This is a genomic window from Paraglaciecola arctica (genome assembly GCF_018861065.1).
Classification (GTDB): domain Bacteria; phylum Pseudomonadota; class Gammaproteobacteria; order Enterobacterales; family Alteromonadaceae; genus Paraglaciecola; species Paraglaciecola arctica_B.
In genome coordinates this window covers 1-197,543 of record NZ_JAHKQO010000049.1, presented here as the reverse complement: position 1 = coordinate 197,543, position 197,543 = coordinate 1, and the positions used below count along the sequence as shown (strand labels likewise).

Below are 197,543 nucleotides of genomic sequence, written 5' to 3'. Positions count from 1 at the left end.
CTTTTTAGTCAGGGCTTTCGCCAAAACCGAGGACTATTGGGATTTGTATTTTGATATTCGTCCAGCCCTTAAGGCAGCTGTGGAAGAAGCAGGTTTAACTATTCCATTCCCACAACGGGATATACATATGATCCAAGACAGTGCTCAAGATTAAGGAAGTACCTTAAAAATTTGCTACTAGTATTGGCGACATAATAAAAGGCGCATTCATTATATTAATAGTGAACTGCGCCTATTTTATTGCTAATTCAACATCTATAGCCCAGTTAAATTTCAGTTTCAAAATCTTGTTTTTTTGATCCCAATAACCTACTTGAGAAGAATCTGAAAAGCTCTGTATATCGTCCACCAATTCAACCGCTTTGTGATTAACTAAAATGACTTTGGGTTTCTGCTGCCAGTTATGAACCATCATAGTCAACCCCCTAGTAGTCGGCATTGTAGGATATTGTCCCTGACGCTTGAGGCTAAAACTAATTTGAGTTTTGTCTTGCTGGCTATCAAAAGTTAACTTTTCATAGTGTTTATTTTTTATCGCATTAGGATCTACGCCATCATCGTCATACATCACACCAGTTGAAAACTTCACTGATGAATCAGCGTAATAATGCAACATCAAATTTTGTGTTGTGTAAAGATCTGTGGATTGCACCGGCTCAACCATAGGAATAAATGCACCGCCACGGACCATTACCGGCAGTTTTTCTAGATGATTATTCAATTCAATCGTTTGATTACCTTGGTATTTTTTATCTGTCCAATAGTCAAACCAGACCCCTTGAGGTAAGTCCATTGAGACAACTGCAAGGTTAGGCTCGGTAATAGGTTTGACTAAAAACGCGTCGCCCCAAAAGTAGCTGTCTGCAATATCAATCAATTTCGGGTTTGATAAGTCTTCAAAAAATACCGGACGCATTAACGGCATGCCTGTTAGGCTGTTTTCGTAAGCTAAGGAATAATTGTAAGGCAACATCGAGTAACGCAGTTTGACGTATTCTCGCAAAATATCTTTGGTTTGCTTGTCGTGGAATATCGGCTCTGGGGCAATATTGTCTTGAGCGTGAGGTCTAAATACCGGTTGAAAAACCCCATATTGTAGCCAACGTATATAGAGTTCTTGGTCAAAGGTTTCACCACCGGCAAAACCACCCAAATCTGAATGGGTATAACCAAACCCCAGAAGACTCATTTGCAATGACAACTCGACCTGCGGTTTTAAACCATCCCAAGAACGACTCACATCACCTGTCCATGGGATCATCCCATAGCGCTGTGACCCTACAAAACCAGACCGCATCATAATAAATGGCCGTTGTTCTGGTGCAATAATCAATTGGTTATCGTAGACCCTTTTCGCCCACATGTGGCCATAGGCATTGTGGATTTCGTCACCCGTAACTTGTAGTCCATTGAAATTATGTATGCTGTCGCCTGGATGCACTTCTGGCTCTCCTAAATCGCCCCACCAACCTGCGACGCCTTGCTCAAACAAGTCGCTATAGATGCGAGCAAACCAGTTACTGGCTTGCCTATCGAACACGTCAATTAACCCAGTATTTCCAAAGTAGAAGTCAAAACGGCGCGGCGCACCTGCATGGTTTTTTGCTAAAACCTGGTTATCTACAGCTTGTTGCCATTTATCAGAACTAGATAAGATAAAGGGTTCAGTGATGAGTATTGTTTTCACTCCATTGCTTTTAAAGTCAGCCATCATTTTTTGTGGTTGTGGAAAAGCGTTTTTGTCCCAGTCTAAATTTCCCATAAAACCTTTAATATCGTTGCCAAACCAATACAAATCCAATACCACTGCGTCAAGGGGGAAGTCTTGATCAATAAAACCTTGAACAGTCTCCCGTGTTTGTTGCTCGGTTTTATAGCCAAAACGAGACGCAAAATTACCTAGCGCCCAACGTGGTGGCAGCGGTTGCTTGCCTGTTATGGCAGCAAAATTTTTGACTACATCCGGAGAATTCTCGCCTGCAATGACAACATAAGCAGTACGACCAGCAACGGCTTCAAATTGCATAATATCGGATTCGGTATGCCCTAAGTCCATATAACCACTGGCTGAATTATCAAAGATCAGCGCATAGTTACGATTGGATAAAACCGCAGACAACCCGAAATACATTTGGTTTGATTCAGTGGTGTAACCGTAATGGGCTTTGTTATATAAAGGAAAACGTTGCCCTCGTCTGTCCATTCCTAAGACTCGTTGGCCACCACCAATTAATTTTTCATCAGGTTGTAACTTAAAACGAAAGCCTCGTTGTGTGTCCTGCAAAAATAGACCAACTTCTTCTTCAAGTAGTAATTTTTCAGCTTGGTAATAACGTATTTTAACTGGAGATTTATCGATAACAGCGGTTAAGTTCCCGGTACTGGCTTGCACCGTAGTAAGGTTACTTTTTACTGCTAATTCTATTATTTCTGAGTCATCATCAAGGGCAAATGAAGGCAACTGTTTAGTGTTATTAGGTTGATAAAACACCTCAAAAGCATGAGCCGAACGGGCGCTAAGTGACACCTGACCTTGGTCAGTTGAAATGATCAACACATTACCTTCAAACCTATGATTTTGGTACTCTGCAGCCTGCAGCAAAGAGCCAAAAAACAGTAAACAAAGCAGTATCAATGATTTAATTGGTAGCGTGCTAGCTTGGCAGTTAACAATCGAATTTTTATTTAAAAACATAGTGATGATCTTCTAGGGAAGTGTTAAAAAGCGGGTTGTTGTTGAAATAACCACTGAATGGCTTCAGAAAACTCTGTGCGCCACAATTGCTCATTATGTTCGCCATTAGCAACACGCTTAAATAGCGCATTTTGCCTTGGATGACCTTGCTGCCTTAGCTGTCGTAACATTTTATCGGTATCAGCTATCATGCCATCGCCTTCTTTGTCACCATACATCACGTACAAACGCGCATCCAACGGGGCTTTTTTAAATCTACTGTAAGAAAAAACGTCTTGTGAATACCAATACGAAGGTGAAAAAATCCCAGCTTTACTGAACACCTGTGGATAGGCATGAATGGCATAGTGAGAGATCAAAGCTCCCATTGAGCTTCCCATAATAGCGGTATGCAAACGGTCTGCTTGGGTTCGAAAATTTGTATCGATATAAGGTTTAACAACCTCAACAATAAACTCCATATATTGCTGACCTTGCGCTGCACCAAAACGTTTATTTTCCCAGGGTGATAATTCGTTCATACGAAAATCAGCATCGTTGTCAATGCCAACCACAATCACCTCAAAGCCTTGCTTTTCGGCGAGCTGATTGAGGGATTCGTCTACCCGCCATTCTCCAGAAGACGCAGTTTTGTCATCAAATAAGTTTTGTGCATCATGCATATAGATGACTGGGTAGCTTTTATCTGATTGATGGTAACTAGGCGGTAAATACAGGCGCACGGTGCGTTGTCTGTCGAGCCCAGGCATCAAGAATTGATAGGGCAAGACTTGCACGTTGTCTGTGGCAGTAGTTTTTTTCTCTGGCTCACTACAAGCAGAGAATATTAAAACACAGATTAATAGAACTTTTGGAAACGCTAATTTTAATTTCATAATTGGATTACAACAGATTGCATGGGTGCTAAATGCAATTCTAACAGGCCTAAGCTATCTTCTATACTCAGCAAATGTTGATCTCCAGTTAATAAATCTACACCTTGGTAACTATTTTGACTGAGTGCTAACTTATTCAGTTGTTGGGCGTTTAAGGTCACAGCGAGGTCAACGCTTTGATGTTGTCCGAAATGGCTAATCACTATCAATCGCTGTTGCTCGGTGTAACGAATAAAAGCAATCACTTTATCGGTAGCTACAACAGAGTGTGTTTGTTGAGCATCGCCTTTGGTAACGTAGTCAGCGTTAACCAGAGCAGGCATATAATCACCTAACATGGCAGGGTGAAAGGCTGATATTTTCATTAGGTCTGCGTAGAAATTCCGCAGCGCCTTTTCTGAAACACTTAACATTCCGCCATCGAATTTACCGTTATTCATCCAACGCTGATGAGCTGGCACACCACCATAATCAAAAATGCTGGTACGTGACGGGTCGCCAAACCCTAAATCTTCGCTACCGTCTTCACCCACCTCTTGTCCGAAATACAACAAAGTAGGTGAACGACTGATTAATGCTGAGACCACCAAAGCAGGCATTCCCATTTGTGCGCCCCCTACTAGACCGGCAAATTCGTCGCTGGCGATACGCTGTTCGTCATGATTTTCTAGAAAGTGCAGCATATGCTGTTCAATATCCTGATGCCCTGCTTGGATTTGATGCAATACATCTGCCTTTTCCTTGCCTTGCATGATGGCCTTGAGGCTATCGTAAAACTCGACTTTGTCATACAAATAGTCCATTTTCCCAAACTGTATATATTGTCGATATAAATCTGGGTTGTATACTTCGGCTAATAGAAACGTATGAGGATTTTTCATTTTTAGCGATGAATTTAAATAACTCCAAAATTCAACCGGCACCATCTCTGCCATATCATAACGAAACCCATCGACCCCTTTATCTAGCCAGTAATGGGTAATATCGCGAAACTTACGCCATGAATCGGGAACCGTTTTGTCTTGCCAAAATTGTGCATGTTGCTCAAATCCAAGTTGCATATAATGTTTTGGTAACCGCGGGAAGTCATAACTACCATCAGGTTTTACGCCATAGTTAACTTTGACGGTTTCATACCAATCATGGAAATGAGGTTGCGATTTACGAGAACCGTTCCCCGTCCATTTAGCTGGTGACTCATTAAATTTGCCATCTTTTAGCGGGTGGGACTGCCCCCCTAGCGGACTATATGAATCAAGAAAAACCGGCACTTGAAAATCTTCGCCCACTACATAATAAAAGTTATTGTCTTTGGCATATTCGACACTTGTATCGTCTAACTCGCCAAAATCACTTACCCCATCTGGTTTAGCTAAAGATTGATAATTTCGGGCCACATGATTGGGCACTATATCAATAATAACTTGCATACCGTTTTTATGGGTTCTGGCAATTAATGCTTCAAACTCTTGTAGGCGATTCGCGGGATCGTCAGCCAAATCAGGATTAACGCTATAATAATCTTTCACCGCATAAGGTGAGCCTGCACGCCCTTTAACCACATCCGGATCATCATTGGAAATACCATAAGCGGTATAATCAGTGATCACGTCATGATGAGGCACACCTGTATACCAAACGTGTGTCACTCCAAGTTGTTTTATGCCTTGCAAAGCAGTGTCTGTAAAGTCGCTAAACTTGCCAACACCGTTTTCTTCCTTAGTGCCCCAGGGTTGATTATTACTATTGGTATTTCCAAAAAGCCTTGTAAACACTTGGTATACAACAGGTTTACCTTGTGGCTCGGTGGGTAATAATTGCTCTATGTTATTGCTCGTTTGTAGCTTAGATGTGGGAAGTGTGTCTTTAGGTGTAGGTGAACACCCTGTGGCAGCGGCAAAAATAACAATAGACAAAATAGTGTGATTCCATTTAGCTAATTTTGTTTCAATCATATACAAGGTTCCGTCAACAAGGCAGCCTAAATCATACCTTTCGCTGTGACTTTCTAACAGTCTGCTACATACGTATTCAGAGTCGACAGCAGAGCTTCTATTTCTAAAATCAGATCCTTTTACAAAGCTTATGCTGTTATCATAGAGTATTAATCACCAGAATCAACTTGCGACCAAAAATCAAATGAAAATATTAATCAGAAACTTAGACAGAGAAACCACTGAAGAACAGCTAAAAGCCGCATTTGAGGCCCATGGAAAAGTGCAATCTTGTGATGTAGTAAAAGAAAAAACCAATGGCTTATCAAAAGGTTTTGGTTTTGTTGAAATGCCTAAACCTGGCGACGCTAAAATAGCAGTAAAATCCCTTAACGACACTATGCTTGGTGCCAACAAAATAAGAGTAAAATACGCGCAAGATAAAGTCACTGCGCCAAATAAACCATCAAATGACTAACTGATAGTCAAAAGATAAAAGTGAGCGACGTTGTGGTAGAAAAATGCGCAACTTGCGCACTATTAAATTATACATACAAGGAGTGTACATAATGAAAAAGCTACTTATTCTAGTTCCATTTATTTTTCAAATTCAAGGTTGTAAAGATGTAAGTGCCACATCAACAATCGTTTCCGATGTGTAATATGAAATATTACATGAAGATAATTACAATGAATATGCAGACTTTACAAGTAAAAATGCGACAGTCATAAGGTTCCAAACTGAATATAAAAATGAACTAATTAAGAGAACTAGTGACAAGGTAAAGGCAGTAAATTTTGAGGAAGAAGTTATATTCCTAATTGATATGGGTTATAGAGGTAGTGGTGGTCATTTTTAAAGATGTTCAATCTTTTAGTGAAGAAAATGGTTATATTAGAGCTATAGTAATTCATACTGCTCCCGGTGAAGGCTGTATGGTAGATGCATCTATTACTAACCCTTTCAAGTTTATTAAATTAAAAACAACAAAACTAATATTGGTAACCGAAGAAATACATACTTCTGATTGTTAGTATGTATAACAAGGCAATTAAGAACGGACCCGTAACAGTTGGCTCGGTTTCGCTTCACATTTTAGCCAACCATTACTTGGCCGCTTATTGCGGCGTTATATGCCAGTTGTAGCTTGTTGACAAAGTCCGGCATTGCCGTATGATTCTGTTATGATATTTATTGAAACAAGTATATTCACGAAAGTTTTACCAAATTACTTATCGGACGATGACTATCGAGGTTTGCAATCTTACTTGCTTCAAAAACCTGATGCAGGGGATATTGTTCGAGGGTCTGGAGGAATACGGAAAGTTAGATGGTCTCCTTCCGGAAAAGGAAAAAGTGGTGGTGTACGTGCAATATATTACTGGAAAAAGTCTGAATATGAGATTTGGATGCTTACTATGTATAGTAAATCTGAGCGTTCAACAATTGCATCTCATATTCTTAAACAAATAGCGGAGGCAATAGATCATGAGTAATCGAGATATAGGTCTAGAAATTTTAGAGGGCTTAAATGAAATTAAGAGTTTTAAACGCGGTAAGTTTTCATTAAAAACTACTGAGTTATCGGAACCATCGGAGCCTCAGGTAATCCGTTCAAAACTAAATTTATCCCAATCAGCTTTTGCTGGTTTACTGGGAGTCAGTATGCGTACTCTTCAAGATTGGGAGCAAGGTAGAAGACATCCTCAAGGTCCTGCTATTGCATTATTACGTATTGCTGAACAACATCCAGAAGTGTTTGCAGACCTTCATTAAATCGGCATATAACAAAAACATAAACTGGAAAACTACTCGCTGAAAAGCGCTCGTATTTTCCAGTTATATTAAGCGTTATACGGCCGTGGTTATCATTAAGTAGGGATGTATGAAACAACAAAAAGAGTCACTTCGTTTGCTCGAAGAAGCATTAAAGGAACTGGAATCTACAAAAGGCTCAGTCCTTTCTGCCATACAAAAAATATCAAGGGCTTCTGTGATTATGGATAACACAGAAATACACCTTTGGTGCCAAATTCAACTTGGAGAACAAAGGTATACGACTGCACTTAGAAAGTTTGTCGATACACTTTTAGTAAGGCAAGAAGATGACTCTAAAGAGGTAAAAGATGAGCTTGCTGAATATCAGAAAGAACTTGACGACCTTGGCCTGAAAGCTGGAATTCACTACTCAGATGAAGAGCTAACGGTAAAATACCCAGAAAGCGGTGGTGGTTACGTTAATATTGGTTTTGTCGAAGAAAGGTATGCTGATTTAGTCAGAACAAAAAGTGGAAACGATGGCACCCATTATAAAAATGCCCTTAATAGACATTTAAACTATGTGCGTAAAAAAGCACATGAGATAGCCTCAATATTATTTAATCAATTGAAGTTTTCGGGCACCGTTAGTAATTGCTTCGATTTGCTTAAGAATGAAGTTGACGATAAGTTACTAGATCTAGACCCAGTGCTCGCTGAACAGCTAATGCTGGCATTTAAATCTGTTTCGTCTGCAAAGGAAGAAGAATGGTCACAGGCTCTAACGACCTGTAGAAGACTTCTCGAAGGCCTTGCTGATCAATTACATCCAGCCTCAGATAAAAAAATAAATGGAAGGGTTTTGGGGCAAAACCAATATGTGAATAGAATATGGGCTTTTATGGATTCAGTAATTGAGTCTGATAGTAATAAAGCCTTAGCAAAAACACATGTTGATTTTTTAGGAGGATGGCTAGAAAAAATCAATAAACTTGCTAATAAAGGTGTGCACGCTGAACTTGGGCAGCTGGAAGCTACAAAAGCGGTATTTCATACGTATTTGGTAATAGCTGATATTCTCGAACATTTAGGTGATGAGACTGGCAAAAAAAGTAAGCCCGATATTAATTCCGCAACAATAGACGAGCTTGAAGCGTTGTTATCAGTCAACCGAAATATAGCCAAAGAAATCTTTAAACATCGAATTAAAGAAGGTTATTTGGATTTAGACTCTCTTTCTAAGATTAACGGAGTCGGCCCAAAAACAATTAAAAAAGCTGAAGAAGAGTTTGTAATTGTTTAGTAAGCGTATAACAAACCCGTCAATTAGGACACTCGCAAGCTCTTGCCTATTACGCGGGCGTTAGGGCTACTTGTAAGTCCGCAATCAATCATCGAGATGTAGAATGGATTATCCAGCATTACTTGAAGCAGGGATGCACAACATGACACTATCAGATCTCAAAAGTGTTTTTGTTGACCCCTTTGAAAATATCGAACGTAGAGAAAACTTATTAAATCGTTTTGAAGCGTTTATAAGTCGCCTGAAAGATGTACCTATTAATATGGAAGTATGGATAGATGGATCATTTGCTACTAAAAAAGAGCACCCAGGCGATATCGATCTTGTAGTAGTTTGTGAGCAAGATGAAGTTAATAAACTCCCTATAGAAAAACAGTTAATTCTTAAAGAGCTGTTTGAAGATCAAAAAACGACTAAACTAAGATATGAATGTGATGCGTATTTCGTTATTGATAATATGCATGACAAAAGTTATTGGCGTGGCTTATTTGGGTTTGATCGTAATGAGAAACCTAAAGGTATAGCTAGAATAAAGGTGGAGGCTTAGTTATGAATATTTTAAATTTAGAAACTAAGCTTGCTGCTGCCGAAAAACTTATTACCGAAAAAACTGACCTTTTGTCACAAGGCTCAAATTTCGCTCTTGAATTAAGTATCAACTCTCTAAAATCTCATATAGAAGATTTGTCTTTTCAATTAAAAACGGCAAAGGAACAACGAGAAAAAGAAGTCGTTGAGTTACGTTTAATTGGAAATGAAGTAGATAATGGAACAGTTCCTTTAGATCTCTTAGCCAACCTATCAAAGTACTTTTCAGGTTTAGTTACAGCTGCATCTGCTAAGTTAAAATTGGGTCAAGACATCTCGGGTGTAATTCCTTCTGAAATTACCTATCCACTTAACCTAAGGTTTGCCGATATTGGGCAAGGTTCATCTCGCTTGTTTATTACAGGTGATACATCACCTGACCTTTTCGGAGAAAGTCTCCTTGAGAATAGCCTTAATGGCTTGTTTGAATTACTAAACTCAGATTTTAATGAAAGCCTAAGTGACCAAGTTCACTTTCTTGGTCTTAGAAGTACTCATAATTTAGCTGAATTTTTAAAAGTTCTACGTAAAAGAAGTATCGAACTGGAATTAAGCTGGGCTGCACCAAATGAAACAAAGCATTTTTGGAAAGGTCGCAGAGATAAAATTCAAATTTTAGAAAAGTTACTTGATGGGTTTAGTGCTAGTGATCCTATTAATACAACTGTATGTGGCGTTGTTGAACTAATTAGCCGTTCCGGTAAGTTAGATATTAGGCAAGAAGATGGCGACCTTATTAAAGTTACTTATTCTAAGAAACTCTTTGCAGATGTTAGAAAACTTCGACTTGGAGATAACGTGAGGTTAGATTGCAAAGAAGTAACTGTTTTTAACAGTTCAACAGAAGAAGAAAAGAAAAAATATAGTTTAAGCAAAATATTATGGGAAGAGTAGCCCTAACAAGCGCATTAAGACGGGACTGCTAACAGTTTGCTCGGTTCCGCTTCGCTTCACATTTTAGCAAACTATTACCAGCCCCTTATGCGGGCGTTAGCTGCAAGTTAACCTTCATCACATTTTTTGAGGATAAAATATGGATTTAAATAACATCATTACATTTATCACAGTGGCAACATTATTGGTAATATCGCCAGGCCCAAATGGTTTTCTCATTGCTAAGACGGTCCCTCTGTCAGGACATAAGGCTGGGTTTGCTAATGTTGGTGGGTTTGTCGCTGCCTTTTACGTACACGGAACTCTCTCTATTTTTGGTATTTCTATTCTTTTAGTTCAATCCGCAGTTGCTTTCACGGTGTTTAAAATGCTTGGTGCAGCATACTTAATTTGGATAGGTATTAAAGCAATCAGAAATGCATTAAACCAAACTACAACAACGTCAATCGAGTCACCAAATGAAACACAGAAGAAGGTTTCAATTCGTAATGCTTTCTTAGAAGGCTTTGTAACTAATGCTCTTAACCCAAAAGTTTCAATATTCTACCTTGCAGCCTTTCCGCAATTCATTTCATTAGAGGGTAATGCTTTTAGCGCATACGCACTTGTAACTGCGCATTCGTTAGTTAATCTCATTTGGTTTTCGATTATGGTATTGGCATTGTCTCGAGTAAAAAATGCTGCTAACAGTGCAAAGTTTAAAACATGGCTCAATTCCATTACTGGTCTAGTATTTATTGGTTTTGGGGCTAAATTGGCGCTAATGAAAACCAGCTAACAAATACGTAAACCGGATTTGTGGAAAAGCACCACAAACCGGTTATGTAAGGTGTTAGCAGCCTTGGGATAGTTATGCTCAATACGGATAGAGTTAAGGAAAATGATGAAACGAGTGCTTTTAGTGGCACTGTAAAGTGGAAGCCGACTAAATCCATTTGGTTTTTAACACATTTAGTGGCGGCTATTTTCATCGCACCTTTTGTATTATCTTTTTCTGCGTTTTTAGTTTTTCTAATCCTTACAGCAATCACATTATGTTTTGGACATTCCCTAGGAATGCATAGATTACTCATCCACCGTTCATATGAATGCCCTAAATGGATGGAGTATTTATTTGTATATTTAGGGGTACTAGTTGGTATGGCTGGCCCAATCAGTATGATGATTCAACACGACCTCCGAGATTGGGCGCAAAGACAAACTCGATGCCATGATTATTTACTACATGGCTCAAAAATCCTAAAGGATGGTTGGTGGCAACTAAATTGTGATCTAGCATTAAACAATCCTCCTAAATTTGAAATAGAAAAATCTGTATCCTTAAATAAATTTTATCAATTCATCGAAAGAACTTGGATGCTTCAACAGTTAGTTTTGGCCGTTCCTTTATTTCTTATTGGAGGCATTTCTTGGTTAGTTTGGGGTGTTTCAGTCCGAGTTGTAATATCAGTAGGCGGTCATTGGCTAATAGGTTACTTCGCTCATAATAAAGGTGATAAAACTTGGGAGGTTGAAGGAGCAGCAGTGCAAGGTCATAATATTAGAATTGCAGGGTTCCTTTCTATGGGCGAAGCATGGCATAACAACCATCACGCTTATCCTGGCTCTGCTATGTTGGGCTTGTATAATGACGAACCAGATCCTGGTTGGTGGGTTTTAAACGCTTTACATAATCTCAGAATAGTTAAAAACATTAAGTTGCCAAAGCAACTTCCTGTCCGGTCAGAGTTGGTAGCTGTTTCTGATAATATTGATAACCGTGTTGAGCGGGTGCCAGAAGACTGCGAAGTTGCAAAGTTTATACGAAAAGGCAGCTAAAAATTAATATGCGGTTCTTTGGGTCCGCATCATTTAACTGTTAAAAGGCCACGGCTGATATGGACTCATATGCCAATTGAAGAATCAAAATTAGGTAGTGTAAGAACACTACTTTCTATAATTTCTGAGCTAGATGAAAGTGATGATCTATATTTCTTTAGAGGTCATGCTGATAAATCATTCCAGTTACTGCCGTCTATTTATAGAAAACCAGAATGGTTAAGTAATGAAGATAAGATGATAAGGGAAATGCTAATGCGTTGCCCCAATGATTTTTCTCTTATGCAGACTAGCTTTGAAAAACTGGTAAAAATGCAACATTATGATCTTCCTACAAGGTTACTAGATTTATCAGAAAACCCTTTAGTCGCTTTATATTTTGCATGTACTTGTGAAAAAAATAAAAATAAAGATGGTGAATTTTTATTTTTTAAAATACCTAGGGAAGAAGTTAAATATTTTGATAGTGATACTGTTAGCGTTATTTCTAATATAGCTTGGTCAAAATCAGATTTTGAGATAGCTCAAAGTTATTCTTCAGAACGAAGTTTTCATAATGAAAGAAATCATCATGCGACCAAATTAATGCATGACATTCAACAAGAGAAGCCGTATTTCTCACCTAGAATTCAACCAACACACATCAAAAGTGTTGTTTGTGTAAAGCCTAAAATGGATAACCAACGGGTTATTAGGCAAGATGGTGCATTTCTTTTATTTGGAACTGCACAAAATAAACATACACCTGCATCTATACCAGAAAATTGGATATACAGGCTTAATGGGAAAAAATATATTATAAAAGCTGCAGATAAAGAGCAAATACTGAAGCAGCTTGTTGGTATAGGTATTTCTAAAGCTAAACTTTTCCCTGAAATAGATATGGTTTCACAATTTATTAAAAATGATTACGGCTTAAAAACCATAGAATTCACTTCTACTCATAAAAAAACTATCGCTGGGCCAAAGTGGGGATAAAGGCCTTTTAAAAATTAATATGCGGTTCTTTGGGTCCGCATCATTTAACTGCTATGTTTCTCTATCGTTCCGCTTCATTGCAACCTTGTAAACCTTTCCCTTGTCTCGTTTACCTACAGAGATCACTGTAACGGTTATAATATCGTCGTCGACTTCGTAAACTAACCGATAGCCTGCTTGTCTGAACTTTATTTTATAAAGCTCATTGGCGCCTGATAATTTAGCACCCGGAATGTGTGGATTTTCTAATATTTCTGCTAACTTCTTCTTAAACTGGTTTTGGACTGTGGCGCCAAGCTTTTTCCATTCTTTCAGAGCTGACTTTTTAAATGCAAGTTCATAGCTCATCTAAACTAATCTTAATGCTTTCTTCACTTTTTCTATTTTCGGCAATACTCAGCAGCTCTAAATCTTCTAAGTGATCCATTAAAAACTCATATGTTTCTGCTGGTATGCAATAAAATGCTGGCTCATTTCTATTTAAAACGGCAATAGGGTCACCGTTTGCGCTTAAAGCAACTTTCATTGGGTTGGCCTTTAACTCACTAATACTCGCTGCTGTTTCAGTTAAAATCCTAGTAGTCATACAATCCTCGGCGCGTTTAAAAGGTCTTTAATTAGGTCTTTAATTAGGTCTTTAATTAGGTCTTTAATTAGGTCTTTAATTAGGTCTTTAATTAGGTCTTTAATTAGGTCTTTAATTAGGTCTTTAATTAGGTCTTATTGTAGTCTTCAAAACATGACAAGGCAATTAATCGGACAAAAATCTATTGGCTGTCCTCACTTCGTTCGTTATTCTTGCCAAAAGTTTATTACCGTATATTGCGGCGTTATGTTTGAGTGGATACCGGTTGAAGTTTTAAGTGTTTTGTAAAAGGAATGAAGTCTCTATCAGCAAATAGCAAGGGAATTCGATTACTTATACAGAATGTAGCAACTATCACGTCAGCGGTTTTCCTTATCGTTATCCCTTTTTTCCTTAAAATACGATAATTTTCTGCAGCTTTTAATGCTATATCTGGCGAAAGCATGCTGAATTGGTGCAATGCCAGAAGGTGCGCTTTAGCCGTTTCATAGTCCTTGTCAGATCGAAACCCTTGAAGTATTTCTAACAATATTAGATCACCAATCGCAACCTCATCATTAATTAAAGCGATATCTAGTAAATTAGATTCTTGGGTCTCAACTCCTTTGAAGTAATCAATCCAAACGCTTGTATCAACCAATATCACTCAGTGACTCTCATATCGTTAAGGTCACCTTCCCAATTAAGCTTTCCTCTGAGGCTACGAATACTAGCTTGTTTCCTTAGTCTTATTAAGGCTTTGAGGCCTTCTTCAACAGCTTCTTTTTTAGTTTTTAGTCCAGATGCACTTAGTGCGTCAGCCATTAATTTATCGTCAATTACAATATTAGTTCTCATGTTGCACCTATGTGTAAGGAGTAGCATATTTATACACATAATAACTCAGTCGAAAAAACATCACAAGCCAAGTCAGCGAGAATTTTACTCACAATACAACGCTCATAAAATCCCCTGTTTGGGGCGTTAGGGCTACTTTGGCATTCCCCCCCCCACGTACATACAATGTACATATGATTAAATTCGAATGGAATGCGGCTAAAGCTACAACAAACATTAAAAAGCATGGAGTTTCTTTTGAAGAGGCTAAATCCATATTTTTTGATGAATTTGCTGTGCAGTTCTTTGATCAAGATAACTCCAAAACCGAAGACCGCTTTTTGATGCTGGGAAAGAGCAATGAAACCAACTTGTAGCTCGTTTGTCACTGTGAGCGTGATGATGGCAATTCAATCAGAATTATTTCCGCTAGAAAAGCCACAAAAAATGAAAGTAAAAATTATTTTCGAGGGCATTAATTATGAAAAATGAATATGATTTATCAACAATGAAATCGCGTAAAAACCCATACGCAAGTAAATTGAAAAAGTCTGTAACCATGCGTCTTGGAGAAGATGTTATTTCTTACTTTAAAAATATGGCAGAAGAATCTGGTGTTCCTTATCAAAGTCTAATCAATTTATATTTACGTGACTGTGTGGCAACACAAAAAAAAATCGATATTAACTGGCATGCGCAATAGCAGCCCTAACTAACAAAGTCAGCGGACGCGCAAACAGTGCGCGCCGTTGCTTTGAAGCGTTATAGGTATTAAATATGGATGTTGGATTTATTGATATTTTTGGAGTACTTATGATTTACTTTGGATTAAAGGTAATCGTTGGTGGCAAAGTTGATGTTGAGGCTGGCTTTACTGATGGGGCTAAATACAATGCTAAGTTTACTAAAAGCTCAAAAACCAGTTTAAGTGGCAACAATGCAAAGCTTGTGGGTGTTGGCTTTTGCCTTCTTGGTATTTTAATCATAGTGCTTGTGCCAGATGAAAATGTACTATTTTCAATATCATACCTATAACAAAAAAATCATGGTGGGAATTTTACTCGCTGAAAAAGCTCTCCTAAAATCCCCATTTTTAATGCGTTATGACTCAAAATAGCTTTTTGACGTCTCTGTAGAAGTTTTCGTGAGAGCCAAGAGTGATCAACTCAAGTACTAATGCTCCATCTTCATAGCTGTAGCCCAGTAAAGTTGGTTGTTTTACCATTTTGAATTTATAGACTCGCATGAAAGAAAGATCGCCTTTCTTTTGCTCTCCTAGTCTTGGATTTCTCATTAATTCACGGATCGCATCATCAAGGTCGACCTTCTGATTCTTGTAAAGTTTTTTGGTAGCCTTTTTAAAACTAGAGGTCTGTAAAACTTGAATGTTATTAGCCAAATTCGTAGGCCTCTAATTTACCCGCTTCTTTTTCTGCTTTGGCGATAATGGCTTGTTTTACAAATTCATATGGGAGATCTGGATTGTCTTCCATCATTTCACCAATTTTGGCCCAATGTTCAATTTGTTTTGGTGTTGTACGGTTGAGAGCTTTAGCCATAATTGTCGCTTTCTCAACTAAGTCTTGGTCCAATCTAATACTTGCAGTTGCCATATTTTTCTCCTCATTTGTTGCTTACCATTGTAGTAAGTTGCTACAGTTGTGGCAATGAGTTATAACAAAAACTATCATGGTGGGAATTTTACTCGTAAGTAAAGTGCTCCTAAAATCCCCATATGCAAAGCGTTGAGGCTGTAGAAAAAGCTCAAAGCTAAAAAATGGATAAACGCTAGGTTGATTATTTCTTGGATTCAATGGTAAAACCTATCCAGATTCCACCTAGCAACGCGTTTTTTGATGTGTTTTTAGCTTGTTTTCATATTTATTTTAAGGCTGGGACTTTTTCTACAGCCTCGTTAGCTGCTTAAACATTTGCCTAGCTTGAATAGTTTCAATAGAATCAATTTATGCTAACAGTGTTAAGAATTGGTCCCTTTCGTTTCTTCTTTTATAGCAACGAAAATGGTGAACCTCCACACATCCACATACAACGAGAGAATATGCTCGCTAAATTTTGGGTAAAGCCAGTAACTTTAGCTAGTTCAACGCGATTTTCTCGAATAGGATTACGTAAACTTCAGCAATTAGTTACTGAAAATAAAGAAGTATTTTTGGAGGCTTGGAATGAACACTTTAGCGGTTGAGCTGCACCCACAAGCTCATACTATCAAATGCACTGATTCTGATTTAATTGTTGAATTACTTGATGGTCGTACAATTTCAGCGCCATTAGTATGGTTTCCTCTATTATCGCAAGCAACCCCTGAGCAACGAGCCAACTGGGAATTACTCGGTGATGGTGACGGTATTCACTGGCCAGAAATCGATGAAGATTTGAGTGTTGCTGGTTTGTTGTCAGGTACGCATTAAACTCGCAGCTAACAAAACAATAACCCACATTCGCTGCGCTCATTGGGAAAAATCCTCGCCGTCGCTCAGCTTTCCCGTTATTGTAGGCGTTATGTTTTCTTAGGGTGTCAACTGAACTTAAAAACAGTGGAGAAAAAATAATGAGACAAAATGATGAAACGACTTCGAAAGAAACACGCTTAAATATGTATATCTGTTGGGGCGTAATCATTGGGTCCATTGTTGGTTTGTTCTCAGGAATATTCTGGTTTGAGATGGGCTTGTCATTATTATTTGGTACGGTGTTAGGGTTAATCATCGGGTCAGCTATTGGTTCGTGGTTAGACAGCAAATCCAAATCAATTGGTTCAAAGTTAAATTCATAGTGAAACGGAAACATGACAATCCATTCAACCGGACCTAAAATCGCCGCAAAAAACGCGGCTGGGACAACTACTCACTAAGCTTCGCCCAACAACGCTCGCATTTGCCCCTTGGCAAAGTTATGCACAACATTCTGTACACGTACTTGATTTTACACTAAACTTGTTCCATATACTGTACAAGTGAGGTGCAAAATGAGAATAGTCTCTTTTACCGAAGCCCGAAATGGCTTAAAAGCCGTTTTGGATAATGTAATTGACGATGCGGATACTACTATAATTACTCGTCGCGACACTGTAGATGCTGTTGTAATGTCATTGGATTATTACAACAGCCTTATGGAAACTGTTCATTTACTTCGCTCTCCAGCGAATGCTGAACACTTAAATCGTTCAATTGCACAGTTTAAAGCGGGTAAAACGACTCAGCGAGAACTTATTGATGAGTAACAGGCTATTTTCATGGACTGATGAAGCTTGGAATAGTTACGTCTATTGGCAGACTCAAGACAAGAAAATCTTGAAACGCATCAATAAGCTAATTTCCGATGTTAAGCGCTCTGAGTTTGATGGAATTGGAAAACCGGAACCCCTTAAAGAAAACCTTTCTGGCTTCTGGTCTCGCAGAATAGATGATACTAATCGTTTGGTATATGCCGCAGATGATACAGCAATTACGATTATCTCGTGTCGTTATCATTATTAGTAGGTGGCAGCTAGCAAACCAAGTAAGTGAGACAATTACACGCAGGCTCCCGTCACTTCATTCCATATTATAGCCTGCGTGCAATTGCCCCTTCTTGGGGTGTTAGGCATTTGGAGAGTACATGGAACGTTTAAATAATCATGTAAGTACACTTTTGGTTTCTTCTGCTCTGGCAGTCGGAATTGTCAGCGGCGGTGCTTACTTTATCTTGGGATCATTTGAAGAAATTTTTCAAGAGTTTAATACCCAGTTACCACTTATACTTTCTTGGGTTTTCCCTTCTTACCGTTTTTGGTGGCTTACCGCTTTCATTTTGTTAGTTATGTTTGTTTTTTCACTCAAACCTAATCTAAATAAATCACCAGCATTCAATAAGTTATTCTACCGCTCATCAATTTTTGGCTTTTGTACTTCGGTCCTATTTATTGTATTTTCTGTAGCTTCAATTTATTGGCCTGTAATGCAAAATGCCTAAATATTAATATGCGGTTCTTTGGGTCCGCATCATTTAACTGTTATAGCTTTCAAGGAATACATTGATGGAGCATTGGGAAATTTATTCGATTACTGCATTGGGGGCACTCGCGATAGTCGTTTATTTATATCTGTTGCTAATCAAAAAATCCGAATTTGTAAAAAAGCCCTCGAAAGTTGTTGTTATTGGTTTGTTCTTTACTGCGCTAATTGGTTGGCTAATTAGGTACTCCCAAATATTCGATCAAGAGCTTACTTACGTGCATTACCTCGATATGTCTTTTCATGCTCTAATGCTCCCAAGTGTCGCTGTGGGCATTGGCTTAATTAAAGCCTTAGTTTCATATATAGGGGGCATAGTCGGTGCAAACATTAACTAAAGGCTATAACAAGTTATCAAAATAGGTCACCGTTCGGATGTTTATAAGCGCACCTAACAAAACAATAAACAACGTTCGCTTCGCTCATTGGGAAAAAGCCTCGCTATCGCTCTGCTGGGCCAAGCAGCCGTTCGGCTAAGTTAGGTCCTACTGCTGCAATTCGCCCATAACAGTCTATTAGGGTAGGTCGAAACCTATCGAATCAAAGTGTCAGATCAGATGTATGCGACTACAAATGAAACTGTTAACACCAAGCGACTTTGTCGTATCTTAATTACCAAGCAATTCTGTCGTAATTGCTTACTGTACCTCAACACTTTGATTTAACAATAAATTGTGGCTCATTCACGGGGTCACTTTGACGCCTTGCACTAAACAAACACTCAGTTTTCATATTTTTATTCCTATCTTTTATTTATAAATTTGATCCCTATCAATAAACACAGCTGCAGCTTACCCAATTAGGTTAAATATCAATTATGTTTATGCTTGATCTAATCACAAAGGTAAGGCATCAACATGAAAGCATTTATTTGGATTTTTTCAGTATTAGTATTGATTACTTTAGCTGCTTGTAGTTATGGACCAGAATCCCCCAAGGGTTTTAGTTTGCCTGAAGGCGACATAGCTAAAGGCGAAAAAGTTTTTATGAAGTATCAGTGTTTAGCTTGTCATGCGCTCAAGGGTTATGAAGACGCCTCTTTAATTAAAGAATTTGATACTCCCGTACCACTAGGGGGTACCTCTGCAGTTGTCACTACCTACGCGCAATTAGTCACTTCTGTAATCAATCCCTCTCATAAATTAGCGCCTAGAAGTCACGCAATTGAAGAAAAAGTCAGCAAACAGGACGGAAGTTCAAAGATGCGAGTATTTAACGACGTCATGACGGTTCAAGAGCTGATTGATTTAGTTGCTTTTTTACAACCTAAATATGATGTGAAACCAATCACTTATACACATTATGGTCAATATAGAGTGATGTAGGTGTTTAACAGTATCAACACTGTGAATTTTCAGTGTTTGCAATTTTATATCCCGGTCAATCACCTTTTATGTAGATGGGGTATGAGAAGTACATAGGACGTTAATAATGAATACACCTAAACAAATATTGGTCGTGATAAGTGGCAGGCATTCAGAGCACCCAGCCTTAGAAAGGGCATTAAAGTTTGCTGAGTTCAGCAAAGTGCATATCCATTTATTTAACTCAATTTATGAGCCTGTGATGGAGTTAACCGATGTATTGTCTAGCGATCATCGCAAAGAATTGAAAGACCAATACATGGCAGATAGGTATTTATACATGAATACCTTAGCGGACGCTTTGGAAAAAAAAGGGATCAGTTGCAGTGTAAATGTTGCATGGCATAGAGAATTGCACGAAGCCATAGAAGAAGTAGTGGATGCACTGAGACCCGATTTAGTCATCAAACGAATTACCGCTGACTCTTCACATATCAACCCTTTTGCGATGCCGATCGACCGACACCTTTTGCGATTTTGTAAAGCACCTCTTTTGTTAGTTAGGGGATCACATTGGTCTGAAAACCCTATATTGGCAGCCATTGACCCTGCCACCGAAGACAATAAACATATCGAGCTCAATCACAACATTCTCGAATATTCTAAAATGATTGCCCGTATAACAGATACAAAACTGCACAGTATCAATACCTTCGAGACGCCAAGCATGGTACCAACTATGGATGTCGGTTGGGCCAACATTGATTTTGAGAACATAAGCGTCGAAGTGAGTAACCTGCATAAGAACAAAATGGAATCGTTACTCAAAAAACACGACCTATTTATTAATCCCTATTACGTAATTGAAGGCAGCGCCGACATTGTCATCCCCGAAAAAGCCAAAGAAATCAACGCACAATTACTCATTTTAGGAACGGTAGGTCGAACTGGGTTGTTAGGCGCTTTTATAGGTAATACGGCTGAACATATCCTCGCAAATATGAGCTGCGACATCCTAACTATAAAACCCACCTCATAAGAGATAAGGATTTAAAAGATGCAAACCATTAAAAAGATACTAGTTGTTATTGACCCAGATAAACCCGAGCAGCCAGCCCTGACTAAAGCACTGTTATTTGCCAAACAACAACCTATTACCATAAAATTATTAAGTTGCCTTTATTATCCGTCTGTAATGGCGAGTAATTTTTTAAGCACTAAACAGCTAGAAAAAACCCAGTCCGAAATCATAAACACCAACCAAGTTAAGCTAAATAACTTGATTGACCAAAATACTCAAAAACATGTCACCTTTGAAACTGAAGTGATGTGGCATTGGCCGGTTTATCAGGGCATATTAAAAGTAGTAACAAGTTTTCAACCCGATTTAGTCATCAAGGCCACGCATCCGCATAAAACCATAGCTAAAAGGTTCTTTACTCCCACAGATTGGTATTTATTAAAAGCCTGTCCAGTTCCAGTATTACTAGTTAAAAATCGAGAGTGGACTGAAAATACCACTATTGTTGCAGCCATAGATCCTGAACATAACTTAAGCGCCAAGAGTGAATTAGACAGAAACATTCTTAAAACGGGTTATGTGGCATCGTCTGCTTTAACTATGCAGTTGCAAGCCATACATTGTTTTGACCCTAGTTACTGGGATATTCTACTCGAGGCAGTGGATAAGAGCGGTATGTGGGCTGATGTTTTCTCGTTTGATCAAGAGCAAAATGAATCCATGGTACTAGAAAAGTTGCGCTATCAACATAACCTCAAATTTGCTAAAGAATGCAGTGAATTTGTGCCCAACAGTGAAAATCAACATATTATTTCAGGGGATATTGAAGAAGTCATGCCAAAAACCTTGGGGCAACTTAGAGCAGGTATTCTAGTATTGGGTACCACTTATCGCACTGGTTTGCTTGGTAGCACGGCCCAAAAACTCATTGAAACGGTTGATTGTGATTTATTAGCCGTCAAACCCACTGGATTCGAAGCGCCGTTTCACTAACACTGTGTAACGTGTTTAGCGATCTTGGGCTAGCCGGAAACCAAGATCGTTATTTCGAACCGTTGTTTTATTTCGGAACCGGTAGGCCGAACGCAATGCGTTAGGCCTCGATAGCCAAGACCCCCCACGCAATACTCTTTGGGAACAATCGCCCTTGTTCCAAGCTTCTCCGTTACTAGGTGCAGACACATAATTGTCATTCCAACAATCCTGAGTCCATTCCCAAACATTGCCGTGCAAATCATACACTCCAAAACTATTGCCTAAAAAGGACTTAACGCGATCGGTATTTTGACGTTTTTTACACTCCCCCGAAAGATAACCGTATCGAGCTTGTGAACAGTTAATAGTGTAACCCCAACTATATCTAGAGTTTCTACCTGCTCTTGCAACATATTCCCACTCAGCTTCAGTGGGCAAACGATAGACTTGCCCTGTTGTTTTATTCAACCAAGGAATGAAATCTTCAGTAATGTCTTTATAGCTCACATTGATTACCGGACGATTGCCCCTACCCCAACCTTCATCATGGGGTTTATATCGGCAACCTGCCGCTTCCACACATGCATCCCATTGTGTAAATGTGACTTCACTTTGTCCTATACCGAAATTTTCGATAGTAACGGTGTGAACAGGCTGTTCGTTACTTTCGCCATTATTTGATCCCATTTCAAAGCTACCACCTGCAATGGCAACCATTTTGGGTAGGGGAATAGTCAATACAACTTCTGGGGGTTTCGCTGCGACTTCTGGCGTTAACGCTAAAGTGAAATTGTTATCACCATTGTTGATGTCAATATTCTGAACATTATCCTCATAACCGTCTGCCATCAATTTGATACGGTAAGAGCCAGGTTGCAGCTGCATTCCGGGGGTATAACGGGGTTCAATATCTAACAAAACTATCTGAGCATGACTAGGACTAGGAGTTATCCAAAGTTTGCCTAAAGCTGCGGTCTGGGTTGTTTTACCTTTCAGAGGATCTAAGGTTATCGCGACATTATTGTTAGCACTTAGGATATTAACAAACTCGATTTTGTCTTGATAACCCGCGGCATTAACCTTAATACCGTAACGTCCCAATTTAAGTGACATACCCGCACTATACTTTGCATCAACATCCAATATTTCCACTTGAGCGTTAGCTGGGTCCGTGGTTATCCATATTTGGCCGGTAGCTTCGACATTGTTAGGAATAGGATAATCGCTGGGCGATTCTTCGACTATCACTTCTGGTATGGTATCTATCTCGTTATTTTCTTGTTGTAAATTATGATAACCATAGAACCCCATTCCTATCAAAACTAAGGTTATTCCGAAAATCACAATATACTTGAATGCCCCACCTGCAGTGGCAGGTGAAGATGAAGGCTGTCTATTAGTTTGCGGGGAGCCAGAGCTAGTTTGGGCAGAGCTAGAGCGGCTATCAACTGGCGCCTCCAGCACGGTTTTGTCCGCTGAAGATAACAAAACAGTATTATCGTCCGCCGCCATGGAATTTGCATCAAAAGGGTTATCCCAGCTAGCAAGCCAAGACTTTAGGTTCTGAGGGCGCTGGCTGGCTGCCAATTGTAGTCCCCAGTCTATGGCTTGCAAAAAGCCAGAAGCTTGTGGGGCTTGGCCAAGTGGTTGATAATCATCCTCAACCATACGTTGCACGGAATCACTTGGTTTGTGACCCTTTAAACAAGTAAATGCAACGGCCGCTAGGGCATAAATATCCGTCCACGGGCCAAATTTAGTATTTTGACTGTATTGCTCTGGAGGCGCAAAACCTGGAGTGACCATAGAAGTCACTGTTCGAGTTTGTCCTTCTACTGATTGTCTAGCGGCGCCAAAATCGATAAGAACTGGCGTGCCGTTGCTACGAAACATAATATTATCGGGCTTGATATCACGGTGAAAAACATGATTACCATGCACTACTTGTAACCCTTTAGCCAAATCTTCGAGCAACGAGCGAGTGGCCAACTCACTAAAAGGTTTGCCCATTATTCGCTCTTTTAAGCTACCGCCATCACAATACTCCATAACAATATATGCAGTGCCGTTTGCTTTAAAAAAACGATGAATTTTAACAATATTAAGTGCATCAAATTGAGCAATGGTTTTAGCTTCATCGATAAAGGCATTTAATCCCCAATCAAAGCTTTCTTTTAAGGCTAAACTTTTTGGCGCGATTGTGACATCACTTTGGCGCATTGCAAAATCGCTGGGTAAATATTCTTTTATCGCTACCCGCATGTCGAGGTGTGTATCAAGGGCCAGATAAGTTATACCGAATCCACCTTCCCCCAGTTTTTTTTCAATCCGGTATTCATATAACATGTACCCAGGTTGAAGGGCGTGCAGTTCCATTAAAAAATTCCCATTAAAACCAAAATACTTTAGATTCGTATTGAGCCCTATGCCCATTGCGTCTGTTGTAAAAAACTATATCAGCTCTTCAAAATATGCAATTTAGACATTAAAAAATAGTAAGCACCCTTGATAAAAGGCTAGGTTTCAAAACTAATTTAAACATCCTTACTCACTAAAATACTCGTCATCAATGCTGCTATATTAAGCAGATACCGCGAACTAATGTAAAGAAATATATATCAAACAAGGCTTAACAACCGGGGAAATGGCGATTCCACTCTACATACATTTTTTTGAATGTTGTAACTAACTTGGTTAAAGAGTGACTGCTACTACAGTTACTAGTATCAAACATACAAAAGTCAAAAAAATAGCTAACGGCTTAGGCGTTAATAAATTTGAAATCGCGAATTTTTTTGAAGCACAAGCATGGCGATATACAATCACGGTCGCATTGTCTTGGTGAGTTTTGTTGATTGTTTCTACGGACTCAAGTAACTGTGAAACACATTTTTTAGGTTCGATATTATCGTTGACTTGCTGAATAATTTGTTGAGAAGATAGGGTTTCCATTCCGTCACTTGCCAAGAGTAAACAATCCCCGTTGCGCATCTCAAAAGGTGACTCACGTAAATCAATATGTTTGATTTCTTCTCCACTAACTGAAGATAGTAAAACATGACGTTTGGGATCATTGGCGGCTTGTTGCGCGGTAATTTGCCCAAGCTTCACAAACTTTTTAAGGACCTCAGCCAAAGAATGGTCCGCGTTTAATCGTTGTAGTTGATTATTACGGACAAGCCATAACGGAGAATCTCCTACACTCACCCAATGAATAGCATTACTGCCTAAATGCACTGCGACAAGGGTTGTGCCCATTCCATTAAGCTCGTTAGACTGCAAAACTTTGAGTTTTATAGCCTCATTTGCAAAAGTTAAGCCCGCCTCTAGACGCTTGGGTATCGGCAGATCAACTTGGTGACAAAACCCTTTTGTAAATTCCTCAACAGCTAAAAGGCTTGCCTGTTTACCCGCAACATGGCCTCCCATGCCATCACAGAGCAAGAATAAGATTTCATCCCCAAAGGCTTTTATTTCAAAAGTGTCCTCCTGATAATTTCTTTTACCTTGGATTTGGTCGCCATAACATGCGGCATCTTGATACATATGAAGTCCTTACAAATGGGCGGGAAATACACAACTTGAATATAAAATTTACGGTGACGGTTTGCCTTTGTAACAACTGATAAAAAGTTTTACAACTGGGCGACACGCTCAACAACATGTATTTTAACTCGTTATATGCTTTGAGATTAATACTTCAATTTTATTGAACGTAAATAATTAGCGTCATTAAAAACCCAGAATAGAAATACCGACTGGGTTTAATTAAATTATGTACATTGCAACATGAGGTTATTTTAGCAATACTACATTTGAAATTTATAGTGCATTTTAAAGGGAAGTATTAAAAATGATGTTACGCTTATTAAGTGTTTTACTGGTCAGCATTTATTTTTCTTTGGCCTGGGCAAAATCTGTAGAAGTCACAGGATATGGTTCTATTGAAAATAACAATATTGCAGATGCAAGGAATGCGGCAATCGAGGATGCAAAACGAGTAGCGATAGAACAATTATTCGGTACCTATATCAGCGCCAGAACTGAAACCAATAATTTTAAAATTGCTTCAGAAAAAATCTATTCTAGCGCAAAAGGCAAGTTAGATTCGTATATTATTATTGATGAAAGCAAATATGATGATAATACATTTAAGGTTAATATTGCCGCGACTATTGATCAAAAAGCCGTTCGCTCTCACGTTGATACTCAGTTAAAACGATACAACTGGCTGAAAAAACCCCGCATCATTTTCAGCGCCTCACACGTCACTGGCCGAGATCGTTCTAACCTTCAAAATGCGTTTGATACCGCACTAAAAAAAGAATTACTGCGTTCTGGCTTTACATTGCTTAGTAGCGATGTTGAAACTCCTATTTACGCAAGTTTTATACTCACATCAAACCTTGAAAGCAGCGTAATTAGTGATGAATACCAAGGTATACAAATAAAAAACAACCAATTGTTAGCTAATGTTGAGTTGGTGCGTAATCAAACCGCTATAGTAGTTTCAACTTCTGTAGAATCGGCCCAAAAAGCCGGTGCATACAGCATCAATGCCATGAAAGGATTAGCCACAAAACTTGCACAACGAATTGCTAAACGCATTAGCATTGACACTAATGATGCGTGGTCCGGTAACCATCAACAACCCGTAATTGTAGGCATATCAGGTAATAAAACTCAAAGCGATAACATCATTGCTTACATGGCTAATTGGTTAGTTGGCATTGAAGATTCATCAGTTGAGTTACAGGATCAACAGCAAACTAAATTAGTGATTGAATATCAGGGCTGGCCAGAACAGCTTTTTGAACAATTAACCATTATGTCAAAGCAGAACACTGTGCCTTTTTCAATTGAAAAAATTCACGGCGACAGCATAATTTTGTCGGCAAAATAAACCATATTATAAGAGGATTTATCATGAGAAAAGCATTACTCGCATCGGCGGTGGTGATTGGTCTGTCAGGCTGTGGCTCGACAACTTCAAATGGTACACAGGAGTTCAACACTGCGAATCAACTAGCCAGCACACAACAATATGGCGAAGCGATTTCATATCTTAAACAAGCCATCGCTAAGAATCCTAAAAATAAAACCTTTACAGCTAAACTTGCTGAGTTGCGAGCTGAATATCTGCAAAGTGCTGAAACTAAAATTAGTCGATTGTTACAAGGGGACTCTTCAGAAAGCAATATTGAGCAAGCTAAGAAAATTTTAGCCAGTTTGGAAAAAAGCAACATTGCGTCCACTCAACTCAACGCGGTAAAACAACAGGTTAGTGCTAAAAGTGACGCCTTAAATATGCGTATAGCATCTTTATACGCTGAAGCTAAAGACCAAATGCAACAAAAAAACTGGGGGAAATCCCACGAGTTGTTATCTGAGCTCAGTCAATTATCTAGTGACTATGAAGACGTAGCGACTCGATTAAAGACAGTTGAAACCCAAGCAAGCGACAGCTATTTAAAGCAAGCTAATCAAGCGATGTCACAAGAAAACTTTGGTGCTGCTAAAGCTCATTTACTAGATTTACTGAAAATATCTCCTAACCACGTAGTCGCAAATAACCTACTTAAAACCGTAATACAGAATGATAACGCCCAATATTTTATCAATAAGGCGCAAACGGCTTATAAAAGCCAACAATGGGATACCGTTATTTCAAAATGTGAACGTCTTAGTGAATACCATCAAGCATCCCAAAACTGCCAAGAGATGTTAGTTGAGGCAAAAACCAAAGAGTCTGAGTTACTTTCTACGCAACTCATCGACACTATGAGTGAAGGACGTTTTATCGAGGCTGTGAATATCTACAAAAAATTACAGTCCCATAACGTCACAAAAGATAACAGACTGGATCAACTTCGGGACAGTTTATCTCAACAAGCCTTTTTCAGTGCAGGTACCTACAAACAACAAGGTAACTTCGCCGTTGCATGGCATTTACTTAAAGCAATAGGTTCAATAAATTCTAACTACCCTGAATTATTTAATGAAATCAGACAGGTAGAAGACTCAATTTTTACTCGAGCTAAACGAAAAATTGCAATATTCGACTTTACTAGTCCAATGGAAAGCAGTGATTCTGGAGTGATTATTACTCAAAACCTCATTTCTCATATGTTCAATAATGCCAGCAAAGATATCAGTATTATGGAACGAGCCAATCTGAAAACGATTGTTGAAGAGATGAAACTAGGACAAATGGGAGTCATTTCAGAAAGCTCGGCAAAAGAAATGGGACGCGTTCATGGGATTGATTTCGCTATTATGGGTTCGGTTCTACTGTACAAAGTAGATGGAAAAACCGAATCAAGCACCAAAACAGTACGTTACCAAGTAGGCGAAAAAATTGAAGACAACATCAATTACTTGAATTGGAAAGCCGTCAATCCAAACCCTACGCCAGCCGAGTTAAAAGCCGCGCCAAAAGCAAAAATCATGGTGCCAGAATACGGTGTTCGAGAATACAATGTCACGGATACTAAAAAGGTGGGTTTCTTACAGTTAACTTTCAGGGTGGTTGATGCACAAACGGGCGAAAACACTCTTGTTGATACTATAGAGCGTAAGCTTGAAGAAAGTGACAGTGCGAACGCTGGAGTAAGTGATGCGGGTATTAAATTTGATCCGATGGAAATATCCACAGATACAGAAATTTTACAGTCATTGACTGAAAAAATTGTGGCTCATATGGGCGCTGCTGTATTGCAACCTCTAGAAAACTTAGAAGTCTCAATGTTTGAACAAGGCAAAGAAAACGAACGTCGCATGCAATATGAAGCGGCAGTTGAGTCCTATACTTATTCGATGTTCAATGAAAAAGTGAAAGGAATCGCTTCGTCTGCAACCTCAATTGAAGCTAAAAATCGTATTGAAAACATATTAGCGCGTTTTAGATTTACTACGAATTAGACCGAGTAACCGTATCTAGCTAAAGTGTAAACATCGCACGCCTGTTGATTAAAAGATGTTTAGAATGGGCGTACGTTTTAGTTAAATGCAAATCGCCACTTAAACGATAATGTTTATATGGCTTATGTAAAGGGCCCTAAGAAACAATTTTCAGCCCATGGCTACTGCAAAATAAAGCAATCAGCTATGGGCGACTTTAATCACGCATCTTTGATTGATACAACAACGCTAGGAATGCCAAATGAAACTGATAGTTACCATTATGATAGGGCTAGTAGCTTTCAAAAGCGCTGCCAATCAAAATTCAAACGCCTCTAATTCACTGAACACACCAGAGTTAACTAAAATCAAAAAACACTATGAAACTTGTGTTTTTGAAAAAGGGAAGTTAATTTTGAAAAACGCCAATTTTCGTGATGCCATGGAGTTTGCCCCTTTAGCTTGTAGGAAAGAATTACTGCAAGCTAAAAAATACTTTTTAGATCGCTCCATCAAAATTGAAGTGTTGGACCAGTTGGTTGATTCAATTGAAGAGGGTATCAAAATCGACCTCGCAAACGAACTGATTGCAACTTTGTAAGAGGTAAAAAGCTCAAGAACCTTTAGCGTGCAAACACGTTAATGTAGAACGTAAGGTTAAGTTCGGTGCCTGATTATTCAATTAGCTGTAGTGCAATCCATGGCGCCAAATTAAATACCAAAATAAGTAACTTAAAAAGTCCCATGCCACAATAATTGATTAAATCGAACTGTTGCTCATTTAAGTCGAACCATTTTCCATGCAGCAAGTGCAACCAATCGTGACCTAACTTGAATATAAAAAACCATATAATTAACACCGAATAATTGAGCAGCGTGCACCAAGCGAAAAAACTCAATAGTTGTTCAATAAACATAGGTTTCTCCTGTTAAACCAATATATTGATATTAACTGTCAGCAGCACTCAGTTTTTGATCCACATCAGGTTCGACATGAACAACTACATCTTGAATATCAAACTTGTCTGCTAGTACACCTTCTATTTGATCCGCTATATGGTGCGATTCGACGGTACTAAGGTTGGCGCTAACGGTAACAGTTACGTCAGCTACTTGGCCTTTCCCTGTGTCTCGCGAGCGAACATTTCCCACTGTTATCACTGCAGGTATGCTATTCACAGCTTCTTTTAGCTGCTCGGGAGGGTATCGACTCTGGTCAACTAAAACCGGCACCGCTCTTTGAAAAAGCTTAAACGCGAGATAGAAGATAATACTCGAAACAACTAAGGCAAAAATAGTATCTATCCAATAATACCCTCTAGCGGCTAATTGCCAGCCAATAATGACCACTACGCTAGTCAACACATCACTAATGGTATGAGTGGCATCAGCGTTTAATATTTCTGAATCTAATCGTTTAGCCCAATAACCTTCCCAGAGCGCTAAACCTATATTAAAAAGCAATGAAATAATTAATATAGCTAAACCTAAAATACTTTGTTCAACCGGCTCTCCAAAGCGTTCTACCGCACTGACTATCACTTCAAACGCCACTATGGTTAATACAGAGGCCAACGCAAATACAGCCAATTGTTCGAATTTTTGATGGCCATATGGATGAGAACCATCAGCAGGTGACTCGGCGATTTTTATTGCGAGCCAGGCAAAAAGGTTATTGACCAAATCAGTCAGTGAATGCACTGCGTCTGCCACTACAGCTGCTGAACCTGTCATTAAACCCACAGTCATTTTACACAGGGTAATAATCGCGTTTAACCCACCTTCAATTAGCAGAATTTTTCTAACATGCATATTTTAGTCTCACTAACGGCCTGTTTGTTATCGAAGTTATAATCTGTAAACGGTATCATCTAGGGTATCACCGCGCCTTAGGTATTAGTTGATCAAGGTCAAATAGCTAATTTCAGTAAGCGCTATGATCCCTATTCTACAATCTATTTAGAGGCCTAAGTGTGAAAATAGCGTTCTATAACAGCAAACAATATGATCAAGAATTTTTCGAACGGGCTAACCAAAATGGAGCTCACCAGATTCGGTATTTTTCGTCACACTTAAACTTAGAGTCGACTTCGCAAATAAGTGATGAACAAGTAGTTTGCGCTTTTATCAACGATAATTTAGATGCAGCAGTGTTACATAGCTTAAAGGCAAAAGGGATTAAACTCATAGCACTGCGTAGCGCAGGATTTAACCACGTAGACATAGCCTGCTCTAAACAACTTGCGCTCCCAGTGGTACGGGTTCCTGCGTACTCCCCTTACGCAGTAGCAGAGCATGCAGCAGGATTATTATTGTGTTTAAATCGTGGTATTCACCGCGCCCACAATCGTATAAGAGAAGGAGATTTTTCACTACGCAATTTAATGGGTTTTGACCTGCATGGCAAAACAGTAGGGGTAGTGGGAACCGGAAAAATTGGACAAGCATTTGCCAATATCATGCTAGGTTTTGGTTGCAAGGTTATGGCTTATGATGTGGTTCCAAATGAGCAATGTATTGCATCCGGTGTTAACTATGTCACTTTGGAGCATTTATTTAGTCAAGCCGATGTGATTTCTTTACATTGTCCACTCACTCCCGAAACTCATCATTTAATAAACCACAAAGCATTAGAAAAAATGCGAGATGGAGTGACTATTATCAATACCAGCAGAGGTAAACTAGTCGATACTAAAGCCATTATAAATGCACTTAAAACGGGGAAAGTGGGACTATTGGGACTTGATGTCTATGAAGAGGAAGAAGCCTTATTTTTCGAAGACTTCTCTGAAAAAGGCATACAAGATGACGTGTTGGCTAGATTGACCACTTTCCCCAACGTGATTATTACCAGCCATCAAGGTTTTTTTACGCAAGAAGCGATGCTCAATATTGCACAAACTACACTTTCTAATATCAGCCAATTTGAACTAGATGGCAGCATTCAAAATGGCGTGGGTTAAAAGAATACCTACGCAACCTTGACGTGGATACTATTAGATTGACGAACCTTTTCAGCAAATAGCATGTGCGGTTCACGCTCAAGTAACAGACATTGTTGCAATTTATTGCGATCTAAAATAGTGACTCTACGTTTTTCCACCTCAATGACCTTTTCGTTATGCAACTGGGTGAGTAGTCGACTTACGGTTTCAATCGCCATACCTAAATAATTGGCGATATCTACGCGGGTCATACTCAAATCAAACACATTGCCAGACAGTCCCCTATCTTCGAATCGTGAAGACAAGTCCAGTAAAAAAGAACCTAATCTTTGCGCTGAATTCATATGATTTAAACTGAGTAAAAATCTATCTTCGTCATTCAAGGCATGACTCATGCTCTGCAACATCTTATGCCTGATGCTGGTCGAATTCGCCATAGCCTTGTCCAACTCACCTAAGCCAATACGACACACACTGCTGGTTTCCAAGAACCGTATCGATTGCGCATGCTCACCATTATCAAAGCCATCCAAACCTATTAAATCACCTGGGAAATAAAAGCTGCTAATTTGCTCATTGCCACTATTGGCGGTAATAGATGACTTTGCAGATCCACTTCGCAAAATGTAAATCGCTTCAAAAGTTTGACCCGCCGAAAATAATAAATTCGACTTCTGGAAGACTTTATGTGACCTCAAGCGTGGCTCTACTTGTTTTTTGTCCGCTTGACCAAAACACATACCTGACATCACACAATGGTGACAAAGAACTGACGGTTGAGTTGTATTTAATGACACTTTACGCTCCTCGAATGTGTATCAATGCCTGTTAGACATTGATATAGATCAAGGTTAAATAGTAGATTTTAGATAGGTTACGGGATATTCGTTATTTTGCGTAATTTACTTCGGAAAATACCTAGTTTAGCGTTCAAACAAAATTCCGTAGTTGCTCGTCATCATGTAATAAGTCTGCTTGATTATCTTGTGTATTAAGCATGTCTTTAGTTACTAGTACAATACCATCCTTACTTATACGAAAACCTCTCGCGATGTCTTGCTGTTTGTCTACGCCAATACACATCCCCTGAGGAATTTGACACCCGGCATCAATAATTGCTCGTTTAATGGTGACATGTTGTGCAATATCCACTTGAGGCAAGATAACTGATTGTTCAATATGACTAAACGAGTGAACATGAACATCTGAAAACAATAAAGATTGGTCAATTTTAGCGCCAGATATGATACAACCACCTGACACGGTTGAGTCTACGGCGTAACCTCTGCGACCGCCTTCGTCGTTAAAAATAAATTTTGCAGGCGGCGATTGTTTTTGGTGGGTCCAGATTGGCCAATCTTGGTCGTAGATATTTAACTCTGGAGTAATATCGACAAGATCCATATTCGCCTGCCAAAATGAATCCAAGGTGCCCACATCTCGCCAATAGGGTGCGGTTTTTCCATCAGCAGAACAAAACCTAAAGGCCATCACTTGATTATTTTCAATCGCCGCTGGGATAATGTCACGACCAAAATCATGCTGTGAAGCAAGGTTCTTGGCGTCAGCTATTAATTGCTGAATCAGAAACTCGGTATTAAATACATAGTTACCCATAGAAGCCAATGTATGGTCAGGTTTGTCTTTTAGTGGGCAGGGATTTTTAGGCTTTTCGTGGAAATTAGTGATCCTGTTATGTTTATCCACACACATCACCCCGAAAGTACCAGCAGCGTCTTGGACCGGCATTTCAATACACGATACTGTCATATCCGCCCCACTTTCCACATGTTGAACTAACATATCACCGTAGTCCATTTTGTAAACATGATCGCCGGCCAGTACCACTACGTATTTCGGTGCATGCTCTCGAATAAACTCAATGTTTTGATACAGTGCATCAGCTGTACCTTCATACCAATTGGACGAATACTGCTGGGACGCGGGCAATAGCTCTACGTATTCGCCTAAATCTCTATTTAAATGTCCCCAACCTCTGGATAGATGTCGAATCAGCGAATAAGCTTTGTATTGTGTCATTACTCCGATTTGGCGGATCCCTGAGTTAATACAATTAGACAAAGGAAAATCGATTACTCTGAATTTTCCCCCAAAATGAATCGCAGGTTTTGCTTGGTATTGAGTGAGCTCACAAAGACGACTGCCCTTACCTCCTGCAAGAATCAACGCTAAGGTGTCTCGTGTTATTTGACTGACATAACGACAATTGGAATGGATCATAATAACCACCAGCTCCTTGAGTAATTAACGTTTAAATTTTGATTGCCAAAACATCACACTTAACACCATGCAATACACCGTTGGCAGTAGATCCCAACAACAGCCTTAAGCCACTTTGGCCATGGGTTCCCATTACGATTAAATCAGCGTTTATTTGTTTAGATAATTCATGAATTTCCTCGACTGGGGAACCAATAGGCGCGTAAATTTGGTTTTCAGGTATATGGTGTTGTTTAGCGAGTTCTAGTAAGGTTTCTCTGGCGTTTTGTCGATTTTCGTTAACATAATCAGCACCGACCCCCACTCCATAAGATTCAAAATAGACATTAGGAAAAGTGACATAAATCAAACTGAGCTGAGCCGGATCCTGAACCAAACTCAAAGCTCGTTGTAACACTACTTTATGTTCAGAATAAATATCTAATGGGACTAAAATACTTTGGTAGTTTTGCATATTCAGTTTATCCTTGGTTCAAATATTAACCGTTGCATTAGTTAATTAAACCGTAAATATGGCCACTCACCTTGATCTGCATCAAATAGACCAGAAAATCATGATGAATATATGAGAAAATCACCTCTTATATAAGATAATAAATGTGCCATTATTTTTAGCTAAAACGTTTGCATATTTAAACCTTTGCAGATTTATAATGTTCTGTACATTTAAGCTATAAATCAGTAAGTTATATATAGTTGTTCGTTCTTAACAAATATTTTAATTTTGTCACTAAATCATTTAAAGGGTCCCAATGAGTTCTAAATTGGAACAAAAACTAGCGGAATTTCGTGTCAGTTTTGCTGCTGAGTTTGAAGACAAAATTGCGGTACTTATCAAATTATGGTCACAAGCAAGAACCTCTCATTCCGTTGAAGCAATTAAGCAATTTAGGTTTGAAGTTCATAGTCTCAAAGGATCTAGTGGCACCCTTAGTTTTACGACTCTGAGTGATAGACTGGGAATGATTGAAGAAGAAGTCGCTCCTTGTGAAGAACAAATCGGTCAATTTAAAAATATCATTCCCTTTATCGATCGACATATTAAATCGATGATTGAAGCCGCGGGCAAAAACCCTAACCCTTTATTAGAAATAGGAAAAACGTCCAATTCACTGGGTGAGTTGCGGGAGCCACAAAAAAAGAGTGACGAACACGATGCCCAATCATACCGAGACATAAGAATAGCGTTAGTTGATGACAATGAAACCACGTCAGCCGTGCATTCTAAACTACTAGCTGGGTTTGGTTTTTCAATTGAACATTTCAATTCAATCGAAGAACTTGAAGCGGTATTCTCTGAACAAAAATTCAATCTAGTGTTACTTGATATCGATGACACCAATTATCACTCTGACGAAATATTTGCTTATGCAAGTAAACTCAGAGCATATGACACCGACGTATTTTTATTGTCCTCGTCGAGTTCGTTTGAAAATAGGCTGGCTGCCGTCCGAGCGAGAGTAAATGAATACATTTTAAAGCCGCTTAGTATCACTACCTTAGTGTCTAAAATTCGTAAAAACTTCAAGTTAGATTTAACTAGGCCCTATAGAATACTACTGTTAGATGACCAAGCCTCTGTAGGTATTTTTTATAAATCTTTATTAGAAGACGAACATGTCGAGGTACTTGCAATTCATAGTGCTGAGTCAATTATGACGGAGTTAGATGCATTTCATCCTGACGTGTTTTTGTTAGACATGCACATGCCTAACATCAATGGACTAGAAATTGCGCGCATACTCCGTCAACAATCTAAATATGATTATGTGCCGATTATTTTCCTGACAGCAGATGAAGATATAAATACTAAACTCGACGTTTTAGAGTGTGGTGCCGATGATGTCATTCCTAAAAACACCCCGCCCAACCTAATTGTACGACAAGTTGATAGTCGTATTCAGCGAGGTCAGGAAATTCGCTATCTTGCTTCAAGAGATAGCTTAACAGGTGTCCTCAATCACGGGCAAATCATGGATGCTGCGGCTCACTCATTGAGGCTTGCAGCAAGGCAACACAACCCAACTGTCGTTGTAATGATTGATTTAGACCATTTTAAGGAAGTAAATGATAAATATGGCCATGTGGCTGGCGATAAAGTACTGATAGCCCTTGGGCAATTATTATTGCAATCTGTTCGCGATACCGATTATGTGGGTCGCTATGGTGGAGAGGAATTCATGGTGGTTTTTAGTGACTCAAACGCCGCTATCATTGAAGCTAAAATGAACAGCATTTTAAGTGCCTTTTCACAAATCAATTTCACTGCAACTGAAAATACATTTAATTGTAGTTTTAGTGCAGGTATATCCACTTCAACTCGACACGAGAAACTCAGCGAGTTTATATCCTCAGCTGATGGGGCTTTATATAGAGCGAAAAACGCCGGTAGAAGCCAAATTTTGATGGCTCTGTAAAGTTCCCAAAAACTGCTCGTGTCACTAAGCGTCTAGTTTTTATCCATCAATCTATTTTCTAAACAAACTCTATAGGTTGTATAGTTTCGATAATTTTTTGATTTTCGTACATATCTTTAAAGGCTTGTCCAAGTTTGTCACTTTGTGAAATCACCCTTTGCCAATATTCAATTCGCTGCTCAGCCGGCATGGTTTCAAAGTCTTTTCGATCGGGAATCTTACCGTAAGGTAAACTCGCAATAAACTCATCAGAAGGCACTAACATAACGACATCATCGTAACTAGTGGCATGAGGAAGACGCTTTTTGAGAGATTTATCGAACCACCCTGGTACTGGTTTTGAGTAAAAGTGAGGATAAAGCACCAGACCTTTTTGTGGCCCAAAGGTGAGGTCAAAATGGTAATCAATAATTCCACCATCTCTATACATGCCTTTAGGGGCACCCTCTATATCCTTAACACCTTCTATTACTATAGGAATCGAGCCAGACGCCATCAGTGCCTGAGGCAAGTTTGTTGTGGTCAGTGGAATAGAATATGACGGCATTTTGTTGGGATCGTGGAGTGCTAAATCGGAGTTGGGTGACGAAAATAAGTAACGTTGGTAAAACATCTCTAACCACTTACGCTTCAATACATTCGCGCTAGCACTGGCAATTAGCCCGGTCATTTGAATAGGTTTGGCTTCAAATTGTGTCAGTCCCTTGCACTTTGCCACTATAAAATGAGCTTTAATGATAGGGTTATTAATAATTTCCTCAGATCCGTGTTCACCTAAAACGTAATCCAGCAGTGCCCTGCCCTTTTCTGTGATTTCTTTGGCTGTGGGTTTATCCGAATAAACGGTCTGAGAATAACGCTCTGCTAAGCGATTGATAGCAGATAAGGGATCGTCTTGGGCAAAACAGGCAAACCGAAAAGCGCCTGCAGATGATCCAATAATGTTAAGAGGCCTACAACGCCCTGCAAAAAACTCCGGGAAAATATAACGATCTAAACCGGCTAAAACAAACCACTTCGGGCCACCAGATGCACCCAACATATAATCAAATAAATCAGCACTAAACCCCTCTTGCTTAATACGAGCAAGGGCATTTTTCCCAGCATAAACATCTAAAACCTGCATAAACTTCCTTAATAAATGCCACAAAAATTAAAACGCAGCGCCCTAGTTTAACAACTTGGATAATAGATTCATCTAAATTGGCGTGAGCTGAACTAACATTTAGTGTAAATCTTCAGCATAACTATTGACTTCACTACATTTAGTCGCATAAATTCTCCGCAAATGATGTTATTTCAATCACACAATTCGCTATCGAGTGATTTACAACCAGCTGCTTTTTATCTTTATATATCAGTAAATTAAGTAACATATAAATAAAACTGAACAGAGTTATCCACAGGAACAGTGGATAACCTAAGCTTGACATAATTATCTGTGACTGTTTTGCTATCACTTTCAAAAAATAGTACTTAAGCGCGCTAAAATAGACGAAACAATTATGCAAACTCATCACATTTTATCTTATCAATTTACGTCTCTCTGTTAATGGGGATATTTAGTTGCTTAGTAGAGCCTAACTCTCTGCCCGTTCACAATAAGACCATTGAAGTATCCAGCCCTCTGACTGGTAAAGTCATAGCGTTGGATGAAGTACCACATGCTCTTTTTAAGGAGCGAATGTTTGGCGAAGGTATTGCCATTGCCCCTTCGGGATATCAAGTGATCGCCCCTTTTTCTGGTACAATGCTGCAATGCTCAGAACTCGCCAATCAATTGAGATTAAAAGCTAAAAATGGCTTACAACTACAGATTCAGCTTGGGATTGACTCGCACCTTATGATGGGAGAAGGATTTAAGAGGTTTGTCAAACAAGGGGAGTATTTCCAACAAGGGCAAATTCTTGCTGAGTTCAATTTGCTAAAAATGAAACAAGCCCTAACGAGTATTCTGTGCCCCATTACTGTACTAAATAGTGAAAAAGTTAAGGGGCTGCAAGCTCATTATTTCCACGTTATTGCCGGTGAAGATCGAGTAATGACGGTTTACATATAATTTCGGAATAATACTGAACTAAAAGCATCGCTTGTTTGCTTTACCTGCCTATATCTTTATCGCTATAGTTAGCCGATTGAATTATAGATTGATGAATAGGACTCCATGACCACTACTCTGTACGGCATTAAAAATTGCGACACCATCAAAAAAGCACGCCTTTGGTTATCAACAAACGATATTGATTATAGCTTCCACGATTACCGAAAAGACGGGGTAGATGCAACTTGGCTAGCTCAAGCAGAACAAGCTTTGGGCTGGGAGTTAATGCTCAATAAGCGCGGCACTACTTTTCGGCAATTAAGTGAAGAGCAGAAACAAAACGTAGACAAAACCGCCGCTTTAGCTTTGATGCTTGAATACCCAGCAATGATTAAACGCCCAATTCTTATCCACGACGGCAAGTACTCCATCGGTTTTAAAGACCAGCAATACACAGAGGTTTTTCTATGAGCCGCACACTGGACCTCACTAAAGATTTGATTAATCGAAAATCCGTCACCCCTGAAGACGCGGGATGTCAGGATATGATGGCGAATATCCTCGAACCACTTGGTTTTGTAGTAGAAGATCTCACCTTTGCTGATACCAAAAATATCTGGGCGCGCAAAGGTAGTGAAGGGCCAGTATTTTGTTTTGCCGGACACACAGATGTAGTACCTTCAGGCCCAGAACAGAACTGGCAAACCCCCCCTTTCGAAGCCACCGAAAAAGACGGCTATATCCATGGCCGTGGTGCCGCCGATATGAAAGGTAGTTTAGCGGCTATGTTGGTAGCAACTGAAAATTTTGTTAACGCCAATCCGCACCATAAAGGCTCAATCGCCTTTTTGATCACGAGTGATGAAGAAGGGCCATTTATTAACGGTACCACTAAAGTGATTGATACCTTAGAAGCCCGCAACGAAAAAATAACCTGGTGTTTAGTGGGTGAGCCTTCAAGCACAGAGCAACTCGGTGATATTGTCAAAAATGGCCGCAGAGGCTCACTGACAGGTGATTTGTTGGTTAAAGGTATCCAAGGCCACGTCGCCTACCCTCACCTAGCACGAAACCCTATTCATGAATCCACCTTGGCATTAGCAGAATTAGCCAATACCCAGTGGGACAAAGGCAATGCATTTTTCCCAGCGACTAGTTTTCAAATATCCAACATCAATGGCGGCACAGGGGCTGGCAATGTCATTCCAGGTGAATTAAAGGTTTGTTTTAACTTTAGGTTTTCCACTGAAGTGACAGATCAACAATTAATTGCCAGAACCCTTCAAGTATTGGATGCACATAAACTGGATTACGATATTGACTGGACCTTTAATGGCCAGCCTTTCTTAACCGATTCAGGAAAATTAGTAGAAGCCACGCAACAAGCTATTAAACACTGCACCGGTAGAGATACCACTTTGTCTACTGCAGGAGGTACGTCTGATGGGCGCTTTATTGCACCAACCGGTGCTCAAGTGATTGAACTGGGTCCGGTTAATGCCACTATCCATAAAATTGATGAATGTGTAAAAGTGGAAGATCTCGATTTACTCACTGATGTTTATCAAGATATCTTACAACGGCTACTTGCGTGATCACCCAAGCTCACGCGCTAGGAAAAGATGAAAGCCTATTAGTCGAATGCCAAAATGGTTTTCGACTATTACCTGAAGTCTGTGTTGCATTTAAGCGTATGCAAACCGCTGCCACTCAAGACAAAGTTGACCTGCAAATTGTTAGTAGTTACCGTGGTTTTCAGCGGCAATTACAGATTTGGAATAATAAATGGTCTGGCAATACAACCTTGTTAGACGCCAATGAAAACACCTTAAATGCCGCAACACTGACTGACCTTGAAAAACTACAGGCGATCCTTACTTGGTCGGCATTACCGGGCGCTAGCCGCCATCATTGGGGTACTGACATAGACGTGTACGATAAAAAATCAGTAGAAATCAGTCAGCACAAATTTCAGTTGGTTTGCAGTGAATACGATAACGGCCCCTGTACTGAGCTCAATAACTGGTTAAATCAACATGCCAATGATTTTGGTTTTAGTAGACCTTTCGCAAAATTCAAAGGGGGCATTGCTCGAGAGCCTTGGCATCTAAGTTTTACGTCAAGCGCTGAAAAAATGAGTACACTGGTAGACGAAACAACGCTACTAAACAATCTTTATGAATCGGATATTATGGGATTGCAAAGCATTGTGGATAACATGCCAACCATTTTTCAACGCTTTGTCTTAAATAAGGGATTAGTATGAGTATTTGGTTTTTAGTGGCAATAATTGTTTTAGTGTTAGGTCTAATTATCGGCAATATACTGTTGCTTAAACAAAGTGCAAATCAAGAATTACCCAAACCTAAAAAAGATAACAACGCATCCTATGACCGTTTTGAAGACAATGATGATTAACCCTTCTATTAACAACCGCCTTTAGAAGATGCCGAATGAAAATATTGCTTTTAGCCAACAAAGACATTGCCAGCAATTTAGCCTTAAACACCCTTTTTAGAACCATTAAAGGGCAACATAAATTTCAAATATTACTGTCTTCATCTGTCGGAAAGAGTAATAAAAACAAGCCTGAGGATCTAAAAGACTTGGCTTTTTTTGAACAAGATTTATTTACCAAAATACTCTTTCCAGGATTGCAAAGTAACGCCTCTGCAGTAGCCGGAAAACTTCAGAGTTTCACTGGATTTAAATCAAGGGGAATTGTGGTTTCTGAAATTCAATCGATAAACTGTGACACTGGTCTACAAACAATCAAGGCTTTTGCACCCGACCTAATCATTTCAATTCGCTTTGGGTTAATCCTGCAACCTGCTGTTATTAGTATTCCCACATTTGGTGTTATCAATTTACATTCTGGTGAACTACCTAAATATCGAGGTGTCATGGCAACCTTCAGAGCCATGCAACACAAAGAGAAGGAATGTGGCACTACTCTACATTATATAAACGACAGCGGCATAGACAGCGGAGAAATCATAAAAATTAGTAAACAAGCGGTAGATTATCAACGCTCCTATCTACACAATACCTTGTCGCTTTACGAACAAGGCGTTCAAGACCTAGTTGACGCCATTAACACAATCGAGACCACTGGAAAGTGTGCGAGTTACCCAGTTAATTCTAACGGAAATTATTTCAGCTTTCCTCGAGAGCAAGAACTCCAAGACTTCAGACAACAAGGACATAAACTCTACGAATATCGAGATGTGATTGATATTGCCAAGGGCTATTTCTAAGCACTGCTACTTTTATACCTGCAGTGGTTTATTAGGCCCCTGTTAATTCGTTTTTGGTAATTTCTTGCGTATAGTTGTCATAAAATGCTGGTATTGGTCATTAGGAATTAAAAGCAAAAAAAAAAGCCTGATAACAAATCAGGCATAAAATGAGAACACACATAAAAACTATAGAGTCAGACGGGGAATATCAGCATAAGTTCAACATTTTTAAAATGTTTTAAACCCGTTTGTCTAATACTGTATTGAACAATACTCTCGAGCCGAACCAAGGGTACTCAGGTCAAATCATTTCAAGCGAGCTTTACACCAATTAACATGTGACAATCAGAACCCTGTATTCACAGACAAGTCAATATACTAAAAAAGCATAGAGTGACGTTAAGCGTGATTACCATTAGTATAGATTTATCCATCAGACTAAAATGCTAACGAGCAACATTTTGAGAGAGTAATCATATCCTTTCACCTAAGACACAAAACACATCTTGTCACTAATCATTTTTATAGAGCTAATTAATGGAAATAATCGTTCGCTTTAAGTCTTTCTTCTCACTATCAAATTTTGTTGCGTTTGCAGTGATGATTGCAAGTTATGTGTCCATGATTCATTTAAGCCTTACATTTTTTATGGTGGGAGATATCGCCATTTTATGGCTGGGAAATGGTATCGCTAGTGCATTATTTTTAGTGTGTTCACGTAAGCGATGGCTCCATTTAGCATTAGGTCTCGCTTTTGGCTATGGTATAGGTGTATACACATACTTTGGTGGGATTGTATTTGTACAAACAGGTTTTTTATTAGCTAATGTACTCAGTGTCACCCTGTCAGTAATCGTTTTTACTCGGTTATGCAAAGAACCCTTTACCTTCAATGATTTGCGCCAAAACATTACATTTTTAATTGTTCTTTGTATGCTGAATGCTTTGCTTAATGTAACCATTGGCACAACTGCACTGTGGTTAATTGCAGATACTCCCTTTGTGCTAAGTAACTTACTTATATGGTTTGTAGGGAATACCGTAAGTATCTTCGCATCTACTTTAACTGCATTTCATATATTTAATTCTATTAGGCGTAAAACACTGTCTTTACGCATCAATAAACACAAACTATTAGAACTCACGGTAATGTGTGCAGCAACAGTGCTCATTTTGGTCGAAGTATTTGGGAGAGAGCACTACAATAAATTTACTGTCAGCTTAATATTTTTGTTGTTCCCCGTCGCAATGTGGGTTGCATTGCGGTTTAACCATTACATTACCTCTATTTGGATAACCGTTGTGTTTTTAACTTGTGGCTTCTATAGCACTGCAAAGCTCGGTCCCTTCATCTTTATGTTTGATGATTTAGGTTATGCCATTTTCTATATGCAAATATATATTTTTACAGCCTGCAGTACCGCACTTCTCATCGGCACCATAAATACAGAAAAAGAAAGCAAAAACCAAATGATTGCGCAATTGAATAAACAACTAGAGAACCTCACTAAAATTGATCCGCTTACTCAAATCGCCAATCGTCGAAAATATGATGAGGCAATAAAATCAGCACTTGCAACGGCTAAAGCAGAAGGTACTCCTTTAACCTTAATTGCCATTGATATTGATTATTTTAAACTTTATAACGATGAGTATGGCCATTTAGCTGGAGACGACTGTTTAATCTCGGTGGCCAACGCCATTAATAAAAACTTATTACGTACCAACGACATAGTGGCGAGAATGGGTGGTGAAGAGTTCTTTTGCATACTGCCCGATACAGATGCAGAAGCGGCTATAGATATTATGAAAAGAATACAAGCCTCTATAACGGCCCTCAATATTCCCCATCAAGTATCACCTATTAAGCCATACCTCACCGTAAGTATGGGAGCTTGCACTGCGACAAAAAGCGAAAATATCGATGCGATGCGTTTATATCAATTGGCAGATAAGACCTTGTATAAAGCAAAAGAACAAGGGCGTAATACATTTGTCACCGCGAAATATGAATTTGCAACAACACTGGCGTAAACATCCACCTGCATTGCTTTTGGTGAATATTTATAACTGTCTTTTGCAATTTGTTTTAGAATGACTCTGTTCTTTGATTGTGTTGCAATTCTTCTGCATTTCTAGGTAAAAAGACGAAGCGGTCCAAGTAATAAGGACTAAGCCAGTCAGAGACTCCACTACTGTGAGATACCTGATATACCTACAGGCTCGATGTCACCAATCCCTACCGTTGAAATTACCTTCAAGACTACCCCAGCTATTTCCATGCACCATCAGGTAATAGGCTAAAGCAAAAATCCATATTTTAATAACATTAGCAATAAAGGCACTAAAAACGCCCAATAGAATCGTTAAGCTATGGGTAATATCTAACTGTGGTAGAGATTTGAATATTTTGAAAAGGAACCAATAATGAACGATCACTACTACCGCGACGAGTAAGCCATTTATAATAAAAACTAAAATTCAATCCAAATGTTGTTACTCTCGCCCTATTAGGATACATGCGGTAGAGTTTGTTGAAATGGCTCAATAAACCTATAAATCAACATACCTAATAGCCGTGCCACTAATACTGACCATCAACATACTACCGCCCTTACCTACTACTTCATAATCAATATCAATGCCAATAACCGCGTTGGCACCAATTGAACGGGCTTCGTGTTCTAACTCCTGAAATCCGATTTTTCTGGCTTTAGTTAATTCGTCTTCGTAAGCGCCTGATCGCCCACCTACTATGTCGCGTATTGACGCAAAAATATCTTTGAACAAGTTAGCGCCCATCACGGCTTCGCCAACCACAATACCTAAATACTGTTCAATTTTTTTGCCTTCTAGTTGATTGGTTGTGGTAACTATCATCTGCCTCTCCTGGTTTCTATTTTTGTATTGGTTTACATAACCTGAACTCGGGATAACCAACGCCTGTAATCGACGCTATTTTTGCCCTTATCTTCGTTGTTCAATATGAGTTTAGAATGACTAAACAACATGATGAACGCCTCGATAAGAAAAAAAATAGCATCACTTACCCCAAATTGACCGTTTATAAGTATCGATGAAGTTCGTATCTCATTGAAATTTAATTAAATTTTCTTTGTTGTCGACATTTCTTATCCCGAGCTCAGGTTACATAGTAACTTCAGCGCTAGATTCAGTAGCAATTATATCTTTAATTAGCTTAACTCGATCAGACAACTGTTTATCAGAATACGCCTTGAACGGCACTTGCCCCCATATGGGTTTAGGCCAACTTGGATCATCTTGATAACGAACTATATGATGTAAATGCAATTGAGGCACCATATTACCCAGTGCAGCAAGATTCAACTTATCAGGTGTAAACAAATGTTTAAGAGAGCGAGTAACTAGCGCCGATTCCTGCCATAAGGTTTGCTGATGACTCTCACTTAAATCAATCACTTCTTGGATATCAGCCATTCTTGGAACCAATATTACCCAAGGGTAATTGGCATCCTTTATTAACCTTAAAGTGCACAACGGTAAATCTAAAATAAACTCACTGTCTTTTTGTAGTTGTGGGTGTAATACGAACGTATTCATGGCGGCCCTATATCTGGGTTGGAATAACGGTTAATAAGGCACGTTGCCCAATTTCAACGCTGGCGTTAGGAAACACAATCGCTTCGCCGTCATATTGCGCTCGGTACTCCATGCCACTTTCAAATGCTAACAAGTGATTTTTAGGAAAGTCACTAAAATTGGGGGTTTCTAATGCAAAATTCAGTTCAAAGTCAGCGTGTCGTTTATTGATGACTTGGTTCACCTTATAAATCAAAAAGTCGTCAGAACAATAATTTTTAAGCTGTAAATCTTCGTCACAAATTAGCGCTGTAAGAGTGACCACTACTTCGCTAAAATTTTGCATATTATTTTGTCCAAACGGCATGACCTTGCCCAATTCAACTGTAAAGGCATGGGCGTTAAACTCATTGCTAGAATAATAACTAAAAGTAGTGGTTGCGCTGCCAGACAATAAAATGGTATTCACACCACAGGCTAACAAAATTTGCAGCTGGTATTTGTCCCAGGCTTTACCATTTAAGAATGGATACACAGCAAACTTGTCGTTTTTAGAGGCGCGAATAGCGGTGTGTAAATCATAATGGAAGCGCTCACGCTGTGGTTCAGTTTCAACATCCAAATAAAAGTGTTTTACCGCCTCTTCTAACTGCTTCGCGCGGCACCTTTCGTGATTCATTTTCTGCCCTGTGGGTAGATTATTATGCTCGCCACTAAACAGGCGATTCATATTTTCTTCAACAAAACGTTCCGCTATGTCCATTGCCGGCAAATTACCAAATAAAAATAAGGTTCGTTGCTTAACAATTGTTTTACCCGTCAATATATCCCTAACTAAATCATCACATATCTCGATAGGAGCGGTTTCATTACCGTGCACCCCGCAAGAAAGCACAATATCTTTGGTACTTTCAGCGATAGGCTCAAAGCTAATAATCCCCTTTGCTACCACCGTAACTTGGGTATGGGTTTCGATAAGAAATTGAAAAGCACTTGAAAAACGTGAATCAGCAGTCCGCGATAACGCCAGAAAATTACCCTGTTGTTTTAGTTCTCGGATAGTATCTTGAATAGACGTGTTGGTTTGTGTTTGCATAAAGAGTTTGTGGTGACCTCAGAATTTATTTCTAAAGACTTAATGTTACGCTAAACCGCGTGTTAACTCTCCACTTTTACACACTAGTTGGAATTCACCACAGCCAATTAAGCGAGGTGATATTGGCGAACAAATGATGTACCCACTGCAAGATCCTTGCTAGCCAACTCAACAAACTCATGCATAGGTATCGCCTTAGAAAATAGATAGCCTTGACCTGACAAAACCCCAATTTCACGGAGAATATGCAAGTGCTGAATACTCTCAATACCTTCTGCTATTAACTGACATTTTGCGGCTTCAGCAATCAACTTGCTGGCCTCTACTATCGCTCGATTCACTGGGCTTTCGTCAATTTGCATAATAAACGATTTATCAATTTTAATAGTATCAATCTCAATATCACGCAAATAAGCGAGGTTGGAGTATCCTTTACCAAAATCGTCGATGGCAATGGTTGCTCCAAGTGCACGAATTTGTGATAGTTGTTTTTTAACTAAAATCGAATTTGATAAAGCCACGTCTTCTGTCAGTTCTAATTCAAATTGTGATAATTCTACTTGGTGTTTTTGTGACATTGTTCTGAGATTACTTGCAAATTTCAAATCATATAATTGCGAAGGCGACATATTCACCGCAATTTTCAATGGTAACCCCAAACTATTAAGATGTGCGGCACTAACGAAGGCTTGTTCTAATACCCAATACCCCAACTCATTCATCATATTGTATGATTCGGCTGCTTCTATCAGGGCGCCTGGAAAAATCAGCCCATCTAATGGATGATTCCAACGCAACAAACACTCAGCACCAATGATACGTAGAGTACTTAATTCAATTTTAGGTTGAAAGTAGATCTCTAATTCATTCTGATCCAAAGCACGAGTGATATCCGCTTTTAACGCTAAAGCTCTACCCGACGAATTATGAATGGAGTTTTGTGCATATTGAAAATTATCAAACTTATTGTCTTTGGCCTGCTTTAAAGCGGTTTCAGCCAAAGAAAAGAAATTATTTATATCAGTATTATTTTTCGGATTAGTTGCTGTACCCACATTAAAATCAGCTATAAAGGCGTGATCATCACATTGAATAGGAATTTTGAAATGTTGTACTAAGTGTGTATAAAAATCATAAAGCTGGTTTTGCTGATGAGCCCCCGTCAAAACCAAACCAAAAACATCACCACTAATTCGACCAAAAATTGCGTTGTCGTTAAATAAAAAAGCAATTCGATTAGCAATTTCTAATAATACTCTGTCACCATATTCGTAACCGAAGCTGCTACTGACATCAGAAAAACGCACAATATCAATCAATAATATAGATTGCTCGGTATCTACTTTAAGAAGCTGTTCTATTTCCCCCAAAAAGACATACCGATTGGGAATGGTTATTAATGACTCATGCTGCATTAAAAAAGATTGCCTTACTAGTGATTCAGGTCAGATATTTATGCCCTAGCTAAATCCCTTTAACTTTAATAATAATTTATCGGCTTAGAACCGATAATCTTGAGTAAATTATTACACACTTTTACTAATAAAAAAGCTCAAACTTTTGTTTGAGCTTTTGTTTTACAAAATATTAACCTATCGGGTCAAACCTATAGATTAGACCCTAGTATAAATATTCATTTGTAAACACTGAAATTAATCTACTGAGCAAGGTTGTAGTTGCCAAATTTTTTCAACGTAATCTTTAATGGAGCGGTCTGAAGTAAACTTCCCCATACGCGCCGTATTTAAGATTGCCATTTTAGCCCAGCCTGCTTTATCAGCGTATGCCTTGTCGGCGCTTTGCTGTGCCTGCGAGTAAGACTCAAAGTCCGCCAACACTTTATACGGGTCCCCGCCTTCTAATAAACTATGTTTTATTGGCGCTAAAGCCCCCGGTTTACCAGGGGTAAAATAATCTGTTTCAAGCCAATCTAAGACCGCTTTAATTTCTTTGTTGTTGTAATAAAAATTGTAGGGTGTGTAACCAATCTGATCGAGTTCATGGACTTGGTCTACTGTTAACCCAAATATGAATATATTTTCATCACCCACTTCTTCGGCAATCTCGATGTTCGCACCGTCTAAAGTCCCGACTGTTAATGCACCATTGAGTGATAACTTCATATTTCCGGTGCCTGACGCCTCTAGACCAGCAGTAGAAATTTGTTCAGAAATATCAGCAGCTGGGATCATTTTTTCAGCTAGGCTGACTCGATAGTTGGGCAAAAATACCACCTTGATTTTGCCATTGACGCGTTTATCGTTATTTATCTTTTCAGCCACTTGGTTGATTGCGTAAATAATGTCTTTGGCTAACTTGTATCCTGGAGCCGCTTTAGCCCCAAACAAAAATACTCGTGGTTGCATATCGTAACTGGGATCTTCTAATAAACGACGATATAACGCCATGATATGTAATAGGTTAAGGTGTTGACGTTTATATTCATGCAATCGTTTAATTTGTACATCAAAAATTGCTTTGGGATCAATTTCAATTCCTGTAAGCGCTAAGACTTCTTTTGCCAATGCGACTTTGTTTTCATGTTTAATTTTCATGAATTGTTTTTGAAACTTGGGATTGTCAGCAAATTGACTCAATTGCTCTAACTTTTCCAAATTCAACGGCCAATCGTCACCAATTTTTTCATCAATCAAAGCTGATAACTTTGGATTACATGCCTTTAACCAACGACGCGGTGTAATGCCATTAGTAACATTCGTCAGTTTATCCGGCCACATATTATGAAATTCTGGGAATAGGTTTTTCTTCACTAGTGCAGAATGGATTTCGGCCACACCATTGACCTTAAATGAACCAATGACCGATAAATTCCCCATGCGTATCATCTTCTCATTGCCTTCTTCGATGATAGATAACTTCTGCTTAATAACGTTGTTGCCAGGCCATTGTTTTTCGACTTCGTTCATAAAACGGTGATTAATTTCGTATATGATTTCCAAATGCCTTGGCAGAATTTTTTCGAACATACGCGCGGGCCACTTTTCTAGCGCCTCTGGTAACAAAGTATGATTGGTATAAGCAAAACTTTTACTACAAATTTCCCATGCGTTATCCCAATCAAGCTCAGCCCTGTCTAATAAAATCCGCATCAATTCAGGTATGGCAATGGCAGGGTGAGTGTCATTAAGTTGAATCACTACTTGGCTTGAAAAGCGACTCCAATCTTTGCCGTGTGCTCGTTTGTAGCGACGAATAATATCTTTGAGTGAGCAGGCGCTAAAGAAATATTGTTGAATTAACCTTAACTCTTTACCTGCCTCAGTTTCGTCATTTGGGTACAACACTTTGGAAATAGTCTCTGCTTGCACATTTTCCTTTTGTGCATCCACGTAACCACCCGCGTTAAATACGTCCCAGTTAAAGTAATCAGATGCTTGGCTTTGCCATAAACGCAATACATTAACGGTTTTTCCGCCATAACCAACTACTGGAATGTCCCATGGTAAACCTTTAACGATTAGACCTGGATGCCATTCTTTTCTTATTCCACCATTCTCTCCGTATTTAGTTTCGACGTAACCGTACAAAGGTATTTCTTGTATCGACTCCGGACGACAAATTTCCCAAGGGTTTCCGTAGTCTCGCCAGCTATCGGGACGTTCTATCTGTTTGCCATTTTTGATTTCTTGACGGAACAAGCCATGTTCATAATGTAACCCATAACCTACTGCAGGTAGATCAAGGGTCGCTAATGAATCAATAAAACATGCGGCTAAACGTCCCAATCCACCATTACCCAATGCCATATCAGGCTCTTCTTCCATAATGTCGGTAAGGTTAACGCCTAGCTCGTTTAAGGCTTGGTCTGTTTGTTCAAACAAACCTAAATTATGTAGGTTATTAGACATCAAACGGCCCATTAAGAATTCGGCAGAAAAATAATGTACCGCTCTCGTGTCGTTTAGATAGTGTGATTTTTGAGTCTTACGTAATTGCTCTAAAACATGTTCCTGTACTGATGCACAGGTTGCTTTCCACCACGCGTGGTTATTGGCTTTGTTTTCATCGGTTCCTAAAGAACAATGTAAATGTCGAACAATCGCTTCTTTAATCGCTTTTTTGGGTAAAGAAGAAGTTTCAGAAACTGACTTTTTTGCGCTCATATCACACCTCAAATTTGGGTTATTACCACGCCACTTGCCCCGAGAAATATTCGAAATTAGGTTTTAAATGACGTAATAAAATTACAGATAAATTTAATATGACAGTTTTAGCAGGATTTTTTGCGAAGAGTTGTTAAAAAAACGTTAACAAAACACAAAAACATACGTATTCACATCAAAACACGTATGCTTTTTACAATAGGACAACAATTTAACTCTTAAATTTAAACATTTGCTGTTTTAAATACTTGTTCCACCAAGGCTTGGGCTTCTTTAACCAATAAATCAAGATGTTCAGATCCATTGAAACTTTCAGCGTATATTTTGTATATTTCTTCGGTTCCTGATGGACGCGCCGCAAACCATCCATTTTCAGTGCTGACTTTTACTCCACCGATAGCGGCATTGTTTCCTGGCGCGTGAGTCTGAATGTTTGTAATGGTTTCTCCAGCAAGTTCCGTGGATTGAATGACACTTTTGTCCATCTTACTTAGTACTTGTTTTTGAGCGTGATTCGCTGCCACATCAATACGAGTATAAACTGGGGCTGAAAATTGTTCGGTAAGTGCTTGATAATGTTCGCTAGGATCCTTTCCAGTCACCGCAATAATTTCGGCAGCTAACAAACACAAGATAATCCCATCTTTGTCTGTTGCCCAAGGTTTACCATTACGCCTCAAAAATATACCACCCGCACTTTCTTCACCAGCAAAGCCAATTTCGCTGTTTAATAACCCGCCAACAAACCATTTAAAACCAACTGGCATCTCAGCCAATTCGCGTCCTAGACTCGTCACCACGCGGTCTATCATGCTGCTTGATACCAAAGTTTTTCCTACTTTGATATCCTGCGGCCAATCTGTTCGATGTTGATACAGGTATTGAATAGCCACTGCCAAATAATGATTGGGGTTCATCAACCCCCCTTTCGGGGTCACAATACCATGTCGATCGAAATCAGGATCATTACCAAAAGCAACATCAAATTTATCTTTTAAGTCAATCAAGCCGGCCATTGCATAAGGAGATGAACAATCCATACGAATTTTTCCATCTTTATCGCGACGCATAAACCCAAATTGTTGATCAACGTTACGATTAACCACCTCAATGTTTAATCCATAACGCTGCGCTATTCTGTCCCAATAACCTAACCCTGCACCGCCTAACGGATCAGTACCCAAAACTAACCCAGCTTTGGCAATCGCTTGCATATCAATAACTTGATCTAATTGAGCAATGTAATCTTCTGCGAAATCAATTTCTTTAACATAAACAGAGTCATACGCATCGTTTAAGCTCATGCGTTTAACGTCTGCCATGTCATTGCTGATAATTTCGTTGGCTCGCTGCTGAATAAGGTTAGTCACATCGCTGTCTGCGGGTCCGCCATGGGGAGGGTTATATTTAAAACCACCATCTTCGGGGGGGTTATGTGAAGGCGTGATCACAACTCCATCAGCTTGTTTCTGAGGTGAATTCGCGTTGTGCTGCAAAATAGCATGGGATATGACAGGGGTTGGAGTATAACCACGGGCTTCTTGTACCACTAAAGACACACCATTAGCGGCTAACACTTCAACGGCAGTTGAAAACGCAGCCTCTGACAATGCATGAGTATCCATTCCCATATATAAAGGACCAGTGATACCTTGCTCTTGCCTATACTCTACCAGCGCCTGACTGATTGCCGCGATATGGTTATCATTAAAGGTATTTAACAATGCACTACCGCGATGTCCAGATGTTCCAAAAGAGACCGCTTGAGTACTGTCTCCCTTCTTCGGTTGATTGGTATAATAGGCGCTAGTCAATTTAGCCACATTGACCAACTGCTCTTTACTTGCGGGTTTTCCTGCTTCTGGATGTAGAGCCATAGTGATCCTTTTATTTATTCAATATGTTCGGGGGCAAAAATCTCGATTAGTTGTTGTATTTCCGCCGATTTAAAACCGACTTGCTCAGCCACTTCTTTGAGCATATTAATTTTCTTCGCAGTGTTGTTGTTGGTTATCACCCAATAATCAGAGCCTGGCACATTTTTAGGATTAGTACTGCTGCCGGTTCCTAATAGGGTGTCCTTATCAGTCGCAAAATAGGTTCTATTGCGCCCACTCATTCCCAACACTTTAGCAAACTGCTGGGTGTTGTGTTTGTGGATAATCGATAACACTAACAACCACCTTTCTACAATTTTAGGAATAGCTTGTAACTGCTGGCCTTCAAGCTCACTAAAAACAGCCGCCGACTGACAAATCGAATCAGCACTTTGTGTATTGCTTATTGGATTAGTGACAGTGCTATCTGGCGTAACTTTTTCTGAAACGCTTTTGTTGTCTGTATTGAGTAGCGACTCTGGCATAACAAGTCGGCGTAAAATATCTGATGCGCTTTCACCGATATCTTGGGTTTGTGAGGCTATAAAGTGGTAAAGATCGTCTTCTATTTGAATACTTTTCATGAAATTTATTATTTTAAACTGTGCACATGTGGCTAGATTATACTTATTGCCACAATCAAATCATCGATTAATTTAATTTCATACACAAGTATTAGCTAAACCACCAAAAATTAGACTAATTTGCGCTAAAATATTGATTCGCCCAACATTATTAATTCTTCGGATACTCAAATTTTATGCTGCATAACAAATTGGCTATGGCCATAGAACAATCTTGTCAGGTGTTAATTGGAAAACAACCGCAGATTAAATTGGCGTTAACCTGCTTGTTGGCAAATGGTCACTTGTTAATTGAAGATTTACCAGGAATGGGCAAAACCACTTTGTCGCATACTTTGGCAAAAGTATTGGGGTTAGAGTATTCACGGATTCAATTCACCTCAGATTTGCTGCCAGCAGATATGTTAGGCATCAACATTTTTGACAATAACGAACAGAGTTTTCGTTTCCATCCAGGACCCATTTTTAATCAGTTAGTATTGGCAGACGAGATTAACCGCGCCAGTCCTAAGACTCAAAGTGCACTGCTTGAAGCAATGGAAGAACGACAGGTCAGTTTGGATGGCGAAACTCGCCCTCTACCTTCTCCATTTTTTGTAATTGGTACTCAGAACCCTTCACATCAATCGGGCACGTATCCTCTACCTGAGTCTCAATTGGATCGGTTTTTAATGCGAATTCAACTGGGATACCCCGACAAAGAGGCTGAAAAAAGCATGCTAAAAGCCCAATTGGGCGATGGCCAACATACTGTAAAAACGGTAATGGACATTGCTGAATTCATTGAGTTGCAAGTGAAAGCCAGTCAGGTACATGCGTCTGATGAATTACTCAATTACATTTTGCGTTTAGTCACCTTTAGTCGCGAAAGTAATCAATTTGCCAACCCCTTGTCGCCAAGAGCAACAAAAGCCTTATTAAGTTCGGCGAAAGCTTGGGCCTTTATCAATAACCGAGATTTTTTGATCCCTGAAGATGTACAGGCGGTGCTTTCGTCTGTGGCTGAACACAGGTTACGTAGTGCTTCAAGTGACTTTAGTACTCAAGGAAGCCTGAGTAAAATATTGCTCGAATCTATTGATCCCATTGCAGCTTAGACAAGACTATGACAGTGATAAACAATTACTGGAATAAATGGTTAAATAAACGCATTCCAGCCGCAGCACAACATCAACTAAACCATCATAGCATTTTCATTTTACCCTCTAAATTCGGGGTTTTATTCTTGTCGTTATGCGTATTATTGTTTTTGCTTGGTACCAATTATCAAAATAATTTGATGCTGTTACTGTGCTATTTTTTGTTAGCGATATTTTTAGTGAATTTGCTGGCTAGCTATATCAATTTTGCGCGTATCAATTTAAAAATAGGAAAGTGTCCCGAAGTCTTCGTTGATGACAACTTACATATTCCGCTGTGGTTAAATACCAACAACAGCGACAATACAGCACACGGCTTATTGCATTTTACCTTTCAAAAAACCAAACAAAAATCTAAACAGTCTATTAAAATTCACGTATTACCGGCAACGACTGTGGTTGATGCTGATTTGTTTTCGAATCCAATTAGCTTAAGTCAAAAGTGTCAACAGCGTGGAAAATTGACACTGTCTAGGGTCACGGTAGAAAGCTTCTATCCTTTGGGATTATATCGTTGTTGGACACATTTGGCTTTTACTCACCAAATTACGGTTTTTCCTAAACCCATACCTTGTGAGATACAGTTACACCTAAGTGAACACAATAGAACTAACGACAATGCCACAAGTGCTAATTCACTATCTGGGCACGATGATTTTTCCCATCTTAAAACCTATCAATTAGGCGAACCGTTAAATCATGTCGCATGGAAACAGCTAGCCAAAGGCCGCGGAATGGTGAGTAAACAGTTTGATTCTGCAGGTCACCAGTTGGGTTGGCTTAAACTATCCAGTGACTATGCAAAACGTCCCTTGTTAAATTCTAACAATGCCCCTGTAGTAGCCTTAGAAAAAGAGCTAAGCAAATTGTGTTATCAAGTCATCGAATTGAGTCGTTTGCAGCAAACCTTTGGGTTAGATTTAGGCGACCATTGTATCGCGCCCAATAATGGCAACGATCATAGACTGGCCTGCTTACAAGCCTTAGCGAATTTCCCCAACGGGAATGTTACCAATGTCTAATAAGCAAAATTTAGAATCCAAGAAACAGCACTCGCTGCAATCTTCTAAAAATATAGCGCTGCTACTTATAGCGGCAACATTGGTGCTCATTAGTTTTAGTCTTTTTTCGACGGTACTCACTTGGATATTATTACTGGTAACTTGTGGCACTGTTATACGCGGAGCTATTTATTTTAAATATTACAAACACTTACCCTCTATTCGAACCTTAAATTTACTGGCGCTACTGAGTATACTGGGTTTAATTTACTCAGCCCTAAATGCGGGTTTGTTATTTGGCATGGTTAATTTATTGGTACTTGCGTGTGCTTTAAAACTGATGCAAATGCGTAGTCAAAAAGACGTCTACCAATTAATTATTAGTTTGTTTTTTTTAATTGGCTGTGGATTTATTTTTAACCAATCTATTGGTTTTAGCCTATTTTATGGCTTAATGAGTTTAGTTATTTTATTCAGCTTGGCTTGTTACCACGCCCCATCCATTGCAGTTCAAAAACATATAAAGACTATATCAGTGCTTAGTTTGCAGGCTTTTCCTATTGGTCTACTAATGTTTCTAGTGCTACCGCAATTGTCACCTCTATGGCACACTCCAAAAGCCAATGGAGCAAGTACTGGGTTATCCGAACAAATTACTCCTGGGGATATTGCCGCTCTTTCACAATCCAGTGAATTAGCATTTCGAGCTACTTTTGAAAACATCCCGCCTATTGCTCAACAACGATATTGGCGCGCCATAGTAATGGAAGACTTTGATGGCAAAACATGGAAAGTGCATCAATATCGTCAGAAAATGCGCGAGCTTCAATTGAAAACCAAACAGCAATTTAAGCCTAAGTTAACGGGCCCTTATTTTGATTACACAGTCATCGCTGAGCCCACCTTCCAATCTTGGTTATTTGCGTTAGACCTTGCTCAACCCACCGGGCCTCGAGGCAGCAGAAATATTTTACAAAGCAGTGATTTTCAATTGTTTAGTCAGCAACCCCTAGCAAATAAATTTCAGTATGAGGTGCGTTCTTATCCCAATGCATTAAGCAGCCAAACTCTGACTCTGGCGGACAAACGCGTTAATCTACAAGTACCAGAACAAGGTAATAAAAAAACTCGAGATTGGGTCAGCCACCTTCGTTCGCAATTTCCAGATAACCCTAGTTTTATACAGGCAATATTGCGGCACTTTGTCGATAACCCATTTGTGTATACCTTGCGCCCAGAAGTAATGTTGGTTGATCCTATTGACAGGTTTTTATTTGATAATCAGGCAGGATTTTGTAGCCACTATGCTAGCGCACTAGCCTATGCACTTAGATTAGGGGGAATTCCATCTCGCATAGTGACGGGCTATCAAGGAGGAGAGCTAATCACTAATCCTGGAGACTCCGCCTATTTGAGTGTCTACCAATATGATGCTCACGCCTGGGTGGAGTCGTGGAGCGATACTACTGGCTGGCAACGTATCGATCCTACCGCGCTAGTGTCGCCCGACAGAATAGAATATGGGTTACGACAAGCCATGTTAGAGGAAGGTAGCTTTTTAGCAGACTCCCCTTTTGCCCTAGCACGGCTCACCAACATAGCGTGGCTCAACAATATTAGATTGTTTTTGGCAGATTTAGATTATAACTGGAGCCGCTGGGTTTTAGGCTTTAATAGTCAAACTCAAAGGGATTTGTTTAAGTCTATTCTAGGTAAGCTCACCCCAGAACGCCTGTCCATGTTAGGACTCGGAATAGTTTTGATAATTGCTTTGTTACTCAGTTTGTTTTTTGTCCCGCATTGGTTGCAAAACCGCGGTAGCACAACACAACGATTGTACTTAAAGGCCCTAAATGCCATCGAAAAAACAGGCACCCAACGAGCCACTTGGCAAGGGCCTAATGCGTTTAACCAACAAATCAATGAGCATTATCCGACGATAGTCAGTGAACCTTTTACGCATATCACACAGTTGTATTTGCGGCTGTCCTATCAAAATATTCAAGATACAAGTACGTCTGTATTAAATGTCAAACAGTGCCATCGAATGATGCGACGGTATTTAACCCAATTAAAAACGGGATTGCTCAAAGCTGATACAAATAGGATAAAAAGAACCTAAGCCCCCTTAGCGATAACGCTATTTCTGTGGCATAATGCGCGCCGAATTTTTAGCCATTTAATTAGTCAACCTAATCAGCACAATAATGAGTGCGTTGGCAAACCAAAGCCAAATATTATTACTGGGGAATCTACCTTGCTTACGACCGCAAATATTACCATCCAATTTGGCGAAAAGCCTTTATTTGAAAATGTCTCTGCCAAATTTGGCAATGGCAATAAATATGGCCTAATTGGCGCCAATGGTTGTGGGAAATCCACCTTCATGAAAATTATTGGTGGCGACTTAGAGCCTTCAGCTGGCAATGTGTCTGTGGACCCCGGTGAACGTATCGGTAAACTTAAGCAAGACCAGTTTGCTTACGAAGATTACAGCGTAATCGATACTGTCGTGATGGGCCATGGCGAACTTTGGAAGGTCAAAGAAGAGCGGGATGCGATTTATGCCAACCCCAATATGACCGAAGAAGACGGCATTAGAGTGGCCGATTTAGAATCTGAATTTGCGGAGATGGACGGATACACAGCCGAATCAAGAGCGGGCGAACTGTTAATTGGTGTAGGCATTCCAGTAGAGCAACATTTTGGGCCTATGAGTGAAATCGCTCCAGGCTGGAAGTTGCGAGTATTATTGGCCCAGGTATTATTTTCTGATCCTGACATCATGTTACTAGACGAGCCGACCAATAACTTGGATATTAATACTATCCGCTGGTTGGAAAGCGTACTCAACGAACGTAACTGCACCATGATCATTATTTCCCATGATAGGCATTTCTTAAACTCGGTTTGCACTCATATGGCAGATATCGACTACGGGGAAATTCGCTTGTTCCCGGGAAATTACGATGAATATATGACAGCAGCGACACAGTCTCGTGAACGCCTGTTGTCAGACAATGCCAAGAAAAAAGCGCAAATATCTGAATTGAAAGCCTTCGTGAGCCGGTTCTCAGCCAACGCCTCGAAATCGAAACAAGCAACTTCACGTGCTCGTCAAATCGATAAAATTCAATTGGACGAAGTGAAACCCTCTAGCCGACAAAGCCCTTTTATCCGTTTTGAAGAAAGCAAAAAATTACACCGCTTGGCTTTAGAAGTAGAAGGTTTAGCTAAGAGTTACGATGAAGAGTTGTATAAAAACGTAAATTTAATGGTAGAAGTAGGTGAAAGAGTTGCCATTATTGGGCCTAACGGTGTGGGTAAAACCACCCTACTAAAATGTTTAGTAGGAGACACCGATTTAACGGCTGGTAGCGTTAAATGGTCTGAAAATAGCAACATTGGTTACTACGCTCAGGATCATGCAGCTGATTTTGAAGAAGATAAAACCTTAATGGATTGGATGAACCAGTGGGCCCAAGAAGGTGACGACGAACAGGTTATGCGCGGTACTTTAGGCAGACTGTTGTTTTCCCAAAGCGACATCACTAAATCAGTCAAAGTGATATCTGGTGGTGAACAAGGCCGCATGTTGTTTGGTAAGTTAATGCTCCAAAAACCGAATATTTTGGTCATGGATGAACCCACAAACCATTTAGATATGGAATCCATTGAGTCTTTGAACTTAGCACTAGAAAACTACAAAGGTACCCTACTCTTCGTCAGTCACGATAGAGAGTTTGTCTCCTCGGTTGCCACTCGGATTATCGATATAAAGCCTGACGGCATAGTCGACTTTAAAGGTGACTATGAGAGTTATTTAGCAAGTCAGGGCGTGTAATCGACTTTATAAAGTCTAGAAATGAAAAAACCGGATCAAAATCCGGTTTTTTTATGTGTATTGCAACCAAATTACTTAATATTAAGTAACCAAGAAACAAATTGTTTTGCTTCAGAGGTATTTGCAAAAGTGCCCATTTTTTGGCCCGCTTTATCGGCAAATGCCACTTTGTATTTATTCACAGATATGTTGTGCACTGGGCACATTACCGAAATCTGTGTTCCGTTGTATGTATAAGACATAATTAAACTCATTAAATATGACTACTTTTGTTTCATAAAATGAATACATTAATAGTCAAAAACTAAAAATAAGCTCATTACAGTTTTGACGATACTACTAAAACTTTAAGTTTCTTCTCGATGAGACATCTGCAAATATTCTTTGCTAGGATGTTTACTACTCACTAATTCGTCGTACGATAATTCAGCTTGTTATTGTAATTCAGTAGGACATTACCCATATTTTGGCACCTAAAGATTACGTTTTTAATGTTGGCTGACTGGATCAAGGAAAGACAAAACATTCGAGGTTTATGTTGAGAGAGATTCAACAGACCATGGGGTAATATACTTGGCTTTTTTTAACGAATCAACCATTAATTTGACTAAATGGTCAACACTCTTAACATCGTTCGAAACAACCCAAAGGTGTTACTATTAAGAAGTTTATAAATAATGAGTACCTATTTTGGAAAAAATCGCCATCTTTGTTGATGTACAAAACATCTACTACACCACTCGCCAAGCTTATTCTCGACAATTTAACTACCGCAGATTTTGGCAGCACGTCAATCATCAAGGTGACATTATCTTAGCCAATGCTTATGCGATTGATAAAGGTGATGAACAACAACAAAAGTTTCAAAGTGCGCTTAAACACATAGGCTTTAATATTAAACTCAAACCCTATATTCAGCGTAGCGATGGTTCAGCAAAGGGTGACTGGGATGTAGGTATTGCGATTGATGTGTTAGAAGCTGCAGAAATTGCAGATACCATCATATTATTATCGGGTGACGGAGATTTTGACTTGTTACTTAAAAAAGTAACCCAAAAATATCATTGTAAGACTCAAGTATATGGCGTTCCACAACTCACCGCCACATCCCTAGTGAATGCAGCAGGCGAGTTTTTCAAAATTGAAACAGAGTTGTTGTTATAGGTTAAATGAGGCTTGCCGCTATCCAAGCGATAAAATACGCCAATAGCCCATACCCGGCAAATAGCCCCCATGCAATTTTGCCACTGCCTGTTTCACCTTTAAGTGTGGCGACCGTGGCCACACATTGCAAAGCAACAACGTAAAACAACATTAACCCGATTCCCGCTCCAAGGGTTAATCCATCTTGCTGAATATTAGCGGCCAAACCCGCTATATTTTCATCGGCGCCTTCAATTCCAAACAGGGTTCCCAATGCGCCAACAAACACCTCGCGGGCCAAAAACGAAACTAATATCGCGACGCCATAACGCCAATCTAGTCCTAATGGAGCAAATACGGGTTCTATCCATTGACCTATGGCAGCCAAATATGAAGACTGCAAATTCCCATTTTCCGGAAAATATCCCAAGAACCATATGACAACTGAAACCATAAAAATAACTGGACCAGCACGCCTAATAAACTGTTTGGCACTGGTTAAAACACGATGAATCAAGGGCTTCCAATGAGGTAATCGATAAGTCGGCAGCTCTAAGATAAAAGGCATTTCCGTTTCATCTTTGTTTAGATCAGTAAGTTTAGTAAGCAATGTACTCACCAGCAATGCGGTAAAAATTCCGATAAAATACAATATGAAGAAAGTAATACCCTGTAAATTCAACAACCCTCCAAGATATTTTGTATCTGGGATAAGTACCGCAATTAACAGCGCATAAACCGGTAATCTTGCCGAACACGACATTAACGGGATCGTCATCATAGTAATCATTCGTTTGCGAGGTGATTCAATGGTTCGCGCTGCCATTATGGCGGGTATAGCGCAGGCGTGGCCCGATAAATATGGAATAAAACTTCTGCCAGATAACCCAAAAAAGCTCAACGGCTTGTGGCAAATTAACGCAGCTCTAGCCAAGTAACCACTGTCTTCAAGTATGCCGATAATCAAAGTAAGTACCATTATCTGCGGCACAAAAACTAAAAACGAGCCTACTCCACCAAACATAGCATCACTAACAAAATCGTTTACCATACCCGAAGGCAGAAACTGGCTAGTCAACATAGCCAATTCAGTCATTATGGTTTCGACACCATCCATTAACGGACTAGCCCAAGTAAAGATACTCTGAAATAGCAAAAACATTATACTCAGGAAGATTAAGCCGCCAAACATACTGTTTAACAAAAAGTCATCAATTCGATTTTGTTGTTTTAAAACAACGTCGGCCTTAATGCCATACTGGGCAGACAATTTGCGGCTAATTTCTAATACTGGCGTGTCACTATCATTACCTTTGTTAGGTACAAAGTCTTGTGGATGTTTACAGGCATCAAGTAGGCCTAGTTTAAATTCATGTAGTCCAATTAAGGTTTTTGCAGACATAGCAAATACTGCACAACCCAGATCGGCAGCTAATTTATCAGTGTCAATTTGATGTCCAAATCTTTGCACTTCATCAATCATATTCAGTGCGAAAATTACACCTTTGTTGTGTTCGAATGCCAAATCCCTCACTTGCAACCCAAACACCAAACTCCTTTCTAATCGAGTTGCATCTAAGTTACACACTATTAACGAGGTATCTTCACTGTGCATCGCTTCATGTAACTTCTCGATGGCTAGTTCTTCGTCTTTTGACAAACTTTTTAATGAGTAAGTGCCGGGATAGTCGACCAATCGATATTCATCGAATTGACCACTTTTTAGTTCAACAGTCACCCCAGGGAAATTGGCCACTTTTTGGCGCATACCTGTTAGTTGATTAAACAATAAGCTCTTACCAGAATTGGGTTTACCAACCAAGATAATGTTTTTCATGGAGTGCCTTTCAAATTTATTGGGTGGGAAGGTGAGTGGTTGAAAACCGACAAACAAAACCAACTAATTAAAACCTGACGCGGTATTACGTCAAACAAAATTTAGTTCAGACTAATATTGATACTACTGGCAATGCTTTGCTCCAAAGAGTACACACAATCACCCACTTGCAGTACCACAGGACCTTTTAAAGGGCTACGACGCAAACACTGAACGGCCTGCCCTGATGAAAAGCCCATTTCATTCAAACGTTCGAATACTGCAGGCATTAGATTAGGATCGAGACTATCTATTGAAGCAGATTGTTTATTCTTAATTTCCCACAGAGTCATACAGCTACCAGACTATTTTTCGCAAATACAAACAATTATCATTTATATCATTTTAGATAACCGCTATGCAACCCGTCAGATTGCAAAGCGGTCTACTTTTAGTCGTTTTATGGAAGGCGTAAGTGATCAGCAACCAAAAATGCCATTTCTAACACCTGATCAGCATTTAATCTTGGATCACATTGAGTTTGATAAGCTTGCGCCAAATCGTCGTCACTGATTTGATAGGCGCCACCTGTGCATTCAGTCACGTGTTGACCGGTCATCTCCAAGTGAATCCCACCAGCGTGTGTCCCTTCAGCTTTGTGTGCTGCAAAGAACTGTTGAATTTCACGTAAAATCGCATCGAAATTTCGAGTTTTATAACCACTTGACGCTTTAAACGTATTGCCATGCATAGGGTCAGAACTCCATACCACTTTACGACCTTCTTGCTTAACGCGACGCAACAGTTTTGGTAGGTTTTGCTCCAAGTTGTCTGCGCCCATACGAGTAATCAAGGTTAATCGACCTGGATCATTTGTTGGATTAAGAGCATCAATCAGCTGAATTAATTCATCTTCTTGCATACTTGGTCCGACTTTTACACCAATAGGATTGTGGATCCCACGGAAAAACTCGAGATGCGCGTGATCAAGTTGACGAGTACGCTCACCAATCCACAACATATGCGCTGAGCAGTTGTACCAATTGCCTGTTAAAGTATCGACTCGAGTCAGTGCTTGTTCGTAATTCAACAGCAACGCTTCATGAGAAGTAAACAAACTAGTTTCATGCAATGTAGGTGTGTTGATTGAATTAATCCCCATGACATTCATGAACTCTAGTGAGTCTTGAATTCGCATAGCTAAATCATGGTAACGTTCTTTTAGAGGATTATTTTCAACAAACGCCATGTTCCAACGGTTCACTTCGTGTAAATCAGCCAAACCACCCTGGGCAAATGCACGCAGTAAATTTAGAGTAGACGCACCACGGTGATACGCTTCAATCATACGTTGCGGATCTGGCTTACGTGACGCTTCAGTAAATTCAAAACTGTTAATAATATCGCCACGATAACTAGGTAAAGAGACTCCATCAATAGTTTCAAAATCTCCTGAACGAGGTTTTGCATACTGACCAGCCATACGTGCAACTTTAGTCACAGGGCATCGACCCGCATAGGTCAGCACTATAGCCATTTGCAATATGACTTTAAATGTATCGCGAATTTTTGGCGCATTGAATTCATCAAAAGATTCAGCGCAATCACCACCTTGCAGCAAAAACCCTTTACCTTCTGCAACATCGCCCAACTGCTTATAAAGGTCACGAGTCTCTGCAGCAAACACTAAAGGAGGATAACTACCAAGGGTATCCTCCACCTGCTTAAGGTGTTGTTTATCTTCATAAGTAGGTTGTTGCAAAATAGGCTTTGAACGCCAACTATCTGGTTGCCAATGACTCACGATGTTTCCTTTTAGTATCTATGGGGTAGTTGATCAAAAAACAAACCAACAAACTGGGACGAGAATTTAGAGGGAATAACTTAAAATTTCAATCATAAACGCATATATTCTTAAACTATATATGGATAACTTATGGTGAGGAGGATTTAAGGTGTTCTACAAAACCATCAGCACCTTGTTCAATTAAATCCAACACATATTCAAATCCCCTTTTTCCACCATAATAAGGGTCGGGCACTTGTTGTTCTTCAGATTGACTAAAACTTAAAAACAACCCCACTTTATGTTGAAATTCCTCGGGACAGATCTCGAGCAAGTTAGCTACATTTTCGCTATCCATGCCCAAAATATAATCATACTTTTCAAAATCTTGTTCTACTACTTTACGACATTTTAGACCTTTAAAACTGTAACCCCTGTCCTCTCCCACAGCCTGAGCTCGTTTATCTGGTGCTGCCCCTTTGTGATAGCCCGCGGTACCAGCTGAGTCTATTTCAATGGAAAGCCCCTGTTCAGCGGCTTTTTTCTTAAAAACCGCTTCAGCACTGGGTGAACGACAAATATTGCCTAAACAAACAAAAAGTACCGAAGGAGTATTAGCAGACATGAATTAGCCTAAATTATGATTGACGGGTTTATCGCTAGGCAAACTATTCTATCTGTCTATAATTGTGCGTCTAGTACAAATAGGGAATAAATTAAAAATGAATCTAAGTGTGCTTATGTTGAGCAGTTCTCGTGCAGGTAGTGAAGACTATCTACAGCATGCAATCCCATTGATAGATCAACATTTGTTGGAAATCAAAGAGGTGGTGTTTATTCCATTTGCTGGGGTTTCAATTAGTTGGGACGACTACACCACTAAAGTACAGAATGCGCTTCCGAACTACCATATAAAAGGCATTCATCAATTTCCCGACGCCCAAGAGGCAATAAACAATGCTCAAGCCATTATGGTTGGTGGAGGTAATACTTTTAATTTATTGAATCAACTCTACCAACAAAACTTAGTTAAGGCTCTAAAACTTCAGGTATCTCAAGGTTCACCATTTATAGGCTGGAGCGCTGGCTCAAATATCTGCGGCAATAGCATTCGCACCACCAATGACATGCCTATAATTCAACCACCTAGCTTCGAATCGTTAAATTTTGTTCCTTTTCAACTTAACCCTCACTACAGCGACTTCCAACCACCAGGTCACAATGGTGAAAGTCGAGCGCAACGTATCCAAGAGTTTTGTATTTTGAACCCTAAGATACCCGTTATTGGTATTCATGAAGGCAGTGCATTGTTACTGCAAGGCAATTCACTACGGTTGAAAGGTGATTTAGATGCAGTAGTGTTTAAAGGTGAGACGCAAAAAATCATCAAACCAGAGCAACATCTAAATGGTTATTTAACACCTTAGTTCAGGCACTATTTATCGGGTAATTCGATTACGAGTTTGTAGCGAACATCCTAGTTTTTTCGTTGTGTCATAAAAAACTGCATGATCTCGATTGACTCAATGTAGTCCAGAAACCGCCTTTCACACCAATACACGAGCTAAATCCATCTAGTGGTGGCGTTACAGTTTTTACGTTTTGTTGTTTAGCAATAACGAAACAACGTGAATCAACCTCAGCAACTCAATGCATATGTTAATTTATTGTACAACTGCAAACAAATTTGCAACTTACACACGCCAAGTTAACTAAAAATGAGGTCGCTTGAGGAATGAAATCCGTTTGTTTCGTATTTTTATTATTGAGTATTTTAACCGTGTCACATCCCGCTTTTGCCACACTAGGTTTTGAAGGCGAGGATGGATATCGCCTATGGTTGAAATATGGCCCCATAACAAACACCTCTGCAAACAAAGTGTACAAGAGCTATTTACAACATATAAAGCTTAGGAGCCAATCGAAAACCGCTGCGATTGTTCAACAAGAATTGCGTTTAGCGGCAACGGGATTATTAAACATACAACCCAACTTTGGGTCCATCAATTCAAAATTAGTGATAGCCCCTAAAGCTCAACTAATAGCTAACGAACTCTGGTTGCTACCCTATCTCAACGATATTGGTGATGAAGGCTTTGTCATCAAAGATAAAGAGGGTGTCATTTTTATTAGCGCCAATTCAGATATTGGTTTGTTGTACGGCACATTTCACTTTATCCGTTTGCTACAGAACATGCAGCCAATCGAAAATTTATCAATAGTACAAAAACCTAAGGTTAAATTGCGCATGTTAAATCACTGGGATGACTTAAACCGCCATGCTGAACGAGGATATGCGGGACAATCGATATTTGATTGGCATAAATTACCCGATTATAAAGAGCAACGCTACTACGACTATGCTCGGGCTAATGCCTCCATTGGGATTAATGGTGTTGTCCCAATAAATGTCAATTCTGACTCACTTATACTGACACCTAAATATTTAAAAAAAGTTAAAGCCTTGGCCGATATTTTTAGACCTTATGGGATCAAAATATACTTAAGCTTGAAGTTTAGTTCGCCTCAACAACTAGGAGGTTTAGCGACTTCAGATCCCTTGAACAAAGAAGTACAACAATGGTGGCAGCAAAAAACTAATCAAATATATAGCCTTATCCCTGATTTTGGAGGCTATTTGGTTAAAGCTAATTCCGAAGGGCAACCCGGTCCAGGTGACTATGGCCGTACTCATGCACAAGGCGCTAATATGTTAGCAAAAACCTTACAGGGTTTTGGAGGAGTTGTGTTATGGAGAGCCTTCGTTTATAACCAAAATTCAAACACTGAGCGCAGTTTACAAGCGTACAACGAATTTGTGCCACTAGACGGAAAGTTCGCTCAAAATGTCAGTATTCAAGTCAAAAATGGCCCTATCGACTTTCAACCGCGCGAGCCTTTTAGTCCATTGTTTGGGGCTACTCCCGAAACTTCATTGGCAATGGAATTTCAAATTACCCAAGAGTATCTGGGCTTTAGTACTCATTTAGCCTATTTGGGGACTATGTACAAAGAAACTCTTATGGCCGATACCCATGTCCTAGGCAAAGGCTCGACTGTATCAAAGGTGATCGACGGTAGTTTGCATAACAACTCGCTGACTGCCATGGCGGGCGTCGCCAATATTGGCAGTGACCGCAATTGGACTGGTCATATATTTGGGCAAGCAAACTGGTATGTATTTGGGCGCCTTGCTTGGGACCACGAGTTAACAGCAGAAGATATTGCCAAAGAATGGATAGCCATGACCTTAACCACGAAAGGCAGCGCAAGTGCTAAAATTCTATCCATGATGATGCACTCTAGAGAGTACGTCGTAGATTATATGACCCCTCTAGGTTTGCACCATTTAATGGATACAGGCCATCATTTTGGACCAGGACCTTGGGTAAATAACCTAGGCCGAGATGATTGGAACCCAACGTATTACCACCGAGCTGACGCAAAAGGAATTGGTCTAAACCGCACTTCCTCTGGTACCAACGGGGTCTCACAATATGCTCGCTACTGGCAAAAACGCTTTTCCGACCCTAGCACTACCCCTCAGGAACTACTGCTTTGGTTTCATCACTTGGACTGGGACTACTTAATGCCTAATGGCATAACGTTATGGCAAGCTTTAGCTCATCACTATGACAAAGGTGTAGCCGGTGTCGCTCAAATGCAAGCTACTTGGTCTTCTTTACAAGGTGAAATAGAACCCAATCAATTTAAGCAAGTGGCAATGTCTTTAAGCATTCAACTCAAGGAAGCGAAATGGTGGCGAGACGCGTGTATGTTGTATTTTCAATCTATTTCTAAAAGACCTTTTCCAGAGTCGTTTGAGCCTCCAAAACAAAACTTGGAATACTTTCGCAGTCTGCAACATCCTTATGCACCTGGTCAGGGGTAGTTTATGTCTAGAAAACTCGTTAAATGTATTTCAATCCTAACCTTAGCTTTTAGCACGTATTGTAACGCTGACGTTAAACTACCTCGTTTAATATCAGACAATATGGTGTTGCAGCGAGACACAGAAATTTCCCTTTGGGGCTGGGCAGAACCTAATGAAAAAGTCACTGTGCACTTTGATGGGCAGTTAGTGGGGTCGGTACAAAGTGACGCTAAACGTTGGTCTATAAAACTTAAACCACAACCTGCTGGAACTAAGCACTTAATTCAAATAACCGCTAACAATACCATTACCATTAATAATGTGGCCTTCGGTGAGGTCTGGTTAGCGTCGGGACAATCCAACATGGTGTTGCCTATGGAGCGTGTTAAAGAGCGTTACCCAAGGGATATCGCAGAGGCACACTATCCGGATATTCGTCATTTTACAGTACCTACAGTCTACAATTTTAAGTCAGCCCAAGCAGATTACCCTATCGTACAGTGGCAAGAATTAAGCCCAGAATCGGTAATGAAGTTTTCGGCTACTGCTTTCTTTTTTGCCCGTGATTTATATGAAACCTATCAGGTACCAATAGGTGTTATTAATGCCAGTGTGGGAGGTTCACCTGTAGAAGCGTGGATGAGTGAAGAGGCGTTAATAGGTTTCCCAAAACCCCATGCTGAAGCCAAATTATTCCAAAACGACTCACATATTAAGGCCATTCAAGATGCCGATAAAGCGCGCAGTGATAACTGGTATACAGATATCAACAACCGTGATGCGGGTTTAGCTGAAAAATGGTACAAACCAGAATTTGATGACAAAAACTGGCAGCCCTTTACCCTGCCCGGCTTTTGGGAAGATCAAAAGGTAGCACCAATGAACGGAGTGGTATGGTTTCGTAAAACCATAGACGTGCCAAAATCCATGGCAGGCAAACGCGCCAAATTAATGATGGGCGCTATTGTGGATGCCGATACCATTTATATAAATGGCATCGAAGTAGGAAACACTACTTATCAATATCCCCCACGACGTTATACCGTACCTAAAGGAGTCTTAGTTGCAGGTAAAAATGTTATTGCAATTAGAGTTATAAACAACCGAGGTAAAGGTGGTTTTGTTGCAGATAAACCTTATTGGTTAGGCAAGCCCAACGCACATATCAACCTAACTGGCATATGGCAATTTAAAGTCAGTGTGTTAGCCGATGAATTACCTAATCAAAACTTTATCCAGTACAAACCAACAGGATTATTTAACGCCATGATCGCCCCCGCTTTGGATTATAAAATTAAAGGGGTTATTTGGTATCAAGGCGAGTCAAACACCGGTAATCCATTCAATTACCAGGCTTTATTTAGCAACATGATAAAAGACTGGCGTAACCACTTTAATCAACAGAGTCTACCCTTTTTGTATGTGCAACTCGCCAATTTTATGGAGACCAGCAATCATCCTAAACCGAGTAATTGGGCTGAACTAAGAGAACAGCAACGTTTAACCTTGAATCTACCCAACACGGCAATGGCAGCAATTATTGACTCTGGTGAATGGAATGATATCCATCCTCTGAATAAATATGCTCCAGGACATCGTTTAGCCTTAGCGGCTCAGAATATTGCTTACCACAATAAAAAGACAGTGTATTCAGGACCTCAAATAACCACTATTGAAGAAAAGCACGGGGCTTTATTCCTTGACTTTACACATACTGGCGGCGGTTTAGTAGCTAAAGATGGTGACCTGCAAGGGTTTGCCATCGCCGCTAAAGATGGCAAGTTTGTCTGGGCCAAGGCAAAAATAATAGGCCAACAAATCAAGGTGTGGCATAACAGTGTATCTGCTCCTGTAAAAGTTAGGTATGCATGGGCTGACAATCCGGCCAATGCAAACCTGTATAACAAGGAAGGATTACCGGCCTCGCCTTTTCAGGCCAATTTAACCCCAACACAATAGGCTATAGGTTTGTTAATCCTTATAGGGCACCAGTGTTTTTATCAAGCCGTCACTGTCATATTGTATTTCAGCCATTTTAACTGAACGCAGATGTGTGACTCCAGCTGACAGTGATGAGTCATGGTAAAATAAGAACCATTTATCCTGATATTGAGTAATTGAATGGTGTGTGGTCCAACCTAAAACGGGCTCTAATATTCTGCCTGCATAAGTAAACGGGCCATAAGGGTTATCACCTATGGCATAACACAAATAATGTGTATCTCCAGTCGAGTATGAAAAGTAATATTTACCCTTATACTTGTGCATCCACGCGGCTTCGAAAAACCTTCTATCGTGATCACCGGCTAACAGCGGTTGCCCGTTTTCATCAAGAATAACGATTTCCTTTGGCGATTCATCAAATTCCAACATATCGTCGCTCATACGAGCGATTATTGGTCCTAAAGCGGCTTCCTCTGCTTCTGGCTCATCAACGTATGGATCGTATTGATTATTTCGATAATGTTGTAACTGGCCTCCCCAAATCCCCCCGAAGTACATATAGTATTGGCCATCATCATCTTCAAATACCGCAGGATCGATAGAGTAACTCGCCGCTATAGGTTGGGCTTGAGCCACAAAAGGACCAACAGGCGAATCCCCCACCGCAACCCCAATTTGAAAAATATCATCTGCTTTTTTTGCCGGAAAATAAAAATAGTATTTATCACCCTTTTTGGCTGCATCTGGTGCCCACATTTGGCGACTTGCCCAAGGTACGTCTTTAACATGTAGGGCAACACCGTTATCAACAGCTTTACTTGTTGGCGAATCCATTGAAATAACGTGGTAGTCTTCCATTCCAAAATGGTCACCGTTATCGTTAAACGGGATACCTGCATCGATATCATGAGACGGGTAAATATAAATTTTTCCATCAAATACATGTGCCGAGGGGTCAGCGGTATAAATGTTTTCAACCAAAGGCGCTGAAATAGCCTTTTCTCGTATTACTGTTATTTCTTCTTGGGATAATAATTCATCCGACATCATCTACTCTCTTCATCATTCAGCACAACTTCTAATTCAGTTGCGCTCTCATTAAACACTGTCATTAATTAAATTCAATCAACTCGACCCGTTCTTCTTGCGGTTAAATCCAGTTCGATTTTTTGTTCTACTTGCTTATTAATTTTGTAAACAAATAAACATGCTACCGCTACTAAAAATGGGATTGAAGCATAGACACTAACCGATAATTTAATCCCGTTAATAGTGTCAGGCAGCTGTGTTGCTAAGTCGGGGTCATAATCATAAAAGCCTAAAATACTCGATAAAAGTGAGGACCCCAGTGTAAGGCCCACTTTGAGGCCGACTATCATGGCAGAAAATATAATTGCAGTGGCTCTTCTATGATTTTTCCACTCGGAATAATCGGCCACATCAGCAATCATTGCCCATAACAAAGGTGTCGATATACCATAAAAGAATCCATGGAGAATTTGTGAACTAAAGACTAAACCAATTGCATCTGGCGGATAGAAGTAAAACGCAGCCATAAAAACTGTCGACATAAATAACGAAGCACCAAACACTTCGCGCTTTCCAAACCTGTCTGCTAGGCCTTTTGAAAAACCAATGCCCACTATCATAAAAATAATTCCACCGGCATTAAAAACTGCAAATCCAGAGGTTGCGGCGTCTTCAGGCCAATGAAACTGCGTTAAACCTAAACTAGTTAAACTTGCGTTTAAGCCATCAATAAATCCATTAAAGCCAACAGTGGCTAGTAATTCCGTTATTTGATTAGGATTTAAGTAATTCTCAAAGTAATAAATGTACATTCCACCTTTAAGAGCAAGAGTAATGAACACTAATATCGTCACCACTAGCATGATCACCCAAGGTAGATTACTTATTAAGTCTCGCAAGTCTTCTGCTACAGTGGATTTTTGCTCAGGGTCGGGGATCACTCGCTCTTTGGTTGTGAAAAACGTAATCATAAACATAATCACACCGGCTATTGATAGAAACGTCATGACCTTTTCAAAACCCACGGCCTTATCACCATCGCCTGCTATTAAGACCAGAGGCAACAATAAAACTTGTATGATAAATTGCGCAATCATCACCGCAATAAAACGATACGAAGACATACTATTGCGCTGTTTCATATTGCCGGTTATCACGCCGCTCAAAGCCGAATAAGGCAGGTTGTTCGCTGAGTAAATCAACAATAATAATAAGTAGGTGATAAAGGCATAAACCACTTTACCATCGGGGCTAAAGTCCGGAGTACTAAAGGTCAGTAGTGCAATCACCCCAAATGGTATAGAGGTCCATAGAATCCACGGCCTGAATTTACCCCAGCGAGTTTGGGTTCTATCAGCGATCATTCCCATAAAAGGATTAAAAAACGCAGCGATTAATCCACAAGTGAAAATGACCATAGTGGCCGACTCCACAGGAATTTTGTAAACATCGGTGTAAAAAAACGCGATAAATGTCACTAGGGTTTGAAATACAAGGTTGGCGGCTAAATCGCCTAAACTGTATCCAACTTTCTCCAACACACTCAACTTTTCGGTATTTTCTGTCATGAATTGAATAAATACTTTGACCTAAACATACCGTGAGTCTACTTCCAGTCATAAAGTCTGTATAGCGTTGACAAAACTGAGATTACATCTCTGATTTCAAAACAATACTTCAACGACAAGAAAAAATTAATAATAAATACAAGTAGTTACAAGAATTAACGAGAAGAAATACCACCCACTCAGAGTGATTTTATTGTTACAAAAACATAAAGCAATTGTTACATATAGTAATAGTGGTTAAGGTGTTTTGTCGTTTTTATAAGCACTCAATCATCGAAGATCTCCAGTCTCAAAAAATTAATTGAGCCGCAGCCTGCAAACTAATTCACTTAATAATATTTAGTCGTTTTGGATGGAGAGTTACTAAACCGAAAAATTTCACTAACGCTTTATGACTTTTAGTTTTAGGGCTTTTGTTTTAGGTTTACAGGTTATAATCGCCCTTTAAAATCGCTTGGGGGATAAATGTCGAAAATAGTATCAATCGCTCAAAGAATGAATATTAAAACTTTGGTATGGCCGATATTCGTTGAACAACTAATGCGCATGAGTTTGATGTCTATCGACGTATTTATGCTCACCCAATACTCTCAGGCAGCGGTAGCAGCCGTTGGGCTCACCGGACATTTTATTTTTTTCTTAATCCTTAGCTATAACATTGTCTCTTCTGGAGGTGCGGTTTTAATTGGTCAACACTTAGGTGCAAACAAACCAGAGCACGCCCAACAATACTCACAAAATAGTCTACTGATGTCATTAGCAAGTTCAATAATAATTGGGTTATTGTTTTTCCTAGGCAGTCCCACTTTTATTCATTCCTTTAATCTTGCGGCAGATGTCGAGAAATTCGCCATTCAATACAGCATCATATTAGGTGGATTATCAATTGGTATGTCTCTAAGCATTATGTTTTCAAGCATTCTTAGGGCGTATGGCTATACAAAATCCCCTATGGTCATTCAGTTGATAGCGGGATTAATTAACCTTATAGGCAACTACTTTGCCTTGTACCCTCCTTTTGGTTTGCCACAAACAGCGGTAGTTGGCGTTGCTTTTGCTACTATCGCTAGCCAGATAATTAGTGCGATTATGTGTTGGTTTGTTATTAAACATCATAAAATCCCCCTTAGTTTTAGGGCGATATTTAAACCCGACCTAATCAAATTGAAGAAAATATTAAAGATAGGCTTACCCAATGCCGGCGAAAGCATTTCCTATAATATGGCGCAAATAACAATTATGTTTTTTGTTGCGCAGTTAGGCACAGTCGCATTAGCCGCTGCCGCTATAGTGCAAACCATCGCAAGGTTTATGTTTGTATTCTCACTTTCCTTAGGCAATGGTGCACAAATTTTGAGTAGCTTCTATGTGGGTCAAAGGCGATATGCAGAACTCAAATTAAAGGTTCACAAATACTGGATGTTGGGCGTTATCGTTTCGTTTACCGTGACCTTAGGCATGATCATCGCTCGAGATCCTATTGCCGCCATATTTAGTAATCATGAGCAAACTAAACAACTCATATCCTTATTGTTGATTGTTTCGTTGTTTTTAGAATCAGGAAGAGCCATTAACCTTATTGTTATCGCTGCTTTAAAAGGTGCTGGTGATGTATTTTTTCCCGTCAAAATAGGCATTTTAGCAATGTGGGGGATTGGTGTGTTTTGGGCCTATACTTTAGGGATTTATTGGGCTTGGGGGCTGGTTGGCATCTGGATAGCAATAGGTTTAGACGAATGGTCCCGAGGCATCATTATGATTATGCGATGGCGAGGTGAGAAATGGACTAAGATGGGGCAAATAGAAGCGCCTCAATAGCTAAACTATGGGTTTGGTGTGCTTTGATCTTCGTCCAAAACCCAACTTAACAACAGGATTACTCAGCCAGTTATATGACTTTCCAAGCATACGATGGGGACTTATTTTAAACTAAAGCGCTATACACTAAGAGCTAATCAACTTAGGTTTACCGATTCAATCAAAAATAGATTGCAAAATTTTTGATAATTTTTTCCCCCATGATTGAACTTATTCTCCGCCAGCTCGTCTGAGTATATAGTTTTTATGTGTGTTCTCCTTCAAGCCTGAGTTATCTCAGGCTTTTTTTTAGCCAATTTTGCAAGCTGCGTAACCGTAACGGCTGTTTCCGGCAATATTCGCTGGGTAGTGAATATTGACGCCGAAAATGTACTTTTAGATATAGACAATAATCTACTAGATTTAGTACGCCAGCGGGCACCTATCGCTCTGAACCTATTACAGACGGTACCACTATCTATTTTAGCAATGACAACCTTCTCTATCAGTTAGCTGTAAACGGTTTAACCAATGCCACTGTGTTACACACAGCGTCAAATCATATTACTAAGATTGACATAGGCAACAATTCCCTTGGTTATCAATTGGAATATTTTGAGATTAAGTCTATTGCCAAAACTGGTGGTACACCAACTAACTTGGCTTCAGTAGAAGCTGATGAAAACATCAACCTGGCGTATGTGAAAGGCATTAAGGTTTATTATAATAAATCGGTGGTTACAGCAGTGATCAAACCTTTGTTCGCCGGAATAATCAATGAAGGAGGTTCTGGTATGAGCGAAATTACCGATGCCTCTTGGTTCGGCGATTTGTTTAAAACAAGTTACGCTATCGATTCCCCTAGCCATTAAACGGCTATGATTGATAGGATCTTTGTACGTCAGTCAAAGAATAATTCTGGTAACACCGCTGGTTGGGAGGGGGCAACAATAAAAGTTGTTGATTTAACCACCGCAACTATCGGAATCACCTTAGGAATTTTACCGGAGTCACAGGAGATTTATGATTTTCGTAGTTCCGATTTTGACGACAATACTTTTTGCAAACTTGATGTACTGTTAAGTGGCTTTTTTCAGTATCAACCAGATATTTTCTTTCTAAACGCGACCAATGAAAATTCCCTAGTACGAGTAACGGATACTCCAGAGAAAAATGAGTCGGTATCTTTTTAAACTCTCTCAATACACCTTTATTTGCTGTTATTGAAAATGATGGCTGCTAGATGCGGCGAAGAGTTTTTTTTAAATAAAGAAAACAAATATTGAACTTAATCTAAAAACGCCCCTCTGAGTATATAGTTTTTATGTGTGTTCTCTTTCAAGCCTGATTAATTTCAGGCTTTTTTTTTGTTTTTTATGATCTAGCCTTTCAGCAACTTTACCCTGCCTATCCTGCTTATTCTGCCTATTCTGCTTATTCTGCCTATTCTGCTTATTCTGCTTATTCTGCTTATCACAGCAAAACTGGCATCTAAATAGATCTCAACAAGCTGTTTGGGTAACGAGAGTTATAAATCAATCACTGATAAGTCAAGGTGGCCATCCGCCTCTTCAGGTGTTGCTAACCTTGGTAATGTGCCAATAAAAGGTGCATCTAGCAGGCTTTTTAAGCTCTCAAGATTTTCATTCAAAAATGGCATCTCAGGATCCACCAGATTTGCTACCCATCCGGCTATTTTTAAACCATCATTACGGATACATTCTGCGGTCAACACGGCATGATTTAAACACCCTAAACGCATCCCTACAACCAAAATTACCGATAGATTTTGCGCTACAACAAACTCTGATAAATACCTAGGTTGATTTTCATAATCGCTACCTAGTGGTAAACGCCACCCACCAGCGCCTTCAACAATTAATACGTCGGGAGCCTTCTGAAAGATACGATTAAAACCTTCTCGCACTTCATCAATAGAGATCGATGAAGTAGCGTTTTCTTGACTTAAAGATTGCGCGGCTAAATGGGGTGCAATGGCCGCTTCGAATGCAATGGGATTGACTTCATCATAACTCAAATCAATGCTGGAACGTCGTTGCAAAGCCAATGCATCTTCGTTACGCAGACCTTGTGAGGTTAATTTACAACCGGAAGCAATTGGTTTGTATCCAGCGGTTAACAAGCCCTTCTTATTGAGCAAAATAAGTAGCGCTTCACTGACAAAAGTTTTTCCTACTTCGGTATCTGTGCCTGTTACAAAAAAAGCACGGCGTTTTACTGATAAATGTCCCATGGGAGTCCTATTTAACAACTAATCGGATTTATTTACTGCAGTGTAAGAAGCAGACCTGATAAGTTAACGGAAGTTGCATATTTTCAGCGTATTTTTGCTGATAATACGTTTCAAGATGTTGCAGCGTCTTACGATTTAACGCGCTTTTATTTTGACTAAGAGTAGAGTTAATTGCTGGCGAACTTTGGCTTGATAACAGCACATTTGCACCAATTGATTTTATCGATGATAACAGTTTTTTGATGTCATGATGCCAAGTGATATATTGTTTTTCACGCATATTCACCTGTAAACCTTGTTGTTTTGCGGCATCACTCCAAGACTCGGCAGTGGCAAAATCATTGACATGACGATGGCTATCAATGCTTGACCAACTATCGTTTAGTTGTGTAAATGAACCATCACACATAATCGCCAATATTGCCTTTGCTCCAGGTGCCATAACGCGGCTTATTTCAGACATCACTAGGTGTTGATTTTCCGCCCATTGCAAAACCATGGACGAGAACAACATATCAACCGACCCACTTGCCAATGGCAAAGAATCGGCGTCACCTTGCAACCAACAAATTGACGGGTCAGGTATTTCATTATTTTGTTGCGCGTATGCCAACATACCAAAGGCTAAGTCCATAGCCACTAGCCTGTCGCACCTATCGCTAAGACGCTGACTAATTCGTCCTGTTCCACAGCCAATATCTAAGCCCGTTTTGTAATGAGAAGGCAAATAAGCTAATGCGTCGAAGGCGATATCTAATTGCACATCAGCAACAGAATTATAGGTATTAGCAGCACGGCTAAATTGCTGAGCAATACGCTTTTTATTGCGACTGGAAATAGTCGTACTAGTCATCAAACTATTACCTTTTTGTTTTCCTGTAAAACAATCTGTAGCGCATCTACCAAGGCTTGGATATCACGAGGTTCGTGAGCGGCAGTTAGGGTAATACGTAATCTATCGGTGTTTTTAGGTACGGTTGGATAACGTATTGCCGTTACCCATAATCCCAAGGACTTAAGTTTTTCACTTGCTAACGAGGCTTGCTTTGCATCACCTATCAACAACGGTTGAATTGCAGAATTTGATGGTATAAGTGACAAGCCCGCTTGAATAGCTAAAGATTTAAACTGTTCGATTCGTTGCGCAAGAATGGTGCGGCGTTCGGAATTTTGCTTAGCTTGTAAACTCATCAAGGTCGCATACGCTTGCGCTGCCGGCATAGCGGTACTGTAGATATAATGCTTGGCGAAGTTAATTAAGTAATCAATCAAGTCAGCGCTACCGGCAACGAAGGCACCAGCCGTGCCTATTGCTTTCCCAAAAGTCGCCATCAATATTGGAACTTGTTGTTGGGTCATATTGTGGGCTTCTATTACTCCCCTACCGTTTTCGCCTAACGTACCAAAACCATGGGCATCGTCGACCATCAACCAGGCGTTAGACTCTTTAGTTTTTATAGCCAGCTCTGGCAAAGGGGCTTGGTCGCCATCCATACTAAAGACCCCTTCAGTGGCGACTAAAACGCTTTGTTGAGGGGATTGAATATTCGTGTTCAATAAACGCTGCAAATGCTGGAGATCGTTGTGTTTAAAACGCGATAACTTAGCCAATGAACCTTGTGCTCCTTCTATAAAAGAAGCATGCATTAGTTTGTCGGCAATAATCAGATCTTGAAATTCACTATGCTTTTGAGCAAATAACGCTTGGCACACGGCTTGATTAGCGGCAAAGCCAGAATTAAACAGTAATACCTTGTCGCGATTGAGTTCAGTTGCTATGTACTCTTCTAACGCCTGATGAGCATTGGTGTACCCAGTCACGAGTGGCGAAGCTCCACTACCGCCACCATATTCACTTACGCCATCAACCCATGCTTGCATTACCACACTTGAGCGCCGCATCGCTAAATAGTCGTTGCTAGAGAAATTAATATAGTGCTGACCTGCAATTTCTATTAGCGGTCCTTGAGCAGAATTAATTGTTTTGCGCGAGCGTATTAACCCTTCGCTGCGACGTTTATCAAGTGCCGCAGCAATAAAATCAAACGCCATTAGCCGGAAACAGTTTCTGGTTGTTTAGCAGAGGCGTCATAAAATAAGTTTTCATTGGTTTTGTCTTCGATTTCTTCTAACAAAGCCGCTTCATGGGCTTCATCTGAATATTCACGCGTCTGCGCGGAATTTATCCCCAATTTTTTAAATAACATCACATCTTCATGTGTTTCAGGGTTTGAGGTAGTTAATAACTTGCAGCCATAAAAGATTGAATTTGCCCCTGCCATAAAACACATGGCTTGCATTTGTTCATTCATCGCCTCTCTACCAGCGGATAAACGCACATATGACTTAGGCATCATTATTCTAGCAATAGCGATGGTACGGATAAATTCGAAATAATCTAAGTCTTCTACGTTCTCCATAGGTGTGCCTTTCACTTTAACCAACATATTAATAGGCACACTTTCTGGGTGATGTTCAAGGTTGGCTAGTTGCAATAACAAACTTGAACGGTCAGTTGCAGTTTCGCCCATTCCTACTATCCCTCCAGAGCAAACATTCATCCCTGCTCCTCTGACATTATCTAATGTATCCAACCTATCTTGATATGTACGAGTGGTAATGATGTCTCCATAAAATTCCGGAGAGGTATCTAGGTTATGGTTGTAATAATCAAGTCCAGCTTGTTTCAGAGACAGTGCTTGGTCTCGAGTTAACATACCCAAAGTCATACAGGTTTCTAAACCCAGCTTTTTTACTTCTTTAACCATCTGCGTGACATAGGGCATATCTCTATCTCTAGGATTACGCCATGCCGCTCCCATACAAAAACGAGTAGAGCCGGTTTGTTTCGCTTCTTTAGCACGCTGAATGACTTTTTCCACTTCCATCAAACGTTCTTTTTCTAACCCGGTATCATAACGCGCGCTTTGAGGACAATATTTACAGTCTTCTGGGCAAGCACCTGTTTTAATCGACAACAAAGTACTCACTTGCACTTGGTTTGGATCGAAATGTTGTCTGTGAATTGTTTGCGCCTGAAACATCAAGTCGTTAAACGGTAGATTAAAAAGAGTATTCACCTCTTCAATCGTCCAGTCATGACGGATATTAGCTTGATTGATTGATGAAGAAGGGTTTAAAGACACATTGTTTGAAGACATTGGGGCAACCTTTGGTTTTCAGACTTTACTAAATGATTCAAGGCGCTTAGTCTATGGGGCGCGACAGCATTGTCAACTTAATTAAAACTCAAACCTTTACAAGTGAACACATTTTGACCAATCAGAATTTACGCTTTGACCAGCAACACATTTGGCATCCCTATACCTCTGCAATTAATCCACTTCCATGTTATGAAGTTAAACACGCTGAAGGAGTATATATTCATCTTGCAACGGGTGAAAAACTAGTGGATGGGGTATCTTCTTGGTGGACCGCAATTCACGGTTATAATCACCCTGATTTGAACCATGCAATTAAACATCAAGTTGATGATTTTGCCCATGTCATGTTTGGTGGTCTTACCCATCAGCCTGCAATTGATCTATGTCGCACCTTGATCAATATTACGCCCCAAGGCCTAGACCGAGTATTTCTTGCCGACTCAGGCTCGGTGTCAGTTGAAGTGGCCATGAAAATGGCGTTGCAATATTGGGCATGCCAAGGTAATTCCAAAAAACACAAATTTATTACTCCTCGCAACGGTTACCATGGCGATACATTTGCGGCAATGTCTGTTTGTGATCCTGTCAATGGGATGCATAGTTTATTTACTGATGCGCTTGCTTCGCAAATTTTTGCTCCAGCTCCGCAAACTCGTTTCGATCGTCAGTGGAATGAAGACGATATTCAACCGTTAGAACAACTTATTCAAACTCATCACAATGAACTTGCAGCCTTGATAATCGAACCCATAGTGCAAAATGCCGGTGGTATGCGGATATATCATCCTGAATATTTAAAGCGCTGTAGGCAACTTTGCGATGATTACAACCTACTGTTAATTTGTGACGAGATTGCTACTGGATTTGGCCGCACCGGCAAATTATTTGCCTGTGAACATGCTGATATCAGCCCTGATATTATGTGTCTAGGAAAGGCATTAACAGGTGGTTACATGACACTCGCTGCGACTATTTGTTCTGAAGATGTTGCGCAAGGGGTATGCCAAGGAGAGCCTGGCGTATTTATGCATGGCCCTACTTTTATGGGTAATGCCCTTGCCTGTGCAGTGGCCAATGCCAGTCTGAAAATCATTCAACAAAATCACTGGCAAGCACAAGTCTCGCAAATTGAAGAGCAGCTTAGAATTGAGTTAGCACCTTGCATGAATTTAGATGCGGTCGCTGACGTACGCGTGCTGGGCGCAATTGGTGTAGTAGAGTGCAAAGCTGCGGTTAATGTAGCTCAGTTGCAACAAGCCCTAGTGCAACAAGGGGTGTGGATCAGGCCATTCGGTAAATTGGTTTATATCATGCCACCTTATATTATTAGTCAGGCACAATTGACACAATTAACCCAAGCTATTTACCAGGTTCTTAAATAAATCCTGGTAAATAGAACCACTAATGAAAAACGGCGGGAGTTTGTTCACTTAGCTGCTGTAATTGTGCCTGTAAAAGCTGCGTGGCGGGATCCTTAGGGCACTTTCGAATAAAATACTGGTAATCTGCAATCGCCACTTGAGTACAATCTAATTGGTGTAATAAAAATCCTCTATCCCTTCTTTCATAGGGATCGTTAGGGCACAAGTTGACTAACAACTCTACTGCGGTCAAAGCATTTGAATAACTCTTTTCGTTAATATACGAGGCTTTCAAATTATGCAGTAATCTAACAATTGTTTCGTCACAACTTGCTTCATCTAAAGCTTCTTCTGGCATTTTTTCATCTTCCATTTCATGCAAAATAGAAAAATAAAGAGACTCCAAATCTTGGCGACTGAGCTGTTTACCGTTTAAGGGATCTAAATAAATATTGGCTTGATGAGGAAATCGACATTTAATTAAAAAGTGTCCCGGGAAATTGACGCCGCAAACATCAAATCCAAGAGTTTTGCCCATAGCTTGGAAAACAATAGCAAGGCTAACAGGAATGCCAGTGCGATAATCAAGAACGTGATCTAACAAGCTGTATTGACATGAGAAATAGTTTTTTTCGTCACCGCTAAACGCAAGCTCAACATAAAAGAACTGAACAAACCGCTCAAAACTATTTGCGTCGATATCCGTTGAGTTAATAAATGACTTGGCTTGCTCAATCCATAGGCCTACCTGCTTTAGATACGTATCTGGTACACAGTCGCTAGGCTGAAACACACTAGCCAACTGCAAACTAGCCATCAAATAGTCCCCTTGAACGATAGCCTGTTTTAACTGTTTCACTTACCTTACCCCACTAAATTTGCTCACTCCTTTTTATCGGTTTAAGTGGTGTAACCTTTACTGAAAATAACAGCTCATTTCAAAAATAAAATCTAAGCCGCTGTAAAACCATAGTATTAAAGTAGCTGAAACGAATTTAAAACAAAATCGGCTGTTTACTGACAGCCACCATGCCCGCATACGCTATCGAGCACAACGCGCCAACCAAACCTACGCCACGCATCAAACCATTGCGCCCCAGCTTTAGCGCTAAAGTCACCATAAAGATGTACATCACCAACGCCAATAGTTTTTCAGTGACCCATGCATCTACAAAAGGATATTGTTTAAGTAAAATACATAAGGTAACAACCGTTATCAGTAGAACCGTATCGACTATGTGGGGAACGATTTTTAACCACTTCTTTTGTGCCATGGGTGACTGCAGCGCATTAAGTACAAAACGTACTAAAAACAACAGAACACTCAGCGCAATCGCCGTTAAATGAGTATGTTTAACAATTTCGTACATTCTTAATCAACCTTAAATTTATAAAAATACAATCAGCTATCGCTACACAAATTTTGCATAATACTTTCAATTTCATCGATATTTTCTTGCAAAAGTTCAACCATTTTTGGATCGAACTGCTGTCCTTTCTCGGCGACAATGACCTCCATGACTTTTTCTACCGGCCATGCTTCTTTGTAACTACGCTTGGTGCGCATCGCATCGAAGGCATCAGCAATACTCGCTATCCTACAAAATATGTGTATTCCCTCACCAGACTTACCTCTGGGGTAACCTTTACCATTCCAGTATTCATGGTGATCTCTAGCGATGAGTGCGGCGGCTTTGATAAGAGGCCGGCTAGAATCTCTCAACAAGTTGTAACCTATCTCTGCATGGTTTCGCACTTTGAGCATTTCCTCATTATCGAGGTTTCCCGGTTTCAACATGATTCTGTCAGAAATTCTAATTTTACCTATGTCGTGAAGAGGCACTGCTAGACATAGTGTTTTTAAATCTTGTTTAGATAAGTTGGCAGCTTTACCTAACACTTCACAAATTCTAACCATACGTTTTGTGTGGTTCTCACTACCGAAATTTTCTTCTAACGAATCAGCTAAACGTTCAATCACTTCTTTTTGTGTATCTTCAATATCTTTATTTAACAACACGTTATCGAATGCAATTTGAACATTTTGGGAAAATATTTCGATTAAATGTTTGTCAGTATCGGTTAATTTTCTCGGTAACCCTGACATGTAAAGTAATGAGCCCTTTTTAATTTTACTGTCACAATATACGACTAGGTACTCATCTTCATAAACCATGGATTTATTGGCATAAGCTTGCTGGCATGAAATTAACTCTCGCCCACTTATCACCTCTTCCAAACGGTTTCCCTCTTTATTTTCGTATTCCCCTCTACCTGTAAAAACGTATAGTTCCGAGCTGTTGTATTGTTCTATCGGTTTAGGACCTACTACTGCAGAGGTTAAATAAGCAGTATCTCGTGTTCCTCCCAGCAATGAGGCTAATTGTTGAACTATACCTTCGATGAAACTTTCTAGGGAATGAATACTGAACAGGTCAGCGGACGCAGAGATAATTTTCTCCAATCCCTGCCTATTTTCTTCAATAACAATAATATCGCGGTAAGAGCGAAGTGCAGAAATCACCACAGTGAAAAGTTTTTGCGCAGTCAATTCAGTTTTAGATTTGTAATCATTAATATCATAATTAATGATTACATCACGCTCTGGTGCTTGGCCTGGTTGCCCGGTACGCAAAATAATGCGAGTAAAATGGTTGTCAGCTTCGTTTCTAATAAATTCAGCTACTTTTAAGCCCGCATCATCAGTTTCCATCACCACGTCTAATAGCACAACGGCTATATCATCATGTTCCAGAAACATCTTCTTTGCTTCTTCGCCGTCAAACGCGCTGATGAACTCTAGATCTTTTTCTTGAAAAACAAAGTCCCCAAGAGCAAGTTTTGTGACGGCATGTACTTCAGGTTCGTCATCAACTATCAAAACTTTCCATTTGCCATGCCATTCAACTTCTTCTTCAGTATCTTCGGCGAACAATATCTCGTCAGACATAACACTTTCCCTTAAAACAATGACTTGGTAATAAGTTGTAGCTAATACTACCCTGCAAAAATTTTACGTTAAGTTATAACTAAATGCTTGAAACAACAACTTAAAAGGACATAAAAATATTGCTTTAAATCCTAACAGTTATTGAAAACTCCCGAAGGTAATACGAGGTAAGCCATTGAGATCGTCGTGAGTGCAGATATTGTTGTATGCGTTTTCTTTAAATATTTCAGTCACTGCCGCTCCTTGTTGGTATCCATGTTCAATGACTAACCAGCCGTTACCACTCAAATAACGCCTACTTTGAGCAACTATATGGCGAATATCTTCAAGACCATCATGTCCCGCTGTTAAAGCACTGCTGGGTTCAAAGCGAACGTCCCCGAGTTTTAAATAACGGTTTTCTTCTTCAATATACGGAGGGTTGCTAACAATTAGATCAAATTGTTGTGCTGCTACAGCGGAAAACCAATCACTGTGCATAAACGCGACTCGTTCTAAGTTATTTGAAGTAGCGTTGTGTTTAGACAAAGTTACCGCATCGGACTGCTTGTCGACGCCAGTAATCACCCAATTGTGCTTTTCACTTGCCAGAGCCAACGCGATAGCCCCAGTACCAGTTCCTAAATCCAATACTTTTGCACTCTCAGGTAAATCCAGAGTAAGCGCTATTTCCACTAAGAGTTCAGTTTCAGGACGAGGGATCAACGTATCTGGAGTAACCTTTAAGCGCAAGGTCCAAAAGTCCCTGTAACCAATAATATGTGCCACTGGATGACCGGCAGATCTTTGCTCAACAAATTCTTTAAAGGTTTGCATCTGCAATTCATCTAGTAACTTTTCGGGCCAGGTATGCAGATACACCAGTTCTTTGTTTAAACTGGCTGCTAACAATACTTTGCTATCAATAGCAGCTGATTCATGTAAACCATCATCACTCACACCTCTATCCCTGAGTTGAGTTTTAGCCCAAACCAATGCTTGCGCTATGGTAAGCAATGAATCCCCCAAAACAATCTATTCGTCAGAAAGAGAAGACAACAGATCGGCTTGGTGCTCTTGCCTTATAGGCTCTAACACCGCATTTAAGTCACCTGCAATTACATCATCTAAACAATATAAGGTCAGGTTAATACGATGGTCGGTGACTCGTCCTTGTGGAAAGTTATAAGTGCGAATACGTTCTGAACGGTCTCCACTTGCCACTAGATTGCGGCGGGTAGATGTCTCGTCTTCTAGGCGTTTGTCTTCTTCTAATTGAGTCAAACGAGATTGCAAAATAGCCATCGCCTTGGCTCGATTTTTATGTTGCGAGCGTTCATCTTGACATTCAACCACTATGCCAGATGGATTATGGGTAATACGAATAGCCGAGTCAGTTTTATTTACATGCTGTCCACCAGCGCCAGAAGCTCGAAAGGTATCAATTTTTAAATCTGCTTTATTTATTTCAATGGCTTCAGATTCAGGTATTTCTGGCATCACTACCACAGTACATGCAGAAGTATGAATACGCCCTTGTGATTCTGTATCTGGTACTCGTTGAACACGATGTCCACCAGACTCAAACTTCATAATACCGTAAGAACCGTCACCAATTATATTGGCAATCACAACTTTATATCCGCCATGCTCACCTTCGTTGGCGGTCACAAGCTCAACTTTCCAGCCTTGTTTTTCAGCATAACGACTGTACATTCGAAACAAATCGCCCGCAAAGATTGCAGCTTCGTCTCCCCCTGCTCCCGCGCGGATCTCCACAAAACAGTTACTTTCGTCATTGGGATCTTTGGGCAATAACAAAACTTGTAGTTCTTGAGTAAATTGCTCGATGCTCTGTTTGGAGGTTTTATATTCCTCTTGAGCCATTTCACGCATTTCCGCGTCGTCTTCTTGCATCATCTCCTGAGCTGACTCAAAGTCTTGTTGGGCTTGTTGATAATCCCTAAAACACTTCACTACATCTTCTAATTGTGAATATTCTTTGGTTAATCCTCTGTACCTGTCTTGGTCAGCAATCACTTCTACTTCGCCTAATAAGGCTTGGACCTCTTCGAAGCGTTCAATCAAGGTTTCTAGTTTACGTTGAACCGATTCTTTCATTATTTTCCTGTACGCGGACTAACTTTGCCGCTAATTATCTGATTTTTTTAAGTCTAATGCATCAATTAGTAATGCTAGCTGCTGTGAATCTTGTTCACTAGCCGCATTTTTTAATGCTTTGGTTGGCGCATGAATGAGACTATTGGTTAATTTATTGGCAAGTTCAATAACTACTTGTTCGGCGTCTTTACCATCTGCTAATTGGTTTAACGCTTTACTTACTAGGCTATCGCGCTGCATAGCACTTTGGTCGCGAAACCCCTTTAATACATCAATAGAAGTTTGACTTTGTTGCCAACGCATAAACTGTTGAACTTGTTGTTCTACCATATCATCAGCAAGTGCAGCCGCATCCTGTCGATTGGCTAAGTTTTTTTCTACTATTTGCTGCAAATCATCCACAGTATATAAATAGGCGTCGTCTAACTCCCCTACTTCGGCCTCAACATCACGAGGTACAGCCAAATCCACAAAAAACATTGGTTTATGTTTACGCTCTTTTAAAGCACTTTGAACTAAACCTTTACCTAAAATAGGCAGTTGGCTCGCAGTCGAACTAATAACAATATCAGCGTCTTTTAAATGTTGCGGAATCTGCGCCAAAGTTAATACAGAGGCATGTAGCGGCTCTGCTATTTTTTGGGCCCTCGCCAAGGTACGGTTTGCTACTGTGAGTGACTTAACATTCTGCTCGTAGAGGTGTTTGGCAACAAGTTCTATGGTTTCGCCCGCACCAATCAACAGCACCCGGCTTTTTTCTAAGGATGAAAAAATATGTTTAGCTAGTTGAACTGACGCGTAGGCAACTGAAACAGCATTCGCTCCAATATCTGTTTCATTACGTACTCTTTTTGCTACAGCAAAAGTGTGTTGAAACAATCTTTCAAAATAGCCTTTAATCACCCCAGAATTTCTAGCATCAGTAAACGCTTGTTTTACTTGGCCTAAAATTTGTGGCTCACCTAACATCATGGAATCTAATCCACAGGCCACTCTCATAATATGATTTGCCGCCTGTTGCTCGGTATACAAATAACTGTTTTCTTCCAAATCATTTAGTTGCACACCATGAAAATTAGCTAACCAATGAACAATGTTCATTGTCTGTTGTGAGTCAAGTTGCGCATAAACCTCGGTTCTATTACAGGTTGATAAAATCACAGATTCGGTTGCACCAGTGACTTGCCGCAAAGATGCTAGCGCTTGCACTATCGCATCAGGCGAAAACGCTATTTTTTCACGTAACTCAACTGGGGCGGTTTTGTGATTAATACCAAAAGCAATTAGGATCATGGAGTGATTAGACAAACTACAACAAAGGGCTAATTTATTGGCGGCATTGTACGCAAAAGGTAAAACTATTGAAAGCGATGTGCGTTGTATGTTCCTATTGACTCAATCGATTTTTTCTTTTGATGAGTGTGATTCAAACTGTGTTAATCAGCCAACTGAACATAAAACCAACTTTTTTTGTCCTTTTCTTAGTTTTCATTCTATTCGGTTGTGCTAATCCCCCACCACCTCCAGTGAATTTAAATTCTTCTGTGCATCAAGCATCCTTAAAAGGACTAGAACGCTGGTCTATTAAAGGTAAATTAGGTTTTAAAAGCCCTGAAAAGAAACAAAGTGCCAACTTTAGGTGGCAACAAACACCACAACAATTCCAACTTAATATGACATCAGTCATTGGTACATCCCTTGTAAATATGAAAGGTGATGAAAACCTTGTCTCTCTGGTTGCAGATGATGAAACCTACCAAGATACAGATGCCAGTCGCTTGATTTGGCGAGTGACTGGATGGCAGATACCGGTAGAAAAATTACGTTTTTGGATAAAAGGGCAACATCAGCGTGCAGACTTAGTGGAAATTAGCGAACAAGGTTGGGTTAACCAATTGCAACCGAACTGCGACAATTGTGAAAATTGGTTAATCAATTACGACAACTACAAAATAGTAGAGCAAACTTGGTTACCTCATAAAGTAGTTTTACATAACAAGATCAACAACAGTCAGTTAATAATTCGTGTCAACACATGGAATTTACATGAATAACCTCTCCCAGATATGGTGGCCAAGTCCTGCCAAGCTTAATCTTTTTTTACACATTAATGGCCGTTACGAGAACGGCTATCACCAATTACAAAGTTTGTTTCAAATTCTTGATTATGGTGATGAACTCGCTTTTGATGTCAATTCGTCAGGTAAAATCACTCTAGCGGATCCTATTGTAGGGGTTGCAGATGAAGATAATTTAATCGTAAAAGCAGCGCATTTATTAAAACAACATATTCCTGCGGCTCTATCTACTAATCTAGGTTGCACAATACACCTTAAAAAAAGGCTTCCTATGGGAGGAGGAATAGGAGGCGGCTCTTCAAATGCTGCCACCACATTGTTAGTTCTAAACCGTTTGTGGGGTTGCCAGCTAACGGAAGCTGAGTTATCAAAGCTTGGTCTAAGTTTAGGTGCCGACCTGCCTATTTTTATTCAGGGAAACACCGCCTTTGCCGAAGGGGTTGGTGAAAAACTACAACCAGTCAGCTTGCCAAAAAGATCTTATCTAGTGGTATTTCCCAACAGCCATGTATCTACAGCAGAAGTTTTTTCATTAGCAGATCTACCCAGAAATACGCCAAAGATTAACTTTAGCGATTATAGTTTTGCAAACACCCACAATGATTGCCAACAATTAGTTTGTGATCGCTATCCGAATGTTGCAAAAGCATTACACTGGTTGTTAGAATACGCGCCGTCGAGGATGACCGGCACAGGAGCATGTGTTTTTGCAATGTTTGAGCATCATCAGGAAGCGTTAGATGTTCAAAAGTTGTTGCCAACAGGCACAACAAGTTTCGTTGCAAATGGGGTGAATACATCCCTTTTACATAGCCAGATCCAAGCACAAATATAGAAGTTTAATTGGGGTATAGCCAAGTGGTAAGGCAACGGGTTTTGATCCCGTCATTCGTTGGTTCGAGTCCAGCTACCCCAGCCAATTTTGATAATAACTTGGCATTGGAAATAGAAGGTTTTGATCCGCGACTATGTCGTTGGTTCGAGTCCAGCTACCCCAGCCAATTTTGATAATAACTTGGCATTGGAATTAGAAGGTTTTGATCCGTGACTATGTCGTTGATTCGAGTCCAGCTACCCCAGCCAATTTTGATAATAACTTGGCATTGGAAATAGAAGGTTTTGATCCGTGACTATGTCGTTGGTTCGAGTCCAGCTACCCCAACCAATTTTGATAATAATTTGGCATTGGAAATAGAAGGTTTTGATCCGCGACATATGTCGTTGGCTCGAGTCCAACTACCCCAGCCAAAATTTAGTAATACTTGTTGAGGCAACAGGTTTTGATCCGCGACTATGTCGTTGGATCGAGTCCAGCTACCCCAGCCAATTTAAAAATTTGGTTACTATGATTATAAGTTTCCTCTACGATTTAATCGCGGAAGTTAACTTTAAAACAGCAATCAATTAATAAGCACTGAGGATATTACCGTGCCGGATATGAAGATTTTCTCTGGAAATGCAGTACCTGAATTGGCCCAGAAAGTAGCAGATAGGCTTTATACCAAGCTAGGACATGCAAGCGTTGGGCGTTTTAGTGATGGAGAAATCAGTGTAGAAATACACGAAAATGTGCGTGGTTCAGACGTTTTTATTGTTCAATCAACTTGTGCGCCAACAAACGACAATTTGATGGAATTGATTGTAATGATTGATGCATTTCGACGTGCCTCTGCGGGTCGAATTACCGCTGTAATTCCTTACTTCGGTTATGCGCGACAAGATAGACGAGTACGCTCTGCAAGGGTACCTATCACAGCTAAAGTCGTAGCTGACTTTTTATCCAATGTGGGAGTAGATCGTGTTTTAACAATCGACTTGCATGCAGAACAAATTCAGGGTTTCTTCGATGTGCCAGTGGATAACGCTTTTGGAACGCCTATTTTGCTGGACGATATGCGTCAACGAGATTTTCACAATCCCGTTGTAGTATCGCCGGATATTGGTGGTGTTGTACGAGCACGTGCTTTAGCAAAATTGATGAATGACACAGATTTGGCGATTATCGATAAACGTCGACCTAAGGCAAATGTAGCCCAAGTTATGCACATTATTGGTGATGTTCAAGACAGAGACTGCATCATAGTTGATGATATGATTGATACGGGCGGCACCTTGGCAAAAGCAGCTGAAGCATTAAAGGCCCATGGCGCTAAAAATGTTTATGCTTATGCTACCCACGCTATTTTTTCGGGTAATGCTGCGCAAAATTTACGTGATTCTGTAATTGATGAAATTATTATCACCGACAGCATCCCTCTTTGCGAAGAAATAAAAGCCCTACCTAAAGTTAAACAATTGACCCTATCTAACATGCTGGCAGAAGCGATTCGAAGAGTTAGTAATGAAGAATCTATCTCTGCAATGTTTGAATATTAAAGTTGGTAATGAATAAGTACAAAATAAGCGGCTTCGATTGGCCGCTTTTTTATTGCTAATTTAGCGCGCTAATACATTGTTTCCAACTCAGACTGGTGTTAATATTCGCCGCCCTTTTTTGGGGACGTTGTAGTTTTCATAGCAATTGTTAGAAAACTTACAGCACTTACGTAAATTTTGGTCGCAAAAATTTACACAAACATACTATTTTATTTTGGAGTTACCACATGTCTGATGGAATTTTCACACTAGACGCAGAAGTCCGTACTGATTTAGGGAAAGGTGCGAGCCGCCGCCTACGTCACGCCGGTAAAGTACCTGCAGTCTTATACGGAGCGGGTAAAGAAGCCGTTTCTTTGACCCTTGATCATAACAAACTTTTTCAAGCCCAAGGCTTTGAAGCTTTTTACTCTCATGTTCTAACTTTGAATATTGGTAAAAAGAAAACAGAAGTATTGGTTAAGGACATGCAACGTCATGCTTTTAAACCTATTGTTATGCATGTTGACTTTTTACGCATTGACGCAAAAGTAGCACTTCACACTAACGTTCCTTTACACTTCATTAATGAAGAAAAAGCGGATTCAATTAAGTTAAATGGTGGCCACGCTGAACATCACATGGTTGATGTTGAAGTAAGTTGTTTACCAGGCGATTTACCTGAGTATATTGAAGTTGACTTATTAAACGTTGAACTAGATCAAACTATTCACTTGAGCGATTTAGTTTTACCTAAAGGTGTCTCTTTAGTTGAGCTAAACAAAGGCGAAGACGACCATGATTTAGCTGTAGTTACAGTTAAACTTGCGAAAGGTCCTAAAGTTGAAGATGAAAGCGACGACGATGCAGATGCAGAAGAAGCACCTGCGGAATAAGTAGCTTGACTGATAAACAATTAGCGCACATTAGCCTAATTGTGGGCCTGGGTAATCCAGGCCCTGAATATCAGCACACACGTCACAATGCGGGTTCGTGGTTTGTAGAATCACTCGCAAAAATGTACAACTGCACCTTAAAACTTGAAAGCAAGTTCTATGGTTACACTGGTCGCATCTCGATTGGTGGTCAAGATATTAGACTTCTCATCCCTACTACCTATATGAACAAAAGTGGCCAAGCTGTTGCGGCCATGGCGAATTTTTATCGAATTCCACTCACAGGTTTGTTAGTAGCATTTGACGAGTTAGATTTGCCTCCAGGTACCGCAAAATTCAAAACTGGTGGTAGCTCTAGTCAAAATGGTATTCGAGATATTGTTAGTAGTATGGCCAATCAAAGAGATTTTTTGCGCTTACGAATAGGCATTGGCCATCCAGGCAATAAAAATCGCGTCACGGGTCATGTATTAGGCAAAGCCCCACAAAAAGAACAACAACAAATTGAAGATGCAATTGACGAAGCAACCCGTTGCCTAGAAATATTAGTCAAAGACGATCTCAAAAAAGCCATGAATCGATTGCATTCGTTCAAGGCAGAATAAAAATTCAATAAACATATTAACTATGGCGCACATCGTCAGTTTATTTATACGAAATTAAGAGGAAAACAAAATGGGTTTTAAATGTGGCATAGTAGGTTTACCAAACGTCGGCAAATCAACACTTTTCAACGCCTTAACCAAAGCCGGAATTGAAGCGGCTAACTTCCCATTTTGTACTATCGAGCCGAATACCGGTGTGGTTCCGGTACCAGACCTGCGCCTAGACAAACTAGCAGCAATAGTTAACCCTAAACGTACCATTCCTACCACTATGGAATTTGTAGATATTGCAGGTTTAGTTGCCGGCGCCTCTAAAGGTGAAGGTTTAGGCAATAAGTTTTTAGCTAATATTCGTGAAACCGACGCCATTGGTCACGTTGTTCGTTGTTTCGACAATGAGAATATTGTCCATGTGGCGGGTAAAGTAAGTCCTCAAGATGATATTGAAATTATTAATACTGAGTTGGCATTATCAGATTTAGAAACAACGGAAAAGGCATTACACAGAGTCGCTAAACGCGCTAAAGGTGGAGATGCCGACGCAAAAGCCGAACTTAAAGTATTGGAAAAAATTAAACCTCATTTGGATGAGGGGGCGCTATTACGTTCATTAGAATTAGATAAGGATGAACTTAAACTTATCAGTTACATGAACTTTTTAACCCTTAAACCAACCATGTATATTGCCAACGTTAATGACGATGGTTTCGAAAACAATCCGTATTTAGACAAAGTACGGGAAATCGCAGCAGCTGAAGGCGCAGTCGTCGTAGCGGTGTGTGCCGAAATCGAAGCGGAAATTGGTGAGCTAGACGACGAAGAAAGAGCTGAATTTATGGCGGATATGGGCTTAGAAGAACCGGGGCTAAACCGTGTTATCCGTTGTGGTTACGAATTACTTGCACTTAACACCTATTTTACCGCTGGTGTTCAAGAAGTACGCGCTTGGACTTACCGAGAAGGTTCTACTGCGCCGCAAACCGCAGGGGTGATTCACACTGACTTCGAAAAAGGATTTATTCGCGCAGAAATTATCAGTTATGAGCACTTCATCGAATTCAACGGTGAACAAGGTGCCAAAGATGCGGGTAAATGGCGATTAGAAGGCAAAGAATATATCGTTAAAGACGGTGATGTTATTCACTTTAGGTTTAACGTTTAGACATTAGTTTAATGTATATCTCCAACACCACATCAGTGTTGGAGAATTCTCGAAACCCGCCCTTAAAGGCTAGTTTGACTAAGAGCCTTAGTTAAAATTTTACTAAACCCCATAAAATCCTCAATATGTGGCAAGTGACCTAAACCCTGCATTTCGTACAATCTACCATTGGGGATAATACTCAACACTTTTTTACCTAATTGGTCATATCTCCCCAGTTCGTAGTGATTGCCTTGTTTTTGCCAATTTCTGCCAGGACCGGTTCTATCCCTAGTTCCGATAATCAAGCTCACCGGCATCGATAAGAGTTCAAATTCGGTGACTACTGGTTGGGTAAATATCATGTCGTACGTTTTGGCATTAACCCACGCAATCAATGCTTTGTCTGGTCCATTTAATTGCCCAACCATAAAGTCAGTTAAGGCCGCATATCGTTGATTCCATTGGCCGTCATAATAAAAATTACGTTGATAATTTTTAACCGTTTCAGCGGTTTTCTTCAGCTCGTTTTTATAGAAAAAGTCAGTGTCTTTGTATTCAACGTATTCTAAATAGTTCTCTAAACCAATCGGGTTAAGTAAAATTAATTGCTTGGTTGAGTTTGGGTACATTAAAGCAAAACGACTTGCCAACATGCCTCCCATCGAATGCCCAAGTACTATGGTGCTTTCAATATCTAAACTATCCAGCAACCTTTTTGTATGACTGGCTAACACAGCAAAAGAGTATTGATAATCTGTTGGTTTAGAAGACTTACCAAAACCAATTTGATCCACCATTAACACACCGTAACCCAACTTTTGTAAAAAACTGGCTGTGGTGGCCCAATAATCGGCAATAAAATTTTTACCATGTAACAATGTCACTACGGGTTTGTTTTCTTGTCTCGGCAAAAAACTATAGGCGAGTTGCAGTGTTTTACCTTGGGATTGCAACTCAAAAAACTTAACTTCATGGCTATAGTCATATTGACTAAGCACAGCATCATAGGAAGCAGTTGTATTTTTTTGTAGTTGCTGTGGTACTTGCGCAGTTGCAATGTTAAATAAAAACAACAAGCTCAAAACTGTTGCTACTTTTTGAAATCCAAACATAGCCTAGGCCTTTTTCATAGAAATAATTTGCGTATCGATTAAAGGTTACCCCGAACCCACCCTCAGCTTGTATACGTCAATGTTTATGGTAGTAACAGTAATATAAGTACTTTGTTCTAATGTACCCAATACAGGGGATAACAATAACTGAAGGAATCGAACCCTCTAGGCATGCCCCTGCGCCTAACCATATCTCAACATAACCCAGTTGACGGGAAACATTCGCCCGCGTACAAACTTACCGTACTTCTTTAATCCAATAAATCTTCAGTCCAGTTTAAAGCCTGAATTTTGACATCCAATTCGCGAAACTGTTTAGAAAACCCATCCGCCATTTTCTGAATGCTCCTTACGTCAACAGCTGGCACAAATTTTATCTCCAGTTTTTTGTAACGGTCTTGTGTCACCGTTGCTTGTTTAGCAAGTTCTCGGTGAAGGTCACGAAGAGAAGCTAATTGATCTCGTTCGCTTAAAATATCCGCCAGCGTATTTTCACTATCAAACTTTATAGTAGTATTAGTTCGATTTATTTTGTTAACTAATATAACCAGTTCTTTTGACACCTTTCCCAAGTCCAAAAGTAACTCATTGGGATCTTCTGCCGGCTTTTCTCCAACTTGGATTTTTGCATTTCTTAATATTCTCTCTTTTAATTGAATTGCCTTTCTTTGTAAGTCAGCACGTATACTTAGAGCTTCAGCGAGTTTCAAATGAATATCCTTAATAGCCTACCAGCGCCATATGTTAAATTAGAGAGTACACAATATGTTTTGTTAAAATGGGCACCATTTAAAATTGCGTATAATTTACTTATCTTGAAGTGATTTCAAACTCAACTTAAAACTCTTTAAGTCGAGTTCAAACAAATATCTATTCTTGCGAAATAAAATACGTACCACTTTCAATGTAAGTAACTAGGTAAGATTTACCAGCTGTGCCAATGGTACAAAGGTCAATATCCGTGCCGGCAATGCTCAACTCATCACAATTGGTGATACTATACCCTCCACTGACCTCACCTTGAGTAGAAGAGGCAATATCTGCACCAGCGATGGCGATAGTGTATGCACCATCAGCAAATACTCTTACTTTGTATTTGTCTGCTTCGGGCGCTTGTTCCTTTTCAAAAATATCCACAGCTCGAGATTGCCCGTCTTGCCATGCAATCACCCAATAGTCCTCTTTATCGTCTAAGGTGACTTCTTTACTGGCTCTATTTTCGCCATTATTCGCATCTTGAATAGCAAAGTCTGTTTTATCGTTATCCGATACCCACTCATAACGGTGGTTGTCGCTCACATCTTCAGCAAGAACTTCCAGTTCTTTAAAGTCACTGTTGAATACATCTCGATTGAACAGTTCACTTTTAACGTGAATCGAAACCGCCCTATCTAAGGTATTGACAACCGCAATATCGGCGTAAGAATCCGTTTCGATTTCTTCGAGGATTTCATCTGCTATTTTATCGGACTCACCACATGCAGTAACGAGGAACAGAGGAATACACAGCGACACTAAAGACAAACGATAATTGATTGGTAACATAATAACTTCCTTGAAAGTAATAAATAGGCCGCTAGTTTATCGGAAAGCACGGCCTCAATATCGTAAAGATTTGTAACGGTTTGAATAAGAATAATTCAAAGTGTGTCATTAGTTGTAATGTACGCTAGGCAGGGCAACCTAGCATGATTTAATTAACAACCAAGAACTAGGCCGTTTCACCCGATTTAGGATTAGGGCCATACTCATTGTCTTCGTGGCTATCTTGCACCAAAAATACGATTAAAATAATAATACCGATAAGTGGGATAAAAGAAATGAGTTGCCACCAGCCGGTACGTCCTGTGTCATGAAGACGTCTAGCAGCAATACTAATACTAGGGACTAACATAGCGAGTGAAAAAATCAGCGAAAGGAAACCAAGACCCAAAATCGCATCAAGAACAGAAACTAGAATGATCAAGACAGTGTAAATCAGAAAAAACATCCAATATTCTTTTCTTCTCGCTCGACCTGTGAATTCTGCATATTTTTGTAACGCTCCAATAAAATAATCCATATTGGATCCTCCTTGTTGTTGTGTTTAGAAAGAGTAAAACTTTAGGGTTGATACATCTGAAAAATACAGCCTATCTTCCATAATTTTCCATTTGTTATTTTGTCTACATTCACTGATAAAACAATATTACCTTTGAGCCAAAGGCTTTTTATTCCAATAGCTAATAAATGAAGAATACAAACCCGACTAAGATACCCTGTTCTGATTAAATTTCTAGCTCGACTTCGCTAAAAATATTCACCAATTGAAACTCCCTTTGCTCGTGATTAATAATAACTAAATCACCAACAAGCATTTAACGTTAAGTCTTTTGTTTAGTTTTTAACGTAAACCAAATTATTGATAACACGATAGAAAGTGGAAAAACTAACAACAATAAGGGCCAGAACCAGCTAAAAAAAGTGTCAACAACAAATTGCCAGTTAGTGCCAGATGATGAATGAAAGATAGAATTTGGGTTTTCTAGCCATTCTAATGCCGTTACAAAAACTGAAGCCCCCAAGCAGACTAAGACGGTAACAATCATGGATAATTTAACTATTAGTTTCCAATTTTTTATCATGTGTTATTTACTATTGTTTTGTGTTTATTTTAACTGAAGGGTCTACATTTTCCATACCCTTTCCGTACCCTATATTGTCAGCCTTACCTTTTATCTCGTTATTAAAGAGTAATAATCTTACGAGATACATTGCTGCATTTTTGCAACTCAATCGGCCAATATTGCTTAGTCTTAGCGTTTTTTACTTAATTAGACAAAAAATTTGCGGTCACTTGCTTAGTATCTAACCAAACAGACACTTTATTGTCATAAAACGGTTGACGACAAAAACCTAGATCAGCATAATACGCGCCACTTCGGAGACGGAGTGATTTAGTGGCTACATAGCTCAGTTGGTTAGAGCACATCACTCATAATGATGGGGTCGCAGGTTCGAATCCCGCTGTAGCCACCACTTTTACCTTTAAATAAGATAAAAGTTTGCGGGAGTGGTGGAATTGGTAGACACGCTGGATTTAGGTTCCAGTGCTTCACGGCGTGAGAGTTCGAGTCTCTCCTTCCGCACCATTATAGTAGGTTCTATAGTAGTTTTTGTTGGGGTATAGCCAAGTGGTAAGGCAACGGGTTTTGATCCCGTCATTCGTTGGTTCGAGTCCAGCTACCCCAGCCAATTTTTAGACAATTTGGCTATTGTGAAATTAGATTTTCATTTTCGATTAACTCGTTAGTTAAATCTAGTACGGTCAGAATTTTAAAGATTGATATTGTAAATTCGGGGATTTCCCTGACAATTTTCTGAGAATAGATGACGACCAGTCATTCTGTTACTCTCTTGGGGTATAGCCAAGTGGTAAGGCAACGGGTTTTGATCCCGTCATTCGTTGGTTCGAGTCCAGCTACCCCAGCCATATTTAAGAAAACGCTAAGCATTTGTTTGGCGTTTTTTTTGCGACTGGCTTATCTCTAACGCAGGTTTTTATCCGCAGTTCTGTCGTTGGTTCGATTCCAATTACCCAGCCCAATTTTAAAAAGCGCTAAGTTATTACTTGGGGTTTTGTTTGTGCTCATTTGCCCTAGGCTCTAGACAAAAATGCCATTAAACGGCAAACTTCCAGCATAAATTCAAATACTTGTGAGTCAAAACTTGATTAACGAAACTGTCGCCTTTATCAATAATATTCTCTGGGGAAACGGCCAAGTATTGATCTATATGCTGTTGGCCGCCGGTGTGTGGTTTACGGTGAAACTAGGCTTTATTCAAATACGTCACTTTGGGCATATGTTTTCGGTGATGAAAGGCAGTAACAAAAGCGATAAAGCTGGGATCAGTTCTTTTCAAGCTTTGTGTACAAGCTTATCTGCTCGCGTTGGTACAGGTAACCTAGCAGGTGTTGCTGTAGCGATTTCATTAGGCGGTTCTGGAGCAATATTTTGGATGTGGGTTATTGCGATCCTTGGAATGGCTACAGGCTTTGCTGAAAGTGTTTTAGGGCAACTTTATAAAGTAAAAGATACCAACGGCGAGTTTCGTGGTGGCCCCGCTTATTATATCCAGCAAGGGCTAAACAAACGCTGGTTAGCGGTGATATTCTCATTGTTCTTATTTTTGGGTTATGGTTTTATTTTTAGTGCGGTACAAGCCAATACTATCACTGATGCTCTTAACCACGCTTATGACATCCCTACCCTTTACTCTGGTTTGGTCATTATATTTTTAGCCGGATTAATTGTTATTGGTGGTTTACGAGCCATCGCAAAATTTGCCGAGTGGGTCGTTCCTTTCATGGCGGTGAGTTACGTTTTAGTCACCCTAGCCATCACCTTTTTAAATATCCAACTTGTGCCAGCTATGCTGTGGGACATCATCACCTCAGCATTTGGGCTGCAAGAAGCAGGAGCCGGTGCAATAGGTGCCGCGTTTAAACACGGCGTACAGCGAGGTCTATACTCAAACGAGGCGGGCTCAGGCAGCGTGCCCCATGCGGCAGCAAGTGCCACACCTAACCCAAATCATCCAGTATCACAAGGTTACGTACAAATGTTAGGGGTGTTTATAGACACTATGATTTTGTGTACCTGCTCGGCAGTGGTCATTTTGTTAGCTGGCGGCGCATCAGGAGAAGGCATGGAAGGCATTCGTTTAACGCAAGATGCTATGAGTTCACATTTAGGTGAAGGTGGGGGTGACTTTGTTGCAGCAGCTATCAGCTTATTCGCATTTACCTCTGTGGTCGCTAATTACGCTTACGGTGAAAGTAACCTACATATGTTTAAGCTCGACAATAAAATAGGACGTACAGCGTACACTACAGGCTATCTCTTAATGATTTTGTGGGGCTCGATGGCCGCACTACCTGAAGTCTGGGCCGCAGCCGACATGGCATTAGGATTAATGACAGTTATCAACATAACTGCAATAGTGCTTATGACGCCGACTATTGTATCTATCAGTAAAGATTATTTTGCGAAACGAGAAAGTGGTAAAAAAATCACTTACAAAGCCGGAGATTGTGAAATACAGGGTAAATCAGAAGACGGAATTTGGTAAACATTGATAACTTAGAAGAATCCCCACTTAGTCTGCCCCATTAAAATATTGGGGCTTATTCAAAGTTGAAAGAATGCTTTGTAGCAAAGATAGATGTTTAGAAGAATTGAGGTGATAGAAAACTTCGCACCTAAAAACGGACAGTCGAGGTTTAAACACTAGGGAAATCTCGATGCCACTTTCAGCAGTCTGTCATTGTATTTATATCAATAAACTTTAGTAAGGCGAACTTTGAATCAGATGTATATAAAATCAAATATAATGAGATTTAGAAAATAGTGCTTATTTCGTTTCCTGTTATTTCATTTCCTTTGGTCTCGCTTTGTTTTTCAAAAGTACGTTAAGTTATTAATTTAACAAAGAAAAGTATTTTTCACATAGTTTTTAATAGGAAGCAGAAAAGTCGCGTTAAAGTCAGGTCTCCTGTTGCTTTTGCAACTCTGTGTGGTTTTGCTAGCAAAAAAGTTAAAATTACTTGATGAAATCAAGAGGTAAGTACTGTTGGTGACGAAATTAAAAATGAAATCGAAAAGTTACATATACGACATGCTTGATAATAAGCGTTATATGTCAGGTATCAACTTTGACTGAATTGGAAAGATTTGCCCGTTGGTTTCATCAAGACTTTGGTGTTATTTATGCCAGCTCAAAAGAGGGCGCACAAGTTTATTTGAGTACTTTAGATTCAAAAAATAGAGATAAACTCGCAAGTGAAATTAGTCAGTTATTTATTCAAAACCCAGGAAAAGATTTCAAAGGTTTAAAAAATGCCTGGCTAAGGATGGGTGCGCAGTGGTGGGATTCCTCAACTGTTCCAGAGTTACTAGTAAGTATTTGCAATGGAAATTTCAGCAATGACATATAACAAGCCAATTATTCCGACCTCCATTCGCTGCGCTCGTTTCGTCGGCATATTGGGGCGTTATATTTTTAGGAGCACGCATTGAATCTATGCTTAACAATAAGTGAAATTGATTGGTCATTGACCAAAGATGCATTTTCAATCTTAGGAACAATTGGTGCTTTAATTATAGGGACGCTTGGCCTGACAGCTTGGAGGAGACAGCTTCGAGGTACTAGTGAATACGAATTGGCAAAAAAAGCTATTTTTATAGCTTATGAAATTCAGCAAGCGCTTCAAACTGTTAGAAATCCAATGCTTCACTTGAGCAAGGAAGAGGTCGAGGCAGGTCGAAGGCTCGATGAAGAGCAACGAATTTATAATGAACGAATGAATCAGCTATACGAAAAATGGGCTGAGTTACAGACTATACGTTTAGAAACAAAAGTTGTTTGGTCTGATGATGCCCATAACAGTTTCAACGAAATCCAACAAAGAATTGGAGATCTAAGAGGTGCAATTTGGTTGCACTTCTGGATGAAAGGTGCATACGCGGGACCTGGTGCAGTAGTAGACAACAACCCTGAAAGAGTTATCGAAAACGACAAGGTAGTTTACTTCGTCTCTGACAATGACGAGTTCAGTACGAAAATCACAGAAGCCATAAGTAAAGTTGAAAACTTCTTTGGGTCAAAAGTTCGTGGAAAATAAACATAACAAACAAAGGCAGCGGATAAACCGCTGCTTTAGGCGTTAGCCATGCTTGGCACTGTCCTGTCATACTGCTGGCATATATATGTCGTATTAATAAAGGCAATACTTCTTCATATTGGTTAAACATTTATGAAGAGGGTTTGAAAAATGGAAATGGAATTAAACAAAGAAACGTTAAAAAACCAGAGAGATAGTAGGGCTTGGAGTCAGACGCAATTGGCTGAAGTCTCAGGGCTAAGTCTAAGAACAATTCAACGAATTGAAAAAACAGGAGTTGCATCACAAGAGTCAGCAAAATCTTTAGCTGCTGTTTACGAATGTTCTATCACTGAATTAGTAACGAAAGGTTTTTCTTCACAAATGGAAGATAGCTTTTCATTTAGAAATATGAGTGTAAAAGCTAAGGTTATCCACCTTTCGGTGTTATTACCCGTACTTTCAATTGCCTTGTATCTTTTATGGACAGGTCACAACTCCACTGCTTGGGTGAGCTTGCTTAGGGATTCCATCTTTAGTAGTTCTATTTCAGAAGATAGGTTAGATAAAATTAGTTTTTTAATCTTGGTTTTAGTTGTTGGTTTACCATCATTAATTCCTGGATTTATTTATGAATATTATCAAGGTGTATATAAACGACAGCATGGCTAACAAATACATCATGGTGGGAATTTTACTCGCTGAAAAAGCGCCCCTAAAATCCCCGTATGTTAAGCGTTAGGCACCAAAACCGTAGAGCTTAAAGGTAGTTTTATGAAAGAATCAGATTGGAAAAAATTTAAGCAAATAAAAGAACTCGCATTAGAAAAATACTGCTCGTCAGTTTTGAGTGAGTGTAAGGAAGTAGTTTTGAATGAGCAGCAACATTCTCATGAGCGATATTTATATCTTTACAATATGCTTCAAAATAGAAATGAGCACATGGCTTTGATGTTTGATGGACACAGCAGATCAAAGGCTTGGCTTCAGTTAATTGCACTACGAAGAGAAGGTCTAACGGACGAAGCTTTAGTAGAGGAGCTGTCAGAAGAATTTCGAGAAAAAACGGATCCGACAAAACTATGGTAGTTTCAGTGCCTAACAAATGAATAAAGCGGCCAAAACCGCTTATGCAAAGTGTTGTCGTCTTGAATTGCAGGTAACGGAGGAAGTTCGATGAATAATCATTTAGGTTCTTGTCTTTGTGGAACCGTGAGCTTTGCGATACAAGGAGAGTTTGACAGTTTTTATGTGTGCCACTGTCATCACTGCCAAAAGGATACCGGTTCGGCTCATGGGGCAAATCTATTCTCACAGTCCGCCAAATTGGTCTGGCTTTCGGGGCCAGATAAAGTGACTTCCTTTACGCTTCCTGATACTCGTCACAGTAAAAGCTTTTGTAAGCTTTGTGGTTCTGCACTGCCCAATACTCAAATATCAGGATTGCTCGTCGTCCCTGCAGGATGTTTGGACACTGAAATATCTATGTTGCCAACTGCGCAAATTTTTTCGTCCAGCAAGGCGTCTTGGACTGTTGAGTTAGAAAGTGTGGCACAGTTCGACGGCTTGCCGAAGTAAGCTATCATCCTATAAAAAGTAGCTTATTGACCTACGCATCTAGCCTGTGCCCTCTAAAAGCCAAGCGTTTGGAAGGTAATCAGTTGTGGAGGTTTTATAGGAGTTTAGCTAAAGATTTTACTTAGGTTGTCCCTCATTGTTGTATCTTATTTACTAATGGCAAATTATCATTAATCAAAGAGCTATGGTAAAAGTACCTGGCAAGCACCTTATGGCTTTCACAAAAACAACAGGTGCTATTGATTAAAATCGAGATGAAGATGAAATATTTAGGACTACTTATTATATGGACTTTCTCTGCCAATATTTACGCTGCGGATAAAGAGATAGCAAGCCTTTATAGGGATAACAATATTCATGGGGCAATTCTCATTGAATCTGCTGATGGCAAGATAAAGTATCAGCATAACGTTGACGACCCAGCAAGCTTTGTTCCTGCTTCAACATTTAAAATCCCCAATACTTTAATCATATTAGAGGAGGGATTGATTAAAGATGCTTCTGAAATCATTGCTTGGGATGGTGTAGAGCGCGAATATGCTCGATGGAACAAAGATCAAACTCTTAAAAGTGCTTTTCAAAACTCATGTGTATGGTGTTATCAACGTTATGCGAAAAAGATAGGTCATGTAAAATATCACAAATACCTTAGAGATTTTGATTACGGAAACCAATTAACGGGTAGTGAGATCACCCGATTTTGGCTTGATGGTGATCTTAGAGTTTCTGTAAAAGACCAAATTAGCTTTTTGCGTAAGTTGTATGAAGAGAATCTACCAATTCAGAAACAACATATTAAAACACTGAAGAATATTATGTTGTCACAAAGCAACAGCCAAATGAAAATCTGGTCAAAAACAGGTTGGTCTGGTAAGGACGGATGGTATGTGGGTTATCTTATTGTTAACGAACAAACATGGTTTTTTGCAAACCATATCGAGATAAATCAAAGCTCAGATTTGCCTTTGAGAAAGAAGCTTACAATGGATACATTTAAGGCTCTCAGAATTGTTCAACAATAATTGGCATAACAAGCGCGTATTGTAAGACTGGTATTCCGCTGCGCTCCTAACTAGCCGCAATTGCGTAAAGCAACGTCAAGTATAGAGTTGTAGCTCAACCTTATACTGAATATCCCAATTGTCTGTTGCCCTTTTAAAATACAAAAACAAACTCTCACTACTCTTTTCCTTATTGACCTGAGCTCGGGTTAAAACGTGCCGCTTCCTCTAAAGTAAATATAATAAAAACAATAGGTTATAATCTTATTAGTTATTTAGCCGCCAATTTAATGCATTCAGTGCTGATATTATTGTGTTTATCAAAGCAAGATTGCTCGCAATAATAGCGGTGCTGGACGGTATGGCTTATCCCGAGTTCAGGTTTATGACAAAGCTGCTGGATAATTTGGCCGGCGATTGCCGTTGGCGATCGCACTGCTGTTAATCATAACTAGGACGACTCTCTTTAAGCAGTGTATCTAAGTCTTTTTGTGCCTGTTGAGGGTTGGCTAAATCCCCTTCTTGCAACATTTCACATTCATCGTTAATCATCTGTTTGACTGTGACTGGGTAAAATCGGCAGTCTTCTGGACGGTCGTAGTAAATATCGCAGGTATAAAAAGTTTTATTCGGTTCTCCAGCATGTTTACTTTCTCGTAAAAACGGGCACAAAGATAAAAGTTTGCCACTTTGCGGTGAAAACCAAATCAAACCATTTTTAACATAAGCGGCAATATCAGGCTTAAATAGCTGCCACATATCGATATCCTGATCTGAAGCTGACAAATCGCCATTACTGTATTTGATGCAGCACTTGCCACAGGAATTACAATTTTGCATCAGACACTATCAGATTGAACATTATTATTTGCGACGACCCGATTGTTTCTTCATACGTGCAGATTGCTCTGCTCTGTCGTTTTGACGTTTCTCTTTACGGTCTTTTTTATCTGGGGTTAAGGAGCCTGTTTTAAAACGTGCTTTGCGATCAACTTTGTCCGCTGCCTTTTTCGCTGCCACTTCCGCCATTTCAATGACTTCTTGTTCTATCATAGAGGGAGTTTCAAGACTAATCCGACCTATTTTTCCTGAACGTAATTCGTTAATTAACACTTCACAAATTTTGTGTAGATTAACTCGCCCGCCGGTCATTAAGGCGCCGCGCCGGGCCGCAGCAAGCTCTAGAAACTCAATTTCTGTATTGGGTATATTGTCTAAATCAAAACGCGCTTTTAATAATTCAGGATAAGCTTTAATTAAGTAATCGGCAGCAAAAAAACCTACATCGTCATACTCCATTGCCGTGTCTTTTATTGCGCCGGTTGCGGCTAACCGATAGCCGCTATTGGGATTTTCTAATTTTGGCCACAATATGCCCGGCGTATCAAACAGTGTGATGCCATTACCTAAATTGATTCGTTGTTGAGTTTTAGTCACTGCAGCCTCATTGCCTGTTTTTGCAATCACCCTGTCCGCCAAAATATTGATTAAGGTCGACTTACCCACGTTAGGTATGCCTACTATCATGGTATGAATAGTTTTTACGCTGGCATCTTTCTCGGGCAACATTTTTCTACATAAATCCAAGATCTGTTTCATCTTGGCGGGCTCTTGCGTTGTAGCGGCAAACGTTTTGACTGATCTTTCTCGCTCCAAAAACTCTTGCCAAGCAGCAGTAACCTCGGGATCCGCTAAGTCCGTTTTACTCAGCACCTTGATACAGGGCTTATTTCCCCGTAACTGAGCAATCATTGGATTTTCGCTAGAATACGGAATACGCGCATCTAAGACTTCAATTAACACGTCTACTTGGGGTAAAACGTCTTTAATCTCTTTTTGAGCCTTATGCATATGCCCTGGGTACCAATGAACTGCCATTTATCCTGCCTATTAATCTATTTAAAAACTGAGAAAACCCTATCTACAGGATTTTAATTAACGTAGTACATAATCAATTGAATAATTGCCATTATAACCAACAAAGGCAAAATCCAGCGACCTAACTTGCCCATTTGTTCACTGGACATTCTAAAGTTAGAACGTTCAATTAATGGAACAATTACAACCAAAGCAATAAATAACACTGCCAAAATAGTTAATACAGTCATATTGAGGTTACTCTTTTTCTACTGGCGTTTGGGGTCATAAACCCATCGCATATTTCATTGCCGTGTTTTTTATTGGGCCGGCATGGTTTGCTAATTTTAAACCTAGATTACGCAACAATTTGAGTGGCATATGATTATTACTAAAGGTGGAATATAACAAATCCATAGCACTCATCATGATTAAATTATCTTTTCTACGAGCGGCTTCATATTGAGTAAACCACTGGCCGTAACGGCTTGCTTCTAATACTGCTGAGCGCTCATAAATAGCTAACTCTTCTCGAATGACACTTAGTAAAGCAGCAACATCTTTAAACCCCAAATTAACTCCCTGTCCAGCCAACGGATTGATAGTATGGGCTGCATCACCTATTAATACGGTATTGCCTTTAAAATATTGATTAGCGTGCATACGTGTCAAAGGAAAACTGGCCACATCAACCACCTCAAAATCAACCAATTCAGCCGGAAAATGTTGCAACACATGTTGCTTCAGTTTTGCTTTAGAAAGGCTTTTTAAATACTGTATATCTGTAGCCTTGTGATACCAAACTAAGGAGCCGAAACCATCATATAACGGTAAAAACGCCATTGGTCCATCTGGTGTGAACTGTTGCCAGGTAATATCCTGTTGCCCATCCTTAGTTTTAATTTGAATACCAAGAGCCTGTTGCGAGTATTCCCATCCTTGCGTGCCAATGTTAGCCGCTTTTCTCACCGCAGAATGACCTCCATCTGCTCCAATCAAGACTTTCGCTTGAATGATCTGTCCATCTTCTAGGGTGACACTTGCACATTCGTTTGTGGTTATACTTGTTACTTTTAGATTTTTGTAGCAATCCACTTCAGTCGCAGCGATAACTGTATGCAAGCCTAATTGTACAAGACGGTTTTCTATTATATTGCCAAGGTGTGGCTGACCAATATCGACACAATTAAAATCAGTACGACACGAGGGTTTATCCCATACTGACAGGCGTTTATACGGGCATAAACGCATGCTCTTAATGTCGTCCCAAGCACCTATCTCTCGCAGCAATTTTTCAGAGGTTAAACTGATAGCAGAAACGCGCATATCAGGTGGCTGTTCAGGTTCGAATGGAGCAGGAATATTAGGCTCTATCATGGCGATTTTAAAACCCATATTCGCTAATCCAAGAGCCATTGCTGACCCAACCATTCCTCCCCCAACCACACAAAAATCAAACACTTTGACTATCCTTTTTTTACACCCGGCAATGATATCAAAAACCCCGACTAGTTTATGCTAATACTCACATAATCACCTTAACCATTGCACCTTCGATACTTTACTAATCGTTATTAATGCAACTTTTGTTTAAGCGAAAGGGGCGCATATCATCTCACCACCGCCTAAATAGCGAGCAATGAAATAGTGTAAACGCCACGGCCCCCCCAAAAAACTAAATTGATCTTGGTGTTATTTATAAAAGTCGAAGCTCTGCCTTACGACCTCTATCTAATATACGCTAAAGATAAGTGAGCACGTATAATAGTCATTACGCTACTTTTAGAGTAACTGATTAATTTATCTACTAAAAATCTTGTTTACCGTGACTTTGCATTCTACCCTAGGATACAACTGTTGATACACACTCCATTGAGAAGAACGCCATGAAAAAAATCGCTGTTTTGACATCAGGTGGTGACGCGCCAGGTATGAATGCTTGTATAAGGTCAATAGTGCTCACAGCCGAGCATTATGAGCTTGAAGTAATAGGTTATAAACATGGTTATAACGGCCTAATTGACCAAGAATACAAGCTACTGGCAGCAACCAATGTCACCAATATTATACAGCGTGGGGGAACGATTCTAAAAAGTGGCCGTTGTGATGATTTTCACACTGAAGCAGCTGGTAGAGCGGCAGCTAAAAACCTCAATGAATTAAATGTCGATGCATTACTAGTAATTGGCGGTAACGGTTCTTTTCGCGGCGCTCACCATTTATGTAAATATTATAACGGCCAAGTAATTGGATTACCTGGAACAATTGATAATGACATTAGCTGCACAGATGCCACTATTGGTTATTATACCGCGATAGAAACCGCCCTTGATTCTATTGATAAAGTACGCGATACAGCTGATGCATTTGAGCGAATATTTCTAGTTGAAGTAATGGGAAGGCATGCTGGTTTTATTGCGCTAAATGCGGCTGTAGCTTCCGCAGCGGATAGAGTGTTAGTGCCTGAAGATTGTCATGACATTGACCTTGAAGTCGACAACATTATTGAACATTTACACGCAGTATATAATCAACGAGGAATTTCGAGTTTTATCGTGGTTACCAGTGAAAACTTGTTACCAGGAGGTGTAATAACCTTGGCAAAAATGATCACAGATAAAACGCAAATAGAATGTCGCCCTGTCATTTTAGGACATGTACAAAGAGGAGGTTCACCGGTTAGCCAAGATCGAATTCTAGCAACAAAGTTAGGGGCCTTTGCGGTTGAACAAGCCTTAGCTGGACAAAACAACATTATGGTAGGTGAACTCGACAGCAAATTAGTCGCTCACCCCATTGAAAAAAGTTGGCTACAAAAGAAACCACTAAATGAATATTTATTAAAACTTCAACAACAGTTGTTTTGTACCAAGTCTTGAGCCATTTTAAGCTAGGCTATAATTTGATCATTTCCTTTACGCGGTCTCGGTGACTGCGACTGACTTTAAGTTCAGTACCATTATTTAATATCAGGTGATATTCACCACTAATATGACTCACCATTTTTTGTACAAACTTAATGTTCACTATTGCAGAGCGGTGCGCTCTCACAAATTTCTTAGGATCCAGATCGTTTTCTAGTTCTTTCATGGTACGGCGCATAATATGCGTTTTTTCAGTGGCGTGAACACACATATAATCACCTGCCGCATCTATCCACTGAATGTCATTTATCGCGACTCGGGTGACCTCTGAACCGTCTTTTATCGCCAAAACATCAGGATAAATATTAGTGCTAATACTTTCTCCACTGGCGAGTTTGCGGAGAATATCTTCGCAATCGTCACCTGTAAAATCAGCAAGTAAGGTGGCAAGCTTTTGATTATTGCCGTCCTGCTGTTCTCGCTCTAAGGTCATTAACACTTTATCCACCGCATCTTTAAGACGGCTTTCGTCTACTGGTTTCAAAACGTAATCTAAGGCGTGAACATCAAAGGCTTTAATGGCATAGGAGTCAAAGGCGGTAACAAACACAATCAAAGGCATAGGTTGCTTGAGTTCTTGCAGTTTGTTGATGACTTGAAATCCATTTAATCCTGGCATCTGAATGTCTAAAAACACAAGGTCAGGGCGTAGTTGTGGAATAAGTGTGACGGCTTCTAATCCATTTTTGCACTCGCCAACTATTTCGATATTCTCAAATTCAGCCAAACGCAAAGACAACCCCTTACGGGCTAAGGGTTCATCGTCAACTATAACGGTGCTAATTCTCAATTTTTGACTCATTTGAGCTCTCACTTATTTCGTATGGAATGCGGATATTGACTTTGACGCCCGTAGGATAATTATGGGAAATAACGAACGAATAATTATTAACGTACAGGGCTTGTAATCGATCCTGGATATTGTGTAAGCCCACTCCGCCACTTTTACTAGTAGGCAAATGACCGTTTTTGATTTCTGCACCGGGCCCATTGTCACTGACGTTTAGCATCAGGTCACGACCAAAGGTTTTGGCTGAAATACTGATGCGCCCACCTTCTTCTAATTTAGAGATAGCAAACTTAATAGAGTTTTCGATAATAGGTTGCAATATTAAACTTGGCACTAAGGCGCTTTTAGTCTTTTCTTCTATGTCCCACACCACTGTCAGTCGATCTTCAAAGCGTACCTTTTCAATTTCTAAATACAACTCAAGTGCTTTAATTTCTTGGATAAGAGGTACTCGCCTAATGGGATCTTTATCCAAAGAGTAACGTAAAAAGTCACTCAAACGACTTACCATCGCTTCGGCTGTTTTGTTCTCTTTCATCAAAATAAGTGTTGAGATCGCATTGAGGGTATTGAACAAGAAATGCGGATTGAGTTGGTACCTGAGCATTTTAATGTGAGCTTGATGCGCCATTGACGAGGCTTTAAGCACATTTTGCTTTTCTCTTAGTAACATCTGATAGTTTTTGACACCAAAATATCCACCGGTCCAACATCCGATCATAATTAGAGAATTGATAGTGTCTTTGAAGTACCAATACCATTCATCTGGCCGATAGCCCTTTTTGTAAATTTCCCAATTATTGACATTTTTGACTAATGTCCAGATTAACGCTGTAAAATATAAACTTGCGCCAATTAGAATAATCATTTTAAGTGGAGATAAAGTGAGCGCTTTGCGATACACATACCTAAGAGGGATTGTCAGTAACCAACCTGCATATGCGTTAAGTATGATGACAAACAGCCAAATACTCCGCATATCTTGCAGAAACGAACCAATGTAATACACAATAGCGAACCCGCACCAACCCGCAGTATGTAGCGTCCAAAACAACCGTTCTCGGCTATCGACTAAATTTTCCCACTTAGGCACATGATTTCCTGAATAATGGCTAGATTCCTAGTATACAAAAAAAAGACCAAGGAAACTCTTCCCTTGGTCTTAGATTAGTGGTGTTTTATCGCAACTATTTCTAGATAAGAAAAATAAGTTTAATAGTTGATATTTAAACGTTTTAACCAATGTACCCACCACCATGCGGGCCCCACCAGCAGAAATTGTAAATCTTTTAGAAAACTGGGCTTTTTGCCTTCTATGTTGTGACCAACAAATTGCAAAATCCACATCACGACAAACAATGCAAGACTAAACTTCCAAACCGATATGTCCATCGAAACCAATAACTGAATACCGAAATAAGACAAGATTGATAAAAGTGTCATGGCCGCACCTATAGGCCCTGACAAACGGAAGTAATAATACAAAGTCGGGATCACCAAAACATGCACCCAAGTGACACCAAAATAATCTAAAAATTCAGGCGTAGGGATAGACCAAACCAGCGCTAAAGTAACAAAGTATATTGCAGGAACAGCTATCGCGTGGATCATAATGTTGGTTTTATTTTTATGACTCTCGCCATATTCATTTAACAAAAACTCAATTTGACGCATGTAAACCTCGGTAACGTTATATTAACCCTAATTTAACAACTTCATTTGCTGGCATCAATTAAAACCTAGTTGCTCTAGCCACAAATATTGTCTACCTACTCGCAGCCAACATGATAAAACCACAACGGATTAATCTGTTTATGACTTACAAAGATCCTTGAGGTACTGTTCGTGAGACGGCATCACCTCAACACACCTTTGTGTAGCACGATGTAATTCGGCCATGCGCCTTTCCATCAAATCATCTTCTAGGATATCTGCAAGGGGATGGTATCTGCTAGGCTCAATATTTTGCCCGTTAAATACCGCAAACCAACTGACAGAACTAAATAATTCCAAATCTTCGCGATACAGTCGAGCATTTTCTTTATATATTGCAATTCGTTCTTCAAGGCTTTGGGGCAGCGCCATAGTGCGGCAGTAGTTCCAAAACGGGCTATCGTTTCGCTCGGTGGCGCAGTAATGCAAGATCAAAAAGTCGCGCACTTGTTCATACTCGGTATGAGTTTTGCGATTAAAATAATCGATATCGTGTTGATTAAACATTTTGTCAGGCCAATTCGTCATTAACCTTGCAATCGCACTTTGAATAAGATGAATTGAAGTAGACTCTAAAGGCTCTAAAAATCCCGCTGCTAGGCCTATTGATACCACGTTTTTGTTCCATGTTTTGTTGCGAACGCCAGTTTTAAAACGTAAAAATCGTGGCTCTGCAATGGCTGGAGTCTCAAGGTCTTTGTTTAGACTAGCTAGGGCTTCATCATCACTGATATATTGGCTGCAATAAACATAACCATTGCCGGTTCGCGATTGCAACGGAATGCGCCATTGCCAACCTGCTTCTTTTGCCGTAGCCCGTGTATACGGAGGTAAATCGTCTAACCGTTCAGTTAATCTCGCAACAGCTCTGTCACAAGGCAAATAGTGGCTCCAATCCTGGTAACCTGTTTTCAGGGTTTCTTCTATTAATAATCCCTTAAAACCAGAGCAATCAATAAAAAGATCGCCTGCAACCACATTGCCATTTTCAAGTTCAAGGCTTTCAATATGGCCATTTTCGTCATTTTGTTTGACTCTAACAATTTTACCTTCGGTACGTTTTACACCGCGTTTCTCTGCTACCTCACGCATATACTTAGCGTATAAAGCCGCATCAAAATGGTAGGCGTAATCCATGCTACTAAAGGGCGAAGCTTTTAAATCTGGTCTCGGATGTTGGAATTTACCGGCTTTGGCGGCAAGCCCTGGCAAACTAAACTCTGCGATTGGTTTTGCTGTACCTTTATGTTTCTGTCGCAGCCAGGTATGGTGGAAATGTACCCCTTGCATATCAATACCATAGGGGCCAAATGGGTGAACATAGCTATCACCTAATTTTCCCCAATTGACAAACTCAATGCCCAATTTGAAGGTTGCATTAGTTTGACGTAAAAACTCATTTTCATCTAAGCCAGCTAATCGATTAAAATATTTAATATGAGGAATGGTTGCTTCCCCCACCCCTACGGTGCCTATTTCTTGTGATTCAATCAGTTGAATATTTATATTTTTAGTACCGATCGATTTTGACAAGGCGGCAGCAGCCATCCATCCAGCGGTACCACCGCCAACAATAACGACATTTTTAATATTATTGTGGTTCAAGAATTTACTCCATTTGCGTATTTGTGAATGAATTCTGCGTGGGAAGGCAGGCGGCTGACCGCATGTACCATTGCATTGTTCATCGAATCTAAACTGCGTTGAATATCACTTACAGGAATGCCAGTTAAAATAGGCTCTTTAACTTCTGGCTCAATATTTTGCCCTAATAAAACAGCTATCCAACTAGGTTTAGAAAATAGCTCTTGATCATCGCGAAATACTCTGCCCGCGGCCCGAAACAACTCAATTTTATGTTGCAAGCAATCAGGGATAGGCATAGTTCGGCAATAGTTCCAAAAAGGTGTATCTTCTCTTGTTGTGGCGTGATAATGCAAAATGATAAAATCTCTAATTTGCATAAACTCTCTAGTCATCAAACGATTGTATTCTCGCTGCACCACTTCTGACAAATTACCATCGGGATAAAGTGAAATAAACCTAGCGATCCCTTGCTGAATAAGAAAAATAGAGGTTGACTCTAAGGGTTCTAAAAATCCCCCTGATAACCCAATTGCCACGCAATTTTTCACCCAAAACTTTTCTCTACAACCAGTTTGAAAGTGGATAGTTCGCGCATCACCAAGGGGTTTAGCATCTAAGCCATCAAGTAAAACCTGATTCGCTTGTTCGTCTGAAATAAAATCACTACAGTAAATATGCCCATTACCCGTGCGATGTTGAGTGGGAATTCGCCACTGCCAACCAGCTGTTTTTGCAGTTGATAGAGTATAAGGTGGAAGCGGTTCAATGCGCTCACTTGCCACTGCTTGAGCACGATTGCAAGGAAGCCAATGGCTCCAATCGTTAAACTTTACGCCTAGAGTCTTTTCTAGTAATAACGCCTTAAAACCACTGCAATCAATAAAAAAATCAGCGGCAACTTTGCGTCCATCCTGCAAAATAACACTTTGGATATTGCCAGATTCTTTATGTGTTTCTACATTTTCAATCTTACCTTCGATTCGCACTATGCCTCGCTGCTCGGCGTAATTTCGCAAAAAAACGGCATATGCTGACGCATCAAAATGATAGGCGTAACGAAGATGAGAAAGCACCGATTTAGGATTATTGTCAGGTAAAATAAACTTTGCCTGTTTCGCTGCAACTGAACAAATACTGTAATCTTCAAGCTTGGCAGTATTGCCCTGTTGTTTACTGTGCAACCAGTACTGATGGAAGTCGATGCCATTCATATCAACACCGTGCCCTCCAAATGGATGGAAATATTTATCGCCTAACTTGCCCCAATCACGAAACTCTATGCCTAACTTAAAGGTACCTTTAGTCGCAACAAGAAACTCTTGCTCGTTGATTCCCAGCATTCGATTAAAGTTGGCAATATCAGGAATAGTAGCTTCTCCTACTCCGATTGTTCCAATCTGTTCAGATTCGACTAGTTTAACTGACACGTTTTCAGGAAGCAGCATTTTGGAAAGCGCGGCAGCTGTCATCCAACCTGCCGTACCCCCTCCAATAATTGCAATGGTTTTTATATTGGAGTTAGCCATGCTTGTCGCTATTCCTTAAATAGGTAGTAAGTTTCTCTAAGTACACGTGATGTGCTGGCATACTTGCCGCCAAGTGTGCGATCCCCGCACGCATTCTGTCTAAATTTTTTTGAGTTTGCTGGAAATCGACTTGTTCAGCCATTCTGTCATAACGCTTGGGTACTCTTCCAAGGCCTGCATGCAATATGGCCCAATCTTGTTGGTTAAAAGGCTCAAAGTCATAAGCTGCCACAATGCCACGGTGTAAGTATTGAGAGAGCTTTCTATCAAGCTTTTCGCAATCCACATCACCAAGTTCACCTTGTCCTGCATACATTGCTCGATGAAACAGTTCTGCATGAATGATGTCATCTTGCGCTCTGCGATTGTATTCCTGACTTTCTATGTGTGTTTCAGGTTTTACAGGAATTAACTCCAAAAACCGCTCAATATCTTTCTTCAGCAAAATATACGCGGCTGGAGTAATAGGCTCTAAGGCATAGACTGAATGTCCTATGCCTAAACAATTTCCTTTCCAGGCTTGTCTACGACGTCCAAGTTCAAAAGTCTGACAGTTCTCGTTCTCACGATCTGTTGATGATTCGAACAATGATAGAATTTGATTGTTATCTCGCAGTGGAGTCACCGACTGCCACCCAGACTCACCGCCAGAGATTAGGCGATATGCTGGCCCAGTTTGTCCCACAGCATGAGTATCGGTAGATATATTCACAGCGCGTTGTTTCACAAAGTCCTCTGCTAGAGAGGCGAGCAGTTTACTGTCTGTGCCACTACAGTCAATATATAAGTCAGCCTGCTGTTTAGTGCCATCGTCGAGTTCGACGTAATCGATTTGGTTTTGATTTTCGCCTTGGTTCTGGCTTTGTTTCACCCTTGTAATATCGCCATGAATAATCTCGATTCTGGTTTTATCTGTTTGTTTATAGAAAACAGCCGACCACTGCACAGGGTCAAAGTGATATCCATATTCGGCCCGAGAAAGTGGTGATTGCAAATTGTCTGTGGGTGGGTGCGCAAAGGTCCCTTTCATAGCTGCTTGGGCACTAATTAAAAAATCACCAAGAGAGGTGCCATGCCTAGTCATAAAGTGATGTAACTCAACTCCAGCTGTTGCAGCAAAAGGCAAGTGAAAGCATTGCATCCAAGTGCGATTATGATTTCCCCACTCATTAAAATGGGTCCCGAACGAAAAAGTGCTATCTGTTTCTAGAATTAGTTGCGGCTCGGTCACGCCATATTTGAGATTAAACTGATAAGCCTCTGGTGAACTAATGCCACCATAGAGCATGTCACTTGTACTACTAGCCGCGGGCTTTACCCATTTAACTGAGATATTCTTTGGAAGGGTTTTGCTTAATGCTAATACTGTCATACTAGCGGCCAGTGAATTACCAAAAACTAAGAATTGAGTGTTATCTGGTTGCGACATTATTTAGCTCGTCGGAATTCGGTGTTAGATGCGGCGCCAAAACTACTTAAGAAGTCAGCATGAGTTTTAGCATACTGTACCGCGCCAGCAATATCCTCGCGCATAGCTTGTGAGCCTTGTTTGACTTGTTCAAAATTACTATTATCAACTCTAGGATCATAGTTTTTAGGTAACAGATTTTGCCCCATCATCACCGCGACCCAACTTGGTGGTAAAAACGCACCAAATTCATAGCGCTGGATATAACCTCTATGTAACCACATTTCAATTTTTTGCTGCAAACTTTCAGGCAAGGTCATATTTCTAAAATAACGCCACATTTCACTGTCATCACGCTTAGTTGCGACATAGTGCAACAATAAAAAGTCTCTTACACGTTCAAATTGCAGTGACATACGTACGTTGTATTCAGAAACATCGAGTGAACTAACAGTTTCATGTGGAAAAAGCTCAAGCAAGTTTGTAATGCCCTCTTGAATTAAGTGAATAGATGTTGATTCTAGGGGCTCGAGGAAACCAGCAGAAAGCCCTATAGCCACCACGTTATTTTTCCAGAAATGATTGCGCCGCCCTGTTTTAAAGAAAAGCTGTTTGGGATCACTTAACGCAGGACCATCAAGATTGTTGAGAAGTACAGCAACTGCTTCATCGTCTGAAATAAATTCGTTCCAATATACATGGCCATTACCGGTTCTATGTTGCAAAGGTATTCGCCATTGCCATCCTGCTTGCCTCGCAGTCGCTCGCGTATAAGGAGACAATTTCTGTTGGCGTTCACAGGGCACAGCTACCGCTCGATTGCAGGGCAACCAGTTTGACCAGTCTTGGTAACCAGATTTTAAGACTTGTTCAATCAACACACCGCGAAACCCAGAACAATCAACGAACAGATCGGCATCAATTTGTTGACCGTCATCTAATGTTATTGAAGTCACATCCCCTGTTTTGCTGTTGATTTGTGTATCTACTACCTTGCCTTCAATTCTACTCACACCATGAGATTCTGAAAAATGTCGCAAATATTTTGCATAAAGTCCGGCATCAAATTGATAGGCATAACCAAAAGCTTGTTGCAGTGGAGTTTTACCTGATTTAGGAAGCTGAAACTTGGCATTTTTAGCAGCAGTTATGCCAAAAGAATAATCATCTAAAACACCATAATCGCCATGTTGATTTAATTTGAGTAGATGCTGATAAAAATCAACATCGTTTATGCTCTGCCCAAAATCACCAAAAGGATGAATGTATTTGTCGCCTAGCCGACCCCAATCACAAAATTCAATGCCTAATTTAAAGGTCGCTTCGGTTTGCTTCATAAAGGCACTTTCATCAATTCCTAAAGCTTCATTAAACAACCTGATATGTGGTAACGTGGCTTCGCCGACCCCTACTGTACCTATAGCTTCAGATTCAACCAAAACAATTGATTTAATTACATTTTTTAGTTTTTTTGAAAGTGCTGATGCCGTCATCCAACCCGCAGTTCCACCACCAAGAATGCATACCCGCATACAATTAATGTTCCTTACTCATTTACAGAGCTTTTATTAAGTCACTTTTATTTTGTAACATACTTTTTAGTAAAGAACGTTAGATTGTTAACGTTTACATAAAAATATGTAAATCCTACCATAAGCCTTAAAATCTACCACGTCTCCTTACATTTTTGTAAATTTATGTAGTTTTTTATGAAAACGTTTTCTTTTTTGTTACAAGGTTGTTAAGCTTTGTTTGTTAGAAAAATAAAAAGGCTATATTTGAGAGGGTTGACAGCTCAGTCCGTCTCGTCGCTGCTTAGGACCATTTTGTCGTAAAAGTCGAGCTTTTTAAAACCAATAGCTTAATTTTCCTAACCTGGTATCACCTTGTAATTAACACATACAACAAATTAATAACAAAGAACACACTGGAGAGAACATGAACACACAAAAGAAATCGATTCTCGCTTCATCGGTGAAAGTAGCGCTTTATGGCGCTACCGCGCTCATGACGTCGCTTTCTGCACACAATGCAACGGCGCAGGAAGCCGTAGATGAAAATGCCGAAGAAGTAATTGAAGTTAGAGGTATTCGTGGTGCTTTGGCGAATGCTGCAGAATTAAAACGTGAATCCAGTACCTTTATGGATTCTATTACCGCATCAGATGCAAACGCACTGCCAGATTTATCTGTTGCAGAAGCGCTTTCTCGTGTGCCAGGTGTGACAGTTACAAAATTTGATATAGGTGCTGATGGTGGTGATTTCCCTTCTGCAGAAGGTTCAGGAAACCTAATTCGTGGTCTAGGACTGATTCGCTCTGAATTAAATGGTCGTGATGCGTTCACGTCAGATGGTAGTCGCGCACTAGATTGGTCAAGTATTCCTCCGCAAATGATCGAAGGTGTTGACGTATACAAAAACCAAAGTGCTGACCTTATTGAAGGTGGTATAGGTGGTAGCATTAACCTTAGGACAATTGAACCTTTTGATAGAGAGGGTTTTTTTGGTGTGGTTTCGGTCGATGGTACATATAGCGATTTGAGGGAAGAAACCACTCCTACAATGAGTGCTATCTTTAGTAACCGTTGGGAAACCGATGCGGGTGAATTTGGTCTTTTAGGCTCGTTTTCTCGTTCTGAATTAAAATCACTTTTCAACGGTTATCAATCGGGCGCCATAGTGCCAGTTCCTGTAGGTTCGGTTGCTGGTGATAGATTTCCAGATTTGGATGTAGAAGATTTCACCGGTGATATGATACCAACAGAGGGACAAACTGTGGGTATTATCAACGGATTTCAGCTTCGCGCTACTGAAGTTGATAGAGAGCGCAGTAACGTTTACCTAGCTGGTCAGTGGAGAAGTTCCGACGAATCATTTAAGGCGACAGTTAAATATGTTCGTGTAGACAACGAAGTATTTGACTTAGAGCGAACAACAGAATGGCAAGACGGTGGTGTGGCTTTTGCCCTTACTACTGCAGATTCTAATATTATTGCGAACAATGTTTCATTAACTCCATATACATCGTCAGGTGTACCTCGTTGTGGTAACGGCGCTGTAGCAGGTGACGATGACGATGGAAATGCGTTATCACAGGGTTTTTGTAGTGAACTTGTTGCCGTAGACGGAGGCTTGTTTGAAGAGGGCCTAATATCTTCTAACGAGAGTAGTTGGTATGGTGCTCCTGGTGCACAAATAGGTAACCTTGGAATAGGTAGAAGTACAGAAACTACCACTGACGACATCAGTGTTAATATTGAATGGGCGGTTGATGACCAATGGTTTGTTGAATTTGACGCTCATCGCACTACCTCCGAGCTAACCAAGAGAGATCAATGGATTGGGGCAACAACTCATTTGGATTTCAGAAGTCGTCCTAACCTCAATGATCCAGAAATTGAATTCTTTTATAACGATGGCTTTGCTTTTAACCAAGATTTCGTTTTGGATGCGGGCAATAATGTTGTACCTACCGCTGCGCCAACCTCTACCGCTGATCCAGCAGGTTACTTTATGGGGTATGCAGCTGATAGATACCAAGACGGTGAAGGTGATTCGAACGCAGTTAAGGTAGACGCAACATACAACTTTAATCCAGATGGCGACGACTGGTTCCAATCAGTTAAGTTTGGCGTACGCCGTGCAGAACGCGAACAAATTTACCAAGACGCAGGCCTAAACTGGCAAGGTGTAAGCCAAGCATGGGCGGGGGGTATTGCAAGATACAATGCCTTCGATACGGTAGCCCATCAAACTTACGATTTTGCTGATTTCCAACGCGGCGGCGTGGTAGTTGGCGATAATACTGAATTCGTTTATGCCCATCCCGATTTTTTAAGAAATCCAGATTCGTTTTATGACTTTTTGGCTAATGAGCCAGATTTAAATACAGGCACTGATCCAGACAACACGCGAACGGGAGACTATAGTCCATTTGCTAATGGTCGTAGAGATGCCAATTACGTCGAACAATACACTGACGGGCAAACCGCAAACGTCAGCGAAGTGGTAACCAATTTATATATACGCTTTGACATTGCGCAAGATTTTGATAATGGCATGTTCTTAGAAGGAAACTTTGGTGTTCGCTATGTCAAAATGGACATCGATTCAAAAGGTTCATTCCAATACAGTGAGTTTGCCGTGGACGAACAACAAGCAGATCGTCCAGCAGAACTTGAAGCTATTGATAGTATAAGAGACTTCCTACCGGAATCAGCAGCTTACCTTGACCAAGGAGACACCGACAGAACGCTTGGATTAGATGAAGATTACTATCTGCCCTCCTTAAACCTTAAATTAAATTTAGATGATGAGTGGTTAGTTAGATTGGGATTAAGCCAAGGTTTAACACTGCCTAATATTTCTGATTACAGTGCTTCTCAATCAGTACGAGCAATAACTTCTATTAGTTTCCCAGAAATTGAACCTGGAGAGCCTGAGCCTATCGGAGCCTTAGGAGCTGCTGTTTCAAGACTGTTAGTTACAGGTGGTAACCCTGATCTAGAACCAACTTTAGCAGTGAACTTTGACTTAGCTGTTGAATGGTATGGTGAGGGTGGTAATTACTTCAGTTTGGCATTTTTTAACAAAGATATTAAAGATATAGTCCAAACTGACACCATTGTGCAGGTTGACTCAGTTGCATTAGACGGCGCTGAGGTACCTATTTTCTATCAAGGTGCAGTCAACCAGTCAGATGCAACGGTTGCTGGATTTGAAATTTCGGGACAATACTTTTTTGACCAACTAGACGGTATTTGGTCAAACTTCGGGATTCAGGCTAACTATACCAAACTTGACGTCGATGCCGATTCGCCCGAACGTTCATTAGATGCAGATGGTGATGGCAATCCTGATAGCTTTGATGGCATAGTCCGAATTGAGACACTGAACGGTATTATTGGTCAATCTGAAAACTTTGCCAATGTAGTGGGTATGTATCAAGATGACAAGCTAGAAGTACGTATTGCTTATCAGTATCGTGACGAGTTCTTAAACTCCTACGAAACCTTTATAACGGGTAATCCCAATATACAGGATTCAAATTTCTCCTTGGACGCGTCAGTTAAATATCAAATAACTGACAACTTACAGGTAAGCTTACAAGGAACAAACTTGACGGATGAACTGCAAACATCGAAAGATATCTTGAATGAAGGTGGTGAAACATTCCAACGTTCAAGTTTCATGTTTGATCGTAGATTCCAATTTGGCGTGCAATACACATTCTAGAATGGGTATTCAAGCCTAAGAAAAAGCCGCGAAATAGTAATCTTTAGCGGCTTTTTTGTTTCCAAACAATTCAGTAAAACGCTGACCAAATCAATTAAATGAGTTTACCAAGGTATAGAATAATTGGGTGCTGCACTTGAGATTAGCCGCACTCATTATTGCGGACAATTAGCCTAATTAAATGACAAAAATTTAGATTAGCCTGTTACTAACATAATATCTCGCAGCAACTTATTAACTTCCTCTGCAGGCGTTTCAAACTTCACTCCGTAATACAAACAAACTTCATCAGATTTGCTATTCATAATAGTACCTTCCAAAAAAGAGTACTTATCTTTAGACGCCGCGAAATACATTTTCACTGCTTGCCTAAGTTTTGGTTTGATGACACTGCCTTTTTTTATACTCATTCGACATCCATTTACGGATATATCTAGTACCACCGAATCACAAATAACTGCATCACTTTGTGCATCCAATAGTCTGGTTGCAATTCGCGTATTGGCTCTGGGTTCTGCTCGTAGATCGTGACTCTGGATAAAAAGAGGAAAACTCGTAAATATTAGATGGCTTGGCTTAGTGGTAACTAAGATTATGGATACCTTAAACGCGATAATTTCCCCAGTATCATCTTCGAGAATATATCTGGCAATAATTTCCTTGTCTTTAAAGATACCGTCACCTAAAGGTCCCCACTTCCCCTCGTCTGGATATCTAAAAATCATACACCGGGTGCCATCCATACCCACAAATTCGGTGCGTACCCTTTTCGTAGTGGTAGCGGTTGTCAATTGTAAATCAATGGGACGACTAGGACGCATGGAGCGAATCTTTTTAAGATCTTCGTTGGTGAGACCAACTTTTTCCTGCAAAATTGCCATTTAATTAAAAATCCTCGGACGGCTTTGATATCATCTTGGGTGTTACATCAATTAAGTTGATGTTAAATAAAGTATTTATAAACAACAAGTAACTAAACGATGTTTATGTGACTAATCATCATTAATCACTACCAAAGTGATAATGTCAAAGAATAGAGAAACACCATGCAGACTTCCCCTCATTCCATTCAATATCAAGTAGGTGTTTCATCTATTGCCGGTCATACCTTTGATGTTCGCCTGCGAATTGAAACCCCTGATAAAAATGGACAAATACTCACATTGCCAGCCTGGATCCCGGGTAGTTACATGATCCGAGATTTTGCCAAAAACATCATCACCATTAACGCACAAGATGATAGTGGCAATAATATAGACATCATTAAAATCGATAAACAGACTTGGAAAGTACAGGCCGTTAGCGCAGCAATCATTGTTAAATATCAAGTTTACGCTTTTGACCTTTCTGTAAGAGGCGCCTATATCAACGATGAATTCGCGTTTTTCAATGGCACCAATATGTTTTTGGCAGTACAAGGACAAACCGAAAAACCTTGCGCTCTAGTGATTACAAAACCTAGCCACACTGACCTAGAGCATTGGCAAGTTGCCACAACTATGCCAACTAAGATGCAAGCCCCCCATGAATTTGGCGATTATTGGGCGAGTAATTACGAAGAATTAATTGACCACCCCGTTTTAATGGGTGAATTCGATATTTTACCATTTAGTACATCAGGTGTTGAATTTGAACTGATTCTAGCAGGTGGGCACCAAGCTGATGTATCTCGAATAACACAAGATTTAACTACAATTTGTCAACATCACGTTGAGTTTTTCGCTGATGCTCCCCCTGTGGCTAGATATCAATTTATCACGCTTCTTACCGACAACGCCTTTGGTGGACTTGAGCACATTAGTTCCACCGCGTTGATGTATAGTAGAAATGCATTGCCTAGGCTCTCTGACGCGGAAAAAATGACTGAGGGATATCAGGTTTTCCTTAGTTTGTGTAGTCATGAGTTTTTTCACACTTGGCATGTAAAGCGAATCAAACCCCAAGAATTATTTGCAGCAAGTTTAGATAAAGAAAGACATACCGAACAATTATGGATTTACGAAGGTTTCACTAGTTATTATGACGACCTTAGTCTTTTACGCTGCAACATCATTTCACAAGCTGAATATTTAAAAATTGTTGCTCAAAACCTCACTCGATTAATTCGCAATAAAGGACGCTTTAAACAAAGTATTAGCGACTCCAGTTTTGATGCTTGGACGAAGTTTTACAAACAAGATGAAGGCGCTGTAAATAATATCGTCAGCTACTATAACAAAGGCGCAATTCTCGCCATGTGTTTGGATTTATTGATAAAAAAACATAGTGATGGAAAATACAATCTAGATACTGTGATGAGTTACTTGTGGCAGTTGCATGGTAAACACAACATCCCTACCCCTGTCGATGTTATCCAAAAGATTCTTGCCACTCAAATGAATCTAGACCTTAGCGACTTTTTCAAATCAGCTTTGTATTCCACTCAAGAGCTACCATTTAATGAGTTATTGGCGACATTTGGAGTAAAGTGCAACTTTTCACCCAAACAGAATCTTGAAGATAAGGGTGGTGACCTAGCGTCAACTCCTATAAAAATTGAATTTGGCGCACAAGTCAAAGCACTAGAAACAGGTTTACAAATCACACAAGTAACAGAACAAACGGCCGCCTATCAATCGGGATTACAATTCGGTGACCTGCTAATAGCGATGGATGAATGGGTAGTGAGTAAAGAAAATCTCGTTGCTCAACTCAACAACTATAGGATTGGTGATTCGATTCAACTCAGCGTCATTCGCGACAAAAAGCTCAAAAATATGACTTTTATTGCTGTCGAAGCCCCTTGCGACACAATTGCATTAGAAGTGATTAATCAGGAATTATGCGATAGCTGGTTAGAGTAAATAGCTAAATAGCTAAATAGCTAAATAGCTAAATAGCATATTCAGCCTATTAGACAGCGATTAAATAGGTAATTTACGTTTGATTTGTTGCCTTAAAGCATGGTGGGTTTCTCAACAATCTACGGCAACAAATTCAGACTAAACAACACACTATGCGCACCGACCGACACGCACCAACAGAAAACGTTTTCAAAAACCCAAAAACCACAGCATTCACAACTATAACTGCCACCAAATGAGCAATAAACAACCAAGCACGTGATATTTTTTACCCACCACAAGAACAAAAACAAAACCAATTAACAATTAAGCAACAATAAAGTTGACAAAAACTAACCACATAGTTAAATTATGAAAACGTTTTCAGGAGGTATTTATTGCTACAAGTATAGTACTTGTTTGAAAACAACGGGATCTTGGCGCTGTTAGCGAGTTACAGGGATAAATCGCAATAGCGCCATGAAACACCCACGAATTAGCGGATGTGAAAAAACGTAAGAGTCAAATTAATATACGGAGTACCCACTTTTAATCACCACGCTTATTGTTAAAAGTGCGTTAAAAAAACGCTAAAAATTAACGCACAGTTAACGTTTTCATAACGCAAATATGAAAGCGTACTGATAAGAAAAATTGCTGCGGCGGACAATTATAAAACTAAATTTATTGCTAGATGTAAGCCGTTTAAGTTCAAGTTACTAACAAAACTACAGGACACACTATGAGTACCCATAATAAATTTAGAAAGTCATTGCTGACCCAAAGCATTTCATTATTGATTGGTTCAGCGTTCGTTATTCCAACATTTGCTCAAGAAGCTGCAGAAGAGACTGAGGTCATCGAAGTTAGAGGTCTCCGCGGCAGTTTACAAGCCGCTACAGCGATTAAGCGCACATCAATGGGGGTGGTAGATGCCATATCTGCCGAAGATATCGGTAAGTTCCCAGATACTAACTTAGCAGAGTCGCTGCAACGTATTACCGGTGTTTCTATTAGCCGGGTCAACGGTGAAGGTTCAGAAGTTACCGTTCGTGGCTTTGCTGGTGGTAACAATATGATTACCCTAAATGGTCGTACCATGCCAGCTGCCACCACCTATGGTGCAGGCAGTGGCGCTGACGGTACCACTCGAGGTGGTAGTACTCGCGCCTTTGATTTTGGTAACTTAGCGTCTGAAAGTGTAAAAGCAGTTGAAGTATATAAGACCGGCAAAGCGAGTATCGCAACCGGTGGGATTGGCGCGACCATCAATATCGTTACTGCTAAACCTTTAGATAGAGAAGGTTTTGTCGCGAGTGCCGGAGTGAAAGCCACACACGATACCACTAATCGAACAGGTAGTGATATTACACCAGAGCTATCAGGATTGATGAGCTTTACCAATGACGATTCCACCTTTGGTGTGGGTTTGAGCTTTAGCCATCAAGAGCGGGATTCTGGTTATACAGGAGCAACAGTCAACGACTGGAATATTGGCTATTGGGGAGACCTCACTGATCCCGATGGTTTATACAACAACAATACCACAGCAGAGTATATCAATCCGCCAGCTGACGGTCAGTTGTATGCTCGTCCCAACGATATTCGCTACGCCTTTTCTAATACGCAACGGGTAAGAGACAACGCTCAACTCACATTGCAATTTGCTCCTTCTGATAAATTGACAGGAACAGTCGATTATACCTACGCTCAAAACGAAATTAGCGAGCATCGCGGTGAGATAACTAACTGGGTGCAGAATGGCTCTAACGTGGTACGTGTAGAATTTGACGACTCTGTAGTTAAAACCCCTTTGTATATCGCTGAAAGTTACGGTGGGGCTGTGGATGAAGGTTACGAACAACAATGGCGTGAACAAACCAACACCTTAGATTCGCTTGGTTTGAACCTTCAATACCAAGTAAGTGATAACTTAAGCTTAACTTTAGATGCCCATAGTTCAGAAATGGAAAGTGTGGGAACCGGGCCTCGCAACACTGGTGAACTAGCAGTAGGCTTAGGCGCACCTATTGTTACTTCGCGGGAATGGTGGTTTGGTTCAGATCTACCTACTTATCTGAATGTTTACGATGATACTATTGAAGGCAAAGGCGCGAATCCTAACGGGCAAGTTGATCCGTTAGACGTGGGTTCTTCAATCGCTCGCTTACGTAACGCTGGGCAAAAAACAGACATCACTCAAGTCCAAGTCGGCGGGACTTACGAATTTGACGACGGCAAGTTTGACTTCGGAATAGAAAGCCGCGAAATGGAATCTCGCACCTTTCAAACCTCTGGAAACAATATTGCAATGGGTAACTGGAACGTTGGTAACCCAGGTGAATTCGGCGATTTAATTCAACCATTTGATTTACCTGGTGAGTTTGAAGACTATGATACGAATTCTGGTGGATACGGTTTTATCGCAGATCCGAGAGAATTATATGACGCTGGAGTAGCGCTGTATCCCGGCATTCCCACAGCCTCTGAAACCACATTTTCAACCGACAATACAGTGGTAGAAGACATGTTAGCCGCTTATTTTCAGTTTTCAGTTAGCGGCGAAGTGGGTGGTATGCCATTCGATTTACTTGCAGGGCTACGTTACGAAACCACAGATGTAGAATCCACGTCTTTAGTTAGTTCAGTATACTTCAATTGGGAAGACAACAACGATATAAACGCAGTGGTCGATGGCAGTGTTGCTCCCTCCCCCGTATCGGCTTCAACTAGTTACGACAATATGTTGCCAAGCATGGACTTTACTCTGCATTTAGACGACGATTTGATTAGCCGTTTCTCATTCAGTAAAACCATAGCGCGAGCAGGTTTAGGTAATTTAGGCGTATCGGCATCCAACTTTGGCGGCGGCGGCGGTTCTACATTATTTGGTGCTATTCCTACCGCTAATGCCTCTAATCCCGGCTTGTTACCTCTCGAATCCACCAACTTTGATTTATCTTTAGAATGGTATTATGACGACTACAGCTATGCATCAGCTGGGATGTTCCAAAAGAATGTTATTAACTTTATTGGTTCACGCCAAGTGGATCAAACGTTATTAGGCATACAGGACGTAACTGGAGGACCACGGGCACAAGCAGCGGCACAAGCGGTTCAGGATGGCGGGTTCCCGTTAGACGATACTTATTTATACGCAATGATGGTATTTATGGAGTATAACAACGACCCAATAATTACCGATGAATATGGTACAAACCCAACTTTTACAGGTGATCAAGCACAAATAGATTTCCTCGCAAATACAGCTGGATTAGATTTAACTGCCAACGCTGACGATCCCCTCGTTACCTTTCGAACAAACACGCCAGACAATAGCCGTGAAGCCAAACTCTATGGCATGGAGTTTGCGGTACAGCACTTCTTTGGAGAGACAGGATTCGGATTATCGGCCAACTATACACTAGTGCGAGGCGATGTAGGTTTTGACGTGACTGCTGATCCCAACGTGTCACAATTTGCACTTGTGGGCTTAAGTGATACTGCTAACTTAGTGGCATTGTATGAAAAGGATGGCATTCAAGCGAGGATTGCATACAACTGGCGTGGCGAATACCTTAAAACAATAAACAAAGGCAGTTCTAATAACCCAGAGTTTGAAGAAGCCTATGCTCAAATAGATATGAATGTCAGTTACGACATTAATGAGAATTTATCTGTTTTTGTCGAAGCGTTAAATGTTACCGGTGAAGACAGCCGTTCCCATGCTCGAAATGAGACCCAACTGTGGTATTTGACTGACTTAGGCGCCCGTTACCAATTGGGCGCGCGATACGTGTTCTAACTGGCTACACTCCAATAATCTCGAGGAGTGACAGTTAGCAAATGAAATAAGCCGTTGGAGACAACGGCTTATGTATTTTGTATTCAAGCAGAAAATACGTTTATATACATATTTATGGTTAAACAAGAAGGGTTGCAATTTTTATTAAAAATAATATTTGATTGCGTCCTCCTAAAGGAAAATTAGTTATGCCAAAGCATGTTTTACTCAACAATGTTGATCATCAGGAAGTTAAAGTACTCAGTAAATTTGCAGCTGATTTAGGTGACAATATTGCCAGTGTTCTGGCGTATCCAACTGAGTTTGTAGAATTACAAAAGGAATACACCATTGTTTTTCGCAAGGACGAACAATCACACAAATTCAGTGCTGCAGTATTACTGGGTTTGCAAAAGGGAGAAAATTTGTATCTCGATCCCAAGAGTCACTTAGGATGGGCAGCAAATTATATACCTAGTTCCGTTATGCGCGGCCCCTTTCTTATAGGGTTTCAACAGCAACAGGAAAACGGTCAGACTATTTCCACACCTGTGGTTCACATGGATATGGACCATCCGAAAGTAAATTCTGCTGATGGAGAAGCTTTATTTCTTCAAAATGGTGGAAACTCGGATTATTTGCAGCAAATTTCAACCCGATTGATGTCTATCCATCAAGGCATGTTAATGCAAGATACATTGTTTGAGTTATTGTCTGAAATGCAATTGATTGAAGCGGTGAATATAGACTTTGATTTAAGCAATGGAGAAAAACATCGTTTGCTGGGTAATTACACTATTAACGAAGAAAAATTAGCTGCACTCGATATTCGCGAATTAGACAAATTACACAAGTCAGGCTTGCTACCGTTAGTGTACGCGGTGATCGCTTCTATCACTAACGTTAAGAACTTAATTGATACAAAGAACCAGAGACTAGCATAATGAATCGTTGCTTAACCAAAACAAACCGCAAAATAGCATAATGTTAAATATTGCGAAAAGGACTCGAACACTAGAAAACTGTGAAGTGGGTCATATTCCAGAAGATATTAGTTCTTATACTGAGCCTGTGATACTCAAAGGCATCGTTAAAAACTGGGAAATGGTAGAACTGGGGCAACGTTCTGTGCCAAAAACAGTAGAATATCTAAAGTCCTTTTACAATGGCAAACCAACGTTTGCGTATTTTGGTGCGCCCGAACTACAAGGTCGCTACGGCTACAACGCTGACGTCACTCAGTTAAATTACGAATCCCGAGCAACACAAATAGATGAAGTTCTGGATTTAATTCTTCAACATTTAGACGACGATCACCCCCCAAGTTATTACATCGCTTCCAATGTTATTGACCAAAGTTTTCCGAAATTTAGAGAACACAATGACTTGCATATCCCTATCAAACCTAATGAAGTCACAACCGAACCGCCAGTGCCCAGCATATGGATAGGTAATAAATCTGTCGCGAGGGGCCACTATGACGCGTCAGATAATATTGCCTGTTGTGTGGTAGGAAAAAGAAGGTTTATCACTTTTCCACCAGACCAAATAGAGAATTTATATCCTGGGCCGTTATCCCCAACGCCAGGAGGGCAAGCCTTAACCATGGTAGATATCCATAACCCAGATTTTAGTCAATATCCCAACTATAAAAAAGCTCAGGCTGCTGGGCAAGTTGCCGAGTTAGAGCCAGGAGATGGAATATTTATTCCAAGTATGTGGTGGCATCAAGTAGAAGGCCTAAGTCAATTTAATGTATTGGTTAACTACTGGTGGAGTGATGCCCCCAAATTTATGGGGTCAGCGATGAATGTGTTGTACCACGCCATGCTGAGTTTACGAGACAAACCACAACATGAAAAAGACGCCTGGAAACACGTATTCAATTATTATATTTTTGGTGACGGTTCACAATCTGCCGCGCACCTTCCAGAGCATGCCCGAGGGTTCCTCGAGGAAATGGATGAACGCAAATCAAAACAACTCAGATCTATGTTGCTTAACAAGCTAAACAGATGAATATGAACTAAGTCCCTAAATGGAAGCTATCGTGCAAAACTCAAGTATTAAAAAAGTGGTGATTGCTGGAGGTGGTACTGCAGGCTGGATAGCCGCAGCAGCATTGTCTAAACAACTAGCAGGGCTGATAGAAGTGACTTTGATTGAATCACAAGCCATTGGTACTGTGGGTGTAGGAGAGGCAACCATTCCACCTATTCAGCTCTTCCACAATTTACTAGGAATAGATGAACAGGCTTTTATGCGAGCCACTGAAGCCACATTTAAGCTGGGGATTTCCTTTGAGAATTGGGGACAAATCGGTGATAGCTATATTCACCCATTTGGAACTACTGGTAAAGGCAGCTTTCTAGCAGAGTTTCAGCACTTCTGGTTACATGGTCTTAGTCGGGATATCACCGAAGAGTATGGTGAGTATTCATATGAAGTTCAGGCTGCTAAAGCCCATAAATTTGGCAAATCTGCCAATTCAGGTATTAATTATGCGTATCATCTCGACGCTACTTTATACGCTGGTTTTTTACGTAACTTTTGTGAAGGTCTAGGTGTAAAAAGAATTGAAGGTAAAATTACTCACGTCAAACAACATCAACACAACGGTTACATAGATTCAGTGACTATTGAATCAGGAGAGGAAGTGGCCGGAGACCTATTTATCGATTGTACTGGTTTTCATGGTTTATTAATCGAACAAACTCTTAAGACCGGTTATGAATCTTGGCAGCATTGGTTACCCTGTGATTCAGCCGTAGCAGTGCAAACCGAATCAACTGATAATTTACCCCCCTATACCCGCTCTATTGCCCATGAAAGTGGCTGGCAATGGCAAATTCCCTTGCAACATAGAGTCGGTAATGGTTTGGTTTACTGTAGTCAATATCTCAGTGATGACCAAGCCAGAGAACGACTATTAAATAATCTCGATTCAAAACGAATAAATGAACCGAGAGTATTGAGATATAACACCGGTCGACGCAACAAGTTTTGGAATAAAAACTGTGTTGCCCTTGGTTTATCCAGTGGATTTGTAGAACCTTTAGAATCGACCAGTATTTATATGTTTATGAACGGCATCATTAGACTTTTACGATTATTCCCTTTTGATGGCGTATCTCAGGCAAAAATTGACGAATATAATCAACAATCTATTTCAGAAGCAGAGAAAATTCGAGATTTTATTATTCTTCATTATCACGTGACTGAGCGTGAAGACAGCCCATTTTGGCACTACTGTAAACACATGCAAATACCTGATTCATTAGCGCACCGTATTGAGTTATTTAAAGAAAATGCGCACGCTTTCCAAACTGGCGAAGAGTTGTTTAGACTCGAATCCTGGACCCATGTCATGCTTGGTCAAGGTTTAATACCGCAAAGTTACCACAAAATCATCAGTACTATCCCCGACACACAACTTAAAGCCCACCTACAGAATATTCGAGCAACTATCACTCAAGCGGTAGATAAATTGCCGGATCATGCCGCGTTTATTCAACGTTATTGTAGATAGGCCAGTTGAGAACTGATGCAACTTTCTTTAGATCCAAACTTCAAAATTACCAAGAGTCGCTTTGGCAAAGAGCAAGCACCATTGATAATAATTGATAATTTTATCAATCAGGCAGAACAACTAGTTGAACACGCGTCGCAACAACATTTTATTGCCAACTCACCCTACTACCCTGGTGTCAGAGCAAAGGCCCCGTTGAACTATCAGCAGTTACTTTTACAACAATTACAAACTACCCTAATCGAATATTTTGAATTAGAGACCCACGCGTTGTCATTGTCGGTTTGTCATTATTCAATTGTAAGCACAGCACCCCAGCGACTAAAGTTATTACAACGTATTCCTCACTTTGATTCATTGGACAAAAACGGTTTGGCGGCGGTGCACTATTTGTTTCAAAAAGATCTAGGCGGAACGTCATTTTATCGACATAGGAAAACGGGATTCGAGTTCATCAATCAGCAACGTGAATTAGACTATTATCGCTCACTGGAAAGTGAAAATGATGGAGAAAACATGCCAAGAGCGGGCTATATTAATGGCGATACCGCTTTATTTGAGCGTATTGCTGAACCTAAAGGATTGTTCAACCGCCTCATCATCTATAGACGAAACTCGCTGCATTCTGGCTCGATTAGTGAAAGTTTACCTTTAGACCCCACTCCAATGAACGGACGTTTATCAATTAGCACTTTTTTAGATCCTAAATGATAAAACAGTTTAGGCATAAGCTATGCGCCTACGGCTAACCACTAATCACATCCCTAATTGAATTAAAGTATCGACGCTATTTTTAATTAAGATTGAGATGATTTGTGGCCCCCAAATATTGGTTTTTGAGAATTAAATTGAATCTATCATTGAAAACGTTTTCATAATGATTTATTTTGTTAACAACTTATTAATAAACTCGTTATTCAATTCAAATCGGTTGTAATGCATAACAGTCAAATAATTGTGAATTTTGGGATAATAAAAAAATGTATAAAAAACACCAATACCTGCTACTCCAAGGGAATTACGGCTTATGACAAAATTGCCTTTATATGAAAAAGTTGGTTATGCAATGGGCGATGCCGCAGCCAACTTAGTTTGGCGAGGCGCCCTCGCCTATTTAGCGGTTTTCTATACAGACACATTTGGCTTGGCGGCCTCAGCGGCTGCCGTTCTATTTTTGGTGGTTCGACTATCGGATGGTGTCACAGACATCATTATGGGTATGATCGCCGATCGAACTAATACTTCTTGGGGCAAATTTCGTCCTTGGATATTGTGGTCTACACCATTTTTATGTCTATTTATGGTGTTATGTTTTAGCACTCCCGATTTCTCAGAAAGCGGAAAATTAGTCTATGCCTACGTAACTTATATCGGCCTTACATTGGCGTATACGGTCAACAATGTGCCCTACTCAGCTTTGATGGGTGTAATGACAGACGACGACAATGAGCGAACCTCTTTGTCTGGGTTCAGATTTGCGGGCGCCTTTCTCGGTGGCCTTTTTGTTATGGGATTTTTACCCACTTTGGTCGAGACCTTAGGTAAAGGCGATGATGTCGTAGGTTACCAATATACCATGTATGTGTTTGCAGGCTTATTAATGGCGCTTATGGTGATATCAGTCGCCACCACTAAAGAGCGTGTCATTCCGATTCAAAAAGTGGAGAAGAGTCTCGGCTCTGAACTTCAAGATCTCGGTAAACAGTTGCCGTTTATTTTGATGCCTCTGATTGTTATGACGTTGTTTTTCTATTACCGCAACTGGCAAACAGGTATTTTATTTATTGCAGTTATGTCTGTTATGACTTGGTTTGTAAGAAGGTTACTTAAGGCCAACAAACAAAATACCGCAAAAGAAGGGTCAGGTGTTCAACAAGACATGTTGGATCTTATCACCAATAAACCTTGGTTAATTTTGTTAGGTATCGGTTTTCTCACTATGATGTTCAACGGCATAAAATATGGCGTGATTGCCTACTACTTCAAATATTACGTAGGTGATGAATTACTGGTTGGCCAATACTTTATCGCTCTTTTGGTAGTGTCTATTCTAGGTGCCTTATCTACGAGTTATTTAGCCAATAGGCTAGGCAGAAAAACCCTGTTTATCGTTGCCTTGTTATTGAGCAGCATTCTCACCAGCGGCTTCTATTGGTTGCCAGGCACAGACGTTACGCAAATATTTATTCTTGGTTGTAGCGCCGAATTTTTTGCGGCCATGATGCCCACATTGTTCTTCTCTATGCTTGGCGACTCTGCTGATTACAACGAATGGCGCAATGGTAGACGCGCTACAGGACTCATTTATTCAGCAGGTACCTTCGTTCAAAAAACCGGTAGTGGCTTTGCAGGAGCGCTCATGTTGGTGGTGTTAGCAAGTTATGGCTATAACGGCATGGACCCCAGTACAGTAGAAGCTTCATTACCCGGAATGACCTTATTGATGAGCTTTATTCCAGCAGCTTTTGGTCTTGCTGCTGCCGCTTTGATGTCTTTTTACCCTATCACTGAACAAAAACAAAAACTGATGAATGAAGAATTAATCGCTCGTCGAACTGCAGTCAACACTGCCATTTAATCTTTCGAGGACGAAACTATGTATTTAAAATTTTTTTCCAACTATTACCTAAAGAGATAAGTAACCATGTCTAAAAAAACTACGAGCAACAACGAAAAATTTGGTTATTTTGATGATCTGAATCATGAGTATGTAATTACGACTCCCTACACGCCTACTCCATGGATAAATTATTTAGGTAACGATGGGTTTTATGGATTAATTTCCAATACCGCAGGCGGATATTGCTTTGACCGGGACCCGAAGTTTCGGCGTTTAACTCGTTATAGATATAATAGTGTGCCGCTGGACAATGGAGGTCGATATTTTTACATTGGCTGCAACGGCGAATATTGGTCTGCCACTGGACGTCCTGTTAATACGGAGCTTGACGAATACACATGTCGCCACGGTATGGGATACAGCCGCTTTAATGCCAGTAAAAATAACATAGCGACTGAAGTGACCAGTTTTATTCCACTTGGTACCAAGGCGGAAGTACATCGTTTAGTGGTAACCAATAATTCAGATTCTGAACAGTCAGTCGACGTATTTTCATTTATTGAATGGTGCCTATGGAATGCCGAAGATGATGGTGCAAATTTTCAACGCAATTTATCCACTGGTGAAGTTGAGGTTGAAGACAGCATCATTTACCACAAAACCGAATATCGAGAACGCCGTAATCACTATGCGTTTTATTCCGTCAATCGCAAATTAGATGGGTTCGAAACCGATAGAGAGAGTTTTCTTGGTCCTTATAGAGGTTTTGATAGGCCTTTAAGCGTAGAAAAAGGCCAAGCCAACAATTCAATCGCTCGAGGTTGGTCGCCCATTGCTTCACACCACCTTAAGTTACAGCTAGCTGCCGGTGAAAGCCAGTCACTCATGTTTGTTCTTGGATATTGTGAGCTTGAAGCAGACCAAAAATGGGCGGCACCAAATGTGATTAACAAAGCCCCCGCAAAAGCCATGAGCGAGCGCTTTGACAGCGACCAAAAAGTAACGGCTGAATTAAGAAAGCTACATGACTACTGGCATAACCTGCTTGGAAAATTCCAAGTTGAAACTCCCGATAAAAAATTCAATAGAGCGGTGAATATTTGGAACCAATACCAAAATATGGTGACATTCAATTTATCTCGAAGTGCTTCATTTTATGAATCGGGTATTGGTCGCGGCATGGGTTTCAGAGATTCCAATCAAGACACTATCGGTTTTGCGCATATGGTGCCAGAAAAAGTCAAAGAGCGGATCTTAGATTTATCAGCGACACAAAAAACCGATGGCTCTGCCTACCATCAATATCAGCCATTGACCAAAAAAGGGAATGCCGATATTGGTGGAAATTTTAATGATGATCCAATGTGGATGGTGTTATCTACCGCTAACTATATTAAAGAAACGGGTGACTTCAGCATCTTAGATGAAGTTGTTCCTTTCGATAGTGATATGAGTAACACCGCAAGCCACTTTGAGCATTTAGAGCGGGCATTTAATCATGTAGTAAATAATCTTGGTCCTCATGGATTACCATTAATTGGTCGTGCAGATTGGAATGACTGTCTTAATTTAAACTGCTTCTCTGAAAACCCCAATGAGTCTTATCAAACCACGCAGCGAGGTGCGTCTGACGTGGCCGAGTCAGTGATGATTGCGGGGCAATTTGTATTATATGGTCAGGAGTTTGTCGATTTATGTGTGCAAATTGGAAAACAGCAATTAGCAGAAAGTTGCTTGACTGAAGTCGATAAAATGCGCAAAACCATTGAGCAACATGCCTGGGACGGTGAGTGGTTCTTGCGAGCCTTTGACGCTAATGGTGATAAAGTTGGCAGTAACGACAACGCTGAAGGCAAAATTTTTATTGAATCCCAAGGTTTTTGTGCCATGGCTGGCATAGGATTCGATGATGGAAAAGCGCTGCAGGCCATGAATTCAGTTGAAAACCATTTATCAACGGATTTCGGCATTATGCTTAATCAACCAGCGTTTACTCAATACAACAAATATTTAGGTGAGATCACTTCCTATCCACCTGGATACAAAGAAAACGCTGGGATTTTTTGTCACAACAACCCGTGGATCACTATATCAGAAGCGATGTTAGGTCGTGGAGAGAAAGCCTATGAGTATTACAGCAAAATAACCCCTGCATTTTTGCAAGACGTTCAGCAATTACATAAAACCGAACCTTATGTTTATAGTCAAATGATTGCGGGGGCTGATTCAGCTCATCCAGGAGAAGCGAAAAACTCATGGTTAACAGGAACAGCAGCGTGGAATTACTACGCTGCTACCCAGTACATTCTAGGCATTCGTCCAGTTTATGCTGGTTTGCGCATTGATCCTTGTATCTTGCCAAGCTGGGATAAAGTGACCATGAGTAGAGCCTTTAGAGGCGCGACTTACACAATTGAGTTGCGCAATCCCTCTGGTTTAAGTAAGGGATTAATAGAACTTGAAGTAGACGGCCAGAAAATTGCTGGAGACACGTTAGACCCTAACGTTTACTCTAATCAACACCATGTCATCGCCACAATTTGCAAAGAGAATTAATCATGAAAACACTATTATTTAGCGCATTTGTCATGACCCTATTTGTAAACTTTCAAAGTTTCGCCGCGACTTCAGAATCGAAAAAACAGAACAATTGGTGGGGCGAGCCCTACCCGAGCCAATTTGACAGTAAACAATTGAAAAACAAATTGGATTTAATTTCAGTGCAAGGAAATAAACTCGTTGATGAATCGGGTAAGCAGTTTATTTTCAGGGGTGTAAATATTGCTGATCCCGATAAACTCTTGCGAGAAGGCCAATGGTCAGAGAAATTATTTAAAGAACTCAAAGCATGGGGCGCCAACGTGGTTCGTTTGCCCATTCATCCTGTGTCTTGGCAAGGACATGGCAAAAATGCTTACTTCAAGCTAATCGACCAAGCAGTTATTTGGGCCAACGCGCAACAGATGTATGTCATCATTGATTGGCACTCAATTGGTTATTTGCCTGCCGAACTATTTCAACACCCGATGTACGATACCACCATGAAAGAAACTCGTACATTTTGGAAAGACATTGCTTTTCGTTACGCCGGCGTTCCCACCGTGGCCGTGTACGAACTGTTTAATGAGCCAACAGATCAAGGAGGTCGCTCTGGCAAAGCCAATTGGCTTGAGTGGAAAGCCTTCAACGAAGAGTTAATTGACATAATTTATGCCCACGATGAAAAAGTTATTCCACTAGTGGCTGGATTTAACTGGGCTTACGATTTGCGACCTATTCAGAAAAACCCTGTGGATCGCAAAGGTATCGCCTACACCGCACATCCCTATCCACAAAAAGCTAAACCAAAAGACAAAACTAAAGAAAATTTCTTCGTTTTATGGGATGAAGTGTGGGGCTTTGCTTCAAAAGACTATCCGCTAATAGCCACAGAAATAGGTTGGGTCAACGCTGATGGCAAAGGGGCACATATACCTGTCATTAACGATGGTTCTTATGGACCACATATTATCGAATTTATGCAACACAGAAATATATCTTGGGTGGCATGGGTATTCGACCCTGATTGGTCACCTACTATGATCAGCGACTGGGATTTTACCCCAACTCAACAAGGAACGTTTTTTAAGAAAGAGATGCAGAAGCACCAATAAATCACCTCAAATGAGCCTAATTTAGTTAGCTAAATTAGGCTTTGCTCATTCGAATATGCCGAATACGATAATCCAATGTAGTGATATTGAATTATTTTGGAGCTTTCCCGGTACTACCTCTGAGTTTTAATTCAAAAGGTAAATAACGTCTACCAGGCTCTACTACTTGCCCTTTTAATTGTTTTAATAACAATTCAATACAGGTACTACCAATCTCATTCAGCGGTTGATGGACTGTAGTCAAAGAAGGCGTCACATACTTAGCGTAATTAATATCATCAAAACCCATCACTGAGATATCATCAGGAACCACAAACCCCTGCTTTTGCAAAAACTTCATGACACCAATTGCCATGTCATCGTTAAAACAGAAAATGGCTGTAGGCCTTTGTGGTAATAGCAATAACTGACTAGCGCAATCCATACCCGACTCTACAACGTAGTCACCTTCCAATTGTAACGCGCTATCAAGTTCAATTCCGGCCTCTTTTAGAGCCAATTGATAGCCCTCTAACCGTTCATTTGAACTTGCAATGTCGTCTGGACCAGTAATCGCAGCAATCCGTTTATGTCCAAGGGAAATCAAATAATCAATGGCTGATTTTGCCGCGGCGACATTATCCACTGCAACTTGCACGACTTCGTCAGAATCAATTCTTTCATTGCCATTAACCATAGGCGGCAATTGTTCTAATAACGATTTATTAGGATCAGTTTTAAAAGGTATGCGGGAACAAAACAATAAAATACCGTCAGCCTGGCCGTGACTCACTAAATCGGCGTAATGCTGCTCCCTTTCTTCTAATCCTTGGGTGTCACCCAACAAAACTGAATAACCTGCGCTTTGAGCACCCTGCTCAATCGCTCTAATTATTCCCGCATTAACTGGGTTTGTGATATCTGGAATAATCGCTACTATGTTGCCGCTTTTGCGAGTTCGTAAACTGGCCCCCATGCGGTTTGGCCGATAACCCACTTCATCGATGACTTTTTTGACTTTATTTAAGGTTTTTTTAGACACCATATCAGGCGCGCTAAATACTCTAGAGACTGTCGCGGGAGAGACGTTTGCCAAAGCAGCAATGTCTTTTATTCCTAAATTTGCCACAAAAAAACCTCCTAAATAAAATCAACATCATAGGGTAACATGTAAATCGATTTCAGTTTACTAAATGGCTTATTTATAAAGTATTTTTTAGAAGACATAGTCGTATTTAGAAAAACTTTGGTCAGTGTCATTAAAATTCAAATTTAACGCTATCCTTCTGTTCATTCTTTCAACTTTAGTGACGACTTAACGCTTTGTATTTTATAGAAAAACAATTAAAATTTTGCGATATGGATTAAGCGTACGGCGCCAATAGCTCAAAAAATTAAGTAATCGATTACAAAATTTTAATAAGCTGTGAATCAAGAAACATTTGTTTATGTTAAAAGAACAGGGAGTATTTAGGAGGATAAATCAAAACGAATTAAGGGGTAGCGTTAACCCATTAGTGTTGTGAGTATTATGGAATTTAATCAAAACGGTTTTATCTATATACACTTATCACTTTTCATTCGATAGGCTGTACGATTTGAATCTGTTGAAATAATCATTTCGCCGTTAGCCAGCTTGATAATTTGGTCGACTAACATTAGACCTGAAGGTATTTCAAAATCACCAGTACTACCCAACACAATATTGGTTAGTTGCCCGTTTTGAATATTCCAGATACCGTTTATAACAACAGAAGTGTTTTGGCAGGTCGCATCCTTAAACTGCCGATGAATCGCTGTGCCGTCTTTTTTATATTCAGTTATAAACCACTGCTCACCAAAATATTCGTCTTGTTGTCCTGTAATCCAACTTCCAATAATCTCCTTTTGAAGGTCTGAGTCATTACACATACCAAACGAAGAAAACAGAATTAAAAACAACATGATAAATTTCAAATTGGCTCCGAGCTGTAAATTAAAATTGCATTGCCTTAAAAGCGGCAAAAAAACTGCTGCATAAAATAAGTGAGGAATGAACAAAAGCCAACCTCTTTTTAACTTTTTAGATAACTTTTTATAACTAAGATCAAAGAAATCACAAATATCTATAGGTTTCCATGACGAGATTACATCTATAGCTGACATTGTGAGCCGGTAGGATTAATTTTACGGGTTAGTTTTTGTGATTAGGATATTAATTCTACATTACACCAGACTTTTTAATTGTACTTACCTAATAGCTATGCATTAATTGTCTATTCAGGTCTTTAATACATTATGCATTACTCCCTACAGAGCTTATCAATCGAGACTGAAACGTTTTGACTCAAACCTCATATGTGGGAACTCGTTCGAATATTACCCCTACCATGTATGTTCACCATCAATCCATGTACTGATAACATTTTGCTGATGATCTAGCGACACAAGACTCGCTTGATACCCTGGCTTAATATAGCCAAATTGATTATCAAGCCCCATTGCTTTAGCAGGATATAATGACGCCATACGCACGGCCTCCATCCAGTCAACACGAGCAAATTTCATGGCGTTTTTAATCGCAGCATTCATATCTAAGTCAGACCCTGCTAACGAGCCAGCCGCGTTGGTACAACGCCCATCAATGGCGTAAATAGTTTCACCATCGAGTACAAAAGATTTCTCGGTTGCACCCACTGTAGACATAGCGTCGGTCACTAAAATTGCACCGCCTGTTTGTTTTGCTGCCACAGCGACGCGAAAAGCCGCCGGGTGCATATGAAATCCATCGGCAATAATGCCGAACCAACTATGCTCGTCATTTAGCGCCGCGCCAACCATGCCAGGCGCACGACTTTGTAACGGTGTCATGGCATTGTATAAGTGGGTAAAGCCCGTTAAGCCGGCATCTAACGCCTCGCAGGTTTGGTCGTAATCAGCGCCAGTATGCCCAGCAGAAATCACCACACCTTTGTCACCAATACGTTTGATCATTGTGGTAGTAGTTAATTCTGGCGCAATAGTGATTAATGTCTTACCTACTTTTAATGAGGTAATAATCTCAAAACCTTGCTCGTCAATAAGGCAAAACTTTTCTTCATCGTGGGCACCTTTGCGCTCGGGGTTTAGAAAAGGACCTTCTAGGTGCACCCCTAAAATTCCCGGAACCCCCTCTTCTATCGCCTGGGTTACGGCAGTAATGGCTTGTCGCATCATGTCATAACTATCAGTTATCAAAGTGGGAAAAAAACCAGTGGTACCATACTGACGATGTGCATTGGCTATGGTCCGTAACCCCTCAACAGTAGGCATATTATTAAACATTACGCCACCGCCGCCATTAACCTGTAGATCAATAAAACCAGGCACCAAATAATGACCAGCTAGGTCAAAGTCAACTTCGATATTTTCGGGTAATTGCTCTTGTGGCAATACCTGCAACACTTTATTGCCATCAATAATCACAGCATGATCTTTGAGTAGCGTTTCACCATTAAAGACATGGCCATTGATAATTGATTTAATCATTTATGTGAATAATCCAGATTGTTAGTTAATTTTGCTCGACTGCGCTATTGGCATTATCTCGCCCAAGTATCGCGGCTCCGCGAACACCACTTGAATCACCATACATTGCAGCCACAACGGGAGGCGCAATGACGCCATTAAAAAAATACTTTTGCATAACGTTAGGAAGACGAGCATAAATCTCGGCAATATTAGAGACCCCTCCCCCCAAAACAATAATATCGGGATCATACATAAGGGTTAGCTGAGCGAAATAACAGCCTAAACAATCGATATAAACGTCCATCACCTCAATGGCTGGTGCTTCATTATTTCTACAAGCCTCTACCAACATAGGTACTGAAGTGTATTTAGTATTAAAATGTGAACACATCCATAACAAGCCGGGGCCTGCAAGATATGTCTCAACACAACCGACTAAGCCGCAACCACATTGACGTAACGGAAATTGGTAACGTTGCTGCAGTACTGCTGGCAAAGAAACATGACCGAATTCACAAGACACATTTTGTTTGCTCTTATAAAGTTGTCCAGCGACACACAAACCGCCAGCAAGACCAGTTCCAAGCACTACGCCCAAAGCATTATCTTTACTATGCGCTGCACCGCCGCGAGCCTCAGATAATGCAAATGCCTTCACGTCATTTTCGAACGCGACTACTCGACCTAGCTTTGCACAGGTATCCGTAACAATTAATTGACCGTTAACGCTGCCAATATTAGCCGAAACAGAACGTCCTTGATTGTCCAAATAGCCCGGAAAGCCAATACCTACCGTTCCTTTTTTATTGCACTTTTGGTCAGCCTCCACAACCATTTGAGCAATAGCGGACAACAATGCTTGATAGTCATTTTGAGGGGTTGGCATGCGCCACGACTCGACTCGTTCGAGTTGCGAATCAAATATTGCCAGTTCAATTTTTGTACCACCAATATCAAGTCCATAATGCATAGGTTCAGAATTTAAATTTTGACTAACCACGACTCCACTGCCTCAATTTATGGCCCTTAACCGCGTAAAAAATAATAAATACATAACAAGGGAGCATTATCCAATAAGCACTTTGAGCATTACCGGAAGCCTCAACTAAGATTCCATAAAGCAAAGGTAGCAATGCACCACCAGAAATTCCCATAATAAGTAAAGCAGAAGCGGTACTGGTGTCCTTTTGATTCAATCCGCTAAGTGCTAATGGCCAAATAGCTGGCCACACCAAAGCGTTAGCCAAACCAAAGAGCGCCACATACAATACCGCATTTGGAATAGCCGGTAATCCTGTCCAAGCAAATAGCATGTCCCATATTCCATTGGAATTCACACTGGCATTCAGAAGTAGTACAGTTAATAACACACCTAAAATGGCAGAAATGGCCAAGGCTTTTCCTTGACTAAGCCAGCGAGGAATAACCAACAGCCCTAAAATATACCCCAGCACCATAAATCCCATAGTATATGAAGTCATCTGTCCAAAATTGCTCACACCTAACTCTTTACTAAACAATCCAATGGTATCACCAGCTACCACTTCAGCTCCCACATAGAAAAACAGCGCGATTGCTCCAAGTATCACCTGTGGTTTCTGTAAAATACTGCTACTACTGTCATCTTCGATGGAGGAAGTTTCCTCATCTGAATTGACACTTGGAAGCGGCATCATTTTGATAAAGATACCAAGTAACAACAACATAATGGCCATCATCAAATATGGGGTAACCAACCGAGAAGAAAGTTCAGCAAGCTCCAACGCTTTTTGCTCTGCACCTAAAGATGCTAAACGCGTTTCTGTAAACTGTGACATGTCGGTTAATATAAATGCAGTAAATACCAAAGGCGCAATCACCCCTGCCCCTTTATTTAGAATGCCCATAATACTAATACGCACGGCTGCCGATTCACGTGGGCCAAGTAGTACAATATAAGGATTCGACGCCGTTTGCAGAATAGTTAACCCCGCTCCCAACATAAATAATGCTACCAAAAACACAGCATATTCTCTGGTATAAGCGGCTGGAATAAAGGTTAATGCACCTACCACCATCACAAATAGTCCTAATACCATCCCCTCCTTAAAGCCCGTTTTTCGCAGTATATAAGACATGGGTAAAGCCATAACTGTGTAGGAAATATAAAAGGCCATAGTTACAAAATAGGCTTCAATATGGTCGAGTTCACAGGCAATTTGCAAGAACGGGATCAACGAACCGTTGAGCCAAGTGACAAAACCAAACATGAAGAACAGCGAACCTATAATCAACATAGGCATTAAAGTGGAAGAAGGTTTATTTGTAGTACTCATACGGCATCCAATTTATTGTTTTTATTAAAATTTAAATGAAATAGTAATCTGATTATTGTTTTTTTATCACAGACCTTTTACACACAGAATCCACAACAAAAATCAATCAGATATAACACTGAAAAAAAGTCACTCAGTCAAGTTAATGTTATGCAGTAGCGAGTTAAAACCTGCTACTTCATCCCAGGTGTTTTTATTGGCAAATTGAATACTATACTCAGGACGATTCGCAATAATCCCATTATTACTAATATCCGCAATATGTAATGACATGCTGTATTCGCCCGCTTTCACAGTAGTGGGCAATAGTAGCTCTTCCTTAATTGCAATAGTTTGTTCAGGGCGCCATTGCCTAATATCGTATTGCGAATGATCTAACGCAATATAGAATGTTTCACCACTTATTTTATGGGTAAACACGACTCGTAATTCCATTGGAAACATCGGTGAGGTAAAACCCAAATTTTGAATTTCCAAATAAAATGGAACGGGTTGACCTATAGTTGCAGACTCCGGTAATCGTGCCTCACGCATACTTAAACGGTAACCTAAGCGAAGCTTAACATCGGCCATACAACTTTCGTCTTGCCAGTCATTATTCACTTTATTGTTATAGGCAGAATTTAGATAGGTGAAATTGAAACGGTCAATTGTGTCCACCACACCGCCACTACAATCATTTTGTGGTGAATAATCGTCATCATGGCAAGTCTCGCCACCTACTAGGGTGTACAAACTGTTCTGAGCTTGGTGCTCTTTTAATGTTTGCACAACATTGTCATTATTAATGGGCGCCTGCGAGGATGTGCCATAGTCAGCATAAGTTCCCCAGTCATCTTCGGTTGCTAAAAAACAATCATTATACAGGCCAAGTCTGGACGCATCGCTGCCATCAAACGCCTCTTCTTCAGAAAGAGCTGCAGACGTAACAGCCGCGCCTACGCCATGCACAAACTTTTGAATTAACTGCGGCTTACGTACTTGAACACTGATGTCTTTGGGTACAGAGTCTAAAATCGCTTTAACCACTTCGATTCGATCACGCCAGTTTTCGTCATAAATGGTACCCTGAGCGTCAAAGTCACCAAAATGATCTGTAAACATCATTTCACCCCAAGTGCCAATAAATCCAGCCTGCCAAGTCAATAACACATCATGATTATGACTCAGTATTTTTGACACTTGTTGGATATGAGCCAACACAATTTTTTTATTTGCATCACCATAAGGAGGGCATATCCACGCACCACAGTCGCCAGTAGGAGGTACGTTGTTATAGGAAAAGCGAACAATAATTTTAACACCTGCTTGTCTAGCAATATCAAAATCACCTTGTAGCTGCTGCAAAAACTCAGCCGATAAGGTCTCGGTAGTAACAAAGGAATCTAGAATATATTGGCGTAACAAAATAGAATGCTTAATTTCATAATTGCCATCTGTTGGCGTAGTGAAATTATTGCGAAGGTTTAAGGCTTCATCTAGTTTTAGCGGCTCAAAATCACTCGACTTAGTTGCATATGGATAATAAAAACCTCTTCCTGGATTCACTATATCAGCGTTAGATACTGCGTATTTGATGACTGAGGGTTGTGATTTCTTTTCACTTTGTTGTACTTTATTACTCGCTCCGCACCCTAATAAACCTAAAAGAACCAGTAAAATTAACCAAGGTCTATTGTGAATTTCCTTGATCATTTTAGATGCTATTTTCAATACCATGAACCCGCCAATAACAATTTAATTATCAAGCAGTGTATCTATCAATCTGGATACAATCAACCCAAAATGAAAGCAAAACAACAAAATGAAATCATCAATGCAATGGTAAAGTGAAAAATGTAAATCTATAAAATTTGAGATTGCCAGCGCTTATACACTTTTTCCTATGTAAACGTTCTACTATCCAAGGTCTAAAGCAGCATATTACACCTCATGAATTAAGGTAAAACCAAGCTTGAGGCACATGGCATTCGATTACCATGAAATCCGCATTTTATTTTATACACGGGAATTTTTACGTATTTACAATAAATCGGCAATGCTTCATTATGTTTTGATTGAAACTTATTCACAAACCATTAATATGGTCTCTAAAAATGACTAATCTAAATTCATTTTAATATCTCGATAGGAAATAATAATGCAAAGAAGAGATTTTATGGTTAAAACACTTGCAAGTGCAGCAATCGCAACTGCATCGCCGGCAATGACTTTCGCAATGGGAAAAAGTCCAGATAAAATCAGATTAGGATTTATAGGCATAGGAGCCAGGGGTACAGGGCAACTAGCACTGACTTTGAAACGCAAGGATATAGTGGTGACCGCGGTCTGCGACATTGATAAAGAGCGCGTAACTAATGCTTCACAGATGGTGCAAGACGCAGGTATGCCAAAACCAACAAGCTACGACAACGGCCCCCATGATTATCAAAGGTTACTTGCCTCGAACGAAGTGGACGCTGTCATTATTTCCACCCCTTGGGTCTGGCATACCCCTATGGCAATTGATGCTATGGAAGCCAAAAAAGCCGTTGGACTCGAAGTCGCAGGAGCATTCGATATTCAGGAGTGTTGGGCATTAGTGGATGCCTATGAAAAAACCGGCACTCCCTTTATGATCCTTGAGAATGTCGCTTATCGACGGGATATTATGGCTGTCTTGAATATGGTTAGACAAAACCTCTTTGGTGAAATTATTCACATGCAAGGAGGCTATCAACATGATCTCAGAGAAGTGAAATTCAACAACGGAAAACAGTTATATGGAGGTGGAGTTGAATTTGGAGAAAAAGCTTATAGCGAAGCAAAATGGAGAACAGACCATTCATTGATGAGAAATGGTGATCTCTACCCTACACATGGTTTAGGCCCTGTGGCCAATTATATTGATAATAATCGCGGCAATAGGTTTGTCTATCTGACATCTACCGCATCCAAGGCTAAAGGTCTAAATGAGTATATAGTTGAGCATCCCAAGGGCGGCAAAGACCATCCTAATGCAGAATTAGACTTTTTACTTGGGGACGTAGTCACTACAGTTATTAAATGTGCTAAAGGCGAAACAATAGTCCTCACCCACGATACCAACCTACCCAGACCTTATTCTTTAGGTTTTAGAGTGCAAGGCACCGATGGTATCTGGATGGATCTTAACGATGGAATTTACATCGAAGGTACAAGTCCTCCCCATGAATGGGAGAAAGATGCCGCTTACATGAAGCAATACGATCACCCACTATGGAAAAAATATGAATCAGATACACAGGGAGCGGGTCATGGCGGCATGGACTTCTTTGTAATTCATGCATTTGTAGAAGCACTGAAAGCCAATGAACCTATGCCAATGGACGTCTATGACTGTGTATCTTGGGCGGCGGTAACCTGCCTCACGGAGCAGTCGATTGCCAATGGCAGTGAACCTGTGCAGTTTCCAGATTTTACACGTGGAAAATGGATCACTCGAAAACCAATTTTTGGTTTTGATGACAGGTATTAATTTTTACAACTCATTTGTATAACCTCCAGAGGCGACTTTGGAGGTTTATTTGGTTTAGCATTCCATAGGCATGGATCGTCAGTCAAGAACAGCTGCAACCTACAGATATATCACAAAGTAGAACAACCTAAGTGCCGCTTTCAAGATGCACACAAGTGCCGGCCGATGGCCTAATTTAGTCTCATCTAATACCTCCCTTACAAGACCTATATCCATCATCTTTCATATACTCAATCCCCATGATTAAGCGGATGATTTTTGCATAAAGAACTGCTAAACTTCGCGTCCTTTTTTTCAGCCCTAACTTCTTACAATTAAATTCTATGACAACAACTTTCTCTAGCAGCGATGACACTCGAGACAACAGCCAAATTAAAGTAGTAATTGGTATGTCTGGAGGAGTCGATTCTTCGGTCTCAGCTTATCTTCTTAAAAAACAAGGCTACCAAGTGGAAGGTTTGTTTATGAAAAACTGGGAAGAAGACGACAATGATGAATATTGCGCCGCTGCTGACGACTTAAAAGATGCCCAAGCGGTATCCGATAAGTTAGGAATCACCTTGCATACCATCAATTTTGCGGCCGAGTATTGGGATAACGTGTTCGAATATTTCTTAGCAGAGTATAAAGCAGGTCGAACTCCTAATCCGGATATAATGTGCAACAAAGAAATCAAATTTAAAGCCTTTCTAGAATTTGCGGCTGAAGAGTTAAACGCTGATTATATTGCTACAGGCCACTACGTGCAGCGCTCAAACGATTCGGGTAAGTGGCAGATGCTGCGAGGTTTAGACAACAACAAAGACCAAAGTTACTTCCTGTATACCTTAGGCGAGCAGCATATTGCACAAACTCTTTTTCCTATTGGGCATTTAGAAAAACCACGGGTGCGAGAAATTGCCTTAGAACAAGATTTAGTCACCCACGACAAAAAAGACAGTACCGGTATTTGTTTTATTGGTGAACGTAAATTCAAAGACTTTTTGGCTCAGTACTTACCTGCACAGCCAGGTGAAATTGAAACTGCTGAAGGCAAAATAATTGGCAAACACGAAGGCTTGATGTATCACACCTTGGGCCAACGTAAAGGTCTACTGATTGGTGGCATGAAAGAATACGGTGAAGAGCCTTGGTACGTGGTAGATAAAGACATTGCACGAAATGTGTTAATTGTAGGACAAGGTGCAGACCATCCTAGACTCTATTCAACTGGATTGCTCGCTAATCAGTTACATTGGGTAGATCGCACTGGCCCACAACAAACCATTAAGTGTTCAGTGAAAACCCGCTATCGACAACAAGATATCGCGTGCCAAATTACGCCGAACACAGATGGTAGCCTGTTGGTGAAATTCGACGAACCACAAAAAGCCGTAACGCCTGGACAATCTGCCGTTTTTTATCAAAACGAAATTTGTTTAGGTGGTGGCATAATAGAGAATTATATCCGTTAATGAGTAACAATAATCATCAGCGATTTTACCAAAGCAACATCGCCTTAGCGGGCTTATGTCAAGCAGCGGCATTGGTAAAACAAATCGCCCGAAGTAATGAGTTTGATCAACAGGCGTTAGCGACGTCATTGAATAGTATCGCTATTACTAATTCAGATAATACTGAACAAATATTTGGTGATATCAATTATCTTGGTCTGGGATATCAAACCTTACTTGATCAACTTAGTAATCAATCAACAAACAAAGACGTAGAAGTCACAAGGTATATCGCTAATTTGTTGTCTATTGAGCGCAAGCTTAGTGCAAATAAAAAAGCCATGGCTGCCTTAGGTGAACGTATTTCCAACGTACAGAGACAACAACAACATTTGGAGATTACCAATACCCAAATGTTGAGTAATCTTGCAAGCATTTATACTGATGTCATCAGCCCAGTATCAAGAAAGATTCAAGTGGCGGGTGATCCGGAAATTCTAAAACGCCCAGACAACCAAAATCGCGTTAGAGCGGCATTGTTGGCAGGCATACGAGCAGCGGTTCTATGGCGGCAACTAGGTGGAAAACGCCGACATATATTATTTAGCCGTCAACAAATTGTTGCTAGCGCGCAAAACACTTTAAACAACATAAACACGCCCAATTAGGAGTATTTCATGAATTTATCTGCACTCACTGCTGTTTCCCCAGTAGATGGCCGTTACGGAAGTAAAACAGTTGAGTTAAGACACATATTTAGTGAATTTGGTTTGCTAAAATACCGCGTGATTGTTGAAGTTCGTTGGTTACAAAAGTTAGCTGCAACGATCGATATTCAAGAAGTGCCGGCCCTAAGCACTCAAGCCAACACACTCTTAGATAAGGTTGTAAGTGAGTTTTCTGAAGTTGATGCGCAGCGCATTAAAGACATCGAACGGACCACTAATCACGATGTCAAAGCGGTTGAATACTTTCTAAAAGAAAAAGTAGCCGACACTCCTGAATTACAAGCCGTAAACGAATTTATTCACTTTGCTTGCACCTCAGAAGACATCAACAACTTGTCTCACGCTTTGATGTTAAGTGAAGCGCGAGATGAAATAATTTTACCCTACTGTGATAAATTAATTTCTGAATTAAAACGTTTAGCGATTGAACTAAAATCGGTGCCTATGATGGCTCGCACCCATGGACAGCCTGCCTCTCCCACTACTATGGGGAAAGAGATGGCTAACGTGATGATCCGTTTGCAACGTCAACGAGATCAAATCGCACAAGTGCAAATGTTAGGCAAAATTAATGGGGCAGTCGGTAACTACAATGCTCACCTTAGCGCCTATCCTGAAGTAGATTGGCACACCTTTGCCGACGAGTTTGTAAGTAGTTTAGGTGTGACTTTTAATGCCTTTACCACTCAAATAGAACCCCATGATTACATTGCTGAGTTGTTTGACGCTATTGCACGTTTCAATACCATTTTGCTAGATTTTGACCGCGACGTTTGGGGCTATATTGCTCTTGGTCACTTTAAACAAAAAACCATAGCCGGTGAAATTGGTTCATCTACCATGCCTCACAAAGTCAATCCTATTGATTTCGAAAACTCTGAAGGTAACTTAGGCTTAGCTAATGCCATGTTTGCTCACTTGGCCAGTAAGTTACCGGTTTCTAGATGGCAGCGAGACTTAACTGACTCAACCGTACTGAGAAACTTAGGTGTTGGTGTAGGTTATGCTGTTATTGCTTATCAGTCTTCTCTAAAAGGCATCAGCAAACTAGAAGTCAATGAACAGAGTCTGCAAAATGAGCTAGACAATAACTGGGAATTATTAGCCGAACCAGTACAAACCGTAATGCGTCGATATGGTATTGAAAAGCCTTACGAAAAACTCAAAGAGTTAACCCGTGGTAAAAAAGTCAACCAACAAATTATGGCTGATTTTATTGATACTTTAGCGCTTCCAGATAGCGCCAAGGCTCAACTTAAAACATTGACCCCGGCTAACTATATTGGTCGAGCCATCGAATTTGTTGAAGGTATAGAAGGATAATAGTCTCGAGTATTAATACTCCCTAAAAGTCAGTTAAAGACTATACTTAACACCCCGCAACTTTTGAGCAGTAAACAGTAGCGTAGGTATTAGTTAGTTCGATTTTTAAAAGGGATTTAAAATGCTCAAACATTTCTTAAAAATGTGGGTATCGGCGGGGATCGCCAATTACCCACATGAATACTTTACCCCCGTTAGAATTACCAATGTTATTGCCTTTTTGGTCATATTAGTTTCTCTTTGCCAAATTCCTGGCGCCTTATGGTTCTGGGAACAAGCTGGTAACTTTCAATTATTAATCACTGGTTCAACGATCACCCTACTAGTATTTGTTCCTTTCTTAAATCACGCGTCTTGTTATTTACTGGCTAAAACCTGGTTAATTATTGTTTACATATTGAATCTTCTAATCACAAGTTTTTTATGGCAAATGGACTTGTACATTCACTTTTTTTACCTGTTAGCAGTAGTGTGTTGTCCGTTCTTTTTTACTGAGCAAGAATCAAAATTCAAATGGGCGTTTTCAATATTGTTTACAGGCTTGTTTTTACTGACTGAGACTTACTATCAGTTAAACTTAACGACTCAATACAATAACGCGCAGCAAAGTTTCAAATTTGCGAGTGCAGCCCTATTGGCGTTAGCCAGTTTACTTTGTAGCTTTCATATTCAAAAAAACGTCAACCGCAGCTGGAAAAAGCTAGCCTTAGAGAAAAAGCGCTCTGAACAACTACTGTTAAATATTCTACCCAATAGTATTGCGCAACGGCTAAAAAGCTCTCCCCATTTAATCGCAGACTATTTCGCCCAGGCCAGCATCTTATTTGCGGATATTCAAAACTTTACGCCTATTTGTAGAACACATACACCACAGGAATTAGTAAAGATATTAAATGAGACTTTTTGTACTTTCGACGAGTTATCACTCAAGTATGGATTAGAAAAAATCAAAACCAGCGGTGATGGATACATGGCCGCTGGTGGATTACCCAAAGCCAACTCATTACATGCCATCCAATGCTGTTTTTGTGCATTAGAAATGCAACAGGCATTTCAAAAAATCAGCCAAAAATATGACTTAAAAACAGGATTACGCATTGGTATTGGCTGCGGTGAGGTGATTGCTGGGATAATAGGTAAAAACAAATTCAGCTATGACATGTGGGGCGAAGCAGTTAATCTAGCGTCACGCATGGAAAGTCATGGTTTATGCAATAAAATTCAAACCACACAATCTACTTACGAGCTAACAAAAAATACCTTCGATTACACCAAAAGAGGGGAAATAGAAATTAAAGGCTTAGGTTTGGTCAATACCTATTGGTTATTAGGCCGTAAACAACTCATTGGATAAAGATGTACAAATTACAAAATATTGATATTGAAGTTTTTCTTAAAGATTATTGGCAACAAAAGCCCCTGTTAATTCGTCAAGGATTTCAGGATTTCCAAGATCCCATTGATGAACATGAGCTTGCGGGCTTAACCGAAGAAGAATCAGTAGACTCACGTATTGTCAATAATCAAGACGGCATATGGGCGGTCGAACACGGCCCTTATGATGACATAAATAAACACTGTTTAGGTCAATGGAGTCTGTTAGTGCAATCAGTTGACCATTATGTGCCTGACGCCGATAGTTTAATGAACACCTTTGATTTTATTCCTGTGTGGCGGATGGATGATTTAATGGTGAGTTATTCAAACCCTGGAGCGGGTGTCGGCCCACACTTAGACCAATACGACGTATTTATTATTCAAGGTAAGGGCAGCAGACGCTGGCAGGTAGGCTTACCTAGCCACTACGAAACAATCAGACCCCACTGTGATTTATCTCAGGTGACAGGTTTCGAGCCTATAATAGACGAGGTGCTCACCGCTGGAGATATTATTTATATTCCTGCTAATCATCCACACAACGGCGTGGCATTAGAGCCATGTATGAATTATTCAGTGGGTTTTAGAGCCCCTTCCCAACAAGAAATACTGTCATCCTTTGCTGATTACGCTATTGATCACAACACTTTGACCCAACGCTACAAAGATCATGGGTTGTCCCCTCGCGAATTCACAGGTGAAATCAAACAACAAGAAGTTGTACAGTTCAAAGCATTGTTAGCGCAAATATTGCAAAGCGAGCAATTTGATCAATGGTTACCGGTATTTTTAAGCGACAACAAAAAAGCAGAGGATGAATCAAACCATCAAATCGAAGAGTTTTCTCAACAAGCCATTATCGACATGCTTAGTAACGGCGAATATTTCCATCGTAATCTAGGAGTCAAACCTATATTTGTAGAGCCAAATAGTAGTATCAGCGCTAATGCCACCTTTACCTTTTACATACAAGGAGAGTCTTATTCTGGACCCATCGAATCAGCCGACCTAGTAAAAAAGTTTTTATCAGTGCCATTCATTGCTGAACAAGAAGGTGAAACTCAATACAGTCAATTCCCAGAATTCACCGCATTGCTCACCCTACTTGTAAATAAAGGCCATTGGTATATTGAGTAATAGTGTAAGAGAGTTCTAATTATCAGCCTACATTGAGCGAAAGCGACTGAGAGTCTATCGTTGGTTAATATAAATACCACTATTATGCGTGGATGGGACGAGAGTCAATATCGTCAATATTATAGGATCTTATGGGCCGCAGAGTTCCAACACGATCCAAGGCTTGCTGTCCCTATCCATCAGTGGGCTGACAGCGCTTGAGGCTGGTAGTGATTTTTGACCATAGATACAATCCCTTGTATAACCAAGCCATTACATGTTTTGCAGTTACAATGGCAATCTTCACAACGCCCTCTTCATAAAGTTCAAGGGCATGCTGAAAGCTTTTTCCCTTTGCTTTTAGCTAGCCTCTATTTCTTAGCCTCTACCTACTAACCCTGCCCTATCGCTCATCAGCGACCGTCAGATTGAGACTCATCAATGGTTCTAAAGGTTAGATTTATTCTTGGCGTATCCACTTTTTTAGTAGGCGGTAGTCGATGTAACCAATGGCTTTGGGTTTCACCCTTCATTACCAATAAACTGCCGTGTTGTAGCGATAGTGACACGTTTTTTTGACTGCGTTTATGTTTAAAGGAGAACTTTCGCTGCGCCCCAAAGCTTAACGAGCCTATCTCCCCGTTTTTTAATAAGTCCTTTTCAGCATCACTATGCCAAGCCATGCCCTCTTCACCACTGTGGTATAAATTGAGCAAACAAGAATTAAAGCTAGCCCCAGTCTTTTGTTCAACAATACTTTTAAGTACAACCAATTCATCAATCCAGGGTAATGCCAATTTCGTGGCGTTAGAATAGGTATAACTAAAAGGCTTATCACCATACCAAGCTACTTTACGTTTGGTTAAGATCTGCTTACCAAAAATATTGGCTTGGTCACTTTTCCACTCAATTTTTTCAAGCAACACATCAAAGTAATAATTAGCCTGTTCAGCTGGAATAAGCGTTCCATGGTATTCCACCAGCCCATCGTAATCGAGCACATTGATTGGCGTACATTCAGGCTCATCAAATAGATCCATGTTTTGCAATCTATCTTCCTTATACTCAGTTAATTCAATATATTCACATCACTATCTGCCGAGAAAGCAGCGCTACACCGTGTTTCCGCTCTAACTTAAACTCAATGCCAAAATTTGCAGCGGATGTTTGGGTTTAAATGTCTCAAACCTTGCGACCTGACTACGGCAAGAATAACCGGTCGCCACTATTTGTTCTGGTTGATATTGACTGACTGCCTGCTGCCAACTTAATTGGTATATTCCGGTTGATTCTTCAATATGACTCGCTTCGTGTCCAAATGTCCCCGCCATCCCACAACAACCAACTGAAACAGCCGTTAAGCTAAGGCCAGTTTTCTCGAAAATTTGTTGCCATTGTTGTTCACTTGCTGGCAATGCGGTTTTTTCGCTACAGTGACCAAACAGGGCATAGTTTTGAGCAGTATTAGTGTTAGCTTTTGGGAGCTCAAGTTGCAACAACCATTCGTGCACGAGTTGCACCTTAAATTCACCCCGAGCGGCGCCCAAAGTTTTAGTGTATTCGTCGCGATAACACAACACCATAGAAGGGTCGACACCTATCATCGGCAGGTCAAGTTCATCTAACTGATTCAGCAAATCTGCTGCGGTTTTTGCCGTTTTAGCAAATTGCGTTAAAAACCCTTTTACATGTTGCGGTTTACCGTTTGGCATAAATGGCAATAACACAGGTTCGTAACCTAGCTTTGTAATCAGTGATACCAAAGATTCGACTACGCTTGCATCGTAAAAACTCGTAAAAGGGTCCTGCACAATACACACTTTTTTGGCCAACTGACTTGGATCTAATTTTTGTAGCGCTTCTAAATTAAATTGCGTGCTTAAGTCACCATCCAATCTTTCACTAAGAGTGGGTTGCGACAAAATAGGCGTATCAAGATAACCAACTGTTTTGCGAATTGTTTGTTTAACCCAATTTTGACGCAAGAAAAAGTTAATAAATCCCGGTACTTTGGCCATTAAAGGCGCCATGGTTTCAATATTCCCCACCAAGTGGTCTTTGGCTGGGCGCATATAACGTTGATAATACATACTTAAAAAACGCGACCTAAATCCAGGCACATCCACACTGACTGGGCATTGACTTGAGCATGCCTTACACGCCAAACAGCCTTCCATGACTTCTAGTACTTCATGAGAGAAATCATCGGCCACTCTTTTATCAGTGGAATTTCTAAAACGCTCGAACCAACTAGGTGGATCTTCGTTATGTTCTAATACATTGACATCTATGTTTTGTTTTGCCAAAAGTCTCAGCCATTCGCGCACCATGCTAGCACGACCTTTTGGGCTATGACGTCTATCACCGGTTATTTTAAATGATGGACACATTGGAGAAGTGGTATCGTAATTAAAACATAATCCATTGCCATTACAGCTCATGGCAGGTTCAAACGAGCTTCTCACTTCTATGGGAATTTGACGGTCAAACTCACCACGTTTTTGACCTGAGACTTTTACCAAAGACTCGGTTGAGTCTAAGGGAGTACAAATTTTCCCAGGATTCATTTTGTTAAGTGGATCAAAAACGCTTTTAATTTTTCTCAGCTCAGTGAATAACTCATCTCCAAAAAACTGCGGTCCATATTCACTACGGTACCCTTTACCGTGCTCTCCCCACATCAAGCCACCATATTTGGCGACTAACGCCACCACTTGATCAGATATTTCGGGCACCATAGCTTCTTGCTCAGAATCACATAAGTCCAGCGCTGGGCGCACATGTAAAACGCCGGCATCCACATGACCAAACATACCGTATTTCAAACCATGGCCATCTAATAACGCTCTAAATTCCATTATAAAATCAGCTAAGTTCTCAGGTGGTACTGCCGTATCCTCAACAAATGCGATAGGTTTTTTAGTGCCTTTTATTTTTCCCAGTAATCCCACTGACTTTTTACGCATGGCGTAAATTTTCTGAATGTCGGCTTTATCGTAAGTAATTTGATAACCAATTACCCCCAGGTTTTCTGCGGAGTCTAAATTGGCGCTTAAGGTAGCTATTTTTTGTTCGATATCAGCTTGATCATTACTGTTGTACTCAACCATGTTTAAACCAAGTACAGTTTTACCCTCGACTTCGGTAATCAAACTATCGACTGAATGCCAAATAATGTCCTGCTTCGCCATATTGAGCACATTACTGTCTACGGTTTCAACCGACGTAGCATTGGCCGCAACCATACTAGGTGCATGTCGCAGTGCTGATTCGAATGAATCATATTTAACATTTACCAATGCTTTGAACTTAGCGATAGGCGTGATATTCACTTTCGCTTCCGCCACAAAAACCAAAGAGCCTTCAGAGCCAGTAATAACTCGACTGATATCAAATACAGACAAATCATCATTCAGAGTATTTTCCAAATCATACCCCGTTAAAAAGCGGTTTAAGCGAGGAAATTTATCTATGATTTGCTGGCGTTTTCCCAAACAAGTATCCAATAACTGTTGGGTTATTTTAGCCATAGGCGTGTGTTCTTGACCCAAGACTTTGGCGTCATCAATTGCCATTGGGGTCGTATTTAAAATCGTTCCGTCTGCCATAACTGACGTCAGAGCCAAAATGTGATCACTGGTTTTACCGTATACCAAAGAGCCTTGCCCTGAAGCATCCGTACTGATCATACCGCCCACAGTTGCTCTATTACTGGTGGACAAGTCAGGCGCAAAAAAGAAACCTAAAGGTTTTAACACTTCATTTAGCTGGTCTTTAACTACCCCAGCTTGCACTCTTGCCCATCCTTGTTCTGCATTGACCTCTAAGACTTGATTCATGTGCCGCGACACATCAACAATAATTCCGCTGGTGAGAGATTGGCCATTAGTACCTGTACCACCACCTCGGGCTGAAAATTTCACTGCTTGATAAGCGTTGGCGGTTTTACCTATCTGTGACAAATCATCAAGACTTTTTGGAAACACTACAGCTTGCGGCAATTGCTGGTAAATTGAATTATCGGTAGACACCGCCAAACGGCTCGCATAGCTATACTCAATATCACCAGAGTAAGTGGACTTAGCTAAGTCGGATAAAAAGTCCTGATAATGGCTTTCAATAAGAGCTTGGGTGTCTAACGCTGGCAGCATAGGGGAAATTCAGTCATCGATGAAAAAATAGAGCGTCAATTATACCCAAAATGAACATCTGTGTTCTAGATCTGTTCGGCATTAAATAGTTTGTAACAACTGAAATTTTCAGTAAAAAACAACTTGGTATATGCTTAATCAATAAATTAACCACATTCAACCAAGGGTAAAAAGATGAAGAAAAAATTACGAATCGCATTGGGTAGCCTGCTAGCCTTGTTTGGCGTAGTGTTTTTTATTCTACCCGGTTCGATGTTTGTGTTGTTATTAGGCTTATTAATGCTCAGTTATGATGTGCCCAAAGCCCGAGATTGGTTAAGAACTTGCCAAAACGGCATGTCTAGATCGGCGCGTAAGTTAGATAAAATGATTTTGGATAGAAAACTTAGAAGTTAGTGAGTCTGTCTTTAGGTACAAAAAAGCCGCTTAGACTCGTGTTTAAGCGGCTTTTTAGATTAACAGTTATTAATGTTATCCGTGTTTTTCACCCAGATACAACCAAGTCTCAACAACAGAATCAGGGTTAAGTGATACACTATCAATACCCTGCTCAACCAACCACTGTGCTAAATCTTCGTGGTCAGAGGGGCCTTGACCACAAATTCCTACATACTTACCACGCTTCTTCGCGGCTTGAATTGCCATTGCTAACAAAGCTTTAACCGCAGGATTACGCTCATCAAATAAATGGGCGATTAACCCAGAGTCACGGTCTAAACCTAAGGTTAGTTGGGTTAAGTCGTTAGAGCCGATTGAAAAGCCATCAAACATATCAAGAAATTGATCAGCCAAAAGCGCATTTGACGGTAATTCACACATCATTATTACACGTAAACCGTTTTCACCTTGCACTAAGCCTTCTTCGGCAAGTAATTCTAGTACTTTGGCACCCTCTTCTAAGGTACGAATAAACGGGATCATGATCTCAACGTTGGTTAAGTCCATTTTATTGCGAACCCGCTTTATGGCTTCACATTCCAACGCAAAACATGCACGAAATGAATCTGAAACATAACGACTGGCACCACGGAATCCAAGCATTGGGTTTTCTTCATCAGGCTCGTATTGGTAACCACCCACTAAATTAAAGTATTCATTGGATTTAAAGTCAGACATACGCACTATGACTTTTTCAGGCGAAAACGCCGCTGCAATAGTAGAAATACCTTCAACTAATTTTTCGATATAAAACTCAACTGGCGAAGCATAACCAGCCATCATATCGCTAATTTCTTCTTTTAATTCATCAGGTTGATTATCGAAATCAAGCAGTGCTTTTGGGTGTACACCAATCATACGGTTAATAATAAACTCAAGTCGCGCCAAACCTACACCAGCATGAGGTAAACGCGCAAAATCAAAAGCTCTATCGGGGTTACCCACATTCATCATCACTTTGAGAGGAATGTTAGGCATTGAGTCTATGCGGGAAGTGACCACGTCAAAGTCGAGTACATCACCGTAGATAAAGCCAGTATCACCCTCAGCACAAGAGACAGTAATCTTGTCACCCGTTTCAACAGATGCGGTAGCATTTCCACAGCCTACTACCGCAGGAATACCTAATTCACGTGCAATAATTGCCGCATGACAAGTTCGTCCGCCTCGGTTGGTTACAATTGCCGAGGCTTTTTTCATTATTGGCTCCCAATCAGGATCGGTCATGTCAGTGACTAACACATCCCCTGGTTGGATCTTATCCATCTCTTCCACGCCTTTAAGCACTTTTGCTACGCCAGCACCAATTTTGTGGCCAATAGCTCGACCTTCACATACGGTTTTGGCTTTGCCTTTAAGCATGAAACGTTCAATAACTTGAATGTCTTCACGGCTTCGAACGGTCTCTGGACGAGCTTGCACAATATAAAGCTTGCCATCTATACCGTCTTTGGCCCATTCAATATCCATTGGGCGTTGGTAATGCTTTTCGATAATGACCGCCTGTTTGGCCAATTCCATTATCTCTTCATCACTTAGTGAATATTGGCGGCTATCAGCAGCATCGATATCTACAATTTCAACTTGTTTGCCGTGTTCCAAGTCTTCTGAATAAATCATTTTGGTGAGTTTACTGCCAAGGTTTCTGCGCACTACTGCAGGTACGCCTTTTTGCAAAGTGGGTTTATGCACATAGAATTCGTCAGGGTTAACCGCTCCTTGCACCACCATTTCACCTAAGCCGTAAGATGATGTTATAAACACAACATCTTCAAAACCTGACTCTGTATCGATTGAAAACATCACTCCAGACGCCGCACAATCGCTGCGTACCATTCGTTGAACACCAGCCGACAACGCCACACCTTTGTGGTCATAACCTTGGTGTACGCGATAAGAAATTGCTCTATCGTTGAACAAAGATGCAAATACATGTTTGATTGCGACCATAACCGAGTCGTAACCTTTTACGTTTAGAAAAGTCTCTTGTTGTCCTGCAAAAGAGGCATCTGGCATGTCCTCTGCTGTTGCCGACGAACGCACTGCAAAAGAGGCTTCTTCACCGGCTTCACCTTGTAAAGTGACAAACGCGGTACGTATCGCGTTTTCCATATCAGGTAAAAATGGTGTCTCGATAATCCAGTTGCGAATAGTTTCACCTGCCACACCTAAAGCGGCAATGTCGTCAACATCAAGATTATCTAGCAATTCATGAATTCGCGCTTCTAATCCACTTTGTTCAAGAAATAAATTAAATGCATGAGAAGTAGTCGCAAAACCTCCTGGAACTTGCACTCCTGCATTCGCCAAATTTGAAATCATCTCACCCAACGACGCGTTTTTGCCTCCAACGACCCCGACATCACCCATACCTAGTTGCTGGTACCACAAAACGTGTTCTTGCATTCTCACTTTCTCCAAATGATTGTTTGGTAATTTAATAATCGTGTTAGGTTAGGCAAACGTCTTAGATTAAACTGTTAAAAACAGTATAAAAAACGACATCCTTATAACGCCTTTACATTTGATAGGGGGATTTTAGAATGTTGTTGTTATAAAAGTAAAATTTTATTATTTTTCGTAATTAAATTACAACAATGTTAAGGAAATGTTTTGAGAACTGCCTATTATATTTCGGATGGAACGGCCATTACCGCGGAGGTATTTGGCCACGCATTGCTTTCCCTGTTTACGATCGAGTTTAAACACATCACCATTCCGTTCGTTGAAACCCCTGAAGAAGCCAATGAGGTAGTTCGAAAAATATCTGAAAGTTTTCAAGATGATGATCAACGACCTTTAGTGTTTTACACAATAGTCAATACAGAAGTGCGCAAGATTGTGTCTAAATCAGTGGGCATAAACTACAACTTTCTAGACCAATTTGTGGCCCCTTTGGAAAAAGTACTAGGCGTGCCTTCTAAACCAGAAAAACACCGTACTCACAGTATTCACGAAAAAACTTATGATATTCGAATTGAAGCGGTAAACTACGCTTTAGCAAATGACGACGGTTCTAATCTTAAAGATTACCACGAAGCTGATATTATTTTGGTCGGTGTATCGCGTTCAGGTAAAACCCCAACTAGTCTTTATTTAGCCTTACAATATGGCATAAAGGCGGCTAACTATCCCTTTACAGAAGACGATATGGGCGACATCTTACGTTTGCCGCCATCTTTACGGCGTTTTAAAGACAAACTTTTTGGGCTGACCATACAAGCCGACAGATTACATCAAATTCGTTCGGAAAGACGTGCCAACAGCAAATATGCGTCGCTGAAGCAATGCCGTATGGAATTACGCGAAGTCGAAAATTTGTACCGCAAAGAAAAAATTCCTTTTTTGAATAGTACCCGTTATTCAATTGAAGAAATTTCAGCCAAAATTTTGGCTACAACCGGCTTACAGCGTAAAAAATACTAAACCTATCCATTAAGGAATATTCCCTGTGTTCAGCCATTTCGAACCTAGATTAATGAAGTTTTTGCGAGACTTACAAAACAATAATAATCGCGACTGGTTTAACGATCATAAACAACAATATGAAGATACCGTGCGCTCGCCTGCCCTTGCATTTATTGAACAAATGGATCAATGGATCCGTCTTATCTCACCTCATTACGAGGCCAGCCCCAAAAAAGTAGGAGGGTCACTAATGCGTGTCTATCGTGACGTAAGATTTTCTAAAGATAAATCGCCCTATAAAACCAATGTGGGTATTCAGTTTCGTCATGAAGTAGGCAAGGATGTGCATGCTCCAGGATTTTATGTACATATTGCGCCTGATGAGATTTTTCTAGCCGTGGGCACTTGGCACCCTGACAGAGATTCATTGGCAGCGATACGAGACCATATTGTAACCAAGCCAGGTCCATATTTGGATGCGATTGAACATCAACCTTTTACTGAGTTTTATGAAATGGCTGGCAACAAACTCACTCGTCCACCTAAAGGTTACGATAGAGAACATCAATTAATTGATGAGATAAAACGCAAAGATTTTATTGCTATCTGCCCACTTACCGAAAATGACCTATATCAACCTGATTTTTGCAAAATGGTGGCGAGCCGTTTTGGACGCGCTCAACCCTTACAAAAATTTATATGTGAAGCCTTAGGACTAAGATTTTAGTGGGTTTAATTTAGGCTCTACCACCAGTGACTTTATTAGCTCGGCCTTCGTCTTTGGCCTTTTCTGCTCTACGGCGTCTTGCTTCTTTGGGGTCTGCAATGAGAGGACGATAGATTTCGATTCGGTCACCTTTTTTAGGTAAGTCGCTCAATTTACAGGTGCGATTCCAAATACCAACTTTTAGCACTTCAAGATCTATTTCAGGAAAACGTTTTACAATACCTGATGCCGCAATGGCTTGCTCAACACTTGTGCCTTGCTCGATGACCACTTCAAGCAAAGCTTGTTTTTCAGGTGTAGCATAGGCCACTTCAATAGATATTTGTTGATCAGTCATATCTTTACCCGTAAACCTGTTTGGCGCGCTCAGTAAAAGCAACCACCATGTTCGCAGCTATTGAGTTAAACACTCGCCCAAAAGCCATTTCAATTAAACTACTTGAAAAAGCAAAATCCAAATTTAGTTCAATTTTACACCCCGACTCGCTCAGGGGTAAAATTGTCCAACCACCTGATAAACGAGAAAACGGTCCATCGACTAGATTCATTTGAATAAACTCACCACGCTTTAAAGTATTATGTGTGGTAAACCACTGTTTAACACCCGCCTTAGAAATTAATATTGAAGCCCGCATATTGTCGTTGTCTTGTTGCAAAACCTTTGTTTCTGCGCACCCCGGGATGAACTCTGGGTATAGATGTACATCATTAATCAAATCAAACATTGATTCAGCATTGTAAGCAACTAACGCGCTGCGAGATACAATGGCCATTCACACTCCCTAATTGGTCAAGATTTAGAACCCTAGTAGATTAACATAAGTCGTTTAAATCCATTACTTTTTCAATAACATAGAATTTATGTTGTACCACTTCATACAATCTCTATAATACCGCCCTATGAAGAAAAAGAACTCCAAATCCACAAATAATACCATTGCGCTGAATAAAAAAGCCCGCCACCAATACAACCTTGAAGATAAATTCGAATGCGGTATGGCATTGCAAGGCTGGGAAGTAAAAAGCATTCGCTCTGGAAAAGTAAATATTTCAGAAAGTTACGTCACTATTGAAAAAGGTGAAGCATTTCTGATTGGTTCAACTATACAAGCCTTAAATCAAGCTTCGAGTCATGTGGTCTGTGACGCCACTCGCAAACGTAAATTGTTGCTTAAGAAACGTGAATTGGACAAGTTAATTGGTTCAGTAGAGCGCCAAGGATATTCAATCATTACAACCGCCATGTATTGGAAGAAAAACTGGGTGAAAGTCGAAGTTTGCTTAGGTAAAGGTAAACATGAGCACGATAAACGCGACGCAGTCAAAGACCGTGATTGGGCCCGTGATAAAGAACGTATGATGAAACACAAGGCGTAACCTTTAAACGCCTTGAAATGTCCATAATTGTTAGCTCCACACCTGCTTTTTCCAAGTCGATAACCGCAAATGACAAAGAGGATGAACTCCTACTTTGTCGCTAAGCCCTACTTCATGAAATATCAGCTTAGTGTATTAACCTGATACTGTTTTCTATAACGCTTAGTTAATTTGGACCCTCGGACTTGATCGGTAATTAACGCCCATAGCGGCGACACCCGCAATTTCGATGGTTTCCCCTTTCCAATACGGCGCAATTGTTGTTTAACTATGGCCATAGTCGCTAAACCACTTAGGGTTTTATCTTTCCAATTTACCACGGGGATATACCCTACTACACTCGAGTCCTGCTGCCATTGATTAGGCAAGTCAGGAGTTAACGCTAATGCACTAGCCATGCCCACTAAGTGCACACCGCTTTCAACAACTTGTTCAGCCACATCAAAGCGTCGCACCCCTCCGGTGGTCATAATTGGCACAGATACATTTTGTGCAATTTTGCTAGCAAACTCTAAGAAATACGCTTCTCTGGCTAACGTCCGATCATCAGCTGAACGACCTTGCATAGCCGGCGCTTCATAACTTCCGCCCGACAACTCTACCAAGTCAATTTTTAACTCACCTAACATTTTTACAACTTGCTCTGCATCTTCGACATCAAACCCGCCACGTTGAAAGTCAGCGGAATTAAGTTTTACTGCAACAGCAAACTGCCGACTACACGAAGCTTTGATTGACTTGACAACTTCAAGCAATAAACGAGCTCGATTTTCTAGACTTCCGCCCCATTGGTCCTGCCTTTTATTTGTCAGTGGCGATAAAAATTGTGCAAGCAAATAACCGTGCGCTGCATGAATTTCTACACCATCAAACCCAGCCTCTTCAGCTCGAACCGCGGTACTAGTAAACCTTTGAATAACATCGTGAATTTCAGACTCTTCCATAGGTTTAGGCACCGAAAACATTGCCGAATGTTTACCCATATCCAACGCCACGTTAGAAGGCGATAACACCTTACCTCCCATTTTTTTAAATACTTGGCGTCCGGGATGGTTTATTTGCATCCAAATTTTAGCGTCATTGGCCTGCGACAACTTTGCCCATTCAATAAAAGGCGACAAATCAGTATTGTGCTCTAAAACAACACCACCGGGACCTGTCATTGCCAAGTGATCGACCATAACATTACCCGTAATGATTAACCCCGCGCCACCTTGTGCCCATGCTTGATATAAACGTTTGAGTTCGGTTCCAGGCAAATTTTCAGACGTAGCTAAGTTTTCTTCCATAGCCGCTTTGACTAAACGGTTTTTTAGAACTTGACCATTAGGAAGGTTGAATGGAGTAAAAATTGAGTCTGTCATTAGAGGTTAATTAACCGATGTGTATGATTTGTAATCGATATATTGGGTTAATTAGCGGGTACACAAGCTTTCTAATAATTTTTCCCAAAACAATGTATTCACTGCTAACAAGCCTATGCTAGAATACGGCTGTTGATGGTTTGCAATCAACAACTTGGGGCTGATTTTGGATTCGACAAGACTCTAGACGCTTTAGGTGCATGTCGAGGAGCGGTTTGCCTCGTAAAAAGCCGCATTTAAATAGTCGCAAACGACGAAAACTACGCTCTAGCCGCTTAATAACCGGCTAAGCCCTTCCACTCATACTTTTTCTGCTAGTAGAGGTTCGGAAGGTCATCCCAGCAGAATAGCGAGGGAACCTTGTCTAAGGGTGAACCGCGAAATAGTATTAGGCCAGCTGCAACGAAATCCTGTTTGTCGGAGTTCCACGTAGTTAAATAAAAGACAAAATAAGCATGTAGTACCGACGGTTGACGTTTTTTGGACGCGGGTTCAACTCCCGCCAGCTCCACCAAAAAAGGCCTAATTCATTGAAAAATCAATGAGTTAGGCCAACTCTCCAAGTGAAGCTTCGGTATGTGTCACACAAAGGTGTCACACAATGCTAACCAACCTCCCACACTTGCTTCTTAACCGCAATAAAACTTACTATCTGCGTTTCATCTACCCAGTATCTAAATCTATAAATATAAAAGGTAGAAAAGAAATTCGGTTTTCTTTACGCACAAAGTCGTTTGAATTAGCCGTACTTCTTTATAATTATATCTGTCCTGTTTTAAGAGACACACTTTTTGATAGTAGAAATATGAATAACGAAAGCATTGCGGAACAATTAAAGTATCAGGTATCTGGAAAGCTTAATGAGCTTATTGGGAACCTAACCAAAGAAGCTGAAGAAAATCCAAAACACTGGCAAACAGCATTAGCACAGCGCCAACTTAAACAATTTGTGAACTCTCTATTAGAGCAAAACGTCGAATCTCAGTCACAACTTCATCAACTACAATCAAGGGTTAAAGAAGTGACTGAACGAAGTGCAAAAATGGAGAGAACAAATCAAACTCTTGTTACCGCTCTCGACGCGCTAAACGCTACTGCCACTATACCTCCCCCTTCTCTGCCTGTTAAAGCCACCAGCAATAACAAGCCGTTTCATGAGCTTTTACGTAAATATTTAACCGCTAAAGAAGCTGAAGTGAAACCTAGAACATTTATTCAACTCAAAAGCAATCTTACGCGATTCGTTGAAGTAATAGGATATGAAACTGAAAGTGAAAGCCTCTGTAGTGACGACATTGAAGAATATTGTTATGTGATATGCAATATTGCACCTAATTTTAAATTTAGTAATTTTATAGCTACTGAGGTGCCTACTAATAGTCAGGAACTCTCTGACTTATGGGTTAAGTGTGCTAAAGAAAATACCGGCAAAAAGTTAACTGGTTTAGGTGTTGAGAAGCACTTCAACGGTGTTAAAGCGTTTCTTAAATGGTGTTTTGATAGACATGCCACCACTCAAGATTACAGTCGCATACCAGCGCTTAGAAAGCCAAAAAACGTAACCGACTCTATTGAAAGAGTGCCGTTCTCCACAGATCAACTAAACCTAATTTTTAACTCATATATTTATAAGCCAGTTGAGAAAAGCAAACGTAAGATTCAAAACCACCAGTTTTGGCTCCCTTTAATAGCTCTGCATTCCGGAATGAGAATAGCGGAAATTGTTGGTCTAGAAAAAGCCGACATTAAGCAAGTTGACGGTATTTGGGTTTTTGATGTGAATGAGAATTGGAACTCTAAAACGCGAATTGGCTCAGAACACAGTAAATCCAAGAAAAATAAGTCTTCATGTCGACTTATTCCGATATCTGGCCAACTAATTGAAATAGGTTTGCTTCGATATGTTGAAAAATTAAATGACGACGACATTCTCTTTCCAGAACTAACACTCGGTAAAAAGAAAGGACTGGGTGATTACGCATCTAAGTGGTTTAATGAGCGATTCTTAAAATACATTGGACTTGAAAAGCGGTCAGATGATGGAAAGCAGAGCGTTTCATTCCATTCATTCAGGCATGGATTTGTGACCAACATAGATAAAACTGAACTTAATGGAAGCGTTTTGAATGACTCTGAACGGCACTACATAACAGGCCATGAGCAAGAAGGTGTGAGAAATAAAATATACAACCACAGTGGGGTTAACATCGCTCGATTAAAGACTTTTGTTGATGCAATCGACTTTGGGGTTAATTTGAGTGACATAAATTACAAATAACAGAGAGATCTTACTACCTCTTACTCAATCTTGCACTTGAAAATTCGGACTTGATCTCACTGACAGATACGAGCTGTGAGTTCAATCAGTCATTGGTGATATTAGGATTTATATTAAGCATATTTTTTGTTTAAAAGATAAGTAGTATCTATTGACCGACCGTAGGCTAATATTTTTTTGCGTTTAACCTTGCCTTGAATTCACCTAAACCTTTTGCCCAGTTTTTTGAAACTGTATGTAGAATGTTAGCTAAAGAACGGCAACACTCATGTGTAAAAAATGCATTATGCTCACCTAGTTCGGTATTGACGTAATCAAGTATGTTTCCATTACATAGATTATAGCGAACACGAACGAGCTCTACATTAATTTGATTCGGCGTACTTTGGTTGACTTGGTACACAATTCATTTGGCACCATGTCTAGCCCATTTCTTAGTTAATTCAGATTGAGCTTTTTCTAGGCATTCGGTCGCCCACAAGAGACACAACCCAGTATATCCAATTTCACCTTCTGACTCTACGCCTGTGCCTCGACCACTTTCCGCCATCCGATAAAATCCCATGGGGTAAGAGTGTGCATGGTTGGATAAGAAACGATAGCGAAATCTAAATTCATCTACACTGCCTCCTGCGGACTCAATTAATTCATCCTGACTTTTAAAAAAGGCATTATTTCCTTTGAGATAATGCTTTCTTTGTTTTTCAGGGATACCTTGGAAGTATTCAGTTTTTTCTAGATCAGAGCGAACTTCATCTGTATTGGCCTCAAAAAGTGCAACCTGACCGCCAGAATCATCCATTGCTTTAAACATTTTTAGTCTTGACATATGATCATGAAGGTTAAGTAGCCGCCAACGAGCTTGCCATTCATTTGGTTCACAATCTTCTATACATAGGTAGAAAAAAACCAAATATGCTTCAACGATTGCTCTTGTTAACGTTGCCGCGGATGCGCAATCCCAGTGAGCGTTCTTGCCAATCTTTTTAGGTGGCGGACAGATAGAAAGAAGTGATACCCCACTTGTGCACAGCTTTGTAAAAATTAGTGATGCATAATAGTGTGATGAAGTTGGCGAAGGGATTCCGGCTTTATTTTGAGATGAGGTTATACACTTATCTAATGTGACCCTATACTTCTTATAAATCTGTCTATAGACGCTCATGTATACCTGATGTGTTAAGCCTAATTAACATGCAAAAAATAGTTGGTTAAAATAAGCGAAGAAGGAGCAAAAACCAACTGCTTTTTGTTCTTATTCAATTTCTTGTAATGTTTAATTAGCTACTACATTTCCATTTGTAATTGTGCCATTGGCAACGACAACTTCTTTCTCATTATCTTCGGGATCATAATACAAAATTCTATCCCTTTCGATTTGCGAGCAAACCACTAAGCCTCTTGGTTTGCCCGAGTAAACCGAAAATGCAAACTCTTCTGCTTTGCTTTTACATAAAGTCCAAGACATACCAAAAGAATTTGAATCTAGCTCTTCAACACTCATACCTCTATATGCGGTAACTGAAGTTGGCAAGTGCGAATCAATCACTTCAGTATTAGTAATACGCTCTCTTAGATAAATTCACGGTCCCTCATTATCGGCTTGTCTATGTTTAAAAAGCTCTTTTAAACCACCTGAATAATACCAGCAGAAATAACATATAGTCTCGTATAAATAATCTTCTTGATCATCATTAATCGTAAAAGAGGCACGGATATATTCGAATGCTCTGTTACGAAGAAGATCCCATTCAAAAGACTGATTCATCACGTCAAGATAAGGTAATTTCTGCTTTGCTTCACCTTTAATTAAGAAGCTAACTAGAGCATTGAAACATTGAGATTTAGAGCCAAAACGTTCAGAAAGGTAGGCTTCAAATTCGGTAATACTAATACATAGCTTATTGCTCAGAAAAGCCGTGTTTTGTTCATCAAAAATCATTTATGAGCACTCGAACAGGTTTAAACATAGTGCCTCAATCAGCCGACGCGTTAACGGTTGGCCGCATTGATTTGTTAGTGCTTATTTTGTGTTTATAAACGCTAATATCATTATCGACCAGCATGATCTCTTCGGCGTTTGAATAAAAGAATCTATTTGCTGATAGAATCAGTTTGGTATTAGTAAGCCCAATAAACTCCTTGCTGGCAATGTAGCTACCCTCATGAAATGGCTCGTTTCTGGCCAGTAATACAGCTCTTTTCGTGATTGGTACTGTGATCTCAACATTCGGTGTATTCAGCCCAAAATAGAAGCCTTTGCCAGCCTTAGGGTGACTTAACAAGAATGGCCTATCCGAAGTAATCACATTTTGATCAGATTCTTCAATAATGTACAATTGATAATACTTATTTGCAAGACACTCCTGAACGGTACTAATGAGGTCTAGTTCAGTCATTATTAGGTCGGTTTGACTGTACTCGAACTCACTTCGATTAGAGATAGGAACGTCTTCACTGATACTATCTATAATTTCTTTAGTTCTTTTTCTCGGAGCTTCTAAAGTAGATCTAAACGAGGGCACCCGCAAATATAGCGTTGCTAATAGCAAGATAAGATTATGCATGCCTTGCTTCGTAGGTAGAGATTTATGTTCTTCTATGGCTCTAATCGCAGCACTTATCTTTGGTTCGATCTGTTCCGCGTAAAAGTTCTCAACTATTAGAGAATCAATATGCTCCACTGAGTAATAATCTCGTGTAGCGCAAGAATCATTTGGGCTTGTTTTGAACGGAGTATCGTTGTTAATTGGAATGCACCAAAATGAAGATGAATATTCACCTCCATCTGTGAATCCTTTTAAGTAACACTTAGGAATATAATGGTGCTTTGCCTTTCTTCCCACTGTGCCTCCGAGCACTAACGCCTAAAGCAGGTGCGCCGCAGACGTCACCTGGATTTTCTTGTTAGGACTATATTGCAACACTGCTAATTGTGCCAATTAAAATTGAAACTATAACTGCACCAAATGCTAGCCAAACAGCATACATAGAAAATTCGGTCTGGGTTGCAGACAATAAATCTCGTATTTCACTTAGTGTGCTAGCAACTTCTTTATTCAAAAGCTCTACTTTACCTGACACCTCATCCACAGAATAAGTAAATAGTGGCTTCAACGGATTAGTATCAAGCTTACTTATTTCACCATTATCCATTTCTACGTGAAAGAAATTTGTACACCAGTACGATTGCATCCATTCATTATCTAACTCTCCTTCGAGCGAAATTTGCTTTGGGGAGTTTCTCGATGCCCAATTATTACTTACAATTTTTTTCAGTGTTTCTGAGAGAAGGTTGTATTTCGATATTTTCTTTTTGATATTGTACATTTCTCTTATTTGGGATTTTGATTTATTCCAAGAAATATATTTTGGTACAAATTTTACAAATGATTTTGTAATTTCGTACATCGTATCTGAAGCGCATAAAGATGCTGTTTCAATTTTCCCTCTTAAATGATCTATATGATTTGAAAATCTCTCATACTCTCTGACGTAAAATAGGTGATGACTATTCATTTCAAGAATAACATTTTCATCTCCAATAAATAGGTTATATTCCTTCCCAACTTTTGAATGTACTAAGCCTGTAACAGTAACAATATTAGGATCGTTCACAGAGACATGTAATTGAGCATCTCCATCTTTTGTAAAACCGAGAGCTTTCCAGTTATCTACAAAACTCGTATAAAAAGAATACATTGAATAGGACATTTCAGGGAGACTGGGTAGAACTTCCCTAAGTGATGTCTCAAGATCACGTACAACATTATCTTCTCTATTTGGATATCCAGCTAACTTACTAACGTCACTGAGTTTGAATTTGTCCTTGTGTATTTCCGTTTTTATACGATACGATAAACCATCAAAGAACAATTCTTGTCCACTTTTGTGCTTAGCAAATATTTGGTAAGGTAAACCTAACGATGATGATTTATGTAATATCTCTACATGAGTAAAGCAAGAATTTCTTATCATGCTTTCTCTCAATGGGTTAAGTGCTTCTTGAGACGTTCGATACAAATGTGTTGTTCTATCGAATAAATTAACATTTGTATTGTAGCTATCTTCAACTTTCAAAAGCTCAATTGTTTCTTCAATCGATTCTTTTCTATCCAACAATGTGAGTTGAAACGAACCAATATGATGTAAATTCAACTTCTCTATGATTTTTCCGTCATTTTCCATATGTACTTTCAGCCCACTCGATATTGGTTAATAGCCCTAACGCCCACATTAATAGACAAAAAAATGTTGGCTAAAATAGTGACGAAGGAACAAAAGCCAACTGTTTTTTGTCCTTGTTTAATTGCTTGTTATGTCTTTGTTAGAAATAACGTATTTGAAATATAATGGATAATCGTACACTATGTCCGGCTTCGCAGAATCATCCAAATACAGACGGAGGTTAACATAAGTTTTCAAATCTAAATGCTTTTCAAAACCAAGAGATTCATAGAAAGCTACAAGATTTTCCACAGTTACCCCGCTATCTTCTTCTGGCTTTGCTAAGATCTCTATGCAAGCTTGGGGACACTCTACTGCAATACGTTTAATTGCATCCGTTAGTAATACTCGAGCGAATCCTTTTCTACGAAATTCAGATAATATATCTACACGCTCGATATTATAAACGTTTTCATTCTCAGAATTTTTTCTCCACTTGCAATTACAATCATCATCGTAGTTTTCGAAATACACATAGAAAAAACCATCATGTTCTTTATGCATAATATTGGATAATTGAGTCATACTGCTCCTTATGGATAAACAATCAAACTTTTGAATCTTAGTCATAAATCATCGCCAAAAACATAACGCTTATTATCGAGCATGTCGTATATATAACTACTCGATCTGATTTTTACTTCCGTCATTTACAGAACTTACTTTTTGGTTTTATTAAGTATTTTTTACTATCCTGCAATCAAAACCTTAAAGAGTTACAAAAGCAAAACGAGACCTGACTTTAACGAAACTTTTCTGCTTCCCATTAAAAACTATGTGAAAAATATTTTCCATTCTTAAATTAATAACTTATTGTTTTTGAGAAAAAGAAAGTGAGACCAATCAGAATTATATAATAGGAAGCGCAATTGACATTTTTACTAAATCTCATTATCCCTGATTTTGTATACAGTCAATTTAGGTAGAAACTAGTTGGCGAGTCAGTTAATTCAAAGTCCGATTTATTGAAACTCATTACGACTACAAAGCCAATGGCAAAGATCTGCATTGGCACAGTGCCGAATGTCAGATGAAGTCAAGAGCGTTAGTTTTCAAACTTCAGATCAAGTCTAAGCTACTAAATATAAGGTTACAACATTTGTGTAGGAGTTTTTTTGTCCCACGGTATCTATCAATGATATCGCTTATATCTAGGACTTTTGTTTCCCTTTAAGTAATGTTTAACCACAACGGTATCGGTATACAGTTGCCCTACTAATACCCAGCTTTTTAGCGACCTCCACAGGCTTCAGTCCTCTTCCTAATAAATCTCTTACCTCATTCACCATCTGAAGTAACTTTACGCCCCTGATAGACTTCAGGGCGCTCTTGCTTGGCTTTAGCTATACAGGCTAGCTGTCTTTCTTTTCTTCAGGTTTATCCATTGACGCCACAGCTACCGATACTTATAGTTGACTTAAAGCATACAAAACACAACCACCGTTGCTATCTTGTATAGGAGATTATAATCATGGAATACATTACGTATTTACGAGTGAGTACCAAAGAACAGGGTAAATCAGGTTTGGGGTTGGAGGCTCAGAAGCGAGACATTCGGCTTTATCTCGATAACTACAGCACAACTCCGTACAAGGTTATTGAAGAGTTTATAGAAGTAGACTCAGGCGCTAATTCAGCAAGAGCTACGTTAAACGAAGCAATCAATTTGTCTAAGAAACATGACGCTACACTTTTAGTGGCTAAGCTTGACCGTCTAAGCAGGAAAGTATCGTTCATCGCTTCGTTAATGGAAGATAGAAAACTGAATTTCAAAGTAGCTACAATGCCACACGCTGACCCCTTTCAACTTCATATTTACGCTGCCTTGGCGGAACAGGAGAGAGAGTTCATAAGTAAGCGAACAAAGGCCGCACTTGCCGAGGCAAAAAGCCGTGGCACTCGCTTAGGAGGCCTTAGAACCAAAACAAACGAACGCAATGTAGCCAAGCGTAAACAAGCAGATCAATTTGCTCAAAATTTATGGCCAATTATTGAACCTATGACCTTAACCTCGGTGGCTTACTCCGATATTGCAAAACGATTAAACCAAATGAATGTTCAAACAGCCAACGGCGGTATGTTCTGGGCAAGCACTGTTGGCAATATAGTAAAGAGAATGCATCAATTAGCTACTTCAAAGGAATGAACATTCTCAATATGTGGGGTATTTACGAAGGAAATATTAGGAGTTTTATTAATTAATGCTTACCAAAACTGATAGGGGGATATATGCCAACATCGGTAGTTATCATTCAATAAAAAACCCCTCTCATAAATGAGGGCAATACTACATGAAGTCACTTGAAATGAATTTCAAACACTTCAATTTAAGTCCAATAAATCAAATCACTGTCTTTTGATCTTGGCTCAGATTTGGATCCCCTTTGTGCCATTAACTAAGTTTAGAGTCTATAAATATGAATTCGAAACCTAGAATACCTCAGGTATCTCTATTAGCTTTTCCTTTGACATGAGAAAAGTCAATCACTTATATGAATCAATTGCTCTAATCACGCAGGTCATTATGAAAGAATCAACATCTTAGATATTAAAAAGTTCAAAGACTAAAGTTTAAAATCAAAAAACTTGTATTTTAGATGATTCAAGCTTTCAGGAAGTGATTTCGATTGATTTTCATCCATATAGACCTCTGTGAGGCTATTTAGCTGAATGATGCTTTCTAGCGGTATTAAAGGGTTGAACCTTACGTCAAGCACTCTAAGGTTTACCAACTGACCGAAATTTTCAGGTAGTGACTTTAAATTGTTGCTGCTAAGGTCAAGTGTTGTAAGTTTCTCCAACTGGTCGAAGCTTTCAGGTAGGGACTCTAAACTGTTATAGTTAAGGTCAAGCTCTGAGAGATTCGTCAAGTGACCGAAACTTTCGGGTAATGACTCTAACTTGTTATCGCTAAGGTCAAGTGTTGTGAGATTCTTCAACTGGCCGAAACTTTCAGGTAGTGACTCTAACTTGTTATAGCCAAGGTTAAGCTCGGAGAGACTCGTCAACTGACCGAAACTTTCCGGTATCGACTTTAAACCGATATTTCGAACGTCAAGCCTTGTTAGATTATTCAACTGATTCAGAGATTCAGGTAGTGATTCTAAACTGTTATGGTCAAGGTTAAGCTCGGAGAGATTCGTCAAGTGACCGAAACTTTCGGGTAATGACTCTAACTTGTTACTGCTAAGGTCAAGTGTTGTGAGATTCTTCAACTGGCCGAAACTTTCAGGTAGTGACTCTAACTTGTTGCCGCTAAAAACAAGTGTTGTGAGATTCTTCAATTGGCCGAAACTTTCTGGTAGTGACTCTAACTTGTTAATTCTAAGGTAAAGATAGGAGAGATTCGTCAATTGACCTAAATTTTCAGGTGGTGATGAGAATTCATTTGCATAAAGAGTTAGCGTAGAGAGATTCTTCAACTGGCCGAAACTTTCAGGTAGTGATAGAGACTTAAACATATAAAGCTCCAGCTCAGTAAGGTTCGTTAACTGCCCGATACTTTCAGGAAGAAATTCACCATTATAGCGAAGATCGAGTTTTGTAAGATTCGTCAATTGCCCGATGCTTTCAGGCAGTGATTGCAACTCATCTGAATAAAGCCTGACCTCAGTGAGATTTTTCAATTGACCGATACTTTCAGGTATCGACATTATACCACTACCACGAAGATCAAGTGTTGTGAGATTCAGCAACTGACCAATACTTTCAGGTAGTGATAGTACTTCATCCGTAAATAGCGTGAAATCAGTGAGATTCGATAATTGAACAATATCTTCAATCGTCTGACTAGAATGTATATTTTTAACAACCATAGAAGTTACGGGTATAAGCTCATCTAACTCTGTTACAGAACTCAACAACGTTTCTCCTAGGCCATCATATCCTAATTTAATATTACAATGGTATTTTTGGTTTTTCTTGAGTACGCACGTACTTTCATGTTGATTTATACGTGTCACTAATTCTAATATTCTGTCATTTTCGGTGGATGGCAACGTTATCGCCCCTAAAAGAGCAAGACTAAAAGTCGGTGCAAGCCATGGTTTTATTTTTGGTAGAAGTGCGTTTTGGCGTGTGGAAATCGAGCCCGCTAATATTCTAGCTATAAAATCATGAGATATCTCCCAAACCTGCTCATCCTCATTGATTTGCCTTACAATTCCTTTTAGTTCTAATTTCCTTAATATTGCGTTGGTTGTGTTACACGAAAGTCCACTTTCCCTTGATATTTGAATTGACGACAAAGCTCGTTTTGTACTTTTGTCTGTAATCATCGATGCTAGAATGCCCCAACTATCTTCTCCCGCACCAACTTCCGCTTCAACAAGGTTGCGCAGAAGGCTTGACGACTTGCCAAGAAATAAACGTTTTGCTGGTTGAATATGTCGTTCAAGTGACAATCCCAACATATTTAAAATGATAGGTCGATACTGTCCTTTTGTTTCTTCTACATCACTTGCCTCTTTCAACAATTTTTCCATTAAGCGTGAACCAATTTTTAATCCACTTGAAGTCAAAAACGCCCTTGCCATACTTTCTTTGAATAACCCAACTTGTCGCCAATTTTCAAAAGAGCGTAAACGAGGCAAAAATGTACTAACTTGCTCCAGTTCGGATAAATAATCCTCACGACATACAAATAGGAATTTGATTCCTTCAATTGGTTTTTGAGATAGTTCGTTAACTAATATCCAAAATGGTTCTTGCTGCTTTTCACTATGAAGAATTAGTAGTTCTTCGAATTGATCAATAGCGATTATTACCTGCCCTCTTTGGGCTAATGATCTGAGAATCGCCTTGATACGTTCATTGCAACATTCTTCTCTGGGTGTCAGTGACACTTCACTTAGTTTTTCAAGTCCTTGCTGTAAATCAACAATAGGATCGCTATAAACTCGTATGGAGCAAATCTGCAAACTTGTGTCTTGTTGCTTTAGAGAAGGAAAAACGGAAGCTGCAAGAAGTGAGCTTTTCCCCGATCCTGACTTACCAGTTAGGTATAATACTGGAGCGTTAGAGCTAGCAATCCATTCTGCAATCTCAACTTCAAGGCCATCGGAACGTAAACGGTTTTTATATTTCTCGATATCCAAAGCAGAATATTCAAATGGTCTCAAACGGAAAGTATCAACTTGGTATTCCTTACCTTCAATAAAACTGCCATTAGTTAACCAATGATTAATCAAGTTTTTGAGCTTGATTAAAAGAAGCCACATTAGCGGAAGTGCAAAAATTGCAACTACGTGTAGTTTAGGAATGCCCATTTTATCGCTTACATTTGCAACAGAATCTACAATTGGTTCAAAACCAGCAGCGTAGGCCGCTACCGCTCCAATCTGAATAGTGAGCGTTGCCATGAATGATTTATTTTCAGCTCGTTCCATGTCCGTTCCCCTATCTTATTTTATCTTTCCTTGACATTACGACTGTTGTTAGTTATCAACTTGTATAAATAATAATCTATACTTTAAAACATTTTACTAGATACCCCAACTATATTTAATTCGAAATATACAGATGCAAATATCACTCAAAAGTTACTTTTTTCTTGTACACCATAAATACAGCGGCTATTTAAATTAGGGTAGGTTGCATTGTCTGAAGCATACTATTTAGGGATCAGTTTTGAATTTCGATTAAAATAATAACAAAAGTTAGACAGGCCGCTTTCGCTCAAACTCATCCTTCGATTCTTTGCTAAAAGCGGACATACCAGTGGTACGAAGTAACTAGTTTGATGCTCTCGTTTGCCACCAGAACCGGCACTTGCTGATCCTGAAATAATCGACTGTTTCAGCACTAAGGGTGACTTTTCATATACTCTACCACCGGCTGGCAAATGGGCGCCCCGCCCCAAGATTATGCAACGTTTTTTGATCTGTAATACATACTAGGCATTAAGCAAAAATGGCTACAATGATTTGCATCTATTAAAAGTCTAAGAGTAATTTGCAAAGCCACTTATTCTCATTAATAACAACCCTTATGAGACACTTTTACAATGTATCGCAGGGGTATACTCAAATGAGACAACGTCAATCTCATAAATCCACTCTGACATGTTTGAATGTCCGGTACTGAATCAAAAAGATGCCGCTAAAATATTGAATCTGTATAGGTTAATTGAATTAACTCGATGCTCAAGAATGATTGATCACGTGACATTGAAGCTATCATTGCCGACCGACGGCTTAGCCCAATATAGCGATAATAGCTATTTATTGTGTATTGGTTACTTTATCGAATTTCAATTCGTCGAGCCTGTATCACTATGAATCCGTTGACAAATATAAAACCACAGGACTTATAGATATGAATGTCACTCTTCAAGCAACTGCAAAACCCCACATTCTTTAACTTTTCTATTATCTGTGCATGCCGAGGCCATCTCAGATAGGGTAAGTTTTAGCTCCTCAAGCTCTGCAATGCGATGTGTGACTTCAACCATATGTTGCTGGATCAAATTGTTCACACTAGAACAACTTTTATCGGGATTGTTTTTCGTATTCAACAGCTGTTTAATTTCTAGTATGGTCAAATCTAATGAGCGACATTGTTTAATGAATCGCAGTGCTCTCAACGATGAGGCGTCGTAAATTCTGTAGTTACCTTCACTGCGATTGCAAGCCTCTAACAAACCCTGTTTTTCATAAAAACGGATCGTCTGAATAGAACACCCACTTTTTTTTGATAGCTCACCTATTTTCATAAACGTGCCTTTGTGTTGTTGACTCTATACTAGGTATAGACTTTACACTGTACCTATAGTTTTGGGAATAAGAGTTGAACAATGAGTGGTTGCGGCTGTGAAGTGGAAATCAAAGATGCCTCACAAAAACGGGTGCTGTATTGGCTGCTCGGCATCAATGCGACGATGTTTTTCGTTGAGATGACCGTGGGTATTTTGGCTGACTCTACTGCTTTGATAGCAGACTCTATGGACATGCTAGCGGATGCGGTTGTATACGGCATAGGCATTTATGCTGTGGGTAAATCTATACTTCACAAAGCCAAAGCTGCGCAAATCAGTGGTTACTTTCAGCTATTGCTGGGCGTGATCATTCTCATTGATATTACGAGAAGATTATTCTTGGGCAGTGAGCCTATCTCATCATTAATGATAGGAATGGGGTTCATTGCACTAATTGCAAACGTCGCTTGCTTGGTGATTATTCGTAATCATAAAAACGACGAAGTACATATGCGAGCCAGCTGGATTTTTTCAGCTAACGATGTCATTGCCAACATGGGTGTCATCATCGCCGGTGTTCTAGTGGTATGGCTTGATAGCAGAGTACCGGATCTGGTTATCGGCTGTATAGTGTCGATTGCCGTGTTGCGCGGAGCGTGGATGATCCTGAAAGACGCCAAGCAGGAAGTACTTAATAATGAACTATCTAAAGGTAAAGCGGGTGATCCACTATGAAATACAATAAAACCGTTAAGCCGCATATCGATTCCAAATTAACAGATTACTCAGATGCAATGTCTAACAATAATGAGGGGCAGGCATTTGCAGCGCTGGAGGATGCGCATGTAATTGGTCAGCACTCTACTTATTATCATTGTTTAATTCATTGTAAAATGCTGCGACATGGTCTTCTAAACAAAGATTGGAGAGCCGTTTTTGGACAAGTAATAAGAATAGTTGGTGCTGCAACCAAAACAGCTATCGGCCTTGTACCCAAAGGGAATACAGGTGGCACTGACATCAGCCCCTTTAAGCGACTGCCAATCAGTGCCGAAAATCAAGCGATATTGGACAAAATCAACCATGCATAATCATAACCACAGTCACAGTGATAACAGCGCATCAAAACGTATTGGCTGGGCATTTTTCTTGAATGTCGTGTTCACTATCATTGAATTTATCGGCGGCTGGCTGACAAACAGCACGGCTATTATGGCCGACGCAGTGCATGATTTGGGCGATAGCTTATCCATTGGCACTGCTTGGGGCTTAAATAAACTCAGTGATAAAGAAGCAACCAATACATTTTCCTATGGCTATAAACGCTTTTCACTTCTGGGTGCATTGATCAACGGGTTAGTGTTAACGACTGGCTCAATATGGATCTTATTCGAAGCTATCCCAAGACTTTCTGCACCCGAAATGCCGCAAGTTGAAGGCATGTTACTCCTGTCAATTTTTGGCATCGCCGTTAATGGATTTGCTGCGTATAAACTTAGCGAAGGGAGTTCCTTAAACGAGCGTATCTTAAACTGGCATTTGCTTGAAGATGTATTAGGTTGGGTGGCAGTGCTGATCGTATCGATTGTGCTGATGTTTAAGCCATGGCCAATTTTAGATCCCATTTTATCTATTGGCTTCACCTTATTCATTTTATTCAATGTTGTCAGAAATCTAAAAGAAACCTTATTGTTATTCTTGCAAGCCACGCCCGATGCTAAGCAGATGGAGGAAGTGCGTAAAGTGCTCATGTCATTTGATGATGTGGCGGATATACATCATTTTCATATCTGGTCTTTGGACGGTGAACATAGCGTCATGACGGCACATGTGGAGTTGCAACAAGATGTTTCGGTTTCTCAGTTGAGAACACTTAAAGACGAACTTCGCCAAGGCCTTGATGAGTTTGATTTTGTGCACACTACCATTGAAATTGAATTTGCCAATGAAGATTGTCGTGATGAGTAATGTAATGATTGAAATACTTTGTTTCGGTTGGTCGATTGGTCTTAGTTCGATTACCTGTTAATATGAAAAAGATGAGAGTAGATAGATATGTTTAGTGTAAGGGTGACAAGCTACCTGTTGATTTCGCTGATTTTGTTTCAGTCGTTTTCTGCTGTCGCCAAGTCCTTGGATTTTCATGCTATCGACTCGCAACATCTAAGCGAAATACACGAGCATCAGTTGGGCGATAATATCGCTTCTGAAAAGCCGCAGGTGCAACTAAAATCTATCGAACATCCCGATACTGATAACGCCCCCGTAGATATTTCTCACAATCCTGCTGATTGCCACCATTGTGGTCACTGTCATGGAACCCATGCCCAATGGCTTGGAAATAACACCGCAATTGAACTTGCTTCTGTTGCCACCCATCACGGTTTCTATTACTTATCAAAAGTAGTAGATGCACCGGTCACGCAATTACTACGCCCACCTAAAGCATAACCCTGAACTAATCAAACACCGTTCGCCAACTGCTTGGCGATATATATTTTTGATAATTTAGGAATAAAACAATGATGCATTTTTCATTGAGTCGCCCTGTGCGTGTGCACGCTTGGGTGATTTCCACGATGCTTGTCCTTTTGACAACACACACCGTGGTAGTAGCACAAACAAACAGTATCACCAATCGCGAAATGACCTTGCAAAGCGCCATACAGCGAACTTTAGCGAATTCGCCCGAGTTGCATGAGTTCACATACAAGCAACAAGCAATTGAGGGAGAAATTAAAACTGCTTCCCTCAAACCAGCCCTCAACGTAGGCATTGAAGTGGAAAACTTCTTAGGAACAGGCGAGGTCTCTGGCATTAAGAACACCGAGCTGACTCTCACATTGTCGTCGGTTATTGAATTGGGCAATAAACTCCACTCACGTAAGGCGTTCGCTAAGGCGCAATCCACCTTAGTCGAAGCGCAAAACCAAGTTCACACCTTGGATGTACTGGCTGAAGTGACACGTCGCTACATCGATGTACTGGCGCAACAAGCGTTAATTGACGCGCAAAAAGATGCAGAAACACTTGCTCGATATACCTATCAAGCAGTCACAAAACGCGTGGATGCAGGTGCTTCCCCTGCATTTGAACAGAAACGCGCTGAAGCAGCTTTAGCAAGAGCCAGACTGGATGTGGTGACGGCACAGCAAACTAAGCAAGCCATGATAAATAGTCTGGCTATTATGTGGGGGGAAAAAGATCCCACTTTTACTGATGTGGAGGGTGACTTATTTGCGTTGCCATCATCTCCTTCGTTAACCGCGCTTTTTACCACCTTATTGGACAGCCCCAATCTTGAGGTCTATGCACAAGCATCGAGATTGCAGGCATCCCAAGTCCGTCTTACTCAAGCAGCTAATCAATCGGATTTAAGCTGGACGGCTGGTATCAGGCGCATGAATGGCATAGATGAAACAGCCTTTGTAGCAGGCGTGAGTATACCTCTGTTTGCCGGTGACCGAAATCTTGGCGAGTACGAAAAGCAGCGGGCAATTCAGGCACAGCTGGAACAACAAAAAGAGTCAGCGACGCAAAGCCTATACCATCAGCTAAATATGGCCTTGATGGTCAGAAACAATGCGCTGCTCAATGTACAGACACTGCAAAACTCTATTATCCCACCCTTAGTCCAAGCGCTGGAATTAGTAGAACAAGCCTATATAAACGGTCGATTCAGCTACCTTGAATGGGTGAGTACACGTCAAGAACTACTCAGTGCCAAACAAGCCTTAATTCAATCAGCGAAGCAAGCTCATCAGCGTGGTGCAGATATCGAATCACTGACTGCACAGCCTCTTGTGGATACGATCAACAGCTCTTTTTCGAGAAAAACAAAATGAACAAAAATATATTAATTAAGAAGCAAAACACGCTGTTAGTTTTCATTGTTTGCAGTGCGTTGGGATTGTTTTCAAGCACCACAATACAAGCATCAGAAGGCGAGCATGGTAAAGAGGAAGCCCATAATGACGAACGCGTATTCATGTCAGATAGCATGGCGCAAAAAATGGGCGTAATGACGCAAAGTGTGCAAACGGGTAGTCTCAATATCACCACCACTGTTTTCGGAAATATCGTGACCGACCCGGCTTCACTGAGTCATGTGCGTGCACGATTCGACGGTATGGTGACCAAGGTCAATGCAAACTTAGGTAACAAGGTAAAAAAAGGCGAGACACTGGCGGTAGTTGAATCCAACGAAAGCCTGAAAAGCTATCCTGTTGCCGCGCCGTTTTCAGGCACAGTGATTGCCAGACATGCCAATGAAGGCGAGTTATCCAATGGCCAAGTGTTATTTTCAATCGCTAACTATGATGACGTGTGGGCACAGCTTAAAGTCTTCCCTCAACAGCTATCAGATATTGCAGCGCAGCATCCCGTTCAGCTTAGCCTGTCAGGGGCAGCGTTAGACACCACTATCCAACATATCTTACCCTCACCCGATGAAAAGCCTTATGTCTTGGCGTATGCCAAAATAGCTAATACCTCAGGTCAGTGGCCGGTTGGCGCGGCTATCAAAGGGCTTGTCACAATCAACACCCTTGATGTCGCCATGATGGTGCCTAAAACGTCGATTCAAGAGTTTGAGGGGGCTTCTGTGGTGTTTGTCAAAGAAGGTAGCGAATACCGTCCCGTGCCCGTTACCTTAGGTCAACAAGATAACCACAATATTGAAGTGTTATCAGGTCTGCACATTGCAGATGTGATTGTCAGCCAGAACAGCTACCTGTTTAAAGCCGATTTAGAAAAGTCGGAGGCCGGTCATGATCATTAATAACTCATTGCTATCTATTTGGTCAGGCGTCTCTGTTATTGGGGGGCGAACACATGATTGAATCCATATTACGTTTGTCCATAGAGCGACGAGGTTTAATGCTGATGTTGATCTTCCTTGTGCTGGGCATGGGGATATTCAGTTATCAAAAATTACCTATTGATGCGGTACCCGATATCACCAACGTGCAAGTGCAAATCAATACACAAGCATCGGGCTATTCGCCTTTGGAAACCGAGCAGCGGATCACATTCGTTGTAGAAACAGCACTGGCTGGATTGCCTGATCTGTCCTACACCCGCTCTTTATCTCGCTACGGGCTATCTCAGGTAACAGCGGTATTTGATGAAGGCACTGATCTGTATTTTGCTCGTAATCTCATCAATACCCGATTGGGTGCAATCAAAAGTCAGCTACCTGAAGGGTTAGAGCCTGAAATGGGGCCTATCGCTACTGGGTTGGGCGAAATCTACATGTATACCTTGCGAGCCAAGCAAAATGCCCTGCAAAAAAACGGTGAGCCGTACGATGCAATGGCGCTTCGCGAGATACACGACTGGATCGTAAAACCGCAGCTCGCACTGGTTAAGGGGATCACTGAAGTCAACGCCATTGGTGGGTACGTAAAACAATATCATGTGAATCCTGAACCACAGAAAATGCTGAATTTTGATATTAGTCTAAGTGATATCCATCGTGCGCTGGAGCGAAACAACACCAATCAGGGAGCAGGCTTTGTTGAGCGAAATGGGCAACAAATACTGGTGCGCTCACAAGGTCAACTACAGACACTTAGCGATATAGAAAATGTGGTAATAAAGCGCATTAATACTGTCCCCGTTGCGGTGAAAGACATTGGCAGTGTAGCTATTGGTAAGGAGCTGAGAACGGGTGCGGCAACGCAGGAGGGTGAAGAGACCGTTTTAGGTACAGCAATGATGCTAGTCGGCGAAAACTCACGAGCCGTTGCCCAATCCGTTGCCAAAAAGGTGAAGGACATTCAATCCAGCTTACCTGATGGTATTGTCATTGAGCCGGTCTACGACCGTACCCTACTGGTCAATAAAGCTATCGACACGGTTCAGAAGAATTTAGTAGAAGGGGCGTTATTAGTCATAGTGATCTTGTTCATATTGCTTGGCAATATTCGCGCCGCGCTCATCACTGCGGCAGTTATACCGCTAGCGATGTTGGCGACCATCACAGGCATGGTTAATACCGGTGTGTCTGCCAATCTGATGAGCCTTGGGGCATTGGATTTTGGATTAATTGTCGATGGTGCGGTGATCATCGTAGAGAACTGTATCAGGCGGTTATCCGAGTCTCAGAAACGCACAGGTGGAGTCTTGCCACTAAAAGAGCGGCTAGAACTGGTTTTTCAAGCAACCAACGAAGTCATTCGTCCTAGCTTGTTTGGTGTATTGATTATTACTGTGGTGTATATCCCGCTGTTCTCATTGACAGGCGTTGAGGGCAAGATGTTTCAGCCAATGGCGGCAACGGTCATCATGGCGCTGATAGCAGCGATGCTGTTCTCCATTACCATTGTACCGGCGGCAGTCGCGATGTTTATGGGCGGTAAAGTTAGTGAAAAAGAAAGTTTCATTATTGTTGCAGCCAAATCCGCCTATCGCCCCATCATTCACCTCGCACTAAAATTACGCTGGATAGTGCTTGTCGGCTCAGTCGTGCTAGTAGTAGGCAGCTTATGGTTGGCAACGCGATTAGGCTCTGAGTTTGTTCCTCAGCTTGACGAAGGAGACATCGCACTGCACGCCATGCGAATACCGGGCACAGGTATTGAACAAGCCGTCGCAATGCAAAAAACACTTGAATCTACCTTGATGGAATACGAACAGGTACTCACAGTGTTTGCGAAAACCGGTACCGCAGAAGTAGCTACCGATGCGATGCCGCCCAACGTAACCGATACCTTTGTGATGCTAAAACCACGAGCCCAATGGCCTGATCCTGACCTATCAAAAGCTGAATTCGTGGAAACCCTTGAGCGAGACTTACAAGCGGTGACAGGCAATAACTATGAGTTTACCCAACCTATCCAAATGCGCTTTAACGAGTTGATAAGTGGAGTAAGGGCTGACCTTGGTATAAAAGTCTTCGGAGATGATTTAACCACGCTTGTTGCCTCTGCAAACGACATCTTAACGGTTTTGCAATCAATAGACGGCGTGGCGGATGCACGACTTGAGCAGGTAGATGATATCCCTATCTTCACTATCAACCCCAAGCCAATCGAATTGGCACGTTATGGATTGGACGTCGCCGATTTGCAGGAGTGGTTGGCGTCAGCTATCGGGGGTAATACCGCTGGCTTAATTTTTGAGGGAGATAGACGATTCGAGTTGCTTGTGCGATTTGATGAAGGTATCCGCACAAACTTAGATGCCATTGGCAACACTCCTATTATTACGTCCGATGGGGAATTTGTGCCCTTATCAGAAGTCGCTACGCTGGGTTACTCGTCTGTTCCCAATCAAATCAGTCGAGAAAACGGTAAGCGCAGAGTCGTGGTTACCGCCAATGTCAGAGAACGCGACTTAGGGAGTTTTGTTGACGAAGCAAAAATCAAAATAACCGAACAGGTAGCTCTACCAGCAGGCTACTGGCTGGATTATGGCGGCACGTTTGAACAGCTTGAAAGTGCCAGTCAGCGACTGTCTATCGTGGTGCCGGCCACGCTTTTCCTGATACTTGTGTTACTAGTGGTGGTGTTTGGCTCATTTCGTGATGCCTTGATCATCTTCACTGGTGTGCCTTTAGCCTTAACAGGAGGTGTTTTCGCACTCTGGATGCGTGACATGCCACTGTCTATATCTGCCGGAGTCGGGTTTATTGCGCTCTCTGGTATTGCGGTATTAAACGGCTTAGTGATGTTGTCATTTATTAAACAGCGAGTACTAGAAACAGGTGATTTGATTAACTCAATCGTTGACGGAGCTATCACAAGATTGCGTCCGGTTTTGATGACAGCACTGGTAGCGAGCTTAGGCTTTATTCCCATGGCACTGAATGTCGGAACTGGCGCTGAAGTGCAAAGACCGCTTGCAACGGTGGTGATTGGCGGGATCATCTCGTCCACCATTCTAACATTGGTCGTTTTGCCTATTTTGTATCGGATGATGCATTCGAAATCAACCAAAGTGTGATTGTTTTAGGCACCGTATCGCAGCAGATACGGTGCTCTTTGTCTGAAAATTCAAATCAACTGAAAATGATCACTTATCAAAAAGAATATGAATTGGCTAAAAACCGGTTAGACAATGAAATTGAACGATGCAAAAAGATCTCACTTTCCAGAACTCCGCACTGAATCCTTAGTAAGGTATAAAGTGATTTTGCAGTCACTTTTAAAATAGTTTGTGTAAGTTAAAATCTATTGAGCCAATTCATAGATATAAGTATCGGTAAAAACACCAATAATGGGGGTAAAAAAGGGGTAAGTACGGGGAAAATTGAATTTATGCCTTTATTAGACTCCAGATATTTGAATTTCCTTTGAGAATCAAGATCAAACACATCTTAAATCGCCCTATATCGCACGCTAAGAGCAAAACAACAGAAACACCTAAAACCACTAGAAAAACCAAATTTAACGCTTAGAATTAACTACAGGGCAATTTCTGTTGACTGCTCCCTAAACAAGCATAACAACCGTCAGCCATGAGTATAAGGTTTCGTAATTATGAGCGGTGTTTTTTTGTGTAGCCGTAACTACCAGCTACTTGGCTTATACCTAGGACTTAGTACCTTTTCCACCAGCTTCTTTGCCTTCTGAAATCACTTGTTTAATATATGGTTCCATCTTGGTCTTAAGAGAGCGACTCATGCCGTAATTCTTTCCACCTGAAAATAACTTGTCTGAAATAGATTTACTCAGATAGTCAGCAAATCCTACATTTATCTGTGAATACTCTTTGGCTTGATAAACAGCGCAGTAGTCTTTACCGTTTGAACCTGTCCTTACATCACAACATTCCCAAAGAGAGAATGCTGGATCTGTTTCTATTTCCATATCTAATAATTCAGCGTCATTTTTTTTAAGCGCTCTTCTGTACATCCTCACTTTATACCGGTTTCTTATATCCACGGATTTTGGGCTCTTAACTCCTGTAGAGTCGAATCTTAGCCAATTTGAATTCCACAACGCTTTTCTAACGCTCTTTTCAATGCCAACTTCAATATTACAAACGATGTGTACATGTAACAGTCCAGATGAAGATTCTTCCAAAACGTAAATATAATCATCTATCTCGAATGGTATGGCTATTTTCGAGCGGAATAAGTGATTGAAATATTGTGCAGGTTTTTTACTTGCAACAGCGCGTCTGATTTTGTCAGAAAAATCGGCATTGAAATTTATTGTAATGGCAGTTGTAACTAGTGGTGATGATTTTATCGAAGTTTCATTCACAAGGGCAGCAACTGCAGCCCTTAATCCAAAGTTAATATACTGCTCAGCTTTTACATCTAAACAATGGGTTATATAAAGATCTTCTCTACTTTTAATTACAGGAAGTAATGAAGGAGCATAGCTTTTAATATAACGATTACTTGTCTGTACTGGTCTCCCTTCAGAAAGACCCTTTCTAGATTTTTCTAAAGCCTTTATCAACGTAGGATTGGGGGTTGTTTTGGGTGAACGTACTGGCATGTGTGTTTTGTGCCTTTTTTCCAATTTAAATACTACGGATAACCTACATTGAATTTTCTGGCAAAACAAATATTAAGTAGACCATAGATACCTCAATCTCATAAAAATAAAACGGACGCCAGTTCAGTTCCCTACCAAGAAATCACAATCGAAAAGTGTCACACAGAAGTGTCACACAATAAGCCTTTTCCAGATCTTGAAGAATCCTTATACCACGTGTACTGTAGGGGAGAAAATTAACTTAAAATGGGTGTCACATCCCGCCAGCTCCACCAAACCGAATGACGGTCTAGACCCTTCTAGACCGTCACATCCCTTTCATACCAAGGCATACAGCCACAATCCTTTAGCCCACCTCTGGGTCTATAAAAGTCCTGACAAGTCCTCAGAATGGCTTAAATATGTCATTGAATGTCGCGAGGCTGACACTTATTCCGACAGAATAACGCAAGGCATAGGCACAAAAGAATGTCGTAAGTTCCGTGCTAAGTTCTTTCAAAATCATTTACCTGTATGTAATGAAGTTGCACGCGAATACTTAAGAATCAGTGAAAAAGCGGATTATATACAAGCCAACCTTTTCTTGTTGGAAATTGAGAAACACTCACTAATAGACGATTTAAATCTCGTCGATAGTCAAAATCACCATATATTTTCTGAAGAAAAATCAAAAATATGCGCTCGATTCAAGCGAACCTTTCCAGAACGGTTTGCTCACAAACTGTCATCTCAACTCATGTCACGTTACAAACTCGGCATCCCTGCAAACTCTGATATTAGCGTTAACCTCAATATGCTTTGCTGTGAAGACTACTGGCTCAAGAAAATTCGCGTGGCTTCATCTAGGGCGATTGAACAAGTTAGGCGTATGACTGGCATCATTAATAAATCAAAAGGTATCTACTGTAGTGATGATGCTCGTGATAATTGGCGTTGGCATAAAGAGCAATCAAAAGAATACCTAGAAAATACGTTTATCGAGAATGAAGATGGTCAAACATTTTCTCTAGCTGACATAGCTAAAACAAATGTATCAAATCCTGCAATTCGTCGATGTGAAATGATGACTCGGATAAGAGGCTTTGAAGAAGTTGCAGAATTTAATGGTGACGTAGGCGATTTTTATACCATCACTACTCCTTCAAAAATGCACTCGCATAGCACGACTGGAATTAAGAATTCTAAATATGACAATACAACCTCAAAACAAGCAAACAACTATCTCTGCAACGTATGGGCTCGTATTCGCGCAAAACTAGAAAGAGAGCAAATTAAAATATACGGCATAAGAGTGAGTGAGCCTCATCATGATGGAACACCGCATTGGCATTTATTGCTATTTACAGCCCCAGAATTCCGCAAGCGTTCAAGAGAAATAATTCAACACTATGCAATGCAGGAAGATGGTAAAGAGGCTGGGGCTGAAAAACACAGATATAAATGCGTTCCTATCGATCCCGCCAAAGGTGATGCGGCTGGTTATATAGCTAAGTATGTGGCTAAAAATATTGATGGTGAGTTTATCAAAACCGACTCATACGGCAATGAAGCCAAATCATCAGCTCAGCGGATAACTGCGTGGGCAAACCTCAATGGTATTCGCCAGTTTCAATTCATTGGTGGCCCAAGTGTGACATTGTGGCGACAACTACGTCGCGCAGAAGCACAAGAGAATCAAGAACTAGAAGCTTGCCGCATGGCAGCTGATGCGTCAGATTGGGCGGCTTACGTGATGCTTATGGGTGGTATCAATAAAACTCGCCTAGAACGCCCTATTCAACTTGAATATGTCTTGCCTCCAAGTGACATTGATTATGAAACCGGTGAACTAGTATTTCGCACAGGTCGCTATGGTCAATCATTGTCCTCTCAAATCACAGGATTCAAAATTGGGAATAATTTCGTCCCTATCAAACGCAAACTGTGGACTATAAAACCGTCACCACCTGATGATGATTGCTCACACGCGCGGGCCGGCGCGAGTGAGCAATCTTCAGCGGGTGGTCGCTTTGACCTTGGACTTGTGTAAATAACTGTACGGTACAAATTAAAACTAAAAAAAGAGTAAATATGAAAATACAAAGAAACCAAATATGCCCTTGTGGTAGTGGCAAAAAGTACAAAAAATGCTGCCTTATTTCTTCACAGGTTAAAGAAGCTTTATCTAAACAAAGAGCCTTAGGTACAAACGATGAACATATAGAAGACCCAGTATTAATTCAGTACTTTGGTTACAACAAAGCAAGGGCCGAGGGTGAATCCCCATTTGAACTGCCAGAAGAGGGGCTGTGCTGCATGGTGTCTTCTGTTAACAGAGATATACAACGAGAGATAAATTCAAAGGTAGATTTCCCACTGCTCCAGTTGGGCAAAGGACAATGGGTGATCACTGCAAACATTGGTAACGAAGTTAAATTCAGTGGCCCTTATGATTCAGAGCAATTAGCAATGGAGTCCGCTAGAGAGAAATTTGGTGCTGTACGTTTTATGTCGTCACCTGAAATATTTTAGGAATATAGCTCTTTAACAATTTGGTAATTGTATTGCCAAGACATTACACTCTTGGCTTACTATTTATTGCAACTGTCTTAGGATTAATTTGAACTTATATACTGACACGCCTTTAGCCTCTGCTATTTTTGAATTATTCGAAAAGTTTAATGAAAAATTAGTCATTCATTTAAACGAAGCTCAAACACACGGGGCAATTAAAGCGTTTATTTTTGGTGGATGCGCTATTCATTTATTTACCAATGTAAGAGGCAGTGATGATGTTGATATTGAAATAAGTTCGGCTAAAAAGCTAGATACCCACTCACTAATTTTAGAAGTAGACGACGTTTACTACACAGACCCACTAGAAGGTGACAAAGTATTAAGTTTAGATGATACCTTTAATGTTGGATTGCCAACCTTACACCCTGACTACAAAGAACGCGTCATACCACTTTCAACAGGCAATACGGTTTTACATGTCTATTTAGTTTCTGCGATAGATATTGCTATTTCTAAACTTGAACGCTGCCAAGCCGATGATGTCACTGATATAGTCGCTTTGTATAAAAAAGGATATTTTACACTCGATGAATTTGAAGAACTTGCGATAGAAGCTTCAGGTTATTCTATTAATCCAGAAAAATTGCGGTTAAATATTAGTCACGTTATAATCGAATGCGAAAATAGTTAGTTTATTTAAGATAATCGAGCAAATGCAAAATTTACAACAAGTGTTTGAACAATTAGTACTCAATCCAGAGCACCCTAAAGCCTCAGAATGGTTAAAGGACGTCGCTTTGGCATTTTGGTATGAAAATTTTGTTCCTGCTACTGATAATTTTACTGCTGATAATCTTGCCCAAGCAGGGTTTGTGTTAGACAAACTATCTCGTTATTCATGTACGCCTTTATCGTCTAAGCAACAAGTTAGAGATTATGTATTACCTACCCTTAAACTACATAGCCAATCAAAAACTGTAAATAGCAGTGATGCCTTGGCAATGGCTTGGGGAGTTAATTCAGACTTAAAATACTCATTTAAATCATTGTTACCCTACCAGCGAAGAAGTTACCAACACGTAGCTTAGTTGTATGCAGAGTAAAGAATTCAATCACTATTCATTCCTCTAGCATGCACACCTCGCTTAGTAATATGATCAAATGTAAAAACATGTTCTTGTGGGGCTAACGTGCATTTGCCAATATAACGGCCGTTGAATTCTTTACCTCCCTTTTCAATATATAAAGAGTCTTTACATGTCGGGCATTCAGCCTCATAGATGACTAATTCAATAATCTTATGTCTACGCTGTTCTTCGTCAGTTGCGGCCTCTCTATTGACTGTAAACATAGCATTTTGTTCAGACAAGCGAACCATCCAATCAGGGGCACTTGCTACTCCTTTTGTTATGAGCTCATAAATTATATAGCCGAAACGCCAGAGCAGAATAATTACTATTACTGCAAATACTGCGAAAATTGAGGACTGAACTTTGCTTATTGAAAACAACAAAAAGGGTATACCCAAAACAACACAAACGGGTATTAAAAGAAATGCTAAGATTCCCCATCCTTTGAGTGTTGTATTGGTCATTGGTTGTACCCAAAAAAATGGCTTTTTAAGATCGATTGCCTTGTAGATAGCTACTCCACAGGTTGAATTTTTAAGATTCTTATTTGAGTCAGTAAGCCCTAGCCACATTTTGGTCGTGGTTCCACCTTTTGAATCATCGCTTTCAAAAGTCAGTCGAATATCTATATTTCTTTCCTTTAAAAACTGAGAAAAATCGCCATCTTCAGCTAGAATTTCGAATATCTTTTTCCTGTGATCTCTTACTTTCCTAGATGCATTGGCGGCTTCTGATTTATCCAAACGAGGCCAAACTAAATTATGAATTTCTAAGTAATCAAAAACGATATTAACGTTTGAAATGTCTTCATTCAGTTGCCTTAATGTATCTTCTACCAACGCAAATAGTATCTCTGCCGGCTTAAATAACGAATTAATGTTCTGTTGAAAATATTCCTGAGACAACAACAACACTTTCTTAAACTCATGAATATCAACATTTTTTCTCATTTTTACTCCCTAAAAACGACAGGTACGCAACCGGTTGGGTATCTGTTTTACCAGACCTTTGAGTACCAATCTACCCCTGTCTAAACCAACAGGAGTAAATACATGTATGTCACAACCAATAAACTTTCAGAAATGATTGGCTACACGCCAGAAGCAATCCGCAACAAGGTTAAAAAAGGAGTCTGGCATAAAACCATTCACTACATAAAAGCGCCCGACGGGCGATTGATGATGAACGTTGAAATGATTAATAAATGGATAGAAGGTAAAAAACTATGAGTGTTACTGAAGTTAAAAGCGGGTATCTAATAAAGTTTTTTCTACATAATGAAAGATATACAGAAACTATTCCTGCATTACACAATAAAACGACTAAAAAAAGAATTTCAGAGCAAGAAACCATTTATAAAACAGCGATAAGTATTAGTGATAAATCATCACTTGATAAATATCCAAACAGTAAAATTTTACAAAAAGCTTTTAAATGTGAATCAGACGCTTTTACCATAGATGACTATTCAAGTATTTGGTTTCAGCAAAAACAACGTAATTGGTCTCATACTACGATTCGTGGCTACAGCCAAAAATATAATTCATACATAAAGCCTAACTTCGGTCATATGCGTTTAAAAGATTTCAAAGCCAGTATGTTTGACGAGTGGGCATCTAAACAAACATTGTCTGGTAAATCCATTAATGAAGCTCGCAACGTCATACACCAAATATTTAAACGTGCATTTTTTGATGGTGTTATTGATAGCAATACTGCGGAACGAATAGAACGTTACAAACAAGACCAAAAAGAGCCTGAGCCTTTCACTAAAGTTGAAATAGCTAAAATACTCGATGCTCTCGAAACACCTTATCGTGAATTCTTCCAATTTGCCATTTGGACAGGACTTAGGACTGGTGAGCTATTGGCATTGCGTTGGCAAGATGTTGACCTAGATAAAGGTGTTGCTCATATTCGCAAAAATATAACACTTAACAAAGAGAAAGAGCCTAAAACCAAAGGAAGTATAAGAACTATTGAGATGCAATTTGAAGCAATTCAAGCCTTAAAATCAATTATTAATTCCAAATATTGCGATGAATATAGAGTATTTATTGATCCAAAAACGAATACCACTTACAAATATGCTGACGGGTTGCGTAAATATGTTTGGAAGCCGACACTTAATAAAATTGGTGTCAAATATCGCTACCCTTATCAATGTCGCCATACATTCGCATCAATGATGCTTACGTCTGGGAAAAACCCCATGTGGGTAGCTTCCCAGATGGGGCATGCTGACTGGGGAATGATTAGAAAAACATATGGCCGATGGATACCAGAATCTTCACAAAATAAAATCTCTCAGTAACTTTAGAACTATTAATTGACAGCCCATCTGCATAGAGGGTAACCTTATTGGGCGATAAAAAGGTGAATTTAACCACAGAGCTTATGCTCAAAAATGTTAATTCGAGGAACAGTTATGTTCTACCTGAACCGGTAACGCGCTCTGGCCAAAAGTCACTGGCGTGCCCGGTAAGCGGCGAGTGGATCGCCGCTAGGTTGTCGGGGAGTAAAGTTTGTTGGTAACTCACCACTCCTGATGAAAGGTTTATAGTGGACCTTCAAGATTGTCTTGAGGGGTTAAACCAATCATTTGATGGAGAAAATATGAAAATTATTGATCGCAAAACCAACGAACAACCTAAGAGTTTGAGAAAAGCTACAAAGTGGCGGATCTTAGTGGTTAGACTATTCTTATATGGTTTTTACTTTGCACTTAAAGTAATTATAAGGATATCTATCATTGCATGCTTAACGTACCTCGGAGTACTAGTGCCAAACTTGTAGCTTAAATTTGCTAGGGCTAGGGTTACTCCCTTGCGTATACCTAATATAGGTGATTATGAACTTATTAATGATCAGAAATTTACTTGGAATTGATGCTATTAGTGTAGCTCAAGCCTGTAACATTGAAGTTGAAGATCTTTTGTCTATTGAGCAAATAGACGTTAGCCTGTTAAGAAATTCTGTATTTATAAACAAAATTTGCCTTTATTATTCATCTTTTATTGGCATTAGTTTAGAAGTATTTATGTTTTGCATAATTCAAGGTGAACATTCCCGACTTACTAGTTCTACTTTTCGTATTATCAATAAATTGTTTTATAAGATTGGAAGCTTATTTTTAAATGGAAAAACAATATCATCTAAATCAATCTCCCCTTTATAAACTTCGTTCTTTCAAGAGATTAGCAAAAATTTTAGACTGTCCTCAGAAAAGTCTAGAAAAATTATTATTGCAACCGAACAACAATTACTACACTTCGCATATTAATCAAGAAAAAATTATAAAAGGTAGTAAGCAGATCGTACAACGAAAAATACAAGTTCCAAAACCTCAATTAAATCGAATTCATAAGAAAGTACAAAAATTTCTATCTAAAATAGAAAAGCCTGGTTACCTTTTCTCGGGTGTAAAAAGGCGTTCAAATGTAAGTAATGCTTTGTATCATGTTGAAACTGACTATATGAGAAAAATGGACATCCAAAAGTACTATGAAAAAACGTCTGCAAAATATGTTTATAAATGCTTTGTAAATACCTTCAGAATGGCTCCTGACTTAGCAAAAGTAATGACCAAGTTGTGTACTTTTAATAGTCACATACCAACTGGCAGTTCATTGTCACAAAACTTAGCATTTTTCTGCAACCTTCACCTATTTAACCAAATTGAAAGTTTTTGCAAGAAGCGCAAAATTAGCTTTTCTTTATATGTTGACGACCTTACATTTTCGGCTAAACATAAACTGACGAAGGATTTAACGAATCGCATCGTTCATATTTTCAATAAAAATTCAGATTATGTTATACATAAATTTCAAGTTTATAATAAAGAGACTCCTAAATTAGTAACTGGTGTTATTCTTAAAAATAATATTATGTTAGTTCCAAACAAATTAAGAGTTAAAATGTTAAATCATGACAAGGAAAAAAGTATAATTATTGACAATTTGAGCAATGATAGAGACGGAGCTATAAATTTTTATCAAAGGTTTATAGGACTCGTAAGCTGCGCTAACCAAATAAGTCCAAACTACAAGCTGTGGACTAAAGAATTATGTGAAGAAAGAAAAAAGTATGGAATACAAGCTGTCACTGGGAAAAAAGATTAGATGCAAACTACTGATTTAAATATAAAAAATAATAGTTCAACTCCCGCCAGCACCAAATAGAAAAAGGCTTATCGAAAGATAAGCCTTTTTTGTTTCTTTATTCCGAGCTGAATTAGGTTTACATGAAGCGAATCGATCGTGCCCCGAATATTGCAAATTTAACAAACATCCGAATCACCAATGCTCACTAAAGAGTAAAAATATGCTAGTCTTGCCGGCTAAATAAATTCTGTCGTTTGAGCCTATTCTTCGGTTCAATATTGAAAAGGTAAGCACATGAAAGTGATAGTCGCCCTCGTTATTGTAATAGCTATTGGCGCAGCCCTGTGGTTTTCGAACCCAGATCCACAGCAACCAAAAATCAGCGATGAGCCAGTGTCTGTTTTACCGGTTATTACCCGAGAACAGATTCTTTCAGCTTCGGATTTGGTGGAAGGTGTTAAGCAGGCGATGTTGCAAAGCGATGAAGAAGCAATTGAAGAGTGGTTAGACAAGGCGTTAGCTGTCGCAAAAGAGGCTGGCATGCCGAGTGAAGACATCGATTATATTAATTCAGACGCAGCGAAAGACTATGTGATTTTTCAGGCCGAGCGCAGCCAATTTAATGATGCCATCGAGAAGGCTTATTATGAATTACTGGATATCGAAACAATTAAAACTGAATACCCCCAAGCCAAAGATTTATTCCCAAATGCCGACAAGTTAATAGCAGAGCGGGATAAATTGCTTGAACAAATCGCTACAGAATTGGCTAGTGACTCAACACCAACAGATGCTGACCGTCTAGCAGCGCGCCAACAGTGGTTAACTAGGCACGCTAACCAGTCGTCCAAATAGTAGTTTAAAAAACTTTACTCGAAATAGCCGCTCGTTGACGGCTATTTTGTTATCGATAGCGGACTCGCTGTGGATATGGTTGTCACCCTGGTACTCAATACTTATAGATTTGCCCCCATAGTCGCAGCATTTGAATTTAAGCAACCTATCTACAGCCCGCCTAACACTACAATTTTATCTATCGAATCAATTGATTGTTTCAATTATCCCATAGCCATGATCTTATTTAATATAGCGCTATTAAGATTATTAATAGCACAACAACAAGAAGGTCATCATGAAATCCCTAGCTTCAAGCCGCACCATCAATTCTAACCAAACAGCAAAGCCTAAGCTTGCTTTGATTGCGGAAGGTGGTGGACAGCGCGGGATATTTACGGCTGGGGTATTAGACGCTTGGCTACAAGAAAATTACGATCCCTTCGATATGTTCTTCGGCACGTCTGCAGGTTCACAAAACTTAACTAGCTATTTAGCAAAGCAAAAAGGCTACGCCAAACGACTTATCCGCGGTTTATCTCGGCATAAACGTTTCTTTCATTTAGGCAGAGGTTTAGTAGGTAAACACATAGTAGATTTGGATTGGTACTTCGATAAAACGACCGAAGCGAATCGTGCTATCGATTTCCAAACCGCTAGGCGTACGTTAGGCCAGCGTGAACTATACATTACTGCGACTAACGCCCGAGATAGACGCCCTTACTTTTTAAGTCCAACAGGCGAAAGCCAGCAGTGGCGTGAACTGCTGAAAGCCTCTAGCGCCTTGCCTTTTTTATACAAACAAGGGGTTAAACTTACGCCGTGGTTAGATACTACTGCAGCCAATGAACCAGCAGTAGAGACCGACCATAGCGCCCCATCGTCCAAAACAGACTTTTACCTTGACGGTGGTTTAGCAGCGCCACTCCCCGTAAATGAGGCCTACAAGCGAGGCGCTCGCAAAATTGTGGTGATCCGCACTGCCGATGCTCATTTTCAAGCGCAATCAGCTTGGGTACATAAACTTAGATCTTTGGTGTGTACCTCAGGTTTTTGCCCTAAAACCCTTGATTATTTAGTCCAGCACGAAACAGCCTATCAGCAGGAGTTAGCATTTATTGCCAATCCACCAGCCGATGTTGAGATCCTGCAAATTTTTGCTACGGAAAAACTTCAAAGCAAATTGTTAGGCAGCACAGATAACGATTTAAAACATGATCACAAATTGGGGATCGCCGCTGGTAAAGTCTTTTTGCAGCAACATGCAGAAAAAAGTTTCGAAGCGAGGAAATATGCTCGGCGTAAACACGACGAAATGAATGCTCATCGCGACACAAGTGAAGTAATTAGCGAAAATATTGTAGGCCAGCTAACTTCACAACAACCCGATACTGGCCAACGTTTGTCGGCCTAAGTTGAGGCAAAATATTTAGTTGTAATCGTGACCCGACACTTGAAGAAATAGGTACCTTCGGGTTCGAGTCCTCGTGCCCACTTCGATTTGATAGCGTTTTTAGTTTTGTAAATGCGCTTTAATGGACTCGGCAACGTAATTCGCATCAAATATTTCTATCCAATATCCGTCGGGATCTTTTATGAAAGCGATGCCTTGCATGGCACCTTCGTTAGGCCGTTTTTGAAAAGGCACATCTAACGCTTCAAAGCGTTGGCAAGCAGCTTCAAGGTTTGGCACGTGAAAACCGATATGCCCAAACCCTTTGGGCTCACTATTACCGTTATGATATTGCGTGTTTTCTGCTGAGTCAGCCCAGTTATGAGTCAACTCTAACATGGCTGGTCGTCCAAAAGTTTGTGCGGTACGAGTGCTTGAATCATCGCTTATATCTGAAAAATCTTCCCCTGCACTTAAAAAGTACAAACTAAACTTCATATCGGCAAAATCTAGGCGTTTGAGTAAAGTCATCCCCATTACACGGGTATAAAAATCCAATGAACGCTTAGGTTCGGCAATTCTCAACATTGTTTGGTTAAATACAAAGCCGTCTGTGGCTGCATCTTTTTCTTCATATAGACCATCGGCCTTATCAAAATGACGACTCATAAACTCCGCTCCTTAACTTTTAATTCTTTGGTTTTGATTCTTTGATATTGATGCTGTTGTACACAATGGGGATACTAAACTCTATTCACAACCGCATGTAACAAAATGATGACGACAGTTGATATGGCGGTTTATCTTAACAACATTAATTACTGACCAATTTAAATTTCCTCTGATAGAATGCCGGCACTTTAACCCCTTAATTTTCAGGACCATTTCTCGATGCAAATCAATCGTATACTTGTGACTGCAATAGTCTGTGTTTTATTGGCTATGGTGACTATTCAGTCTGGTGCGTCAATTGCAAAACAACTTTTTCCTTTGGTCGGTCCTGAGGGTACAACTGCGCTGCGTTTAGGTTTTGCCGCTGTATTACTTTGGGTGATTTTTAGACCATGGAGGAAACTGCCACAGGGCAGAGATTGGCGCAGTATTATTGTTTACGGTTTGTGTTTAGGTGGCATGAATATTCTGTTTTATTTATCTATTGAACGCATTCCGTTAGGTATAGCTGTGGCCCTTGAATTTACTGGACCTTTAGCCGTGGCTTTGTTTTCTTCGAAACGTAAAAGCGATCTATTTTGGGTAGCGTGTGCTTCCATTGGTATTTTTCTATTGATGCCTAATTTGTTTAAGGCTCACGGATTAGATATTGGCGGGGTATTAATGGCCCTAGGTGCGGGAGCTTGTTGGGCGGGATACATATTGTTTGGCACACGTACCGATAAACAAGCGTCAGGCGGAATCACCGTGGCACTGGGCATGACAGTTGCGGCCATTGTGATTGTGCCAATTGGCGCGGTGAGTCAAGGTTTAGCGTTAATTAGTTGGGAAGTGTTGCCCCTTGGTTTATTGGTAGCAGTATTATCGAGTGCTGTGCCGTACTCGTTGGAAATGGTTGCTCTTAGGAATATGCCGACGCAAACTTTCAGCATTTTTATGAGCCTAGAGCCAGCGATTGCCGCATTGGCGGGTCTCGCTATACTAAGCGAACATTTGACCCTATTACAATGGGCTGCCATTGTGTTAATCATTATCGCTTCAATCGGCAGCAGTTTTACACCTAAAAAGGCCATCGACATGGGAGTGTAATCCTAGCTAATCTGATAACTCACACCTATCTAATTAGCCACATTTCATAAAAGATGAGGCTGAGCACCTTACCCCAACTGATAGGCCTCTGGCTTAAGCGTTCATTAGTAACAGGCGAGCATTTTAAAGCAGCCTATTGCATAATGCCGATCAGTTAAGAAAACTTTTAATAATCGATTGATAAATTATTAATGTAAAAACAATAAAAGTGGATTCCGGCCAAAAGACCGCCGGAATGACGAGGGTGAGCGATAGCTGTAAAGACCGCCGGAATGACGAGGGTGAGGGATGGCAGTAAAG

Annotated in this window: 180 protein-coding genes, 5 tRNA genes and 1 other RNA gene; 105 read left to right on the top strand and 81 right to left on the bottom strand. The window is 40.2% G+C overall.

What is annotated here, in order from left to right; genetic code table 11:
• Nucleotides 1-232 precede the first annotated feature (232 nt).
• From KO534_RS22380 to KO534_RS22370, 3 genes are read right to left on the bottom strand one after another with little or no spacing between them, the layout of a single operon-like run.
• The gene (locus KO534_RS22380; protein ID WP_215933539.1) at nt 233-2,695 is read right to left on the bottom strand and encodes a glycoside hydrolase family 31 protein; all 2,463 of its coding nucleotides are present in this window, start codon (nt 2,693-2,695) and stop codon (nt 233-235) included.
• Between the two features lie 23 nt (nt 2,696-2,718).
• Entirely contained in the window at nt 2,719-3,570 is an 852-nt protein-coding gene (locus KO534_RS22375) for an alpha/beta hydrolase (protein WP_215933537.1), read from the bottom strand.
• Complete coding sequence (locus tag KO534_RS22370; RefSeq protein WP_215933535.1) at nt 3,567-5,525, bottom strand: alpha-amylase family protein; 1,959 nt, start codon at nt 5,523-5,525, stop codon at nt 3,567-3,569. Before KO534_RS22370 ends, KO534_RS22375 begins: the two co-directional genes overlap by 4 nt.
• Nucleotides 5,526-5,709: 184 nt before the next feature.
• Between KO534_RS22370 and KO534_RS22365 the strand changes: the two genes are divergently transcribed.
• From KO534_RS22365 to KO534_RS22325, 9 genes are all read left to right on the top strand, one after another.
• Nucleotides 5,710-5,982, top strand: a complete 273-nt coding sequence (locus KO534_RS22365; protein ID WP_215933533.1) for an RNA recognition motif domain-containing protein — start codon at nt 5,710-5,712, stop codon at nt 5,980-5,982.
• Nucleotides 5,983-6,689: 707 nt separating this feature from the next.
• A complete protein-coding gene (locus tag KO534_RS22360; protein WP_215933531.1) occupies nt 6,690-7,001 on the top strand; it encodes a type II toxin-antitoxin system RelE/ParE family toxin in 312 nt (103 codons plus the stop codon).
• Nucleotides 6,994-7,281 carry a helix-turn-helix domain-containing protein gene (locus KO534_RS22355; RefSeq protein WP_215933528.1) on the top strand — a complete coding sequence of 96 codons (288 nt, stop codon included), beginning with the start codon at nt 6,994-6,996 and terminating at the stop codon, nt 7,279-7,281. Before KO534_RS22360 ends, KO534_RS22355 begins: the two co-directional genes overlap by 8 nt.
• Before the next feature lie 109 nt (nt 7,282-7,390).
• Nucleotides 7,391-8,566 (top strand): ComEA family DNA-binding protein, encoded by a 1,176-nt coding sequence (locus KO534_RS22350; RefSeq protein ID WP_215933526.1) that lies wholly within the window; start codon nt 7,391-7,393, stop codon nt 8,564-8,566.
• A gap of 103 nt (nt 8,567-8,669) precedes the next feature.
• Complete coding sequence (locus KO534_RS22345; RefSeq protein ID WP_215933524.1) at nt 8,670-9,113, top strand: DUF6932 family protein; 444 nt, start codon at nt 8,670-8,672, stop codon at nt 9,111-9,113.
• Nucleotides 9,114-9,115: 2 nt separating this feature from the next.
• Nucleotides 9,116-10,048, top strand: coding sequence for a hypothetical protein (locus tag KO534_RS22340; protein WP_215933522.1), 933 nt, complete (start codon nt 9,116-9,118; stop codon nt 10,046-10,048).
• Nucleotides 10,049-10,187: 139 nt separating this feature from the next.
• Nucleotides 10,188-10,826: a LysE family translocator gene (locus tag KO534_RS22335; RefSeq protein ID WP_215933520.1), complete on the top strand. Its 639-nt coding sequence runs from the start codon at nt 10,188-10,190 to the stop codon at nt 10,824-10,826.
• A 74-nt stretch (nt 10,827-10,900) separates the two neighbouring features.
• Complete coding sequence (locus KO534_RS22330; protein ID WP_215933518.1) at nt 10,901-11,866, top strand: acyl-CoA desaturase; 966 nt, start codon at nt 10,901-10,903, stop codon at nt 11,864-11,866.
• A gap of 69 nt (nt 11,867-11,935) precedes the next feature.
• Nucleotides 11,936-12,844: an FRG domain-containing protein gene (locus KO534_RS22325; protein ID WP_215933516.1), complete on the top strand. Its 909-nt coding sequence runs from the start codon at nt 11,936-11,938 to the stop codon at nt 12,842-12,844.
• Between the two features lie 51 nt (nt 12,845-12,895).
• Here the strand turns inward: KO534_RS22325 and KO534_RS22320 are convergent, their stop codons facing one another.
• The 4 genes from KO534_RS22320 to KO534_RS22305 form a co-directional block, all read right to left on the bottom strand.
• Entirely contained in the window at nt 12,896-13,192 is a 297-nt protein-coding gene (locus KO534_RS22320; protein WP_215933514.1) for a type II toxin-antitoxin system RelE family toxin, read from the bottom strand.
• Nucleotides 13,182-13,430: a type II toxin-antitoxin system Phd/YefM family antitoxin gene (locus KO534_RS22315; RefSeq protein ID WP_215933512.1), complete on the bottom strand. Its 249-nt coding sequence runs from the start codon at nt 13,428-13,430 to the stop codon at nt 13,182-13,184. Before KO534_RS22315 ends, KO534_RS22320 begins: the two co-directional genes overlap by 11 nt.
• Before the next feature lie 244 nt (nt 13,431-13,674).
• Complete coding sequence (vapC, locus tag KO534_RS22310) at nt 13,675-14,076, bottom strand: type II toxin-antitoxin system VapC family toxin (RefSeq protein WP_215933510.1); 402 nt, start codon at nt 14,074-14,076, stop codon at nt 13,675-13,677.
• On the bottom strand, nt 14,073-14,267 hold the full coding sequence (locus KO534_RS22305; protein WP_215933508.1) for a type II toxin-antitoxin system VapB family antitoxin: 195 nt from the start codon (nt 14,265-14,267) through the stop codon (nt 14,073-14,075). The genes vapC and KO534_RS22305 overlap by 4 nt, the downstream gene beginning before the upstream one ends.
• 173 nt (nt 14,268-14,440) lie before the next feature.
• Here KO534_RS22305 and KO534_RS22300 point away from each other — a divergent pair, with 173 nt between their 5' ends.
• From KO534_RS22300 to KO534_RS22285, 3 genes are all read left to right on the top strand, one after another.
• On the top strand, nt 14,441-14,623 hold the full coding sequence (locus KO534_RS22300; RefSeq protein WP_215933506.1) for a BrnT family toxin: 183 nt from the start codon (nt 14,441-14,443) through the stop codon (nt 14,621-14,623).
• Between the two features lie 104 nt (nt 14,624-14,727).
• Complete coding sequence (locus KO534_RS22290) at nt 14,728-14,949, top strand: CopG family antitoxin (protein WP_215933504.1); 222 nt, start codon at nt 14,728-14,730, stop codon at nt 14,947-14,949.
• Nucleotides 14,950-15,023: 74 nt separating this feature from the next.
• On the top strand, nt 15,024-15,281 hold the full coding sequence (locus KO534_RS22285; protein ID WP_215933502.1) for a hypothetical protein: 258 nt from the start codon (nt 15,024-15,026) through the stop codon (nt 15,279-15,281).
• Nucleotides 15,282-15,354: 73 nt separating this feature from the next.
• Here the strand turns inward: KO534_RS22285 and KO534_RS22280 are convergent, their stop codons facing one another.
• The gene (locus tag KO534_RS22280; protein WP_215933500.1) at nt 15,355-15,645 is read right to left on the bottom strand and encodes a type II toxin-antitoxin system RelE/ParE family toxin; all 291 of its coding nucleotides are present in this window, start codon (nt 15,643-15,645) and stop codon (nt 15,355-15,357) included.
• Nucleotides 15,638-15,859 (bottom strand): ParD-like family protein, encoded by a 222-nt coding sequence (locus tag KO534_RS22275; protein WP_215933497.1) that lies wholly within the window; start codon nt 15,857-15,859, stop codon nt 15,638-15,640. Before KO534_RS22275 ends, KO534_RS22280 begins: the two co-directional genes overlap by 8 nt.
• A 353-nt stretch (nt 15,860-16,212) precedes the next feature.
• Between KO534_RS22275 and KO534_RS22270 the strand changes: the two genes are divergently transcribed.
• The 10 genes from KO534_RS22270 (at nt 16,213) to KO534_RS22225 (ending at nt 21,577) form a co-directional block, all read left to right on the top strand.
• Nucleotides 16,213-16,449 carry a DUF4160 domain-containing protein gene (locus tag KO534_RS22270; protein ID WP_215933495.1) on the top strand — a complete coding sequence of 79 codons (237 nt, stop codon included), beginning with the start codon at nt 16,213-16,215 and terminating at the stop codon, nt 16,447-16,449.
• Nucleotides 16,430-16,675, top strand: coding sequence for a DUF2442 domain-containing protein (locus KO534_RS22265; RefSeq protein WP_215933493.1), 246 nt, complete (start codon nt 16,430-16,432; stop codon nt 16,673-16,675). The genes KO534_RS22270 and KO534_RS22265 overlap by 20 nt, the downstream gene beginning before the upstream one ends.
• 140 nt (nt 16,676-16,815) lie before the next feature.
• Nucleotides 16,816-17,040, top strand: a complete 225-nt coding sequence (locus KO534_RS22260; protein WP_215933491.1) for a hypothetical protein — start codon at nt 16,816-16,818, stop codon at nt 17,038-17,040.
• A 192-nt stretch (nt 17,041-17,232) separates the two neighbouring features.
• On the top strand, nt 17,233-17,487 hold the full coding sequence (locus KO534_RS22255) for a type II toxin-antitoxin system Phd/YefM family antitoxin (RefSeq protein ID WP_215933489.1): 255 nt from the start codon (nt 17,233-17,235) through the stop codon (nt 17,485-17,487).
• Entirely contained in the window at nt 17,480-17,743 is a 264-nt protein-coding gene (locus tag KO534_RS22250) for a Txe/YoeB family addiction module toxin (protein ID WP_215933487.1), read from the top strand. Before KO534_RS22255 ends, KO534_RS22250 begins: the two co-directional genes overlap by 8 nt.
• 121 nt (nt 17,744-17,864) lie before the next feature.
• A complete protein-coding gene (locus KO534_RS22245; RefSeq protein ID WP_215933485.1) occupies nt 17,865-18,218 on the top strand; it encodes a hypothetical protein in 354 nt (117 codons plus the stop codon).
• A gap of 64 nt (nt 18,219-18,282) precedes the next feature.
• Nucleotides 18,283-18,597, top strand: coding sequence for a hypothetical protein (locus KO534_RS22240; protein ID WP_215933483.1), 315 nt, complete (start codon nt 18,283-18,285; stop codon nt 18,595-18,597).
• A gap of 519 nt (nt 18,598-19,116) precedes the next feature.
• Nucleotides 19,117-19,584 (top strand): c-type cytochrome, encoded by a 468-nt coding sequence (locus KO534_RS22235; RefSeq protein WP_215933481.1) that lies wholly within the window; start codon nt 19,117-19,119, stop codon nt 19,582-19,584.
• 106 nt (nt 19,585-19,690) lie between these two features.
• A complete protein-coding gene (locus KO534_RS22230) occupies nt 19,691-20,602 on the top strand; it encodes a universal stress protein (RefSeq protein ID WP_215933478.1) in 912 nt (303 codons plus the stop codon).
• Between the two features lie 18 nt (nt 20,603-20,620).
• On the top strand, nt 20,621-21,577 hold the full coding sequence (locus KO534_RS22225) for a universal stress protein (RefSeq protein WP_215933476.1): 957 nt from the start codon (nt 20,621-20,623) through the stop codon (nt 21,575-21,577).
• Between the two features lie 15 nt (nt 21,578-21,592).
• Here KO534_RS22225 and KO534_RS22220 read toward each other — a convergent pair whose 3' ends face one another.
• Nucleotides 21,593-23,935: a bifunctional serine/threonine-protein kinase/formylglycine-generating enzyme family protein gene (locus KO534_RS22220; protein ID WP_215933473.1), complete on the bottom strand. Its 2,343-nt coding sequence runs from the start codon at nt 23,933-23,935 to the stop codon at nt 21,593-21,595.
• Nucleotides 23,936-24,253: 318 nt separating this feature from the next.
• Nucleotides 24,254-25,105, bottom strand: coding sequence for a PP2C family protein-serine/threonine phosphatase (locus KO534_RS22215; RefSeq protein WP_215933471.1), 852 nt, complete (start codon nt 25,103-25,105; stop codon nt 24,254-24,256).
• Nucleotides 25,106-25,412: 307 nt separating this feature from the next.
• Between KO534_RS22215 and KO534_RS22210 the strand changes: the two genes are divergently transcribed.
• The 3 genes from KO534_RS22210 (at nt 25,413) to KO534_RS22200 (ending at nt 29,060) form a co-directional block, all read left to right on the top strand.
• Complete coding sequence (locus tag KO534_RS22210) at nt 25,413-26,462, top strand: hypothetical protein (RefSeq protein ID WP_215933469.1); 1,050 nt, start codon at nt 25,413-25,415, stop codon at nt 26,460-26,462.
• Between the two features lie 23 nt (nt 26,463-26,485).
• Complete coding sequence (locus tag KO534_RS22205) at nt 26,486-28,480, top strand: tetratricopeptide repeat protein (protein WP_215933467.1); 1,995 nt, start codon at nt 26,486-26,488, stop codon at nt 28,478-28,480.
• Between the two features lie 241 nt (nt 28,481-28,721).
• Nucleotides 28,722-29,060, top strand: coding sequence for a hypothetical protein (locus KO534_RS22200; protein WP_215933464.1), 339 nt, complete (start codon nt 28,722-28,724; stop codon nt 29,058-29,060).
• Between the two features lie 73 nt (nt 29,061-29,133).
• Here KO534_RS22200 and KO534_RS22195 read toward each other — a convergent pair whose 3' ends face one another.
• Nucleotides 29,134-29,376: a DUF6868 family protein gene (locus KO534_RS22195; RefSeq protein ID WP_215933462.1), complete on the bottom strand. Its 243-nt coding sequence runs from the start codon at nt 29,374-29,376 to the stop codon at nt 29,134-29,136.
• Nucleotides 29,377-29,407: 31 nt separating this feature from the next.
• The gene (locus KO534_RS22190) at nt 29,408-30,271 is read right to left on the bottom strand and encodes a cation diffusion facilitator family transporter (protein WP_215933460.1); all 864 of its coding nucleotides are present in this window, start codon (nt 30,269-30,271) and stop codon (nt 29,408-29,410) included.
• A 161-nt stretch (nt 30,272-30,432) separates the two neighbouring features.
• Between KO534_RS22190 and KO534_RS22185 the strand changes: the two genes are divergently transcribed.
• On the top strand, nt 30,433-31,422 hold the full coding sequence (locus KO534_RS22185) for a 2-hydroxyacid dehydrogenase (protein ID WP_215933458.1): 990 nt from the start codon (nt 30,433-30,435) through the stop codon (nt 31,420-31,422).
• A gap of 8 nt (nt 31,423-31,430) precedes the next feature.
• Here KO534_RS22185 and KO534_RS22180 read toward each other — a convergent pair whose 3' ends face one another.
• The 3 genes from KO534_RS22180 to KO534_RS22170 form a co-directional block, all read right to left on the bottom strand.
• Nucleotides 31,431-32,201 carry a helix-turn-helix domain-containing protein gene (locus KO534_RS22180; RefSeq protein ID WP_215933456.1) on the bottom strand — a complete coding sequence of 257 codons (771 nt, stop codon included), beginning with the start codon at nt 32,199-32,201 and terminating at the stop codon, nt 31,431-31,433.
• A 133-nt stretch (nt 32,202-32,334) separates the two neighbouring features.
• On the bottom strand, nt 32,335-33,645 hold the full coding sequence (gene glgC / locus KO534_RS22175; protein ID WP_215933454.1) for a glucose-1-phosphate adenylyltransferase: 1,311 nt from the start codon (nt 33,643-33,645) through the stop codon (nt 32,335-32,337).
• A gap of 31 nt (nt 33,646-33,676) precedes the next feature.
• Nucleotides 33,677-34,099, bottom strand: a complete 423-nt coding sequence (locus KO534_RS22170; protein WP_215933452.1) for a universal stress protein — start codon at nt 34,097-34,099, stop codon at nt 33,677-33,679.
• Between the two features lie 298 nt (nt 34,100-34,397).
• Here KO534_RS22170 and KO534_RS22165 point away from each other — a divergent pair, with 298 nt between their 5' ends.
• Entirely contained in the window at nt 34,398-36,062 is a 1,665-nt protein-coding gene (locus tag KO534_RS22165; protein WP_215933450.1) for a response regulator, read from the top strand.
• 58 nt (nt 36,063-36,120) lie between these two features.
• Here KO534_RS22165 and KO534_RS22160 read toward each other — a convergent pair whose 3' ends face one another.
• Nucleotides 36,121-37,188: a patatin-like phospholipase family protein gene (locus KO534_RS22160; RefSeq protein ID WP_215933448.1), complete on the bottom strand. Its 1,068-nt coding sequence runs from the start codon at nt 37,186-37,188 to the stop codon at nt 36,121-36,123.
• 426 nt (nt 37,189-37,614) lie between these two features.
• On the opposite strand from KO534_RS22160, the gene KO534_RS22155 reads away from it, so the two are divergent.
• The 7 genes from KO534_RS22155 (at nt 37,615) to KO534_RS22125 (ending at nt 43,376) form a co-directional block, all read left to right on the top strand.
• A complete protein-coding gene (locus KO534_RS22155) occupies nt 37,615-38,121 on the top strand; it encodes a PTS sugar transporter subunit IIA (protein ID WP_215933446.1) in 507 nt (168 codons plus the stop codon).
• Between the two features lie 105 nt (nt 38,122-38,226).
• Entirely contained in the window at nt 38,227-38,574 is a 348-nt protein-coding gene (locus tag KO534_RS22150) for an ArsC family reductase (RefSeq protein WP_215933444.1), read from the top strand.
• Nucleotides 38,571-39,698, top strand: coding sequence for a succinyl-diaminopimelate desuccinylase (gene dapE, locus KO534_RS22145; RefSeq protein WP_215933442.1), 1,128 nt, complete (start codon nt 38,571-38,573; stop codon nt 39,696-39,698). Before KO534_RS22150 ends, dapE begins: the two co-directional genes overlap by 4 nt.
• Entirely contained in the window at nt 39,695-40,369 is a 675-nt protein-coding gene (locus KO534_RS22140; protein WP_215933440.1) for a M15 family metallopeptidase, read from the top strand. The genes dapE and KO534_RS22140 overlap by 4 nt, the downstream gene beginning before the upstream one ends.
• Nucleotides 40,366-40,521, top strand: coding sequence for a DUF2897 family protein (locus tag KO534_RS22135; protein ID WP_215933438.1), 156 nt, complete (start codon nt 40,366-40,368; stop codon nt 40,519-40,521). The genes KO534_RS22140 and KO534_RS22135 overlap by 4 nt, the downstream gene beginning before the upstream one ends.
• Before the next feature lie 35 nt (nt 40,522-40,556).
• Entirely contained in the window at nt 40,557-41,360 is an 804-nt protein-coding gene (locus KO534_RS22130) for a formyl transferase (protein WP_215933436.1), read from the top strand.
• Nucleotides 41,361-41,879: 519 nt separating this feature from the next.
• Entirely contained in the window at nt 41,880-43,376 is a 1,497-nt protein-coding gene (locus tag KO534_RS22125; protein ID WP_215933434.1) for a sensor domain-containing diguanylate cyclase, read from the top strand.
• A gap of 519 nt (nt 43,377-43,895) precedes the next feature.
• On the opposite strand, the gene KO534_RS22120 is transcribed toward KO534_RS22125, so the two are convergent.
• The 7 genes from KO534_RS22120 to seqA all read right to left on the bottom strand — a co-directional run bounded on the left by KO534_RS22120 (nt 43,896) and on the right by seqA (nt 52,584).
• On the bottom strand, nt 43,896-44,222 hold the full coding sequence (locus KO534_RS22120; protein WP_215933431.1) for a heavy metal-binding domain-containing protein: 327 nt from the start codon (nt 44,220-44,222) through the stop codon (nt 43,896-43,898).
• Between the two features lie 267 nt (nt 44,223-44,489).
• Nucleotides 44,490-44,924, bottom strand: a complete 435-nt coding sequence (locus tag KO534_RS22115) for an HIT domain-containing protein (protein ID WP_215933429.1) — start codon at nt 44,922-44,924, stop codon at nt 44,490-44,492.
• Nucleotides 44,925-44,931: 7 nt separating this feature from the next.
• On the bottom strand, nt 44,932-45,999 hold the full coding sequence (gene astE, locus KO534_RS22110; protein WP_215933427.1) for a succinylglutamate desuccinylase: 1,068 nt from the start codon (nt 45,997-45,999) through the stop codon (nt 44,932-44,934).
• A 107-nt stretch (nt 46,000-46,106) separates the two neighbouring features.
• Nucleotides 46,107-47,414: a putative bifunctional diguanylate cyclase/phosphodiesterase gene (locus KO534_RS22105; protein ID WP_215933425.1), complete on the bottom strand. Its 1,308-nt coding sequence runs from the start codon at nt 47,412-47,414 to the stop codon at nt 46,107-46,109.
• Nucleotides 47,415-47,651: 237 nt separating this feature from the next.
• On the bottom strand, nt 47,652-50,123 hold the full coding sequence (locus KO534_RS22100) for a glycogen/starch/alpha-glucan phosphorylase (protein ID WP_215933423.1): 2,472 nt from the start codon (nt 50,121-50,123) through the stop codon (nt 47,652-47,654).
• Nucleotides 50,124-50,347: 224 nt separating this feature from the next.
• Nucleotides 50,348-52,000 (bottom strand): phosphoglucomutase (alpha-D-glucose-1,6-bisphosphate-dependent), encoded by a 1,653-nt coding sequence (pgm, locus tag KO534_RS22095; protein WP_215933421.1) that lies wholly within the window; start codon nt 51,998-52,000, stop codon nt 50,348-50,350.
• 14 nt (nt 52,001-52,014) lie between these two features.
• The gene (seqA, locus tag KO534_RS22090; RefSeq protein WP_215933419.1) at nt 52,015-52,584 is read right to left on the bottom strand and encodes a replication initiation negative regulator SeqA; all 570 of its coding nucleotides are present in this window, start codon (nt 52,582-52,584) and stop codon (nt 52,015-52,017) included.
• 176 nt (nt 52,585-52,760) lie between these two features.
• Here seqA and KO534_RS22085 point away from each other — a divergent pair, with 176 nt between their 5' ends.
• The 4 genes from KO534_RS22085 (at nt 52,761) to KO534_RS22070 (ending at nt 58,568) form a co-directional block, all read left to right on the top strand.
• On the top strand, nt 52,761-53,681 hold the full coding sequence (locus KO534_RS22085) for an AAA family ATPase (RefSeq protein ID WP_215933417.1): 921 nt from the start codon (nt 52,761-52,763) through the stop codon (nt 53,679-53,681).
• Between the two features lie 8 nt (nt 53,682-53,689).
• Nucleotides 53,690-54,745 carry a DUF58 domain-containing protein gene (locus tag KO534_RS22080; protein WP_215933415.1) on the top strand — a complete coding sequence of 352 codons (1,056 nt, stop codon included), beginning with the start codon at nt 53,690-53,692 and terminating at the stop codon, nt 54,743-54,745.
• Nucleotides 54,738-56,846 carry a transglutaminaseTgpA domain-containing protein gene (locus KO534_RS22075; protein WP_215933413.1) on the top strand — a complete coding sequence of 703 codons (2,109 nt, stop codon included), beginning with the start codon at nt 54,738-54,740 and terminating at the stop codon, nt 56,844-56,846. The genes KO534_RS22080 and KO534_RS22075 overlap by 8 nt, the downstream gene beginning before the upstream one ends.
• Before the next feature lie 135 nt (nt 56,847-56,981).
• Entirely contained in the window at nt 56,982-58,568 is a 1,587-nt protein-coding gene (locus KO534_RS22070) for an ABC-F family ATPase (RefSeq protein WP_215933411.1), read from the top strand.
• Nucleotides 58,569-58,639: 71 nt separating this feature from the next.
• Here KO534_RS22070 and KO534_RS22065 read toward each other — a convergent pair whose 3' ends face one another.
• Nucleotides 58,640-58,810, bottom strand: a complete 171-nt coding sequence (locus tag KO534_RS22065; protein WP_215933409.1) for a hypothetical protein — start codon at nt 58,808-58,810, stop codon at nt 58,640-58,642.
• A gap of 448 nt (nt 58,811-59,258) precedes the next feature.
• Here KO534_RS22065 and KO534_RS22060 point away from each other — a divergent pair, with 448 nt between their 5' ends.
• On the top strand, nt 59,259-59,732 hold the full coding sequence (locus KO534_RS22060) for an NYN domain-containing protein (protein ID WP_215933407.1): 474 nt from the start codon (nt 59,259-59,261) through the stop codon (nt 59,730-59,732).
• 1 nt (nt 59,733) lies between these two features.
• Here the strand turns inward: KO534_RS22060 and feoB are convergent, their stop codons facing one another.
• The 4 genes from feoB to KO534_RS22040 form a co-directional block, all read right to left on the bottom strand.
• Complete coding sequence (gene feoB / locus KO534_RS22055; protein WP_215933405.1) at nt 59,734-61,548, bottom strand: ferrous iron transporter B; 1,815 nt, start codon at nt 61,546-61,548, stop codon at nt 59,734-59,736.
• A 101-nt stretch (nt 61,549-61,649) separates the two neighbouring features.
• Nucleotides 61,650-61,880 carry a FeoA family protein gene (locus tag KO534_RS22050; RefSeq protein ID WP_215933403.1) on the bottom strand — a complete coding sequence of 77 codons (231 nt, stop codon included), beginning with the start codon at nt 61,878-61,880 and terminating at the stop codon, nt 61,650-61,652.
• 107 nt (nt 61,881-61,987) lie between these two features.
• Nucleotides 61,988-63,331 carry a class II 3-deoxy-7-phosphoheptulonate synthase gene (locus KO534_RS22045; protein WP_215933401.1) on the bottom strand — a complete coding sequence of 448 codons (1,344 nt, stop codon included), beginning with the start codon at nt 63,329-63,331 and terminating at the stop codon, nt 61,988-61,990.
• Nucleotides 63,332-63,461: 130 nt separating this feature from the next.
• The gene (locus KO534_RS22040) at nt 63,462-63,938 is read right to left on the bottom strand and encodes a low molecular weight protein-tyrosine-phosphatase (protein WP_215933399.1); all 477 of its coding nucleotides are present in this window, start codon (nt 63,936-63,938) and stop codon (nt 63,462-63,464) included.
• A 97-nt stretch (nt 63,939-64,035) separates the two neighbouring features.
• Between KO534_RS22040 and pepE the strand changes: the two genes are divergently transcribed.
• From pepE to KO534_RS22025, 3 genes are all read left to right on the top strand, one after another.
• Entirely contained in the window at nt 64,036-64,740 is a 705-nt protein-coding gene (pepE, locus tag KO534_RS22035) for a dipeptidase PepE (protein WP_252732353.1), read from the top strand.
• A gap of 308 nt (nt 64,741-65,048) precedes the next feature.
• Nucleotides 65,049-67,205, top strand: coding sequence for an alpha-glucuronidase family glycosyl hydrolase (locus tag KO534_RS22030; RefSeq protein WP_215933397.1), 2,157 nt, complete (start codon nt 65,049-65,051; stop codon nt 67,203-67,205).
• Between the two features lie 3 nt (nt 67,206-67,208).
• Nucleotides 67,209-69,146, top strand: a complete 1,938-nt coding sequence (locus KO534_RS22025; RefSeq protein ID WP_215933395.1) for a sialate O-acetylesterase — start codon at nt 67,209-67,211, stop codon at nt 69,144-69,146.
• A gap of 12 nt (nt 69,147-69,158) precedes the next feature.
• Here the strand turns inward: KO534_RS22025 and KO534_RS22020 are convergent, their stop codons facing one another.
• Both KO534_RS22020 and KO534_RS22015 read right to left on the bottom strand, forming a co-directional pair.
• Entirely contained in the window at nt 69,159-70,181 is a 1,023-nt protein-coding gene (locus KO534_RS22020) for a glycoside hydrolase family 43 protein (protein ID WP_215933393.1), read from the bottom strand.
• Between the two features lie 71 nt (nt 70,182-70,252).
• On the bottom strand, nt 70,253-71,728 hold the full coding sequence (locus KO534_RS22015) for an MFS transporter (RefSeq protein ID WP_215933390.1): 1,476 nt from the start codon (nt 71,726-71,728) through the stop codon (nt 70,253-70,255).
• A gap of 465 nt (nt 71,729-72,193) precedes the next feature.
• On the opposite strand from KO534_RS22015, the gene KO534_RS22010 reads away from it, so the two are divergent.
• From KO534_RS22010 to KO534_RS22000, 3 genes are all read left to right on the top strand, one after another.
• The gene (locus KO534_RS22010; protein WP_215933388.1) at nt 72,194-73,546 is read left to right on the top strand and encodes an MATE family efflux transporter; all 1,353 of its coding nucleotides are present in this window, start codon (nt 72,194-72,196) and stop codon (nt 73,544-73,546) included.
• A 584-nt stretch (nt 73,547-74,130) separates the two neighbouring features.
• The gene (locus KO534_RS22005; RefSeq protein ID WP_215933387.1) at nt 74,131-74,397 is read left to right on the top strand and encodes a hypothetical protein; all 267 of its coding nucleotides are present in this window, start codon (nt 74,131-74,133) and stop codon (nt 74,395-74,397) included.
• A 6-nt stretch (nt 74,398-74,403) separates the two neighbouring features.
• On the top strand, nt 74,404-74,718 hold the full coding sequence (locus tag KO534_RS22000; RefSeq protein ID WP_215933386.1) for a hypothetical protein: 315 nt from the start codon (nt 74,404-74,406) through the stop codon (nt 74,716-74,718).
• Between the two features lie 335 nt (nt 74,719-75,053).
• Here the strand turns inward: KO534_RS22000 and bioD are convergent, their stop codons facing one another.
• The 4 genes from bioD to bioB are packed head-to-tail and all read right to left on the bottom strand — an operon-like array spanning nt 75,054 to nt 78,940.
• The gene (gene bioD / locus KO534_RS21995; protein WP_215933385.1) at nt 75,054-75,779 is read right to left on the bottom strand and encodes a dethiobiotin synthase; all 726 of its coding nucleotides are present in this window, start codon (nt 75,777-75,779) and stop codon (nt 75,054-75,056) included.
• Between the two features lie 28 nt (nt 75,780-75,807).
• On the bottom strand, nt 75,808-76,632 hold the full coding sequence (locus tag KO534_RS21990; protein WP_215933383.1) for a methyltransferase domain-containing protein: 825 nt from the start codon (nt 76,630-76,632) through the stop codon (nt 75,808-75,810).
• Nucleotides 76,632-77,831 carry an aminotransferase class I/II-fold pyridoxal phosphate-dependent enzyme gene (locus KO534_RS21985; RefSeq protein WP_215933381.1) on the bottom strand — a complete coding sequence of 400 codons (1,200 nt, stop codon included), beginning with the start codon at nt 77,829-77,831 and terminating at the stop codon, nt 76,632-76,634. Before KO534_RS21985 ends, KO534_RS21990 begins: the two co-directional genes overlap by 1 nt.
• Complete coding sequence (bioB, locus tag KO534_RS21980; RefSeq protein ID WP_215933379.1) at nt 77,831-78,940, bottom strand: biotin synthase BioB; 1,110 nt, start codon at nt 78,938-78,940, stop codon at nt 77,831-77,833. The genes KO534_RS21985 and bioB overlap by 1 nt, the downstream gene beginning before the upstream one ends.
• Nucleotides 78,941-78,993: 53 nt before the next feature.
• On the opposite strand from bioB, the gene bioA reads away from it, so the two are divergent.
• Entirely contained in the window at nt 78,994-80,325 is a 1,332-nt protein-coding gene (bioA, locus tag KO534_RS21975; RefSeq protein WP_215933377.1) for an adenosylmethionine--8-amino-7-oxononanoate transaminase, read from the top strand.
• A gap of 19 nt (nt 80,326-80,344) precedes the next feature.
• Here bioA and KO534_RS21970 read toward each other — a convergent pair whose 3' ends face one another.
• The 6 genes from KO534_RS21970 to hemA form a co-directional block, all read right to left on the bottom strand.
• Complete coding sequence (locus tag KO534_RS21970) at nt 80,345-81,163, bottom strand: SirB1 family protein (protein WP_215933375.1); 819 nt, start codon at nt 81,161-81,163, stop codon at nt 80,345-80,347.
• Between the two features lie 136 nt (nt 81,164-81,299).
• Nucleotides 81,300-81,674, bottom strand: coding sequence for a SirB2 family protein (locus tag KO534_RS21965; protein WP_215933373.1), 375 nt, complete (start codon nt 81,672-81,674; stop codon nt 81,300-81,302).
• 32 nt (nt 81,675-81,706) lie between these two features.
• Complete coding sequence (locus tag KO534_RS21960) at nt 81,707-83,254, bottom strand: response regulator (protein WP_215933371.1); 1,548 nt, start codon at nt 83,252-83,254, stop codon at nt 81,707-81,709.
• A gap of 138 nt (nt 83,255-83,392) precedes the next feature.
• Entirely contained in the window at nt 83,393-84,250 is an 858-nt protein-coding gene (prmC, locus tag KO534_RS21955; RefSeq protein ID WP_252732352.1) for a peptide chain release factor N(5)-glutamine methyltransferase, read from the bottom strand.
• An 18-nt stretch (nt 84,251-84,268) separates the two neighbouring features.
• The gene (gene prfA / locus KO534_RS21950) at nt 84,269-85,354 is read right to left on the bottom strand and encodes a peptide chain release factor 1 (RefSeq protein WP_215933369.1); all 1,086 of its coding nucleotides are present in this window, start codon (nt 85,352-85,354) and stop codon (nt 84,269-84,271) included.
• Nucleotides 85,355-85,384: 30 nt separating this feature from the next.
• Nucleotides 85,385-86,647, bottom strand: coding sequence for a glutamyl-tRNA reductase (gene hemA / locus KO534_RS21945; protein ID WP_215933545.1), 1,263 nt, complete (start codon nt 86,645-86,647; stop codon nt 85,385-85,387).
• A 233-nt stretch (nt 86,648-86,880) separates the two neighbouring features.
• Between hemA and lolB the strand changes: the two genes are divergently transcribed.
• From lolB to ychF, 7 genes are all read left to right on the top strand, one after another.
• Entirely contained in the window at nt 86,881-87,408 is a 528-nt protein-coding gene (gene lolB, locus KO534_RS21940; protein ID WP_354667971.1) for a lipoprotein insertase outer membrane protein LolB, read from the top strand.
• A complete protein-coding gene (ispE, locus tag KO534_RS21935) occupies nt 87,401-88,267 on the top strand; it encodes a 4-(cytidine 5'-diphospho)-2-C-methyl-D-erythritol kinase (protein WP_215933364.1) in 867 nt (288 codons plus the stop codon). Before lolB ends, ispE begins: the two co-directional genes overlap by 8 nt.
• A gap of 9 nt (nt 88,268-88,276) precedes the next feature.
• Nucleotides 88,277-88,351: transfer RNA gene (locus tag KO534_RS21930), tRNA-Gln, on the top strand.
• Nucleotides 88,352-88,860: 509 nt separating this feature from the next.
• A complete protein-coding gene (locus tag KO534_RS21925) occupies nt 88,861-89,808 on the top strand; it encodes a ribose-phosphate pyrophosphokinase (protein WP_215933362.1) in 948 nt (315 codons plus the stop codon).
• A gap of 227 nt (nt 89,809-90,035) precedes the next feature.
• A complete protein-coding gene (locus tag KO534_RS21920; protein ID WP_215933360.1) occupies nt 90,036-90,683 on the top strand; it encodes a 50S ribosomal protein L25/general stress protein Ctc in 648 nt (215 codons plus the stop codon).
• A gap of 5 nt (nt 90,684-90,688) precedes the next feature.
• Nucleotides 90,689-91,288: an aminoacyl-tRNA hydrolase gene (gene pth / locus KO534_RS21915; RefSeq protein WP_215933358.1), complete on the top strand. Its 600-nt coding sequence runs from the start codon at nt 90,689-90,691 to the stop codon at nt 91,286-91,288.
• 70 nt (nt 91,289-91,358) lie between these two features.
• The gene (gene ychF, locus KO534_RS21910) at nt 91,359-92,450 is read left to right on the top strand and encodes a redox-regulated ATPase YchF (protein WP_215933356.1); all 1,092 of its coding nucleotides are present in this window, start codon (nt 91,359-91,361) and stop codon (nt 92,448-92,450) included.
• Between the two features lie 62 nt (nt 92,451-92,512).
• On the opposite strand, the gene KO534_RS21905 is transcribed toward ychF, so the two are convergent.
• From KO534_RS21905 to KO534_RS21890, 4 genes are all read right to left on the bottom strand, one after another.
• A complete protein-coding gene (locus KO534_RS21905; RefSeq protein ID WP_215933354.1) occupies nt 92,513-93,544 on the bottom strand; it encodes an alpha/beta fold hydrolase in 1,032 nt (343 codons plus the stop codon).
• 251 nt (nt 93,545-93,795) lie between these two features.
• Nucleotides 93,796-94,254, bottom strand: a complete 459-nt coding sequence (locus KO534_RS21900) for a DIP1984 family protein (RefSeq protein WP_215933352.1) — start codon at nt 94,252-94,254, stop codon at nt 93,796-93,798.
• 160 nt (nt 94,255-94,414) lie between these two features.
• Nucleotides 94,415-95,089 carry a hypothetical protein gene (locus tag KO534_RS21895; protein ID WP_215933350.1) on the bottom strand — a complete coding sequence of 225 codons (675 nt, stop codon included), beginning with the start codon at nt 95,087-95,089 and terminating at the stop codon, nt 94,415-94,417.
• 166 nt (nt 95,090-95,255) lie between these two features.
• Entirely contained in the window at nt 95,256-95,606 is a 351-nt protein-coding gene (locus KO534_RS21890) for a DUF805 domain-containing protein (protein WP_215933347.1), read from the bottom strand.
• An 879-nt stretch (nt 95,607-96,485) separates the two neighbouring features.
• On the opposite strand from KO534_RS21890, the gene KO534_RS21885 reads away from it, so the two are divergent.
• The 11 genes from KO534_RS21885 to KO534_RS21835 all read left to right on the top strand — a co-directional run bounded on the left by KO534_RS21885 (nt 96,486) and on the right by KO534_RS21835 (nt 102,787).
• Nucleotides 96,486-96,562: transfer RNA gene (locus tag KO534_RS21885), tRNA-Met, on the top strand.
• Between the two features lie 28 nt (nt 96,563-96,590).
• Nucleotides 96,591-96,675: transfer RNA gene (locus KO534_RS21880), tRNA-Leu, on the top strand.
• A 28-nt stretch (nt 96,676-96,703) separates the two neighbouring features.
• A tRNA-Gln gene (locus KO534_RS21875) sits at nt 96,704-96,778 on the top strand.
• A 163-nt stretch (nt 96,779-96,941) separates the two neighbouring features.
• Nucleotides 96,942-97,016 (top strand) — tRNA-Gln (locus tag KO534_RS21870).
• 236 nt (nt 97,017-97,252) lie between these two features.
• Complete coding sequence (locus tag KO534_RS21865; RefSeq protein ID WP_215933345.1) at nt 97,253-98,656, top strand: alanine/glycine:cation symporter family protein; 1,404 nt, start codon at nt 97,253-97,255, stop codon at nt 98,654-98,656.
• A 583-nt stretch (nt 98,657-99,239) separates the two neighbouring features.
• Entirely contained in the window at nt 99,240-99,521 is a 282-nt protein-coding gene (locus KO534_RS21860) for a hypothetical protein (RefSeq protein ID WP_215933343.1), read from the top strand.
• Between the two features lie 78 nt (nt 99,522-99,599).
• Nucleotides 99,600-100,208 carry a hypothetical protein gene (locus tag KO534_RS21855; protein ID WP_215933341.1) on the top strand — a complete coding sequence of 203 codons (609 nt, stop codon included), beginning with the start codon at nt 99,600-99,602 and terminating at the stop codon, nt 100,206-100,208.
• Nucleotides 100,209-100,358: 150 nt separating this feature from the next.
• Entirely contained in the window at nt 100,359-100,859 is a 501-nt protein-coding gene (locus tag KO534_RS21850; RefSeq protein WP_215933339.1) for a helix-turn-helix transcriptional regulator, read from the top strand.
• 102 nt (nt 100,860-100,961) lie between these two features.
• Nucleotides 100,962-101,276: a hypothetical protein gene (locus KO534_RS21845; protein ID WP_215933337.1), complete on the top strand. Its 315-nt coding sequence runs from the start codon at nt 100,962-100,964 to the stop codon at nt 101,274-101,276.
• Between the two features lie 87 nt (nt 101,277-101,363).
• Nucleotides 101,364-101,765 (top strand): GFA family protein, encoded by a 402-nt coding sequence (locus KO534_RS21840; protein WP_215933335.1) that lies wholly within the window; start codon nt 101,364-101,366, stop codon nt 101,763-101,765.
• A gap of 260 nt (nt 101,766-102,025) precedes the next feature.
• Nucleotides 102,026-102,787 carry a penicillin-binding transpeptidase domain-containing protein gene (locus KO534_RS21835; protein WP_215933333.1) on the top strand — a complete coding sequence of 254 codons (762 nt, stop codon included), beginning with the start codon at nt 102,026-102,028 and terminating at the stop codon, nt 102,785-102,787.
• Between the two features lie 420 nt (nt 102,788-103,207).
• Here KO534_RS21835 and KO534_RS21830 read toward each other — a convergent pair whose 3' ends face one another.
• From KO534_RS21830 to KO534_RS21815, 4 genes are read right to left on the bottom strand one after another with little or no spacing between them, the layout of a single operon-like run.
• A complete protein-coding gene (locus KO534_RS21830; RefSeq protein ID WP_215933331.1) occupies nt 103,208-103,606 on the bottom strand; it encodes a YkgJ family cysteine cluster protein in 399 nt (132 codons plus the stop codon).
• Between the two features lie 24 nt (nt 103,607-103,630).
• Complete coding sequence (gene ylqF, locus KO534_RS21825) at nt 103,631-104,644, bottom strand: ribosome biogenesis GTPase YlqF (RefSeq protein ID WP_215933329.1); 1,014 nt, start codon at nt 104,642-104,644, stop codon at nt 103,631-103,633.
• A 53-nt stretch (nt 104,645-104,697) separates the two neighbouring features.
• Nucleotides 104,698-104,874, bottom strand: a complete 177-nt coding sequence (locus tag KO534_RS21820) for a hypothetical protein (protein WP_215933326.1) — start codon at nt 104,872-104,874, stop codon at nt 104,698-104,700.
• 34 nt (nt 104,875-104,908) lie between these two features.
• Nucleotides 104,909-106,084 carry an FAD-dependent monooxygenase gene (locus KO534_RS21815; protein ID WP_215933324.1) on the bottom strand — a complete coding sequence of 392 codons (1,176 nt, stop codon included), beginning with the start codon at nt 106,082-106,084 and terminating at the stop codon, nt 104,909-104,911.
• A 425-nt stretch (nt 106,085-106,509) separates the two neighbouring features.
• Between KO534_RS21815 and KO534_RS21810 the strand changes: the two genes are divergently transcribed.
• Complete coding sequence (locus KO534_RS21810; RefSeq protein WP_215933322.1) at nt 106,510-107,502, top strand: 6-phosphofructokinase; 993 nt, start codon at nt 106,510-106,512, stop codon at nt 107,500-107,502.
• A gap of 16 nt (nt 107,503-107,518) precedes the next feature.
• Here the strand turns inward: KO534_RS21810 and KO534_RS21805 are convergent, their stop codons facing one another.
• The 7 genes from KO534_RS21805 to KO534_RS21775 form a co-directional block, all read right to left on the bottom strand.
• On the bottom strand, nt 107,519-108,349 hold the full coding sequence (locus KO534_RS21805; RefSeq protein WP_215933320.1) for a LytR/AlgR family response regulator transcription factor: 831 nt from the start codon (nt 108,347-108,349) through the stop codon (nt 107,519-107,521).
• Complete coding sequence (locus KO534_RS21800) at nt 108,327-109,430, bottom strand: sensor histidine kinase (RefSeq protein ID WP_215933318.1); 1,104 nt, start codon at nt 109,428-109,430, stop codon at nt 108,327-108,329. Before KO534_RS21800 ends, KO534_RS21805 begins: the two co-directional genes overlap by 23 nt.
• A gap of 119 nt (nt 109,431-109,549) precedes the next feature.
• The gene (locus tag KO534_RS21795) at nt 109,550-110,011 is read right to left on the bottom strand and encodes a DUF962 domain-containing protein (RefSeq protein ID WP_215933316.1); all 462 of its coding nucleotides are present in this window, start codon (nt 110,009-110,011) and stop codon (nt 109,550-109,552) included.
• A gap of 138 nt (nt 110,012-110,149) precedes the next feature.
• Nucleotides 110,150-111,655 carry a tryptophan halogenase family protein gene (locus KO534_RS21790; protein WP_289849294.1) on the bottom strand — a complete coding sequence of 502 codons (1,506 nt, stop codon included), beginning with the start codon at nt 111,653-111,655 and terminating at the stop codon, nt 110,150-110,152.
• Nucleotides 111,652-113,163: a tryptophan halogenase family protein gene (locus KO534_RS21785; RefSeq protein WP_215933314.1), complete on the bottom strand. Its 1,512-nt coding sequence runs from the start codon at nt 113,161-113,163 to the stop codon at nt 111,652-111,654. The genes KO534_RS21790 and KO534_RS21785 overlap by 4 nt, the downstream gene beginning before the upstream one ends.
• Nucleotides 113,156-114,592 carry a tryptophan 7-halogenase gene (locus KO534_RS21780; protein ID WP_215933312.1) on the bottom strand — a complete coding sequence of 479 codons (1,437 nt, stop codon included), beginning with the start codon at nt 114,590-114,592 and terminating at the stop codon, nt 113,156-113,158. Before KO534_RS21780 ends, KO534_RS21785 begins: the two co-directional genes overlap by 8 nt.
• Nucleotides 114,592-116,103, bottom strand: coding sequence for a tryptophan halogenase family protein (locus tag KO534_RS21775; RefSeq protein ID WP_215933310.1), 1,512 nt, complete (start codon nt 116,101-116,103; stop codon nt 114,592-114,594). Before KO534_RS21775 ends, KO534_RS21780 begins: the two co-directional genes overlap by 1 nt.
• 406 nt (nt 116,104-116,509) lie before the next feature.
• Here KO534_RS21775 and KO534_RS21770 point away from each other — a divergent pair, with 406 nt between their 5' ends.
• Nucleotides 116,510-119,806, top strand: coding sequence for a TonB-dependent receptor (locus tag KO534_RS21770; protein ID WP_215933308.1), 3,297 nt, complete (start codon nt 116,510-116,512; stop codon nt 119,804-119,806).
• A 197-nt stretch (nt 119,807-120,003) separates the two neighbouring features.
• Here the strand turns inward: KO534_RS21770 and KO534_RS21765 are convergent, their stop codons facing one another.
• Entirely contained in the window at nt 120,004-120,687 is a 684-nt protein-coding gene (locus KO534_RS21765; RefSeq protein WP_215933306.1) for a flagellar brake domain-containing protein, read from the bottom strand.
• Between the two features lie 165 nt (nt 120,688-120,852).
• On the opposite strand from KO534_RS21765, the gene KO534_RS21760 reads away from it, so the two are divergent.
• The 9 genes from KO534_RS21760 (at nt 120,853) to KO534_RS21720 (ending at nt 136,154) form a co-directional block, all read left to right on the top strand.
• Nucleotides 120,853-122,649 carry a M61 family metallopeptidase gene (locus tag KO534_RS21760; protein ID WP_215933304.1) on the top strand — a complete coding sequence of 599 codons (1,797 nt, stop codon included), beginning with the start codon at nt 120,853-120,855 and terminating at the stop codon, nt 122,647-122,649.
• Nucleotides 122,650-123,370: 721 nt separating this feature from the next.
• Nucleotides 123,371-126,433, top strand: a complete 3,063-nt coding sequence (locus KO534_RS21755) for a TonB-dependent receptor (RefSeq protein WP_215933301.1) — start codon at nt 123,371-123,373, stop codon at nt 126,431-126,433.
• A 188-nt stretch (nt 126,434-126,621) separates the two neighbouring features.
• Entirely contained in the window at nt 126,622-127,356 is a 735-nt protein-coding gene (locus tag KO534_RS21750) for a SapC family protein (protein WP_215933299.1), read from the top strand.
• A 40-nt stretch (nt 127,357-127,396) separates the two neighbouring features.
• The gene (locus tag KO534_RS21745; protein WP_215933296.1) at nt 127,397-128,431 is read left to right on the top strand and encodes a cupin-like domain-containing protein; all 1,035 of its coding nucleotides are present in this window, start codon (nt 127,397-127,399) and stop codon (nt 128,429-128,431) included.
• 19 nt (nt 128,432-128,450) lie between these two features.
• The gene (locus KO534_RS21740) at nt 128,451-129,941 is read left to right on the top strand and encodes a tryptophan halogenase family protein (RefSeq protein WP_215933294.1); all 1,491 of its coding nucleotides are present in this window, start codon (nt 128,451-128,453) and stop codon (nt 129,939-129,941) included.
• A 15-nt stretch (nt 129,942-129,956) separates the two neighbouring features.
• The gene (locus KO534_RS21735; protein ID WP_215933292.1) at nt 129,957-130,652 is read left to right on the top strand and encodes a DUF6445 family protein; all 696 of its coding nucleotides are present in this window, start codon (nt 129,957-129,959) and stop codon (nt 130,650-130,652) included.
• A gap of 316 nt (nt 130,653-130,968) precedes the next feature.
• Nucleotides 130,969-132,519: an MFS transporter gene (locus tag KO534_RS21730; protein ID WP_215933290.1), complete on the top strand. Its 1,551-nt coding sequence runs from the start codon at nt 130,969-130,971 to the stop codon at nt 132,517-132,519.
• Nucleotides 132,520-132,585: 66 nt separating this feature from the next.
• Nucleotides 132,586-135,057 carry a GH36-type glycosyl hydrolase domain-containing protein gene (locus tag KO534_RS21725; protein ID WP_215933288.1) on the top strand — a complete coding sequence of 824 codons (2,472 nt, stop codon included), beginning with the start codon at nt 132,586-132,588 and terminating at the stop codon, nt 135,055-135,057.
• A 2-nt stretch (nt 135,058-135,059) separates the two neighbouring features.
• A complete protein-coding gene (locus KO534_RS21720; protein ID WP_215933286.1) occupies nt 135,060-136,154 on the top strand; it encodes a glycoside hydrolase family 5 protein in 1,095 nt (364 codons plus the stop codon).
• Between the two features lie 91 nt (nt 136,155-136,245).
• On the opposite strand, the gene KO534_RS21715 is transcribed toward KO534_RS21720, so the two are convergent.
• From KO534_RS21715 to KO534_RS21690, 6 genes are all read right to left on the bottom strand, one after another.
• Nucleotides 136,246-137,262 (bottom strand): LacI family DNA-binding transcriptional regulator, encoded by a 1,017-nt coding sequence (locus KO534_RS21715; RefSeq protein ID WP_215933284.1) that lies wholly within the window; start codon nt 137,260-137,262, stop codon nt 136,246-136,248.
• A gap of 428 nt (nt 137,263-137,690) precedes the next feature.
• Nucleotides 137,691-138,278, bottom strand: coding sequence for a hypothetical protein (locus KO534_RS21710; protein ID WP_215933282.1), 588 nt, complete (start codon nt 138,276-138,278; stop codon nt 137,691-137,693).
• A 219-nt stretch (nt 138,279-138,497) separates the two neighbouring features.
• Nucleotides 138,498-139,640, bottom strand: coding sequence for an N-acetylglucosamine-6-phosphate deacetylase (nagA, locus tag KO534_RS21705; protein ID WP_215933280.1), 1,143 nt, complete (start codon nt 139,638-139,640; stop codon nt 138,498-138,500).
• Nucleotides 139,641-139,665: 25 nt separating this feature from the next.
• On the bottom strand, nt 139,666-140,622 hold the full coding sequence (locus tag KO534_RS21700; protein ID WP_215933278.1) for an ROK family protein: 957 nt from the start codon (nt 140,620-140,622) through the stop codon (nt 139,666-139,668).
• A complete protein-coding gene (locus KO534_RS21695) occupies nt 140,615-141,937 on the bottom strand; it encodes a sugar MFS transporter (protein WP_215933276.1) in 1,323 nt (440 codons plus the stop codon). The genes KO534_RS21700 and KO534_RS21695 overlap by 8 nt, the downstream gene beginning before the upstream one ends.
• 129 nt (nt 141,938-142,066) lie before the next feature.
• On the bottom strand, nt 142,067-143,656 hold the full coding sequence (locus tag KO534_RS21690) for a DUF4832 domain-containing protein (protein WP_215933274.1): 1,590 nt from the start codon (nt 143,654-143,656) through the stop codon (nt 142,067-142,069).
• A gap of 421 nt (nt 143,657-144,077) precedes the next feature.
• Here KO534_RS21690 and KO534_RS21685 point away from each other — a divergent pair, with 421 nt between their 5' ends.
• From KO534_RS21685 to KO534_RS21660, 6 genes are all read left to right on the top strand, one after another.
• Nucleotides 144,078-145,433 (top strand): Gfo/Idh/MocA family protein, encoded by a 1,356-nt coding sequence (locus KO534_RS21685; protein ID WP_215933272.1) that lies wholly within the window; start codon nt 144,078-144,080, stop codon nt 145,431-145,433.
• A gap of 323 nt (nt 145,434-145,756) precedes the next feature.
• The gene (gene mnmA / locus KO534_RS21680) at nt 145,757-146,887 is read left to right on the top strand and encodes a tRNA 2-thiouridine(34) synthase MnmA (protein ID WP_215933269.1); all 1,131 of its coding nucleotides are present in this window, start codon (nt 145,757-145,759) and stop codon (nt 146,885-146,887) included.
• Nucleotides 146,887-147,534: a high frequency lysogenization protein HflD gene (hflD, locus tag KO534_RS21675; protein WP_215933267.1), complete on the top strand. Its 648-nt coding sequence runs from the start codon at nt 146,887-146,889 to the stop codon at nt 147,532-147,534. Before mnmA ends, hflD begins: the two co-directional genes overlap by 1 nt.
• 9 nt (nt 147,535-147,543) lie before the next feature.
• Nucleotides 147,544-148,917: an adenylosuccinate lyase gene (gene purB, locus KO534_RS21670; protein ID WP_215933265.1), complete on the top strand. Its 1,374-nt coding sequence runs from the start codon at nt 147,544-147,546 to the stop codon at nt 148,915-148,917.
• 121 nt (nt 148,918-149,038) lie between these two features.
• Complete coding sequence (locus KO534_RS21665; RefSeq protein WP_215933262.1) at nt 149,039-150,271, top strand: adenylate/guanylate cyclase domain-containing protein; 1,233 nt, start codon at nt 149,039-149,041, stop codon at nt 150,269-150,271.
• 2 nt (nt 150,272-150,273) lie between these two features.
• Nucleotides 150,274-151,431 (top strand): cupin domain-containing protein, encoded by a 1,158-nt coding sequence (locus KO534_RS21660; RefSeq protein ID WP_215933260.1) that lies wholly within the window; start codon nt 150,274-150,276, stop codon nt 151,429-151,431.
• Nucleotides 151,432-151,823: 392 nt separating this feature from the next.
• Here KO534_RS21660 and KO534_RS21655 read toward each other — a convergent pair whose 3' ends face one another.
• Together KO534_RS21655 and ydiJ are read right to left on the bottom strand one after the other, a co-directional pair.
• Nucleotides 151,824-152,450, bottom strand: coding sequence for an alpha-ketoglutarate-dependent dioxygenase AlkB family protein (locus KO534_RS21655; protein ID WP_215933541.1), 627 nt, complete (start codon nt 152,448-152,450; stop codon nt 151,824-151,826).
• A 90-nt stretch (nt 152,451-152,540) separates the two neighbouring features.
• Nucleotides 152,541-155,561 (bottom strand): D-2-hydroxyglutarate dehydrogenase YdiJ, encoded by a 3,021-nt coding sequence (gene ydiJ / locus KO534_RS21650; RefSeq protein ID WP_215933258.1) that lies wholly within the window; start codon nt 155,559-155,561, stop codon nt 152,541-152,543.
• 174 nt (nt 155,562-155,735) lie between these two features.
• On the opposite strand from ydiJ, the gene KO534_RS21645 reads away from it, so the two are divergent.
• Complete coding sequence (locus KO534_RS21645) at nt 155,736-155,957, top strand: tellurium resistance protein TerC (RefSeq protein WP_215933256.1); 222 nt, start codon at nt 155,736-155,738, stop codon at nt 155,955-155,957.
• A gap of 75 nt (nt 155,958-156,032) precedes the next feature.
• On the opposite strand, the gene ppsA is transcribed toward KO534_RS21645, so the two are convergent.
• The gene (gene ppsA / locus KO534_RS21640) at nt 156,033-158,405 is read right to left on the bottom strand and encodes a phosphoenolpyruvate synthase (RefSeq protein WP_215933254.1); all 2,373 of its coding nucleotides are present in this window, start codon (nt 158,403-158,405) and stop codon (nt 156,033-156,035) included.
• A gap of 207 nt (nt 158,406-158,612) precedes the next feature.
• Between ppsA and ppsR the strand changes: the two genes are divergently transcribed.
• Complete coding sequence (gene ppsR, locus KO534_RS21635; RefSeq protein ID WP_215933252.1) at nt 158,613-159,425, top strand: posphoenolpyruvate synthetase regulatory kinase/phosphorylase PpsR; 813 nt, start codon at nt 158,613-158,615, stop codon at nt 159,423-159,425.
• A gap of 25 nt (nt 159,426-159,450) precedes the next feature.
• Nucleotides 159,451-160,134: a DUF2461 domain-containing protein gene (locus KO534_RS21630; protein WP_215933250.1), complete on the top strand. Its 684-nt coding sequence runs from the start codon at nt 159,451-159,453 to the stop codon at nt 160,132-160,134.
• Nucleotides 160,135-160,144: 10 nt separating this feature from the next.
• On the opposite strand, the gene KO534_RS21625 is transcribed toward KO534_RS21630, so the two are convergent.
• The gene (locus KO534_RS21625; RefSeq protein WP_215933248.1) at nt 160,145-160,471 is read right to left on the bottom strand and encodes an RnfH family protein; all 327 of its coding nucleotides are present in this window, start codon (nt 160,469-160,471) and stop codon (nt 160,145-160,147) included.
• A 4-nt stretch (nt 160,472-160,475) separates the two neighbouring features.
• Nucleotides 160,476-160,907, bottom strand: coding sequence for a type II toxin-antitoxin system RatA family toxin (locus tag KO534_RS21620; protein ID WP_215933246.1), 432 nt, complete (start codon nt 160,905-160,907; stop codon nt 160,476-160,478).
• A gap of 127 nt (nt 160,908-161,034) precedes the next feature.
• Between KO534_RS21620 and smpB the strand changes: the two genes are divergently transcribed.
• A complete protein-coding gene (gene smpB / locus KO534_RS21615; protein WP_215933244.1) occupies nt 161,035-161,511 on the top strand; it encodes an SsrA-binding protein SmpB in 477 nt (158 codons plus the stop codon).
• A gap of 122 nt (nt 161,512-161,633) precedes the next feature.
• Here the strand turns inward: smpB and KO534_RS21610 are convergent, their stop codons facing one another.
• A complete protein-coding gene (locus KO534_RS21610; protein WP_215933242.1) occupies nt 161,634-162,875 on the bottom strand; it encodes an NADH:flavin oxidoreductase/NADH oxidase family protein in 1,242 nt (413 codons plus the stop codon).
• 156 nt (nt 162,876-163,031) lie between these two features.
• Here KO534_RS21610 and ssrA point away from each other — a divergent pair.
• Together ssrA and KO534_RS21600 are read left to right on the top strand one after the other, a co-directional pair.
• Nucleotides 163,032-163,389: a transfer-messenger RNA gene (gene ssrA / locus KO534_RS21605) on the top strand.
• Between the two features lie 291 nt (nt 163,390-163,680).
• Nucleotides 163,681-165,153 carry a site-specific integrase gene (locus tag KO534_RS21600; protein WP_215933240.1) on the top strand — a complete coding sequence of 491 codons (1,473 nt, stop codon included), beginning with the start codon at nt 163,681-163,683 and terminating at the stop codon, nt 165,151-165,153.
• 406 nt (nt 165,154-165,559) lie between these two features.
• On the opposite strand, the gene KO534_RS21595 is transcribed toward KO534_RS21600, so the two are convergent.
• The 7 genes from KO534_RS21595 to KO534_RS23820 all read right to left on the bottom strand — a co-directional run bounded on the left by KO534_RS21595 (nt 165,560) and on the right by KO534_RS23820 (nt 170,669).
• Nucleotides 165,560-166,318, bottom strand: coding sequence for a DUF5677 domain-containing protein (locus KO534_RS21595; RefSeq protein WP_215933238.1), 759 nt, complete (start codon nt 166,316-166,318; stop codon nt 165,560-165,562).
• Nucleotides 166,319-166,429: 111 nt separating this feature from the next.
• Nucleotides 166,430-166,687: a hypothetical protein gene (locus KO534_RS21590; RefSeq protein WP_215933236.1), complete on the bottom strand. Its 258-nt coding sequence runs from the start codon at nt 166,685-166,687 to the stop codon at nt 166,430-166,432.
• Nucleotides 166,688-166,735: 48 nt separating this feature from the next.
• The gene (locus tag KO534_RS21585; RefSeq protein WP_215933233.1) at nt 166,736-167,095 is read right to left on the bottom strand and encodes a hypothetical protein; all 360 of its coding nucleotides are present in this window, start codon (nt 167,093-167,095) and stop codon (nt 166,736-166,738) included.
• Nucleotides 167,096-167,129: 34 nt separating this feature from the next.
• The gene (locus KO534_RS21580) at nt 167,130-167,999 is read right to left on the bottom strand and encodes a DUF4238 domain-containing protein (protein ID WP_215933231.1); all 870 of its coding nucleotides are present in this window, start codon (nt 167,997-167,999) and stop codon (nt 167,130-167,132) included.
• Nucleotides 168,000-168,066: 67 nt separating this feature from the next.
• On the bottom strand, nt 168,067-169,341 hold the full coding sequence (locus KO534_RS21575) for a hypothetical protein (RefSeq protein ID WP_215933229.1): 1,275 nt from the start codon (nt 169,339-169,341) through the stop codon (nt 168,067-168,069).
• Nucleotides 169,342-169,458: 117 nt separating this feature from the next.
• A complete protein-coding gene (locus tag KO534_RS21570; RefSeq protein ID WP_215933227.1) occupies nt 169,459-169,905 on the bottom strand; it encodes a GNAT family N-acetyltransferase in 447 nt (148 codons plus the stop codon).
• A gap of 656 nt (nt 169,906-170,561) precedes the next feature.
• Nucleotides 170,562-170,669, bottom strand: a complete 108-nt coding sequence (locus KO534_RS23820; RefSeq protein ID WP_215933225.1) for a helix-turn-helix domain-containing protein — start codon at nt 170,667-170,669, stop codon at nt 170,562-170,564.
• Nucleotides 170,670-170,851: 182 nt separating this feature from the next.
• On the opposite strand from KO534_RS23820, the gene KO534_RS21560 reads away from it, so the two are divergent.
• Nucleotides 170,852-171,526, top strand: a complete 675-nt coding sequence (locus KO534_RS21560; protein WP_215933223.1) for a recombinase family protein — start codon at nt 170,852-170,854, stop codon at nt 171,524-171,526.
• A 418-nt stretch (nt 171,527-171,944) separates the two neighbouring features.
• Here KO534_RS21560 and KO534_RS21555 read toward each other — a convergent pair whose 3' ends face one another.
• Both KO534_RS21555 and cadR read right to left on the bottom strand, forming a co-directional pair.
• Nucleotides 171,945-174,767 (bottom strand): leucine-rich repeat domain-containing protein, encoded by a 2,823-nt coding sequence (locus KO534_RS21555; RefSeq protein ID WP_215933221.1) that lies wholly within the window; start codon nt 174,765-174,767, stop codon nt 171,945-171,947.
• 935 nt (nt 174,768-175,702) lie between these two features.
• Nucleotides 175,703-176,092: a Cd(II)/Pb(II)-responsive transcriptional regulator gene (cadR, locus tag KO534_RS21550; protein WP_215933219.1), complete on the bottom strand. Its 390-nt coding sequence runs from the start codon at nt 176,090-176,092 to the stop codon at nt 175,703-175,705.
• A gap of 81 nt (nt 176,093-176,173) precedes the next feature.
• Here cadR and KO534_RS21545 point away from each other — a divergent pair, with 81 nt between their 5' ends.
• The 7 genes from KO534_RS21545 (at nt 176,174) to KO534_RS21515 (ending at nt 184,021) form a co-directional block, all read left to right on the top strand.
• On the top strand, nt 176,174-176,809 hold the full coding sequence (locus tag KO534_RS21545) for a cation transporter (RefSeq protein WP_215933217.1): 636 nt from the start codon (nt 176,174-176,176) through the stop codon (nt 176,807-176,809).
• Nucleotides 176,806-177,165, top strand: coding sequence for a DUF3703 domain-containing protein (locus KO534_RS21540; protein WP_215933215.1), 360 nt, complete (start codon nt 176,806-176,808; stop codon nt 177,163-177,165). Before KO534_RS21545 ends, KO534_RS21540 begins: the two co-directional genes overlap by 4 nt.
• Nucleotides 177,158-178,042 carry a cation diffusion facilitator family transporter gene (locus tag KO534_RS21535; protein WP_215933213.1) on the top strand — a complete coding sequence of 295 codons (885 nt, stop codon included), beginning with the start codon at nt 177,158-177,160 and terminating at the stop codon, nt 178,040-178,042. The genes KO534_RS21540 and KO534_RS21535 overlap by 8 nt, the downstream gene beginning before the upstream one ends.
• 87 nt (nt 178,043-178,129) lie before the next feature.
• Entirely contained in the window at nt 178,130-178,525 is a 396-nt protein-coding gene (locus KO534_RS21530) for a hypothetical protein (RefSeq protein ID WP_215933211.1), read from the top strand.
• A 71-nt stretch (nt 178,526-178,596) separates the two neighbouring features.
• The gene (locus KO534_RS21525; RefSeq protein WP_215933209.1) at nt 178,597-179,919 is read left to right on the top strand and encodes a TolC family protein; all 1,323 of its coding nucleotides are present in this window, start codon (nt 178,597-178,599) and stop codon (nt 179,917-179,919) included.
• A complete protein-coding gene (locus KO534_RS21520; RefSeq protein ID WP_215933207.1) occupies nt 179,916-180,854 on the top strand; it encodes an efflux RND transporter periplasmic adaptor subunit in 939 nt (312 codons plus the stop codon). Before KO534_RS21525 ends, KO534_RS21520 begins: the two co-directional genes overlap by 4 nt.
• Nucleotides 180,855-180,907: 53 nt before the next feature.
• The gene (locus KO534_RS21515) at nt 180,908-184,021 is read left to right on the top strand and encodes an efflux RND transporter permease subunit (protein ID WP_215933205.1); all 3,114 of its coding nucleotides are present in this window, start codon (nt 180,908-180,910) and stop codon (nt 184,019-184,021) included.
• Nucleotides 184,022-184,608: 587 nt separating this feature from the next.
• Here the strand turns inward: KO534_RS21515 and KO534_RS21510 are convergent.
• Nucleotides 184,609-185,526: a hypothetical protein gene (locus KO534_RS21510; RefSeq protein ID WP_215933203.1), complete on the bottom strand. Its 918-nt coding sequence runs from the start codon at nt 185,524-185,526 to the stop codon at nt 184,609-184,611.
• 250 nt (nt 185,527-185,776) lie between these two features.
• Here KO534_RS21510 and KO534_RS21505 point away from each other — a divergent pair, with 250 nt between their 5' ends.
• The 4 genes from KO534_RS21505 to KO534_RS21490 all read left to right on the top strand — a co-directional run bounded on the left by KO534_RS21505 (nt 185,777) and on the right by KO534_RS21490 (nt 189,110).
• Nucleotides 185,777-187,555 carry a replication endonuclease gene (locus tag KO534_RS21505; RefSeq protein WP_215933201.1) on the top strand — a complete coding sequence of 593 codons (1,779 nt, stop codon included), beginning with the start codon at nt 185,777-185,779 and terminating at the stop codon, nt 187,553-187,555.
• 41 nt (nt 187,556-187,596) lie between these two features.
• Nucleotides 187,597-188,037 carry an SEC-C metal-binding domain-containing protein gene (locus KO534_RS21500; RefSeq protein ID WP_215933199.1) on the top strand — a complete coding sequence of 147 codons (441 nt, stop codon included), beginning with the start codon at nt 187,597-187,599 and terminating at the stop codon, nt 188,035-188,037.
• Between the two features lie 88 nt (nt 188,038-188,125).
• Nucleotides 188,126-188,713, top strand: coding sequence for a DUF6036 family nucleotidyltransferase (locus KO534_RS21495; RefSeq protein WP_215933197.1), 588 nt, complete (start codon nt 188,126-188,128; stop codon nt 188,711-188,713).
• Between the two features lie 22 nt (nt 188,714-188,735).
• Nucleotides 188,736-189,110, top strand: a complete 375-nt coding sequence (locus tag KO534_RS21490) for a hypothetical protein (RefSeq protein WP_215933195.1) — start codon at nt 188,736-188,738, stop codon at nt 189,108-189,110.
• Nucleotides 189,111-189,130: 20 nt separating this feature from the next.
• On the opposite strand, the gene KO534_RS21485 is transcribed toward KO534_RS21490, so the two are convergent.
• On the bottom strand, nt 189,131-190,102 hold the full coding sequence (locus tag KO534_RS21485) for a hypothetical protein (RefSeq protein WP_215933193.1): 972 nt from the start codon (nt 190,100-190,102) through the stop codon (nt 189,131-189,133).
• 102 nt (nt 190,103-190,204) lie between these two features.
• On the opposite strand from KO534_RS21485, the gene KO534_RS21480 reads away from it, so the two are divergent.
• The 5 genes from KO534_RS21480 (at nt 190,205) to KO534_RS21460 (ending at nt 195,503) form a co-directional block, all read left to right on the top strand.
• Nucleotides 190,205-190,381 (top strand): excisionase, encoded by a 177-nt coding sequence (locus KO534_RS21480; RefSeq protein ID WP_215933191.1) that lies wholly within the window; start codon nt 190,205-190,207, stop codon nt 190,379-190,381.
• Nucleotides 190,378-191,466: a site-specific integrase gene (locus KO534_RS21475; protein ID WP_215933188.1), complete on the top strand. Its 1,089-nt coding sequence runs from the start codon at nt 190,378-190,380 to the stop codon at nt 191,464-191,466. Before KO534_RS21480 ends, KO534_RS21475 begins: the two co-directional genes overlap by 4 nt.
• Before the next feature lie 823 nt (nt 191,467-192,289).
• Nucleotides 192,290-193,273 carry a reverse transcriptase family protein gene (locus tag KO534_RS21470; protein ID WP_215933186.1) on the top strand — a complete coding sequence of 328 codons (984 nt, stop codon included), beginning with the start codon at nt 192,290-192,292 and terminating at the stop codon, nt 193,271-193,273.
• A 276-nt stretch (nt 193,274-193,549) separates the two neighbouring features.
• A complete protein-coding gene (locus KO534_RS21465) occupies nt 193,550-194,110 on the top strand; it encodes a hypothetical protein (RefSeq protein ID WP_215933184.1) in 561 nt (186 codons plus the stop codon).
• 277 nt (nt 194,111-194,387) lie between these two features.
• Nucleotides 194,388-195,503: a patatin-like phospholipase family protein gene (locus tag KO534_RS21460; protein ID WP_215933182.1), complete on the top strand. Its 1,116-nt coding sequence runs from the start codon at nt 194,388-194,390 to the stop codon at nt 195,501-195,503.
• Between the two features lie 99 nt (nt 195,504-195,602).
• Here the strand turns inward: KO534_RS21460 and gloA are convergent, their stop codons facing one another.
• Nucleotides 195,603-196,151: a lactoylglutathione lyase gene (gloA, locus tag KO534_RS21455; protein ID WP_215933180.1), complete on the bottom strand. Its 549-nt coding sequence runs from the start codon at nt 196,149-196,151 to the stop codon at nt 195,603-195,605.
• Nucleotides 196,152-196,373: 222 nt separating this feature from the next.
• Here gloA and KO534_RS21450 point away from each other — a divergent pair, with 222 nt between their 5' ends.
• Nucleotides 196,374-197,243: an EamA family transporter gene (locus tag KO534_RS21450; protein ID WP_215933178.1), complete on the top strand. Its 870-nt coding sequence runs from the start codon at nt 196,374-196,376 to the stop codon at nt 197,241-197,243.
• Nucleotides 197,244-197,543 lie beyond the last annotated feature (300 nt).

Excerpts from the sequence above, each read along its gene's own strand:
- KO534_RS22380 (WP_215933539.1), bottom strand. The coding sequence starts at position 2,695 with ATGTTTTTAAATAAAAATTCGATTGTTAACTGCCAAGCTAGCACGCTA.
- KO534_RS22375 (WP_215933537.1), bottom strand. The coding sequence starts at position 3,570 with ATGAAATTAAAATTAGCGTTTCCAAAAGTTCTATTAATCTGTGTTTTA.
- KO534_RS22370 (WP_215933535.1), bottom strand. The coding sequence starts at position 5,525 with ATGATTGAAACAAAATTAGCTAAATGGAATCACACTATTTTGTCTATT.
- KO534_RS22365 (WP_215933533.1), top strand. The coding sequence starts at position 5,710 with ATGAAAATATTAATCAGAAACTTAGACAGAGAAACCACTGAAGAACAG.
- KO534_RS22360 (WP_215933531.1), top strand. The coding sequence starts at position 6,690 with ATGATATTTATTGAAACAAGTATATTCACGAAAGTTTTACCAAATTAC.
- KO534_RS22355 (WP_215933528.1), top strand. The coding sequence starts at position 6,994 with ATGAGTAATCGAGATATAGGTCTAGAAATTTTAGAGGGCTTAAATGAA.
- KO534_RS22350 (WP_215933526.1), top strand. The coding sequence starts at position 7,391 with ATGAAACAACAAAAAGAGTCACTTCGTTTGCTCGAAGAAGCATTAAAG.
- KO534_RS22345 (WP_215933524.1), top strand. The coding sequence starts at position 8,670 with ATGGATTATCCAGCATTACTTGAAGCAGGGATGCACAACATGACACTA.
- KO534_RS22340 (WP_215933522.1), top strand. The coding sequence starts at position 9,116 with ATGAATATTTTAAATTTAGAAACTAAGCTTGCTGCTGCCGAAAAACTT.
- KO534_RS22335 (WP_215933520.1), top strand. The coding sequence starts at position 10,188 with ATGGATTTAAATAACATCATTACATTTATCACAGTGGCAACATTATTG.
- KO534_RS22330 (WP_215933518.1), top strand. The coding sequence starts at position 10,901 with ATGCTCAATACGGATAGAGTTAAGGAAAATGATGAAACGAGTGCTTTT.
- KO534_RS22325 (WP_215933516.1), top strand. The coding sequence starts at position 11,936 with ATGCCAATTGAAGAATCAAAATTAGGTAGTGTAAGAACACTACTTTCT.
- KO534_RS22320 (WP_215933514.1), bottom strand. The coding sequence starts at position 13,192 with ATGAGCTATGAACTTGCATTTAAAAAGTCAGCTCTGAAAGAATGGAAA.
- KO534_RS22315 (WP_215933512.1), bottom strand. The coding sequence starts at position 13,430 with ATGACTACTAGGATTTTAACTGAAACAGCAGCGAGTATTAGTGAGTTA.
- KO534_RS22305 (WP_215933508.1), bottom strand. The coding sequence starts at position 14,267 with ATGAGAACTAATATTGTAATTGACGATAAATTAATGGCTGACGCACTA.
- KO534_RS22300 (WP_215933506.1), top strand. The coding sequence starts at position 14,441 with ATGATTAAATTCGAATGGAATGCGGCTAAAGCTACAACAAACATTAAA.
- KO534_RS22290 (WP_215933504.1), top strand. The coding sequence starts at position 14,728 with ATGAAAAATGAATATGATTTATCAACAATGAAATCGCGTAAAAACCCA.
- KO534_RS22285 (WP_215933502.1), top strand. The coding sequence starts at position 15,024 with ATGGATGTTGGATTTATTGATATTTTTGGAGTACTTATGATTTACTTT.
- KO534_RS22275 (WP_215933497.1), bottom strand. The coding sequence starts at position 15,859 with ATGGCAACTGCAAGTATTAGATTGGACCAAGACTTAGTTGAGAAAGCG.
- KO534_RS22270 (WP_215933495.1), top strand. The coding sequence starts at position 16,213 with ATGCTAACAGTGTTAAGAATTGGTCCCTTTCGTTTCTTCTTTTATAGC.
- KO534_RS22265 (WP_215933493.1), top strand. The coding sequence starts at position 16,430 with ATGAACACTTTAGCGGTTGAGCTGCACCCACAAGCTCATACTATCAAA.
- KO534_RS22260 (WP_215933491.1), top strand. The coding sequence starts at position 16,816 with ATGAGACAAAATGATGAAACGACTTCGAAAGAAACACGCTTAAATATG.
- KO534_RS22255 (WP_215933489.1), top strand. The coding sequence starts at position 17,233 with ATGAGAATAGTCTCTTTTACCGAAGCCCGAAATGGCTTAAAAGCCGTT.
- KO534_RS22250 (WP_215933487.1), top strand. The coding sequence starts at position 17,480 with ATGAGTAACAGGCTATTTTCATGGACTGATGAAGCTTGGAATAGTTAC.
- KO534_RS22245 (WP_215933485.1), top strand. The coding sequence starts at position 17,865 with ATGGAACGTTTAAATAATCATGTAAGTACACTTTTGGTTTCTTCTGCT.
- KO534_RS22240 (WP_215933483.1), top strand. The coding sequence starts at position 18,283 with ATGGAGCATTGGGAAATTTATTCGATTACTGCATTGGGGGCACTCGCG.
- KO534_RS22235 (WP_215933481.1), top strand. The coding sequence starts at position 19,117 with ATGAAAGCATTTATTTGGATTTTTTCAGTATTAGTATTGATTACTTTA.
- KO534_RS22230 (WP_215933478.1), top strand. The coding sequence starts at position 19,691 with ATGAATACACCTAAACAAATATTGGTCGTGATAAGTGGCAGGCATTCA.
- KO534_RS22225 (WP_215933476.1), top strand. The coding sequence starts at position 20,621 with ATGCAAACCATTAAAAAGATACTAGTTGTTATTGACCCAGATAAACCC.
- KO534_RS22220 (WP_215933473.1), bottom strand. The coding sequence starts at position 23,935 with ATGGAACTGCACGCCCTTCAACCTGGGTACATGTTATATGAATACCGG.
- KO534_RS22215 (WP_215933471.1), bottom strand. The coding sequence starts at position 25,105 with ATGTATCAAGATGCCGCATGTTATGGCGACCAAATCCAAGGTAAAAGA.
- KO534_RS22210 (WP_215933469.1), top strand. The coding sequence starts at position 25,413 with ATGATGTTACGCTTATTAAGTGTTTTACTGGTCAGCATTTATTTTTCT.
- KO534_RS22205 (WP_215933467.1), top strand. The coding sequence starts at position 26,486 with ATGAGAAAAGCATTACTCGCATCGGCGGTGGTGATTGGTCTGTCAGGC.
- KO534_RS22200 (WP_215933464.1), top strand. The coding sequence starts at position 28,722 with ATGAAACTGATAGTTACCATTATGATAGGGCTAGTAGCTTTCAAAAGC.
- KO534_RS22195 (WP_215933462.1), bottom strand. The coding sequence starts at position 29,376 with ATGTTTATTGAACAACTATTGAGTTTTTTCGCTTGGTGCACGCTGCTC.
- KO534_RS22190 (WP_215933460.1), bottom strand. The coding sequence starts at position 30,271 with ATGCATGTTAGAAAAATTCTGCTAATTGAAGGTGGGTTAAACGCGATT.
- glgC (WP_215933454.1), bottom strand. The coding sequence starts at position 33,645 with ATGATCCATTCCAATTGTCGTTATGTCAGTCAAATAACACGAGACACC.
- KO534_RS22170 (WP_215933452.1), bottom strand. The coding sequence starts at position 34,099 with ATGCAAAACTACCAAAGTATTTTAGTCCCATTAGATATTTATTCTGAA.
- KO534_RS22165 (WP_215933450.1), top strand. The coding sequence starts at position 34,398 with ATGAGTTCTAAATTGGAACAAAAACTAGCGGAATTTCGTGTCAGTTTT.
- KO534_RS22160 (WP_215933448.1), bottom strand. The coding sequence starts at position 37,188 with ATGCAGGTTTTAGATGTTTATGCTGGGAAAAATGCCCTTGCTCGTATT.
- KO534_RS22155 (WP_215933446.1), top strand. The coding sequence starts at position 37,615 with ATGGGGATATTTAGTTGCTTAGTAGAGCCTAACTCTCTGCCCGTTCAC.
- KO534_RS22150 (WP_215933444.1), top strand. The coding sequence starts at position 38,227 with ATGACCACTACTCTGTACGGCATTAAAAATTGCGACACCATCAAAAAA.
- dapE (WP_215933442.1), top strand. The coding sequence starts at position 38,571 with ATGAGCCGCACACTGGACCTCACTAAAGATTTGATTAATCGAAAATCC.
- KO534_RS22135 (WP_215933438.1), top strand. The coding sequence starts at position 40,366 with ATGAGTATTTGGTTTTTAGTGGCAATAATTGTTTTAGTGTTAGGTCTA.
- KO534_RS22130 (WP_215933436.1), top strand. The coding sequence starts at position 40,557 with ATGAAAATATTGCTTTTAGCCAACAAAGACATTGCCAGCAATTTAGCC.
- KO534_RS22125 (WP_215933434.1), top strand. The coding sequence starts at position 41,880 with ATGGAAATAATCGTTCGCTTTAAGTCTTTCTTCTCACTATCAAATTTT.
- KO534_RS22120 (WP_215933431.1), bottom strand. The coding sequence starts at position 44,222 with ATGATAGTTACCACAACCAATCAACTAGAAGGCAAAAAAATTGAACAG.
- KO534_RS22115 (WP_215933429.1), bottom strand. The coding sequence starts at position 44,924 with ATGAATACGTTCGTATTACACCCACAACTACAAAAAGACAGTGAGTTT.
- astE (WP_215933427.1), bottom strand. The coding sequence starts at position 45,999 with ATGCAAACACAAACCAACACGTCTATTCAAGATACTATCCGAGAACTA.
- KO534_RS22105 (WP_215933425.1), bottom strand. The coding sequence starts at position 47,414 with ATGCAGCATGAGTCATTAATAACCATTCCCAATCGGTATGTCTTTTTG.
- KO534_RS22100 (WP_215933423.1), bottom strand. The coding sequence starts at position 50,123 with ATGAGCGCAAAAAAGTCAGTTTCTGAAACTTCTTCTTTACCCAAAAAA.
- pgm (WP_215933421.1), bottom strand. The coding sequence starts at position 52,000 with ATGGCTCTACATCCAGAAGCAGGAAAACCCGCAAGTAAAGAGCAGTTG.
- seqA (WP_215933419.1), bottom strand. The coding sequence starts at position 52,584 with ATGAAAAGTATTCAAATAGAAGACGATCTTTACCACTTTATAGCCTCA.
- KO534_RS22085 (WP_215933417.1), top strand. The coding sequence starts at position 52,761 with ATGCTGCATAACAAATTGGCTATGGCCATAGAACAATCTTGTCAGGTG.
- KO534_RS22080 (WP_215933415.1), top strand. The coding sequence starts at position 53,690 with ATGACAGTGATAAACAATTACTGGAATAAATGGTTAAATAAACGCATT.
- KO534_RS22075 (WP_215933413.1), top strand. The coding sequence starts at position 54,738 with ATGTCTAATAAGCAAAATTTAGAATCCAAGAAACAGCACTCGCTGCAA.
- KO534_RS22065 (WP_215933409.1), bottom strand. The coding sequence starts at position 58,810 with ATGTCTTATACATACAACGGAACACAGATTTCGGTAATGTGCCCAGTG.
- feoB (WP_215933405.1), bottom strand. The coding sequence starts at position 61,548 with ATGAAAAACATTATCTTGGTTGGTAAACCCAATTCTGGTAAGAGCTTA.
- KO534_RS22050 (WP_215933403.1), bottom strand. The coding sequence starts at position 61,880 with ATGACTCTGTGGGAAATTAAGAATAAACAATCTGCTTCAATAGATAGT.
- KO534_RS22040 (WP_215933399.1), bottom strand. The coding sequence starts at position 63,938 with ATGTCTGCTAATACTCCTTCGGTACTTTTTGTTTGTTTAGGCAATATT.
- pepE (WP_252732353.1), top strand. The coding sequence starts at position 64,036 with ATGAATCTAAGTGTGCTTATGTTGAGCAGTTCTCGTGCAGGTAGTGAA.
- KO534_RS22030 (WP_215933397.1), top strand. The coding sequence starts at position 65,049 with ATGAAATCCGTTTGTTTCGTATTTTTATTATTGAGTATTTTAACCGTG.
- KO534_RS22025 (WP_215933395.1), top strand. The coding sequence starts at position 67,209 with ATGTCTAGAAAACTCGTTAAATGTATTTCAATCCTAACCTTAGCTTTT.
- KO534_RS22020 (WP_215933393.1), bottom strand. The coding sequence starts at position 70,181 with ATGATGTCGGATGAATTATTATCCCAAGAAGAAATAACAGTAATACGA.
- KO534_RS22015 (WP_215933390.1), bottom strand. The coding sequence starts at position 71,728 with ATGACAGAAAATACCGAAAAGTTGAGTGTGTTGGAGAAAGTTGGATAC.
- KO534_RS22010 (WP_215933388.1), top strand. The coding sequence starts at position 72,194 with ATGTCGAAAATAGTATCAATCGCTCAAAGAATGAATATTAAAACTTTG.
- KO534_RS22000 (WP_215933386.1), top strand. The coding sequence starts at position 74,404 with ATGATTGATAGGATCTTTGTACGTCAGTCAAAGAATAATTCTGGTAAC.
- bioD (WP_215933385.1), bottom strand. The coding sequence starts at position 75,779 with ATGGGACATTTATCAGTAAAACGCCGTGCTTTTTTTGTAACAGGCACA.
- KO534_RS21990 (WP_215933383.1), bottom strand. The coding sequence starts at position 76,632 with ATGACTAGTACGACTATTTCCAGTCGCAATAAAAAGCGTATTGCTCAG.
- KO534_RS21985 (WP_215933381.1), bottom strand. The coding sequence starts at position 77,831 with ATGGCGTTTGATTTTATTGCTGCGGCACTTGATAAACGTCGCAGCGAA.
- bioB (WP_215933379.1), bottom strand. The coding sequence starts at position 78,940 with ATGTCTTCAAACAATGTGTCTTTAAACCCTTCTTCATCAATCAATCAA.
- bioA (WP_215933377.1), top strand. The coding sequence starts at position 78,994 with ATGGGGCGCGACAGCATTGTCAACTTAATTAAAACTCAAACCTTTACA.
- KO534_RS21965 (WP_215933373.1), bottom strand. The coding sequence starts at position 81,674 with ATGTACGAAATTGTTAAACATACTCATTTAACGGCGATTGCGCTGAGT.
- KO534_RS21960 (WP_215933371.1), bottom strand. The coding sequence starts at position 83,254 with ATGTCTGACGAGATATTGTTCGCCGAAGATACTGAAGAAGAAGTTGAA.
- prfA (WP_215933369.1), bottom strand. The coding sequence starts at position 85,354 with ATGAAAGAATCGGTTCAACGTAAACTAGAAACCTTGATTGAACGCTTC.
- hemA (WP_215933545.1), bottom strand. The coding sequence starts at position 86,647 with ATGATCCTAATTGCTTTTGGTATTAATCACAAAACCGCCCCAGTTGAG.
- ispE (WP_215933364.1), top strand. The coding sequence starts at position 87,401 with ATGAATAACCTCTCCCAGATATGGTGGCCAAGTCCTGCCAAGCTTAAT.
- KO534_RS21920 (WP_215933360.1), top strand. The coding sequence starts at position 90,036 with ATGTCTGATGGAATTTTCACACTAGACGCAGAAGTCCGTACTGATTTA.
- ychF (WP_215933356.1), top strand. The coding sequence starts at position 91,359 with ATGGGTTTTAAATGTGGCATAGTAGGTTTACCAAACGTCGGCAAATCA.
- KO534_RS21905 (WP_215933354.1), bottom strand. The coding sequence starts at position 93,544 with ATGTTTGGATTTCAAAAAGTAGCAACAGTTTTGAGCTTGTTGTTTTTA.
- KO534_RS21895 (WP_215933350.1), bottom strand. The coding sequence starts at position 95,089 with ATGTTACCAATCAATTATCGTTTGTCTTTAGTGTCGCTGTGTATTCCT.
- KO534_RS21890 (WP_215933347.1), bottom strand. The coding sequence starts at position 95,606 with ATGGATTATTTTATTGGAGCGTTACAAAAATATGCAGAATTCACAGGT.
- KO534_RS21850 (WP_215933339.1), top strand. The coding sequence starts at position 100,359 with ATGGAAATGGAATTAAACAAAGAAACGTTAAAAAACCAGAGAGATAGT.
- KO534_RS21845 (WP_215933337.1), top strand. The coding sequence starts at position 100,962 with ATGAAAGAATCAGATTGGAAAAAATTTAAGCAAATAAAAGAACTCGCA.
- KO534_RS21840 (WP_215933335.1), top strand. The coding sequence starts at position 101,364 with ATGAATAATCATTTAGGTTCTTGTCTTTGTGGAACCGTGAGCTTTGCG.
- KO534_RS21835 (WP_215933333.1), top strand. The coding sequence starts at position 102,026 with ATGAAATATTTAGGACTACTTATTATATGGACTTTCTCTGCCAATATT.
- KO534_RS21830 (WP_215933331.1), bottom strand. The coding sequence starts at position 103,606 with ATGCAAAATTGTAATTCCTGTGGCAAGTGCTGCATCAAATACAGTAAT.
- ylqF (WP_215933329.1), bottom strand. The coding sequence starts at position 104,644 with ATGGCAGTTCATTGGTACCCAGGGCATATGCATAAGGCTCAAAAAGAG.
- KO534_RS21820 (WP_215933326.1), bottom strand. The coding sequence starts at position 104,874 with ATGACTGTATTAACTATTTTGGCAGTGTTATTTATTGCTTTGGTTGTA.
- KO534_RS21810 (WP_215933322.1), top strand. The coding sequence starts at position 106,510 with ATGAAAAAAATCGCTGTTTTGACATCAGGTGGTGACGCGCCAGGTATG.
- KO534_RS21805 (WP_215933320.1), bottom strand. The coding sequence starts at position 108,349 with ATGAGTCAAAAATTGAGAATTAGCACCGTTATAGTTGACGATGAACCC.
- KO534_RS21795 (WP_215933316.1), bottom strand. The coding sequence starts at position 110,011 with ATGCGTCAAATTGAGTTTTTGTTAAATGAATATGGCGAGAGTCATAAA.
- KO534_RS21785 (WP_215933314.1), bottom strand. The coding sequence starts at position 113,163 with ATGGCTAACTCCAATATAAAAACCATTGCAATTATTGGAGGGGGTACG.
- KO534_RS21780 (WP_215933312.1), bottom strand. The coding sequence starts at position 114,592 with ATGTCGCAACCAGATAACACTCAATTCTTAGTTTTTGGTAATTCACTG.
- KO534_RS21775 (WP_215933310.1), bottom strand. The coding sequence starts at position 116,103 with ATGCGGGTATGCATTCTTGGTGGTGGAACTGCGGGTTGGATGACGGCA.
- KO534_RS21770 (WP_215933308.1), top strand. The coding sequence starts at position 116,510 with ATGAACACACAAAAGAAATCGATTCTCGCTTCATCGGTGAAAGTAGCG.
- KO534_RS21765 (WP_215933306.1), bottom strand. The coding sequence starts at position 120,687 with ATGGCAATTTTGCAGGAAAAAGTTGGTCTCACCAACGAAGATCTTAAA.
- KO534_RS21760 (WP_215933304.1), top strand. The coding sequence starts at position 120,853 with ATGCAGACTTCCCCTCATTCCATTCAATATCAAGTAGGTGTTTCATCT.
- KO534_RS21755 (WP_215933301.1), top strand. The coding sequence starts at position 123,371 with ATGAGTACCCATAATAAATTTAGAAAGTCATTGCTGACCCAAAGCATT.
- KO534_RS21750 (WP_215933299.1), top strand. The coding sequence starts at position 126,622 with ATGCCAAAGCATGTTTTACTCAACAATGTTGATCATCAGGAAGTTAAA.
- KO534_RS21745 (WP_215933296.1), top strand. The coding sequence starts at position 127,397 with ATGTTAAATATTGCGAAAAGGACTCGAACACTAGAAAACTGTGAAGTG.
- KO534_RS21740 (WP_215933294.1), top strand. The coding sequence starts at position 128,451 with ATGGAAGCTATCGTGCAAAACTCAAGTATTAAAAAAGTGGTGATTGCT.
- KO534_RS21735 (WP_215933292.1), top strand. The coding sequence starts at position 129,957 with ATGCAACTTTCTTTAGATCCAAACTTCAAAATTACCAAGAGTCGCTTT.
- KO534_RS21730 (WP_215933290.1), top strand. The coding sequence starts at position 130,969 with ATGACAAAATTGCCTTTATATGAAAAAGTTGGTTATGCAATGGGCGAT.
- KO534_RS21725 (WP_215933288.1), top strand. The coding sequence starts at position 132,586 with ATGTCTAAAAAAACTACGAGCAACAACGAAAAATTTGGTTATTTTGAT.
- KO534_RS21720 (WP_215933286.1), top strand. The coding sequence starts at position 135,060 with ATGAAAACACTATTATTTAGCGCATTTGTCATGACCCTATTTGTAAAC.
- KO534_RS21710 (WP_215933282.1), bottom strand. The coding sequence starts at position 138,278 with ATGTCAGCTATAGATGTAATCTCGTCATGGAAACCTATAGATATTTGT.
- nagA (WP_215933280.1), bottom strand. The coding sequence starts at position 139,640 with ATGATTAAATCAATTATCAATGGCCATGTCTTTAATGGTGAAACGCTA.
- KO534_RS21695 (WP_215933276.1), bottom strand. The coding sequence starts at position 141,937 with ATGAGTACTACAAATAAACCTTCTTCCACTTTAATGCCTATGTTGATT.
- KO534_RS21690 (WP_215933274.1), bottom strand. The coding sequence starts at position 143,656 with ATGGTATTGAAAATAGCATCTAAAATGATCAAGGAAATTCACAATAGA.
- KO534_RS21685 (WP_215933272.1), top strand. The coding sequence starts at position 144,078 with ATGCAAAGAAGAGATTTTATGGTTAAAACACTTGCAAGTGCAGCAATC.
- mnmA (WP_215933269.1), top strand. The coding sequence starts at position 145,757 with ATGACAACAACTTTCTCTAGCAGCGATGACACTCGAGACAACAGCCAA.
- hflD (WP_215933267.1), top strand. The coding sequence starts at position 146,887 with ATGAGTAACAATAATCATCAGCGATTTTACCAAAGCAACATCGCCTTA.
- purB (WP_215933265.1), top strand. The coding sequence starts at position 147,544 with ATGAATTTATCTGCACTCACTGCTGTTTCCCCAGTAGATGGCCGTTAC.
- KO534_RS21665 (WP_215933262.1), top strand. The coding sequence starts at position 149,039 with ATGCTCAAACATTTCTTAAAAATGTGGGTATCGGCGGGGATCGCCAAT.
- KO534_RS21660 (WP_215933260.1), top strand. The coding sequence starts at position 150,274 with ATGTACAAATTACAAAATATTGATATTGAAGTTTTTCTTAAAGATTAT.
- KO534_RS21655 (WP_215933541.1), bottom strand. The coding sequence starts at position 152,450 with ATGGATCTATTTGATGAGCCTGAATGTACGCCAATCAATGTGCTCGAT.
- ydiJ (WP_215933258.1), bottom strand. The coding sequence starts at position 155,561 with ATGCTGCCAGCGTTAGACACCCAAGCTCTTATTGAAAGCCATTATCAG.
- KO534_RS21645 (WP_215933256.1), top strand. The coding sequence starts at position 155,736 with ATGAAGAAAAAATTACGAATCGCATTGGGTAGCCTGCTAGCCTTGTTT.
- ppsA (WP_215933254.1), bottom strand. The coding sequence starts at position 158,405 with ATGCAAGAACACGTTTTGTGGTACCAGCAACTAGGTATGGGTGATGTC.
- KO534_RS21625 (WP_215933248.1), bottom strand. The coding sequence starts at position 160,471 with ATGACTGATCAACAAATATCTATTGAAGTGGCCTATGCTACACCTGAA.
- KO534_RS21620 (WP_215933246.1), bottom strand. The coding sequence starts at position 160,907 with ATGGCCATTGTATCTCGCAGCGCGTTAGTTGCTTACAATGCTGAATCA.
- smpB (WP_215933244.1), top strand. The coding sequence starts at position 161,035 with ATGAAGAAAAAGAACTCCAAATCCACAAATAATACCATTGCGCTGAAT.
- KO534_RS21610 (WP_215933242.1), bottom strand. The coding sequence starts at position 162,875 with ATGACAGACTCAATTTTTACTCCATTCAACCTTCCTAATGGTCAAGTT.
- KO534_RS21600 (WP_215933240.1), top strand. The coding sequence starts at position 163,681 with ATGAATAACGAAAGCATTGCGGAACAATTAAAGTATCAGGTATCTGGA.
- KO534_RS21595 (WP_215933238.1), bottom strand. The coding sequence starts at position 166,318 with ATGAGCGTCTATAGACAGATTTATAAGAAGTATAGGGTCACATTAGAT.
- KO534_RS21585 (WP_215933233.1), bottom strand. The coding sequence starts at position 167,095 with ATGATTTTTGATGAACAAAACACGGCTTTTCTGAGCAATAAGCTATGT.
- KO534_RS21575 (WP_215933229.1), bottom strand. The coding sequence starts at position 169,341 with ATGGAAAATGACGGAAAAATCATAGAGAAGTTGAATTTACATCATATT.
- KO534_RS21570 (WP_215933227.1), bottom strand. The coding sequence starts at position 169,905 with ATGACTCAATTATCCAATATTATGCATAAAGAACATGATGGTTTTTTC.
- KO534_RS23820 (WP_215933225.1), bottom strand. The coding sequence starts at position 170,669 with ATGGTGAATGAGGTAAGAGATTTATTAGGAAGAGGACTGAAGCCTGTG.
- KO534_RS21560 (WP_215933223.1), top strand. The coding sequence starts at position 170,852 with ATGGAATACATTACGTATTTACGAGTGAGTACCAAAGAACAGGGTAAA.
- KO534_RS21555 (WP_215933221.1), bottom strand. The coding sequence starts at position 174,767 with ATGGAACGAGCTGAAAATAAATCATTCATGGCAACGCTCACTATTCAG.
- cadR (WP_215933219.1), bottom strand. The coding sequence starts at position 176,092 with ATGAAAATAGGTGAGCTATCAAAAAAAAGTGGGTGTTCTATTCAGACG.
- KO534_RS21545 (WP_215933217.1), top strand. The coding sequence starts at position 176,174 with ATGAGTGGTTGCGGCTGTGAAGTGGAAATCAAAGATGCCTCACAAAAA.
- KO534_RS21540 (WP_215933215.1), top strand. The coding sequence starts at position 176,806 with ATGAAATACAATAAAACCGTTAAGCCGCATATCGATTCCAAATTAACA.
- KO534_RS21535 (WP_215933213.1), top strand. The coding sequence starts at position 177,158 with ATGCATAATCATAACCACAGTCACAGTGATAACAGCGCATCAAAACGT.
- KO534_RS21530 (WP_215933211.1), top strand. The coding sequence starts at position 178,130 with ATGTTTAGTGTAAGGGTGACAAGCTACCTGTTGATTTCGCTGATTTTG.
- KO534_RS21525 (WP_215933209.1), top strand. The coding sequence starts at position 178,597 with ATGATGCATTTTTCATTGAGTCGCCCTGTGCGTGTGCACGCTTGGGTG.
- KO534_RS21520 (WP_215933207.1), top strand. The coding sequence starts at position 179,916 with ATGAACAAAAATATATTAATTAAGAAGCAAAACACGCTGTTAGTTTTC.
- KO534_RS21515 (WP_215933205.1), top strand. The coding sequence starts at position 180,908 with ATGATTGAATCCATATTACGTTTGTCCATAGAGCGACGAGGTTTAATG.
- KO534_RS21510 (WP_215933203.1), bottom strand. The coding sequence starts at position 185,526 with ATGCCAGTACGTTCACCCAAAACAACCCCCAATCCTACGTTGATAAAG.
- KO534_RS21500 (WP_215933199.1), top strand. The coding sequence starts at position 187,597 with ATGAAAATACAAAGAAACCAAATATGCCCTTGTGGTAGTGGCAAAAAG.
- KO534_RS21490 (WP_215933195.1), top strand. The coding sequence starts at position 188,736 with ATGCAAAATTTACAACAAGTGTTTGAACAATTAGTACTCAATCCAGAG.
- KO534_RS21485 (WP_215933193.1), bottom strand. The coding sequence starts at position 190,102 with ATGAGAAAAAATGTTGATATTCATGAGTTTAAGAAAGTGTTGTTGTTG.
- KO534_RS21480 (WP_215933191.1), top strand. The coding sequence starts at position 190,205 with ATGTATGTCACAACCAATAAACTTTCAGAAATGATTGGCTACACGCCA.
- KO534_RS21475 (WP_215933188.1), top strand. The coding sequence starts at position 190,378 with ATGAGTGTTACTGAAGTTAAAAGCGGGTATCTAATAAAGTTTTTTCTA.
- KO534_RS21470 (WP_215933186.1), top strand. The coding sequence starts at position 192,290 with ATGGAAAAACAATATCATCTAAATCAATCTCCCCTTTATAAACTTCGT.
- KO534_RS21465 (WP_215933184.1), top strand. The coding sequence starts at position 193,550 with ATGAAAGTGATAGTCGCCCTCGTTATTGTAATAGCTATTGGCGCAGCC.
- KO534_RS21460 (WP_215933182.1), top strand. The coding sequence starts at position 194,388 with ATGAAATCCCTAGCTTCAAGCCGCACCATCAATTCTAACCAAACAGCA.
- gloA (WP_215933180.1), bottom strand. The coding sequence starts at position 196,151 with ATGAGTCGTCATTTTGATAAGGCCGATGGTCTATATGAAGAAAAAGAT.
- KO534_RS21450 (WP_215933178.1), top strand. The coding sequence starts at position 196,374 with ATGCAAATCAATCGTATACTTGTGACTGCAATAGTCTGTGTTTTATTG.